The following is a 230,686-nucleotide window of genomic DNA, read 5'->3' as shown; positions in this document are numbered from 1 at the left end:
CCGGAAGCCCGAATACCAGCAGTATGAAGGCAAGCGGCTCAGCGAAATCGCCGCCGCGATGAACAAGGACTGGGCCGAGGTGATCATCGACCTCAACGTCGCCGAGAATCTCGGGTTGAGCGAGATCCTCTTCCTGATGAGCGAGGAGAACATCCAGAAGCAGATTCGCCTGCCGTGGATGAAGTTCGGCACCGACGCCAGCACGCAGGACCCGGCCCGCGCGCGCGGCATGGTGCACCCGCGCGCCTACGGCAACTTCCCGCGCCTGCTCGGCAAGTACGTGCGCAACGAGAAAGTCACCCCGCTCGAGGACGCCGTGCGCAAGGCGTCATCGGCGGTGGCGACGCGCCTGCAGATCCACGACCGCGGCGTCATCAAGCAGGGACTCAAGGCCGACATCGTGGTCTTCGATCCGAACACGATCATCGACAACGCGACCTTCGAGAAGCCGCACCAGCTCTCCACCGGGATGAAGGATGTCTTTGTGAACGGCGTCGCGGTGGTGCGCGATGGGAAGCACACGGGAGCGAAGCCGGGACAGGTGGTGAGAGGTAGTGGGTACCGGCGATAGACTTAGCACGGAACGAGGAGGGGGTAGAGGCTAAGGGACGAGGAGGGAGAGTCGGAACGAGAAGTGGGATCTCTCGTGCGCCCTGAAGGCCTCCCTCCCCGTTCCGCATCCCGTCCCTCGTCCCACCGCCTCTACCTCCTCCTCGTTCCACCCCTCGTCCCCCCTCCTCGTCCCCCCTCATGCCCATTCAGCACGTCAGTGATACCGCCCGCTGGGTCGCCGTCTATCGCGCGATGGAAAGCGAGCGTCCCGATGCGCTGTTCCGGGATCCGTTCGCGCGGCAACTGGCGGGCGACCTCGGTCACGAGATCGTGCGCACGATGAAGAACGGTGTCGGCGCGGCCTGGTCGATGATTGTGCGCACGCAGGTGATGGACGAGCTGCTGTTGCGCCGCGTGCGCGACGACGGCGTGGACTGCGTCCTGAACCTCGCCGCGGGACTCGATGCGCGGCCGTTTCGCCTGGCGCTGCCGTCGACGCTGCGATGGGTGGACGTCGACTTCGCCGACGTGCTCGACTACAAGTGGACGGTGCTGAAGGACGCGACGCCATCGTGCCGCTACGAGCGAATGCCGGCCGACCTCTCGGACGCGACCGCTCGGCGCGCGATCTTCGCCGCGCTTGGGCGCGAGCACCGGCGCGTCTTCGTCATCGCCGAGGGACTCTTGATCTACCTGGGCGAGGAGGACGTCCTCGCGCTGGCGCGCGACCTGCACGCAGAGTCCTCTTTCCGCTGGTGGCTGATCGACCTCGCCAGCCCGCGCCTGCTCAAATGGATGCAACGTTCCTGGGGTAAGCGTGCCGCCGACGGCCAGGCGCCTTTCCGCTTTGCGCCCGAGGCGGGGACCGGCTTCTTCGAGCCCGCCGGCTGGCACGAGCTCGAGTTCCGTTCAAGCTGGCGCGAGTCCCACCGCCTGAATCGCAAGATGCGCGGCGCCTGGCTCTGGGGGCTCATCGGCCGGTTTTCGACCAAACGGCAGCGCCGCGAATCGGAACGGATGGCGGGAGTGGTACTGCTGGTAACTTCCAACGGAACGGGGAGGGGGTAGAGGCGTAGGGACGAGGGAGGGGAGTGGGGACGAGGAGGGGACACCGGCCCGTCCCCTCTCGTCCCCATCCCGTTCCTGCACTCGTTCCCCGTCCCTAAGCCTCTACCCCCTCCCCTTTACTTGTAGTGTCCGCTCACTTCACGACCGCCACGAGGTGAGCTTGCATCTTCCCCTCGATCGCTCCATCCCCGAACCGTCTCTGTAGTGCCGCCGCCGCAACCTGGGTGGCCACGTCGAGCCGGGCGGCGTCGCGCGCCTCGATCTCGTTGCGAATGGGCGTCCCCTGACAGAAGGCGACGGCTGGCTCGTGCGCTGATGGCGCGCAGCTGCGCGCACTTTCCGTCTCGAACTTCGGCACGTGCGAGAACCCTGCCCATTGCAGGTCGCGGGCGATCAGGTCGCGATCGAAGTAGCCGTGCGGCGTGCGACGCATGAAGGTGGGCGGATCGTCGGGAAAGACGTGCCGCAGCGAGTCATTCACGGTGTCCGCAAACTCGTTGTCCTCGATGCGGTCCCACACCGTGAAGACGAAGCTGCCCCCGCGGCGCAGGACGCGGCGGGCTTCGGCGTACGCGGCGGACTTGTCGGGGAAGAACATCACCCCGAACTGGCACACGACACAGTCAAAGCTCTCGTCGGCGAACGGCAGCTTCATGGCATCGGCCTGGCGCCACGTCACGGGGCGCGGCATGTCGGCGCTCACCGCGCGGTCAAGCATCGCGCGGTTCAGGTCGGTGGCCGTAAGGGTCGCCTTCGCCGGAAGGCGCTTGGCCAGCGCGCGGGTCACGACGCCGGTACCGGCTGCCGTCTCGAGCACGCGGCCGGCGCCGAGTGCGGCGACGCGTTGCGCCGTGAAGGCCGCGTACGGCTCGAAGAGGAGGGGGACGAGGTGACGCTCGTACAGCCGCGAAATGGCATCACCGAACGCGCTGTCGTTCTGGGGGGCGATCATGATGACTGTCCTGGGCACGGGGGGAAGGCCGGGACAACAATGCCGCGGCGGCGTCGCGACGCGGCAGGAGGATTCAGTCTATGCCGGAAGCTTCACGGAGAACAGACAACAAGGCGTCGGAACGAGGAGGGGGTAGAGGCGCGGGGACGAGGCGGGAGAGTCGGAACGAGGATGGGGATCTCCGCTCGTACCCTCTCGTCCCCGCCTCGTTCCTGCACTCGTCCCCCGTCCCTTGGCCTCCATCTCCTCCCCGTTCCGAGTCCCCAAATCTCCTCCTCGTTGCGGCACTTTCCAAGGTTCCGTCCGTATTAGTGGACACTACCTTTCCTTCATATGGATACCGATCGCGAACCCACGCCCCCCGGTGCCGTCGAAGCCCGGCTGCTCCGCAAGGAATCCCTGCTGCTCGAGTGGATCCGGCGGCATGGCTCCGTGCTGATCGGCTATTCGGGTGGCGTCGACTCCGCGTACCTCGCGTGCGTGGCGCTGGATGCCGTCGGGCCCAAGAACGTGCTAGCCGTCATCGGCCGCAGCGCGTCGTATCCGCTGGAGCAGTGGACGCGGGCACGGCAGGTGGCCGATGAGTTCAGGGTGCCGGTGCTCGAGATCGACACCGACGAGCTGCGCGATCCGCACTACGCGGCCAATCCGATCAACCGCTGCTACTACTGCAAGACTGAATTGTGGAGCAAGCTCGTCCCCATCGCCCGCGAACGGGGCATCGCGGTGATCGTGGACGGCAGCAACGACGACGACACCGCCGATTTCCGCCCGGGGGCGCAGGCGGGACGCGAAGCGGGCGTGAAGTCGCCGCTGCAGGAGTTGAAATTCTCGAAGGAAGAAATTCGGCAGCTCTCCCGGCTGCGCGGCATCCCGACGTGGGATCAGCCGTCCTCGCCGTGCCTGTCGTCGCGCCTGCCGCACGGCACCGAGGTGACGCCGCTGCGGCTCCGGAAAGTGGAAAACGCCGAACGGGCGCTGCGTGCGCTCGGGATCACCGGCAATCTCCGCGTCCGCTTCCACGGCGACACCGCGCGACTCGAGATGGACCATGACCAGATGGAACGCTGGAGCAGGCCCGCGCAGCGCCCGGCCGTGCGGGCGGCGGTGAAGGCCGCCGGATTCAGCCGGGTGGAACTCGACCTGCGTGGATTCCGCAGCGGCTCACTCAACGAACTGACTCGGGACGAGCGCGCCGATGCGCGCGTGCTCGACCTCTCGGAGAACGGCTGATGTTTGGATGCCTTGGACGCCTCGGCTGCCTGATCCTCCTCGCCGTGCTGGCGGTTGGCGGCTGGTACACGAAACCGTGGTGGTATCCTCGGGTGCGCGCGATGGTGGTCGCCACTCCGACGGCCTCGACGGTCACCTGGGCCCCCATCACCGCCGACGGCGCGAAGGCCGGCGCCCGCCTCGCGGCGCGGCTGACGGAAAAGCGCGGACCGGTCTACGCGACGCTCACGCCCGCCGAGTTCGCGGCCTGGCAGATGGAGCCGGCCATGAAGATCTTCGGCGCGACAGCAGGCAGCCCCGAGGCGGCCGTGCACGGCGACACGCTGCTGCTGCGCGCCAACGTGGCCGTCTCCGAACTCGGCGATCCCAAGTCGCTCGGGCCGCTCGGCTCGATGCTCGACGGGCGCCAGCCGGTGCTCATTGGCGGACAGCTGGCGATGGTGCAGCCTGGCGTGCTCGGCCTGCACGTCACGCAGATGACGGTCAACGAGCTGCGACTTCCCGGCGCGCTCATCGACCGGATCGTGAAGCGCATCAGCGTGCGGCAGCGCACCGACAGCCTCGCGCCCGGCGTGGTGGCCATGCCGGCGCCGCCCGGCGTTGCCGACGTGCGCATCTCCAGCGGCAAGATCGTGCTCTACAAGGCGGTCCCGTGAGCCGGCGCATCCTGGTGATCGACGACGAGCAGGGCATCCGCGACGCGCTGTCGCAGCTGCTCGAGTACGAGGGCTATGAAGTGCGCACCGAGGCGTCGGGCGCGGGCGGACTGGCGGCGTACGAGCAGTTCCGGCCGCAGCTCACCTTCCTCGACGTGAAGATGGCCGGGATGGACGGCCTCGAGACGCTGCGCCGCATTCGCGCGCTCGACGCGGCCGCCATCGTCGTGATGATCAGCGGCCATGCCACCATCCAGAACGCGGTCGAGGCGACGCAGGGCGGCGCCTACGACATCATGGAGAAGCCGCTCGACACCGACCGCATCCTCGTCACGCTGCGCAATGCCATCGGCCACCTCGCGCTGCGCGAGGAGAATGCACGCCTGCGCGAGGTGGTGGAGCAGAAATACGAGATTGTCGGCCGGTCGTATGCCATTCGCGCGCTCATCGAGACCATCGACCGCGTGGCGGCCACCGACGCGCGCGTGCTGATCACGGGCGAGAACGGCACCGGCAAGGAACTGGTGGCGCGCGCGCTGCACCGGCAGTCGCGGCGCGCGGCGGGGCCATTTGTGGAAGTCAATTGCGCGGCCATTCCCAGCGAGCTCATCGAGAGTGAGCTCTTCGGCCACATGAAGGGATCGTTCACCGGCGCGGTGCAGGACCGCGCGGGGAAGTTCGAACAGGCCGACAGTGGCACGCTCTTCCTCGACGAGATCGGCGACATGTCGCTGGCCGCGCAGGCCAAGGTGCTGCGCGTCCTGCAGGAGGGAGAGGTCACGCGCATCGGCGGGCAGAAGCCGCGCACGGTGGACGTGCGCGTGGTCGCGGCCACGAACAAGACGCTCGAGGAGGAAATCGGGGCCGGCCGCTTCCGCGAGGACCTCTACTACCGGCTCAATGTCGTGCCGGTGGTGGTGCCGCCGCTGCGCGAGCGGCGCGACGACATTCCGGTGCTCATTCAGTACTTCCTCGACCAGTTCGCGCCGAAGGGCTCGGCGGCCCGCGGGATGGAGCTGGCCGCCGCCGAGCGGCTGACCGCCCTCGAGTGGCCGGGGAACGTGCGCGAACTGCGCAACACCGTCGAGCGGCTGCTGATCCTTTCGCGCGGGTCGCAGGTGACCGTCGCCGATGTCGAGCGCCTCGTCGGCGCGCGCGCCGTCGAGGGGTCGTCGCTGGGCGGCCTCGATTCGTGCCGCACCTTCGAGGAATTCAAGCTGGCCGCCGAGCGCGCGTTCCTGACGGCCAAGCTGCGCGAACACGACTGGAACGTTGCCGAGACGGCCCGCGCGCTCGACATGCCGCGGTCGAACCTCTACAAGAAGATCGAGCGCCACGCCTTGGCGCGGGAGCAGTGATGAGCGACCGCAATTGGGACGCTGAACTCAAGAAGATCGATCGTCAGCTCGAGTCGGTGAGCGACGAAGCGCTCTTTCCGACCAAGGCGGCCAAGGGCGCACCCGCCAAGGCGCAGGCCGCTGAACTGCAGAAGAGCACATCGACCTGGGGCGTCTTCCTCCGTCTCTCGCTGACGGTGGCGCTTGGCGTGGGGATGGTCTTCTGGCCGTACAGCGCGCGCTGCGGGCTCGGTCTCACGGGGTACCTTGGCGCGGTCGCGGCCCTGCTCGTGAGCGGCATCTGGTCGTCGGTGTGGACGTTCCGGCATCGCGCGGGGAAGGCGCACACGCTGGCGCTGCTGCTCGTGCTGTGGGGGCTGGTGCTCGCGTCCATCGAGGTGCTGCCGCGCACGGGGTACGCCAAGCCGACGGCGGCGCACCCGGTAGGGTGGAGTTGCGCTAGGTAGGGGCGGGTTGAGTGTGGACGTCTGAGCGATGGCAGACGGCGGATGGCCGATGGCCGATGGCCGATGGCCGATGGCTGATGGCCGACGGCGGATGGCCGATGGCGGATGGCGGATGGCCGATGGCGGATGGCGGTGCTCCGCGCGGGGCGCCGCCATCTTCGTTCTTGCCGCCGCTGTCATCGGTACGCTGACAGCGCCCAGCGGTATTCCACGATGCCCGCCGACTCCCGTTCGAGCGTAGATTTCACCGCAGTACGGCGCCTGGCTTCTGCCATCCGCCATCTGCCATCCGCCATCTGCCATCTCCATGACACACTTCAAGAGTTTCATCGCCGGCCAGTGGGTTGAGTCCTCCACCGGCGAGTACGCCGAGAACCGCAATCCGGCCGACACGCGCGATCTCATCGGCCTCTTTCCCAAGGGCGACGCCAGCGACGTGAATCGCGCGGTGGCGAGCGCCAAGAAGGGGTTCGAGCTCTGGAAGAAGACCCCGGCGCCGGCGCGCGGCGATGTGCTGCGCCGCGTCGGCGACATCCTGGTGCGCCGCAAGGACGAAGTCGCCGACCTGATGACCCGCGAGATGGGCAAGCCGATCGCCGAAACCAAGGGCGACGTGCAGGAGGGCATCGACACCGCGTACTACGCCGCCACCGAGGGGCGCCGCCTGTTCGGGCACACGGTGCCGAGCGAACTGCGCAACAAGTGGGCGATGTCGTTCCGCCGTCCGATCGGCGTGGCCGGCATCATCACGCCGTTCAACTTCCCGCTCGCCATTCCGACCTGGAAGATCTTCCCGGCGCTGTTGTGCGGGAACTCCGTCGTCTTCAAGCCGGCCACCGACGTGCCGCACACCGGTCACGTGCTTGTGGAGATCCTGCTCGAGGCGGGGCTGCCGCCGGAGGTGGTGCAGCTGGTGCACGGTCCGGGCCGCGTGGGCAACGCGATCGTGAACCATCCCGACGTCGCGCTCGTCTCGTTCACCGGCTCCACCGAGACCGGCAGCAAGATCGGCGAGGTCTGCGGACGCACGCACAAGCGGCTGTCGCTCGAGATGGGCGGCAAGAACGCGATGATCGTGCTCAACGATGCCGACCTCGATCTCGCCCTCGACGGCGTGCTCTGGGGGGCGTTCGGCACCACGGGGCAGCGCTGCACGGCCACCAGCCGCCTCATCGTGCAGGACGGCGTGCACGACAAGTTCGTGAAGATGCTCGTGGATCGCGCCGCCAAGCTGAAGCTCGGCGACGGCCGCAAGAAGGGGACGGATGTGGGGCCGCTGGTGAATGAAGCCTCGCGGCAGAACGTCGAGAACTACGTACAGATCGGGAAGGGCGAGGGCGCCACGCTCGCGCTCGGCGGCCAGAAGGCCACCGGCGGCGACCTCGATCACGGCTTCTTCTATCAGCCGACCATCTTCACCAACGTGAAGGCGGGCTCGCGCCTGGAGCAGGAAGAGATCTTCGGCCCGGTGCTCAGCGTCATCAGGGTGAAGGACGCCGCCGAAGCGTTCACCGTGAACAACGATGTCGCGTACGGCCTGTCGTCCTCGGTGTACACGCAGGACGTGAACATCGCCTTCCAGGCGCTGCAGCATCTCGACAACGGGATCACCTACATCAACGCCCCCACCATCGGCGCCGAGGCGCACCTTCCGTTCGGCGGCGTCAAGGCGACGGGGAACGGCCATCGGGAAGGGGGATGGGAAGTGTACGAGTTCTTCTCGGAGACGAAGGTGGGATACATCGACTACAGCGGGGCTCTTCAGCGCGCACAGATCGACAACTATTAGGCCGCGCGGAACGAGGAGGGGGTAGAGACTTGGCGAGGTGGGATGGGAGTTGGAACGAGGAGGGAGCTCACTGGCGCGCCAGAGACCTCCCTCCTCGTTCCATAACTCAGCCCCCGTCCCTTGGCCTCTACCCCCTCCTCGTTCCGTCCGGCCCGTCCTCCTTGATTACCCGGTCCGCCCCGACTATCTCCCAAATGACCCCATGACCGTCCCCTCCCTCCTCCCCGACGACCTCGACCCGCCCCTCGTGAGTGGCGAGCCGCGCTTCGGGCCGACGCCGCGCCGCCGTCGCTGGCAGCCGTTGCGCGCGTTCTGGGAGTGGACAAAGTCGATGGCGACGGCGCTGCTGCTCTTCTTCCTCATCCGCTCGTTCATCGTCGAGGCGTTCAAGATCCCGAGCGGCTCCATGGAAGGGACGCTGCTCGTCGGCGACTTCCTGCTCGTGAACAAGATGGTGTATGGCGCGGAGGTGCCGTTCACCGGCACGCGCCTGCCGGCGGCGCACGCGCCGCTGCGCGGCGAGGTCATCGTCTTTCGGTGGCCGGTGGATCCGACGAAGGACTTCGTGAAGCGCGTCGTCGGCCTGCCCGGCGACACCGTGGGCATGGTGGACGGCGTGCTGCAGCGGAACGGCCAGCGGTTGCGTGAGCGCTACACGTCGCACACGGAGCCGGGCTCGGACCCGGTGGGCGAGGAGTTTCGCTGGCAGCGCGAATTCCTGGCCCGTCGATTGCCGAAGGGCAGGGCGTACCATCCCTCGCGCAACAACTGGGGCCCGCTCGTCGTTCCGCCGCGGCACCTCTTCGTGCTGGGCGACAATCGCGACAACTCGCTCGACAGCCGCTACTGGGGCTTCGTGCCGGATTCGATGGTGAAGGGGCGTCCGATCCTCGTCTATTTCAGCTACGCCCCCGACAGCACCTCGCCCGTCTCCTTCTTGACAAACGTCCGGTGGCGCCGCCTCGGCACGCGTGTTCGCTGACGGGGTGGGCTTCCGCACGGTCGCGACGCCCACCACATTCTGCACGGTATGACTGACCCATCAGAGCGCACGGGGCGTGCCCGCATGGCGGGAGCGCACCGCAAGAAGCACCAGTCAGAGGAAGGGTCGCTGGACCAGTACTTGCGCGACATCAGCGTCTTTCCGCTGATCACGCGCGAGGACGAGGTCGACCTGGCCCAGCGCATTCGCGCCGGGGACCAGGAAGCGCTCGACAAGCTGGTGCGCTCCAACCTGCGCTTCGTGGTGTCGGTCGCCAAGAAATACCAGAATCAGGGCGTGTCGCTCTCCGACCTGATCAACGAGGGCAACCTCGGCCTGATCCGCGCCGCCCACAAGTTCGACGAGACGAAGGGGATCAAGTTCATCTCCTACGCCGTCTGGTGGATCCGCCAGGCCATCCTGCAGGCGCTCGCCGAGCAGTCGCGCATCGTGCGCGTGCCGCTCAACCGCGCCGGGACGCTGCACCGCATCGGCAAGCGCGCCAGCGCGCTGCTGCAGGAACTGGGGCGCGAGGCGACGCACGCCGAAATCGCCGACGGGATGGACATCACCGAGGAAGAAGTCGCCCGGACGATGCTCATCTCGCAGACGCACCTCTCGCTCGACGCGCCGATGTCGCCGGGGGAGGACAACCGTCTGCTCGACTATCTCCCCGACACGGAAAGCCGCACCCCGGATGAGGAGACGTTCGAGAAGGCGCTCACCGAGTCGATCCACGAGGCGCTGCGCGGACTCAAGGAGCGCGAGGCGAAGATCCTCAAGCTCTACTTCGGGCTCGACGGCGCCGAGCCGATGACGCTCGAGGAGATCGGCGAGGTGCTCAACATCACGCGGGAACGGGTGCGGCAGATCAAGGAGAAGGCCCTGTCTCGCTTGCGGCATATTAGCCGGGCGAAGGCGCTGGAATCATATCTGGGGAGTTAGACTACGACAGAGTACGACAGAGTACGACAGAGTACGACAGAGTACGGCAGTGCTCAGGGCGCGGGGCGGGTGGCCGCGCCCTTTCCATTTGCCCCTCACCGGTTTCGATTTCTAGAATCGCCAATCGCAATCCGTAGTCGTAATCCTCAGTCGCAATCCGGATTCCTTATCCTCCATCAGCCTGAATAATGGCCTCTGCCTTCAGCTTTGATGTCACCACCGGCGTCGACCTCCAGGAAGTCGACAACGCCATCAACCAGGCGCAGAAGGAGTCGAGCCAGCGCTACGACTTCAAGGACGCCAAGGTGCTGACCATCGAGTTCGCGCGCGCCGAGGGGGTCATCCGGCTGCACACCGATCACGACATGCGGATGCGCGCGCTCTTCGACATCGTGCAGTCCAAGCTGATCCGTCGCGGCGTGCCGGTGAAGAACCTCGAGATCGGCGAGAACGTCCCGGCCGGCGGCGACACGCTGAAGAAGGAGATCACGCTCAAGCAGGCGCTCGACTCCGACACGGCCAAGAAGGTCGCGGCCGCCATCAAGGACGCGAAGCTCAAGAAGGTGCAGGCCTCCATCCAGGGCGATCAGGTGCGCGTCAGCGGCCCGGACAAGGACGCCCTGCAGGCGGCCATGGCGCTGCTCCGCGGCGGCGACTACGGCGTGGAACTGAAGTTCGGGAACTACCGTTGAAGTTTTCCGTCGTCACCCTCGGCTGCGACAAGAACACCGTCGACAGCGAACGCTACGTCGCCGAGCTGCGCGCGCACGGCGGCGAGCCGGTGGAGGCGCTCGACGAGGCCGAGCTGATCGTCGTCAACACCTGCGGCTTCATTGACGCGGCCAAGAAGGAGTCGCTCGACGCCATCCTCGAGGCGGCGCAGCTCAAGGGCGACGGCGCCTGCCGCACCGTGGTGGCCGTGGGGTGCATGGTGGAGCGCCACAAGGCCGAGATGCAGGTCGCGCTGCCCGAGGTGGACCTCTTCCTTGGCGCGTCCGAGACCGACCGGCTCGCCGCGGCGCTGCACGAGCGCGGGCTGATCGGCGATCCGGAGACGCTGCATCCGGGCGTGCGCCTCTACACCGGCGACACGCCGTGGGTGCGATACCTGAAGTTGAGCGAGGGGTGCGATCACGGCTGCGCCTTCTGCGCCATCCCGCTGATGCGCGGCAAGCACCGGTCGTTCGCGCTCGACGACATCGTGCGCGAGGCGCAGCTGCTCGAGATGCAGGGGGCGCGCGAGGTCAACCTCGTGGCGCAGGACCTGGCGCACTACGGGCGCGACCGCCGCGACGGCGTGCGGCTTCCGGAAGTGCTGCGCGCGCTGGTGCGCGAGACGTCGATCCCCTGGATCCGCAACATGTACCTGTACTCGGCCGGGATCACGCCGCAGTTGCTCGAGGTCATCGCCGACGAGCCGCGCATCGTGCGCTACCTCGACATGCCCATCCAGCACGCGTCCGATGCCGTGCTCGAGAGGATGCGGCGTCCGGAACGCCAGAAGACCATCCGCGAGAAGGTCGCGCGCTTCCGCGACGCCGTCCCCGGCGTCGCGATGCGCACCACCTGCATCGTCGGCTTCCCGGGGGAGACGGAGGACGACGTGGCGCAGCTGCTCGACTTCCTCGAGGAAGTCGAGTTCGAACGCGTCGGTGTGTTTGCGTACTCGCCGCAGGAGGGGACGCACGCCGCGCAGATGACGGACGATGTGCCCGAGGACGTGAAGCGCGAGCGGCTGGAGCGCGTGCAGGAACTGCAGCGCCACATCACCGCGGGACGCTACGAGTCGCGCCTCGGCGCGCGGTCGCGTGTCCTGGTGCAGGAGTCCGCCGCGGGCGAGCATCCCGCCGCCGGTCGACTGCCGTGGCAGGCCGATGACATTGACGGCCTCACCTTTCTCGACCGTGACGTGCCGGCCGGGCGCTTCGCCGAGGTTGAGGTGCTCGAAGTGGTGGACGACTACGATTTCCGCGCCCGCGTGCACACGGTGGATGAAGCGCCCGCCCCGAAGGCGGCGGGCGGCCGGTCGCTTCCCGTGATGACGTCGAGCGTCGGGAGCTACGGCCGTTGACCCGTCGCCGGCTCGCCGCGGGCGCTGCGCTCCTGTTCATCGGCGCGTGCGTCACGACGCGACTCGGCGTTCCCATCGAAGAACCCATTCGTGTCATCGGACAGCCCGCGGCCGTGCCGGTGGATACAGTGGCAGCGCCGACGCCGCGGCCCGAGGAAGTGCCGCGCGATGAGACGCCCGACTTCCGAAACGAGGGACGGCGCGACGTGCGCGTCGCACTCGCAGTGACGACGCCGGCGCCGGGCATCGCGGCCACGGGGGCGTGGCGCCTGTTCGAGGACCGCGAGAGCGTGTTGCTGCGCGGACGGCCGGGCGAGGCGTGGACGCTCGAACGCCGGAATGACGAATTGCGCGCGGTGCGCACCGACGGCTACGCCACGGCGTGGCGGCCGGCGCCGCTCGTCCTGCGCGCCGATCGCGCCGACGATTACCTCCTCTACAATGGCAAGCGCTACCGCGGGGTCCTGCGCTTTCACGCGGCCGACGACGGCGTGGGCGTGATGGTGGTGAACGCCCTCCCCGTGGAGCAGTATCTGCGCGGCGTCGTCCCGCTCGAGATCGGCGGCCGCACCGCGGCGGAGCAGGCGGCGGTGGAAGCGCAGGCGGTGGCGGCGCGTTCGTACACGTTCGTACGGCTCGCCGCGGCCGGCGGCAGTGCGGCCCGTCACGCCAACTACGACGTGGTTGCCAGCACCGCTGACCAAGTGTACGGCGGCGCCGACGCGGAGCGTCCGTTCAGCGACGCGGCCGTCGCGAGCACCGCGGGCCTCGTCCTCAGGTACGGCGGGCGCACGGTGGATGCCCCCTATTCCGCGGCGTGCGGCGGCGAAACGGCCAGCCCCGACGAAGTCTGGCGCTCGGGAAACCAGCCCTACCTGCGCCCCGTGAGCGACCGCATACCCGGCACCCAGCGTTACTACTGCGATCCCGCACCGCGCTTCGCGTGGACGCGCACGCTCGAATCCGACGAGCTCGACGCGGCGCTGCGCCAGTACCTGCGCAACTACACGAGTGTGCCCAATGGCGGACCGGGGCATGCCACGCGGGTGTCCGTCGAAACGCGCACCGTGACCGGCCGCGTCGGGCTGCTGCGTATCGAAACGGATGGCGGGCGGTACGCGGTTCGGGGCAATGACGTGCGCTACGTCCTTCGCGCCCCCGGTAGCGAGATACTGAACAGCACCTATTTTTCCGTCGAGTCGGAGACTGGTCCGGGTGGCGCGTTGCGGCGGCTCGTCATTCGCGGCAACGGCTGGGGGCACGGCATCGGGATGTGCCAGTGGGGGGCCATCGGCCGCGCGCGCGCCGGACAGGACTTCCGCACGATTCTCCGCACCTACTATCCGGGCACGGAGCTCGGTCCCGCGAGCTGATGTCACACCCTATGCTTCCCTTCGCCTCTCGACTGCGGTCGCTCGTCATCGCCATCCTGGCCGTGGCCGCGGCCTCCACGACGGTGCACGCCCAACTCGACGTGCCGCGCGGCGACACCGCGTCGGCGCGTCGCGTGACGGTCTCCCTGCTGACGTTCGGGCAGGGGACGCCCGTCTTCGAACGTTTCGGGCATAACGCCATCCGCATCGCCGACCCGCTCAGCGGGCTCGATGTGGCATGGAACTGGGGGATGTTCTCCTTCGACGAGCCCAACTTCCTGGGGCGCTTTCTCAGCGGCGACACACGCTACTGGGTGGCGGGCTACGAGACGGTGCCGCTCCTCGCCTACTATCAGGAGAACGACCGCCATACGGTGGAGCAGGTGCTCAACCTCAGTGGGGCGCAGAAGCTGGAATTGCTCCGCTTCGTGCGCTGGAATGAACGCGACGAGAACAAGTACTATCGCTACGACTACTTCCTCGACAATTGCTCCACGCGGGTCCGCGACGCGCTCGACCGCGTGCTTGGCGGTGCCCTCAAGCGGGCCTGGGCCGATTCGCTGAGCGACCATTCGTTCCGCGGGGAGGCCCTGCGCCTGACGGAAGGGACGCCCGTCAGCCGGCTGGGCATCGACATCGCCCTCGGGCCGCGCGCCGACAAGCGCATGACGGCATGGGAGGAGATGTACGTCCCGATGCGCCTGCGCGATCGCCTGCGTGGCATTGAGGTGCCCGGGCCCGACGGGAAGCCGGAGAAGCTGGTCGCGAGCGAGCGCGTGGTCTTCACGGCCATGCGCGATCCCGAAGCGCCGGCGCCGCAGACGTTCCCGGGCATCTACATCGCGGTCGCGCTCGGCTCGCTCGTGCCGCTGGCGCTGCTCGGCGGCATCGCCTTCCTGAGCGCGCTCCGCGGGCGATGGCCAACGGCGCAGCGCGTTGCGCGCGTCGCGATCGCCGCGATCGCCGCGCTCTGGTACGTCGCGACGGGATTTGCCGGCACCGCCGTGCTCTTCATGGAGATCTTCTCCAAGCACACGTTCTGGTTCGGCAACTGGAACGTGCTGCTGCTCAGTCCGCTGGCGCTCGTCGCCGCCTGGTTCGTGCCACGCGCGATAGCGAACGGCCGCGGGGCGCGCGTGGCACGGTGGATCGGCGGGCTGTGCGGAGCCAGCGCCCTGATCGCGCTCGTCGTCTCGATGGCGGGGGCGACGGGGCAGTCCACCGGCGCCGTGACGATGACGTTCGCGCCGACGATGATGTACCTCGCGCTGCTCGTGCCGGCGCTCACGCTCCTCCGGCCCGAATCCGCGTGACCTTCGCCGTCGGCATCGACGTCGGCGGCACCTTCACCGACCTCGCGGCGATCGGCGCCGACGGCATCGTCGTCACCCGCAAGGTGCTCAGCACACCCGCCGATCAGAGCGAGGGCGTGGCAGCCGCGCTCGATGCCTTCGCCGCGCCGCCGGGCGGCATCGCGCGCATCGCGCACGGCACCACGGTTGTCACCAACCTGCTGCTCGAGCGCCGCGGGGCGCGCGTCGTGCTGTGCGCCACCGAAGGGGCCACCGACCTGCTCGAGCTGCGACGACAGGAGCGCGCGTCGTTGTACGACCTCTCCGCGGCGCACCCGACGCCGCTGGTGACGCCCGATGACGTGGTGGCGGTGCGCGAGCGCCGCGAGCCGGAGGGCGTGCGGGTCGCGCTCACGGAGGCCGAGATCGCACGGGTGGCCCGCGAGGTGGCGGCGCGGGCGCCGCAGGTCGTGGTGATCTCGCTGCTCCACGCCTACGCCGACGGCGCGCACGAACTGCGTCTGGCGTCGGCCATCAGTGCGGTGCTCCCCAGCGCCGACGTCGTCTGCGCGCATCAGGTGCTGCCGGAGATTCGCGAATACGAGCGCACCGCGACCGCCGTGGCCGAGGGCTACGCCCGGCCGGCGGTCGCGAAGTATCTCGCGCGGCTCGGCGAGACCGTCGGACAGCGCGGTCATCCCGCCCCGAGCGTCATGACGTCGGGTGGCGGCATGCGAACCGCATCGGAAGCCGCGCGCGCCGCCTCGTCACTCGCACTCTCCGGTCCCGCGGGCGGTGTGGTAGGCGCGGCCGCCGTGCTGCGCGCGGCGGGCTTTGATCGCGCCCTCACCATCGACATCGGCGGCACGAGTGCCGATGCCGGCCTCATCCTCGATGGCGAGCCGCTCGTCGAATCGGGAGGCGACGTCGCCGGCGTCCCCATCGCGCTGCCGCGCGTGCTCGTGGACACCGTCTCGGCGGGCGGCGGTTCCATCGGATGGATTGACGACGGCGGGGCGCTTCGCGTCGGCCCGCGGAGCGCGGGGGCGATGCCCGGGCCCGCCGCCTTCGGGCGCGGCGGCAGCCAGCCCACGGTCACCGATGCGAACCTCGTGCTGGCGCGCATCGCGCCGCATCCGATGAGTGGCGGTGTGACGCTCGATGCGAACGCGTCGCAACGCGTGGTCAGCGCGCTCGCCGAGCGACTTGGCGCGACCACGGAACGTACCGCCCAGGCGATGCTCAACATTGCCGATGCCGAAATGGCGCGCGCCCTGCGGCGCGTCAGTGTGGACCGCGGCGTCGATCCTCGCAGTTGCGTGCTGATGGCCTTCGGCGGCGGCGGCCCGTTGCACGCCTGCGCGCTCGCCGACCTGATTGGCTCCACCCGCGTGCTCGTGCCACCCCACGCCGGCGTCCTCAGCGCGCTTGGATTGGCGATGGCGCCCGAGCGGCGCGAGGCGGCCACCAGCGTGATGCAGCGCACCACGACGCTTGACGCGGCCCGGGTGCGCGCGCTCGCCGACGTGCTCGCGGCGCAGGTGGATGGCGCGGTGCGCGCGTGGATCGCGCGCACGCGCTACGTGGGGCAGGGGTATGAGCTCGATGTCCCCTTCGCCCCCGGCGAGGACGGCGCGACGATCGCGGCCCGCTTCACCGAGCGGCACCAGTCGCGATACGGCTTTGTGCTCGACCGCGCCGTCGAGGTCGTCGCGATGCGCCACACCGCGAGTTCGCAGGCAGAGTCCGTGAGCTTTGCGCGCCACGGTGCGCCGACGTGGAACGCGAGCGCGCTCGTGGACGACGGTTCCCCGTGCGACGCCGTCGTTGCCGGTGAAGCGGTCATCACGCTCCCCGACGCGACGCTCTATGTGGCGCCGGGGTGGACGGCGCGCGCCCTTGCCGTCGGCGGCTGGCTGATGGAGCGTGGTCAATGAGCGGCTTCGATCCGCTGGCCATTCGCGTCTTCGCGTCGAGCGTCGCGATGATCGCCGAGGAGATGGGCGCCGTGCTCACGCGCGGGTCGCTGTCGCCCAACATCCGCGAGCGCCGCGATGCGTCGTGCGCGCTGTTCGACGCCGCCGGGCGGATGATCGCGCAGGCGGCGCACATTCCGGTGCACCTCGGCGCGATGCCCGAGGCGGTGCGCGCCGTGCGCGAGCGCGGGCCGGCCGCCGGCGATGTCTGGCTGCTCAACGATCCGTATCACGGCGGATCGCACCTGCCCGACCTCACGATGGTCGAGGCGATCGAGGACGGCGGCGGCATCGCCGGCTACGCGGCGGTGCGCGCGCATCACGCCGACGTCGGCGGGATGAGCCCCGGATCGATGCCATTCGGCGCCACCGAGCTGGTGCAGGAGGGGATCGTGCTGCCGCCCGTCCGGCTCGCGCCGCTGGGGGTGCTCGACGAGTCGCTTCTTGCGCTGGTGCTCGCCAACGTGCGCACGCCGGGCGAGCGGCGCGGCGATCTGGCCGCCCAGCAGTCGGCCTGCCACGCGGGAGCGGCGGGGTGGCGCGCCCTGCGCGCCCGCGAGGGCGTGACGCACGTCGAGACGGGGGCGTCGGCCCTGCTCGACTACGCCGAACGCCGCGCCGTGGCGCGCCTGCGCGAGCTCGGCGACCTCGACGCCGAGGCGGAGGACTTCCTCGAGGGCGACGGCGTCACCGATGCGCTCGTGCCGGTGCGCGTGAAGCTGCGCGTGCGCGATGGTCGCCTGACGCTCGACTTCCACGGCACGAGCCCGCGCGTGCGCGGCAACATCAATTGTCCGGTGGCGGTCACGCGCGCCGCGGCGCTCTTCGTGCTGCGCTCGCTCCTGGATGACGACGTGCCGACGAATGACGGCATTGCGCGCCCCATCGAGATCATCACGCCCGACGATTGCTTCATTGCCGCACGCTGGCCGAGCGCCGTGGCGGCGGGGAACGTGGAAACGTCGCAGCGCATCACCGACCTGCTCTTCGCCGCGCTCGCAAATGCCGGCGTGCCGGCTCCCGCGCAGGGGCAGGGGACGATGAACAACGTCACCTTTGGCGGCGATGGCTGGACGTTCTACGAGACGCTCGGCGGCGGCCAGGGGGCCAGCCATCGCGGACCCGGGCCGAGCGCCGTGCACGTGGGGATGAGCAACACGCGCAACACGCCCATCGAGTCGCTTGAGCAGGCGTATCCCATCCGTATCGACACCTACGCGGTGCGTCGCGGGTCGGGCGGACGCGGGGCGAAGGCCGGCGGCGATGGCGTCGTGCGCCGCTATCGCGTGCTCGAGCGCTGCACGGTGACGCTGCTCACCGAGCGGCGAATGCGCGCGCCGCGCGGGTCGCACGGGGGCGGGGACGGCGCCCCCGGCCATAACCTGCTGAACGGCGCGTCGCTCCCCGCCAAGTGCCGGCGCGAACTGCAGCCGGGCGACGTGCTGACGATCGAGACACCGGGTGGCGGGGGGTACGGCGATTGAGGATCGGGATTCCGGATTCCGATCGAGGATGGCGAATCCGGATCGCGATTGGCGAAGTAGGACGCAGATAGCGGACCGCTGACGTTGTTGGCAGTTTTCGATCCTCCCTCACTCCCCGCCATGAAGAAAGTTCTGCTCGCCCTCCTGGGCCTCGTCGCGCTGTGCGTTGTTGTCGTGGTCGCGAACACGGCCCGCCATTCGGCCACCGCCGAGTCCAGGGCGGTAGCGCCGGTTACGGTGGCCGTCGATTCCGCGGGCGCGATCGCGCGGCTCGCCACGGCCGTGCAGTTCCAGACCATCAGCTATGAAGAGGGGACGCGCGCTCCCGACAGTGCCGCGTTTCGCGCGCTGCACGAACATCTGCGCACCAGCTTCCCGCTGGTGCATCAGCACCTGACGCGGGAGACCGTCGCCGGCCTCGCGCTGCTGTACACCTGGAAAGGGAGCGACACGACGCTCGCCCCGGTGGTGCTGATGGGACATCTGGACGTGGTCCCCGTCATTCCGGGAACCGAAGCGGCGTGGACGCAGCCGCCATTCTCCGGCGCCGTGGCCGATGGGTTCATCTGGGGACGCGGCACGCTCGACGACAAGGTTTCCGTGCTCGCCGTGCTCGAAGGCGCCGAAGGCGCGTTGCGCGCCGGCTTCCAGCCCAAGCGCACCATCTACTTCGCGTTCGGCCATGACGAGGAAGTCGGTGGGAGCGGGGCGCGCGCACTCAAGGCCGAGCTGATCAAGCGCGGCATCAAGGCGCCGGCGCTCGTGCTGGACGAGGGTGGCGCCATCATGCCCGGTGCGGTCGTCGGCGCCAAGGGGACCGTGGCGCTCATCGGCGCCTCGGAGAAGGGATTTCTCTCGCTGCAACTGACGGTGAAGGGCACCGGAGGGCACTCCTCCACGCCGCCGGCACATACCGCCATCGGTCGCTTGGCCACGGCCATCACCCGCCTGGAGCAGTCACCCTTCCCGCTGGTGCTGGATGGCCCAAGCCGGCAGATGATGGAACGCCTGCAGCCCGCCATGCCCTACGCCGCCCGGATGGCAATGAGCAACCTGTGGCTCTTCGGTCCGATGGTGGTGAAGGGAATGGCGGCCAAGCCCGCCGGCGCCGCGATGCTGCGCACCACAACCGCCGTCACGATCGTCAGCGGCGGGGTGAAGGCCAACGTCCTGCCCATCGCGGCCAGGGCGACCGTCAATTTCCGCATTCGCCCCGGCGAGACGATCGCCAGCGTGACGGAGCGCGTGCGGCAGGTGATCGCCGACTCCGGCGTCGCCATCGAGGCGGTGGGATTCCGCACCGAGCCGTCGCCGGTGAGTGACGCCAGCGGGCTCGGCTTCAAGGTGGTGGAACGCTCGCTGCGCGAGATCTTCTCCGAGCCGGACCTCATCGTGACGCCGTACCTTGTCACCGGCGGCACCGACGCCCGAAACTGGTCCGACGTCAGCAGCCAGACGTTTCGCTTTCTCGCCGCGCCGATGACGGCCGACGCCCTCACGCGGGCGCATGGCACCAACGAGCGCGTCGCGCTCGGCGGCTACCTCAGCGCGGTGCGCTTCTACGAGCGCCTGCTGCGGAACACCGACGGGCTGTAGGCGAGCATCACGAGACCGGCGCCGGTAAGTCGGCGCCCGTAAGTCGGCGCCGATAGGTCGGCGCCGATGGTCGGCGCCGGTGGGCCGAAGTCAGTAGGCCGGCGTCAGCAGGCCCGCGTCAGTAGGCCGGGTGCGACTGGCTCGCCCGCCGCTTGGCCTCGCTCAAGTAGCCCGGGGCGACGTCGAGCAAGTTGGCGAGCTTGCGCAGCAGCATCGACTCGCTGTCGTCCACGCGTCCGTCGGACAGGATCACGCCGTACATCACCTCGGCCAGCACCACGCGCTGGCCCACGTCGAGGTGATCGCAGATCATCTGCGTGAACTGGAAGTGATCCACCGCCTTTCGGCGCACGTCTTCTGCCATCGTCAGGAGTTCGTGCACGCTGGGGACGTCGAGATTGAAATGTCGGCTCAGCGCTGATTCCACGGCCGACCGCTCCGGCGGCGTGAGTTCGCCGTCGGCGTAGGCCAGGTCCAGCAGCAGCGCGGTGGCTGCCAGCTGAATTTCGTCGTGCGGAGATTCGGCCGGGGTGCGCCGAATCTCCACCGACCGCCGCTGGCGGATGAAGTGGCGGAGGGAGTCCAGCATCTCACAGTCTGGACGATCAAGCCGTCCCGAAAGTCTCGGCGGCGGACTCCGAAGGGGCGGGGCCTACTTGTGCGACAGCGTCCAGACGTACGCGGCCACGGCCTGCACCTGCGCGTCGTTGAGGTTCATCGGGCCGCCACGGCCGCGCATGGCAAACCGGTGCGCAGGGTCCTTGATGGCCGTCTGCGGCACGCCTTCGGTAATGATTTTCACGATCTCGTCGTAGCTCCCCGTCTTGAGCTGCAGCCACCTCTTGCCGTCCAAAGCGGGGGCGTTCTGCGCGCCGACGCCGCCCTTGCCGTGGCACCGCTGGCAGGCGCCGGTATTGAAGAGCGAATCGCCGAGCGCGACGCTCACGGGTGTGACCTGGGGCGGACGGCGCACGCCGCCCGGATGGCAGGCGGCCACGGCCGCGAGGCCGGCGGCGAGCAGGGAGACGACGGTCGGGCGGAGACGCATGGGGGGCTCACGGTGAGGGGACTGGAGACGTCGGCACACGCCGACTGATGGCCGAAACTATACGTTTGGCATGGGGCCGTTCGTTAGCCCTGGCAACTTTCCCCGGAAGAAGTGGGTTTAGCCACCATCGCCAACCGCATCGCCTCAATGAACTCCGCCGCCCGCCGCGCCTGGGTGAATCTCGCCTCAGTGCTCGCGACCATCACCGTGAACGCCCTCGCGAACATCATTCCGTTCAACGGGCAGAACACGGGGCAGGTCTCCGACCGGTTCAAGGTCTACTTCGTCCCAAACGGCTACGTCTTCGCCATCTGGGGTGTCATCTATCTCGCCTGGTTGCTCTTCTGCATCTACCAGCTGCTTCCGGCGAACCGTGACAAGCCCCGCTTCGCCGCCCTCGGATACTGGTTCGCGCTGAGCGGCGTGTTCAACTCCTTGTGGCTGGTCTGCTGGCACTACAACCAGTTCACGCTGAGCCTCGTCGTGATGTTCGCCCTGCTCACCACGCTGATCGTCAGCTACCGACGGCTGGGCGTAGGCCGCACGCCGAGCGGCGCCATGGAGCGGTGGTGCGTGGATGCGCCGTTCGGCCTCTACCTCGGGTGGATATCCGTCGCGACTATCGCCAACGCCGCCGACGTGCTCTGGCTCAACAACTGGAGCGGATGGGGACTGTCGCCCCAGCTCTGGACGGCAATCATGCTGGCCGTGGCCACGCTGCGTGCGGTCGTCATCGTCTGGCGGCGGCACGACGTGCTCTTCCCGCTGGTGTTCGTGTGGGCCTTCGTCGGCATTGCCGACCGGCAGAGCGGGCCGGCCGCCCTGCCGCACCCGGAACTGGTGGTGAACGCCGCGCTGGCGGCAGCGGCGGTGTCGCTGCTGCTGGCACTCACGGCGGTTGGGCTGCGGGTGCGCGCGGCGCGCTAGCGACACTCAGGCGCCGGCGATCTCCGGTGCCTGTGCGAAGTCGAGGGCAAGCACCGAGCAGACGGGGTCGCTCGCCCGCTGCGGGAGCGTGACGACCACGCCCTGGTCCACGCGGCGCGCCGTGAGCGTGTCGCGCGGTGCGCCGCCGAGCATTCGTGCGCGTTGCGGCAGCGTGCGCAGCCCGGGGAGCAGCACCTCCCGCGATGACGGCCACTCGAAGAAGAAGCAATTGAACCGCCGCGCCCCGCGCGTGACGCGGAAGGCCAGGCCGTCGAAGGGCGACGCCTGCGTGCCGTGGATCGCCTCGCCGTGTGTCTTCATCCAGCGCGCGATGCCCTCGAGTCGCTCGACGCTCTCGGCCGGCACCGAACCGTCGCCCTTGGGGCCGACGTTCAGCAGCAGGTTGCCGCCCTTGGACGCCGTCTCGGTGAGCAGGCCGACGAGCGCCGGGACCGACTTCCAATTGTTGTCCGCGCGATTGTAGCCCCAGTTGTTGTTCATCGTGATGCACGACTCCCAGTCAACGCCGGGGAGCCCGCGATCCGGGACCTTCTGCTCGGGCGTGCCGAAGTCGCCCAGCTTCGGCCGGGTGAGCTTGGCCTCGAGCCCGTTGGCCGGCTGGCCGACCACCCGGCTGTTGATGAGCGTGCGCGGGCTCAGCCGAAGCACGTGTTCGGCGAGCGCCTCGCCGCGCGCGTAGGTCCAGGTCTCGCCCTCCCACTCCCCGTCGAACCACATCACGCCAATGTCACCGTACCAGGTGAGTAGTTCTTCCACCTGCGCGTGCAGGTACTGCACGTAGCGGTCGAACGACGCGCCGGCGGCGGGCCGCGCGGACTTCTCCCAGTCGCGGCGCGGCAGGTAGTCGGGATGGTGCCAGTCCATGATGGAGTGGTACCAGCACGGCACGACGCCGTGGCGCCGGCAGGCGTCGGCAACGGCGCGCATGATGTCGCGCTGGTACGGCGTGTGCGCGACGTTGAACGCGCCCTGCTTCGATGGCCAGAGCGAGAAACCGTCGTGGTGCTTGGTGGTGATCACCAGGTACTTCATCCCCGCGGCGGCGGCGAGCGCGGCCATGCGGTCGGCGTCGAAGGCGGTCGGGTTGAATCGCTGGAGGAACGTATCGTACTGCTCGATCGGGATCCGCGCGTTGTTGCGGATCCACTCGCCGTAGTCGGTGCGCCCATTCCACTCGCCGGCCAGCGTCGAGTAGAGGCCGAAGTGGACGAACATTCCGAACCGCGCCTCGCGCCACCACTGCATCCGGTCGGGTGCACTCCACGGCGCGGACAGGGCGGGGGCGAGGGCGGGGGAGAGGGCGCGCGCCAACGTTGGCGCCGCGAGCGAGACGAGCGCGGCCTGCGTACCGGCGCAGATGAAATCGCGGCGATTGATCATGGTGGCAGAAGGTTACGACAGGCCGGATCGTCTGGCGAGAGGAGAAGCACCGCGCGGAACGGGGAGGGGGTAGAGGCGCCGCGAGGTGGGACGAGACGTGGAACGGGGAGGGAGATCATCGCCTCCCCGTTCCGAGCCGTTCACCCCCGCTTAAGGAATCGCGCGCTTCCTTGACACAGTTCCCGCGCCGCCGACAATCTTAGGCCCATTGTAGAACCCCTCCGCTGACGGAGCGCCCCCTGCCGACCACCTGCTCGAAATGCGGTGCCCCGACTGCCGCCGACGCGATCTTCTGCAGTCGGTGCGGGCTGAACTTCACGCTCGAACAGTCGGCGATCCGCGCGACGCCCGCGGTGGACGCCGAGGGAGCAGCGAGCGCGGCTGGCGCCTACGACACCCTGACACGGCTGAACGCCGCGCTCGCGGGCCGCTACTCGCTGGAGCGCGAACTCGGGCGCGGCGGCATGGCGACGGTCTACCTCGCCAAGGACCTGCGGCACGACCGCGAAGTCGCCATCAAGGTGCTCCTGCCGGAACTCTCCGCGTCCATCGGCGCCGACCGCTTCGAGCGCGAGATCAAGCTCGCCGCCAAGCTGCAGCATCCGCACATCCTCGGGCTCTTCGACTCCGGGGTCGCCGAAGGGTTGATGTTCTACGTGATGCCCTTCGTGAAGGGCGAGTCGCTGCGCGATCGCATTGACCGCGAGGGACAGCTCCCGATCGAGGACGCGCTCCGCATCACGTTCGAGGTTGCCGACGCGCTGGGCTACGCCCACACCCAGGGGATCGTGCACCGCGACGTGAAACCGGAGAACATCCTCCTGCAGGGCGACTACGCCCTCGTCGCCGACTTCGGCATCGCCCGCGCGGTCAGCGAGGCGGGGGCGGCCAAGCTGACGCAGACGGGCATGGCGATGGGGACGCCGGTCTACATGGCGCCCGAGCAGTCGGTGGGCGAAGTGGTCGGTCCCACGGCCGACCTGTACAGTCTCGGCTGCATGCTCTACGAGATGCTCGCCGGCGAGCCGCCCTTCACGGGGAAGAACGCGGTGGCGATCATGGCGCGGCACGCGATGGAACAGGTGCCGAGCATTCGCATCGTGCGTTCCACCGTCCCCGAGGAAGTCGAAGAGGCCATCTTCCGGGTGATGGCGAAGGTGCCGGCCGATCGTCCGCAAACGGCCGCCGCGTTCAGCGAACTGATGGGCGCGCCGCTTGGCGCCACGTCCACCATGCGGGCGCGCGCCACGGCGCAGTTCCGCCGGCCGACGCCGATGGCGGGTGTGCCGGCGGTTCCGGCGCGCGCGAAGTGGCAGATCCCCGTCGGCGTGGCCGCGCTGCTGCTCATCGTGGCCGGCGGCGCCTTCGGCATCTGGAGCACCTTCAGCGGACGCCGCGTCAGCGTCGAAGGGCCGGAGGCCCGACGGCTCGCGGTGCTCTACTTCCAGGACCTGAGCCGCGACTCGTCGCTCGGGCCGCTCGCCGATGGACTCACCGAAGAGCTGATCCGCACGCTCTCCACGTCGTCAAGCCTCACCGTGATTTCGCGCACCGGTGTCGAGCGCTTCCGCGGCGGCGCCGTGCCGCCCGACAGCATCTCCCGGTTGCTGCGCGTGGGGTATCTCGTGCGCGGCGATGTGGAACCCGATGGCGACAAGGTGCGCGTGAGCGTGCGCCTCGACGACGGCAGCGGCGTGAACCTCAAGCGCGCGTCGTTCACGGGCTCGGCCGCCAACCAGCTCGCGTTGCGCGACACGATCGCCGTCGTCGCGTCGGACCTGATCCGGCAGCAGTTGGGGGCAGAACTGAACCTCAAGGAACAGAGCTTCCGCACCGCGAGCAAGGACGCCTGGTTGCTTCTCCAGCGTGGCGAGCAGGCGTGGAAGTCGGCCGAGGCGGCGCTCGGGCGTGGCGAGGCGCCGGCGGTCGAGACGCAGTTCCATGCCGCCGACTCGCTCTTCGCGCTCGCGTGGAAGGCCGACCCGAAGTGGCCCGAGCCCGAGACGCGGCGGGCGGCCCTGGCGTATCGCCGCGCACGGCTCGCCGGACGCGACGCCGTCGCGATCGCCAAGTGGGTGACGGTCGGCGTCGCGCACGCTGACAGCGCGATCTCGCTCGACAAGGACAATGCGGACGCCCTCGAGGCGCGCGGGTTCAACCTGTACTTCGGCTGGATCTCGGGCATCGAGTCGGACGCGGCCAGGAAGGCCGCGTCGCTCGCCGCGGCGCGGGCCGACCTCGAGCGCGCCACGACGCTCAATCCACGGCAGGCGGGGGCGTTCGCGATGCTCGCGTCGCTCTACTATCAGGTGGAGGACGCGTCGCTGTCGGATGTGCTGATCGCCGCCACGCGCGCGTACGAGGGCGACGAGTTCCTGTCGAACGCCAACGTCGTGCTCAATCGCCTCATCATGGCGAACTACGACCTCGGCCAGTTCGACAAGGCGGGGCAGTGGTGCGCCACGGCGCGCCAGCGCTTCCCCAAGGAGATGCGCTTCACCCGCTGCCGCCTGTACCTGCTCACGACGCGCGCCGAGCCGCCCAATATTGCGGCGGCGTGGGCCATCTCCGACTCGGCCGTGGCGCTGGCGGCGCCCGCCGCCCAGCCACTTGAGCGGCTGACCGCCAATATGCTCGTGGCCGCGGTCATCGCCCGCGCCGCCAAGGCGGGCCAGCCGGCCCTGGCCGACAGCGCCCGACACCTGGTGCGCGCTTCGCTGGGTGACCCGCAGATCGACGGGTTGCGCGAGCTCGCCTACTATGGCTCGTTCGTCCACGCCATCCTGGGCGACAACGACGACGCCATCCGGCTGCTGAAGGAGTATCTGGCCGCCAACCCGCAGCGGCTGCAGTCGATGCGGAACGACCCGGGGTGGTGGTTCAAGGACCTCGAACGCGAACCCCGCTTCCGCCAGCTCCTCGGCCAGCAGTAGGGGGATTCCGTAGGCAAAACCGGAGCAGGGTGCCCTACGCCTGGTCTGCTCTCCGTGCGCCCCACCCTTGGCCCGGTCTCAGCGCGCTAACCCTTGGCCCGCTCTCAAAGCGCCTAAAGTGGTAAGGGATATACCTTATATAGGGTTGCTATTGCCTTACGCGCCTGTAGGACATATTGTCTACGCTCGTTAGGCATTTGCCCTATACGCGGGACACCCCGTCCGTAGGGCATGCCCAATGCGAACGAAGCTGTCGGCCTTCGGGTCCCCGAACGGCCGCATTCGTCCACTTGGTTCCCTGAGGCACCATGCGTCGAACGTCGCTTCTGAGCGTCGCTTTCCTTGGCGTGGCCGCGCTGATCGCCGCCTGCGGTGAGTCGAATCCCGCCGGCACCCACGCGCTCGCTGAGTCGCCCATCGGCCAGCGGCGTGGCGCTCCCGTCCTGACGGCGGGTGAGTGCACCACCCTTTCGAATCTCTTCGCGCTCGCCGACAGCGCGTTCGGCGCCGGCTCCCCCGACGCCAACTCGGCCAAGGGCAAGATCAGCAATCTCCAGCACCAGCTGGACATTGGTGACAGCGCGGCGTTGATCAGCCAGGCGTACAACATCGTCAGCTTCACGCTGAAGAAGAACAGCCAGAGCCCGTTGCCCGGCGGCTCGGCGGTCATCGTGCGTTTCGTGAACGCGGTGTTCTGCTACGCCGGACTCGCGATGTCGATCACGGATCCGGCCAACAGCTTCCTGATCTATCCGAGCGATCTGCCGCAGACGCTCATCGGCGGCGACAGCCTGGCCGGCATCAAGCTCGACTCGTTCCCGGTGTCCGAGCCGACGCTCATCACCGTGGCGCCCATTCCGTTCACGCAGACCAGCCCTGGCAGCGGACCGCTGGACACCAAGCTCGACCAGTATCCGGGCTACTACTACTTCGAGAAGTTCTCGGCGACCGGCGCCCCGCTCACGCGGCCCGCCGTCGTCGCCGTCTGCCCAGCGACGAGCGTGTCGGCGGCCGTGCGCGGCCGCCTTCGGCTTGGTCATGACGCCAGCTACGGCTTCGAGCTGACGCCGCCCGCCGACGGTGGTTTCCTCACCTGTCCGCCGCCGGCGATCGCTACGGTCAGCGCGGTGGTGCAGCAGGTGCGGTCCACTCTCAACCTGCGCCGGGTGAAGTCGCTCGACACCTTTGGCTCCGGCGGCGTGGGCGGCACCGTCACCGAACTCAGCCCCTTCGGCACCGTGGACGCTACGCTGTCGTTCTCCTCGGGTGGCGTGGGTGGCACGGTGACCGAACTGATTCGGACGAAGCTCCGCAGCGCCGTGGAATCCGCGGTGGCCGCCACGCCGTGCAGCGCGATGGAGGCCCCGGTCGGGACTCCGCTGCCGGCCAACTGCCGCCCGAATGTGCTGGTGAAGACGCGTCTCGGCACGCGCATGGTCAATGTGCCGGTGCAATGGAGCGTGGAGTCAGGCGGCGGCGTCGCGTCGGCGCAGGACGCCGCGCAGAACTGCCTCGCGGGCCAGACGACGTCGTACACGTCGCTCACCGGCCGCGCGGCGGCATGCTGGACCTTGGGAGTCGTCCCGGGCCCCAACACCGTGCGTGCCACGCCCGGTGTCGGCGGCGACATCCCGTCCGGCGCGAGCTTCGACACCACGTCGATTCTCTTCACCGCCACGGCCAATGCGCCGACGTCGTTCACCTTCCTCGCGCAGCCCACGGGCACGATCACCGCGGGGAGCGCGTTCAGCGTCACCGCGGCGGCGGTGGACCACAATGGCGTCATCGCGCAGGGCTGGAACGGCGCCGTGACGCTGACGCTCAATCATGGAACGTTCGCGGGTGGCGTGACGTCGCTGACGGCCACCGCCGTCAATGGCGTGGCATCGTTCACCGGCGTCTCGATCACCGCGGCGGGGACCGACTATCGCGTGCAGGCGAGTGCCGACTTCTTCGGCAACGCCGTCACGACTTCCGGTGACGCATTCACCGTCGGCGCCGCGGCAGGCTTCGGTCTGGCGATCGTCTCCGGCAACGGGCAGACGGCGCTGGCGGGCACCACGCTCCCCGCCAACCCCACCGTCGGCGTGAATGACGTGTACGGGAACGTGGTGCCGGGGGCGACCATCAACTGGACGCCCGGCGGAAGCAGCACGGGCAGCGTCTCGCCGACGGCGTCGACGACCGGCGCCAACGGTCAGGCCGCCACGTCCTGGACCATCGGCGCCGGCGCTAATGAGCTGCGGGCAACGCTCGCGCGTGGTGTGGCGGGCGACACCGCGGTGCTCTTCACCGCAACCGGCACGACGCCGACCCTCGTCTCCCTGAACGCCTGCGCGCCGGGCGGGTCGGGTGATCCGTTCACCGACTTGACCAGCCCGTATGCATTCTGGGTTCCCGATCCGGGGGCCGGCAGCACGATGAAGCAGGTGCAGCTCTACATCTCGTCGGCGGGTAAGGCCAACGCCCCGTCACCGTATCAGCTGCGCCTCAGCATCCAGCGCGCCACGTTCGATCCGGCCGCCTCGGTGCCGGTGTTCGCGACCGCCAACGTCTTCCTCCGCGGCAGCAACAGCGAGCAGAAGATGGTGACGTTTACGCTCCCGACTCCCATTGTCGGCGCGAACGGCTCGTCAGCCAAGGCCGTCATGATGCGCCTCGAGGCAATCACCAATCCGGATGGGGCGAAGCTCAGCTTCAACACCGGGCCGTGCTCGCCGGGGAAGAACTGCAATCCGCCGCCGGGGTGCAAGGCGACCGAAGTGAGCAGCCTGCTACCGTATCCGTCGGGCACGTTCTACCGCAAGAGTGTTGGCATCAACGTGCTTGGCAACTAGCCAGGCGTCCCCCACGTGATGCCGTGAGGGGCCGGTCACCATTCGGTGGCCGGCCCCTCACGTCTTGTTGACCCGCCGTCGAAGCCGTCGTCATCACGGAGCCCGGAAATCACGGAGAACTCCGTGTCCTCAGTGTCTCCGTGATGCCGAAGCCATCCGGCGTCGCACCGAAGCTAGCGTTTGCCCGCGTCGAGGTCGTTCCAGTTCAGGATCGTGTTGAACCCGAGCGAGTACGTCCCCTGCGTCTGCCAGCGCCAGAACGGCCGGATGGCAAACATCACCACGTGCCCCTTGCCGATGGGCGAGTCCACGAGCTGCGCGCGTCCGCTGAGCGACTGACCGTTCACCAGCGAGCCCGACAGCAGCATGTCGTCGGCATTCGTCGGGAACGACAGGATCACGCGCGGCCGCTCGCCCACGCTCGCGGCAAAGCCGCCAAATCCGCCAGCGCCGGTACCAGCGCCCGCGCCCGCACCGCGCCCGCCGCGTCCTGCCCCTTCACTCGCGGCTGGCGCCGCCGCCGCCGCCGACTGCTCCCACGGCGACAGCTTCGGCTGGTTGGGCGTGGCCATCGGCGTCACGTTCTGGCTCTGCGACGAGCCACGGCCAAAGCCGCCGAAGCCGCCCGCGCCTCCCGGGGCCGCGTTCAGCACCGGCGCGGTGCTGAAGTAGACCGGGATCTGGGTACCCGCATACCCGTAGGTGATGGGGCTCTTCTTGTCGGCGATAATGCCGCGCATGATCGAGCCGCGCACGAACAGGTCGCTCGGCGTCTCCACCGTCACGCCCGGCGTCAGGTTGTACTCGGGGAAGATCGTCGAGGTGGCGCCCTCGGTGATGAGCGTGCCGCCCTCCTGCACGAACTTGTACAGGTTCATCAGCCCATCGAGCCCCATCCCGCCGCGGATGTCGTCGCTCTCGTCGGGCGTGCCCAGGTTCGGCGTGTCCTTGGACTTCTTGTAGGGGAGGGGCTGCGTGCCGGTGTTCGCGATGCCGGCGACCATCGACTGCGGCGTGCCGCCCACGTGCGGGAAGACGATCACGTCATACTTGGCGCGCAGGTTGGACTCGGCGCGCAGCTTCTGGTCGGCAAAGTAGGTGTACGGCACGCCGTACGTGTCGAGCGCGGCGCGCACCCACCCCTCGTCCTGCGTGCGCGTCCAGCTGTGCACGTAGCCGATGCGCGGCAAGTCGAGGTCGTGTGACTTCACCGTCGGCGCCGTCGCGACGGCCACGGCGCTCAGCCCCAGCGTCTTCAGCTGCGGCTCGAGCCTGGCGCGGTCGGCGTTGGCGATGATGAACGACCCGGCCATGAACTTCTGCCCGCCCGCCTCGAAGTCCTCCTCGGCGGCCGCCATCTTCACGTCGGCGTTCTTGAAGCGGAAGGAAACCAGGTTGTTGTCGCTCGTCGCGGCGACGATCAGCGTGCTCCCGGTCCCCTCGACGCCGCCCGCCGCGACCACCTTGCCGCTGACCGGCGTCATCGGCGCGCCGAGGATCGCCTTGTCGGCCACCGGCGTGATGACGAGGTCGCGCATCAGCTGGAACGTCCACCCCGTGTCGTCGTACGGCGACGGGTTGGCGGCCGAGAAGGCCTGCAGCGAGAAGTACATGTCGGCGAGCGTGCGGTACGGCTGGTCCGCGCGGATGATGTAGTCGCCCGGCTTGACGTCCACGCTCCCCGCCTTGAAGGCTGACGTGGCGCGGTGGAACTCGAGCCCCTGCGTCATCAGGTCATTCACCGCATCAGCCGCGTCGGCCTTCTTGTGCTGTCCGGCGGGAATCACCCAGGCGAAGGTCGGGCCGTTCGTGCCCTTGTCCACCGAGCGCTTGTTCTTGAGCCAGTAGTTCTCCAGGAAGTGCGCGCGGTTCTTGGCCACGTGCGAGAGCGACAGCAGCATCGCCGATTCCTGGATGTTGGTGTTGTTGCGCGGCCCCCAGTTGATGACCGGGAGCGGCGGGTTCGGGCGGAACCACTCGCGGCTGGTCGTCGTCGCCGGCGGGCGCACCACGTAGTTGTCCGGGCCGTAGCTCTGCACTTCGTAGAAGCGGCCGGTCGCGTTGTGCGCGTGAGCCACGTAGAAGAGGTAGTTCGGCGTCCAGCCGTCGTAGAACCCGTAGGTCCACACGCCCGGCACGTTGCGCTTGGCCATCTCCTGCACCTCGTTGATGGCGAGGTCCCACCACTCATTCACCGTGATGGCGTCGACCTGCTCGTTGTACGGGCCGCTGCCGGTGGAGGCGTAGAGGTACGTCACCGACTCGTGCAGGTCGTGCATGATGGTGGGCGTCCACTGGAGGAAGAACTTCGTGGTGTTCTTCGTGATGGCCAGCAGCTGCCCCATGCCGTCGCGGTTGTTGTCGTGCTGCACGTACTTGCCCCAGTACATCAGCGGGAGGCGCGCCTCGCCGGCCGCGCGCTTCTTGTTGAAGTAGTACGTGTCCACCTGCTTCTCGCGCCCGTCCACCTCGAGCACCGGCGTGATGAAGGTGATGACGTTCTTGCGGATGTCCTGGTAGAACTCGCCCTCGTCGACAACCAGGCGGTACGCGAGTTCCATCAGCATCTCCGGGCCGCCGTTCTCGGGCGAGTGCAGCCCCGACGTGATCCAGTAGATGGGCTTGGCGCTCTTGATCAGCCGCTGGGCCTCCGCCTCGCCCGTCTTCCGCGGGTCGGTGAGCTGCTTCAGCATCCCCTTGTACTGGTCGAGATTGGCGATCGTCCCCGCGTCGGCCACGGCGAAGAGCACCATGTCGCGCCCTTCCTCCGTCTTGCCGATCGTCCAGAACCTCGCGCGCCCGTTCGACGCCTTGGCCACCGCCTCGAGATAGCGGTAGATGTCCCTGGCATACGTCAGCTCGCCGGGCGTCCCGACGATGCGGCCGAGGAACGTGAGCGGCGTCGGCACCTTGCTCGAGGCCGGCAGGTGATCCACGAACTCCGTGGAGATGCGGGCATCCTGCAGGTGCTCCTTGATCTTCTTGGTGTACTCCTGGTCGACCGGCTGCTGCGCGCCAGCCAGCTGCGTTGCGAGCAGCAGGGCGGGGGCGAGGAGGAGACGAGAAAGGCGGGACATGCGTGCCCTCTGGGTGGGAGTGGGTCCGGTTAGCATACGCAACGCTGGGGGAAAGCGCTTGCGGAACGAGGAGGGGGTAGAGGCTCAGCGAGGGGGGACGGGAGGCGGAACGAGGAGGGAGTTCCCCGGCGCGCCCGGCGAACTCCCTTCTCGTTCCACATCTCCTTGCCCCTCGCTGAGCCTCTACCCCCTCCTCGTTCCGCCGCGGGTTACCCGGTCGGTGTCAACCGTCTCCCCGCCCCCGAGCGTCTCCCCTCCGCCGGCTGCACCGCATCGAACACCTTGGCCTCGATGAACGCGGCGAGCAGGGCCGCGTCCACGTGCCCGTGCCGGGCCTCGTCGTGCAGGATGTCCAGCGCGCGCTCGTTCGGCACGGCGCGCTTGTACGGACGGTCGGTGGCGGTGAGCGCGTCGTAGATGTCGCTGATGGTCATCATCCGCGTCTGCACCGGGATGTCGGCGGCCGCGACGCCGCGCGGATAGCCGGTGCCGTCCAGCTTCTCGTGGTGCCCCCACGCGATGAGCGGGATCCCCTTCAGTTCGCGCGTCCACGGGATCTGGTCGAGGAAGCGGTACGTGTGCGTCACGTGGCTCTCGATCTCGCGGCGCTCGCGCTCGTCGAGGTTGCCGCGGTTGATCATCAGGTAGCGCAGCTCGTCGTCGCTCAGCAGCGGCTTCTCGGTGCCGTCGAAGTCCACGAACAGCCGTTCGTTGATCTCGCTCAGCTCCTCGAACGTCCCCTCGGGGAGGATCGTCGGCTCGTTCGCCCGCACGATGGCGTCGAGGTAGCGCTGCAGCTCGTCGCGCGCCTCGCCGCGCGAGCGCTCCAGCTTCAGCAGCGCGTCGTCGTAGTTCGTGCGCCCGTGCTCCCACAGGTACTGCGCCCGCTCGCGCTCGTATTGCAGGTCGGCGCGCTGCAGCAGGAACTGGAACCGGTGCCGGATGATCGCGAGGTCCGACGGGTAGAGCTTCTTCTGCTTCACCAGCACCTGCTCGCGCACCCCGACCTTGCCGAAGTCGTGCAGCAGCGAGGCGTAGCGCAGCTCGCGCATCTCCTCGCGCGAGAAGCGCACGTGGCCGTACGGGCCGCTGTCCACGCGGTCCACGGCGCCGGCGAGTCCGGTGGTGTAGACGGCGACGCGGGACGAATGGCCCGACGTGGTGGGATCGCGGCTCTCGATCGCCGTCACCGACGCCATCACGAACCCCTCGAAGAGCCGCTCGATATCCTCGTACAGCCGCCCGTTCTCGATGGCCACGGCGGCCTGCGACGCGAGCGCGCTCACCAGCGCCACCGCGTTGGCGTCGAACGGGAGCACCTCGCGTTCCACGTCGGCAGCCGCCGCCAGCCGCGCCGCGGCGTGCCGCTTGCGGTTGATCAGCTGCAGCACGCCCACGATCTCGTCGCGATGCGTGCGCATGGGGATGGTCACCATCGACTTGGTGCGATAGCCGAACTTCTCGTCGAATGACCGGTTGAACTGGAAGCGGTCGCCCGGGCCCAGCGCGTAGGCGTCGTCGAAGGTGATCGCGTCGCCCGACACCGCCGCCGCGCCGGCGATGGACGTCGCGTTCAGCGGAATGGTGAACTCGCTGAACGGCAGGTCGGGGACGGTGGAGTTCTGCGAGAGCTTGAAGCGCAGCACGGCGCCGTCGCCTCCCCGTTCCACCAGGTACAACGAACCCGCATCCGCGCTCGACAGCCGCCGCGCCTGCTCGAGGATCAGCGTCAGCAGCGTCGGCAGGTCGCGTTCCGTGGACAGCGCCACGCCAATGCGCGTGAGTTCCGCGATCTCGCCGGCGCGCGCGGCCGCTTGCGCGGCCTCACGCCGCGCCGCCACGAGCGCCGCGGCGTGGCGCACGGCGCCCTGGAGCGCCGTGCGCGCGTGCGCCGGCGGGGCATCCTCCGCGACGAAGGCACAGAGTGCGTCGGCGGGAAGCGAGGCGTCGGGTTCCAGTGCGCCCGCCGCGCCGATGCCGATTAGGGCCGCTTGAGCGTCGAGCGCGGCGACGGCCGCGCGATCGGCCGCGAGCGCCGCGTCGAGCAGCACCACCACGGGCTGCTCGGCGGGCAGGTCGCCGCCGGCGGGCAGCGACGTCACACGGCGCACGGCGAACCCCGGATCGGTGCCCAGGGTGGGGAAGGCCGCGTAGCTGCGGCCAGTCGAGGCGAGGATCAGCGGCGTCGTGGTCACGGCAGGGGAGGGGACGAGAACGCCGGCACCCGGAGCGAACCGGGCGCCGGCGTTCAAATGTGGGGAGCCGCCAACGCCCCCGCTACCGGCCTACTGCAGCTTCTTCAGCTCGGTCTGCGCCTTCTCGAACTGCGGGAACTTGTCGAGCGACTTCTGGAAGAGCGACACCGCTTCCGACTTGTTGCCAGCGTCCTTCGCGGCGAGCCCCTTGCTGTAGAGCGCGATGGCCTCGTAAGGCACCTTCTTCGCGGCGTCCTTGCGGGCCTCGCCCACGCGCGCCGGGATGTCCGGCAGCTTGGCGCCCGTGTTGATCTTCGCGGCCAGCTGGACGACGAGTTCCATGAAATTGTCGATCTTGCCGTCCACGACGCCCGTCGGGCCGCCGGCCGCCGGGAAGACGATCAGGCTCGTCTCCGTGTTGAAGACGCGCGCGGTGAAGCGCATGCGGCCGGTGCGGTCGGTCACGAAGCCGCCGGTCACCATGTAGTGCGCGCCGACGAGCTTGCCCACCTTCACGGCAGACTCGTTGTCGACCTTCCCGTCGGTGCCCAGCTTCTGCTCCTCGAGCACCTTCTGGATCTGGTCGCGCTCGACCACGCGAATGTTGGGGTTGGCCGCGAGCTCGCCGATCAGCATGTCGGCGATCCCCTTCGACAGGGGCTGCAGCTCGGCGTTGGCGCTGCCGATGGCGCTGTTGTTGAAGTACAGCACCGCCACCGTCGGCTTGCTGCCGCCCTGGGCGGCGACGAGCGACGGCACGGCGAACGCCAGCACGGCGAGCAGGGCAAACATCTTCGAGAACTTCATGGGGTCCTCCTCGTGGGCGAGGGGCTAAACGGTCAGCGTCATTCCTTCAGCGGCTCCCAGCACCTGCAGCGCCCCTCCGCGGGAGCGCACCAGCGCGCGGCATTCGTCGACGCGCTGGTCCAATTCGTCATCGGCGCGGCGGGGCTCGTGGTGGAACAGCACCAGCGATCCCACGCCCGCTTCCAAGGCCAGCTCCACGGCATCGCGATAGGTCGAATGCCCCCAGCCGCGATGATGGTCGAACTCTTCGGTCGTGTACATCGAGTCGTGCACCAGCACCGAGGCGCCACGCACGAACTCCACAAACGCCGCTCGCCACTCCGCGCCCACCCGGTACTTCTCGGGGGCGCTCACCTCGTTGTCCGGCACATACACGATTGACCCGGCACCGCCGGGCGTGCGAAACCGGTACCCCAGCGCGCCGCCCGGATGCAGCACCTCGAACGCCTCCACCTCGTACCCCCGGCCGGCGCGCCGTTCGCCGGCGGCGATGGAGGAGAAATCGATGCGCGCATCGAGCTCCTCGAACGACACCGGAAAGACCACCGGCGACATCTGGTCCCGCACCACCCGATCCACACTCCCCTCGAGCGCCTTCGATCCCCAGATCGTGAAGTGGTTCCCACGCTGGAAGATCGGCGCAAAGAACGGAATGCCCTGGATGTGATCCCAGTGCGCGTGCGTGAGGAAGATGTCGCCCTCAAGCGGCGCGCCATCGCAGCGTTCCAGCAACGACAAACCCAGCTCGCGAATCCCCGTGCCGGCATCGAGGATCACCAGCCAGCCATCCTCGGTCCGAATCTCGACGCACGGCGTGTTGCCGCCGTAGCGCACGGTCCTGCGCCCTGGACTTGGAATGGACCCGCGGGTCCCCCAGAACTGCACACGGAGGGTCATCTGATGGAAGCTAGGGGGCAAACGTAGGCACGGACACTGTGGATGGTCACGGCCCCTCGGTGATGCACGTCACATTCGATGCTGGGCCCGTCCCCGGAGCGCCGCCTTGTCCAGCAGCCGTATGCGACGACGCTCTGTGGTGAGCCAGTTCAGGTCCTGGAACTCGCGCATGGCGCGCGAGACCGTCTCGCGGCTCGCGCCAATCACATGGGCGATGGTCTGGTGCGTGAGGGGCTTGTCGATGACGTCGCTGCCGCCCTCCTCGGCGGCGTCCAGCAGCATGCGGGCAATTCGTCCGGGGACGTCGAGCAGCACCAGCGTCCCGATCTTCTCGTCGGCGCGGCGCAGCCGCCGCGACAGCTCCTGCAGCAGCGCCCACGCCACGCCGGGGCTCGTTTCGACGCGGCGGCGGAAGTCGTCGCGGTGCAGGACCAGGATGGACGATTCCTCCATCGCGATCACATGCGCCGAGCGCGGATGGCCGTCGATGAGCGACAACTCGCCAAAGTACTCGCCCGCTCCCATCAGGCTCAAAATCACCTCGCGGCCGTCCTCGGCCAACAGCACGACCTTCACGCGCCCCGAACGCACGACGAAGAGGGCGTCCCCGGGGTCGTCCTCGAACAGGATGACGCTCCCCTTGGGGTAGCTCTTCTCACGGACGAGTTCGGCGAATCGCTGCCGCTCCGTTGCGTCGAGCGACTTGAACAGCGGAACGGTGGACAGGAAGTTGGCGATCGTCGGCACAGGGGGGGAGGCGGAAGTGCAACGGTGGAACTCTGTTTCTGCGGCGAACTTAGCTCTATCCGGGGCGGGCGTCAAACGCTCTTATAGTTGGGCGCTTGAATCCACCCCCCACTCGAGGGTATATTCCTCAGCTACCCTAGAACACCCGCCTGGAGTATTCCGTGAAGGCCGACATCCATCCCGTCTACGCGACCACGACCGTGCACTGTGCGTGTGGTAACACGTTCCAGACCCGGTCTGTCCGCGACGAGATCCACCTCGACATCTGCTCGAACTGTCACCCGTTCTACACGGGCAAGCAGAAGCTCATTGACACCGCGGGCCGTGTCGAGCGCTTCAACCAGAAGTTCAAGCGGAAGGCTGCCGTCTGAGCCTGCGCGACCGCCTCGCCGACGCGCTCCGGCGCGCGGCCGACGTCGAACGCGACCTGCTCGATCCTGCCGTATTGCGGGACGCCAAGCGGTTGGCAGAGCTGGGCCGTGAACATCAGCGGTTGGCCGGGCTTGTTGCGCGCGCCAACCGCCTGAACAAGCTGGAAGCCGAGCTCGCGCAGGTGCGCGAGCTCGTTGCGTTGGATGAACCCGAGATGCGGGAAGAGGCGCAGGCGGAGCAGGCGCGCCTCGAGGCCGAGATTCCGCGGCTCGAAGAGGAGATCAAGCCGCTCCTCGTGCCGCCCGATCCGCTCGACGACCGCAACGCGATCGTCGAAATCCGCGCCGGCACGGGGGGCGACGAGGCGGCGCTGTTCGCCGCCGACCTCTATCGCATGTACACGCGCTACATCGAACGCCACGGCGGGTGGAAGCTCGAGACGCTCTCGCTCTCGGACGGCAGCCTGGGCGGCTACAAGGAGGCGGTGTTCAAGGTCTCCGGCGCGGGCGCCTTCGGCGAACTGCGGCGCGAGGCCGGCGTGCACCGCGTGCAGCGCGTGCCGGCCACCGAAGCCGCGGGGCGCATCCACACCTCGGCCGCCACGGTCGCCGTGCTCCCCGAGGCGGAGGACGTGGACGTCGCCATCGAGGACAAGGACCTCCGCATCGACGTCTATCGCGCGTCGGGGCCGGGCGGGCAGGGGGTCAACACGACCGACTCCGCCGTGCGCATCACGCACCTCCCCACCGGCATCGTGGTGACGCAGCAGGACCAGCGCTCGCAGATCCAGAACAAGGCCAAGGCCATGGAAGTGCTGCGCTCACGACTGCTCGACCAGCGCCTCGCGGAACAGGAGGCGGAGCGCGCCCGCCTGCGCCGGAGCGCGGTCAGCACCGGCGACCGGTCGGCGAAGATCCGCACGTACAATTTTCCGCAGAGCCGCATCACCGACCATCGCATCAACTTCACGACACACGACCTGCAGGGCGTGCTCGACGGCAAGCTGGGCGCGCTGACCGAGGCGCTGAAGACGGCCGATCTCGAGGAGCGTCTGGCGAGCGGCGGCGAGTGAGGGCGGCGGCCCGGCCGCGGATGACGGCGCTCTGACGCGTGGGGTAGATAGTGGGGGACGGTCGTGCCGGTGCCGAGGCAGGCAGATGGCGGATGGCCGATGGCCGATGGCCGATGGCGGATGGCGGATGAGGCGGAGATGAGGGATCCGGTGGAACCAGGCGCGGGTAATCGGGATTCGGGACCTTTCGTGCGGTCGCTGCGGGACGTCGAACTGCCGGCGGACATCACGGCGGCGGCGTCGGGGGCCGGCGGGGCCGGCACCATCGGCGAGATGCTCGATGCGCTCGCCGAGGACTTGGGCGGCACAGGCGGTCTCGCGGCGCGGCAAGAGGCGCGCGACCTGATCGCCGCGGTGCTGGGCCAGCCCAAGTTCTGGCCCACGGCGCATCGTGACGAACCGCTGGCCCCGGCCGCCCTGGTGGCGCTTAGCGAGGCCGCCGAGCGCCTGCGGCGCGGGATGCCGTTCCAGTACGCGGTGCGTCGCGCCGACTTTCGCACGCTGACGCTGTACGTGGACGAGCGGGTCCTGATTCCGCGCCCCGAGACGGAGTTGCTGGTGGACCTGGTGCTCGCGGCGACGACTGGCGCGGGGCTGATTGCGGACGTCGGCACCGGCTCGGGCGCCATCGCGCTTTCCCTGGCCGCCGAGGGGCGGTACGAGAAGGTCATCGCCACCGACATCTCCTCCGATGCCCTCACGGTGGCGCGGCACAACCTGCGAGCCGTGCCCGCCGAGCGCCGGACGCTCGTGGAGTTCCGCGCGGGGAGCTGGTGTGCGCCGCTGGCGGGGGAGACCTTGGGCGCGCTGGTGGCGAACCCCCCGTATATTGCGCCAGCGGAGGCGGGAGAGCTGCCCGACCTCGTGCGCAATTGGGAACCGTCGTTCGCGTTGTTCGCGGAGCGGGATGGCATGGCGGCCGTTCGCGCCATCGTCACCGGGGCGGTCCCGGTGATCGCCGCGCACGGCGTCCTCGCGCTCGAAGTCGACGCGCGGCGCGCGCACGATGCGGCGGCGCTGGTGCAGGAATCGGGGGCATACGAGCAGGTGGTGGTGCACAAGGACCTGACCGGCCGCGAGCGGTTCGTCGTGGCCCGACGCAAGGAGACGTGATGCTGAGTGAGCGCGCCGTGGACCTGGGCCGCCTGATCGGACAGAGTGACGAGTACAAGGCCGTGCGACGGGCCAATGACGCGCTGGGCGCGGACGCCGACGCCATGGCGTTGCTGCGCCGGATGGAAGAGCTGCGGCGCGAGGCCGCGACGATGATGGATGGCGGCGAACAGCCGACGGCCGAGATGGAGCGCGAGCTCGAGCAGCTGCTGGGCCAGGTGCAGGTGAATCCGCTGTACCAGCGCATGATTGTCGCGCAGGAGAACTTCGACAAGATCATGATGCAGGTGAACCAGTGGATCCTCGACGGGATCAAGAAGGGCGCGACCAGCGGCATCATCACGCTCGGGTGAGTCCGGTGCCCGGTCGGCTGGTGGTGTTCGAGGGAGGTGAAGGCGCGGGCAAGACGACGCAGCTCGAGCGGCTGGCGTTGCGCCTGGGCCGGCACGGCGCGCAGGTGCGCACGCTGCGCGAGCCGGGCGGCACGCCGGTCGGCGACGAGATCCGCGCGCTGCTGCTGCGCCCCGGCGCGCTGATCCCCCCGCGCACCGAAGCGCTGCTCTTCATGGCCTCGCGCGCCGCGCTGGTCGGCGAGCAGGTGCGTCCGGCGCTCGAGCGCGGCGACATCGTCCTGCTCGACCGGTTCTTCCTGAGCACGTACGCCTATCAGGTCGGGGGCCGCGGGCTCCCCGAGGACGAGGTGCGTGAGGCCAACCGGTTCGCGACGGGCGGCCTCGTCCCGGATGTCACGGTGCTGCTGACGCTCGCGGCGGACGTCGGGCTCACGCGCGCGGCACAGCGCGGATCGGCCGACCGCATGGAGCAGGCCGAGCGCGCCTTCCATGACCGGGTCGAGTCGGCGTTCGCGCGTTTCGCCGATCCGTCGTGGCAGGCCGCGCATCCGGAGTGCGGACCGATCGTCGCCGTTTCCGCGGATGGCGAAATGGACACCGTCGAGGAGCGGGTCTGGCAGGTGGTTGCGTCCGCGTGTCCCGAGGTGCAGGGTTGAAACCGGCTGGAACCCGCCCCCCGATGCCCGCGTAGGAATTTCGTGCGCCGCAACCGCCTCATCATCACCCTACTGGTCCTTGCCGCCGGCGCGATCGCCGGGGGCTGGCTGGTGCAACGCGCGCTGCGGCGCACCGCGCGTCCGACGGTCGGCGGCGCACGCCTGCTCGCGGCGGTGATGGAGCGCGTGCGCGACAGCTATGTCGATTCCCTGGCGGTGGACGAACTCTGGCGCATGGCCGCCATCGGCCTCGTGGACGAGCTGGGCGATCCCAACAGCACATATCTCCCGCCCGACCGCCTGAAGCGCCTCACCGAGGCGACGTCAGGGTTGTACAGCGGCGTCGGCATCCAGGCGGACCGGCGCGAAGGCTACGTGGTGGTGCTCGCGGTCCGGCCCAACTCTCCCGCCGAGCATGCGGGGGTGCAGGCGGGCGACCGACTGATCGAGGTGGAAGGGCAGTCGATGCGCGGATGGACGATGGAAGAGGCGCGCAATGCGATGCGCGGCCCGCCGCGCACGCGGTTGCGCCTGGTGGTGGAGCGGGGGACGGCGCGCATTCCGTTCGACCTGGAGCGCGGCGAGATTCACGTCCCCTCGATATCGCGCGCCTTCGTGCTCGACGGCGGCGTGGGTTACGTGCTGCTCTCGACGTTCAGCGATTCGGCGCGCCAGGAATTGACCCGCACGGTCGATTCGCTGGGCGCCGCCGGCGCCCGCTCGCTGATACTGGACCTGCGCAGCAATCCGGGCGGCCTGCTGAACCAGGGCGTGGCCATCGCCGACCTGTTCCTCGACAAGGGGCAGGAGATCGTCGAGGTGCGCCAGCGCGGACAGAAGCGCCAGATGGTCTTCGTGGACAGCGCGGAGCAGCGCTGGCCGCGGCTGCCGGTTGCCGTGGTGGTGAACGGCGGCACGGCGAGCGCGGCCGAGATCGTGGCCGGCGCCCTGCAGGATCATGACCGCGCGCTCGTGCTCGGGCGCACCTCGTACGGCAAGGGAAGCGCGCAGAATGTCTTCGAGCTCGAGGGCGGCAGCGGGCTGAAGCTGACCACGGCGCGCTGGTTCACGCCGTCGGGGCGCAGCATCAGCCGTCCGGTGCGCGCGGACGACGGCGCGCCGCGCGTCGTGAACGACCGGCCGGAGCGCCCGGTCTTCAAGACCGATGCGGGACGCAAGGTCTTCGGCGGCGGCGGCATCTCGCCGGACCTGCAGGCGGGCGATAGTGTGCCGCCGCTCGGGGAACGCGCCTTCGTCGTCGCGCTCGGGGCGGGGGCGCCCAGGTTCCGCGAGGCCATGAAGGACTTCGCGGCGACGGAGGTGCGGCGCGGCGCACTGCGCGACACGCTGTTCACCGTCACGCCGGCGATGCGCGACGCGCTCTGGGCCCTGGCGGTCCGCCGGGGCGTGGAGGTGCCGCGCGTGATGTACGATGACGCCGCGGCGCTGGTGGACCGTCAACTGGGCAACGAACTCGCGCGGCAGGCGTTCGGCCTGCCCTACGCCGGCCGCCGGATCACGCGGAACGACAAGGTGGTGCAGCGCGCCGCCGAACTGCTGCGCAAGGTGACGGAGCCGAAGCAGCTGCTGGAGAAGATTCCGGCGGGTGATACGGCACCAAAATGATCTAGGATTTGGAATCCGGAACGGGATCAAGGATCGCGAATCAGGATTGCGAATTACGATTGGGCGCCTCGGCTCGCTGCCATGGCGCCCAATCGCGTATCACTGTCCGAATTCGGAATCGTTGATCCCGTTCCGGATTCCCAATCCTCTATTTCAGTTCCCCCGGCCGGTACCTGACCACCGCCGCCTTCTCGACATCCGCCGCCGTCCAGGCGACCGGCTTGAGGTCACCCTTCGCGAAGAGCTCGGCCTGCGTGGAGTACCACGGCGACTCGGGGCGCGAACTGTTGCCGTAGGCGAGCGCGGAATAGGCGCGCGGCGTGTCGCCGAACTCCACGGCGAGCACCCAGCCGTCGCCGCCATTGGCCGACAGCTTGCCGTCGGGATCGCGCGCGAAGTTGAGCACGCGGAAACAGCCGAGCGCGCCGCCGCAGCCGCCGACGGGGACATCCACCGGGCCGCGGCGCACGCGATGCACCTCGCCCCACGCCACGTCATACGATCCGTGACGGCGGGCGGTCTCGGTCACCGCCCACGCGAAGGCCTCGGCCGCCTTGGCGGGCTGCGAGAGGCCGTACGGGGTGCGCGTCGGGTCGGCCGACGTCCACGCCTTGGTGTACCGCAGCGAGTCGGGAAGGGCCGCGCCGTACCGCATCCACCACGTCTCGAAGAGCATCGCGCCGCGCGAGTCGGGCGCCGCGGTGTTGTCCCACTTCTCGATCAGCGCGAGCGCCGCCGCCACCTCGCCGGTCGGGTTGGTGGCCTTCACCGCGGTGATCAGGTCGGGCTTCACGCGGTCCGCGAGCAGCATGCGGTACGTGTGCTTCATCCGCACGACGTCCTCGAGCGTCACCTTGTTGGTGCCGCCCACGATCTGCCACCCGAGCTGGCTGCGCAGCGAGAGCGACGGCTTCTCGAAGCCCGGATACTTGTTGGTCGTGTCCACCGGCTCGCGCATGTTGGTGAAATGCGGCGAGCTGTTCTCCTGGTGCGTGTAGCCGCCCTTGGGGTTGAGGAACTGCGGCAGCGAGTCCCACGGGACGTACTGCGTCCACATGTCGCTGGTGCGCGACACCGGCGTCGCCACGGTGTCGCCGCCCGACGGATGCGGAAGCAGGGGGAGCGTCGCGTTCCACACCATCAGGATGTTGCCGGCGCGGTCGGCATACGTGTAGTTCGACGTGCCGCGCGCGCGCAGCCGCATGGCCGTCTTCCACTCGTCCAGCGACGCGGCGCGCATGAGCCGCAGGAACTGCTCGCCGTTGCGATACTCCCCGTCGTTGGCCGTCTTGAGGACGTAGATCTTGCCGTTCGCGCGGTGGATCACGGGGCCGGCGTTCGTGAACCAGAACTCCCGCGTCTCCGACGAGAGGCCGGCGCCGTTGCGGTAGAGCACGGTGACGAGCTCCCGGCGCAGCGGGACCGACGTGCCGTCGATGAGATAGTGGTCGGCGTTCGCCGGGTCGGCGTCGAGGGCGTAGAACTCCTGGAGCCGCTGGTTGTTGTTGGTGGTGGCCCAGCCAAGGTGCGCGTTGAAGCCGCCGATGAGGGTGAGCGGCCCGCCGATGCGAAAATCGCCGTAGAAGTCGAGCACACCGGGAACGGTGACGTGCGCCTCGTAGTAACCGGAGGTCCAGACGAGGTGCGGATTGCGCAGGAGGATTGCCTTGCCGCTCTTGGTGCGGCTGGGCGCGAACGCCCACGCATTGGAGCCCACGTTGTCGCGCGTCCATTCGGACTCGGCATCGCCCTCGCTCGGCGACGCGCCGAAACGGCCGCGCTCGGGCGGGAACTGCGCCGGGTCGAGCTTCGAAAGGAAGCGGCGCACCGAGCCGTAGGCGGGGCCGCCCATGTCGCCGGCGAGAATGTCGTAGCCGGTGAAGTCGGTCGGGAAGGCCGCGGGATACTCCGCCGGGTGCAGCGCGATGTACCGGTTGAGCCCGGCGGCGAAGCCTTCGTACACCTCGCGCGTGGCCGGCTCGAGCTTCACGTAGCTCTCCACGGCGCGCGCGCGGGTGATGCGCTCGAGGAAGTCGGTCTCCATGCTGTCGCGGCCGAAGACGAGCCCCATGCGCCCCGAAGAGCGCAGCACGCCGAGCGCGGTGCGCGGGCCGTAATCCTCGAGCATCAGCCAGCCGAGCGCGTAGCCGGCGGCCTTCAGGTTCTCGGCGCGGACGTGCGGGACGCCCGTGGTGGTGCGGATGATCTCAACCTGGCGCCAGAGTTCGGGCGCGCTGGACTGTGCGTGGGCGCTCGCGGCGAGCACAGGGAGGGCGACGGTGGCGAGGGCGGTGCGAAAGCGCATGCGGACCTCAGTCGATGGAAGCGAAACGGCAGCGTGCGCGGCGAGCGTGCCCGCGGTGCCGTCTTCAATTCTACGACTGCCCCGCGCTGGTCGCTGAATCAGGGGCGGCGCGGGGCGCCCGGTCCCATCAGCGCCGCCTGATCGATGACGCGCACGCCGTCCGGCACGTCGAAGACAAACGCGCGCTTCGGCAGCGCGACGCCCAGTCGCATGTCGGTGAAGCGCATGCGCCGGCGGAGACCGCCCGGCTCCTCGATCTCGATCTGGCGCAGGAGCCGGTCGGCGCCGATCCAGACCCTGGCGCTCTGGAATGGCGCGCCGTCCGCGCGCGGGGTGAGCACGAACGCGGTCACGACGTCGCCGCCCACCCGGTCGCGCTCCGGGACGACGCGCACCTGCATGCGATCGCCCGGATTCGCCAGCAGGCGCGCGACGACGTCGAAGGCGCCGCCCACTTCGCGCGGCAGCTTGAGCACCTGTCCCTTGGCGGTGCTGGGCAGGTAGACCCAAAGCGCCGCGCCATCGGAGACGACCACGTCACCGGCGGGGTCGGTGAAGCGAAAGGCGAAGCGATCGGGTGGACGCTGCATCAGTTCACCGCGCGAGAGGCGCGGCGTCTTGATGACCGGGCTGACCAGCGTCTGCTCGAAGCCGGCGCGCATGGTCTTCGCGCCGGCAAACCTGGCGACGGCCTCGCGATAGAGCGTCATCGCGGCGGCGGTGTCGCTGCGGGACTGCGCCGCGGCGCGCGATGCGCTGGCCGTCAGCAGGATGGCGACCGCCGCGAGGACGCGGCACGCACCGAGGGCGCGCCGCACGCGACGCGCCCTCACGTCCTGTTCGGCGACGTGCCGCATTACCGCGGCGGCATGGCGGCGATCTGCCGGCCGATCGCCGCGGCAATCGTCCTGAGCTCGTCCATCAGGTCGCTGAACTGCTGCGGGAACAACGACTGGGCGCCGTCACTCAACGCCCGGTTCGGGTCGGGATGCACCTCGATGAGCAACCCGTCCGCGCCCGCGGCCAAGGCGGCGCGCGCCATCGGTCCCACGCGGTCGCGCACGCCGGTGCCGTGGCTCGGGTCGGCGATCATCGGCAGGTGCGACAGCTTCTGCACCGCCGGAATCGCGTTCAGGTCGAACATGTTGCGCGACGACGGGTCCCACGTACGCACGCCGCGCTCGCACAGGATGACCTGGTCATTGCCCTCGGCCAGGATGTACTCGGCGCTGAGCAGCAGCTCCTGCACGGTGGCGGCCATGCCGCGCTTGAGCATCACCGGCTTGCGCAGCTTGCCGACCGTCTTGAGCAGGGAGTAGTTCTGCATGTTGCGCGCACCGATCTGGATGCAGTCGGAGTACTCCGCGACGTGCCGGGCCCCTTCGTCGTCCATGGCCTCGGTGACGATGGCCAGCCCCGTCTCCTCCTTGGCGCGCTGGAGCAGCTTGAGCCCCTTCTTGCCCAGCCCCTGGAACGAGTACGGCGACGACCGCGGCTTGAAGGCGCCGCCGCGCAGCGCCACGGCGCCCGCCGCGCGCACCAGCGTGGCCGCCTGCAGGATCTGCTTCTCGCTCTCCACCGAGCAGGGGCCGGCGATGACCGGGACCTCGGTGCCGCCGAAGGTCACCCCGGGCGCGATGGCCACCAGCGTGTTCTCGCTGCGCCACTCGCGCGAGACCTGCTTGAACGGGCTCGAGACGTAGATGATCTCCGCGACGCCCGGCAGCGCCTCGATGTGCGAACCGTCGACGCGCCGATCGTTGCCCACCAGGCCGACGGTCGTGCGCTGCGCGCCCGGCATCGGGAGGGGCTGGAAGCCCATCTCGACGATGGCGGTGCAGACGCGTTCAATGTCTGCCGATGTCGCGGTGGCCTGCATGACGACGAGCATTCCGTGCTCCGCTGCGGGTATCGAGCCGTTTTGGCTACAGACTTGAAATATAGTCAGTTGATGGGAACAGCGCGGAACGAGGAGGGGATGGAGGCGAAGGGACGGGGGTGGAGATACGGAACGAGGAGGGAGTTCCCGGGCGCACCGATGAACTCCCTCCTCGTTCCACCTCTCGTCCCCCCTCGCTGAGCCTCTACCTCCTCCTCGTTCCGCGCCGTTACCTGCCCTTGAACAACGCCTTCCGGAATGTCTCGACGCCATCCGCCCGCAGGCGAATCAGGTAGACGCCGGTGGGGACGGTGTGTCCATACTCATCCGTGCCGTCCCAAGAGAGCCGCGGGTCGCAGCCGGCGTTGCTCCCCTCACTCGCGCGACCATAGCGGCCGGCCGGCAGGCTGGCGGAGCTGAAGGCGGAGCCGGGAATCAGGGACCGCACCTGATTGCCGCGCAGGTCGAAGACCTGCAGCTCCACGCGCGACGCCATGCGCAGGTCGAACCAGATGCAGGTGGCGTTCATGCGCGCGTTCGGAAACGGATTCGGAAAGTTCTGGAACAGGATGGTCGCGAACGGCACGGAAGGATCGAGCACCACAAAGGATGCGATGCTGGCCACGTGCGTCGAGTCGCCCGCCGCCGTCCAGGCGAGCACCGACCAGCGATACGACGTGTTGCCCTCGAGATCGCGCACCGGGACATACACGGTGTCGTCGAGGCGGCCGACCAGCACCGTCTGGCCGTTCGAAGCGGTGATGCGAATCTCGTACTGCCAGCGTCCCGCGGAGGCGTCAATGCGCGCCGACGACCAGGTGAATGGCGGCCGGTTGGAGTAGACCACCGCGCCGTTCGGATTGTTCGGCGCGACGAGCGTCAGCCACGGGGCGGTGAGGATGGGACCGGTGATCGCGGAGTTTACCTGAAGCCCAGAGGTGGTGGTTACGACGCCGCGCCAGTACACGGAACTCTTTTCCGGCAACAGCCGTCGCGGCGCGATGGTTCGGCTCGTCCCGGCGCTCGACACCGTGGTGTCGGTGAGCATGCCAGACGCGAACGACGGGTTGGTTCCCACCTGCAACGTAAACCGGAGCGGCATGTCCGCGGCGGTGAAGCCCGAGCCCACGATCGTGAACGCCGGTATGCCCTCGCGAAGCGGGTTCTGCGTCGGGCCGATAACGGTGACGGTTCGCTGGGCGACGGCGGGCACCGCCCAGAGGACGCCCACGGCGACGGCCGCCGCGGCACGCCAGCGGCTTCCGCCGAGCGTCGCTCTCCGCGCCGGCGCCGCCGGCGGTTGCCCTCCTGCGGCGCGGGTCACGAGACCGGGGTTTCCTCCGGCGCGCCCTCGTCCACCGGCTGTCCCGACATGCGCACGCTCACCAGCGACGACACGCCCGGCTCCTGCATGGTGACGCCGTACACGGCGTCGGCGGCCTCGGTGGTGGTGCGCGGGTTGTGCGTGATGACGATGAACTGCGTGTTCACCTTGAACTCGTTCAGCATCTTCACGAAGCGGCCGACATTCTGGTCGTCGAGCGGCGCGTCCACTTCGTCGAGCAGGCAGAACGGGCTGGGCTTGGTCAGGAAGATGCCGAAGAGCAGCGACAGCGCCACCAACGCGCGCTCGCCGCTCGAGAGCAGGTGAATGCGCTGCGTGCGCTTGCCGCGCGGCGACGCGTGAATCTCGATGTCGCAGTCGAGCGGCATCTCCGGGTTCTCGAGCCGCAGGTCGCACTCGCCGCCGCCGAACAGCGTCATGAAAATGCGATGGAAGTGCTCGCGCACCTCGGCGAACGTCTTGAGGAACATCTCGCGCGCCGTCGTGTCGATCTCGCGAATGGCCTCGCGCAGCGCCTTCTGCGCATCCGACAGGTCGGCCCGCTGCGTCGTCAGGAACTCGAGGCGCTTGACGGTCTCGTCGTGCTCCTCGATGGCGAGCTCGTTCACCGGGCCAAGCGCCTCGAGCTGCGCGCGCAGCTGCTCGGCTTCGGCGCGCAGCGCGTCGTCCTCGACGTCCAGCGCCACGTAGTCGGCGAGCAATTCCTCCAGCGGCTTGCGCCACTCCGCCTCGAGGCGTTCGCGAATCGCCGCCCGCTTGCCGCCGAGCTCCGTGTGGCGCAGCTCCGCCTGGTGCAGCGTCTCCGCCGCGAGCGTGCCGTCGCGCCGCGCGGCGTCGAGCTCGTGCTCGGCGGCCCCGAGCGCCGCGTCCGCCGCGCGCACGTTCGCCTCGGCATCCTCGAGCGCCTGTTCGGCCGATGCGAGCGACTGCGTGCGCCCCGCGAGGTCGTCGCGCCAGGCGGTCATCTGGCGGGCCAGTTCATCATCGGCGGCGTCGATGGCCGCGAGTTCCTGCGTGAGCGCCTCGAGCCGCGCGGCCGCGCCGGCCTGCTCGAAGGCCAGACGTTCCTCGCGCTCGGTGGCCACCTGCCGGCGCGCCTCGGCCTGCGCGTGTGTCACCTGCGCGGTGGAGCGCGCCTCGCGCGCCGCATCCTGGCGCGCCTCGGCGACGCCAAGCGCTTCGCGCGCCTCGATCGCGCGCTGCTCGGCGAACGCGAGCGCCTCGTTCTCCTGCTCGATGCGCGCCGCCCCTTCGGCCGCGCGAGCCGACAGCTCGGCCTGGCGCGCCGCGAGCCGCTGGGCCAGCGCCTCGGCCTCGGCGACATCGCGCTCCAACCGCTGCACGGTGCGTTCCCGCTCAGCCGCAACCGATGAAGCGCGCTGGGCCTCCTGCTGCGCGAGACTGTCGGCGTGCGCCGCGGCGGCCGCCGCGCCCTCCGCGGCCACGACGTCGGCGTGCACCCGCTGCAGGGCGGACAGCGCCGCCTCGCGGCGGGCGCCGATGGTCTGCAGGTCGGCACGCAGCTGGAACAGCTCGGCCTTGCGGCGCAGCGGACCCGCCCCGGTGCCGGTACCCGGCAGCCAGACGGCGCCGCGCGCATCCACGAAGGCGGTTCCCTCGTCCATGCTGCGCACCCTGCCGAGCAGCGCGCGCACCCAGGCGCGCACCGGTCCTTCGGCCTGCACGCGTCCCGCGAGCTCCTCGCCATCCGACCCTTCGTCGGCGACGGTGAGCGCGTCGAGCGGAAGGAGCAGCAGCGCTCCCGGCGTGGTGCGCGCGTGCCAGTGGCGCACGGCATCGGCGACCGCGCGGTCGCGGACGACCACCGCGTGCACCGTGGCGCCCAGGAAGCGCTCCACGAGCGCCGCGGCCGCGGCGTCGGCGCCGATGAAGTCGGAGAGCGGTCCCAGCACCGCCCCCTCGCCGAACTGCTCGCGCTCGCGCAGCAGGCGCGCGGCCGCGGGAGCGAGGCCGACGCGCTCGCGTTCGAGTCCTTCGAGGGCGCTCAGCTTGCCCTGGAGACCGGTGTGTTCCTCTTCCACGCGGCGAAGGTCGGCACGCGCCGCGGCTTCCTGCTCGCCGAGTCGGCGGGCGAGCGCCCGCGCCTCGTCGAGCGAGCCCGTGGCCTGCCCGGCGGCGCCTTGCGCGACGGCGAGCGCCTCGGCGGCCACGGCAAATTCGCGCTCGGCCAGCTGCAGCTGCTCGGCGAGCCGCTCGCGTTCGCCGGCCAGGATCACATTGCGCTGGGCGACTTCGCCGGCCTCACGCTCGGCGCCTTCGCGCTCGAGCTGGATGCGATGGATGCGATCGCGCGCCTCACGCACGGCGGCATCGGCGAGCCCCAGCGCATCACGCGCCGCCGCCACGCCACCGCGCGTCTCTTCCTCGGCCGCGACGGCGCGCTGCAGCGACTCGGCCGCCTCGCGCACCGCGGCTTCGCACTGCGCCTCCTCGGCGCGGGCGGCATCCCACTCATTGCGCAGGCGGTCGCCGAACGCGGCCCCCTCGCTGCGCTCCTGCTCGGCGCGCTCGCGGCGCGCCAGGGCGTTCTGGTGGCGCTCCTCGGCCACGGCCACCTCGCGCTGCAGCAGCTGCTGCGACTCGCGCAGCTGCGTGGCGACGCGCGTGCGTTCCTGCCGCGACGTATCGGCCGCCGCGCGCGCCGCGTGCGCCGCATCGCGCGACAGCTCGGCGGTGCGCACGCGCTGCTCGCCCTCGGGGACGCGTTCGCGCAGCGCCGCGAGTTCGCCGTCGAGTCGCGACAGCTCGTCCATCCACGACGCCATCTCCCGCTCGGCGAGCGTGAGCTCCACCGACCGGCGGCGCTTCATCACCTCGGTGTGGCGCTCCGCCTTCTTCCGCTGGCGCGCGAGCGAACGCACCTGGCTGCCGACCTCGTTGATGAGGTCGTCCAGGCGCGCCAGGTCGGCCGACGTCTCCTCGAGGCGGCGCTCGGTGGAGCGGCGGCGATCGCGATACAGCCCCACGCCCGCGGCTTCCTCGAACAATTCACGCCGGTCATCGGGACGATCGCTGAGCAGCGCGTCGATCATCTTGCTCTCGATCACCACCCCCACGTCGGCGGCGAGCCCCGTGCCGCGCAGCAGGTCGTGGATGTCGCGCAGGCGGCACGGCGTGCGGTTGAGCAGGTACTCGCTCTCTCCCGAGCGCGAGAGCCGGCGCGTGATCACCACTTCGCGGTACGCGATGGGGAGCACGCCCTCCTCGTTGGAGAAGTGCAGCGAGACCTCGGCGATGTTGACCGGCTTGCGCGCCGACGACCCCTGGAAGATGACTTCCTCCATCTTGGCGCCGCGCAGCAGCCGCGCGCGCTGCTCGCCGAGCACCCAGCGCACGGCGTCCGAGACGTTGGACTTGCCGCAGCCGTTGGGGCCGACGATCGCGGTGACCCCCGGATTGAACGACAGGTCCGTGGGGTCCGCGAACGACTTGAAGCCGTGCAGCTCGAGTCTGGTCAATCGCACTTAGAACGTTCTCCCGGTTCGGTACGCCAGCTGCGGGTGGAGCCCGGCGGCGCGAAGCTCCGCGTCGAGGGGCACCGCCGCAGCGGCCGTTTCAAACGCGCCTGCGTACAGGCGCACGCTTCCATCGTCCTGCAGCAACGCGTAACCCTCCACACCGCGGGCGGCGAGCGCGGCCACGCGCGCCGCCGCGTCCGCGCGCGGCATCTCCGCTTCCAGCAACAACGCCATCGGCACCCGCACCACCAGGCCCGCACCCGCGCCCAGCACGCCATCACGGCGCAGGGCGGCGAGCATGGAGTCCGCACCGAATCGATCGCGCCACGCGCCCGCCAGCACCTTGTGCCAACGCACGCGTGCGGCGCCCATCACGACGGGAGACACCGTGCCGCCCGGGAGGCGAGCGCCGCGCTCGCGAAGCCACAAATTTGCACCCGCGGCAGTGTTTGTCGCCACAATTTCCACGGCGAATTGCGCGGCAATCGCGCTGTCCGAGGGATTGACAGGCTCGGCGACCGGCACTGTGTCGGCCGGCAAAGTCGGAGCCGGCGCACCGGGTCCCACCGTTAGCGCACGGGTACCCACCGCCTGCCCGGCGGCGCGTCCCGCGGATGCCGGCGTCGTGCGGGCGACCGACGCGGGTAGCCCCATCCCCGTCCAGCCACGCTGCCAGAGGGCAAGCCCTCCCGCGGCGAGCGCCAGCACCGTCACGATCACGATCGCGGCCCGACGCCGTGAGGGCGCGCGCGGCGCTGGTGCGATGGCTGGCTCCGCAGGGGTGCTTCGCTGGTCGCCCACCTGCGCGATGACACGCCAGGCCATTGGCACGTCGGCCGTGCCGACGGCAATGACACCGTCCGTCCGCGGCACGAGCGTTTCGAGGCCGGGGACGTCGGACGGGGCGAGGATGAGAAGCAACGCGCCCGCCTCGGCGAATCCCGCGGCCAGTCGTCCCCAGCGCTCGCTCCGCACCAGTTCGGCGGTCAGCGGCTCCGCGCCGCGCGGCAGGATGAACAGCGACGGCGTCTGGTCGGCCGCGGGGCGCGCCACGTCGTTCAGCGAGATGCCGTGCACGAAGCTTTCGGTGATGCCCGGACCCGTCGCGCCGGGCGCGATGACGCCGAGCGCGGCGGTCGCGCCCGTGAGATCGGCCACGGCGACGTGGCGCTCGCGCGCCGTGGCGCGCGCCGCGCCGATGGCGACGCGCGCGGCAGCGCTAGCGTCGGTGCCCAGCACCACGGCCACCGAAAGTCCAGCGAGTTGCGGCGCGAGCCGCCGCCCTTCGTCTTCCCACGCATCGGGGCCCGGCGCTGGCTCACGCCGGCGGCCGATCACGGCGACGCCTCGAACACCCAATAGGGGAGGCCGCTGCGCCGTCCGGCTTCGTCGGCCGCCTCGCGCGTGGCGAATGGGCCCGCGACGACGCGATACACCATCGTGCCCTCGCGTTCACTCGACTGCACGCGGGCCGTCGCCCCGTCCACGCGCACCGCCGCCGCCATCGCGCGGGCGCGACTCTCGGAGAGCACGGCCGCGAAGCTGAGCATCCAGCCATGCCCGCGCATCTCGGCGCGCGCCGCGGGCGGCGGCACGGGGCTTGGCGCGGCCGCGCCAGGTTCGGGGAGCGGCTCGACGACCGGCGTGAGCGAGTCGACGCCGAGGGTATCGCCCATCGCCTCGGCAAAGGTCACTGGCTCGTCGAGCGTGGAGGAGCGCGGACGGAAGCCATTCCACCGGACGAGGGTCCAGACGTCCGCCGCACCGTTCGCCACGCGGCCATGTTCGCGCCGGGTCTCGGCGTCCACGATGACGAGCGCGCCGTCGACGGCGAGGGCCAGGGATCCGTCGGGAGCGACGAACGGGAGGTCACCGCGCCACGCGGTCGCGACGCCGCCGATCACGCGATGTGTGCCGATGGCGACCACATAGGCCGAGTCGCCGCGCTCGCTGTGGGCGAGCAGGTACTGGCCGTCGGGATCCATGCGCAGGGCGTCCACCGGCCCCGGCAGGGTAATCTTGTCACTCACCGCCGACTCGTACCGGTCCACCACGTACAGTGTGGTGCCGCCCTTCACCGCGACGTACAGCCGGTCGCCGCTCGGCGTCGGGGCCACGGCCCGCACCGGATCACTGAAAGTGATGGCGAGCGAGCGTTCGAGGTCGCGCGTGCGGAGTCCCTCGAGTCGGTCACTGCTGGCGAAGTAGATCCGGTCGCCCACGACGGTCGGAATCACCAGGTCGGCGCCCACGGCGGTGGCGCTGTCGGCAATCCGCGTCTCCGGCGGATGCAGCTTGCGGACGGTGACCCGTCCGTCGGCGGCGTCGCTGAGGATGAGCAGCGCGCCGTCGGGCAGGGGGACCAGGGTTCGCGCGGCGACCGGCGGGCGGAAACGCCAGGCGCCGCTGCTCGTGAGCCGCACGACCTCGCCGGTGGGCGCGATACCGAAGACCGAGTAGCCGTCCGCCGAGCTGATGCCGCGCAGTCGCTCCGTCGTGGATGGCGTGACGCGGCCGAGTCGCAGCTCCACGCGCACCGGCATGCGCGCGGCATCGAGGACCACGAGCACGCCCTGCTGCGCGTCGAAGGCGAGCGCCTCGGCCACGGCCGGGGCCCGCTGCGACGATGACCAGACCGTGCTGTCGCTCCACCAGCGGTAGGCACGGGCCACGCCGCCGCCGCGCGCGAAGCGCAGGAGCACCGCGTCGGGACCTGCGGCCGTCGCGGCGGCCCCGCCGGCCACGCCCGCATCCGGCACGCGGCCGCAGGCGGCCGCCAGCAGGGCAGAGAGGAGAAGGGCGGCGCGGCGCATCATTCCAATTTGGACGTCGGGCGAGTGGGATGAAAGGCGATGGAAGATCTTGAATTCGGAACTGGACAAGGGAGTGCGACTGAAGATCCCGACACGCGATTGGGCGCCGCGTCAGCCACCGCAGCGCCCAATCGCCCGTCGCGATTCGAGTTCGTGATCCGGGATCCGATTCCGGATTCCAGGTCCTCGATCGTCAGAAGCTCGACCCCAGCGTCCAGAACCAGTACCCCTTCTTCGAGGCCGCATCGAGCGGGTACGACCGGTCGATCCGCAGGATGGCGAAGTTGAACAGGTTGACGCGGAAGCCATAGCCGTAGCTGCGCAATGGATAGCGCTGCGTGGTCCAGTCGTAGTTCTTGGGCCGCGAGAGCGTCACGGACTGTCCCTTGCTCCACGCCACGCCCGCGTCGCCGAAGATGAGTCCGTCGACGGGGAGGAACTGCACCAGCGTCTTCCGGAACTTGAACGGCCGGACAACGGGGAAGCGCAGCTCCATGTTGCCGAACGCCACGCGGCTGCCGAGCAGCTGCGTGGCCGAACACTCGCCAGTGCCGCCCGGGGCCGTGGAGCAGGCGTTGGAGTAGTAGTTCTCGCGGTCGTAGCCGCGGATGATGTCGGCGCGCCCGATGTACTTGGGGAACTCGAACTCGCCGCTGCCGGCCGAGATGGCCGTCTGCAGGCGCGTGGCGAGGGTGAGGTAGCTGAACAGGATCGCGTCGTAGCGCCGGTAGTCAGCGTTGTAGTTGGTCCAGCTCAGGTTCCCCATCGCGCGCTCGATCTCGAAGCGGTACCGCTGTCCGAAGATCGGCCCGGTATAACCCATGATCGAGTTGTCGTGCACGAACGCGACATACGGCGCCGCGAAGTTCAGCGACGACGCGTTCACGATGCTGTCAATGTAGAGCTGCGTCGTGTAGCCGTAGGCGTAGTCCACGCCGTAGCTGACGAACATCAGCGAGCGGTCGATGTTGTTGAGGCTCATGCCGTATTCGAACCGCTTGAAGCGGTTGAGCGGATAGAGCCCGGCCAGGAACATCGAGCGCTGGATGTACCGGGCGATCACCTGCTGCTGCACGGCCTGCGTGTTGGACACGGGGGTCAGCGCCGATCCCGCGAGGAAGAAGCTCGGGGACTGCTGGACGCCGACCGTGTACTGGAACCGATGCGCGAGCGACTGGTACGCGGCGAAGAGCTGCGCCTCTTCCACACGGCCATTGATGCTACCCGCGAGTGCGAGTCGCCGGTTGCCGACGAGGTCGGAGAGCACGATGGCCGTGCCGCCGTAGACGCCGCGGCCGTAGTTGTCCTGCGCGTATCCCACCTGCGGCCGCGCGATGTACTCGGGACGCAGCGAGCCCGGATACCGCGTCTCCCGGAACTTGGTGGTGTCGGGAAGGGCGAAGGTGGCGTTGTCGAGCAGTGAGGCCACGCTCACGCCGGCTCCCGGCGCTCCCGTGCGTTCGGGCAGGCGATCCGTGGGACGCAGCCCGCCCTCGCCGCGGTAGACGGACTGCCGGCGCGGATCGCGGCTCGGCGCCGGTGCGGCCTGCGGCGGCTGCGCGGGCTGCGGCGGCGCGAGCACCGAGTCGCGACCCGCGGCCGCCTTCGCCACGATGGCGCTGACCTTCGCTTCCGCGGCCGCCCGCTCACTGCGGCGCCGCATCTCGGCGGTGTCCTGCGTGACGCGCGCCTCCACCGCTCCCGACGCGGCAACCACCGCCTCCTCGCGGAACGGCGCGCCCTTGAGCGCGCGCGGGTTGCTCACCTGCCAGACGGTGTATCCGCTCCCCTCGCTGTACACGAACGCCAGGCGGTCGGCGGTCGCGGCCCACGTGAGCGCCGGGCTGTTCTCGGTCACGGACTGGACGCCGCCCACGAGGCGCGTCAGCTGGTAGTGCTGGCCGTCGGCGAAATCGTAGAGGAAGACCTGCGGAATGCCCACGCGATCGCTGATGAACGCCAGCGACTTGCCATCGGGGGCCCACTGCGGGTTGAGGTTCTTGCCGCTCTGCCCGGGGAGCACCTCGGTCTGCCCCGACGCGAGGTCGAGCACGCTGATGCGCCACCGCCCGAACTTGAGCACGTCGAGCTGCGTCTGCGGGCCGCGCTCGCTCACGAAGGCGATCTGCTTGCCGTCGGGCGACCACGCCGGCATCAGGTCGCCGTAGAGGTCGTTGGTGAGGCGGCGCAGGTTCTTGCCGTCGGCGTCGATGATGTACAGGTCGGAGATGCCGCCGCTGAGGCCGCTGAAGACGATCTGCCGCCCGTCGGGCGACCAGCTCGGGCCGACCATCGCGTCGAGCCCCGTGTCGAGGCGGCGCACGATGTCGTGGCTGCGCACGTCGGCGACGTAGATCACGTCCTTGCCGCTGCGCTGCGCCGTGAAGGCGAGATACCGTCCATCGCGGGAGAACGCGCTCTGCGAATAGGCGTAGCGCAGCTCCTCGAACTCCGGATTGAGCGTGCTCTTGGTGAGCCGCTTGAGCCGCTTGCCCGACTCGGCGTCGGCCAGGTAGAGGTCGAGGAAGACCTCGGCCTTCACCAGGCTGCCCGTCGAGATGTACGCGATGTACTTGCCGTCCTGCGAGAGCGCGGGGGCGACATAGACCGGGATGATGCCGCCGGTCTTGCGCTCGGTGAGCAGGGACGTCGCGATCTTCCGCGGCCGGTCGAGCCGCTCCACCTGCGGCAGGTACTGCGACTGCATGGCGTCCTTCCAGTCGGCGCCGAGCTCCTCGAGCGAGAGCCCCGTGTGCCGCTTGAAGGCGCGGTCGTAGCCGACCGTCGGCGTGGACTGCATGATCTCGCCGACGATCTCGTCGCCCCAGCGCGTGCCGATGTAGCGCCACAGCGACTCGCCGTAGCGGTACGGGAAGTACTGGTCCGGGCGCCGTTCGAGGTCCTCGACCGTCGGGAACTTGCCGCTCAGCGCCGCGTCGCGGATCACGCCATCGGTGGCCGGGTGGTCGGGGCCGACCGACAGGTACTCGGCCATGCCTTCCGCGAACCAGAGCGGCGGCATGCGCTGCTGCAGCGTCTCGAGCCCCTGGCCGGCGTGGCCGCGCGAGAAGATGTCGTACTGGAACTGGTGCACCATCTCGTGCGTCAACACGTGCTCTGCCTCGCCGAGGTCGCCGTTGAGGAAGAACATGTTGCGCTGGCGCTGCGCGTCGGTGACGCCGCCCGTCCCTTCGCCGAGGTCGCCAAAGACGTTGTTCTGGGCAAAGGCGCCGCGCGACGCGAAGATGATGATCGGCTTGCGCTCCTTGAACTGATAGTTCATCAGGCGCGACAGCCGCGCGTACGAGCGCTCCGCCAGGCTCCCGGCGAGGCGCGCCATCCGCTCCTCCTCCGGGTAGAAGTGGATGTCGAAGTGCTCGGTCTTCAGCACCCGCCAGTTCAGCTTCTGGAACTGGACCTGGTTCTGGCCGAAGTACCCCTGGGCGGCGAGCGGCTGTGCGAGGCACAGGCCCACCAGGCACAGGCCAGCGAGGCGGAACTTCGACATCAACGCTCCCGGCTTAGGACGTGATGGCGACGGCGGGGGCGTCACCCCACAGTCGTTCAATCTGGTAATACGACCGCATGGACGGGTGAAACACGTGCACCACGAAATCGACGAAATCCACCAGCACCCAGCGTCCGGTGTCGGCGCCCTCGATGTGATAGGCCTTCAGGCCGGCCCGCGCCATCTCCTCGACGACGTGCTGCGCGACACTGCGCACGTGCGTGTCGGACGTCCCGGTGGCGACCACGAAGTAGTCGGCCATGTCCGTGACGCCATGGAGGTCGAGCAGCACCACGTCCTGGGCCTTGTTGTCAACGCAGAGCGTCGCGGCACGCCGCGCATGCTCGGCGATCTTGGCGGGAGCAGCGATGGGGGACATCTATGGACGAAACACCGGCGTGAAGGGAAAGTTCCGGCACGGAAGCGAACGACGGAATAGGACAGAATACGACAGAGTACGACAGAGGTACATACCCGGCGCCGAGCGTGTGAGTCTCGCCCTCGCACGCCCCGCGTGCGCCGGCAGTGACCCAGCGCACACCCGCCGGCCCAAGGCGGAGCACACCCCGCCCGCGCCCCATCGCGCCCGCCGCGCCGGCACGATGCCAGAAACACAGAACGGGGCCAGCAAGCTGTCCCCGTTCTGTGCTACTCTGTCGTACTCTGCCGTACTCTGTCGTACTCTGTCGTACTCAGCCCTTGATCACCCAAACCTTGATTTCGGGCTTCACATCCGCATGCAGCTTGATGGCGACCTTGTAGACGCCGAGCGCCTTGATGGGCTCGTGCAGGTCGATCTGCCGCTTCTCGATGTGGATGCCCTGCGCCTCGAGCTGGGCGGCAATGTCCGCGGTCGTCACCGACCCGAACAGCTTGCCTTCCTCGCCCACGCGCGCGGCGAAGGTGAGGGAGATGGGCTCGATCTTCGCGGCGAACTCCTCGGCCGCGGTGCGGCGCGCGTTCTCCGCCGCCTCGAGCGTGGCCTTCTCCTGGGCAATGCGCTTCTTGTTGCCCGGCGTGGCTTCGTACGCGATGCCGCGCGGGAGCAGGAAGTTGCGGGCAAACCCCGCCGACACCTTCACGATGTCGCCCGGATGCCCGAGTTTTTCGACCGCTTCTCGCAGAATGACTTCCATCGGAAACCCCAACGTTCAGGTTGACGGGCGCGTCCGGCGACGCCAATCGAGCCACGTGTCGCCCAAGCCGAGCCCCAAGAATATCACGCCGGCGGCACCGGCGAACAGCACCGATGCACCGACCAGAACGACCGTCATGATCCGCCCGGGGGCCAGGAAGTACACGGCCACCCCGGCCCCGCGGAGCGCGTACAGCGCGCCGAAGAAGACCAGCAGGTTGGCGCCCACATCCCGCACGGGCCCCAGCCCCGGCACCACCACCAACACCAGCCCGCCGACCAGGCCCCAGATGAACTGGTCATTGAACCGGAACTCCCGCAACCGCGACAGCGGCGCGCCGATGCGGGCGCGCCCCACGCGGTGATAGACCGCCCACGCCAGCGCGAGCGCGGCCATCGTTTCCAGCGCCAGCAGGGCCGGGAAGAGCATCGGCGACTGTTCGGCGGTGCGCCGAACCATCACGCGCTGGTCCTCCAGCGTCTTCTCGAACCAGGCCGCGGATTCGGCATTGCTCGAGCGGAAATCCTGCCAGTCCTTCGTCGCCAGCCGGGCCCGCCAGTCCGCGTCGAACGTGTCGGCGCGCCGCAGGACCTCGCTTGCGAACACCTGCTTCACCCGGGCCGGGCCGCCGGGCACCGCGAGGGTCGAAACGCCCCCCACGGCCAGCGCCAGTCCGAGCGTGGCCAGCGCGCGCGGCAGGAACGGCCGGTCGGGCCAGACCAGCGCCCACACCGCGAATGCCACCGCCACCAGCACCCCCCAGCCCCGCGCCAGCAGCGCATAGTCCGTGCGCCCCGGCCCCGTCGCCACGACCCAGGCGGCGAACGCCACCCAGAGCACCGCGAGGAAGAGCCGCCCGCCGGCCTTCCATCCCGCCAGCGCGCACGCCGCGAGCACGGGGACCAGCACCAGCGTCGTCTCCGCCACCGGCAGGATCACCGAGAACGGCGGCATGGCCGGCAGGAGGAGCACCAACACCAGCCCGCCGCCGACACTGCGCCAGCCGCGTTCGCGGGGAACCGCGGCCGGCGTGGGTTCGGCGACGGGATTCGTCACTTACTGCGACTGTCCGCGCGTGTACGGCAGGAGCGCCAGGTAGCGCGCCTTCTTGATGGCGCTCGCCAGCTGACGCTGGTGACGCGCGCACGTGCCGCTCAGGCGGCTCGGAAGGATCTTGCCGTTGTCGGTGACGAAGCGCGACAGGAAGCGCTCGTCCTTGTAGTCCACATGGCGGATGCGCAACTCGTCCATGGGGCATGTCTTTCGCTGGCGGCGCATTATTCGTCGTCCTCGTCGTCGTCGTCACGGGCCCGCTTGGCGGCGAGCTGTTCTTCGGTCATCGGCGGGGCGCCGAGCTCATGCTCATGGATCGAGATGAGGTAGCGGACCACCGCGTCGTCGAGCTTGAGCGAGCGCTCGAACTCGGGGAGCACCTTGCCGTCCGCCTTGAAGCGGGCGACGACGTAATACCCCGTCTCCCGCTTGCCGATCTTGTAGGCGAGCTGGCGACGGCCCCAGTGGTTGAGCGCAATCTCGCCCTCGGCGCTGAGCAGCGCGTGGTGCTTGGCGATCTTGTCGTTGATGGCGGCGTCTTCGAGCGTCGAGTCGAAGACGTACACCGCCTCGTATTCACGAGTCACGGATGGCAATCCTCCTTTGGTCGTTCGCGCCCCCCGCGGGTTGCCGACGCGGGGGGAGGCAGGGCGGCCAGGACGGCCGCGTGATGTTGAGCCTCTAAAGCTATTCCCCGACTGGCCGCCGGTCAATCGGGGCGCGAGATTCGTTTTATGTACACCGTCTCCCAGTTCCTCGCGATGGTGAACGACCGCGCGCGGACCGATGCCATGGACGCCGCCATCCGGCGGGTGGTCCGTCCCGGAGACCGCGTACTCGACCTCGGATGCGGCTTCGGCTACTGGTCGGTGATCGCCTGCCAGGCGGGCGCGGCGCACGTGGACGCCGTGGACATCAATCCGGCCGTAACCCTCGTCCCGCAGGTCGCAAAGGCCAACGGGTGCGAGGCGCGCATCGCCTGGTATCACGCCGACGGCGCGCGGGTGGCCCTGCCCGCGCCGCCGGACGTTCTCATCAGCGATCTGCGGGGGACGCTCCCCATCTCCGGTGATCACCTTCCCGTCTTCATGGCGGTGCGCGACCGCCAACTGCGCCCCGGTGCGCGCCTGGTCTGGGAACGCGACACGCTCTGGGTGGCGCCTTCGGAGGTGTCGACAACGTACCGCCGGGACGTGCTGCAGTCACATGCCGCCGATCGTTGCGATATCACGCCTATTCTTTCGCACGTGGCCTCGGTGCCGTATCGCACCAGCGTGGAGAGGGGACAGCTGCTCGGGGCGGGCGTGCAGTGGGCCGCCATCGACTATGCCACCGTCGGTTCCCCCGACTTCGAGACACGCGTGGAGATCTCCGTCGCGCGTGACGGACTGTTCGAGGCGTTGACGCTCTGGTTCGACGCCGAATTGCAGCCGGGCATCGGTTTCTCCAACGCGCCGGGCACGAGCGTCGAGATGTACCGCAACCTGCTCCTTCCGCTGGCGAAACCCTTCCATGTGAAGGCGGGCCAGCGGATGCAGGTGGAGCTTCGCGCGCGGCACGTGCCGGGCGGCTACGTCTGGCAGTGGCGCGGCGAGACCCTGGATGGCACGACCGTGTTCGACCACCACTCGCTGGCAGAGACGGTCATGCATCCGACGCTGCTGCCGCCGCCCGTGGCGTCGCCGCTGCCGACGCTCGGCGTGCGGTCGGAGGCGCTCGCGTGGCTCTTGACGCAGCTCGGTCGCTCCACGACCGTGGCCGCCGCGGCCGGCGAGGCTCGCCGTCGTTGGCCAGCGCTCTTCACCAGCGAGAGTGAGGCGGAACGCTGGGTCCAGGCATCATTTCAGCAGGCGAAGCGATGGGATCGCGGGGTCGAGTAGCAGGCTTTTTGCATTGAATTTCAGCTCGCGATTGCCCATATTACTAACGGTGTCACGAACGCAGTCAGTTTCATTTCGGCGGGGAGTGGGCATGGACCGGTCAAACGAGCAACAGTGCCTGCCCGAGAAGCAGGAGTACGCGGCTCCGACCCTTCGCGAGTACGGGACGGTCGCGGCCGTGACGGCCACGCGTTCCAAGGCCGGCACGCTCAAGGACGGCGGGCCGAACAACATCAAGTCCTGACGCGCCGTCAGCGCGGGAGCAGGCCGTCTGGCACGCTGGTGCGGGACGGCCGTTTGTTTTCTATTCGGACGGTGGTCCGCGTTGGGTCGCATCACGGCAGTCGTGCCCGGCGGGATCATCTCTTCAGATGAGGGAACGGCGAGTGTCCATCACGTCTGGGTTGACCGTCGCCGATGCGGTCGTGGCGTCGCGCGATCAAGTGTCGGCCGACGTCGCCGGTGAGGCCGTGATCCTCGGCATGCGAGACGGCGTCTACTACGGTGTGGACCGCGTGGCGGCCCGCATCTGGACGCTGGTGCAGCGTCCGGTCGTGATTCATGAGGTCGTTCAGGCGATCTGCGATGAGTACGACGTCGAGCCCGCCGAGTGCGCGGCCGATGTGCTGGCCTTCGTCGAGCTGCTGCTGGCCAAGGGTCTGGTGGTGCGTGCTCCTGCCGCGCCGGCTTCGTAACTTCGCGCGCCTTTCGCCGCGCGAACGCGCCCTGGCCGTGCGCGCCCTCGGCCTGCTGGCCGTCATTCGGGTGCTGCTGCTCGTCCGCGCCTTTCCGCGCGTGAGACGGTTCACCGAATGGCTCGCGGGTGAGCAGGCGCTGCGCGAGGACGCCGCCTACGCCGTCGAAGTGCGCCGCGCCGTGGCGCGTGCGGCGGCGATGGTCCCAGACGCGCGCTGTCTGGCGCAGGCGCTCACGGCCGAGGTGCTCCTGCGCCGCGCGGGATGCACGGCTCGCACCACGATTGGAGTGGCCCGCGACGGACGGCCGCTGGAGGCGCACGCCTGGGTGGAGAGCGCCGGCGTCATCGTCAGCGGCGCCGCTACCGATCTGGATCGGTATCAGCGACTCGCGGTCTTCGGCGATCCCGGCGCGACCGGCGAGCGCGGCGACTGATGCTCGGCTTCGCTGCGGTCGTGGACCTCGATGGCGCGCCGCTCACCGCCGACGCGGCCGTGCCGCTCGCCTCAGCACTGGCGATTGACGGCACCGTCACCGTGCCGTTTCGCGCGGAGGGATTGTGCGGCGCGCATCTCGCGCACCCGGCGCCGCTGGATTTCGATCGCGCCCTGCCATGCGTGGGGGCGCGCGGCGCGGTTCTTTTTGGCGCGCTGCGGCTCGATGCGCAGGGCGACCTGCGCCGCGCCCTGCGGACGGCCGGGACCGAGCCGCCTCCCGGGGCCGCCGACGCGGAACTCGCGATGGCGGCCTGGGAGCTATGGGGTGAGCGCTGCGCCGAGCGCCTGATCGGCGACTTCGCCTTTGGGATCTGGGAACCGGCCTCGCGGCGCCTGACCATGTTCCGCGATCATCACGGCAACCGGCAGTGCTACTGGGGACGCGACGGTTCGAGGCTCGTGCTGGCCTCGTCCATCGAGGGCGTGCGCGCGCACGCGCCGCTGGCCACCGCCTGGCGCGAGGAGGCGATGGCTGCCTTTCTCCGGGTCGGCTACGTCGAGGACGTGACGGGGACGGTCTGGCGTGACGTGCATCGCGTGCCGCCGGCGCATGTCGCGACCTTCTCCGGTCGGGGCGATCCGCGACTGCGGCGCTGCTGGGAATACCCGGTTCCCGAGCCGCTTCGTTACCGTGATGGTGGACAGTACGTCGAGGGATTCCTGGCTGTCCTGGGCGAGGCCGTGCGCGACCGCCTGCGCGCACCGACGGCCGGCATCCAGCTGAGCGGGGGGCTCGACAGCCCGATGCTTGCCGCGATGGTGCGGGCGGTCGCACCGCAGCTCCCGCTCTTTGCGCAAACGGTCAGCTTCCCGCGGCTGGTGCCCTGCGACGACGATCAGCTGGCGCCTATGGTGGCCCGCCAGCTGGGCCTGGCGCACGACACACTCCTGGGCGACGACGAACTGCCGTTGGCCTGGCTGGATGATGCGGCGCCGTATGCGCCGGAGCCGCTCGACGAACCCGACCTCGGCGTCGTTCGGCGAAGCCATGCGGCGCTCGCGCGTCACGCGCCGGTCATGTTCATCGGCGAGGACGGCGACACCCTGATGCGTCCACCGACGCTTGCGTCACAGGTCCGCGAACGGGGCCTCGCGGAAGTTGCGACGGCATGGTGGGCGTATTGGCGCGCCACGGGCGCGCGGCCATGGATTGGCCTCGAGTGGCGGGCACGGATGCGGCGCGCGTTGGGACGAATTCCCGATCGGACGCCGTGGCTGCTCGCGGGGGCCCGGGCGCCGCAGTCCGCGGTCGCGCTCGTGTCGCATCCGGTGCGCGCACCTTCGGTGCGACTGCTGTCGTCGCCGTTGTGGGACAACGTGTATCAGGCCACCGCGCCATCGTACACGCGCGCGGCGACGCTGCCGACGCTTCCCCTCGTCGATCCGCGCGTCATCGCGTTCGTCTTTGCGATCCCGGCGGTGCCGTGGGGGGAGCACAAGACGCTCTTTCGCGAGGCGATGCGTGGACGGCTGCCCGAGGCGATCCGCACGCGGCCCAAGACACCGCTCCGCGGCTACTACGAGGCGCGGGTCGCGCAATGGCGCGCCGCGGGCGGCGCCGTCGTGAAGCTCTCGCCGCGTGTGGCGCCTTGGGTGGATCGGGCGCGCGCCGAATCGATCTTGCGGGATGGCGCCCCGAACCTGGCAGTCGAGGCGTGGCGCGTGATTCTCCTCGACCGCTGGATGGCGCGGATGGAGGGTGCGCGTGCCTGATTACCAGATCTGCGGTCTTACCGTGCGTGCCGATGTGCCGCTGCCGGACCTGCCGTCCGCCGACGCGCGCGCCGTCGACGTGCTGGTCACGCTGGCGCAGGGCGCGCCGTCGCCGGCCGTGCCGCGCGGTGCCCAGCCGTATGGCGACGGCGGCGCGACGGGACATGCGAGCGACGTCCGGCGAGACGATGCGGGCACGTTCTGGTTCCGCTATCCCGATGGCACGGGCTTCACCGTGAACGGCGCGGCCACCCAAGTGCGCGGCTGGTGGGCCACCGACTCGACGCTGGCCGACACCGCCACCTATCTGCTCGGCCCGGTGCTGGGATTTGTCCTGCGCCGCCGCGGCGTGCTCGCGCTGCATGCGAGCGCGGTGATGCGCGACGGGCGCGCCGTGCTGCTGGTCGGACCGGCCGGGGCGGGGAAGAGCACGACCGCGGCGGCATTTGCGGCGGCCGGCGACGCCGTGCTCGCCGACGATGTCGTGGCGCTGCGCCTGGTGGATGGCATCGCGATGGCGTACCCATCGTACCGGCTCCTGCGCCTGTGGGACGAATCCGAGCGCATGGTGTTCGGGACGTCGCAGCAGTTGCCGCGCATCACCCCCTCGTGGGACAAGCGCGGCCTGCCGCTGGGCGCCGACTACGCCTTTCGTGCGGAGCCCGCGCCGCTCGGCGCCATCTTCGTGCTGGCGGAGCGCAGCGCGGAGCCGCGCGCGCCGTATGCGGAGCCAATGGGCGGCGCCGACGGCCTGATGGCGCTGGTGGCCAACACGTATGCGAACTACCTGCTCGACGACGCCATGCGCGCCGAGGAGATGCGTTCGCTCGGCGCGATGATGCGCGGGCGTCGCGTGCTTCGGCTCGTGCCACACGCGGATCCCGTACGGCTGGACGCCTTGTTGGACTGCATCCGGGCATCCGCCCGGGATGCAGATTGGAGTGCATGATGGCGGCATCGGCAGATCCCGAACTGGCCTTCGTGCTCGCCTGCGTGCGACGTGACGCGGGCGCCACCGCGGCGCGCGCCTTGGCGGCGGAGGCAGTCGGCGACTGGCGTCGGGTGGCGGACCTCGCGCGGCAACACGACGTGCCGTGGTGGGTGGTGCGCGAGCTTCCCCGTGAGAGCGTCCCGTCCGAGGTGCGCGACGCGCTGGTGGATGAGACGCGCGACCTTGCGCGCCGCGCGATGGCGGGAACGCGAGAACTGCTCGCGGTGCTCCAGGCGCTTTCGCACGGCGGGGTTCGCGCCCTCGCGTACAAGGGGCCCGCGCTCGCCGCCGACGTGCACGGCGACCTGGCGGCCCGCCGGTTCACGGATCTCGACATCCTCATCGCGAAACGCGATCGCGCCGCCGCGCGCCGCGCACTGGCGGCGGCCGGCTATCGCGCGCCCGCCGGCTTCACCGAGCGCGAAGCGCGCTTCTACCATGCGTGGGAGGGCGTGGATCTGCTCGAACACGACGCGAGCGTCTGGCCCGTGGAACTGCACTGGCGATGCCACGCGCGCCGCTACGGTGCGCCGCAGGATCCCGCGCCGCTGTTCGCGACGGCGCGCACGATGGCGCTCGGCGGGGCCGAGGTGCTGGTGCCCGGCAGCGAGGAACTGGCCGCGCTGCTCGCGCTGCACGGCGTGAAGCACGCGTGGAGATCGCTGCTCTGGGTGGCGGACTTTGGGCACGCCGTTCAGCGTGACGGTTTTGACTGGATGCGGCTTGCGGCAATCGCATCGGAGTGGAGTCAGGCGTGCGCGCTGCACACCGCCTTGCTGGTGGCGCACGACGTGCTTGAGGTGCCGGTGCCGGTCGCGATGCGTGATCGCGCGCGCTCCGACCACCGTGCGGCGCGACTCGCCGGGGCGGCGGTGTCTGCACTGCGAGGCGAGGTGACCACCGAAGACGTCGGGCGGGAGTCCACCGCGCGCTACGATCTCCAGTGGCTTGCCGGCGCGTGGCCGCAGGTGCGCTACGTGATGTATGCCGCGAGTCTTCCGACCACGCGCGAACGACAGGCCCTCCGCCTTCCCGACGCGCTGCTTCCGCTGGCCTTCCCGGTGCGCGCGCTTCGACTGCTGCGTCGCGCCCTAGGGGGCGGCGAATGAGCGCACTGATCGCGTTCGTGCGCGCGCTGTGGCGCGAGCATCGCCGGCCGATGACCCTCGTGGCGGTGCTGACCGTGGTAGTGATGCTCACTGAGGGGATCGGCTTGTTGCTGCTGGTGCTGGTGCTGCGCGGCGCGGGCGTTGACGCCGGCGCCGGCAGCGGAGCTGCGGGGCTGGCCGATCGCCTGCTCGGAGCGCTGGGCGTGCCCGCAACGCTCGAGGCGGCCCTGGCCGTCGTGGTGGTGCTCGTCGCGCTGCGCGCGGCGGCGCAGTGGATGCTGGCGCAGGAACAGGCGCGGCTCGAATCCACCCTCGTCGCGTCGCTGCGCACGCGGCTGTTTGCCGCCGTCGTCCGAATGCCGTGGGCGCGTTTCACAGGGGAGCGTCCCGGCGCGGTGATGCACGCGGTGGGCCCGCAGGTGGATGACGTGCACAGCGCGCTCGTGATGGTGCTGCAGGGGGCTTCGCTGGCCGCCACCCTTGCCGCGGGCACGGCCGCGGCGCTGGCGCTCTCGCCGCTCCTCTTCGTGGCGGTCGTGTCCAGCGGATTGCTGGTGCTGGCGGTGGCGCGGGTGCTGCGCGCGCCGGGACGCGTCGAGGGTGAGGACCTTCTGCGCGCCTCCGAGGACGTCTTCGCGCGGCTCAGCGAATTTCTTGGCGGGCTCAAGATGCTGCACGCGCATGACGCCGGCCGCGCGGCGGTGGACACGGTGCGTCGCGAAACCGACCTCTGGGCACGGCTGACGCGTCGGGTGGCGGCGCGTCGCGCCGGGGTGTCGTTCGCGCTCGCGGTGGCCACGGCGCTGGGACTCGCCGCGCTCGTCGTGCTGGCCGTGCGCACGTCCGTCATTGCCGCGGCGCCGCTGCTCGTCCTGCTCGCCGTCTGCGCGCGCCTCGTCCCGCGGCTCGCGGACCTGCAATCGCTGTTCAGCCATCTGCAGCAGTGCCTCGCGTCGTACGATTCGGTGCAGCGGCTCCTGCAGCGCTGCGAGGAGGCGGCAGCGCAGGCGCCGCTGGAACCCGTGTCTGCCGACGCGCCGCCCGACGTTCCGCCGCTGGTGGAACTGCGCGGCGTGCGGTTCCGCTATCCCGGTGCCGCGGCAGACGCGGTGCGCGGCGTGGATCTCACCCTCGAGGCCGGCGCGATCACGGTGGTGACCGGCGAATCGGGATCGGGCAAGACCACCATCGGGGATCTCGTGCTCGGCCTGCTCCGGCCAACCGCGGGCGACGTGCTCGTGGACGGGCGCCCGCTGCGCACGTGGTCGCCCGAGGCGTGGCGGGGGATGATCGGCTACCTGGCGCAGGAGCCGATGCTCCTGCACGGCACGATTCGCGAAAACCTCCTCCTGGCGCGCGCGACGGCCACCGACGCCGAGATGCGGGGGGCGCTGGCGGCCGCCGCCTGCGACTTCGTGGACGCGCTGCCGCGTGGCCTCGACGCGGCGATCGGCGAGCGCGGCGTGCAACTGAGCGGCGGGGAGCGCCAGCGCATTGCGCTCGCGCGCGCGCTGCTGCGCGCCCCACGCCTGCTCGTGCTCGATGAAGCGACCAGCGCGCTCGATTTTGAGACCGAGGCTCGCGTGCTCGCGTCGGTGGCGTCGCTGCGAGGACGCTGCACCGTGCTGCTCATTGCGCATCGCGCGGGGCCGCAGGCGATCGCCGACCGCGTGGTGGCGCTCGCCTGAGCCCGTCGCGTCAGCCACGGCCGCCCGCGCCGCGGCCGACCGCTAGACGTTGAAGCGAAAGAGCAGCACGTCGCCGTCATTCACGACGTACTCCTTGCCCTCGCTGCGCACCGCGCCGGCTTCCTTGGCGCCTTTCCATCCGCCGAGCTTCACGAAATCGTCATAGCTCGCCGTTTCGGCGCGAATGAACCCGCGCTCGAAATCGGAGTGGATGACGCCGGCGGCCTGGGGCGCGGTGTCGCCGCGATGAATGGTCCAGGCGCGGACTTCCTTCTCGCCGGCGGTGAAGTAGGTCTGAAGGCCGAGGAGGTGGTAGCCGGCGCGGATCAGCCGGTCGAGGCCGGCCGATTCGATCCCGAGGTGCGACAGGAACTCGGCGCGCTCGTCGACCGGGAGTTCCGACAGCTCGGCCTCGATCTTGGCGGAGAAGGTGACGACTTCCGCGGGCTCGTGGTCGCGCTCGATGGCGGCGCGCAGCGCCGTGACGTGCGGTCCCTCGTTGCCGGCCAGTTCGGCGTCGGTGACGTTGGCGGCATAGAGAATCGGCTTCAGCGTCAGCAGCTGCAGCGGCTGGAGCCAGGCGCGCTCCTCGCTCGTGAGCGCCACGTGCCAGAGCGCGCGTCCCTCGGCGAGCGGCGCCATCGCCTTCTCGAGCGCGGCGGCCTCCACCGCGGCCGTCTTGTCGCCCGTCTTGGCGGTGCGCCGCGCCTTGTCGAGGCGCTTCTCCACCGACGACAGGTCGGCGAGCGCCAGCTCGAACTCGATGGTCTCGCGGTCACGCACCGGATCGATGGCGCCATCCACGTGCGTCACGTCGTGGTCGTCGAAGCAGCGCACCACGTGCACGATGGCGTCGGTCTCGCGGATGTTCGACAGGAAGGCGTTGCCGCGCCCCTCGCCCCTCGACGCGCCGCGCACGAGTCCCGCGATGTCCACGAACTGCACGGCGGCCGGAAGCGTGCGAATCGGCTTGACGATCTCCGCGAGCGCATTGAGCCGCGGGTCGGGGACGTCCACCACGCCGATGTTCGGATCGATCGTGCAGAACGGATAGTTGGCGGCTTCGGCGCCGGCGGAGGTGATGGCGTTGAATAGCGAGGACTTGCCGACGTTGGGGAGACCGACGATACCGAGCGAGAGCATGAGCAGGGGGGTACGGGAAACAAGAACGGACAGCGGTTAACGGTTCACCGTTGTCCGTATCCAGTTGGCCGAGTCGAGCGCCGACGGCGCCACGTGCCACAGCAGCAATGAAAGGTAACCAGGCGGGGAAGTATGGTACGGCATCCGGCGCCGGACCTGCGAAGATGGGCGCATCGGAGGTGCCCATGCAGGATTATCGGAAGCTGGATGTCTGGACCAAGGCGCACGAACTCGCAGTCGACGTCCATCGTGCCGTCGGGGTGCGAGGCGCTGGGGAGAATGCGGCGGCGGCTGCCTCCCCGACGGCGCCGTCGGCCGGTTCGGGGGAATCGGAACTGCTCGCGACCGTCCGCCGCGCCGCCGTGCGCGTGCCGGTGCTGATCGTGCGGGGCTGTGAGGGCGAGACGGCTGCGGCGTTCTCGCAGGCGATGCGCGAGGCGGCGCTGGCGACCGACGAGTTCGCGTACCTGCTGCGGCTGGCGCGCGACGCGGCGGTGCTGGAGGCGGTGCCCTATGCGAAGCTCGAGGCGCGGACCAACCAGCTGCGGGCGATGCTCGGTGCGCTCAACCGCACCGTGCGGCTCAAGCTGCGGGAGGGGGTGCGTCCGGCGGCGGCGAAGGGGGTGGCGGCTCGGGGGGTGAAGGGCGTCCGGGATGACGATTCATCGCGGCGAGAATCCCGTCCACGATCCACGTCGTGACGCCGGCGTGCAGGGCGGGGAACAGTTCGCGCACGGCCGCCTGCTCGTCGTGGGTGAACGCGCCGAGCACGAAATCGCGCAGCACCTCACCCGGGATCGGTTCCGTTCGTCCGACGCCGATGCGCAGCCGCGCGTACTCCTGCGTGCGCAGCGCCTCCTCGACGCTGCGTAGCCCGTTGTGTCCCCCCGCCGAACCCTTCGCCCGAAAGCGAAAGGTGCCCAGCGGGAGGGCCACGTCGTCGACGACTACCAGCAGGTCGTTGGCGACCGCCCAGAACGGGCGATCCACGTACGGCGCGAGCGCGTCGCCGCTCAGGTTCATGAACGCCTGCGGCTTGAGCAGGCGAACGCGGCGCCCCTCGACCGCGCCGTCCGTCGCGCGCGCCGCGGGGCCGGCGCGCCACGGGGGGAAACGCCAAACGTCGGCCAGGTGGTTGACCACCCACCAGCCGACGTTGTGACGCGTATCCTCGTATTCGGGACCCGGATTGCCGAGGCCGACGACGAGTTTCACGAGCGGAGAATCGCCTAGGCCTTCTTCTCGGCCTCGGCGCCCTCCTCCTCTTCCTTCTTGCCCTTGCTGAGCACTTCCGGTTCGGCCTCGGCCGCAACCTCGGCACCCGGCAGCGGCTCCGCCGCCTTCTCTTCCTTCGGCGCGGCGCACGTGCAGACCGTCGCGTCCTCGTCGTCCAGCACCTCGACGCCGGCCGGCACCGCGATGTCGGAGACGTGCAGCGACTTGCCGATGGCGAGGGCCGTGATGTCGACCTCGATCTTGCTCGGGATCGCCATCGGATCGACGCGGATGGAGAAGTCGTGCATGATCTGGTCGATGATGCCGCCTTCCTTGACGCCGATGGAGGCGCCCACGAACGCGAGCGGCACGTTCACGGTGACCTTCTCGCCGGCGACCAGTTCCTGGAAGTCGACGTGGAGGATTTCCTTCTTGTACGGATGGCGCTGGATCTCGCGGATCAGCGCGTTGGACTTGGTGCCGTCGAGGTCGAGCTCGAAGACCGTCGTGCGATACGCGACCTTCTCGAGCATCAACTCGAACTCGTGCGTGTCGAGCGAGAGCGAGCGCGGCTCGCGGGCGTGCCCATAGATGACGCCGGGGGTGCGGCCGGCGGCGCGCAGCTTGCGCGCGACGCCCTTGCCGACATCACTGCGGCCGGCGGCGGTAAGCGGAGTGGTAGCCATGATAAGTTCCTGCTGAAGTACATGTGCGCTACGTGGGTTCCCGGTAGGTCCGGCCCGGCGTCGCACGGGGAGAGAAACTACAGACAAACAACAGACAAACAACAGAGAGACAACAGACAGACAACAGACCGGCGGGGCGGGGATCGGCGCGGGGCCGGCTACTCGAACAGCGAGCTCACCGACTGATAGGCGTGGGTGCTGCGAATGGCCTTGGCGAGCAGTTCGCCGACGGAGAGCACGTTGAGCTGCGGGAAGCGCCGCGACTCGGGGAGGGCGATCGTGTCGGTCACGGTCACTTCCTTCACCGGCGAGTTGCTGAGCCGCTCCACGGCGGGGCCGCTGAACAGGGCGTGCGTGGCGCAGATGTAGATGTCGCGCGCGCCAAGTTCCTTGAGCGCGCGCGCCGACTCGCTGACCGTGCCCGCGGTGTCGATCATGTCGTCGGCGAGGAGACAATCGCGCCCTTCGACTTCACCGACGACGTTCACGACCTCGGCGACGTTGGCCTGCGGGCGGCGCTTGTCGATGATGGCGAGCGACGCGTCGAGGCGCTTCGCGAAGCCGCGCGCCATCTTGGCCGACCCGACATCCGGCGCCACGACGACGAGGTCCTTGAGGTTCTTCTTGCGATAATGCGCGGTGAGCACCGGCGCGGCGTAGAGGTGGTCGACGGGGATGTCGAAGAACCCCTGCAGCGCGTGCGCATGGAAGTCGATCGCGAGCAGCCGGTCGGCGCCGGCTCCGGTCAGCATGTTCGCCATCAGCTTGGCGCCGATGGCCACGCGCGGCTGGTCCTTGCGGTCCTGCCGGCCGTAGCCGAAGTACGGAACCACGCAGGTGATGCGTGCCGCCGAGGCCCGGCGCGCCGCGTCGATCAGGAGCAGCAGCTCCATGATGTTCTCGGCCGGCGGGTTGGTCGGCTGCACGATGTAGACGTCCGCGCCGCGCACATTTTCGTCAATGCGCGCGAAGACCTCACCGTCGGCAAACCGTGAGGTCGTGCACTTGGTGAGGTCGCAATCGAGGTGCTTGACGATGTTCTCGGCAAGCGCCCGGTTTGCCGTGCCAGTCAGGACCCGAAAGCCCTTCAGCGGAACCGCGAGACCGTCCATAGCCACTAAAGATGAGCGATCTGGCATCCAATTGGAAGCGATGCGTGGCGGCGGCGCGGGGCGGCTGTGTGGGGCGGGCCGATGGCAGATGGCGGACGGCCGATGGCCGATGGCCGATGGCCGATGGCTGATGGCTGATGGCTGATGGCCGATGGCGGATGGCTGATGGCCGATGGCGGACGGCCGATGGCTGGGGCTATCCGTCCTCCGCCTTCCGCCATCCGCCATCACTCGCCCTCACACCAATCCCAGCTAGCTCAGAGTTGCCCCCGGTGGACTCGAACCACCATTACCGGATCCAAAGACCGGCGTCCTAACCATTGGACGAGGGGGCAGCGGTTCAAAGTTAGCCGCCGCCGAGGCGCTATTGAAGCTGGGGCGCTAGCCCAGTTCGACGGGTGCGGCGGGCGCCGTCCGCGTCATCACCATGCTCCAGCCGGCGGGAAGCGCGAGGACGCCGGGGCCGGACTCCTTGGGGGGCGGCACCGAGATGCCGAATTCCTGCACGGCGAAGAGCGTCGAGCCCGACCCGCTCATGCGGGCGAAGACCGAGCGCGGCAACGCCGCCAGTTGGGCGCGCACCTGGGCGAGTTCGGGATGCTGGTCGAAGATGACCGGCTCGAAGTCGTTCACCGCGTCGGCGGCCACGGCACTCCAGCTGCCGAGGTCGCGCGGCGAGCGCCACGCCGCGCCCGCCGCCGTCGGGTGCTCCGCGCGATGGGCCGCGAGGGCACCGTACGCCGCCGCGGTGTTGACGCCAAAAGTGGGCACGACGAGCAGGACGGGCGCCGCGGCGAGCGGCGGCAGGTCGAGCAGGCGCTCCCCGCGCCCCCACGCGATGGCGAGTTCCGAGGGCGAGACGAGAAAGGCGACGTCCGCGCCAAGCCGGGCCGCGATGTCCACGAGCGCCGACGGACCCAGCGGGCGCGGCGCGAGCGCGTCAAGCGCGCGCAGCACCGCCGCGGCGTCGGCGCTGCCGCCGCCCAGTCCGCCGCCGACGGGAATCCACTTCTCGATTTCAATCGCGAAGCCGCGCGGCCACCCGGCCACGGCGGCGTAGGCGTCGGCGGCGCGCCAGGCGAGGTTCTGCTCGACGGGACCGAGATCGCTGGCGCGCTCCGCGTCACCGAACGAAACATCGAGCGTGCGCGACGGCGCCTCGCGAACGGTCGTCACGTCGGCCAGCTCGAGTCGCTGGAAGAGGGTCTCGATCTGGTGAAAGCCGCTCGCTTCCCGCGCGAGCACGCGCAGGGTGAGGTTGGCCTTCGCCTGCGCCTGCACCCGAGCCGTGCTCACGGCGACATCCCCTCGTGCTCGCCGGTGACGCGCCGTTCCGCGGCCTTCGTCGCGGCTTCGACGTCACCGAAATGCACGCCCATGCGCAGGAAGTACCACGCGCCGATCACGGTGATGGGAATGTAAGACAGGAAGTGGAAGCCGAGCGCCCACGTGACCGCCTGCACCGGAGCGACGCCGTAGACGGGGAGCGCCAGCTTGGCCGCCGTCTCGAAGACGCCCACGAAGCCGGGGGAGGACGGCACCGAGACGCCGATCACGATGATGCCCTGCACGAAGAGGGCGGCGGTGAACGGCGCGACGATGCCGACGGCGCGGAAGCCGAACCAGAAGGCGAGCGCGTTCATCAGCCAGTGCACCAGCGCCCAGAAGAACGTGGCGAAGAACCGCGACGGCTCCCGGACGACGGCGAGGCCGGCGGCCAGCGCGTGCACCAGCAGGCCGACCCGCTCCTGCGTGCGCGGCAGCACCGCGCCGGCGATGCGCACCGCGAGGCGTTCCATCGCGTGCGGCCACTGCGCCACCGCGAAGAGCCCGCCGAATGAGAGCACCACCACGGCCGCCATCACCCCGGCGATGGACTGCACCGGGCGGCCGCCGATGATGAAGTCGCGCGGGAAGTCGGGGGCGAGCATCGCCGCCACCAGCAGCAGCACGACGCACAGGGCGTCAAAGACGCGGTCCACGGCCAGCGAGGCCAGGGCGGTGGACCACGGGACTTCCTTGCGTTCGCGCACGAGGACGAAGACGCGCACCAGTTCACCGGCGCGGGCGGGGAGCACGTTGTTCGCCATCATCCCGATGGCGGTGGCCCGCCAGAGCGGACCGAACGGCAGGTTGGGCGCCACCGGGTCGAGGATGGTGCGCCAGCGGCGCGCGCGCAGCGGGAAGATGAGCTGCGAGGACACCGTGCAGAGCGCCCACAGCGTCAGGTCGCTTGCGCGCAGCGCCGACACGACCTGCGCGAAGGGCACATCCTTCAGCGCATACCACAGCAGGAGGGCACTGACGGCGATGCCGAGCGCACCGCGAGCGCTGATTCGCATGCGTCAGTCCGACGTGGCGGCGAGCTCGAGCAGGTCGAACAGCTCGGCGAGCACGGCCGGGTCGGGAGCGCCTGCCGACTGTCGAATCACGTCGCGCAGTTCGATGGCGCGGTCGAGCGCATCGCGGCCGCGATAGACGAGGTCCTCGATGGGCACGACCACGTCGGAGCTGTAGTCCACGGGCGTCACGAGCGGTTCGGCCTCGAGATTGCTGAGTCCAGCGAGTCCGTTCGACAGCAAGGCAGCCAGCGCATCACCCGTCGGCGCCGTGCCGGCGTCGGCGGTGCCGCGCGAGACGAGTGACGCCTGCCCCGTGGGCGCGAGCGAGGCGATCTCGACGACGTCGCCCATGGACGCCGCGCCCTCGACGGCGTCGGGAGCCAGCGTGGCGATGTCGACGATGGGTGTGGCGGGCACTGCCGCGGCGGCGGCGGCGACGGCCGGCGCCGGCGCGGGCATCGCCGCCGCCTGGCGCAGCGTGCGCACGATCTCCGCCGTCGATTTGCCGTGCGGCGCCGAGAGCAGCTCGCAGGCGTGGTCGAGCGTGCCGAGCGCGGCACCGGCGAGGAGCGACGCCTGACTGCGCTGCTCCTCGAAGAAGGCGGCCAGCGGATCCTCGCTGAAGGAGACGGCGAGGCGCGAGAGCGCCCGCGCGGCGCTGCCGATCTCGCGGGCGAGCCGCTCACGCGTGGCCGCGTCCACGGCGCGCCCCGCATCGGCGATCAGCCGCCGCAGGTGCTCGGCGTGGCTCACCACCTCGAGGCGGAAGCGCTGCGCGGCCGTCGTCGGCGGCGACGGGGCGGCACTGACGAGGCCGGGGGCCCCATCATCGAGAAAGAGCGTGCCGATCGGAACGATCTCGTCGGCGCTGGCGGCGCCGCCCCCGCACTCGGCCGCGGCCCGCGCGAAGGCGCTCAACGCGTCCGACGCGGTCGACGGACGGTCGCCACGCGTGAGGGCAATGCTTCCGTCGGCGAGCACCACCGCCGCCGCGTGGAAGAGCGCGCGCAGGGCGGGCGTGACGGCCCCGCCCAGTTCGAAGGTCTTGGCGGTCTGGTCGAGCGCGTCCACCACCTCGGGGAGCGGCGGCACGTCCTTGAGCAGGGCGATGCCGCGCAGTCCGCGCACGCGCTGCAGCGTCGCGGCGAAGGCCGCCGGACCGACCGGGTTGTCGGCGAAGGCCATCAGGGCGCGCGCGATCTCGGCCGCCTCGGTGGCGAGGAAGGCCGACGCGTTGGGTGCGGACGCGCCGACGCTCGACGAGGCGGGGGCAAAGGTGGCGAGTTCGCGGGCGCGGGCGGCGGCGCGGCGGGTCTCGGTGTCGCTCCACGTGCGCACGCCGCGAATGAGGAGCTTGAGATCGTCGATGGCCGCCACCACCGCACCGCGCAGGGCCTCGTTCCACGTCAGCGTGCCGAGCCGCACCGCCTGCGCCACCCGCTCGAGGGCGGTGGCGACCTCGGCGATGCCGCCCACCTTGGCCATCGTCGCGCTGCCGCGCAGGGCGCGCGCGTGGCGCATCCAGGCCTCGACGTCCGGCGGGCCGCCGCGCGCCGCGGCGACGAGGCCGTCGAGGTCTTCGACGTACTCGGACGCTTCCAGCGTGAAGAAGTCGAGGAGACCGCTGCTCATCGCGTTAGCAACCTACGAGGTGAGAAAACGGGCGGCAATAAGGCCATACTAATAGACGAGAGGGGAGGGCTTGGTGTCACCACGACTGAGGATGTGGAATCCGGATTGGGATTCAGGATTGGGATCGAGGATTGCAATTGGCGATTGGTGGGAGTGCGCCCCCCGGGCGCGGTCATCGCCGGTCGAATTCCGCATTCGGAATCCCGTATCGAATTCCGGATTCCCAATCCTCAATCGTTGTGTCGAGCGTTGTCCATCGCCCCTCTCATCTCCCGCACCGCCGCCTCGATCCCCACGAACACGGCGCGGCTGATGATGTGATGGCCGATGTTGAGTTCCTCGATGTCCGCGATGGCGGCGACGGGGCCGACGTTGCGGACGGTCAGGCCGTGGCCGGCGTGGACGGCGAGGCCGGCGGCCCTTCCCCGGAGCGCGCCATCGCGCAGCGCCTTCAGGGTGGCGGGATCGGCCGGCGCGTGCGCGTACCGTCCGGTGTGCAGTTCGATCGCGGCGGCGCCGGCCGCCGCCGACTGGTCGATCATCCGCGGGTCCGCGTCGATGAACAGCGACGTGCGGATGCCGGCCGCGGCAAGTCGCGCCAGCCCGTCGCGCAGGCGGAGGGGGTCAAGTGTGACGTCGAGCCCGCCCTCAGTCGTCACTTCTTGGCGGCGCTCGGGCACCAGGGTCACCTGGTGCGGGCGCAGCCGCTCGGCGATGGCCAGCATCTCGTCGGTGAGGGCCATCTCGAGATTGAAGGGCGTGCGGATGACGCCAAGCAGGGCGGTCACGTCGGCGTCCTGGATGTGGCGGCGATCCTCGCGCAGGTGCGCGGTGATGCCGTCGGCGCCGGCCGCTTCGCACCGCACGGCCGCGGCCGCCGGGTCGGGCTCGTCGGTGAGACGCGCCTGACGGATGGTCGCGACGTGATCAATGTTGATGTAGAGGCGGAGATGCCCCGGGCCGCCAGATGATGCCATAGTCCACCCCATCGTGATCGCGGACGCGCTCCGCGGGAGTCTTCAGTGAAGAGAGTCGCCCTGCTGCTGCTGCCCGTCCTCGCCGCCTGTTCCAGCCTGCCGGGTGGCGGCTCCGGCACCGGCGCCGAGTCGCCAAACGCGGCCATCCAGCAGTTCCTCGCCGCCTCCCAGCGCAAGGACCTCACGGCGATGGGGAACGTGTGGGGAACCGACAAGGGTCCCGCCAGCACGTCCATGAGCCAGAAGGAACTGGAGCGGCGTGAGTTGATAATGATCCAGTGCCTCGCGCATGAACAAGTCGCCCTCGGCGCGCCGACGCCGGGCGAGGCCGGGCGCCTGCGCATTCCGGTGACGCTCACGCTGCTGACGCTCAAGGCCACGCCGTTGTTCACGGTGGTGAAGGGGCCGGCGAACCGCTGGTATGTGGAGAACCTTGAGCTTGATCAGCTTCGTGATCACGGCTTCTGCGGTGCGAGCAACACGCCTCCGGGAAACGCGACGAACACGCGGTAGCGTACGCGCCACGACCGGCGCGATGTGACGAAACGCGGCGTCCGCGCGCGCGGGGCGGCAGGCCACCGACAATCCGGGGCTTGCCGCCCCGATTAGTATTCAGACAGTTCGATGAGCACGCCGTTCGTTGACTTCGGGTGCAGGAAGGCAATGCGCTTGCCCTCGGCGCCGATGCGCGGCACGTCATCGATAAGCGTGATCCCGGCGGCCGTCGCCTTGGCGAGGGTGGCGTCGAGATCATCGACGTAGAAGCAGATGTGGTGGATGCCGGGGCCTCGCCGGTCGATGTACTTCGCGATGGGAGAGTCGGCCACGGCGGGTTCCAGGAGTTCCACCAGCGAGTCGCCGGCGGCGAAGCCGGCAATGCGGGCGCCGTCGGCATCATCGAGCGGCACCGCGGGCAGGCCGAGCACGTCGCGGTACAACGGCAGGACATCGGGAAGCGCGCGCACGGCAACGCCGAGGTGGGCGATGCGGGTGCCACGACGGGCAGGGGTGGTCACGGCAGGGTGCTCCGGCAACAGGGTGGGCGCCTAACATTATCAATCACGACGGCTGCACGGCACCGTCGCGGCGGAGGCGAGTGGAATGGCGGGTAATCTGATTGCAGTGACGGACGCCGACTTCGAGCAGGAAGTCGAGAAGCATCAGGGAGTGGCGGTCGTCGATTTCTGGGCGGTCTGGTGCGGTCCGTGCCGCATGATTGCGCCGGTGCTCGAGCAGCTCTCGGTCGAGTACGAAGGCAAGGTGAAGGTGACCAAGCTCGACGTCGACACGAACCAGAAGACGTCGATGCGCTTCAACGTGCGGTCCATCCCGACGCTGCTGTTCTTCAAGGACGGCAAGGTCGTGGATCAGGTGATCGGCGCGGTGCCGAAGTCGGCGCTGGAAGCGAAGTTCAAGCAGCACACGGCCTGACGCCGTTGCGGGGCGGGACGTCCACCCCGCAGAATTGAACCCGGGTGCCGCACGAGCCGCGCCCGGGTTTCGTTTGCCCTCCTCTCCATGCCTGTCGCCGCTGGACATCCCCGGTACCCCAAGATTCGCGCGCTGCTGCCGCGCACGCGCCTGGCGTACGTGCACCTGCAGAATCTGCTCACCGACGCCAAGCGCGATCGCGCGGCGCGGGTCTTCGGGTACGTCGCCATCTGGCTCCCCGAAGAGCTGCTGATGCTCTACATGGAGGAGGGCGACGTGGTGAACGCGACCGCCACCTCCGACGGCCGGCGGTGGCGGGCGCTCTCGATCGGCGAGGCGGTGGCCAAGGTGCCGAGCGCCGCCGAGTATGGCGAGATCTGTTTTCACGAGGCGGAGGACGAGCAGCTGGCGGCGATGTACCACTCGCAGCTGACGCCCGACCTGGGATGGCCGCCGGAGCTGCCGGCGGCGAGCACCGCGGCGCTGCTCGGCAACCTGATGGCGACGCTGTTCGACGGCCTCGTCGAAATTGTCGCCGACGGCGGCGTGAACTACATCGTCGTCCAGCATGGCATGCCATTGCGCGGCTACTTCGCCGACGATTCAACCGCGCTCGACGGCGCATCGCGGGTGCGCGCGCTGCTCGACCGCGCGTTCCAGAACGGCGGGTCGGCGCGACGCTGGAACGTCCCGCCCGTGCTCCCCAACCAGGCGGCGCCCGCCCTCATCGCGGCATATCGTGAGCTCGTGGGCACGCTCATCCATCGCCTGCACGCGGGCGGCGCGGAGAGCGCGCTCGCCGTGGCGGAGCATGCGCGCCACCACCTGATGGAAAAGCATCCGGCGCTCGACCGGTTCTCGCTCACGATTCCCAACCAGCGCGATCCGGTCGTCGACGCCCCGGCGCTCGCCGCGGCGATCGCGGCCTGGCTGGGCGAGACGCTCTGGCACCTGCCGCTGCCCGAGGGCGTGACGGCGGAGCAGCTGCTCGCCGACGTCACGCGCCAGCGCCGGCACCTGTTCCAGGCGGCCGGGCTGTTCGAAGCCCTGCCGTGGAACATTCCGTGGTAGACTCGGTCGGCACGCTCTACATCGTCAGCACGCCCATCGGGAACCTCGGGGACCTGAGTGCGCGCGCGCTGGAGACGCTGCGTTCGGTGGATGCGATCCTCGCGGAAGACACGCGGCACACGCGCGCCCTGCTGTCGCATTTCGACATCCACACGCCGCTCGAGTCGTATCACGAGCACAACGAGGCGGCCACCACGCCGTCGCTCGTCGGGCGCCTGCAGATCGGGGCGCGACTGGCGCTGGTGAGTGACGCCGGCACGCCGCTGCTCAGCGATCCGGGCGCGCGGCTGGTGCAGGCCGCGGTGTCGGCCGGCGTGCCGGTGGTGCCGATTCCCGGCGCATCGGCGCTGCTCGCCGCCCTCGTCGGCGCGGCGCTGCCGGCCGATCGGTTCACGTTCTTCGGCTTCGTGCCGCGCAAGGGCCCCGAGCGCCGCGCGCTGCTCGCCGACGTCGCCGCGCTCCGTCACACCGCCGTGCTGTACGAGGCGCCGAACCGGGTGGCCGACACGCTCCGCGATCTCGCCGCGGCCGGCGCCGGCGACCGGCTGGCCGTGGTGGCCCGTGAACTGACCAAGCAGTTCGAGGAGTTCTGCCGCGGCGCGGTGAGCGCGCTGGCCGCGCAGTTTGCCGAGGCGGCGCCGCGAGGCGAGGTGGTGATCGTCGTGCAGGGCGGCGAGGCGCCGCCGCTCGACGAAGAGGCGCTGCGCGCCCGGGCGGCCGCGCTGCGCGCCGAGGGGTTGAGCGCTCGGGACGTCGTGCGCGTTCTCATGGAGGACGACGGCGCCCCCCGCAATCTCGCGTATCGCCTCGCCCACGACTGAGCATGCGCCTCTCCCACATTCTCCTGCTCGCGCTTCCCCTCGCGACCGGCGCGGCCCGCCCGCTGCACGCGCCGGCGGCGCCGCGCCTCGCCGTGGCGCGCCTGCAGTACGACGGTGGCGGCGACTGGTACGCCAATCCCTCGAGCCTGCCCAACCTGATCGCCGCCATCCGTCAGCGGACCACGCTCGACGTGGATCCCAAGGAAGCGCGCGTCACGCTGATGGACGAGCGGCTGTGGGACTATCCGTTCCTGCACCTCACGGGGCACGGGAACATTCGGCTGACCGAACCGGAAGTGGCGCGCCTGCGCGAGTACCTGCTGCGCGGCGGCTTCCTTCACGCCGACGACAATTACGGGCTCGATGATTCGTTCCGTCGCGAGCTCAAGCGCGTCTTCCCCGACCGCGAGCTGGTGGACGTGCCGCTGCGGCACCCGGTCTACCACGCGGTGTACGACGTTCCGCAGGGCGTGCCGAAGATCCACGAACACGACGGCAAGCCGGCGCGCGGCCTCGGGCTGTTCATCGGCGACCGCCTCGCCGTCTTCTACAGCTACGAGAGCGACCTCGGCAACGGCTGGGAAGACGTGGGCACGTACAAGGATGATCCACCGGAGCTGCATGAACAGGCGCTGCGCATGGGCGTGAATCTCTTCGTGTACGCCATCAGCAGCCGTCCGGGCGCATGACGACCGTCGAACGGCTGCTCGCCGAGCATGCCCGCGTCGCCCGGCAGGTGCGCGCGGCGGTGGTGCTGCGCGTCGCCACCGTGGGCGTGGCGACGCTGACGCTGGGCGCCATCGCGCTCGGCAACACGCGCTGGCTGGCACTGCCGCGAGTCGTCCCGCTCTTCCTCTGGCTGGTCGCGGGCGCCGCGGCGTGGGGCGGATGGGAGCTGCAGCGTCGGCGGCGCCGCACGCAGACGTCGCCGGGCGACGTGGCCCGCGCCATCGAGCTGGAGCGCGGGCTGCGCGATGGCGCGGCGCGCACGCTCCTGGAAGTGGCGCCACAGGGTGGCCCATTTGTGGCGCGCGCCGACTCGCTCCTTGGCGCGCGCCTCGGCGATGCGCCGCTGGCGCCGCGATTGCAGCGCTCCACCCAGCGTGCGCTTGCCGTCGCCGCCGGGACGACGCTCATCATCGTGGCCGCGGCGGCGGGGACGGGCGGATCGCACGGCGATGGATGGCGCGCGCTGCTGCATCCGGCCTCGGCGTGGGCGGGCACGCTGTTGCCGGCGATCACCTTCGACGATCCGCCGGCGGGGCTGTTGCGTGGCGACACGGCCCCGCTGCGGGTGCACGCGCCGGGGCGCCGCGCGCTGACGGTGCGCCAGCGCGCGACGGGCGGCGCGTGGCGCGACACGACGCTCGTCGTGCGCGATGGGGCGGCGTCGTGGCGCGTCGGCCCGCTCGACGCCGACGTGCTGCTGATCGCGACCGACGGGCGCGTCGTCTCCGACACCCTGCGCCTGCGGCTGGCCGAGCGCTCGTTCGTCGGCGACGTGACGATCTCCGCGCAGTTCCCAGCGTACCTCTCGCGCGCGCCAGAGACTCTGGCTCTCGAGGGCACGCTCCGTGTGCCGCAGGGAACGGCACTCACCATCGCGGGGCGGGCGTCGGAACCGCTGGCGGCCATCGCGCTGGGCGGCGACGCGGTGCGCGTGCCGCTGACGATCACGGGGCGCGGGTTCACGGGACGATTCACGCCGCGCGCGAGCGCGACGCTCCAGTGGCGCGCGTCCGGGGCAACGGGCCCCATCGCGGACCTGCCGGTTCCGCTGCAGCTCGAGGTGGTTCCCGATTCGGCGCCGCAGGTGGACTTCCTGACGCCGAGCGCCGATTCCAATGTCACGCCCGCGGGCGCGGTGCGCGTTGGGGTGGCGGCGGTGGACGATCGCGTGCTGCGCGACGTGTCGGTGGCGGTGTGGACGCGGCACGCCGACGGGCGGGTGACGGCGCCGCAGTCGCGACGACTGTTCGAGGGCGGCGCGCCCTCGTACCTCGGCGCGATCGCGCTCGAGCTGGGCGCGCTCGCGCTGCAGCCGGGGGACGTGGTGCACGTGCAGGCGAGCGCGCACGACGACACGCCGTGGGGACAGGCGGGGAAGAGCCGTGAGCTGCTGCTGCGCGTGCCGGCGGTCGAGGACCAACGACGCGAAGCGCGCGCGGCGGCGGATTCGCTGGTAAGCAAGGCGCTCGCCGCGGCCCGCGCCCAGCAGCGGCTGGAACAGCGCACCAACGAAGCGGTGCGCGCGCGGACGCCCGCCGAGTCGGCCAAGCCCGGCGAGCGCACGGCGCCTGACGCGATGTCGTATGACGCGGCCGAGAAGGCGAAGGGGCTGGCGAAGGAGCAGGCCGAGATGGCGCAGCGTTCGCGTGAGGTGCAGGACGCGACGCGCGAGCTGGAGGAGCGCCTGCGCGCCGCGGGCGGGCTGGACAGTTCGCTGCAGGCGCAGCTGCGCGAGGCGCAGCAGCTGATGCGCGATGCGCTCACGCCCGAACTGCTCGCCGCGATGAAGAAACTCGAGGGGGCGGCGCAGGACCTCTCGCAGGATCGCACGCGGCAGTCGATGGCCGAGTTGGCGGAGCAACAGAAGCGGCTGCGCGAGGCGCTCGAGAAGAGCGCCGAGATGCTGCGCCGCGCCGCGCTCGAGGGACAGATGAAGACGCTGCGCGAGGACGCGACGTCGATGGCGCGCCGTCAGCGGCAGCTGGCCGACTCCGGGGCGGGCGATCCGGCGCGGACGAAGACGGTGGCGGAGCAGACGGCGCAGCTCGCGCGCGAGATCCAGCAGCTGCAGCAGCGGCTCGAGCGTGAGCGGGCGAACGCCGCGGCGCGGCAGGCCGAAGGCGCGGCGAGCCAGGCGCAGGCGTCGCGCGAGGCGATGCAGCGCGCCGCGCAGGAGGGGACGCGGCAGGGGCGCGAGCAGGCGGCGCGCGAGGCGGCGCAGGCCATGCAACAGGCGGGGAACCAGCTGTCCGAAGCGCGCGAGCGGCAGGTGGCGGCGTGGAAGAACGACGTCACCGGCTCGCTCGACAAGGCCGTGCAGGAGATGATGCAGATGGCGCGCCAGCAGGAGCAGCTGGCGGAGCAGGTGCAGGGAAAGAGCGCCGGCGACCAGCAGGGGGACGTGCGGTCGCGGCAGAGCGCGCTGCAGCAGGGCGTGCAGCGGGCGAGCGAGCGGCTCGCCGAGCAGGCGAAGAAGAGCGCGATGGTCTCGCCGGGGACGCAGCAGGCGATGAAGGACGCGCAGCAGCGCGTGGACCAGGCGATGCGTGACGCGAACAACGCGCAGCAGGGGCAGGGCAGTCCGTCACAGCAGGCCAGCGCGATGCGCGAGGCCGCGCAGTCGCTGCGGCAGGCGGCCAGCGCGCTGGCGCGCGATCGCGAGCGCGTGGAAGGGGCGCAGTCGGGAAGCGGCGTTCCCGAAATGGTAGCCGAACTGCAGAAGCTCGCGGAACAGCAGGGACAGTTGAACTCGCAGATGGCGGGGCTCTTCCCGACGCCCAACCAGCGGCCGGGGGCCGACGCGGCGACGCTCGACAAGGCGCGTGTGCTCGCGCGCCAGCAGCGCGCCGTCGCCAAGGCGCTCGACGACGTGCAGGATCTCGACGCGACCGGCCGTACGCGCGAGCTCGCCCGCGAGGCGCGCACGCTCGCCCAGTCGCTCGAGGCGGGCGTCGCCGATCCGTCCACGCTCGACCGACAGCAGCGGCTTTTCCGCAAGATGCTCGACGCGGGCCGCCTGCTGCAGCAGGAGGAGCGCGACGAGATGGGGCCGCGCGAGTCGAAGCCGGGTGACAAGGTGTCGCCGTTCGCGCCCCCCGACGGTGCCGGACGCGGGCGCGACGCGCTGCGGTATCGCGCCCCGACGTGGGACGAGCTGCGCGGACTCGCGCCGGAGGAGCGCCGTGCGGTGCTGGAGTACTTCCGCCGGCTGAACGTCGAGCCGACGCCGATGCAGACGGAAGACGGCAAACGGCAGACGCTAGAACCGCGGAAGAAGCCGTAGCATGAAGCGCAGGCACGTCTGGCCGGTCATCGCGCTGCTGCTGGCGGCGCTTGCGGCGCCAGCCTCGCTGCGCGCGCAAGCCCAGCCGGGGGAGATGGCGCTCAAGCGCGCCATCGACCTGGAAAACGCGGCCAAGTACCGCGAGGCGATTGCCGCCTACCGCGAGGCGGTGAAGTTGGGCGCGGTGTCGCAGGGCGTGCTCGGCATGGAGCGCTCGTTCGGTTCGCTGGGACAGGAAGATTCGCTCCTCCCCACGCTCGACGCGCTGCTGCGCACGACGCCGCGCGATGCGGTGCTGCGCGGCGCGCTGCTGCGCACCTTGCGCTCGCTGGGGCGCGACGCGGCCGCGCGGCGGGCCTTCGAGGAATGGCGCGCGCTCGACGCGCGCGATGCGGCGCCGTATCGCGAGTACGTGCGGCTCCTCCTCACCGATCGCCGTACCGAACTTGCCGACTCGGTGCTTCAGCAAGCGGTGGCGGCGCTCGGCGGCGCACGCGAGTTCGCCACCGAGTTCGCCGATCTGTACGCCACACGCGGGCGCTGGGACGCGGCCGCCGCGGCCTGGCGAGATGCAATGGCCGACGCGCCGTATCTCGACCAGTCGGCGGCGTACTCGCTGATGGGAGCGCCCAACGCCTCGCGCGAGGGCGTGCGCACGGCGCTCACGCCCCAGCTGACGGCACCGGCCGCGCTCGTCGCGGCGCTGGCGCGCACCCGCGCCTGGCTCGAGCTGCGCTGGGGCTCGCCGCGCGAGGGATGGCGCGCGTTGCGCACGCTCCCAGCGGCCGACAGCACCGCGCAGTTGTGGATCGATTTCGCGGACGAAGCGGCGCACATGGGGGGCGCGCTCGTGGCGCGGGACGCGCTCGAGGCGGCGTATCAGGTGCGACGCGATCCGGCGCTGGCCCTGCGCGCGGCCGGCGCCGCACTCCCGGGTGGCGATGCGGCCGGGGCGCTGCGGCTCTCGGCGCTGGCGGTTCCGGCACTCGACAGCGCGCAAGCCGTCTCGGACGCGCTCCCCCTGCGGGTGCGGGCGCTCGCGGAGTTGGGGCGTTCGCGCGACGCGGAGCAGCTCATCGCGAGTTACGGTACGCGGGTCACGGCGGCGCAGCGGCGGCTGTTCGCGCGCAGTCTCGCGTGGGGATGGATTCGTGCGGGCGACATCGCGCGGGCGCGACAGGCGGCCGCGCAGGGTGGGGGCGAGGACGAGGATGTGGTGTCGGGATGGCTGGCCTTGTTCGATGGCGACCTCGATGGCGCCCGCAGCGGCCTGCGGACCGCCGAGGACAAGACCCCCGAGGTGCTCACCGCGCTCGCCTTCATCTCGCGCGCGGCGCGCAGCCGCGCGCCGGGGATCGGCGCCGCCTTCCTGGCGCTGGCGCGCGGTGATTCGGTGCAGGCGTCACGCGCCTTCGAGCAGGCGGCCGACTCCGTCCCCGAGGCCGCGCCGTTCCTGCTCGCCCTCGCCGCGCGCGTGGCCAGCGCCAAGGGCGACGATGCGCGGGCGCTCTCGCTCTGGACGCGGCTCGTCGAAGGGTACGCCGCGTCGCCCGAAGCTCCCGAGGCCGATCTCGAGTGGGCCCGCGCGCTGCAGCGGCGCGGCGACCGCGCCGGGGCGACGGCGCGTTATGAACACCTGATCCTCACGTGGCCCGACAGCGCGCTCGTCCCCCAGGCGCGCGACGCGCTCGACCGGATGCGGATGGCGCCATAGAGCGCCGACGGCAATTGCGCGGAATACCACGGAATACGACGGAATAGCACAGAGTACCACGGAATGGCACAGCGTACCACGGAATGGCATGGATGAGCACGGTCAATGCCGAACGATACACATTAGGTTTCATCACGAGACGCGTTCATCTCGCTGCTCCGTCTGTCTCCGCGTCAAATCGTATTGCTCCTTCGTAGTCCGTCGGAATCCGTGGTACTCTGTCGTACTCTGTCGTACTCTGTCGTACTCTGTCGTACTCTGTCGTACTCTGTCGTACTCTGTCGTACTCAGCATCTCCCCATCAACGCATGCCCCGAGCGTTCCGCTTTCTTGTGATTGGTGCCGTCCTGCTCGCCTCGCGCGCCGAGGCGCAGCACCTGCTCGTCCCGATGGACGATGCGCAGGCCAATCACCTGAAGGCGTACGGCGTCACCTTCAACGCGCTCACCGAAGGCGTGCGCGCCGAGTGGCTGATCAACTACCGCGGCGGCGCCTTCCTGATTCCCGATGTCCCCTTCGTGCGGCGCCGCGCGTCGCTCGACGGCGTGACCTTTCAGGCCATCTCGGATGCGGCCGTCGCCGCGATCCGCAACGAGATCGCCGACGGCAATGCCGACGCCGTGCCGCTGGAGAAGGCGCCGCGCATCGCCGTCTACTCGCCGCCCAACTCGCCGCCGTGGGATGACGCCGTCACGCTGGCGCTGCGCTACGCCGGCATTCCGTACACCCGCGTCTGGGACGATGAGGTGCTGGATCAGGACCTGGCGCAGTACGACTGGATCCACCTCTTCCACGAAGACTTCACCGGCCAGCTGAACAAGCTGTACCTCAGCTACCGCGATGCGCCGTGGTTCATCGACCAGCGCGAGCGCGACCTCACCACGGCGCGCCGCCACGGCGACGCCAACATCCCTGCGCTCAAGAAGGCCGTGGCCGCGAAGATCCGTGCCTTCGTCGAGCGCGGCGGATTCCTGTTCGCGATGTGCGGCGCCACCGAAACGCTGGAACTCGCGCTTGCCTCGCAGGGCGTGGACATCGCGTCGCCGTACTCGGACGGCACGCCGATGGATCCCGACGCCGACAACAAGATGGACTGGGCCAACGGATTCGCGGTGGCCAAGGCGCACCTCGAGATGTCGGCGGGCGTCAACGCGATGAGCGACATCGACGGGCACCAGGTCAACGTCCCCGCGCGCCGCCAGCCGCTGGGCAACTTCCAGCTCTTCGCCTTCTCGGCCAAGCTCGATCCCGTCGCGACCATGTTGGTGCAGGACCATCGCAGCGTGATCCCCGACTTCTACGGCGTCACCACCTCGTTCATGCGCAGTGTGCTGCGCCCGGCGGTGACGGTGCTGGCCTACGAAGACGGCGCTCCGTGGGCCAAGTACATCCACGGTGACCTCGGCAAGGGCGCATGGACCTACCTCGGCGGACACGACCCCGAGGACCCGCAGCACAACATCGGCGCGCCGCCCACCGACCTTGCGCTGCATCCCAACTCGCCGGGCTACCGGCTGATCCTCAACAACGTGCTCTTCCCGGCGGCGAAGAAGCGGCCGCACAAAACTTGAGCCACGGCGAGCTGCGCATCCTGCCGCGCGTGGCCAACGCGATTCGCACCGCCATCCACATGGCGGGCGGGCGAGAGGTCTGCTTCGTTGGCGCGATGGACGAGGCCGGGATGCTCCAGTCGGCGCGCGCCGTCGCGCGCGGCGACTCGCGCAGCGTGCTGGCCCTGCCGGGCTTTGCGCGGCGCGGCGAAGTGCTCGTGCACAATCACCCGTCTGGCCTGCTGGAGCCGTCGGAGGCCGACCTCGAGGTCGCCGCGCGGCTGCATGACGACGGCATCGGCTTTGCCATCGTCGACAACGAGGCGACGCGCCTGTACGTGGTGGTCGAGGTGCCGCGCGCCGAGCCGGAGCATCCGCTCGACGCCGACGACGTGGCGGCGATTCTCGACGCCGACGGCCCCGTGGCCGCGCACCTCGGACGCTTCGAGGACCGGCCGACGCAGCGTGACATGGCCGCCACCATCGCCGGCCTCTACACCAAGGGTGGCATCGGCCTGCTCGAGGCAGGGACGGGCGTCGGCAAGTCGCTCGCCTACCTGGTGCCCGCCCTCCGCTGGGCGGCCGCCAACGGCGAACGCACGGTCATTTCCACCAACACCATCACGCTGCAGGAGCAGCTCGTCGGCAAGGACCTTCCCATTCTCGCCGAAGCGCTCGCCGACCAGAAGGTCCGTTTTGCCCTGCTCAAGGGCTGGCACAATTACCTATGCCTGCAGCGGCTCGACACCGCGCGCGCCGAAGGGGCGTCGCTCTTCGAGGAAGAGCTGGCCAACGACCTCGACATGCTTTCGGCGTGGGCCGCGAAGACCAAGGACGGCTCGCTCTCCGATCTCACGACGGCGCCGCGCCCCGACGTGTGGGACGAAGTGGCGGCCGAAGGCGACCTGTGCACGCGGATGCGCTGTCCGTACTTCGATCGTTGCTTCGTCTTTGCCGCGCGGCGGCGTGCCGCCGAGGCCGACGTGGTGGTCGTGAACCATCACCTGCTGATGGCCGACATCGCGGTGCGGCGGGCCAGCGGCAACTGGACCGAAGCGGCGGTGCTGCCGCCGTTCACGCGACTGGTCGTGGATGAGGGGCACCATCTCGAAGATGCCGCCGCCGCGCACCTGGGGCACACCGTCTCGCGCCGCGGCCTCCAGCGCCTCTTCGCTCGGCTTGAGCGCAAGGGCAAGGGGCTGCTTCCCGCGCTCGAGCGCAAACTGTCGCGCGCCACCGACCTGCTGAGCGTCGCCTCGCTCGACCTCGTGCGCGTGCGCCTGGTGGACGGCACGCGCGCGGCGCGCGACAAGGCGCAGGTGGTGTGCGACCTGCTCGACGCCTGGCTCTCGGCGCGCAACGAGCCGCAGGTGCGGCTCACCGACGCGTTCGACGACGATCCCGTCTGGCGTGAGGGGTTGGGTCCGGCGCTCGACGACCTGCTGCGCGAGATCGCCCTGCTGGAGGACGGCCTGCGCACCATCGGCAGCCGCCTCGAGACGGAGCCCACACGGGCCGAGGAACTCGCGCCGCTGCTCGGCGAGATCCGCGGCGTCTCACGGCGGCTCGCGCACGCCGGCGATGCGCTGCGCGGCGCGCTCCGCTCCGGGCGCGATGCCGACCAGCTGGTGCGCTGGCTGGAGCGCCGCCCCGGTGATGGCAACGTGGGCGCAGCCTCGGTGCCGCTCGACCTCGCGCCGATCCTGCGCGAGGACCTGTTCGTGCGCCTCGACACCGCGGTGGTGACCAGCGCGACGCTGGCCACCAGCGATGGCTTCGCCTTCATTGCGCGCCGACTCGGCCTCGACGACGACCGCACCGAGCCGGTGACGCGCCAGTTCGCGTCGCCCTTCGATTACGCGTCGCAGGCGATTCTCGCGGTGCCAAGCGACTTCGTCGCGCCCAACACCGACGGCCGGGCGCACTTTGGGCAGGTGCTGGCTGCCGCGCACGATCTGATCGAGGTCGCCGACGGCGGCGTCTTCGTGCTCTTCACCAGTCATCGCGACGTGAAGGAGGCGGCGGCCACGCTGCGCGCGCTGGACGTCGAGTCGCGCTGGCCGCTGCTGGTGCACGGCGAGGCGCCGCGCGACCAGCTGCTGCAGCGCTTTCGCGAGCACGGCAATGCGGTGCTCGTGGGCACGTCCAGCTTCTGGGAGGGCGTGGATGTCCCGGGACGCGCCCTGCACGCCCTGCTCCTGGCGCGCATTCCGTTCCGCGTGCCGACCGAGCCGGTGACGGCGGCGCAATGCGAGGCCATCGAGAAGAGCGGCGGAGACAGCTTCATGTCCTACATGATTCCGCACGCCGCGCTGCGCCTGAAGCAGGGCTTCGGGCGGCTCGTGCGGTCCACGGCCGATCGCGGCGCGGTGGTGCTGTGCGATCCGCGGGTGTTGCGCAAAGGGTACGGCGCTCACCTGCTCGACGCCCTGCCACCGGCCCGCCGCGTCGTGGCGCCGTGGGCCTCATTGCGGGAGACATTGCGCGACTTCTACGCCAACGGCCGCGCCGTCGATGGTGTAACGGACCCGGACAGCTAGTCCGTCGCACCTTTCAACGCCCTCGGGGGTAAATTGCGAGTCATGACCAGACCCGGAAAGATCGTCTGCGTGGGGCGGAATTACCGCGAACACGCCAAGGAGCTCGGCAACGAGGTGCCCTCCGCGCCGCTGCTCTTCCTCAAGCCGCCGTCGGCCGTGCTCGCGCCGGGCGCGGCGATCGTGATGCCCAAGGCGTCGCAGCGGGTGGACTTCGAGGGCGAAATCGGGGTGGTGGTCGGCGTGCCGCTCCGCAAGGCGAGCCCGGCGCAGTGCACGGCGGGAATTCGCGGCATCGTCGCGCTCAACGACGTGACGGCGCGCGACCTGCAGAAGAGCGACGGCCAGTGGACCCGCGGCAAGGGCTTCGACACCTTCTGCCCCATCGGCCCGCTCTGGGAAGGGGTGCCGCCGCTCGACGCCATCACCGTCGTCACGCGCGTCAACGGCATCGAAAAGCAGCGGGCCATCTCCGGCGAGATGGTCTTCCCGATTCCCGACCTCCTCTCGTACATCTCCCACGTCATGACGCTCGAACCGGGCGACGTGGTGGCCACGGGCACGCCGTCCGGCATCGCGCCGCTGCAAGCGGGCGACGTGGTGGAAGTCGAACTGGTGGGCTACAGCGCCGTCCGCAACCCGGTGGAAGCCGAGGCGTGATTCCTCGCCAGCCGCGAGGCATCCGCGCGTTCACGGTCTCGATCATCCTGCACGTGGTGATCGGCGTGGTGCTGTTGCGTTCGCTGGAGATCCCGTCGGTGCTCACGGAGCTCTTCAGCAATCGCGGTCAGCCCGTGGTCGTCGAACGCATCGGATTCATCGCGCTCCCCCGCGGCGACGGCGGCCCGGCGCGCGCCATGCGCAGCGGGGGGGACGGCCGCCCGGATCGCGGCAAGACGACCGAAGCGCCAGCGCCCGAGGTGGTCGCGCCAGTTGCGGTGCCGGCCGCGGTGCCCAGCGCGCCGGCCGCACCGGCGGCCAAGCCGGAAGGCGGCGCGGGTGACATCGTCGGCGAGGGCGGGGCAACGCGCGGGATCCGGCCCAACTACAGCGACCCGCGGCTCTGGTTCCCGCCCGGCCCCGTCGTCTCGGCGCCCATGCGGACCCCCCGCACCAAGGCCGACTCGCTGCACGACATGCTCGCCGACAAGATTCGCGTCCTCAACGATTCGGTGGCCGCCCTCGGTCCGCAGCGCGCGCCCGGCGACTGGACCTTCACCGACAAGAAGGGACGCAAGTACGGCATCGACCAGCAGTACATCCGCCTCGGCAAGTTCTCCATCCCGACGGCGGTGCTCGCGCTCCTGCCGCTGAACGCGCAGGCCAACCCGATCCAGGCCGAACGCCAGCGCACGATGAACGAGATGACGCGGCAGATCCAGGAACAGTCGGCGCGGTACACGCGCGACGAGGAGTTCAAGGCGGCGGTGCGCGCGTTGCGCGCGCGCAAGGACCGCGAGCGTCGCGAGGCGGCGGACAAGGCGAAGGCCGAACCGCCCGCGCCGCCCGCCAAACCGTAGCGTCTAGCTTTCGGCCGACGTGGTGGTGGGCGTCGGCACGGGCGGCCGAATGACGCCGGCCAGGACTCCGAGCACGGCATAGTCATCCTGCGGCCCCACCTCGGTGGGCGCCTGCCCGTTGCCGGTGTGCAGCACCACCGCCTGTCCGCGGCGCACCATCGTCCGCACCACGGCGCGATCGCCAAGCCGCACCACGACCGGTTCCCCGTCCCTGGAGCGGGCCACGGGGTGCACGATGGCAAAGTCGCCCGCCTGCGCGCCGAGGGCGCGCGCGTCGTCGCCGGCGATGGGGACGAGGAAGCACTCGGCGCTCGGCACCAGCGAGCGGTCGAGCGCGAGGAACGACGTCGTCTCGGGCGCGCGCTGGAAGGCGGCGACGCGCACCACCGGAACCGGCATCACGCCGGACGGCCCCCCGTGGCCAATGAGCTTGACGCCGCGCGAACGGCCGGGTACGCGCTCGATGTACCCCTTGGCCTCGAGCGAGGCGAGCACATCGGTGACGCTCTTGGTGGACGCAATGCGGCAATGCCGCCCGATGTCCCGTACGCTCGGCTGGAACGTGTGCTGAGCCAGGTGGTCGAGCAGATAGTGATAGACGTGCTCTTCAACAGCGGTCAGCGGGGCGCGCATCAGATCAGGATGTGCCGGCAGTCCGGCGGTCGAGTTCGGCGATGGCGGCGTCGAGGCGGGCGAGTGCCACCCCTCGGCCAAGTACCATTAGTACGTCGAACAGGCCCGGACTGTTGGTCTCCCCCGTCAGGGCCACCCGCATGGGGCCGAAGAGCTTGCCGGTGCCGAGGCCGCGCGCCTCGGCGAGACCCTTGAGCGCGGGCTCCAGTTCCGCCGCGGTCCACGACGGGGCGGCGGCCAGCGACTCGCGGGCGGCGGCGATCAGCGCGCGCGCGTCGGCGGCGTCCTTCCACGCCTTCGCGGCCGCGTGCTCATCATAGGCGACCGTGGCCGCGAGGAACGGCCGCGCCTGCCGCACGATGTCGTCCACCGTGCGCGAGCGCACGCGCAGCAGGTCGAACAGGGGGTGATACCAGGCGGCGCGCGCGGCGACGTCGCGCTCCGACGCGAGCCCCGCCTCCGCGAGTTTGCGCGCCACGAGCGGGGCGAGGTCGGCGAGCGGCATCCGGGCCAGGTGCTGCCCGTTCATCCACTCCAGCTTCTTCGTGTCGAAGACCGACGCCTTCTTGAGCAGGCCGTCGCTCTCGAACTTCGCGACCAGCTCGTCGATGGTCATCACCTCGTTGAACTCGCCGCCCGGCGACCAGCCCAGCAGCGCGAGGAAGTTGACCATCGCCTGCGGCAGGATCCCCTCGTGCTGCCAGTCGGCCACCGCGGTGGCGCCGTGGCGCTTGGACAGCTTCTTGCCGTCGGTGCCGTGGATCATCGGCAGGTGCGCGAACTGCGGCAGCGCCGCGCCCAGCGCCTGGTAGAGCATGATCTGCTTGGGCGTGTTCGAGATGTGGTCGTCGCCGCGCATCACGAGGGTGATGCGCATCGCGATGTCGTCGGAAGTCACGGCCATGTTGTAGATGGGCGTGCCGTCCGAGCGGAGGATGATGAAGTCCTCGATGTCGCGGTTGGGGAAGCTGATGTCGCCGTGCACGAGATCGGTCCATCCCGAGCTTCCGTCGGGGACGCGGAAGCGGATCACGCTCGGCTCGCCGGCCGCCACGCGGCGCGCGACGTCGGCGCGGTCCAGCAGGTCGCAGCGCCGGTCGTACTTGAACGCGCCCTCGGTGGCCTCGGCCTGCTTGCGGCGGGCGTCGAGTTCGAAGGCCGTGCAGAAGCAGCGGTACGCGTGCCCGTTGGCCACCAGGCGCTCGGCGTCCTCGCGGTGCCGCGCGACGTTGGCGCCCTGATAGACGACCTCCTCATCCCAGTCGAGGCCCAGCCACTGCAGTCCCTCGAAGATCGCGCGCGTCGATTCGTCCGTGCTGCGCGCCTTGTCGGTGTCCTCCACGCGGAGCAGGAACTGCCCCCCATGCCGCCGGGCATAGAGCCAGTTGAACAGCGCCGTGCGGGCGCCGCCGACGTGGAGATAGCCGGTGGGCGACGGGGCGAATCTTAGGCGGGGAGTAGGCACGGGGCGAGGCTAGTTTCGAGTGGGGGCTGAGTGATGGCGGATGGCGGATGGCGGAGGGCGGATGGCAGAGGGCGGAGGGCGGACGACGAACGAAGGCGTGGGGACACCGCTCGAGGCGGCCATCCATCCGCCATCCGCCTTCCGCCCTCTGCCATCACTCTCCCCAACAAGAATCCCAGCAAAGCAAAGCGGGTCCACCGGGGCGTCCCCAGCAGACCCGCTCAGCGGAGACGGAGGGATTCGAACCCTCGATACAGGTTTAAGCCCGTATAACGGTTTAGCAAACCGTCGCCTTCAGCCTCTCGGCCACGTCTCCATGCGCGCGAGCGCGCAGACTGAGAAAAATGGGCGTGAGCGGGGCGGATGTAAAGGGAGAAGACGACAGAATGGCACAGAGTACGACGGAGTACGGCAGTTACCGCCGCACTCCGTGGTACTCTGTCGTTTTCTGTGGTATTCCGCCCCTACGGTGTCACCCTCACCGGCGCCGCCGGCTTCGACCGGTCCTCATAGGGCCTCAGATTCCACTCGAAGAACGCCCAGGTCCGGTTCCACGAGTCGATCTGTTCGGGCGAGTCCACGCGCTGCAGCGTCACGGGATCGACGCGGCGACTGAACGAGTGGCCGACCGACGCGCCCCAGCCCGGCGGATCCACATAGATCTTCGTCTCCGACAGCTCGGGCTTGAGCGCGCGCAGCTTCCAGACGATCTGCTGGTCCTCGACATAGTTCACGTCGAGGTCGTTCGTCGAGACGTGCACGAGGAGCGGGATGTTGAGGTTCTCGACGTGGTAGAGCGGCGAGCGCTTGATGTACTCGTCGGGCTTCTCGAACGGCAAGCCGAGAATGGTCGGCTCGGCGGCGTAGCTGCGCTGGTATCCGGGCCCCTTGTACGAAAGCCGGAAGACGAGGTTCGTCACCGGCACAATGCCGGCCGCGGCCTTGAGCGGCGTGCCGGGCTTCGTGGCGTTCAGGATGGTGATGAATCCGCCGTGGCTCCACCCCATCATCCCCACGCGATCCATGTCCACGTACGGGAGCGTCTTCAGGTATTCGAGGGCCGAGAGGACGTCGTCCACCTCCATGCCGCCGTAATCGATGGCCTGGTGATGCGCTTCGCCGTGGCCCGTGCTGCCGCGGTAGTCGGGCGTGATGATCACGTACCCGCGCTCCACCGCCTCCTTCACGAACGGGAACATCGTCGGGCCCCAGTCGCCGTGCACGCCGCCGTGCACCCAGACCATCGCCGCGTGCCCCTTGGCACCGCGCTTGTCGAGCGGGGCAAAGAGATAGGCGGGGATTTCCATTCCGTCGGCGGTGCTCTTGTAGGTCACCTTGCGGAACTCGGCGATGCCCCTGAAGCGCGCCGCATAGATGCTGTCGGTGCGCGCCTTGTTCTGCATGTCGCGAGCGTAGTTCCCCGGCGGCAGGTCCTTGGGGTCCTTGCTCACGTAGAGCTGCCGGGCCCGGACCGAGTCCATGGCGACGGTGAAGCTGCGCTCGGGGCCGCCGGTCGGGCGGGGTGTCACTGCGCCGGCGGCCGGAACCGGCGCGGGGGGCGCCGTCTCGGGCTTCCGGGTGGTGAATGCGGAGCAGCCGGTGGCAGCCAGCAGGCCGGCCAGCAGCGAAGAACGAGCGACGCGCGACGAGAATTGCATGCGAATTCCCTGGGCTCGGGTGGTGGGGGCCGGGCGAATTCGAAACGCGCGGCGGGTCGGCGGCGTTGAAGGCCGGCGCGACGGGCGCGAGGACGGGCAGGGAGGGATTCGAACCCCCGGTTCCCTTGCAGGAACGCCGGTTTTCAAGACCGGAGCATTAAACCACTCTGCCACCTGCCCAACGGCGCCCGGGCGACACCGCGCGGGCGGTCTGGAAAATCACCCGATGGCGCCTCCGGCGCCACCTGTCGCTGCGCTGGGCCGCCGCCCGCGCCGTCCCTATTGATCGACCGTGAGGCAGTGCCGGGGTGGCAATCTGTCCGCCTTCGCCGCGTGACGCCCGGCGGAAGGTGGAAGGTACTTCAAGCGGAGCATGCCGCCCCGGGAACCGGTCGCGTTCGGCTGACGTTTCTGGCGGTGTTCCCGCTCCAAAGGCCGGGGCATTCACCTGACACGAAATGGGCAATGTCGCCCTGTCATACGTGCGTGCTCCATATATATGTTTTCCCGGTTCCCCCAGCCGATCCGAGCACCCGAGGCCCGTCCTACCGGCTTCGGGATGGAAGGCCCGAGTTCGGCGGATCATCCCCAAACTTCTGAGGAGTAAGCACCATGTGGCGGACTGGAGTGGCAGCTCTGTTCGCGGCACTCTGTGTCAGCGAGGGAGCGCTGGCGCAGACGCGCATCACCGGTGCCGTGCGTGCCAATGACGGCTCTGGCCCCATCGCCGGGGCTGAGGTCACGATCGTGGGCACCAAGCGCGGCGCGATTACGCGCGACGACGGCCGCTTTACGCTGGCGGTCGATGCCGGAACGTATCAGGTGACGGCGAAGCGCATCGGCTTCGCGCCGCTCACGCAGCCGGTGACGGTGGCGGCAGGCCGCACCGTGACGGTCGACTTCGAGCTCAAGGTGATGGCGGCCCAGCTCGGCGGCATCGTGATCACCGGCTATGGCCAGAAGGACGTGCGCGACCGCACCGGCGTGGCCGAGACGATCCGGGAGAAGAACTTCAATATCGGCAAGATCACCAGCCCCGAGCAGCTGATCCAGGCGAAGGTGCCGGGCGTGCAGGTGGTGACGAGCAACGAGCCGGGCGCGGGCATCGCCATGCGCATCCGCGGCGGCACCTCGATCAACGCCAGCAACGAACCGCTCTTCGTCGTGGACGGCGTGCCGCTTCCGACGGGCGGCGGCGTCGCGGCGGGCCGCAACCCGATGAACTTCCTCAACCCGGCCGACATCGAGAGCATCACGGTGCTCAAGGATGCATCGGCCGCGGCCATCTACGGGTCGCGCGGCGCCAACGGCGTCATCCTCATCACGACCAAGTCGGGTGTCTCGGGCGGCGCCTCCACCGTGTCGTTCGGGAGCAGCTACTCGACGTCGAAGATCGTGAAGAAGCCGGACATGCTGAACGCGACGCAGTTCAAGGCGGCCGTGGCGCAGTACGCGCCGGAGAACACGGCGCGCCTCGGCAGCGCCAACACCGACTGGATCGACGCCATCACGCACAACGGCACCGGCGCCGAGAACAACCTGTCGATGGCGGGCGCCAAGGACGACATGCGCTACCGCCTGTCGATCGGCAGCATGTCGCAGGACGGCATCGTCACCGGATCGAGCACCCGTCGCGAGTCGATGGGCCTCACCTACAGCGACGTGCTGATGAGCGACAAGCTCGAGTTCCGCGCGAACCTCAAGGGAAGCCGGGCGCTCGACACGTTCGCGGCCGGCGGCATGGGGTCGGCGACCTCGATGGCGCCGACGCAGCCCATCTACAACGCCAACGGCACGTACTTTCAGTGGGCCGACTGGCTTGGCCCCAACAACCCCGTCGCCGACCAGGCGATGATCAGCGACCAGGGCTCGACGTTCCGCAGCGTCGGCAACATCGAGGCCAAGTACACGCTGCCGTGGATCGAGGGGCTGAACGCAACGCTCCGCACGGGCTACGACTTCACGCAGGCCTCGCGCGTCACCTTCTCGCCCAGCACCGCGCAGTTCGACGTCGAGAACGGGCGCGGCGGCCGGTTCGACAAGAACAACCCGCGCCAGGTCAACACGGTGCTCGAGGTCTTCGGCACCTACACGCGCAAGATGGAGGACATCGCCAGCTCGTTCGACGTGACCGCCGGCTACGGCTACGGCGGATCGCACGGCGACTATCCCTGGTTCTACGCCGAGAAGCTCTCGACGAACCTGCTGAAGGGGAACGGCGTGCCGGGCGCGCAGGTGCAGCAGAACTACCTGACGGTCGAGGATAGCAAGCTCATCTCGTTCTTCGGCCGCGTGAACTACACCTTCAAGGACCGGTACCTGCTGACCGGCTCGCTGCGCCGCGACGGGTCGTCGCGCTTCGGCCCCGGCAACCAGTGGGGCGTCTTCCCGGCCTTCGCCGCCGCGTGGCGCGTCATCGAAGAGCCCTTCATGCAGAAGTTCCCGCAGCTGTCCGACCTGAAGCTGCGCTTCTCGTGGGGCGTCAACGGCAACCAGTCGTTCGGCAACTACCTGTTCCTGTCCACCTACACGACGGGTGACAGCAAGGCGCAGTACCAGTTCGGGAACCAGTTCGTCACGACCATCCGCCCGAGCGCGGTGGACCCGAACATCAAGTGGGAGCAGACGGCGTCGACCAACTTCGGCCTCGACTTCGGCCTCTACAACAGCCGCGTGACCGGCACCCTCGACGTCTACAGCAAGACGACCGACGACCTGATCTTCACGGTCCCGGTGGCGGCGGGGACGAACCTGTCGAACTACGTCACGACGAACATCGGCAGCATGAAGAACAACGGCGTGGAACTCGGCCTGAGTGCCGTGATTCTCGAGGGCCGCACCTCGCCGTGGCGCTGGGATGCCAGCTTCTCGGCGGGCATGAACAACAACAAGATCGTGTCGGTCAGCAACTCGGGGACCGACAAGATCCTCGTCGGCGGCATCGCGGGCGGCGTGGGCAACACCATCCAGGTGCTGCAGCCGGGCCAGCCGCGCTACGCCTTCCTCGTCTTCAAGCACAAGACCGGCGCCGATGGCAAGCCGGTGACGGGCGACAAGCCGGACAAGGAACTGTACCAGGACATCAACGGCGACGGCGCCATCACCCAGAGCGACAAGGTGGCGTACAAGAGCCCCGATCCGAAGTGGATCATCGGCCACACGTCGAACGTGTCGTACAAGAACTGGGACATGTCGCTGACGGCCCGCATGCACCTGGGCAACTACGTCTACAACAACGTCGCCTCGACGCTCGGCACGTACCGCGCGCTCAAGGGGACGCAGGCGCCCAACAACCTGCACGCGTCGGTGCTCAAGTACGGCTTCACGTCCACGCAGTATTTCTCCGACCTGTACGTCGAGAAGGCGAGCTTCTTCCGCCTCGACAACATCAGCGTCGGCTACACCTTCAAGACCGTGCCGCAGCTGAAGTCGCTGCGGGTGTACGGCGCGATCCAGAATGTCTTTACCAGCACCAAGTACACGGGCGTTGACCCGATGGCCGGCGTGAACGGCATCGACAACAACCTGTACCCGCTGGCGCGCACGTTCACCACCGGCCTCAACATCGGCTTCTGAGCGGAGACGAAACAATGAAGAACATGATTCGCTCGATGCTCGTCGCCGCCAGCGCGCTGCTGGTGGCGGCCGCGTGCACCGATCCGACGGTGGCGCCGAAGAGCAGCGTCAGCAGCGCCAACATCTTCTCCGAGGAGACGTCGTACAAGTCGTTCCTCGCCAAGATCTATGCGGGCCTCGCGGTCAGCGGCCAGCAGGGTCCGGCGGGCAACGGCGACATCTCGGGGCTCGACGAGGGCTTCTCGCAGTACATGCGCCTCTGGTGGCAGATGGAAGAGCTGCCCACCGACGAGGCGGCGGTCTCCTGGAACGACGGTCCCATCCAGGAACTGAACACCCAGATCTGGTCGTCGTCGAACTCGTTCCTGGGCTCGATGTACTACCGCATCTATTTCCAGGTGGCGATGGCCAACGAGTTCCTGCGTGAGACCACGCCGGAGAAGCTGGCGTCGCGCAACGTCTCGGCGGCGACCCGCGCCGAGGTGGCCAAGTTCCGCGCCGAGGCGCGCTTCCTCCGCGCGTACAGCTACTTCCACGGCATCAGCCTGTTTGGCCCGATCCCGCTCGTGAAGGAGACGGACGTGATCGGCAAGACGCCGCCGCAGCCGGCGACGCGCGCCCAGCTCTTTGACTATGTGGTCAGCGAGCTGAACGCCATTCGCACCGAACTCCCGGCGATGGGCGCCGCCGAGTACGGCCGCGTCGACCAGGGCGCGGTGTCGATGCTGCTGGCCAAGATGTACCTGAACGCCGGCGTCTACACGGGCACGCCGAAGTGGGCCGAGGCGCTCTCGGAGGCGTCGAAGGTGATCGCCGGGCCGTACCGGCTCGACGCGAACTTCCGCCGGATGTTCTCCGCCGACAACAACACGTCGCCGGAAATCATCTTCGCCATCCAGCAGGACGGCGACAAGATCCAGACGTGGGGCGGGATGACCTTCCTCATTCACGCCTCGGTGGGCGCGAGCATCAACGCCGGCGACTACGGCATTGACGGCGGCTGGTGGGGCATTCGCACCAAGCCGTCGCTCGCGGCGCTCTACCCGAACAATGGCGGCGCCTCGAGCCCGGACAAGCGGTCGTCGTTCTTCACGACCACCGGCTTCTCGGGGAGCATGACGAACCTGACCGATTACACCACCGGCATCGGTTCGCCGAAGTTCACCAACAAGACGTCGTCGGGCGCCTCGGGCAAGAACTCGACCTTCGTGGATACCGATTTCCCGGTCTTCCGCCTGGCCGATGCCTACCTGATGTACGCCGAAGCGCACCTGCGTGGCGGCGGCGGTTCGCGCGCCACGGCGCTGGGCTACATCAACGCGCTGCGGGACCGGGCGTACGGCAACCCGTCGGGGCAGATTGCCGACGCGCAGCTGACGACCGCCTTCATCCTCGATGAGCGCGCGCGCGAGCTCTTCTGGGAAGGGACGCGCCGCACCGACCTCATCCGCTATGGCCAGTTCAGCACGGCTGGCATCTGGCAGTGGAAGGGCAACACGGTCAACGGCAAGTTGACGGAAGCCTTCCGCGACCTGTACCCGCTGCCGGCGAGCGAGCTGACGGCGAACCCGAATCTGAAGCAGAATCCGGGGTACTAAGGCGTGATGTGTGACCAGCACCCGGTCCGAGGCCCTGTCTCGGGCCGGGTGTTTGGCGTCTGGCCCACGAGGCGCCACGCGCGCATGCGCGTGGCGCTTTCGTGCGCCGCGCTGTGCGTTGCGCTCGTAGCGGCGTGCGGCGGGGGCTCCGATACGCCGTCCGGCCCAGCGGCGCCGGGCGGCTCCACCGGCCCCGTGGGGCGTCCCGTGCTCGCGCCGGCGTATCGTCCCACCGGGCACGCGGAAGCGGGCGACACCTTCGTTCAGCTCTTCTCGTGGTACTGGACCGATGTGGGCGCCGAGTGCGGGCGCTCGTTGGGCCCGGCCGGCTATCGCGCCGCGTTGGTGAGCCCGCCGCAGGAGCACAACATCGCCGACGGGCGCCCGTGGTTCGAAGTCTACGGACCGGTCAGTTATTCGATCGATCGTGGCAAGTTCGGGACGCGCGCCGAGTTCGTTGACATGGTGGCCAAGTGCCGCGCGGCGAACGTGGACATCTACGTGGACGCCGTCATCAATCACATGGCGCCGGGCAGTGGGGTGGGAAGCGCCGGCACGCCGTTCACGCGCTACAACTACCAGCCGCTGTACGGCCCGGCCGATTTTCACCCTGCCTGCGCGCTGAACAATTACCAGAGCGCGGCCAACGTGCAGGACTGCGAGCTGCTGGGGCTTCCCGATCTCAACACCGGATCGGCGAGCGTCCGGCAGAAGATCGCCGACTATCTCATCGGCCTCACTCGGCTCGGCGTCGCCGGTTTCCGCATCGACGCGGCCAAGCACATCCAGCCGGTGGAGCTCGACAGCATTGTCCGGCTGGTGAACCTCGCGGCCGTCGCCGAGGGGCGCGCGCCGCCGTACTTCTTCCTCGAGGTCATCGACCCCGGCACCGAGGCCGTGAAGGCGACCGACTACTTCGGGCTCGGCTACGCGAGCGGCGGGGCGGCCGACGTCACCGAGTTCAACTTCCGCGCGGTGGGCGAGCGGTTCCGCGCCGGGAGCGGCAAGCGCGCCTCCGAGCTGAGCTCGTTCACCCAGCGCACGTGGGGGCTGATGGCCAGCAACAAGGCCGTGGTCTTCCTGCAGAACCACGACACGCAGCGCTACGACGGGGTGGATTACCGCGACGGCGTGGCGTACCGCCTGGCGAACGTCTGGATGCTGGGGCAGGGGTATGGCTATCCCGTGGTGATGTCCGGGTACGCGTTCGATCGTAGCACGCAGGCCGGGCGCGACGCCGGGCCCCCGGCGCCGGCCGCCACGCTCAACTGCGCGGCGAGCTTCCAGACCGCGGTGGTGGGGCAATGGACGTGCGACCATCGCGACCCGTGGATCGTGACAATGGTCGCGTTCCGCCGGGCGACGGCGGGGCTGGACGTCACGCACACGTGGGACAACGGCGCCGACGCGGTGGCGTTCACGCGCGGCGACAAGGGGTGGGTGATGATCAACGCCGGCGCGACGAGCGTGACGGCGACCATCAACGCCGGATTGCCGGCGGGGATGTACTGCGACCTGCTGGCCGGCGGACGGGTGGGTGATGGATGCGCGGGGCTCCGCGTGACCGTCGCCGCCGATGGCACGGCAACGGTCACGTTGCCCGCGACGTCGGCGGTGGCGATTCGTGTGGGGGTTGCGCAGCCGCTACGGTGAGGGTCTCGCCTTCTTCGGATAGGCCGGCGGCGCCGGCACCGGCCGCGGATCCTCGGCGATCTTCTTCTTCAGGTACTCGATCGCTGCGTCGAGCTGCGCGTCCTGCCCGTTGAACGTCGCGTGCGGCAGGTTCTCCACCACGATGTCGGGTTTCACGCCTTCCTGCTCGATGAGCCATTTCCCCTCGGGGCCGTAGACGCCCATCATCGGGGCGCGCGCCACGCCGTTATCGGTGAGCGTGTTCACGCCGCTCAGCCAGATCTCACCGCCCCAGGTGCGGGCGCCGATCACCACACCGAGCCCCAGCCGTCGAAAGCCGTCGGCCACCGCTTCGCCGTCGCTCGCCGTCTCCTGGTCGACAAGCATCACCATGTGCCCGCGGAACGCCCCCTGCATGTTCCAGTACGGTTCGCCCACGCGGTTCTTCCAGTACATCCACGCCCTGCGCGACAGCATCTCGAGCACCCACGAGTCGATGTTGCCGCCGCGGTTCTGCCGCATGTCGAGAATCAGCCCCTGCCGGTTGAAGACCGGCGTGAACTGGCGGTAGAACTGGTCCATGTCGCCGTTGCCCATCGCGCGCAGGTGCACGTAGCCGATGGCGCCGTTGCTCTTCTCCTCGGCGGCGAGCCGCCGCGTGTACTCCCAGTCGGAATAGCGCAGCGTCTGTTCGTTGCCGATGGGCTCCACCACAATGTCGCGCGCCGTCGCGCCGTCGCCGAGCTTGAGCAGCACCTGCTTGCCCACCTGGTTGCGCAGCAGTTCGCCGATGTCGGTGACGGAAAGCGTGCGAATGCCGTTCACGGCGGTGATCACGTCGCCGGCCTTCACGTTCAGGTCGGGGTCGGCCAACGGCGAGCGTTCCGACGGGAAGTCAGGATCGGCGCGATAGATGTAGTCGATGCGATATCCGTCCTTGGCCGGATCGCGGAAGAGGCGCGCGCCCAACGATGCGACGGCGACGTTGTCGTCGCCGCGGCGCAGGTCGCCGCCGCCCACCGAGGTGTGCAGCGCCGAGAGCTCGCCGACGGCCCAGCCGATCAGATCGCTGAGTTCGGCGCGCGTCGTGATGCGCGGCACGAGCGCGCCGTACTTCTTGAGCGTGGCCTGATAGTCCACCCCGTGCATGCCGGGATCGTAGAACCAGTCGCGCTCCATCCGCCACGCATCCACGAAGAGCTGACGGAAGTCATCGCGCACGTCGATGCTGAAGGTCCAGCTGGAGAGATCGAGGCGGTTGTCGGAGAGGTTGTTCGCCTTGGCGGCGCGCGCATCGATCACGTACAGTGCGTTCTCCCGCCGCACGAGCAGCGACCTGTTGTTGCCCGACAGTTCGGCGGATCGGATGCCATCCACCACGACCACGGGATCGGGCTTCTCGTTGCCGATCTTCAGCGCCATCAGGTCGGTCTTCGCGTCGGCTCCTGAGCCGCGCGACGTGTAGAACAGCGCGTCGCCGGTGGCGGCGAGCCAGCCGTAGTTGCCGCTGGGGACGGGGAGGCGGCGGATGCGCGCCATCAGCCCGTCCGCGTCGATCTGCACCAGCTTGGCGCTGTCGCTCTTGCGCGGCGCCGCGGTACTGTCGCTCAACGGCGGCGTGTCGGAGGTGTCGCGCCGCGCGGCGCGCGGCGCGGGCTTGTGCAGTTCGTCGTCGGCCAGGAACGGCGAGCGCAGTCCGGCGCGCAACGCCACCTGGTAGATCTCGATCTCCTTGTCGAAGTACGGCTCGGGGCGGCGATTCCCCCACGGGGCGCCGACGAGCGTGCGGAGGTTGCGGTCGGAGAGGAAGTAGATGAACTCGCCCCTGGGATCCCAGGCCGGCGCGCTGCTGTTGGTGCGGTCCGAGGTGAGCGCGATGTTTTTGCCCAGCTCCACGCCAAAGATCTTGATCTGCTGGAACGAGTTGGGCGCCGACATCTCGTACGCGAGCCAGCGCGAGTCGGGTGACCACGCCAGGTCGCCCGTTCCCTCGCGATTCTCGGAGACCTTCTTCATCTCCCTGGACGCAAGGTTCATTACCCACAGGTCGCGGTTGTTGTCGCTCCACGCGAGCCACTTGCCGTCGGGGGAGGGGACGCCGCGGAAGCGGAGAATGTTTCCGTTCTTCGTCAGCGGCTCGTCGTTGCCCACACCGTTGGCCGGGAGGCGCACCCATTCCAGCTCGCCGCTCTCGTCGCTCAGGGCGTACACCGACTTGCCGTCGGCGGCGAACACCGCGTCGCGGAATCGCACGCTGTCTTTGACCGACGCGCGCACAAAGCGCCCGCCCCTGACCGGTGCCACAAAGACGCGACCGCGCGAGGTGAGCACCACGCGCGAGCCGTCGTTGGAGAGATGCGCCGACGACAGGTAGCTCATCGGGTCGCGCACCCAGCGCTCGCGCAGCTGGTCAAGGTCGGAGGCGAGCGTGATGGGGACCAGGCGCGACTCGCCGCTCGCGATGTCGAGCAGCCAGAGGTCGGCCTGCAACTGGTAGGCGATCTTGCCGTCGGCCGAGAGCTTGGGTGTGCGCACGTCCCAGCCCACGTGCTTCGTGACCTGCTGGCGGTCGCTCCCATCGTCCTTCATCGACCAGATGTTCATCTGGCCGTCACGGTCGGTGACGAAGTAGACGCGCCCCTGATACCACATGGGCGAATGGCTCTCGCCGTTGTAGTCCTGCCCGGTGAGCTGCACCGCCTCGGCGGCGCCGGCGGTGTACTTCCAGATCTGGCGCGCCGTGCCGCCCGTGTAGCGTTTGGTGACGTTGTTGTGGAAGCCCGGCCGCGCGAAGTAGATGGTCTTGCCCGAGGCGTCGTACGTGCCCTCGGTGGCGCCGGCGAGCGGAACGAGCGCGCGCGTATTGGTGGCGAGGTCCAGCTCGACCATCCCGCTCTTGGGGATGCCCGTGTATTGCGTGGTGCGATAGACGAGCCGCCCGCTCGGTGTCCACGTGGTGGCGACGGCCGCATCGCCGTCATAGGTCCAGCGCGTGGGCGATCCGCCGGCGATGGGCATCGTGTAGAGCGCCGTCTGCCCCTCGTAGCGCGCGGTGAACGCGAGCGTCTTCCCGTCCAGCGAGATGACCGGGTCGGTCTCCTCGGCGGCGTGCGTCGTCAGCCGATGGGCGAGACCGCCGCTGGTTGGCACGGTCCACAGGTCGCCCTCAGCGGCGAAGACGATGGTCTGTCCGCTGATGACCGGGAAGCGATAGAAGCCAAGTGCGCCCTGCGGTGCGCTCTGGGCGAGGGCGGCGGACGCGGAGAGGAAGGCGAGGACGAACGCGCAGCGGCGGAGCATGGACTCTCTCGTGTGGCGAGCTGGACGAATACGGTATCGGCGCCGAGGGTGCGGCGAATATGTGAAGGGGGGAATTGGCGCGCCAGCGCGGATGTGCTAGTCCGCGTGATCCTTGGGCGTGTCGAGGCTGATGAGCGTGGCGGTGCCTTCGCCCGCGTCCGTCCACGCACGCGCGTCGAGGCGCAGCTCGGCGATACCGCAGGTCGGGATCTTGGCGATGTCGGCGTTGGCGAGGAGGTTGGCGATGTCGGTCATCCCCGGGTGGTGGCCGACGAGCATCACGCGTTCGACGCGCGGGTCGAGGGCGCGGATGACGTCGAGGAGGTCCTCGGCGGAGGCGTCGTAGATGCGTTCGTCGACGACGAGCGCTTCCGGTTCGAGTTCCACCGCGGCGGCCATCGCCTCGGCGGTGCGGCGCGCGCGCAGGGCGGGGCTGGTGACGATGCGTTGCGGCCGGTTGGGGCGCAGCGCGACGCGTCGCGCCATCGCGGCGGCGTCGCGCGTGCCGCGCTTGTTGAGGGGGCGGGCGCGGTCGGGGAGTTCCGGGTCGTCACGGCTGGACTTTGCGTGGCGGACGAGGAGGAGTGTGCGGGGCAGGGGACCCTCCGTGGGGCGGGAGCGGGGACATCTCAACGCTAGCCGCAACGAACGGCGACGGACAGAGCGCTTCAGCTTGACCTCCGCAAAGCCCGGCCGTACTTTGCATAACAAAGTACTTCTCGTGAAATGCGCAACTCGCTGATAACGCGCAATTTTGAGCTTCGGGAGGCAGTGATGGGGACGTGGGGGCGACGCATTCGTGCGGCCATCGGCATGGGGCTCACCTGGGGGGCCGCCTGGTTTGCGGCGGGCGTGCTGTTGGCGCGCGTGCCCGGTTTCTACTCCGACCTCCCGTTTGCGCTCCTGTTTGCCCCGCTCGGGTTTGTGACCGGTGTCGTCTTCTCCGGGATTCTTGTGGCGATCGAGAGCCGTCGCGCGTTCGAGCGCATGTCGCTGTCGCGTTTTGCGCTGTGGGGCGCCGTGAGCGGTTTACTGCTGACCGCGTTGTTCATCGGCGGCGCGGCCCTCCGAGGGGCGAGCCTGTGGGGAGAGTTCCTGGTGTTTGGTCCGGCCCTCGCCACGTCGGGCGCGGTGTGCGCGGCGGGGTCGCTGGCGTTGGCGAGGCGGGGGGAGGGGCGGGAACTCGCGAGTGGGGATCCCACCGAGGGCGGACTTCGCGAGGGGGAGAAGCGGGACGTGCTTGGGGCTGGGGACTGACGGGACGCAGGGCGGCGTCACGTCAGTCTCCGAGCGGTGCGCGGGACGGCACTGCGTCGTGGGGCATTTGGCGGTTCCCCCAGACGCTTTCTACCTGCGCATCAAGAAACGTGACATGAGCGTCGCGATCGTGTCGCGTGACACGAAGATGAAGTCGGCGTGTGAACCAGGAACCGTCACGATCTCCGCGCCTCTGAGGTCCTTCCGGAGGCGAGCCTGCGACACCGCGCGGAACGGTACCGCATGCTTGGTCTCCCAGCCCCGGATCGCGGCGCTGGCAGCGCTGTGCTTTCCTGGCTGGGAGAGGAAGATTTCGGCGTAAATGGCAAGCGCGGGGGCGTGCACCTTCCGATAGTCACGACGTTCCGAGAGCAGCGCGGCGAACGCGCGGGCCGCGTTGGCACTGTCAGGCACCGGATGCAGGGTGCCGTCGGACGCGAGGCCGCTGATGTCGCGCAAGAACGCCTCCACCCGAGCGACATCGCCGCCGGGCCACCATGTCGGTATCCACCATGCCTTGAACGCGTCCAGGCTCGCCTTGGCTTCGGCCGGCGGGTCCAGGGCGATCGGCAGTTCGCCGAGGCTGGCCGCGAACGCAGTATCGCTCCAGTCATATCCCGCATCGAGGTACACGAGCTTCTCCACTCGATCCGGGTGGAGTCCGGCGGCGGCCGTGATTTCGTTGCCGCCCATCGACCAGCCGGCGAGGCTCGCCTTCGCGATGCCGAGGCTGTCCATGATACCGACGAGGTCCGCGACGAGCGTCGCGTTGCTGTACGATTCGCCGCTGGAGGACTTGCCGTGTCCGCGGCGCGCGTACGCCACAACGCGAAACTGGTCAGTGAACTTCGGCGCGATGTCGTCGAAGACATGCGGAGAGTCGCCATACCCGTGGATCAGGATGAGCGCCGGCCCGGTGCCGCCCCAGTCGAGGACGTCGAGGCGCACGCCATTGGTCTCGACGAAGCGTTCGCGATGCGTCGCGGCATCACGCCAGCCCGACGCGGTGGCCGTGGTCTCGGCGGCGCGGTCCGCCGGTCGGCAGGCGGCCAGCAGCAGCAGGCAGAGCGCAAGTAGACGGGTCATTGCCGGGGTGGTTGAGGTTCGGGTTGTGCGTCGAGGCCAGTTGTCACATCGCCGCGGACGATCAGGAGTTCGCCAGGAAATGGAGATTCACCGGAATGGCACGCGCGAGAGTGTCTCCTACGGGCGAGGAGCGCTCGCAGCGTTCCCGCAGGTAGGCCAGTTGCTCTGGCTCGGCGCCCGGAATAGAAGCGCGGATCGTGTAGTCGATGGCGTCGTAGCCTGAACCAGAGGCGGTTTCGAGGCCCAGGTACGCCCGAAGATTGAAGTGGCCACTGACTTCCACCGAGAGACTCTCGATGGTGAGCCCCAGAAAGGCGGCGTGCACGGCGACGAGGTCGATATCGCAGGCCGCCAGCGCCGCGAGCACCAGCTGCATCGCATCGAAATTGCCAGGGCCGCCGACGTTCAGCGCCTTGTCCTTGAACTCGACCCGCGAGCGCGACCCGCCAATCCACTGACCCACCATGGTGGGACGGTGGTCCGCCCGGTCCGGGTCCTCCCCGCAGAGCCGTTTCATCTCCAGCATCCTGGACACGTTCACGCCGTTGACTTCGGTGGACTGTTCCATTGGCGTACCTCTCCGACGCTTGGATGTGGGCCGACTACCTGCGTTGGGCAGCTTCAAGGCGGGTAAAGAGGAATGGCAGGTACTTCAAAAATAGAGGCGGGCGCGGGCGCGCCCCGCAAGCCAGCATGGTGCGCTCACGCCAGCCGCCCGCGGCCGCTGCCTTGGCACGCAGCTTCCAAGGCAGCGCCCCGCGCGAAGGCTCCACGGCTACCCGCGCCGATTGGTGTTATAATGGAACCATGCCCCCCCGGCCGCGGCGATCCTCCAAGCCGCTCAGGTTAGCGACATCGTCCACGCCGCCCAAGCCGCATGACGCCCGTGGGCAGGCGGCGGCGCGAGCTGCCAAGGATGCGCTTCTGCGCTGCGCGTGGAGCGAAGCGAGGGCCCTGTGCGAGACGAGCCTTGCCGCGGGTGAGACCGCCGGCGCGCTCGAGGACCTCGGCCTGGCTGCCTGGTGGGTGGACGACGCCGAACTCACCTTCAGTGCCCGCGAGCGTGCCTACACCCGGTATCGCGAGAACGGCGATGCGCGTGGCGCGGCGCGCGTTGCGATTTGGCTCGTCTGGGACTACCTCTCGTTTCGCGGCGACTTCGCCGTCGCCTCGGGCTGGATGGAACGCGCGCGACGACTCCTGGTGCAACATGAACAGTCACCAGAGTTCGGCTGGCTCCTCATTCGCGAGGGGGAACTCGCGCTCTTCCGGGGTCACGATCCGTCGGCCGCCACCGAGAGTGCACGCCGCGCCGCCACGCTGGGCCGCACGCTCGGCGACCGCGGCGTCGAGTTCACGGCGCTGGCCCTCGAGGGGCTGTCGCGGGTGAGTGTCGGCGAAGTCGCCGCCGGCATGCGATGCCTCGACGAGGCGACGGTCGCGGCCACGGCCGGCGAGATGAAGGAACTCCACGCCGTCGGCCTGGTGTGCTGCTGGCAGATCTTTGCCTGTGAACGGATGCGCGACTACGATCGCGCCGCCCAGTGGTGCGCGCGCGTCCAGGAGTTCACCCGGCGCTGGAACTTTCATCCCCTTTCCGCCGTGTGCCGCGCGCAGTACGCCGGCGTGCTCATCTGGCGCGGCGAGTGGGCGAAGGCCGAACGTGAGTTGACTGCGACGTCGCGCGAGATGGCGCACGCTCGCCCAGGCATGACCGGTCCCGTGCTCGCGCGACTCGGCGACCTGCGGCTCAAACAAGGGCGCGTCCTCGACGCGGAACTGTTGTTCGAGCAGTCGTCCGGTCAGCCGATCGCGCGGCTCGGCAGGGCACTCATTGCACTCGAGCGCGGTAACCCCAGCGACGCCGCCAAGCTGCTCGACCAGTACCTCAAGGACCTTGGGCCCGATGACGCGACCGCTCGCGCCGGCGCCCTGGAACTCGCCGTGCGCGCCCACACGACGCGCGGCGATGTTCGCGCGGCGAAACGCGCGCTCGACGAACTGCAGCGCATCGCGACGTCACTCGGCACGGTGCCGGTCGCCGCATCGGTCATGAGCGCTCGCGGGACGATCATGAACCAGGCCGGCGATTGTGCCGACGCGGCGGACTGCTTTGAAAAGACCGTGACCCTGTTCGAGCAGGCTGGCGCCCCTTTCGAGACGGCGCGCGCCAGGCTCGACCTCGCGACGGCCCTGCTCGCCGGGGGAATCACGGAGGCGGCGGAACGCGAGGCGCGGGCCGCCCGGCAGGTGTTCCGGTCGCTTGGCGCGACACAGCACGAAATGCGCGCGGCGGATCTTATCAGGCGACTCGCGGCAAGCACGAGACCACGCAACCCATCGACGACGTTGACAGACCGCCAGGTGGAAGTCCTCAAGCTGGTCGCCCAGGGTCTCTCGAACCCGGAGATTGCCACGCGACTGCGCCTCAGCGATCACACCGTGAAGCGGCACGTCGCGAACCTGCTCACAAAGCTCGGACTCTCGTCGCGCTCGGCCGCCGTTGCCTACGCCGCACGCGAGGGCCTGTTGTAGTCCGCTACGGCAGGCAATTCATCCTGGCCCAGATGGGCCACGTCCGGCGTACGGGGTGCAGTGGCTCTCCCGGGCGAAGCGTGGGTACGCCGGCGTTCCTATCCTCTGGTCAGCATCCTTCCCCCCTTCAGGAGCTGACACGATGCATAGCCTCTTCAAGACCGCCGTAGTTGCCATGCTCATCGTCCGGGCGCTCCCGGCGCAGGCGCCCGCGCTCAACTGGGGACCGGCACCGCCGGTCTTTTCAGCCGGCGCCAAGATGGCGGTACTCCAGGGCGACCCTGGCAAGGCGGGCCTGTTCACCGTCCGGTTGGACTTGCCGGGCGGCTACAAGATTGCGCCGCACACGCACCCGACCGATGAACAGGTCACGATCATCAAGGGGACGCTACGCCTTGGCATGGGCGACAAGCTCGACGCGGCGCGTGCCACCAAGTTGCAGGTTGGCGATTTCGACGTGATCGGGGCGAACATGCACCACTACGCCATCGCCGAGGGTCGGACGATTGTCCAGGTGCACGCCATGGGACCGTTCGTTCTGACCTATGTGAATGCGGCGGACGATCCGAGCACGAAAACGAAGGTCGGTGATCGCCAGTAGCCAAGGTGGGTCAGCCCGCTCCGCGAACCCAACACGCAGAGGACGCGCACGATGACACTACGAACCGAGCAGTTGGCAAGTCGCTTGGAACAGGGTGCGAACGCACTCGCCGAGTTCGCGGAACGGCTGACCGATGCGCAGTGGCGCATACACGTGCCGCACGATGGCCGTCCGGTGGGCGTCGTGGTGCATCATGTGGCATCCGTGTATCCCATCGAAGTGGGCCTCGCGCAGACGGTCGCGTCGGGCAAGCCCATCCTCGACCTCACGTACGAGGGGGCGATCAAGCGCATGAACGCGAAGCACGCGGAGGAGCACGCCAGCGCGCCGAAGAAAGACACGCTCGAATTGCTGCGGCGCAACAGCGCCGCGGCCGCGGCCGCGGTGCGCGCGTTCAGCGACGCCGACCTCGATCGCGCGGCGGCGGTGTCTTTGAACGCGGATGCGCCGCTGACCACGCAGTTCGTGATCGAGGATCACGCCGTGCGGCACAGTTATCACCACTTGGCGAAAATTCGCGCGGCGCTCTAGGCGGAATCGCACGCCTGGCGGTTGCCGGCCAAGGCGCTGTCAGCGCGCCGGGTGAAGCGCTGTAAGCTGACAGCGGTCGGCCCTGAGGTGCATCGGCTGCGACCAGTGAGCGCGGGGGACCCAGCGACGCGCTTGATCCAGTCTGGAACTGGTTGATGGTCCTCGCGGCATCTCGGCAACGAACGGGGTTGTGCGGCGAACGCTCAAAGAGAACGCGCCCGCGCAGCGACCGCTACCGACAGTGTCCGTGTGCGTCAGCAGCAACGCTTGATGCGCTGGAGGCGCGCATGAGCTCGCGTGCGACCTCGGCGGGGGTACGGTACTGCAACGGCTTGCACGGCGTCTCGGCCAGCCACCGATCGAGATCGCGCAGCACGACGAACTCGCGATCACCGCAAAAGTAGACATCCGCGGCAAACGCAAAATCATTCATGGAGCCGAGTACCGACCGACTCTGCGTGCGTGCCACTTGTATCCACTGCATCTCGCGGACTTCGGCGCGAATGCGATCATCGGGGACGCCGAGCGACGCCAGCAACGTCGCGGCGGACTCGGCAATCCGCCGAGGTAAGTCGGGCAGGTCGCGGGCCGTTACGACGATGGTCAAGAGCGATCGTGCGTTCGTACAGAGCACCAGGCGATGCCGCCCGATATTGAGCAGGTTCGCATACCAGTCTCCCAGCACGGTCGTGGCCGGCGACGGAGAGTCAATCGCATCGATCGATGCCTTCCGAAAGCGAGCAAGCAGTAACCGGGTACAACGTAAAGCGTACATCACACCGTCCGGTTGTCCGTCCAGCTAGCGACTCGGCGTTCCGCGGCAAACGCTCAAATAGAATGCGGCCGCGCAGCGGCCGCTACCAAAGACATCCGCGTGCGGCAGCAGCAACGGCTGGTTATGCGGTGCCTTCGGTAGTGAGTGGACGAGCGAGAATCCGATCAGTCTGAGGGTCGGCGCCGAGGACAAACCTGTGCGCTCCGACGTCCACGTAGCCGGCTTTCTGATAGAAGGCAATGGCGCGAGGATTGCGTTCCCAGACCCCGAGCCACAGCGTAGCGGCGTCGAGGTCGTGCGCGGCGTCGATGACGCGGGACATGAGTTGCTGCGCGAGTCCCCGTCCGTGCCACTCGGCTTCGAGATAGAACCGCCAGAGCTCGATGGGAGCAGGGCCGGTGACACACACCGGAGCCTGTCCTCGCCGGAGCTGCGCGAAGGCGACGAGGGCCCCGTCGCTCTCGGCGACGAGCGTCAGCATCGCGGGATCGGCGAGCTCGCGTGACTGCTGTTCGAGTCCGTAGGCCATCGCGAGATGGAGCGTTAGGTCCTCCGGTCGGTTGTCGGCGCCGAAGGTGTCGCGAAAGGTGCGGGCGGCGAGTATTGCGAGGGCGGCGGCATCCGCTGGCGAGGCACGCCGAATCGTAGGAGTCATCGAATGCATGTGTGTGTGATCACGTGCGCGTCCGCATAACGACTCGGCGTTCTGCTGCGAACGCTCTAATAGAATGCGGCCGCAGAGCGGCCGCTACCGTAGACTGTTGCGTTCGTCAGCAGCAATGCGTGTTAGGCGGCGTTGTGTCCAACTACTCGATTCAGTGAGGCACTATATCAGTAATGGCCCTGTACACCAGCCGATGCACATCGTTGTCCAGCCGCGTCTCGAACACACTTGTGCCATTGTTCAACTGCGTCCACGCCATTACGACCAGATCGTACTTCGGGTCCACCCAAAACGTCGTGGAGTAAACGCCGCCCCATTCGTACGTCCCCCGTCCACCCGGCGGATTCAACGAATCGATGCGAACGGCGCCACCGTATCCAAAGCCGTACGTGCCGATGTCCCACTCGGAGATCATCTCTTGCACACGCTTCACCACGGAGGCGGGGAGATGGTTAGTCATCATCGCCTGCGCGGACCGACGTTCAAGGACGCGATGCCCATTGAGTTCCCCGCCGTTGAGGAGCATTTGGGCAAATCGCAGGTAATCCGCGGGCGTTGAAATCAGTCCCTGTCCACCGGCGAAGAGCGTGGCGCCTGGGCGGTGCGCTGGCAGTGCGATCGTTCCTCCTGGCACCAGCCTCCGCTGCGCATCCCTGGCATACATGCGCACCACGCGGGTGTCGAGCGATTCGGGAACTACGAACCCTGTTTCGCGCATACTTAGCGGCTGGAACACGTTCTGTTTGAGGTACAGGTCGAACGGCGTGCCGGAGGCAACTTCGACGACTCGCCCGAGCAGGTCCGACGCGACGCTGTAGCGCCAGTCGGTGCCGGGCTCGAACGCCAGGGGGAGTGACGGCAGACTGTCGGCGAAGTCGGCGATCGTCGGGCTCCGGTCTAGAATCCGTTTTCCCGCATAGGTCAGTCCCGAGGTATGCACCAGCAACTGTTCAATTGTGATGTGTGACACTGCGTTCATGACGCGAATACCTGTAGAGTCTCGGCCGACTACCACCTTCATGTGCGCGAAGGCCGGAATGTATTTGCTGACCGGATCGGTCAAGTGCAGTTGACCGCGATCGACAAGCTGCATTACCGCTGCGGCAGTGACAGGTTTCGACATCGATGCGATGTGGAACAGTGCGTCCGGGCGCATCGGCTTCGTCACATCCATGTCGCCGAGAGTGTCGAGATAAGCAAGTTTGCCGTGCCGCGCGACGACCACGACCAGGCCAGGGATCCGTCCCGCGTCGATCCATGTCGCGCGCAGGGAGTCGCTGAGTTCCTGCAGCCTAGCGGACGAAATGCCAACATCTTCAGGGCGCGCGCGCGGCAGCCACTGCGCGTCTGCGGCGCGAGACGCGACGCTCAACGTAGCGCTGATCAGTACTGCGAAGCCAGAGCGGAACACAATGCGGCTATGCATGTTGGTTTGCTCCGTTCAGGTGACAACGTCGCCCGGGAGTTTCCTGAGCATCTGCCAAATCTTGGTGCGCAGCGAATAGGATCCTTGGAACTCAATATTGGCGAAAGAGCGGAGCACAGCCGTTGAGAAGGCAAGTCATATTGCTCGACCGCCTAACGAAGGGCGTTGTGCTGCGGCGCTTCTAATAGAGGCGGCCGCGGGCGGACACGCCAGTCAGCGTGTATCATCGATGCCGGTCGCCCGCGGCCGCTTCCTTAGATCGCGCCGTCGGCACCAACGTTTGTTAGGTTGCGCCGATTCTCACCCGAATACCGACTTGGAGGTCGCCTCGATGTCCGAGCGCTGTTGCTTCAGTTCTTGATACGACTCGCGATAGCTCGCCATCTCTGCCGGGGACGGGCCGAGTTTGCGAAAGGTGCGGTGGATAGACTCGTGGTAGTTCTGAAAGGTCGCGGCTAGATCATTGCCGACGAGGAACCTCTGGGACGCAATCAGATCGACCACCCGATCCGATTTTGGGTGCATCTCCGCTGCTTTGATGGCAATCCAATCATTCACTCTCGCGACAGCTTCGTCTGTGAGAACCGTGGTCGCCTTGGCCGTGCTGACGAGCGCTAGAATTTGCTGAGCGTCGCGCGGTAGAGGGTCCGGTAGCTTCGCGCCAGCAGCGCCAAGTTCCTTAAGGATCGCCAGGAATCCCTCCCCAGCAGCGCGATATGCCTCCATCTCATACTCGCCGAGAGCGCGCCACACGTCAGTGATGGCGGCTAGTCTCTGCCGGGCAACCTCGGCAGCGAACGCTTGGCGAACCTTATGCGACTCAAGGTATTTGTTCGCGACGAAGCCAACGCCGACAAGCGCGGCCCCAAGGGCAAGCTTGTCAACCACGGCCAGCCAGATCTGCTGCGCGAACGTGAGTTCCATGATTGCCTCGGTGAACCGCACGACCTTCTGCGCAACCTAACGACTCGGCGTTCTGCTGCGAACGCTCTAATAGAATGCGGCCGCGCAGCGGCCGCTACCGAAGACATCTGCGTTCGTCAGCAGCAACGGCTTGTTAGCCCGCACCTGCACTCCCGCCACGCGCGCGCCGCCGCCAGACAAGCCACAGCGCCACCGACGCGCAGACCAGGCCCTGTGCGACGACACCAGCCCAGCGCGCGTTGCTCGCATCAGGATGACTCATCGGCGTTATGAGCCAATTGCCCGCTTGCGCGGCGAGCGCGAGGAGGACACCGGCGAGCATTCCAGAGTTGAAGGACTTGTCGGAGTCCATGTTGACCTCTCGAGTGTCGGGCTAACGACGATTAGACAGCAAATTATGACTGCACAGCGAGTGATAGGCTGCGAAAACGTGTAACCACTCGTCAGCCTATCACACCACGTTACCCAGAGTATACATTACCCTAACCCCCTGCGCCAGCGCACCTTACCACCGCTACGCCCCCGTGCCCCCCCGAGCGTTAGCCTGCAAACGCCGGTCAGCCTAACGTGGGTGAAGCCTTAAGCCTCCGAAAACGAGAACCCGACGCCAGCGCAACGCTGCCGTCGGGTTCTCAGGATGTCGCTACGGCACCGGCGGCAATCCGCCCGCGCCCTACCGCCCAATCAGGAACGCCAGCGCCTCCGCCATCCGCACCCGCCACGCCGTCTCGTTATGCTCGGCGCCTTCGGCGACGCGCGTCATCAGGTTCACGCCATCCTTGTATCCGGCTGAACGCATCATCGCGTCGGCGCGCTGCTGATAGGGCGCGTACATCGCATCCAGCGTCGCCGTCCCGTGATCGAAGTAGAACCGGTGCGTCCGCGGATCGGGCAGGTGCGCGGCCAGGTAGTCAATCATCGCCCCGTCCACCAACGGCCAATGCGTGCTCACACACCCGGCGCCGCCAAACACCTGCGGATACTCGGCCACGGCATAGCACGAGATGAGCCCGCCCATGCTCGAGCCCATCGTGAACGTGTCCGACGGGCCGGGCTTCGTGCGATACGTCTTGTCCACGAACGGCTTGAGTTCGCTCACCATGAACTTGAGATACGCATCTGAGATCACCCCGGCCGTGGACATCTTCCGGCCTGGCACCGACGTCATGCTGTCGCCCGCCGGCACGACCTTCTGCGGCATGTACTCCTCGAACCGCTTGGGCGTGTTCCAGACAGCCACGACAATCGCCGGGCGCACCTTCTTCTGCGAGATGAGCTGCGTCATCGTCTCGTCAATCGCCCAGTCCACGCCGGTGTATGACGTCGCGGGGTCAAAGACATTCTGCCCGTCGTGCATGTACAGCACGGGATACCGCGCCGCCGTGTTGGCTGAATAGCCGGGCGGCAGCCAGACCTCGACGTTGCGCGCCGCAACGTACTGCGACGGGAAATCGCGGTGCATCCGGCGGTCGCCGGTCACGCCGAGCGACGGGCCGGGCGTGGCCACGCTCAGCACCGGCATCACGCAGCTGCTGCGCCGGGGGACGCGCACCGCCATCCCCTTGCCCCACGTGAATGGCGCGCTGCACGCGCCGAGCAGGTCGGCGCCGACCACGCCGAGCGGGATGTGCGCTTCCACCGCGGCGGTGTCGTTGTTGATCACGATCACCGTCTGGCCGCGCTTGTAGATGTAGAGTTGATCCTCCACCACCAGATGCTCCACCGGCGCCTTCCGCAGATCGGCACGCTCGGCCCGGATCTTGAGCAGCCGCTGCGTGTGCGACCAGACGGCCTGTTCGTCAGGCGTGCGACCGGCCGCCGTGAACGCGTCGCGCGCGTCGCCGCGCCAGCCGCCGGGGAAATCGCGGCGGTTGTCGGGATCGCGCCCGCCGCCGATGGCGATCTCGTCGCCGTAGTAGAGCAGGGGGATCCCCCGCGTCGTCAGCAGGAAGGTCGTCGCCAGCTTCAATCCGTCAATCGTCGCTCCCTTCTCGTTCATGAAGCGCTCGACGTCGTGATTGCCGAGGAAGGGCGAGAGACGGTTGGCGTCGGGATAGACGTGATCGCGCGCCACCATCATGGCCAGGTTGCGCACCGATCCGCGGCGCGCAAAGACGTCACGGATGGCGAAATGCACCGGGAAGTCGAACTGGTAATCGACGCCGCTCTTGATCTTGTCCCAGTTGTTGGTGCCGTCGAGATGGTACGCGATCACCGACGGGTCGCCATCGAACGTCTCCCCCACCACGCGAAGCGCCGGATACTCGCGCTTGATGGCCGCCATCCACGGCTTCCAGAAGGTGCGCGGCACGTACTGCCACGTGTCCTGCCGGATACCGTCGATCCCCGTCATCCCGATCCACCAGAGCGTGTTCTGGATGATGTAGCGCGCCACCTCGGGGTCGTTCTGGTTGAGGTCGGGGAGGAAGCCGCCGAACCAGCCGTCGAGCGTCGCCTTGCGCATGCCATCGTTGGAATACGTGTCGGCAATGGTCCACCCCTGCCACGTGTTCGACAGGTGATTGGCCTTGCTGCCGTTGTACCACGACGGCGTCGGCGGATCGGTCACCCACGGGTGATACGGCCCCGTATGGTTGGCGACCATGTCGATGACGATCTTGATCCCCGCCTTGTGCGCGTCATCCACCAGCGCGCGGTACTCGTCGAGCGTGCCGAGGTGCTCGTCCACCCCGTAGAAGTCGATGGCGCCGTAGCCGTGGTAGTCGGTGATGGCCTGCCCGTCGTACCGCTCCACGTCGTTGAGCTTGTCGTTGTTGTCGTAGACCGGCGTCATCCAGATGGCGGTGATGCCCAGCGACTTGAGGTACGGGAGCTTCTGCCGCACGCCGGCGATGTCGCCGCCGTGGTAGTAGCGTCCCTTGGCGCGGTCGATCAGCCCCGGCGACTTGGCCGGCGAGTCGTTGGCCGGATCGCCGTTGGCGAAGCGATCGGGCATGATGAGATAGAGCACGTCGTTGACGTCGAAGCCGGCAAAGCGCCCGGCCTTCGGGAGCGGCGCCGCGACCGTGAAGTCGAAGCGCGCCTCGCCCGCCGCCGTGCGCACGGCAATCGGATACGCGCCCGGCTTCGTCGTCGCCGGCACGCTCACGTCGGCGAAAACGTAGGTGCCCGCTTCATTAACCTTCGCGGCGCCGCAGCGCAGCGCCGCGGGGCAGGCGAGCCTGGCCCCCGTCAAGTGCTGGCCGCGAATGAGCAGCCGCACGGGGTTGATGGAGTGCCCCGCCCACCAGTTGGGCGGCTCAACCTTAACGACAACGGGCGACTGCGATAAACACAGAGTGGCACAGAGTGGCACAGAGAGAAACGCCGTGATCCAGCGGGTCATGCTGCTGCCTCTGCGCGGTCCTTCACGCGTGTCACGAGGAGGGCCGCGATCGCCAGGAAGACGCCACCGGCGATGATCGCCGCCATCCGGTTGTTGTCGAGCAGGTTGTTCATCACCCAGCCGAAGCCGAGCGAGGCGATGATCTCGGGAATGACGATGAAGAAGTTGAAGATCCCCATGTAGACGCCGGTCTTGCCTGCGGGAATCGCCCCGGCGAGGATGGAGTAGGGCATCGACAGCGTGCTCGCCCAGGCGATGCCGACGCCGACCATCGAGAGGAGCAGCCAGTTGGGGTTGGTGATCACCGACACCGAGAGCAGGCCGGCCGAACCGGCCAGCAGGCAGAGCGCGTGCGTGATCTTGCGACTCGTCCGGTGCGCCAGGGGCGGCAACATGAAGGCGACGATGAAGCAGACGAGCGAGTAGGCGCCGAAGCAGACGCCGGCCCATTCCACGCCCTGCTGATAGAGCGGCGACTTGGTGTCGGGGGCGCCAAAGATGTTCGTCGCCACGGCCGGGCCGAAGTAGAGCCACATGCAGAACAGCCCCAGCCAGGTGGCGATCTGCACCAGCGCGAGTTCGCGCATCGTGTCGGGCATCTCGCGAATGGCCTTCACGATCTCGCTGAAGCCGTGCGCAATGCCGGCGCTCTGCTTCTTCTGCGCCTCGAACGCCGCGAGGTCGGCGGGCGGCTTCTCACCCGTCGTGAGCACCGTGTACAGCACCGCGCCGAGGAACGCCGCCGAGCCGATGTAGAACGAGAGGCGCACCGTGGTCGGGATGGCCCCCGAGTCCGCGCCCGACGTCACGCCGAACCAGTTGGTCATCATCCACGGCAGGGCCGAGGCCACCACCGCACCGACGCCGATGAAGAAGCTCTGCATCGCGAAGCCGCGCGTGCGCTCGCTCTGTGGCAGCAGGTCGGCCACGAAGGCGCGGAACGGTTCCATCGAGATGTTGATGGACGCGTCGAGGATCCACAGCAGCCCGGCCGCCATCCAGAGCGTGCTGGAGTTGGGCATCAGGATCAGCGCGCACGAACTCAGGATGGCGCCGACCAGGAAGTAGGGCCGCCGCCGCCCGAACCGCGGCGACCAGGTGCGGTCGCTCAAGTGCCCGATGATGGGCTGCACGATGAGCCCGGTCAGCGGCGCGGCGAGCCAGAGCATCGGGATCTGGTCGGGCTTCGCCCCGAGGTACTCGTAGATGGCGCTCATGTTGGCCATCTGCAGTCCCCAGCCGAACTGAATGCCGAGGAAACCGAAGCTCATGTTCCAGATGGTCGAGAACTTCGTGGGTCCGGATTGCGGCGCCATGTGCGTGCTCCTAGCGGTCGTAGAGATCCACCAGCGCGCGGAGCCGCTGGACGAGATCGGGGGTGAGCTGCTCCCACGTGAAGCGGAATCCCCAGTTGCCGGCCTGCCGGCCCGGGAGATTCATGCGCGCCTCGCTGCCGAGGCCCAGCACGTCCTGCAATGGAATCAGCACGGTGTCGGCGACCGACGCGAGGACCGCGCGGATCAGCGTCCAGTGGATCTCGTGTCCATCCGTGCCCAGGTAACGCCGCGCGAAGTCCTTCTCGCGCTCGATGTCCGCCGCGGTGCGTATTGAGTCGCCACCGGGCTTGGAGTTCCACCAGCCGACGGTCGTGTCGTTGTCGTGCGTCCCGGTGTACACCACGCGCTCGCGCGGGTACGTGTGCGGCTGGAAGTTGTTGGCCTGGTCGTCGCCGCCAAAGGCGAACTGCAGGATGCTCATCCCGGGGTAGCCGAACTGCTCGCGCAGCGCCTCCACCGCGGGGGTGATCACCCCGAGATTCTCCGCGACGATCGGCAACGGGCCGAGCGCGCGCGTGATCGCCTCGAAGAGGGCGGCCCCCGGGCCGGGGACCCACTCGCCGTTCACGGCGGTCGTGTCGGTGCCGGGCACTTCCCAGTACGCCTCGAAGCCGCGGAAGTGGTCGATGCGCACCGTGTCGAACATCGCGAACGCGGCGCGCATGCGGCGCACCCACCAGTCGTAGCCGGTGGCGCGCAGCGTCTCCCAGTCGTAGATGGGATTCCCCCACAGCTGACCGGTCGCGCAGAAGTAATCGGGCGGCACGCCGGCCTGCACTGCGGGGCGCCCCTGCGCGTCGAGCTTGAACAGGCTGGGATTGGCCCAGACGTCGGCCGAGTCGTGCGCAACATAGATGGGCAGATCGCCCATCAGGCGGATGCCGCGGCGGTGGCAGGCCTGCCGCAGCGTGCGGAACTGCGTGAAGAACAGGTACTGCTCGCGCCGCACGTGCTCGATGTCATCCGACAATTTCGTTCGCCAGGTCGCCAGCGCGTGCGAGTCGCGGCTTGCCGCGCCCGTCTCCCACGACGTCCACGCCGAGCCGCCGTGCGCGTGCTTGAGCGCCATGAACAACGCATAGTCCTCGAGCCACCACGCCTGCTCGGCGCAGAACGCGCGGTACCCGTCGTCGGGCGTCATCGCGGCCGTCGCGGCGCGCAGCAGTGCCTGCTTGTGCGCGATGACGCGGCCGAAGTCCACCGAGTGGGCGGGGAAGTCGCCGCCCTCACCCGCCACGTGCACGAGCAGCGGGTTGCCGGCGAAAGCCGAGAAGCACTGGTAGGGCGAGTCGCCGTAACCGGTGGGGCCGAGTGGGAGCACCTGCCACAACGTCATCCCCGCATCGGCAAGCACGTCGACAAAGCGATGCGCGGCCGGGCCCAGGTCGCCGATGCCGTGCGGGCCGGGGAGGGAGGTGGGATGCAGCAGGATGCCGGCGGAGCGCGGAAACGTCATTGTAGCCCTGGGTGCGTCGTCAGTCGGAACGGGCGGGCGCGACGGCGTCGCGCCCTCGACAGAATAGGATGCGGTCTCGGACCTCTCAACCACCAGCGCCACGGCGCGCGCCGGCACTGCGATGCCGGCTGGCGTCGGCAGCGCCCAGTCGCGCACGGGGGCGTCGCTGGCAGTGTCGAGCACCAGGTGCCACGACGAGCCGCGCCGGGCGCGCGGGAGCATCACCGGCTGGTCGCGGTCGGTGCCGTTGAGCACGACGGCCACGCGATCGGCCGTCGTGAACGAGCTCCCCTCGGCGAGGACGGCCACGAGGATCCGCTGATCGGGCGCTTCCCAGTCGGCGGTGTTCATCTCGCCGCCGTCGGCGCGGTGCCAGGTGACGTCGGCCAGCGACGTGGCCGGGTTGGTGATGCCGGTGAGCCAGCGGTCGGCGCGCAGGGCAGGGTGGGCGCGACGCAGTTCGGTGAGCGAGGCCACGAAGCGCGCCAGCGCGTGGTCGGCGCCATCCCAGTCGAGCCAGGTGACCTCGTTGTCCTGCGCATAGGCGTTGTTGTTGCCGTGCTGGGTGCGGCCGAACTCGTCGCCCATCGCGAGCATTGGCGTCCCGCGCGAGCAGAAGAGCGTGGCGAGCAGGGCGCGCACGTCGCGGCGCCGGGCCGACTGCACCCGCACATCGTCGGTGGCGCCCTCCACGCCGTGATTCCACGAGTGATTGGCCGCGGTGCCGTCGCGATTCTTCTCGCCGTTGGTCTCGTTGTGCTTCTCCCCGTACGACACCAGGTCGGCGAGCGTGAAGCCGTCGTGCGAGGCGACGAAGTTCACCGACCGCGACGGCGTGCGCTGGCGCCGATGGAACAGGTCAGCGGAGCCGGCGAGGCGCGTGGCGAGTTCGCCGGTGAGCCCCTCGTCGCCGCGCCACCAGCGCCGCACCGTGTCGCGGTACTTGTCGTTCCACTCGGCCCACTCGGTGCCAAAGGCGCCGGCCTGATAGCCGCCGGGGCCGACATCCCACGGCTCGGCAATCAGCTTGAGCCCGCGCAGGAGCGGATCGGCATTGATGGCGGCGAGGAGCGGCGCATTTGCGTCGAAGCCGGCGTCGCGCCGGCCGAGCGTGGTGGCGAGGTCAAAACGGAAGCCGTCGGCACCGATGGCCTGCGCCCAGTGGCGCAGGGTGTCGAGCGCCAGGCGCATCACCGGCGGGCGGTCGAGCGCGAGCGTGTTGCCGCATCCCGTGTCGTCCACGTAGCGATGCGCGGCGCCGACGTGCGTGCGGTAGTACGTGGCGTTGTCGAGCCCGCGCAGGGAGAGCGTGGGGCCACTCGCGTCGCCCTCGCCGCTGTGGTTGAGCACGACGTCGAGGATCACCTCGAGGCCGGCATCGTGCAGCGCCGCGACCGCGTCGCGCAGTTCTGTCATTCCGCCCGGGGCGAGCCGCGGGTCGGGGGCGAACCAGCCAATGGTGTTGTAGCCCCAGTAGTTCGTCAGGCCGTTGCGCGCCAGATGCGGTTCGTCCACCGCGGCGGCGAGCGGCATCAACTCCACCGTGGTGACGCCCAGTTCCACGAGATGCGCGATGGCGGCGGGGTGCGCGAGGGCGGCGCAGGTGCCGCGCAGCGCCGGCGGCACCTCGGGATGCCGCTTGGTGTAGCCGCGGACGTGCATCTCGTAGATGATCGTCTCGCCCCACGGCACGCGCGTCCGGTGCGGTGCGACGGGTTCCATGGGCGCGACGGCGACGCACTTGGGGACGACGGCGGCGCTGTCTTCGTCATTTCGCGCGCCATCCTCACGTTCGCCGAGCATTGCCGGATGAAACGCGAACGCGCGGTCGAAGGCGCGAGCGTACGGGTCAATGAGCAGCTTGGCCGTGTTGAACCGATGCCCCTCGTGCGGCGCGTACGGGCCGTGCGCGCGCAGGCCCCAGCGCTGGCCGGCAGCGATCCCCTCGACGAAGCCGTGAAAGACGTCGCCCGTGCGCGAGGGGAGCGCGATGCGCGTCTCGCGGCCGTGGGCGTCGAACAGGCACAGTTCAATGCGTTCCGCGTGCGCCGAAAAGACGGCGACGTTGGCGCCGTCAGCGGTGAGCGTGAGCCCAAGCGGCTCGGGGAGGCCGGCCTGAACGCGCGGCATCGGTCAGCCCGCGCGTTCCGCAACGAGCCCGCGGAAGAGCGCCGCGTACTGCTGGGCCGGTAGCGTCCACGAGACGTCGGTCTTCATCCCGCGGCGCTGTATCTGCTGCCAGGTGCGCGTGTCGCGCTTGAGCGCGACCACACGCTCGAGCGCAAAGCCGAGCGCGTCGATGGACCCCGGCGTGCACACCACGCCCGTGCCGGTTTCCGCGGCGAGCGCCATCGCGTTGGCGTCGATCACCGTGTCGGCAAGCCCGCCGGAGCGCGCGACTATCGGGATCGCACCGTAGCGCAGCGCGCAGAGCTGGGTGAGGCCGCACGGTTCGAAGCGCGACGGAACGAGCAGCGCATCCACGCCCCCCTGGATCTGGTGCGCCAGCGACTCGTCGTAGCCGATGGTCACCGCGATGCGCTCGGGATGCTCGGCGGCCGCGCGCGTGAGCGCGTCCTCGAGGGCAAAGTCGCCCGAACCGAGCAGCGCCAACTGGCCGCCCTGCGCGAGCAGCGCGGGGAGCAACGCCGGGAGCAGGTCCAGTCCCTTTTGCCACGTGAGGCGGCTGACCACGCCGATGAGCAGCGCGTCGGGGTCGGGCGCGAGCCCCACCCGCGCCTGCAGTGCCGTGCGATTGGCGGTGCGGCGCCCGAGTCGGCGCGAGTCGTACGGCACCGCGAGATGCGAATCGGTGGCGGGATTCCACACCTCGGTGTCGATCCCGTTCAGGATTCCGGTCAGCACCTTCACGCGATGGCGCAGCAATCCGTCGAGCCCCATCCCGTGCTCGGCGGAGCGAATCTCGGCGGCGTAGGTGGGAGAAACCGTCGTGATGCGATCGGCGAAGGCGAGCCCGGCCTTGAGGTAGCCAATGTCTCCGTAGTACTCCACACCGTCCGCGTGAAACGCGTGCGGGGGCAAGCCGATCTCGGCGAGCAATTCCTTGGGGAACTTTCCCTGGAAGGCGAGGTTGTGGACGCTCATCACCGTACCCGGGCGCCGCTCGTCGCTGTAATGCAGCAACGCGATGGCCAGCGCTGCCTGCCAGTCGTGCGCGTGCACGATGTCCGGGGTGAAGCCCGCCACCGCGCCGCGCGCCAGGTCGGTCGCCACGGCGCCGAGCGCGGCGAAGCGCTGGGCGTTGTCGGGCCAGTCGGTGCCGTCAGGCGCGATGTACGGATTGCCGAGGCGCGCAAAGAGGTGCGGCGCGTCGAGGACGAACAAGTCGAGTCCCGCGGCACGCCCCGACAGCACGTGCGCCGGCGCGCCGTGCAGGAAGTCGTACGACCGCACGATCGTCGCGTCCTGCAGCGCGTCGATCACCGATTGGTAGCCCGGCAGGAGCGTGGTGGTGGCAATCCCCTCGCGCGCGAGCGCAAGCGGCAGGGCGCCCACGACGTCGCCCAGCCCGCCCGTCTTGACCAGCGGGAAGGCTTCCGACGCGACGGAGAGGACGCGCAGCGTGCTCACGTGGCGAGCCGGTCGATCATCGGCTGGGTGATGAGGCATCTGCCGCGCTCGGTGCGGCGGAAGTTCGCGGCGTCGGCCACCGGGTCCTCGCCCACGACCAGGCCGTCGGGAATGTGCACGCCGTGGTCGATGACCACATTGCGCAGCCGCGCGTGGCGCCCGATGCGGACCTCGGGCAGCACCACGGCACTCTCCACCCGCGCGTACGAGTGCACGCGCGAGCTGGTGGAGAGCAGCGAGTTGCGCACCGAGGCGCCCGACACGATGCAGCCGCCGGAGACGAGCGACGAAATGGCCTCGCCGCGCCGGTCGTGCTCGTCGAAGACGAACTTGGCGGGCGGCGAGATCTCGGCGTACGACCAGATGGGCCACTCGCGGTCGAAGAGGTCGAGGTGCGGCACGACATCGGTGAGGTCGATGTTGGCGTCGAAATAGGCGTCGATGGTTCCCACGTCGCGCCAGTAGACGTCGGTCTCGGCCTTGCCGCGCACGCATGACGCCGTGAAGCTGTGGGCCACCGCCTTGCCGTGCTTCACCAGGTAGGGGATGATGTCGCGCCCGAAGTCGCGCGACGACGTGGGGTCGGCGGCATCGCGCCGCAGCTGCTCGTTGAGGAAGGTGCGCTTGAAGACGTAGATGCCCATGCTCGCGAGCGCCCAGCCCGGCTTGCCGGGCATCTCGGGCGGATTGGCCGGCTTCTCGAAGAAATCGACGATGCGGTCATTGCCGTCCACGTGCATCACCCCGAGCCCGCTGGCGAACTGGATGGGCGTCTCGACGCACGCGACCGTCACGTCGGCGCCCGAATTCACGTGCTGCACGAGCATCCGCTCGTAGTCCATCTTGTACACGTGATCGCCCGCGAGGATCATGATGTACTCGGGGGCATACCCGTCGATGATGTCGATGTTCTGGAAGACGGCGTCGGCAGTGCCGCTGTACCACTGCGTCTCCGAGACGCGCTGGCTCGCCGGGAGGATGTCGAAGCTCTCGTTGCGCTCGGGGCGCAGGAAGTTCCAGCCGCGCTGCATGTGGCGGATGAGGCTGTGCGCCTTGTACTGCGTGGCCACGGCGATGCGGCGAATGCCGCTGTTGAGCGCGTTCGACAGCGTGAAGTCGATGATGCGCGACTTCCCCCCGAAGTAGACCGCGGGCTTGGCGCGCCGGTCGGTCAGTTCCATCAGCCGGGCGCCGCGACCGCCGGCCAGCACGTACGCCATCGTGGAGCGCGAGATCGGGGTGGAGTAGGAGACGTCGGCCATGGGTGGGGTCCCGGAGTGCGAGTGTGCGGCGACGAACTAGGCGCCGTCGTGGGCCAGCCAGATGGTACCCAGGGGCGGCAGCGTGACGACGGCGGAGTGCGAGAAGCCGTGCGCCGGCACGGGCTCGGCGTCCACGCCGCCCGCGTTGCCGACGTTCGAGCCGCCGAACACCGACGCATCGCTGTTGAGAACTTCGCGCCAGTGGCCGCCGTGCGGGAGGCCCAGGCGATAGTGGGTGCGCGGCACGGGCGTGAAGTTGGCCGCCGCCACCACGGGGCGCGCCCCGTCGCCGCCAAAGCGCGCCCAGGCGAAGACCGAGTGCGCCGCGTCATCCACCGCGATCCACCGGAAACCGCCGTCCTCGTTGTCGCGCTCGTGCAGCGCTCGCTCGGCGCGATAGAGCCGGTTGCAGTCGCGCACGAGCGCTTGCACCGCCTGATGCGGGGCGTGCTGCAACAGGTCCCACTCGAGCGACACGTCGTGGTTCCACTCGCGCCCCTGCGCGAACTCCTGCCCCATGAAGAGCAGCTTCTTGCCCGGATACGCCCACATGAAGGCGTAGTAGGCGCGCAGCGTGGCGAAGCGCTGCCACGGATCGCCCGGCATCCGGTCGAGGAGCGAGCGCTTGCCGTGCACCACCTCGTCGTGCGAGAGGGGAAGGACGAAGTTCTCGGTGAAGGCGTAGAGCAGGCCGAAGGTCATCAGGTTGTGGTGCCAGCGGCGGTGCACCGGATCCTCACCCATGTACTTCAGGGTGTCGTGCATCCACCCCATGTTCCACTTGAAACCGAAGCCCAGCCCGCCCGCAAAGACGGGACGCGACACGCCGGGCCACGCCGTGCTTTCCTCGGCGATCGTCATCGCGCCTGGATGCCGCGCATAAACCGTCTCGTTGAGCCGGCGCAGGAAGTCCACCGCCTCGAGGTTCTCGCGTCCCCCGTGCTTGTTGGGGATCCACTCGCCGTCCTTGCGCGAGTAGTCGAGGTAGAGCATCGACGCCACGGCGTCGACGCGCAGGCCGTCCACGTGGAAGCGGTCGAGCCAGAAGAGGGCGTTGGCGATGAGGTAGTTCACCACCTCGCGCCGGCCGAAGTTGAAGATCGCGGTGTTCCAGTCGGGGTGGAACCCGAGGCGCGGATCCTCGTGCTCGTACAGCGCCGTGCCGTCGAAGCGCGCCAGACCGTGCGGATCGACCGGGAAGTGCGCGGGCACCCAGTCGACGATGACACCGATGTTGGCGGCGTGGCAGGCGTCCACGAAGCGCGCGAAGCCCGCCGGATCGCCAAAGCGTGAGGTCGGGGCGAAGAGCCCGATGGGCTGGTAGCCCCACGACGCGTCGAGCGGATGCTCCGAGACGGGGAGCAGCTCGAGGTGCGTGAAGCCCATCTCCGCCGCGTAGGGCACGAGCGTCCTGGCGAGATCGTCGTAGCTGAGCCACTCGCCGTGATAGCCGCGCCGCCACGAGCCGAGGTGCACTTCGTACACCGACATCGGCCGGCGCCGCGCTTCGCCCGTGTTGCGCGCCGCCATCCACGCCTGGTCATTCCACGCGAACGACGTCGTGTCGCGCACCACCGAGGCGGTGGACGGACGCAACTCGGCGCCAAACCCCACCGGATCGGACTTGAGCGGGAGCAGGTCGCCCGCCGCGCCGATCACTTCGTACTTGTAGAGCGTCCCTTCGCCGATGACGGGGATGAAGATCTCCCAGACGCCGGTGCCGAACCGCAGGCGCATCACGTGGCGCCGGCCGTCCCACTGGTTGAAGTCGCCCACCACCGCCACGCGACGGGCGTTGGGGGCCCAGACGGCAAAGTGCACGCCGCGCGTCCCCTCGTGCACCATCGGGTGCGCGCCAAGCCGGTCGTACAGGTTGGCGTGCGTCCCCTCGCCCATCAGCCAGTCGTCCATCGGTCCGAGCACCGGCCCATACGCGAACGCATCGTCGACGATCCACTCGTCGCCGCCGCGATGCGCGCGCAGCACGTAGCGCATGCGCCGCGCGATCGGCCCCGAGAAGAGCCCGGCGGGGTGCCGCCGCACGAGCGTCCCGATCGTGCGCCCGTTGCGCGCCACCACCTCCACGCGCTCGGCGCCGGGAATGAACGTGCGCACCTGCACACCGTTGGCGTCGTCGTGGATGCCCAGCACGGCAAAGGGATCGGCGTGACGCCCCGCGACGAGCGCCTCGACGACGTCGCGGGTCAGCGCCGAATCGGCGGGACGCTCAGGTCTTTTCCGGGCCGGCATCCCAGATCTGGTGGGCGTACTCGAGGATGGCTCGGTCCGCCGAGAACCAGCCCATGTGCGCCGTGTTCAGCACCGCCTTCCGCCACCACGCCGCCGGGTCGCGATAGAGCGCCGCGATGGCGCCCTGCGTCGCGCGGTACGCGTCGAAGTCGGCGCAGACCATGAAGAAGTCGTGGTGACGCAGCGAGTCGACGAGGCCGCGGTAGCGCGCCGGGTCGTCGGGAGAGAAGAGGCCGGCCTCGAGGTCGCCGAGCACCTGCGTCAGCGCCGGCGAGGCGGCGATGATCTCGGTGGCGTCGAGGCCGGCGCGCCGCCGCGCTGCCACCTCCTCCGCGAGCAGGCCGAAGATGAAGATGTTCTCCTCGCCCACGTGCTCGCGGATCTCGATGTTCGCGCCGTCGAGCGTGCCGATGGTCAGCGCCCCGTTGAGAGCGAGTTTCATGTTGCCGGTGCCCGACGCCTCCATTCCTGCCGTCGAGATCTGCTCCGAAACGTCGGCCGCCGGGATGATCGATTCGGCGAGGCTGACGTTGTAGTTGGGGAGGAAGACGACCTTCAGGCGATCGCGCACCACCGGGTCGCGATTCACGATGCGCGCCACGTCGGTGGCGAGCTTGATGATCAGCTTGGCCTGCTGATAGCCGGGCGCCGCCTTGCCGGCGAAGATCTTCACGCGCGGCACCCACTGCGCCGTCGGGTGCGCGCGCATCTCGTTGAAGAGCGCGATCGTCTCGAGCAGGTTGAGCAGCTGCCGCTTGTACTCGTGGATCCGCTTGATGTGGACGTCGAAGATGGCGTCCGGGTTGAGCGGAATCTTCAGCCGGTCGGCGACGAGCCGTCCCAGCGCCACCTTGTTGGCGCGCCGGATGGCAGCGAATCGCTCGCGGAATGCGCTGTCCTCGGCGTACGCCGACAGTTCGTGCAGGCGGCTCTCGTCGTCGAGGATCGTGGGGCCCACCGCGCGAATGATGAGGTCGGTGAGCGCCGGGTTGGCCTGGTACAGCCAGCGCCGGAAGGTGATGCCGTTCGTCTTGTTGACGATCCGCCCCGGATAGAGCGTCTCGAAGTCCTTGAAGACCGTCTTCCGCATCAGCTCCGTGTGCAGCGCGGAGACGCCGTTCACGTGCTGCGAGCCGAGGAAGGCGAGGTTGCCCATCCGCACGTTGCGGCCGCCATTCTCCTCGATCAGGCTGACCGACGCGAGCACGTTGGCGTCGGTGCAGCCGCGCGTGCGCAACTCGTCGAGGTGCAGCCCGTTGATGAGGAAGATGATCTGCAGGTGCCGCGGCAGGAGTCCTTCCATCAGCGGCACCGACCACTTTTCCAGCGCCTCGGGGAGCAGCGTGTGGTTGGTGTAGTTGAAGACCGTCCGCGTGATGTCCCAGGCGAGGTCCCACGTGAGCCCGTGCTCGTCGACGAGGAGCCGCATCAGCTCGGGAATCGCGATCACCGGGTGCGTGTCGTTCAGCTGGATGGCGACGTGATCGGGGAGCGAGAGCAAGTCGCCGTGCTGCTGCTGGTGCCGCCGCACGATGTCCTGCAGCGACGCCGACGCGAAGAAGATCTCCTGCCGCAACCGCAGTTCCTGCCCGGCGGCGGTGTGATCGGCGGGGTAGAGCACCCGCGACACCGCCTCCAGGCGCACGCGCTCGGCGAGCGCGCCCACGTGGTCGCCGCGATTGAAGTCCTCGAGGGAGATCGGATCGGCGGCGCGGGCCGACCAGAGCCGCAGCGTGTTGACGTGCGCGCCGCGCCAGCCGGTGATCGGCGTGTCGTAGGCCACGGCCTTCACGCTGTCCGCCGGCTGCCAGATGGAGCGCGTGGTGCCGTCGGGCTGATCGATGGTCTCGACCGTGCCGCCGAACCCGATGGTGTACGTCACCTCGGGGCGCTCGAACTCCCACGGATTGCCGGAGGAGAGCCACTCCTCGGGGAGTTCCACCTGCCAGCCGTCGGTGAGGGCCTGGCGGAAGATGCCGTGATCGTAGCGGATGCCATACCCGTAGGCCGGGATCCGTAGCGTCGCCATCGACTCCATGTAGCAGGCGGCGAGGCGGCCCAGGCCGCCGTTCCCGAGTCCGGGATCGGCCTCGCGCTTGCGCAGGCGGTCGAGGTCCACGCCCAGGTCGGCGAGCGCCTGCCGGGCAGTCTCGGTAAGGCCGAGATTGCCGAGCGCCTCGGAGAGCTGGCGGCCGATGAGGAACTCGAGCGAGAAGTAGTAGACGCGCTTGTTGCCATCGCGGTACGTCCGGCGCGTCGCATCCATCCAATGACGCGTCACGTAGTCGCGCACGGCGAGGGCGGTGGCCACGAACCAGTCATGCTCGAGCGCATGGCCCGGGTCCTTGCCCACGAAGTACGTCAGCTTGTCGATCACCCGCGCCCGGAAGGTCGAGATCGCCTCATCGGCGGCCGGCCCCGTGGTGGGGGGGAAATTCATTTCCTTGGTAGCTCGCATTGTCGCGTTCTGGGGACAATGAAAGTTAGCGCACGCGGCATCGCGCCGGAGGACTTGCGCCAGCATAGATTAGGGCACCTCCGCCTGCCCCCCACTTCCGGAGAATTCCGTGTCCGAGATCCCAGACTCCGTTCGCGCGGCCCTCGATGGCCTGCGCGCCCTCGGCGGCGACGCCCTGGTGCGGCAGATGGCCAGCGTCTTCGTCGAGCATTCGGCCGGCCGCGTGTCGGCGCTGCAGGGCGCGCTCGACACCGGCGACGCGCAGACGGCCGCCGAGGCGGCGCACACGCTCAAGGGAAGTTCCCGTCAGCTCGGGCTCGCGGCCCTCGCCGATGCCTGCCTGGCGGTGGAGCAGGCTGCCAAGCAGGGGGACATTGCGTCCGCCAAGACGCTCGTGGCCGCCGTGCACGAGACGTACACGGCGGCCACGGTAACGCTGCGCGACGCTACGGCTTGATCGGAATGGCCGTCTTCCGCGCCGAGTCGCCCGACTGTACCGGCGGCGGCGGCGGGGGGCCGGCTCCTTCGAAGAGGTCACCGAGCCCGGTGGCCCGCGCCACCTTCATCGCATCGCCGAGCGCCTTCTCCGAGCCCGCGCGGTCGCCCGTCTGGCTCAACGCCTCGGACAGCACGTAGTTGGTGGAGACGTAGAGGTAGGGAATGCCCACCGACGCCCGGTCCACCCACTTGTTCTTGCGCGTAATCGCGTCGGGCGCGCGGAACTCCTTGGCCAGCGCCTTCATCCGTTCGACGTCCACCCAGCCCTCGCCCTGGAGCTTCACCAGCCCGGGGCCGCCCGCAATGGAATCGGTGAGCAGCTTGCGCGAGAGCCCCTGCGTCAGCACGTAATCGCCGAGGCCGAGCTCGAACGGATAGCCGCCGGATGTCCGGCTGAAGAAGACCGCGCGCTTGCCGTCCTGGATCATCTTGAGGACGAAGATGTCGGCGCGGGCGAGGAAGCGCGGCTGGATGACCGCCTTGATCTTGCCGGCCACGAACACCTGCGGCGTCGTGAGTTCCTGCCCGAGCGGCACCGAGTCGGCCTGGTCGAGGGTCATCTCCATCGGCGGACCCGACGGCTTGTTCCACGTCTTGCCGCGATACGCGATCGGTCCCTTGAGCGTGTCGTAGTCATAGACCGGGCGTCGCAGCATCTGCCGCGTGTACCAGTCGGTGTTGAGCAACGAGGTGTTGGCGACCACCACGTCCTTGCGCACGCCCAGCACTTCCTGCGCGTACCAGAGCGGGAAGGTGTCGTTGTCGCCGACGGTGACCAGGATGCCGTACGGCTCGACGCTGTTCAGCAGGTCGATGGCGAAATCGCCGGTGTCGGTCTCGCCACGGCGCGACGAGGCCTCCCAGTTGCCGAAGAGCGGCACGATGGCGAGCAGCAGCACCGGCGACGTGAGCGCCCAGCCGCGCCTGGTCGGGAGTTCAATAGTCTCGCTTCCCAGTTGCACCTTGTCGGTGCCCACGAGCGCGGCGAACGATTCCCAGACGAAGGTCAGTCCGAGCGCGGCCCAGACCGACCAGGCCGAGAAGCTCCACAGGTAGAAGTAGTCGCGGTCGCGCACCTCACGCTGCACCGAATCGCCAAGTTCGACTGCCTGCGAATAGCCGTACTTGAAGTTCATGTAGTAGATGAGGAGCAGCGTGACCGTGAACATCAACGGTCCGAAGAACGCGAAACTTCGCGGGTCGCGGCGGTAGTGCACCCATCCGCCGAGGATGCCGAGGACGAGGAAGACCGCGGCCAGCGAACCCTGCAGGCCCGGGCGCACGCCGTCGAAGTCGCGCAGCCACTGCCAGCGGAAGTACGTCCACCACATGCCGATCTGCGCGCCGAAGGGCGCCTGGCGCTCGGAGAGGGACGGCTTGCCGTACTGGCCGCGGTTGAAGTTGTACATGAAGGCGTCGTACGTCCCCTTCGAGAAGGTGCACGACATCTTCAGTCCATCGCGGCACGCCGTCGGCTCGCCCTCGTTCACGGCCGGGAAGTGCGCGGCGCGAATGGGCTGCGTAAGGAACGGCGTGCCGCCCAGCACGAGCGCGCCGGCGCAGGCAAGCAGGAGGCGCCAGCGGAGGATGGTGCGCGGCCGGCGGATGAGGACCGACAGCCCCACCGCCGGGGCGGCGAGCATCCCGGCCATATGGTTGGCGTAGCCGAGGCCGCAGATGTACGCGATGAGGACGAGGAGTCGATCGGCACCCGGGCCGTCGGGATCGTCGCACCACCGCACGGTGAGCCAGGCGGTGATGGCCATGCCGGCCAGCGAGATGGTGTAGACCTTCTCGTTCACCACCGACTGCGACCAGACCGTGAAGGCGGTGGCGCCGATGAGCACCGCGATGGCACCGCCCACGATGCGCTGCCAGCGCGCCTCGAACCAGCCCACCAGCACGCGTTCGGTGATCAGGAACCACATCGCCGCGGCCGTGGAGCTCGAGATGGCCGCCAGCAGGTTGATGCGCATCGCGACGGTGGGCGCGACGGGGAGGATCGAGAAGACGCGCCCGATGAGGACGAAGAACGGATTTCCCGGCGGATGCGGAATGCCGAGGGTGTACGCGGCCGCGATGTACTCGCTGGTGTCCCACATCGCCGTCTCGGGGGAGAGGGTGATGAGATAGAGCAGGAAGACCAGCACCCCGGCGATGCCAGCGGCCAGGTAGGACGGGCGGTTGTCGAGTTCAGCAGCGGCAGGCGTCGCCATCGGGGTCGGAGCGGAGGGAAGATTTCGGGTAACCCATCAATATACGGGGCAGTGCAGGGTGCAGGGAGCGTTTCTCGGTGCAGGGGAACGGGCACGGTGGGGTGCAAGGGCACGGGCACGGTGTAGTGCAAAGGCACGGTGGGGTTCAGGACACGATCGGGTGCCCGTGCCTCTGCACCACACCGTGCCCGTGCCCTTGCACCACACTGTGCCCGTGCCCTTGCACCACACTGTGCCCTTGCCCTTGCACCCCCCTGCTACCCTGCGATACCAGTCTAGTGCCTAAACAACCGCTGCCCCGTAAACACCATCGTAATCCCATGCTCATCCGCCGCCGCGATCACTTCGGCGTCGCGCACCGAGCCGCCGGGCTGCACGATGGCGGTGACGCCGGCGGAGGCGACCTGATCGATGCTGTCGCGGAAGGGGAAGAAGGCGTCGGAGCCGAGGGCCGAGCCGGCGGTGGAGTGCCCGGCGCCCTTCGCCTTGTGCGCCGCGAGGAAGGCGGCATCCACGCGCGACATCTGTCCCGCGCCAATGCCGATCGTCGCGCCGTCGCGGGCGAGGACGATGGCGTTCGACTTCACGCTGGCCACGGCGCGCCAGGCGAAGAGCAGGTCGCGCTGCTCCACGTCGGTCGGCGCGCGCTTCGTCACCACCTTCCACGTGCGGTTGTCGAGGATCGTCGGCGCCTTCTCCTGCACCAGCACGCCGCCGCGCACGCGCTTCACGTCGAGGGCGTGCGGCCGTTCGGCGGCCCGCCCCTCGAGGACGCGCAGGTTCTTCTTGGCGCCGAGGATCTCGACGGCTTCGGGCGCGAAGGCCGGCGCCACGATGCACTCGACGAAGAGTGACGAGATGGCCTGCGCCGTCGCCGCGTCCACTGGCACGGTGAAGGCGATGATGGAGCCGAAGGCCGACACCGGGTCGCAGGCCAGCGCCTTCTGGTACGCCTCGAGCGCAGTCGCGCCGGTGGCGAGCCCGCAGGGCGTGGTGTGCTTCACGATGGCGCACGCCGTCTCGCCGGCAAACGGGTCCACCGCGAGCAGCGCCCCCTCGAGGTCGAGGAAATTGTTGAAGCTGAGTTCCTTGCCGCCCTTCTGCACGAGCGCCGCGAGTCCGGCCCCGGGCGCGTCCACGTAGAACGCCGCCTGCTGGTGCGGATTCTCGCCGTAGCGCAGCGTCTGCGCGCGCTCGAAGGCCATGGTCATGCGCGCCGGGAAGCGAACGCCCTCCTGCTGCGCGAACCAGGCGGCGATGGCGCTGTCGTACGCCGCCGTGTGCGCGTACACCTTGCCGGCGAGTTCGCGGCGCAGCGACACCAGGTCACCGCCCGCTTCGAACGCCGCGAGCACCCGACCGTAATCGTCCGGGTCCACCACGACCGTCACCGCCGCGAAGTTCTTGGCCGCTGAACGCAGCATTGACGGGCCGCCGATGTCGATCTGCTCGATCACGTCCTCGGGCGCGACGTTCGGCTTGGCCGCCGTCTCGCGGAACGGATACAGGTTCACCACCACCACGTCGATGGGGGCGATGCCGTGTTCGGCGATCACCGCCATGTGCTCGGGGAGGTCGCGGCGGGCCAGCAGCCCGCCGTGCACCACGGGGTGCAGCGTCTTCACGCGGCCGTCGAGCATCTCCGGGAAGCCGGTGACCTCGGAGATGTCGCGCACGGCCAGGCCGGCGTCGCGCAGCGCCTTGGCGGTACCGCCGGTGGAGACGAGGCCGAAGCCGCGATCGACGAGCCCACGGGCGAAGTCGAGGATGCCGGACTTATCGGAGACACTCAGGAGAGCGAGAGGCATTGGCTCTATCACTACGATTGAGGATTGGGAATTCGGAACTGGATTCAGGATTGCGATTGACGATTACGATTGGCGATGGCGATTCACGATTACCGCTACTCCTGCGGTACAAAGGGGTGGGGCGGGCCCTCGACGCCGAAGCGGGGGAAGTCGTAAGGCAGCGAACCCTGGACGCGGCCATCATCGCCGAGTCGGATTGTTCCGCGCGCCACGGCGTCCACGCACCAGGGGTACAACCGATGCTCCACCGCGAGCACGCGGCGCGCGAGGGTGTCGGGCGTGTCGTCGGGGCGCACGGGGACGGGCCACTGCGCGATGATCGCGCCGCGGTCGAAGTGCTCGTCGACGAAATGCACCGTGGCGCCGGAGAGGCGCACGCCCGCGGCGAGCACCGCGTCGTGCACGCGATGACCGTACATCCCGTGCCCGCCAAAGGCCGGCAGGAGCGCGGGATGGATGTTCAGGATCCGTCCATTCCAGCGGCGGACGACGGCGGATGGTATGAGCCGCAGGTAGCCGGCGAGCACCACCAGGTCCGTGCCGTGGTCGGCCAGCAGCGTCTCCAGCGCGCCCTCGGGGGCGCGGCGCGGCAGGTGCACGGCGGCGATGCCACGCGTCCGCGCGCGCTCGAGCGCAAAGGCCTCGGCCCGGTCGCTGGCGACCAGCGTCACCTGCGCCGGCGCGTCGCCGCCGAGCGCGGCGAGATGATCGAGCATCGCCTGCAGGTTGCTGCCGCCACCCGACGCGAGGACCGCGAGGCGCTTCATCTCAAGGCTCCAGCGTGTGGGGACGACCGAGCGCGAGCGCGGCGGCGTCGGTGAGCGACGGCACGACGTCGAACCCGGCCTCCTGCGCCGCCACGATGTCTTCGCGTGGCGTTGCGGCTGACGGCACGAGCATGCCGCGGCCACCGTACCGCAGCGCGGGGAGCAGGTCGCGCAGCTTGTCGCCGATATAGAACGACGCCCCCGCGTCGAGCTGATGCTCGACGATGGCCTGCTCGAACATCCCGATGCCCGGCTTGCGGCATTCACACGGCCCGCTGATGTCCGGATGATGCGGGCAGTGATAGTGGTCGTCCACGTACGCGCTCCGTTCCTCGAGCAGGTCGTCGATGCGCGCGCGCTGCGCCCGATAGTCCTGCTCGGTGAGCAGCCCGCGGGCGATTCCCGACTGGTTGGAGACGACGATCACCGGCACGAGGGCGTAGTTGAACACGCGCACCGCGTTGGCGACGTCGGCAATCAGTTCCACCTGCGCGGGGTCCTTCAGGTAATGCTTGTCGACGATGAGCGTGCCGTCGCGGTCCAGGAACACGGCGCGACGTCGCAGCGTGCGACTGGTGCGCCGCTGGGCGGGCGTCTCGGTCCGGCCGGCCGAGTCGTTGGGTTCGCCGCGCTTCACGAGGTCGCTCCGCGCAGCGCGTCCGCCAGGCGCGCGTCGTCGTCGGGCGCGATGCCGCGCAGGTCGAGCCAGAGCGCGCCGTCGGCAATGCGGCCGATCACCGGCCGCGCGCCGCCGCGCAGCGCGCGCTCGAGCGCGGCCGCATCGCCGTCCAGCACCACCGCGCACGAGGGAATGCGCGCCGTGGGGAACGCGCCGCCCCCCACCGTGGCCTCGCAGGTTACGATGCGCGCGCGAATGCCGCAGCCGGCGAGCGGCGCGACCAACGCCTCGGCCCGCGCGCGCAACGACTCGACCGTCGCGGTGAGCATCGCCAGCGCCGGGATCTCGCGCACGGCGCGCGCCGGTTCGCGGTACAGGCGCAGCGTCGCGTGCAGCGCCGCCAGCGTGAGCTTGTCCACGCGCAGCGCGCGCGCCAGCGGATTGCGGCGCAGCGCGTCCACGAACTTGGCCTGGCCCAGGATGATGCCGGCCTGCGGTCCGCCCAGCAGCTTGTCGCCGCTCATCACGACGAGCGACGCGCCCGACGCCACGGCGTCGCGCGCCGTCGGTTCGCCGGCCAGCCCCCACGGCGCGAGGTCCAGCATCAGCCCGCTGCCAAAGTCGTAGAGCAGGGGGACGCCGGCCGCGGCGGCCACGTCGGACAGCGCACGCGGCGAGACGGCGGCGACGAAGCCGTCGAGCGTGAAGTTGCTGCGATGCACCGAAACCAGCGCGCCGGTCTGCGGCGTGCAGGCGCGGCGGTAATCGTCGGCGTGCGTCCGGTTGGTCGTACCCACCTCCACCAGGCGCGCCCCGCTGCGCGCCATGATATCGGGGACGCGGAACGAGCCGCCGATCTCCACCAGTTCGCCGCGCGACACGATCGCCTCGCGGCCGTTGGCGACGGTATTGAGCGCGAGCACCAGCGCCGCCGCGCAGTTGTTGACCACCAGCGCGTCCTCCGCGCCGGTCAGTTCTTGCAGCAGCGCCCCGCAGTGCACGTGCCGCGAGCCGCGCGTTCCCGCGGCGAGGTCGTACTCGAGCGACGAGAAGCCACGGGCCACCTCGCCGATTGCCGCGATGGCCGCGGCGGCCAGCGGCGCGCGGCCGAGATTGGTGTGCAGCACCACGCCCGTGGCGTTGAGCACGGGCTGAAGCGTCGGCCGCTCGGTCGCCTCGAGGTGCGCGGCAATCGCCGCGGTCCACTCGGCGTCACTCGCCGGCGCGCTCGCGGGCACGGCGCGCGCCGCCTCGAGCACGGCGCGCACCGCCTCGGCCACCACCGTCCGCGGCACACGTTCGGCGAGCGCACGAACCCCGTCCTGCTCGAGGAGCACGTGTACGGCCGGCAGCGCGCGCCGCGGGTCGGTCATCGCACGGGTGGCTGGTTGGGCGGGACGACCGGCGGCTTCGTCGTCGAAGCGGGCGCGGCTGATGGTGGCTTGGACGTGCCCGGGGCGTCCGCCGGCGGCTTCTTCTCGGCGTCCGCCGGTTTTCCCGCCTCTGGCTTCTTCTCCGTTGGCTTCGCCCGGATGAACGTGCGCTCGCTCGTGCCGACCTTGCCCGACGCGCTCACGGCGTCGCGCACGACCACGCGATAGTTGCCGGGGGCCAGCGGGGTGCCGAGGATCGCCACGTAATCGGCGGTGATCGCCTGACGCTGCGCGACGGGGAGCACGATCTTGGGCACCGTGTCCCGCGCCGCGCGGCGCGCCTCGACGCGCGAGCGCTCCACGGAGTCGCGCTCCGCGATCACCCGCAGCGAATCGGCGCGCTCGCGCGCCTTGCGCCCGGCGGCGCTGGTATCGGCGCGCAGCGCGCTGTCCTTGGCCGCCGCGTCCCGGGCGCGGGAGAGCGAGTCGTATGCCGACGCGCGCATCACCAAGCGGATCTCCACGCGGCTCGAATCGGCGGCCTTGATCTCCACCTGCAGGACGGTGAGCGCGGGGGTGAGCGCGAGCGGGCGGTCGAAGCCCAGGCGCAGCGTCAGCGAGTCGCGCACATCGGCGCCCACCACGCGCGCGCGCAGCGTGTCGTGGGTGAACGCGTACAGGTCGCGGCGGAGCGAATCGACCACCTCGACCGTCGACGAATCCCACAGCTCGCGCGGCTCCAGCCGGCCGTTGGCGTTGGCGTCGATGATCGCGCGGATGGTGTACGTGCCGGCGGGAAGGTTGGGAATCGTGTAGCGCCCGGTGGTGTCGGTGCGCGCGATCCAGCGAAACGTCGTGTCGTTGCCGACCCGCGCGTCGATGAGCGCGCCGCCCGCCGGCTTCAGCGTGACCCAGTCGAAGACCGCGCCGCGCACCACGCCGCGCGGAATCGTCGTGCCGGTGCTGAACACATACGTGCGCGCCCGCGGCGTGGCGTTGCCGCTCAGGTCGCTGAGCCCGGGCATCAGCGTCAACGAGTACGCGGTGTTCGGGCGGAAGCTATTGCGTGGTCGCACCGTGATGGCGTCGCGGTGCCAGTCGACGCGCGCCGCGCCGTCCGACGGCGAGAGGATGACGACCGCGCCGAGATCCGCGGCACCCTTGGGGTGTTCGCTGATCACCTCGTTGAAGCGCACCGTCACGCTCTTGGCCTTCACGTTCAGCGCGCCGGAGTCGGGCGACACCTTCGTGATCACCGGGGCCGCGCGATCGACCGGCCCGCCGGGCGGCATGCCCGGAGAGGCGCATCCCACGGCGCAGGCCGCGGCGACTGCCGCCGACATCAGGCGCGTACGAGCGCTCACGCTCCGCCCATCGCCTTGATCTTGGCGCGCAGCTGGTCGGCCCGCGCCGCCCACTCGGTCTCCTTGGCGCGCTCGGCCTCGACGATATTGACCGGCGCCTTGCTGGTGAAGCCGGCGTTCGCCAGCCGGCCGCGCAGGCCGGTGAGCTGCTTGTCGAGCTGCGCCAATTCGCCCTCGAGCTTGCCCCGCTCCTTCGCCACGTCGACGATCCCTTCCAGCGGAATCACGACCTCGAGCCCGGCGCCAAGCAGGGCGTGCGCGGCGGCGCCGGATCCGGCCGCCTGCGTGACGAGTTCGGCGCGGCACATGCGCTGCACGAAGGCCGACTCGGCCATCGCCATCGCCGCGGCCGGGGCGTTGCCGGCCAGGTGCGCGGTGAGCGGCTGCGTGGGCGGCAGCACGTAGTCGTTGCGGATCTGCCGCACCGCGGTGATGACGTCCTTCACCACCTCGAACTCGTGCGCCAGCTCGCTGCGCGAGGGCGCGGTGGGCCACGCCGCCTGCACGAGCCAGGTGCCCGCCACGTGCGCGGGGAGCCGCTGCCAGAGTGTCTCGGTGATGAATGGCATGATGGGATGCAGGAGGCGCAGGCCCTGGTCGAAGCAGTGCACCAGGAGGGCCCGCGCGATCTCGCGGTCCTCGCCACTCTCGGCCAGCCGGTGCTTGCTCGATTCTACATACCAGTCGGCAAGGTCGTTCCAGAGGAAGCGACGCGCCGCCTCGGCGTACGCATCGAGCCGCAGCCCGGCCTGCCGCTGGTTCTCCGGCCACTTGCCACCGGGCGGGCGCACCGGCCCCAGCGCGGCGTTGCACTCGGCCACCGCGTCGGCAAGCCGGTTCACGATCCAGTGATCGGCGCTGCGGAACTTGCGGCGGTCGAGCGCGTCGAACGGGCGCACCGCGTCGTGCCCCACCTGCATCAGCAGGAAGCGGCCGATGTTCCACAGCTTCGTCGCGAAGTTGCGCCCCGGGGCGAACGACTTCTCGAGGTCGTCGGGATCGAGCAGCACGTCCACGCCAAGCCCCATGCCCGCGATCATCGTCCAGCGCAGCGCGTCGGCGCCGAACTTCTCCACGACCTCCAGCGGGTCGATGCCGTTGCCCAGCGACTTGGACATCTTGCGGTGCTGCATGTCGCGCACCGTGCCGTGCAGGTAGACCGTGTGGAACGGCGCCTGACCGGTGAACTCGTACCCGGCCATGATCATGCGCGCCACCCAGAAGAACAGGATCTCCGGCGCGGTGACGAGCACATCGGTGGGGTAGAAGGCCTTGAGGTCGGCGCCATTCGCCTTGTCGGGCCAGCCGAGCGTGCTGATGGGCCAGAGCCACGACGAGAACCAGGTGTCGAGCACATCCTCGTCCTGCGTCCACGCGCCGCCGCACTTGGGGCACGCGCCCGTGGGATTCTCGCGCAGCGCCGCCTCGTGGCCGCAGGCGCACCGCCAGACGGGAATGCGATGTCCCCACCAGAGCTGGCGGGAGATGTTCCAGTCTCGGATCCCCTCCATCCAGTTCACGTACACCGCTTCCCACCGCTCGGGGACGATGCGCACGGTGCCATCGCGCACGGCCTCGAGCGCCGGCTTGGCGAGCGGCGCCATCTTCACGAACCACTGGTCGCTGAGGCGCGGCTCCACGACGGTGTGGCACCGGTAGCAGTGGCGCACCGAGTGGTGGTGCTGGTCGATCTTCTCCAAATAGCCCTGCGCCTCGAGCATCTTCACGACCTTCTTGCGCGCGTCGAACCGCTCCACACCGCGCAGCGCCGCCGGCACACGCCCTTCGGCGTCGTGCACCTCGCCCAGGTGCCCGTCGGGGGTGATCACCACGGGCATCGCCAGGCCGAGCCGCTTGCCCGCCTCGAAATCGTTGGGGTCGTGCGCCGGCGTGATCTTCACCATTCCCGTGCCGAACTCCTTGTCCACAAACGCATCGGCCACGATGGGAATGCGCACGTTCGCGATCGGGAGCAAAAGCTCGGTGCCGACGAGGTCTTTGTACCGCGCGTCGTCGGGGTGCACGGCCACCGCCACGTCGCCGAGCATCGTCTCGGGGCGCGTGGTGGCGACGGTGATGAAGCGCGACGGATCGTCGGCCAGCGGATAGCGCACGTGGTACAGCTTGCCGTGCGTCTCCTTGAACTCGGCCTCCTCGTCGGAGAGCGACGTGAGGCAGCGCGGGCACCAGTGGATTACGCGGTAGCCGCGGTAGATGAGCCCCTTCTCGTACAGCCGCACGAACGCCTCGCGCACGGCGCGCGACAGTTCCGGCGACAGCGTGTATGCCGTGCGCCGCCAGTCGGCCGAGGCGCCGATGGCGCGCAGCTGCTGCAGGATGACGCCGCCCGTCTCGCGCACGAAGTCGGCCGTCCGTCCGACGAACGCCTCGCGCCCGAGGTCGAAGCGCGTCTTGCCCTCCTGCGCGATGAGCTTCTCCACGACGTTCTGCGTGGCGATGCCGGCGTGGTCGGTGCCCGGGAGCCACAGCGCCTCGTCGCCCGCCATGCGCCGCCACCGGACGATGACGTCCTGCACGGCGTTGTTCAGGCCGTGGCCGACGTGCAGGACGGCCGTGACGTTGGGCGGCGGAATGACGATCGTGAACGGGTCGCGCGGGCCGCCGGCGCGGGTGGTCTGCTCGGCATGCGCGTGAAAGAGGCCGGCCGATTCCCACGCCTCGTACAGGGTGCGTTCGGTGCCGCCCGCGTCGTATTGCGCGGGAATGTCGGAAGAGGACGGGATGGTCATGTGACTCCAAAGATACGGGCGCCCGCGTGTCTAACGGTAGGCGGCGCGCCGAAGCGACGGCGTCGGCGCAGTGACCGATGCCCTTGTGCAGTGAGGGTTTGGCCCTCGCCGCGCTCCGGGCTGTCCTGCTAAGTTGTGACGATACCGTGGGGGCGTCGTGTCCCCCCTTCTGTGCACCCCACCGTGCCCGTGCCTTTGCACCCCCAGATCTATGATTGCGCCGCTGATCCTCACCCTTCCTGATGGCGCCACCCGCGAGGTGGCGCCCGGCACCCTTCCCAGGGAGGTCGTCGCCTCCATTGGCCCGCGCCTCCTTCAGGCCGCCATCGCCGTTGCGGTGGACGGCGAGGTGCAGGACCTGCAGACGCCGCTGCGCAAGGGCGGGGCGTTCACGGTCATCACGGAAAAGGACCCGCGCGCGCTCGCCGTGCTGCGGCACTCCGGCGCGCACATCCTGGCCACCGCGGTGCGCCGCCTGCGCCCGGAGGCGAAGATCGGCTTCGGTCCCGCCATCGACGACGGGTTCTACTACGACTTCGAGGTCAGCAAGCCGTTCACGCCCGAGGACCTCGAGGCGTTCGAGGCGGAGATGCGAAAGGTCGCCGCGGAGAAGATTCCGTTCGTCCGCGCCGAGGTGTCGCAGGCGCAGGCGCGCGACGTCTTCAGCGACGATCCGCTCAAGCTGGAGCGGCTGGCCGATTTCGAGGGGACCGACGAGGTCATCTCGACGTACACCGACGGCGCCTTCACCGACCTGTGCCGCGGCCCGCACGTCCCCGACACCTCGCTCCTCAAGCACTTCAAGCTGCTGCACACCGCGGGCGCGTACTGGCGCGGCGACGAGAAGCGGCAGATGCTGCAGCGCATCTACGCGACCGCCTTCTTCCGGAAGGAGGAGCTGGACGCGCACCTGCACCGCCTCGAGGAAGCCAAGCGGCGTGACCACCGCGTGCTGGGGAAGGCGCTGGACCTGTTCCAGTTCTTCCCGGTCTCGCCGGGCGCGGCCTTCTGGTCGCCGCGCGGCACCACGCTGTACAACGCCGTCGAGTCCTTTGTGCGGGAGCGCCAGAGAGAGCACTTCCTCGAGGTCAAGACGCCGCTGCTCTACTCGAAGACGCTGTGGGAACAATCGGGGCACTGGGGCAAGTACAAGGAGAACATGTTCCTTGTGCTGAACAGCGAGACGAACGAGCACGACATGTCGCTGAAGCCCATGAACTGCCCGTCGCACTACGTCTTCTACAACTCGCACAAGCATTCGTACCGCGAGCTGCCGATCCGTTACGTGACGTTCGACGTGCTGCACCGCAACGAGGTGTCCGGCGCGCTGTCGGGGCTCACGCGCGTGCGCCAGTTCGCGCAGGACGACTGCCACGTCTTCCTCACCGAAGACCAGATCACCAGCGAGGTGAAGTTCCTGATGGACTTCATCCTCGGCTACTACGACGCCTTCGGCCTGCCGGCGACGCTGCGCTTCGCGACGCGGCCGCCGGTGCGCATCGGCAGCGACGAGCTGTGGGACCGCGCCGAGGCGTCGCTGCGTGCGGCGCTCGAGGCGACGGGGCGTCCGTACGAACTCAAGCCGGGCGACGGCGCGTTCTACGGTCCCAAGATCGACTTCGACGTCACCGACTCCATCGGCCGGCAGTGGCAGCTGGGGACCATCCAGCTCGACTACAACGCCCCGGAGCGCTTCGACCTCGAGTACGTGGGCGAGGACAACGCCGCGCACCGCCCGGTGGTGATCCATCGCGCGGTGAGCGGCTCGTTCGAGCGCTTCATCGCCATTCTCATCGAGCACTTCGCGGGGGCGTTCCCGGTCTGGCTGGCGCCCGAGCAGGTGCGCGTGCTTCCCATTTCCGACGAACTGATGCCGGTGGCGCAGGAGGTCACGCGGCGGATGAAGGACGCGGGCATCCGCGCGCACCTCGCCACCGACGAGTCGTTGAACTACCGTATCCGCCAGGCCGAAGTGCTGAAGGTGCCGTACATGGCGGTCATCGGGAAGCGCGAAGCCGAGGCGGGGACCATCGCCGTGCGGGTGCGCGGTGAGGGCAAGAAGCAGGAGGTGGTGAGCGTGGAATCCTTCATCGAGCGGGTGCGCGGCGAGATCGCCGCGCGCGCCCTGACACCCGCCGGCGGCGCGAGCGCGTGACCACGCGCGGCGCGTGCCGTCATACCGGGCGCCTGCTGGCGCTGCTGGCGGTCGTCTCCGCCGCCGCCGGGGCGCAGTTCGGCCCGGTGCCGGTCCCGGCCGAACAGACCGGCCTGCCGAAGGAAGGGAAGCCCGCCATCCGCCTCGAGCGGGTCGCCGGCGAGGTGGTGGGCGGGACGTACGCGGGCGTGCTGGGCTACTTCGTCGGGCGCGGGATCGGCAGCATTGCGACGTCGATGATGAGTTCCGAGCGGGACCGACTCCGCGAGCACATCGTCAACGGCGTCGGCATCGGCAGCGCGGCCTTCGCCATTGGCGGCACCGTGTACGCCATCGGCAACATCGGCGCCGAGACGGGGAGTTTCCGGAACACGATGGCCGGCGTGTCGGTGGGCGTCGCGGCCAGCCTCCTGATGTCCAAGGTGATCTTCAACGGGCGCATGCCGTCCGACGAAGGCTCGTCCCATCGGCGCTGGCTGATGGCGGCGCTCGACGCGTCGCTGCCGGCGATCTGCGGCACCATCGCGTTCAACAACTCGCGGCGGTGGCAGCGGTAGGGGCAGACGGGAGACGGAAGACGGGAGACGGAAGAGCCGGGCGGCTGCTGGCCCCGGTCCATATGTCGGCGATCACGCCCACGGCGGTGGCGACCACAACGCGCGAAACGCGCTAGTTTTCATTGGCACATCCGCCTTCTGCCTTCCGCCATCCGCCATCTCTCAGCATATGTCGACTCCCGTCATCGTATCCGCGGCCCGCACCCCCATCGGCCGGTTCCTCGGCTCGCTGGCTTCACTGCAGGCTCCCGAACTCGGCGCCATCGCCATCAAGGCGGCCATCGAGCGCGCGCAGATTGATCCCGCCGAGATCGGCGAGGTCATCATGGGCAACGTGCTGCAGGCGGGCGTGGGGCAGGCGCCGGCGCGCCAGGCGCTCATCAAGGCGGGCATTCCCGCGGCGGTGCCCGCGTACACGGTCAACAAGGTGTGCGGCTCCGGGCTGCAGGCCGTGATGCTTGCCGCGCAGGCCATTCGCGCTGGCGACGAGGAGCTGCTGGTGGCGGGCGGCCAGGAGTCGATGTCGAGCGCGCCGCACCTCGTCTTCGGCATGCGCAACGGCGTGAAGTTCGGCGCGCAGACCATGCAGGACGCGCTCATCAAGGACGGACTCTGGTGCGCGTTCTACAATCGTCACATGGGCGGCCACGCCGAGTATACGGCCAAGAAGGCCGGCATCACGCGCCAGCGGCAGGACGAGTTCGCGTACCACTCGCACATGAAGGCGGTGGCCGCGATCGAGGCAGGGAAGTTCGCCGCCGAGATCGCGAAGGTGGAGATCGCCGGCAAGAAGGGTGCGACCATCTTCGATACCGACGAGAGCCCGCGCAAGGACACCACGCTCGAGGCGCTGGCCAAGCTGCGCCCGGCATTCCCGGGCGACGCGCCCAAGGACATGAAGCCCGAGGAACTGACGGTGACCGCCGGCAACGCGCCGGGGCTCAACGACGGCGGCTCGGCGCTGGTCGTCGCGAGCGAGGACTATGCGAAGGCGCACGGGCTCCCGATCCTCGCGCGCATCACCGGGTACGCGTCGGGGGGTGGCGATCCGCAGGACCTGTTCTTCGCGCCGATTCTCGCCGTGCAGAACCTGATGAAGAAGACGTGCATGAAGATCGGGGACTTCGATCTCATCGAGGCCAACGAGGCGTTCGCCGCGCAGGCGCTGGCCGACGGCGACGGGCTGGGCTGGGACTGGAACAAGGTGAACGTGAATGGCGGCGCCATCGCGCTGGGCCATCCGATCGGCGCGAGCGGGGCGCGCATCCTGACGACGCTGCTCTACGCGCTCAAGGATCGCGGCCTCCACCGCGGCCTCGCGACGCTCTGCCTCGGCGGCGGCAACGCGGTGGCGCTGTCGGTCGAACGGGTCTGATTCGGTGAACACGACGCGCCCCGACGCCGAGGGATTTCACGCGACGGGGCGCGTTTCCGCGTACGGGCCGGCGGAGGGCGGCGACGCACCGCCGGTCGGCCCGACGATGAGCCGGGGCGTGGCGGCCGCGCGGCTGGTCGCGTTCGTCGGCGTCTCGCTGGTGGCCATCGCCGTCGCGCCCGCGCTGCTATATCCGTTCATCCGGATTACCGGATCCCTCACCGGGACGCGCCTCATCGGGTACGGCGTGATGTCGTCCGTCGCGATGCTCGTGTCCACCGCGCTCGTGGTGCGCTGGTTCGGCGAGTCGTGGCGCGACACCACGCGGCTGAGCGTGGACGGGCTCGGACGATGGCCGCTGCTCGGCGGACTGGCCGCCGGGTGCTTCGCGATGGCCGTGCCGGCGGGCCTCCTCATCTGGACTGGCGCGCTGCGCGTCGTCCCGGCCGAAGCGGGGAGCTGGTGGGCGGGGGCCGGTCTCGCCCTGGCGATCCTCGTGCCCGCCGCGCTCACCGAGGAACTGGCGCTCCGCGGATTCGCCTTCACGCTGCTCCAGCGCGCCTGGGGCGTGGCCGTGGCGGTGGCGGTCACGAGCGTCGTCTTCGGCCTCCTCCACCTGCTCAATCCGGGCGTGACGGCGCAGTCGGTGGCGCTCGTCACGCTGGCCGGGGTCTTTCTCGCCCTCGTGCGGCTCGCCTTCGATTCGCTCTGGGCCGCCTGGCTCGCGCACCTCGCGTACAACTTCGTGCAGCTCGCGGTGCTGCATTCGCCGGTGAGCGGACTCGCCGTCCCGCAGCCGTTCTACCGGACCGTCTCCGCCGGGCCGGACTGGCTGACGGGCGGCGCGTGGGGACCCGAGGCCGGCGCCGCCGCCGCACTCGGAATGCTGGGCGTTAGTTTTCTGCTGGCCATTCACGCCGGGTGGATGCAGGTCCACCGCCGCGGATGGCGATTCGACATCACGTGGCGGCCGAGCGGCCGCAGGGAGTCATAGCATGTCCGACCGGATTGCGGTGATCGGCGCTGGTCAGATGGGGAACGGCATCGCGCACGTCTGCGCGGTGGCCGGCCACGACGTGACGATGATCGACGTCAGCCAGGCGGCGCTCGACAAGGCCAAGGGCACGATCGACAAGAACCTCGATCGGCAGGTGAAGAAGGGGGCGCTGGAGGAGGCGGCCAAGAGCGCGGCGCTCGCGCGCATCGCGACCGCGACCACGATGGAGGCCATCGCGAACGCGGCGTTCGTGATCGAGGCGGCCACCGAGAACGTCGAACTCAAGCACAAGATCTTCGCCGAGATGGACCGGCTGGCCCCCGCCGGCGCGATCCTCGCGACGAACACGAGTTCCATCTCGATCACCGAGATCGCCGGCCGCGTGAAGCGCCCCGACGCGGTGATCGGCATGCACTTCATGAATCCGGTGCCGGTGATGCAACTCGTCGAGGTCATTCGTGGCCTCGCCACGAGCGACGACGTCACGGCGCGCACCGTCGCCCTCGCCAAGGGCGTGGGCAAGGTGCCGGTGGAGGTGAACGACTACCCCGGCTTCGTGGCCAACCGCATCCTGATGCCGATGATCAACGAGGCGGTCTACTGCGTGATGGAAGGCGTGGGGACCCCCGAGGCCATCGACCAGGTGATGAAGCTCGGCATGAACCACCCCATGGGCCCGCTGGCGCTCGCCGACTTCATTGGCCTCGACACCTGCCTCGCGATCCTCGAGGTGATGCACCGGGGGCTCGGCGATCCCAAGTACCGGCCGTGCCCGTTGCTGCGGAAGTATGTGGCGCAGGGATGGCTGGGGCGTAAGGCTGGGCGCGGGTTTTACGCATACTGATGGCGGAGGGCGGAGGGCGGATGGCAGATGTACTGCTGTCCGCCTTCGCACTTCCGCCGCGTGACATCCGCCATCTGCCATCTGCCCTCGGCCATCTGCCCTCGGCCATCCGCCATCCGCCATCCGCCATCCGCCATCTCGATGAACCCGCTCCTGAACCTCTCCGAAACCCAACTCGCCATCGTCGACACCGCGCGCGAGTTCTGCGCCGCCGAGGTGGCGCCGTTCGCGGCGCAGTGGGACCGCGACGCGCACTTTGAGCCGACGCTCGTCCGCAAGCTGGGCGAGCTGGGTTTTCTCGGCATGATGCTCCCCGAGGCGTATGACGGTCTCGGCCTCGACACGGTGACGTATCTGCTGGCTCTGGAGGAGATCTCCGCCGCCGACGCCTCGGTGGGCGTGCTGATGAGCGTGCACAACTCGCTCCCGACGCAGATGATCCTGAAGTACGGGACGGAGGGGCAGAAGGCGGAGTTCCTGGGGCCGCTGGCGCGCGGCGAGAAGCTGGGCGCGTTCGCGCTCTCCGAGCCCGAGGCGGGCTCCGACGCATCGGCGCTGCGCACGCAGGCGGTGCGCGACGGCGACGACTGGGTGCTCAACGGCACCAAGTCGTGGATTTCGGCGGGCGGTCACGCGGGGGTGATTCTGGCGATGGCACGCACCGACACGCCCGCCGCGCGGCACGGCGGCAAGGGGATCGGCGCGTTCATCCTGACGCCTGATCTCCCCGGCTTCAAGGTCGGCAAGAAGGAGAACAAGATGGGGCTGCGCGCGTCGGAGACGGTGCAGCTCGTCTTCGACAACCTGCGCATCCCCGGCGACCGGCTGCTCGGCGACGCGTCCCAGGGCTTCGTCTACGCCATGCAGTCGCTCGAGAGCGGGCGCCTGGGGATCGCCGCGCAGGCGCTGGGGATCGCGCGCGCCGCCTACGAGCACGCCGCGGCCTATGCGGGCGAGCGGCACCAGTTCGGCAAGGCGATTGGCGAGTTCCAGGGGATCCAGTTCAAGCTCGCCGACATGGCGACGCGCATCAACGCGGCGCGGTCGCTGCTGCACGCGACCGCAGCGGCCAAGGATCGCGGCGAGCCCATCACTGAATACGCCGCAATGTGCAAGCTGTTCGCCACCGAGACGGCGATGTGGGTGACCACGAACGCCATCCAGGTCTTTGGCGGCTACGGCTACACGACCGACTACCCTGTCGAGAAGCTCTTCCGTGACGCCAAGGTCACGGAGATCTACGAGGGGACGTCGGAGATCCAGCGGATTGTGATTGGGCGGGCGGCGGTGCGGGGACGGTAGTCTGGCGCGTGGCGAGCCTTCTCAGGCCTTGCGTGGTTCCAGTATGCACCATCGGTTCTCAGCACGGTCGAGCCTTACTCGAGATCTGCGAGGGGGGGGCTGCCTCGCGGCTTTCGAGTCGCGCGGGTCTGTCGCGACGACTAGGGCTGGGAATCGCCTTGAGATCGTGTCGTGCACGGCCAAAAGGCCCCCGGCGGCCCAGAGGTTGGCAAGCGACGCTGTGGTGTGACCGAGCCATTCGCGGACCGTGCGCCGTTCGCCGCGAAGCAGCGTTCGCTCCGTGAGGCGTCCGCCACCGCGCGTGCCCGCCCCGCGCGGCGAGAAGCTCCCAAGCACCGCGAAAATGCGCGCCAGTGCGACGAGTTGCTTCGGGCAGACGCCGGTGTGTGCCAACCGCCGTCGAAGCGTCCAACGCGAGATCCCGTTGCTCAACGCGTGGCGACTGACGTTGAGATCCGCTGGGTCATGTTCGAGTAGCCTGCCAACCTCAAGGGCCACGTCCGGACGAAGCAATGTCACTGCGAACGCCTTCGCGCGCAGGACCCACCGGTCCGATGCGCGCTTGTCGTCATCGGAGTGGGCGCGGCTCCGGGCTGCTGACAGCAAAGCGCGGACAGCGTCGCGAGAACGCTCCCGCGAGGAAGCGGAAGACCTGCGCGACTCGACGGACGATCCACGTGAACTGTCTCGTCCCACGGCTCCGAGACTGCCGGATCTCCTGCGGATGTCCATCGAAACGCTCTTCGGTCGAGGTCGCGGAACCATGGTGATACTGATGCGCCATCCAGGGACGGGGCGCGCTACCATGTCGCATTGACGAAGGGGGAACGCGGCTGCAGAACAACTCTGTCTAACGGCGCTATTACACTACGACACGCGCTCCGAGCGCGCAAGAGCGCCGGCACCATCTCCTGGCGCGACGCATCGCCCAGTCACGCCGCTCGCCTTGCCGGGACGTAGTCGCGAATCGGCGACGCGGCTCGCGTGCTCGGCGTCTGACGATGGCCGCCGTTGGAGTGCCGCGCGGCTTGGCTAGGCACGCCGCAACCGTGTCGGTCGACAAGACCAGGGAGAGTCCCATCGCGCCCCAACTTGGCATGCGTATGCACCAACTTGGCCGTGGCATGCCTGTATCCGCGACTGCACACTATGTCACGAGGAGAAGGCTCATGGCGGACCGCGGACGCGTCTCATCCGTTTCATGCGGACCGCGAGCGATGGTAACTCCACCTAGGAGGCCCCAATGAGACGGTTGATAATCGCATGTTGTGCCTTGCTCGTCAGCGTGGGCGCTGGATTCGCAACCCCCAACGGGCTTGCGGCGTCACCCCCCCCCACCGTGCCCAGACGGTGAGACGTTTCAATTCTGCGTGGCGGGCTGCCCCTCGGCCGGCGCGATGGCCAGCGCCTGTCTAGACGCCATTAACGCGCCGCCCGGCTGTAACGTCGTTGATGCGTATTGCACGACGACCTATCCGCAGGGCTACGACTGCTTCGGTAATGTCATCTACCCGGAGTTTCCGCCCACTCCGAACAGTACCCTGTGGTGCACGTACCAGCGGAGCGAATAGGGAAGCATGAGGCTCGATGGTTGCAGAATGAATGAATTACTCTGCGTGCGTTATACCGCGGCCGTTTCGCCTCAACCCGCCGGTGCGCAATGTTGAGTAGGCAGAGTATCCTCGACTCCGCGACAATTATCGTGGCTGCCTGCACCTTCGCGGTGACGTCGGTCTTCTTGTACCGCCAGCTAGGGCAAGGTGCTAGCAATCGTGCCGCGCAAGGGGCGTCGGCTCGTCGCGAGAATCGCCCGGTCGAAAGCTGGACGCAGCAATTGGAGTCGGGGCATAGGATGGGCCCCGACTCTGCCGCCGTGCGGCTGGTATACTTCGGCGATTTCGCGTGTCCGGCATGTCGTAGCTTCGCGGTCAGCGTGGCGCGAGTAGTGCAGTCACACCCGGGGGCGCTGCAGGTCGTGTTCCGGCACTATCCGCTCGAATACCATAGATACGCGTATGCAAGCGCGCGGGCGGCCGAGTGTGCGGCTGCGCAGGGGCGCTTCGAGCCGATGTACCATGCCCTGTACGCGGCTCAGGATTCACTCGGAATAGTCTCGTGGAACGAACTTGCTCGGCGAGCCTCGCTGCCAGATCTTGGACGGTATGACGTGTGCATGCGCGACACGAGCCGAATCGCGCGAGTAGAACGCGACCGAACGGCCGAAGAGAATCTGAAGATACCCGGCACGCCGGCCGTAATTTTGGATGGGGTCTTGATGCTAGAGAAAGTGGTCTCCGCCGAGGATCTTGAGGCCCGCGTGCGCAATGCCCGCCGTATTCCTCGGTAGGCTTGGCGTGGGCCGGGTACCTATGCGCGGCGTCGTAATCGTCGCTGCTGCCGCGGCGGTAGCCGCCCAGGAACCTACGGCGCGCCCGGTGATCCAGGGCACGGTCTTTGACTCCGTCGCCGGGCGTCCGCTTGCCGATGCCTCCGTGCAGTTGGCGCGGCGAAATGCGGCTGGCGCGGTGCGCAGAGTGGACACCGACGCGACAGGGCGTTACCGCTTCTTCAACGTGCCGCCCGGCGATTACTTAGTAGGTTTCGATCATGAGGCCCTTACCGCGTTGGGCCTCGACACGCCGGTCCGCGCGCTCTCCGTGAGCGACGTTGATACCCTGCTGCGCGTCGACCTTGCAATCCCGTCAAGTTCCGTCGTGCGCGCGCTTCGGTGCGGGCCGGGCTCGCCCGCTGATCGTGGCCTACTGCTCGGGACGATTCGCGATGTTGTGACTCAGCGGATGGTGCCGGGGACGACGTTGCAGATGGAGTGGGGAGCCTTGGCGCTCGACAGCGGAAACGCGCGCATGGTGACCGAACGCGCCAGCGCTACCGTGGAAAGCGACGGCACGTACGTGTTATGCGGATTGCCACTCGACGCACCGCTGACCCTCGACGTCACTTCGCCCGGGCATTACGCGGTAGTTGGCCCAGTGGTGGAGCTGCCGACTACCGGCATCGGCCGACTCGACCTGCGGCTCGTGAGAGCCGACACGGAGCGGGGAGCTGCGGTTATTCGCGGCGTGGTGCAGCACACCTCAGGCAAGGCGGTCGCCGGGGGGCGCGTCCTCGTCCCAGCGTTGGCGCGCGAGGTGTCGGTGCGCGACGGGGCGTTTGTGTTCGGCGACCTGCCAGCCGGCACGTGGGTGGTCGAGGCGCGCGTGGTGGGCACGGCGCCGCGGGCGAGGCTCGTGACGGTGGAAGCCGGCGCCCCCGCCGAGGTGGCATTGCAGGTGGCCGAGACGGCGCAGGTGCTCGACGCGGTGACCGTGGTCGGGGCCATGGACCGGGACTCGCGCGTGTTGCAGGACGTCCTCACGCGCCGGCGGCACTATGGCGGGACATTCTTTCTGCCTGGAAGCGACGCGATGAAGTTCGCGTTTGTCACCTCCGACCTACTCAAGGAAGCGCGCGCGCTTCGCTGGATCAGTCCAACGCGAATCGTTCGGGTTCCAAATGGCTGCGTGGCCCTGTTTGTTGACGACGCGTATCAGCCGGCGGGTATGGAAGTGCTCGATCTCGTTGCGCCCCTCAAGGACGTTCTCGCTGTCGAAGCGTACCCGACGATCGCCTTGGCACCGATCCAGTATCGGCACCCATTTGGATGCGTCGATCCACGACGGCCTGGGCATCGCGACCCGCCGCAAGCAGTCGTCGTCGTCTGGACAAGACGGCGCTTCTAGCTACCGACGCCCTCCAACGCCGTGGGATGCGATCCGCGCGCACAGGCGGAAAACGCCCGACGCGCGCATCCCGTTTCCCCGACGGCGCGCCCCACTGCCTCCACGCAGCGTTAGCTTAGATTCCGAGTAATTGCGGAGCACGAACGGAGCAGGAGCGACGCGCCGCGCCTGGCGCGACCCAGCGCCCCGTGAGTGCGCAGGTTGCGCTGCTATCTTCCCTTAGGTCACCGTCCACCGTCCACCGTCCTCCGTCTACCGTCCACCGTCACTCTCCCCCATGAAGATCTTCGATACCATGTCCGACATGGGCCACGAACAGGTGGTCCTCTGCCAGGACAAGTCGGCCGGATACCGCGGCATCATTGCCATCCACGACACCACGCTCGGCCCCGCCCTCGGCGGGACGCGCTTCTGGAACTACATCTCGGACGAGGAAGCCATCACCGACGCGCTGCGTCTCGCGCGCGGGATGACATACAAGAACGCCGTCGCCGGCCTCAACCTGGGCGGTGGCAAGTCGGTCATCATCGGCGACAACCGCACGGCCAACCGCGAGCTGATCTTCCGCGCGCACGGTCGCTTCGTCGAGTCACTCGGCGGGCGGTACGTGACGGCGGAGGATGTGGGCACGAGCACCGCCGACATGGACTTCGTCCATATGGAGACGGAGTACGTCGCCGGTCTTGCCAACAAGTCGGGCGACCCGTCGCCGGTGACGGCGCGCGGCGTCTTCCGCGCCATTCAGGCGTCGGCGCAGTTCAAGTGGGGCTCGTCCGACCTCACCGGCCGGACGGTCATCGTGCAGGGCGTCGGCAACGTCGGCCACTATCTCTGCGCCGAGCTGCACAAGGCGGGGGCCAAGCTGGTGGTCACCGACATTCGCCCCGAGAAGGTGCAGGCAATGGTCAAGGAGTTCGGCGCCACGGCGGTCGAGGGCGACGCCATCTTCTCGGCGAAGGGCGACATCTTCGCCCCCTGCGCCCTGGGAGCGATCCTCAACGACGACACGATCCCCAGGCTCAACGTCGAGATCGTCTGCGGCGGCGCCAACAACCAGCTGCTCGTCCCCGCCAAGCACGGCGAGGCGGTGGAGAAGCGCGGCATCCTGTACGGGCCGGATTTCGTCGCCAACGCCGGCGGCGTCATCAATGTGTACGGCGAAGTCGCCGGCTGGACGCGCGAACGCGCGCTGCGAAAGGCCGACGAGATCTTCGATACGATGCTGAGCGTCTACCAGATCTCGAAGGACCAGGGCATCCTCTCCTACCTCGCGGCCGACAAGCTCGCCGAGCAGCGGATCGCCGCGATCCGCGGGCTGGTGAAGACCTGGCCGCAGTGGCCGCGCAAGTCATGAGCAAGGAGCGGATTCCCATTGGCGCCGATCACGCGGGCTTCGAGCTGAAGGAGAAGCTCAAGGCCGTGCTCACGGAACTCGGCTTTGCGGTGGAGGACGTCGGCACGCATTCGGCGGCGTCCGTGGACTATCCGGACTACGCGCATCCCGTCGCGCGCGAGGTGGAGACGGGGAAGGCTCGGCGCGGCGTGCTGCTGTGCGGCACGGGGCTGGGCATGGCGTACGCCGCCAACCGCCATCCGCACGTGCGCGCCGCGGTGGCGTGGAACACCGAAGTGGCCGCGCTGGCGCGGCTGCACAACGATGCCAACATCCTCGTCCTGCCGGCACGCTGCATCAGCGACGCCGAGGGCGTGGACATTCTCAAGACCTGGCTGGACACGCCCTTCGAGGGCGGCCGGCACGAACGCCGCGTCGAAAAGATCGAGCGCGAGGAGGAGCAGTGAGCCAGTCATGGATGTCGTGGGACCGCTGTCCGCCGGGGGACGCACTGCGCGCGCAGGATCCGGAACTCGCCGGCTACATCGAGGAGGAGATTGCGCGCCAGAGTGACGGGCTCGAGCTCATCGCCAGCGAGAACTTCGTCTCGCCCGCCGTGCTCGAAGCGCTCGGTTCGCCGCTGACCAACAAGTACGCCGAGGGGCTGCCCGGCAAGCGCTACTACGGCGGCTGCGAAGTGGTGGACAAGGTGGAGCAGCTGGCCATCGATCGCGCCAAGAAGCTCTTCGGCGCCGACCACGCCAATGTGCAACCGCACGCGGGGGCCCAGGCCAACGCCGCCGTCTACCTCGCCTTCCTCAAGCCGGGCGACACCGTGCTCGGCCTGAACCTCTCGATGGGCGGGCATCTCACGCACGGCTCGCCGGTGAACTTCTCCGGCCTGATGTACAAGATCGTCGCCTACGGCGTGAACGAGCAGGGGCTGATCGACATGAACGAGGTCGAGGCGCTGGCGCTCGAGCACAAGCCGAAGATGATCATCGCGGGCTACTCGGCCTACTCGCGCCACCTCGATTTTGCGAAGTTCGCAGAGATCGCCAGGAAGGTGGGCGCCATCCTGATGGTGGACATGGCGCACTTCGCGGGGCTCGTGGCCGCCGGAGTGTATCCGTCGCCCATCCCGCACGCCGACGTCGTCACGACGACCACGCACAAGACGCTGCGCGGGCCGCGCGGCGGGATGATCCTGTGCAAGGCCGAGCATGCGAAGACGGTCGACAAGGCCGTCTTTCCCGGCACGCAGGGCGGACCGCTCGAGCACTGCATCGCCGCCAAGGCGGTGGCGTTCGGCGAGGCGCTGCAGGACGACTTCAAGGTGTATGCCCAGCGCGTGGTCGATAACGCCCGCACGCTCGCCGGCGCGCTCGCCAAGCGCGGCTACCACATCGTGAGCGGCGGCACCGACAACCACCTGCTCCTCGTGGACCTGCGCAACAAGAACCTCACCGGCAAGCTGGCCGAGCAGGCGCTCGACAAGGCGGGGATCACGGTGAACAAGAACACCGTGCCGCGCGAGACGCAGTCGCCGTTCGTGACGAGCGGCATCCGCCTCGGCACCCCCGCGCTCACGACGCGCGGGATGGGGACGGCCGAGATGGAGCGCGTGGCCGAACTGATTGACGAGGTGCTGCAGGCGCCTGAGGATCCCGCCACGCACGCGCGGGTGCGCGAGAAGGTGCGCGCGTTGACGGCGGAGTTCCCGCTCTATCCGGGAGTGAAGGCGGGGGTGTAGGGCTACCTTCCGCCGTTCCCGCGGGTGCATTTTGTAGGGGTCTCGAGGGAGGATAGGGAGTGTCCGAGCTGGCGTTTCGTGAAGGAGTCATGGACCGCATTCGCGTTCGCGAACCGCGGTTCGACGAACACGCCTTCCTCTTCGTGCTCTCCGCGCTGGAGTACGCGCAGGCGCGGCAATCGGAGCGTCGACACCTCTCGGGGCGCGAACTGGCGGATGCCTGCCGCGACCTCGCGCTCGAGCGCTATGGCGTGCTCTCGCGCCTCGTGCTCGAGCACTGGGGGGTGACCACCACCGCGGATTTCGGCGACATCGTCTTTGCGCTCGTCGACCTGGGCCTGCTCCTCGCGCAGCCCACGGACAGCCGCGACGATTTCGTGGATCTCTTCGAATTTGCGGCCGTCTTCGACCGCAACTATCCGTGGAACGCCGCCGCGGTCAGCTGACCGCACCCTGACCATGACCCCCGTGCGAGTGGTTACCGCGGCGCAGGCAGCCGAGCGTGATGCTCGGGCCATCGCGGCGGGCACGCCGTCGCGCGCCCTGATGCAGGCGGCGGGACGCGCGGCGACCGCCGAGCTGATGCGGTTCGCCGGCGCACGCGCCGGCGAGGGCGTCGAGATCTATGCCGGCGGCGGCAACAACGGCGGCGATGCCTGGGTCGTGGCCGGCCTGCTCGCGGCGCAGGGTGTGCCGGTGCGGGTGCGCGAGATCGAGCCACCGCGCACCGATGACGCGCGCGCCGCAAAGGACGCGGCGATGCTGTCGGTGTCGCACGCGCCGATGCATCACGGCTCGCCCGGCGTGGTGGTCGATGGCCTCCTCGGCACCGGGGCGCGGGGCGCGCCGCGCGGCGAGATCGCCGCGGCATGCGAGACCATCAGCGCGGCGCGCGGTGGCGGCGCGTTCGTCGTGGCGCTCGACGTTCCCAGTGGGCTCGACGCCGCCACGGGCGCCCATCCGGGCGCCCCCCGCGCCGACCTCACCGTCACGTTCGGCACGATCAAGCGCGGCCATCTGGTGGCCCGCGACTGGTGCGGCGCCATTGTCGTCGTGGATATCGGCCTCGGCGCCCACGCGGACTTCGCCGATGGCGCGCCCGTGCTGGCCGACGCGGCGTGGGTGCGCGAGGTCGTGCCGCGCATCGCGGCCGATGCGCATAAGGGCGCCCGCAAGAAGGTCGCGATCGTCGGCGGTGCGCGCGGCATGGCGGGGGCGGTGATCCTCGCTGGCCGCGCCGCGCTGCGCAGTGGCGTTGGCCTGGTGAAGCTGGTCGTCGATCCGGAGAACGTGGACCTCGTGCAGCGCACGCTCCCCGAGGCGCTCGCCGCCGCGTGGCCGCGGAACGATGCCGAGGCCGCGGCCATTCGGGTGTGGGCCGATGCCTTGCTCATTGGCCCCGGACTCGGACGCGGCGAGCATGTCCAACCGCTCATCGAGCGCTGCGTGCGGAACGGCGACGGGCCGGTGGTCATTGATGCGGACGCGCTCAACGCGTACGAAGGGGAGCCGGCGGCGTTCGCCGCGCTCATCGGCGCTCGCCGCGCCCTGCTGACGCCGCACCCGCTGGAGTTCGCGCGTCTGGCCGGAGCCGATGCCGCGACGGTGAATGCCACGCGCTTCGACGTCGCTGGCGAGCTGGCGCGCGCAACGGGAGCAACGGTCCTGCTCAAGGGCGTCCCCACGATCATCGGTGCCCCCGACGGCCGCTGCGTCGTGAGCGCGAGCGGCACGCCGGTGCTGGGGCAGGGCGGGAGCGGGGACATTCTGGCCGGCATTGCCGTCACGCTGATGGCACAGTGCGACGACGCGCTGCACGCGGGCGGTGCAGCGGCCTGGGTCCACGGACGCGCCGCCGAGCTGGCCGCGCCCAATGGCGCCATTCGCGGCGTGACGCTGGATGACGTGCTCGCCGCGCTGCGCGAGGCGTGGCTGTTCGTCGAGCCGCCGCGAGCGGCGTACGTGCTTGCCGAACTGTCCGCGGTCGGCGAACGGTGAACGCGCGCGCACTGCTGCTGATCACCGCACCGCTGTGGGCCGCCGCGTCGAGCAGTTGCGGGCCGCCGCCTCCCGGCACCTACGGCGCGGTGGCACCGCGCCGCGGACTCGCCGGCGCCATCCTTCGCGAGGATCGCGTGACCGTCACGCGCGGGACGATCGTCCACGCCATCGGTGTGTCGCGGCGATTCATCTACGCCGCCACGCTCGACGCGATCATCGTCTACGACCGCGATCGGCGCGCCTGGCTTCCGCCGTTCACGCGCGACGGCGGGTTCGATCCGTCGCTCGTGCGGCGCATCGCCATCGACCCGGCCGACGAGAGCGCGTGGCTGATCACGCAACTGGGGGCGTGGACGCTGCAGCCGCTCACCGGCTTCGTGGCGCGTGCGCCCGGCGGCGCGCTGCCGGCGCGCCTGCGCCTCTCATCGCTGCAGGAGGTGTATCGCGAGTTTCCATCGGTTGAATCGTTTGGCCGTCTGCTCACGCGCGACGACGCGCTCCAGAGCTTTTCCGTCATCGCCGGCGCGCGCGCTCCGGATCGCACCGAAGTCTGGCTCGGCACCAATGGCGGCGGGCTCTTCCAGGTGGATCCGCTCTTCAACCAGGCCACGCCGCAGCCGTTCGGCCTCGCGGCCGGCGGGGCAGGGGCGCTGGCCCGCGCCGCCGACGGCATCTGGATGGCGCCCGCATCGCGCGGCGTGGAGCCGCGCCTCGCCGTCACCTTCGCCACCAACGACCTGCAGCAGTGGCGCTGGCTCGACGACGAAGCGCGGCGCAGCTTCGGGGGCGCGCGCGCCACTTCACTCGACGTGCGGGCCGGCACGATCTGGATGGGCACCACGCGCGGACTCTTCCGGTTGCCCATGAATGGCGCTGGCGTGCGGGCCGTCACGCCACTGGCGGGCCTGCCGAGTGATGTGGTGCTCAGCATCCTGGCGCGCGGCGACGGCGTCTGGGTGGGCACCGAACGCGGCCTCGCCTTCCTCGACACCGACTCCACCGAGGGCCGCGGAAGCCTCGTGACGCTTGGCGGCCTCCCGGGCGTGGCGGTGCGTGCGCTGCTCTCGACGGGCGACACGCTGTGGGTCGGTACCGACGACGGGCTCGTCCTGCGCGCGCCGCACGCCGGCGACCAGTTCGTGCGCCCCGCCGCGGCCGCCGCGCAACCCCGCCTGCGTCAGCCCGTGCGCGCGCTCGCGGGCGCCGACTCGCTGGTCTTCGTCGCGCTCTCCGATGCCGTGCTGACCTTCTCGCTGCGCGATGGGGCGTGGCGCGAGCCGTGGCCCGCCGTCGCCTGGCGTTCGGTCGGTGCCATCGAAACGCTTGCCGCCGACGCGCGCACCGTCTGGGCCGGCGGCGCGTTCGGCGTGCTGGCGGTCGATCGCGCCACTGGGGGGTCGCGCATCCTGCGCGTGGGGAGCGATCTTCCCGATGTGGTCACGAGCATCCTGCTCGATGGTCCCTACGCCTGGATCGGTACGCTGGGCGGCGTGGTCCGCGTGCGACGCGGCGCCGACGGCCTCTTTCCCTGATCGCGACCTTCACGCATGACCCACCTGCGGCACATTCCCCTCGGCTACGGCGGCGAGTTCGACGTCATCTCGGCGGCGCTCGAGCGCTGGGGCGCGCTCGCTTCCGGCGTGGGCGATGACTGTGCCGTGCTCGACGTGCCGCCGGGCGAGAAGCTCGTGCTCAGTGTGGATACCGCGGTGGAAGGGGTGCATTTCCGCCGGCCGTGGCTCACCCCCGAGGAGCTTGGCTATCGCGCGACGACCGCTGCGCTCAGCGACCTCGCGGCGATGGCGGCCACGCCGATGGGCGTCGCCATCGCGATGACGCTTCCCGAGGCGTGGCGCGGTGATTTCCTGCGCATCTGCGACGGCATTGGCGACGCCGTGCGCGCGGCCGGCGCGCACATCGTCGGCGGCGACCTTTCGCGCGGCCACGAGTTGTCGATGACGCTCACCGTCGTCGGGCACGCGGCCACACCGCTCTCGCGCCGCGGCGCGCGTCCCGGCGATGCGCTCTGGGTGACCGGACGGCTGGGCGGTCCGCTCGTCGCGCTGCGGGCGTGGGAGTCGGGTGCCGCGCCGAGCGCCGAGGCCCGCGAACGATTTGCGCGCCCCGTCGCGCGATTTGCACCGGCGCGCTGGCTCGTCGAGCATGGGGCCACCGCCGGACTCGACATCAGCGACGGGCTCACGTCCGACGCCGGACATCTGGCGGCCGCCGGCGGCGTGCAGTTGGTGGTGAATCTCGACCGGCTCCCGACGATCGCCGGCGCGACGGTTGAGGAGGCGGCGCAGAGTGGCGAGGAGTATGAACTGCTCGTCACCGCTCCCGCCTCGCTCGACGTGAAGGCGTTTGAGCGTGCGTTCGGGATTCCGCTGACCTGCATCGGCGCCGCGGTGCCGCCGCTGTCCGGCGAACCGGCGGTGGACACGCGCCGCCAGGGCGTGCACGTCACGCTGCCACGCGGCCACGATCACTTTCCCGTCGTATGATCGTCGCCCTCATCCGGACCATTCTGACGTACGCGATGATCCTCGTCGCGACGCCCATCATCGCCGGCTCGGTGATCATCGCGGGGATGCTCGGCCTGAAGGACCACCCCGGATCGGTCTTCGACATGGCGCCCCGAGTCTGGTCGCGCCTGCTGCTGTGGGCGGCCGGCGCCAAGGTGGTGGTGCACGGCGGCGAACACCGGTTCGGCGACCGGCACATCTTCGTGGGCAATCACGTCAGCTGGTTCGACGTCTTTGCGATGGCCGCGCACCTGCGCTGGTTCAAGTTCGTGGCCAAGGCCGAACTGTTCCGCATTCCGCTCTTCGGGCCCGCCATGCGATACGCCGGGATGATCCCCATCGAGCGCCAGAATCAGTCCCGCGCGCGCGCGTCCATCCATCAGGCCGGCGCCGCCATCGAGGGCGGGGCGAGCGTCATCCTCTTTCCCGAAGGCACGCGCGGCCCGGCGTACACGCTGCGCCAGTTCAAGAAGGGGGCGTTCGTGCTGGCCATCGAGTCGCAGGCGCCCATCGTGCCGGTGGCCATCCACGGCACGATCGAGGTGCAGCCCAAGGGATCCGTGCTCATCCGCCCCGGACGCATCGACCTGCATTTCCTGCCGCCGATGGACACGAAGGGACGGTTCTACGAAGACCGGGACACCTTGGCCGCCGAGGCCAAGCGGCGCATCGGGGAGTGCCTGATGCAGGAGTACGGCATTTCGGCGCTCCCCGAGAGAGCGGGAATCCCGGCGAACGCTTAAGTTTCGGTGCAGAAGGATGGCGCGGCCGCCGCGCCGTAATCGCAATTCGTAATCATCGATCGTGATCTTATATCGTCATCCGAATTCCCAATCCTAAGTCTCTTCCCATGTATCCAATACTTGCCATCCACGCCCGCGAAATCCTCGACTCGCGCGGCAACCCGACCGTCGAGGTCGACGTCACGCTCGACGACGGCACGCTGGGACGCGCGGCCGTGCCCAGCGGCGCCTCCACGGGCGAGAACGAAGCGCTCGAACTGCGCGACGGCGACGCCAAGCGGTACCTCGGCAAGGGCGTCAAGAAGGCCGTGCAGAACGTCGAGAAGCTCATCGGCCCCGAACTGCAGGGGATGATCTGCACGGAGCAGATGGCCATCGACCGCGCGATGATCGCGCTCGACGGCACGCCCACCAAGAGCAAGCTCGGCGCCAACGCCATCCTTGGCGTCTCGATGGCCGTCGCGCGCGCCGCGGCCGACGCGCTCGGCGTGCCGCTGTACCGCTATCTCGGCGGCCCGCTGTCGCGCACCATCCCGGTGCCGATGATGAACATCCTCAACGGCGGCGCGCACTCCACCAACACCGTGGACTTCCAGGAGTACATGATCGTCCCGGTGGGCGCACCCAACTTCACCGAGGCGCTGCGGATGGGCGCCGAAGTGTTCCACTCGCTCAAGAAGGTGCTGGTGAAGCGCAAGCTCAGCACCGGCGTGGGCGACGAGGGCGGCTTCGCGCCCGATCTCAAGAACGACGAGGAAGCGATCACCGTCATTCTCGAGGCAATCGAGACCGCCGGTTACGAACCCGGCAAGCAGGTCTGCCTCGCGCTCGACTGCGCGGCCAGCGAGCTCTTCAGCAAGGGGAGCTACACGTTCAAGAAGAGCGGCGCCGGGACGAAGAGCGCCGACCAGATCATCGAGATGTACGCCAAGTGGCTGGCCAAGTATCCCATCGTCTCCATCGAGGACGGCCTCGCCGAGGGCGACTGGGAGGGGTGGTCGGCGCTGACCGACGCGCTCGGCGACCGCGTGCAGCTCGTGGGCGACGACATCTTCGTCACGAATCCCGCGTACCTGACGCGCGGCATCGACGAGGATGTGGCCAACGCGATCCTCATCAAGCTGAACCAGATCGGCACCGTGACGGAGACGCTCGAGACCATCGAGCTCGCCCGCCGGAACGGGTATCAGAGCATCATCTCGCACCGCTCGGGCGAGACCGAGGACACGTTCCTTGCCGACCTCGCGGTGGCGACCAACGCCGGGCAGATCAAGACCGGCTCGGCCAGCCGCACCGACCGCGTGGCCAAGTACAACCAGCTGCTCCGCATCGAGGGAGAGCTCGGCGACGCGGCGGTCTATCCGGGCGGGTCGATCTACGGCCTGACGAAGTAGCGGCCGTTCGATCCGGCATTTCGCGCACCCCGGCCGCCTGTGGTATCAGGCGGCCGGGGTTGATCGTCTGTTACATGCCCTATGCCGCCCAGGAAAGCCTCCTCCCGGAAGTCTCCGGCCGCCCTCATCGCGATGGCGGTCGTCGCGCTCGGCGTGGCCTACTTCGCGGTGCAGGGCGGGGAATACGGCACGACGGATCTCGTCCGCCAGAGCCGACGCCTGGCCGTCTTGCGCCACGAAGTAGACTCGTTGCAGCGCCAGGTGGACAGCCTGTCGCGATGGAAGAAATCCATCGAGACCGACCCGCTGGTGCAGGAGCGCCTGGCGCGCGAGGAGTTCGGGATGGTGAAGGGGGAGAAGGAGATGCTGTACCGGTTTGCGGAGGATTCGGATAAGGGCAAGTGATGGCCGATGGCCGATGGCGGACGGCCGAATCGCCAATCGCCGTCCTCAGTCGCGATCCTCAATCCCGATCCGAATTCCATATCCTCAATCGTCTTGCCCTAGCATTCCACACCGTTTACTATTCTTTCATCGACGCGGGGTGGAGCAGCCTGGTAGCTCGTCGGGCTCATAACCCGAAGGTCGCGGGTTCAAATCCCGCCCCCGCCATCAACGCAAGCGGCCGGTCCAACTGGACCGGCCGTTTTGCGTCTGGGGCACTTCGTGGGGGCTGAGCCTAACGCCCTGGGGCCGACGCGATCAGGGCCACGAAGCGATGCCCGCTCACCACAAATGGCATCCCCGCCGGGGCGCGACGTGCCATCGTCTGGGCGAGGCGCGGGTCGTCGCCGATGACGCTGATGCCGATGACCCGCGCGCCGCTGAGGGTGTCGGCGGCGTACTCCCAGGCCAGCCGGTAGCGCGGGCGCGCAAAGGCGACGTCCCCCGGCAGGTACGGGAGCAGTCCGGCCGGCGCGACGCCCGGCCGCCCCGGCGCCGGCCACTGGCGGCCAGCGGCCTGATAGTACATCAGCGACGCGGTGCGAGCCTGTTCCACGTCGGTGAGCGCCTGCGCCGCGTCACTCCAGCGGCGCCAGCCGTCGGGGCGCGGCGCGATGAGGCGAATGGCGATCAGCGCGATGCCAATCCACGTCGCCCACCGGATGCGCACGGCGTTGGCTTCGAGCCAGGACGGCGCGTTCGATGCCTCGGCCTCACCACTGTTCCGGATGCGGCGGCGGCCGCCCGTGCGGGGCTCCCTCACCTGCTCACCCGTACGCGGTTCCCCGGGGCGTCGCTCGCCGCTCCCCGGTTCCCGGACTGGTCCGGAACCGGTCATCGGACGCTCCCCGAGCCGCCGAGCAGCGCATCGAGCGGCTCCGTGCTGTCGTACGTTACCGACGCGCCGCCGTCGGAGGCGGCCAGCGTAAACCGCGTCTCGTCCACGACGACGTATCGCATGCCGCGCGCATCGCCCCCGGCCGCGGCAAGCGTCTCGGGCAGTCGCCCCTCCGCGTCGCGATAGGCGTTGACGCGCGCCGCCTCCATGGCGATCACGAGGCGCAGCCCCACCTCACGCTGTTCGGGCGTGCGGAGGTCGGGCGCGGATTGCGGGAGCCAGTCGGGCGGCGAGGCAAAGAGCCAGACGGCAATCCCGACGGCGAGCGCGGCGTTGATGCCGCGCAGCAGCGGACCGCGATCCACCGGCGGCCGCGACATGGCGGCCGCCGCCTCGCGCGCCTGCTCCGTGGTGATGGATTGCGCGATCTCGTACGCCCGCTGCAGCGCCTGCTTGCGCAGGTCGGCTTCATCCGGCGGCACGTAGTTCTCGTCCGGATAGGGGCGCTTGAAAAGATCGTCGGAACTCATCTTAGAAAGACGACTGTCGGAGGGACTCGGTTGCGAAACTGGGTATGAATGCCGTGCGGCGCAGACCGGCGACAGTCCCACCCCGGGGGTTTGAGACGGTGCCGCGTCCCCGTATATTACAAGGCTTCGTGGCTGGGTAGCTCAGCTGGTGAGAGCGCACGACTCATAATCGTGAGGTCGAGGGTTCGATCCCCTCCCCAGCTACTTCAAAAAGTCGGCCCCGCTGGCGTTTCGCGCCAGCGGGGTCGCATGTTTTGGGACCGTGACTGCGCCCCCCAATTCCTCGGCTTCGCCGCTCCGGGTGCTCGTCACCGGCGCCACCGGCTACATCGGCGGCCGGCTCGTGCCGCGGCTCATCGAGCGCGGGCATCGGGTGCGCTGCGTCGCGCGCAACCCGAGCCGCCTTGCCAGCCATCCGTGGCCAGGGGTGGAAATCGTCCCGGCCGACCTCGAAGAGCCCGACATCTTCTGGAATGTCTTCGACGGCATCGACGTCGCGTACTACCTGGTGCACTCGATGGCGGCGGGACGCTACTATCGCGAGCGCGACCGCCTGATGGCCCACTCTTTCGCCGAGGCCGCCGAGCGCGCCGGCGTGAAGCGCATCATCTACCTCGGCGGGTTGGGCGAGCCGGACTTCGTGCACAGTCCGCACCTGTACTCCCGGCAGGAGGTGGGACGCGCGCTCGCCTCCACCAGCGTGCCGGTGCTCGAGTTCCGCGCAGCCGTCATCGTCGGCTCCGGGAGCGCGAGCTTCGAGATGATCCGCCACCTCGTCGAACGGCTGCCCGTCATCCTCGCCCCCACCGAGGTGAACACCAGCTGCCAGCCCATCGGCATTCGCTCCGTGCTCGACTATCTGGTGGAGGCCCTCGACCATCCCGAAGCGACGGGCATCTTCGAGATCGGCGGGCGCGATGTGCTGCCCTATCGCGACATGATGCAGCGGTACGCGCGCATTCGCGGCCTGCGCCGGCTCATCGTGTCGTTTCCCGTGCCGTTGCCGGAGCTGGCCGGCCACTGGATCGATCTCATCACGCCCATTCCGTACAGCATCGCGGAGCCGCTGGTGGAGAGCCTGCACACGCAGGTCGTGGTGAAGGACGACCGGGCGCGACGGATCTTCCGCGTGGAACCCACGGGCTACGACGAGGCGGTGCGCCTGGCGCTCACCCGTATGGCGGAAGACACGGTGGCCACCACCTGGGCGTCCTCGCTGTCGAGCCTCACCCAGGATCCGGGTGAAGAGGACATCCTCGGCGAACATGAGGGCATGCTGCTTGATCGCAAGCGCCGTCGCGTGAAGGCCACACCCGAGCGCCTGTTCGGTGTCATCTGTCAGTTGGGCGGCGAGCAGGGATGGCTGGCCGGCAACTGGCTGTGGCAGTTGCGCGGACTGATGGACCGCATGGTCGGCGGCACCGGCATGCGGCGCGGACGCCGGCACGCGCGCTTCCTGCGCGTCGGCGAGCCGGTGGACTTCTGGCGCGTCGAGGCGCTCGAGGAGCCGCACCTGCTGCGGCTCCGCGCCGAGATGAAGCTTCCCGGCGCGGCGTGGCTGCAGTTTGAGGTGCTCCCCGACGCCAAGGGGAGCCGTGTGGAGCAGACCGCGTTCTTCGATCCCGACGGCCTGCTCGGCTATCTCTACTGGTACGCGGTGCTGCCGTTCCACCGCTTCATCTTCCCGGGCATGATCGACGCGCTGCGGTCGCGCGCCGAGGCCGCGGAAGCAGAGGCAGCGGCTACCGACTCGTCGAATCCCGCACCGTGAGATCGATGTACGGGCCGGCCGGCTTCACCCCCGGCTTGGTGTTGCGCGGCAGGCGCACCGGCTTGGGACCGAGGGACTTGGCGTACCTGTAGAGCGCGCGCAGGTCCTGGTCGCTGAACTTCGACGCGTCGTGCCACGGCATGGGGAGCGCGCCCTGCCCGTGGTCGGCGGTGCGCAGGATGTCCACCCACTCGTCCTCGGTGTGCCGGTCGGTGACCTGGCGCAGGTTCTTGGCGTACGTCGTCCCCCACGGGCCGTAGAAGCCGACCGGGTTGCCGGTCAGTTGGTCTTCCTTGGCGACGTTCCCCTTCTTCTCCACCCAGCCGGCCGTGTGGCAATCGTGGCAGCTGGCCACGGTCATCAGGTACTCACCCGCTGCTTCGGGCGACGAGGCCTGCACGAAGGGCTTCACGTCCTGCGAGCGCGCCGTGGCGGTTGCCGTGGGGGCGAACGAGGCGCCAGCGACGGCGGTGGTGATTACGCCGGCGAAGACGAGGAGGCGGGAACGCGTCATGCGGTGGAATTCCGGGGAGAGGGTTCAGGGTCGCACGCGACGGCGCGCGACCGGGAATTCTACACGGCGTCCCGCCCGGAGTGTTAGTTGGGCTTGGGCGGCGGGGGGAGGGCTTCGTCGAGGCCGCGGTCAATCACGCGGTCGAGCGCGGCCCGCACGTCGTCCAGCCGCGTGGGCTTGCTCACGAAGTCGTCCATGCCGGCGGCGAGGCAGCGCTCGCGCTCCTCGTCGAGCGCGCTCGCCGTGAGCGCGATGATCTGCACGTGGCGCTCCAGCGGCTCGGCGGCGCGAATGCGGCGCGTGGCCTCGTACCCGTCGAGGTGCGGCAGCTGGCAGTCCATCAGGATGGCGTCGTACTCGCGCAGCAAGGCCTTGTCCACCGCCTGCAGGCCGTCGGTGGCGAGCTCCACCTCGCAATGCAGCGACTCCAGCATCTTGCGCGAGATGATCTGGTTCACCTTGTCGTCCTCGACGAGCAGGACGCGCAGCCGCGCGCGCGTCGACGCGCGGGGCATTGGCAGCGAACTCTGGCGCACCGCATCCCGTGCCATGGCGGCCTGCTCCGCCAGCAGGTGCTGCGTGAGGAGTGGCACGTTGGCCGCCGGCACCTGTCCGCCCGCGCGCCGCGCGAGCACGGCCTCGATCATCTGCTGCACCGTGTCGGCGCGCAGCGGTTTGGGGAGATAGCCGTCGTATCCCACCGCGCGGAACCGCAGGGCGTCGCCGCGCACCGAGGCCGACGTCGCGAGGACGAGGGCCAGCGCGTCCAGCGAAGCGTCGGCCCGCACCGCGCGGCCCACCGCCTCGCCGTCCGCGCCGGGCATCATGTAATCGATGAGCGCGACCTTGTACGGATCGCCCTCCTGCTGCGCGCGCCGGATCTCGTCGAGCGCGGCGTTGCCGTCGGACGCGGTTCCCACGCGCATCCCCCACGACGTCAGCCGCTCGCGCAGCACCTGGATGCCGACGTCGTTGTCGTCCACGACGAGCGCGCGCACGTCGCGCAGTTCCTGCGCCGGCGGCGAGACAGGGACCGCGCTGGGGTCGAGCGGCAGCGTGATGTGCGCGCGGAAGATCGACCCGACCCCCTGGGTGCTATCGACGGTCAGCTCACCCTCCATCAGGTCCACCAGCCGCTTGCTGATGGACAGGCCCAGCCCCGTGCCGCCGAAGCGCCGCGTGGTGGACGAGTCGCCCTGCTCGAAGGGGGTGAAGAGCCGCGCCAGCCGGTCGGGGGCGATGCCGATGCCCGTATCGTGGATGGCGAAGACCACGCGCACGCGGCCGGCGCCGGCCGGGTGCGCCTCCACGTCGATGAACACGTGGCCGCGTTCGGTGAACTTCACCGCGTTGCCCGCGAGGTTGAGCAGCACTTGCCGCACGCGGCCGCTGTCGCCGATCACGCGCCGTGGCGTCTCCGGCGCGACGCGCACGACGATCTCCGTCCCCTTGTCGCGCGCCCGCGGCGCGATGAGATCGGCCACCTCGGCGACCGCGAGATGCAGGTCGAAGGGGATGGGGTCGAGCCCGAGCTTGCCCGCTTCGATCTTCGAGAAGTCGAGGATGTCGTTGATGACGCTGAGCAGGTGGTCGGCGGAGCGTTGCGCCGTCTCGAGGTATGACCGTTGCTCGGCGGTGAGGTGCGTCTCCGCCAGCAGGGCCGTCATGCCGATGACGCCGTTCATCGGCGTGCGGATCTCGTGGCTCATCGTCGCGAGGAACTCGCTCTTGGCCTGCGACGCCGCCTCGGCCGCGTCCTTGGCGGCGCGCAGTGACGCCTCGGCGGCCTTGCGCAGGGCGCGCTGCCGCTGCGCACGCCGGCGGTTCAGCACCGCCACCCAGGCGTTGAACAGCAGCACCACGCAGAGCGTGACGAACAGCCAGCGCAGGATCCGCGCCTGCGCAAAGGCCTCGGAGGTCTCGAGCTCGAAGACGAGGCCCGCGTCGATTTCCGGGATGAAGGTCCACGCGCCGACGACCTTGGCGCCGCGATAGTTGCGGTAGCCGTCCATGTCGACGTCCGTCGAACCCTGCGTGACGAGGGCGGCGGCGCGCGTGAGCGGCCAGCGCGCGGCGGCCTCCGGCGTCGTGCGCATCGATTGCAGCGAGGCGCCCGGGTCGCGCGCCGCCAGCTTGAACGCGGGCGAGCCGCTCCCCGGCGCCTGCACGCCGGCGCGCATCAGCGACGAGCCAAAGCGGGGCGTGCTGGCGAAGACACCGTCGCGCCGGACGAGATAGACGTCGCCCGTCTTCCAGGTGTTGCTGACGTCGATGCGCACGGCCATCGGCGCGTCGAAGAGCACCGCGCCGCGGTGCCGGCCCGCGGCGTCGGCCACGGGCGTCGCGATGGTCACGAACGGCGCGCCAGCGTCGAGCCGCTCGCCGTATGCATCCGTGGTGCGCGGCAGCGGCATCGGCGCGCTGACAACGGGGACTCCACCGGCGACCCGATGCAGGCGCGCATTCTCGCGCCATCGTGTGGCCGCCTCGTCGGCGGTGATGCCGGTGGCCGCCACCACACGGCCGCCGCTGTCCACCAGCGCCCAGCCGAGCCACCCTTCCGCCTCGAGCGCGGTCCCGATGGACTGCGCCGCCGCCACCGTCGCGGCGCGGCCGCTCCGTCCCGCCAGCTCGTCGAGGAGCGCACTGCGCACGCTGGGCGCGCCGACGATGGCGTTGCCCACGCGCACGAGGTCGCGATGCCAGCGCTGGATCTCGGCGCGACGCTCGTCGCGCCGCGACTGCAGGAGCGCTTCGTCCGCGTCGCGAATGCGGGCCTCGAGCACGACGAGCGAGACCGCGCCGACGATGACCGTAAGGGCCAGCGTGGTCCAGACGACCACGCGGGCGGCGGTCGGCGAGCCAAGGAACCGATTGACGGTGGACTTCATAGGCGCGGGGGAAGGTGGCGTGGGGCCGGGCGCGTGGCAAGGCGAAGCGCGCGTGGCGCGCTCGCCGTGTCGTGGCCCCACGGCAGCGTGGTCCCGCCGTGGCGCTTCGTGCGGCCCCCGTTGCGTGCGGCGCGGTACCGATTAGCATTGGAGGTAGCCGCCAGGGGTATTTCGGCTCGCGCCGATTTTGAGAAAGTCCCTTGGAACCTGATCCGGATCAAACCGGCGTAGGGAGTGCGGCGTGTCGCGGCGGTTTCCGTTGCGCCACCCACTCGGCCGGGTGGCGCTTTGTATTTGGCGCCGCTCGGCCGAGCCCACTTCCGGATCGCAACCGTTCTTCGCGAACCGGCCATGCAGCCTATCCACTTCGTTCTCGCGGCGTCACTCGCCGCGCTGGCCCCGCCGGCCCCCGCGGCCGCGCAGGCCCCCCAACGTCCCGACTCGCTGCGCACGTCGCGCACCGACACCCTCGAACGCGTCACGGTGCGTGCCGTGCGCGCCAGCGGTGCGGCCCCCCTCAGCGAGCGCACCATCGCCCGCGACGAGCTGCAACGCGGCTACGTCGGCCAGGAGGCGCCGCTGCTCCTGACGCGCGTTCCGGGCATTACCGCGTATTCCGAAAGCGGCTCGTTCACCGGCTACAGCTACCTGCGCATGCGCGGCCTCGACCAGAACCGCGTGAGCCTGTCGTTCGACGGCATTCCGCTGAACGATCCCGAGGACCAGGCCTTCTACTTCTCCAACGTCCCTGATTTCGCCAACAGCGTGCAGTCGGTGCAGGTGCAGCGCGGCACGGGAACGAGCGCGTTCGGCAGCGCGGCCTACGCGGGCTCCGTGAACTTCCAGTCGCTGGACCTCGCCTCGGCCAGGCGGGGCGGGGAACTGCAGATGTCGGGCGGCGCCTTCGACACGCGCCGCGCCGCGCTGCAGTGGCGCTCGGGGTTGACGGGCGGACGCTGGGCGATGGCGGCCCGGGCCACGTCGCAGCAGACCGACGGCTTCCGCCGTCACTCGGGGAACAACGCGTCATCCGGTTTCTTTTCGGCCGCCTGGTACGGCAACAAGGACGTGGTGAAGTTCACGGCCTTCGCGGGGCTCTCCAAGCTGCGGTCGTCGTATTACGCGGCGGATGAGGCGACGGTACGCGCCGACCCGCGCTCCAATCCGATGGGGCTCGATGAACGCGACCGCTTCTCGCAGATCTTCTGGAACCTGCAGCATGTGCGGGCGGTGGGCGCGCACGCGGTCTGGACCACCACGGTCTACCGGCAGGGGGCGGGTGGCTGGTTCGACGTGAAGGTGGACCCCGACCTGTGGCGCTTCAACCTGTCGTACAACTGGTACGGGGCGCTCAGCACCTTCTCGTACCGGCGCGACGCGGTGGCCTTCGACGCGGGCGCGCACCTGATGCAGTACCACCGGGATCACTTCCTCAAGATCTGGCCGGCGCTGAACGACCGGATCTACGACAACACGGGCCACAAGAACGAGCAGACCGCCTTTGCCAAGCTGCAACTGGAGCGCGGTCGCGCCACCTGGTTCGGCGACCTGCAGCTGCGGCGGGCTGCCTTCCGCTATGACCCCGCCATTCGCACCTCCCAGGATCCGCACGCTCCCGCCACCCATCCGTCCACCGACTGGGGGTTCCTGAATCCGCGCGTCGGCGTCACGTGGCGGCAGTCACCGGCGCTTTCGTTCTTCGCCTCGGTCGGTTCCGTGCGGCGCGAGCCGACGCGCGACGACATGTTCGCCGGCGCCGACAACCTCGATTCCACGAATGCGGCCTCCATCCTGCCGCTCGACCGCGTGCGGCCGGAGCAGGTGGTGGACTACGAGGCGGGCGCGACGTGGCAGCGCGGCACGCTGCGCGCCTCGGCGAACCTGTTCGCGATGGAGTTCCGCGAGGAGATCGCCGCCGTGGGCGCGCTCAGCCTCACCGGGTCGCCGCTGCGCGTGAATGTCGGCGGCTCGCATCGCCGGGGCCTCGAGGCCGAGGTGCGCTGGGAGGCGACGCCGTCCCTCGCGCTCGACGCGACGCTGGCGCTCACCGACGCGCGCATCCGTCGCTTCGTGGACGCCGCCAGCGGAGGGGAACATCGCAATGTCCGGTCGCGGCTGACTCCGTCCACGGTGGCGACGCAAGCGCTGGTCTGGCGCCTGCGCCACGGCTTCACCTTCGAGGGCGAGGCGCGTGAGGTCTCGAAGTCGCCGCTGACCAACACCGGTGACGCGGCGGCGATGCTGCCGGCGTACGTCCTGGCGGATGCGGGCCTGTCGTGGAGCGGCGGCGCCACCAGTGTCTCGGCCCGGGTGAACAACGTGCTCGACCGGCTGGCGTACGGCGGCGGCTACGCGAGCGGGGGGACCAATTACGTCTTTCCGTTCGCCACGCGCCACCTGATGCTCAGCATCCGGCGGGCGTTCTAGCGCGGGGCCCGGCGCCGGCGGATTCCCCCGCCGGCGCCGCCGCGCGTATCTTTCGGGTCCATGGTGCTGCTGCCGAACACCTCCCGGAACCCGTCGCGTTCGCTCTTCGACGGCCTGTCACTCGCGCTCCTCCTGATGGGGGCGCTGGTCTTCGTCATCATGACCGCGATGCAGCGCGTGCGTCGCGAGGCGGCGGACCGCGAGCAGTTCGTGGCCAAGACGGCGTACGACCTGCGCTTCGACCTCACGAGCGCGCACCTGGCGGTCGAGGAGTACGCCGACGGCGATGCGGGCATCGACCCCGAGCAGGACATTCTCAATCGGTATGCGCATGCGCTGCGCCTCATCGCGCAGCTCACCGATGATGTGAGTTCGGGCGGCGCCTCGCTGATGCTCGATCCGCTGCTCAGCGACCGCATGTCGAAGCTCAGTGCGCAGGTGGTGACGTTGCGCGAGTTCGCGCGGCAGAAACTGGCGGCGGGCCCGCGGTCATTGCGGGACGCCGACCTCGACCGACGGTTCGACGGTGCCCTGCGCACCTCGTCGCTCGAGGCGGCCGCCATTGAGGAGAACCTGAACGCCGCCGCGATCCGCGCCGGCGAGCGGCTCGACTCGCTCGAATTTGTCATCGATGCGACGGTGGCGGTGCTCTTTGCCCTCGGCGCGCTGCTGGTGGTGCGCCAGCGGCGCTCGCACGCGGCCGCATTCGAGGAACTCGAGTCCAAGGTGGAGGGGACGACGCGCGATGTGGTGGCGCGCGAGGCGCAGGCCCGGGCGCTGCTCAACTCGACCATCGACGCCATCGTCGCGGCGGACAAGAACGGGACCATCGTCGGCTGCAACCCGGCCGCCGAGCGGCTGTTCGGGTACAGCGAGTCGGAGCTGATGGGCCTTCCGGTGCGCGCCCTCACCGGCGAGCCGTACCGGTCGCTGCCGCCGGAGCGGCTGGGCGAGTACTTCGACCGCGCGCTGGCGAGCGGCCGCGGCGTCAGCGAGATCGTCAACGGCCGCCGCAAGGATGGACGCGAATTGGTGCTCGACATGTCGCTGAGCGCCGTCTCCGCGGGCAACGACGCGACCTACATCGCGGTGGTGCGCGACATCGGCGACCGCGTGGCCGCCGAGCAGCGCTTCCAGGCGATCTTCGATCACGCGACGTCGGCGCATTTCCTGATGCGCCAGAGCTCCATATCCGACTGCAACGAGGCCGCGGTCAAGCTGTTCGCGGCGCGGGACAAGGGGACACTCAACGCCCTCGAGCTGAGCGCGCTCTTCCCCGAGCACCAGCCCGACGGCGAGGAATCGGCGGTGGTGGTGTCGGGCCTCGTCAATCGCGAGCGCGCCCAGGGCGCGCACGTGACGGAACTGCAATGCCGCCGGTTGAACGGCGAGCTCTTTCCCGCCGAGCTGACCTTCACGCCGGTGGAGCTCGAGGGCGAGGCGATCACGCTGCTGGAGGTGCGCGAACTCACCGAGCGACGCCAAAGTGAGCAGGCGCTCGTGATCGCGAAGGAAACCGCCGAGGCGGCCGCGCGTGCCAAGAGCCAGTTCCTGGCCACCGTGTCGCACGAAATTCGCACGCCGATGAACGGCATCATCGGCATGACCGGCCTCCTGCTCGAGAGCGAACTCGACGAGCAGCAGCGGCAGTACACGCTCGCCGTCAAGACGTCCGCCGATTCGCTGCTGTCGATCATCAACGACATCCTGGATTTCTCCAAGGCGGAGGCCGGCAAGCTCACCATCGAGCCGCTCCCCTTCGACCTGGTGTCGACGCTGGAGGAGGCCTGCGACCTGCTGGCGCCGAACGCCGACGAGAAGTCGATTGCCATCGCGCTCCACGTCGGCCGCGGCGTCCCGTCGCAACTGGTGGGGGACGCCGGTCGCATCCGGCAGATGACGCTCAACCTGCTCTCGAATGCGGTGAAGTTCACGACGTTCGGGCACGTCGTGCTCGAGGTGGAGGTGATCGAGCGCCGCGGCAGCGACGCGATGGTGCGCATCTCCGTCCACGACACCGGCATCGGCATCCCCGAGGCGCAGCAGTCCCGCATCTTCGAGGATTTCTCGCAGGGCGACGCCTCGATGAGCCGGCGATTCGGCGGTACCGGCCTGGGCCTGGCGATCACCCGGCGCATCGCGGAGATGATGGGTGGCGCCGCCGGCTTCCGCTCGGTGGAGGGACGCGGCTCGACGTTCTGGGTGACGCTGCGACTGACGGTGCCATCCGATGCGCACGAAGCGTCGCCGCTCCCCGACCTCGCCGGCCGCCGCGTGCTGGTGGTGGACGCGCACGACGTCACGCGCCGCTCCATCGCGCAGCGCATCGAAGGGTTCGGCGCCTCGGTCGACACGCGCGCACTGGGCGACCACGGCCTGCAATTGCTGCGGCAGGCGGCGGCCGGCGGCAGCCCGTACGATATGGTGCTGGTGGAGTACGGCACGCGCACCGCCGAAGACCTGGACTTCGTGTCGGCCATTCGTCGCGAGCGCGCCATCGCCGCCACGCCCCTCGTGCTGCTCGTGCGCTCGAGCGATGGATTCAGCGCCGGCGCGGCCGCCCCGGTGGGCTATGTGGACCTCGTCACCAAGCCGGCGCGCGGCGCGGCACTGCTCGGCGCCATGCGCGCCGCCCGTGCGGCCCGCGAACGGCATCGCGGCAACCTCGACGAGATCACCGAACCCAGGCCGATCCCGCGGCGCAAGACGACTGGCCGTTCGGCCGTGGACACGCCCACGAGTTCCGCAACCTCCGGACTGCGCGTCCTCCTGGCCGAGGATAATCCTGTCAACCAGATGGTCGCAAAGGCGATGCTGGAACGCGCCGGCTGCTTGGTTGTCGTGGCGCACAACGGCGCGGAGGCCGTGAAGACCTCCGAGGCGCAGATCTTCGACATCATCTTCATGGACTGCCAGATGCCGGTGATGGACGGTTATGCCGCCACCGCGCACATCCGGCGGCGCGAAGGCGACGCGCGGCGCACGCCGATCGTGGCGATGACCGCCAATGCGATGCCCGGCGATCGCGAACGGTGCCTGGCGGCGGGGATGGACGACTACATCGCGAAGCCCATCGACGATGCGGTGCTCAAGGCCGCGCTCGAGAACTGGGGCAGTCGCCGCGCCGCGGACTGAACCGGCACGCGGCTGATGCGGCCGCGTGGGCGCGCGATGGCGCGCCCGATGTCGCGATCAGCGCACCGCCAGCAGCGTGACCTCGAAGACGAGAATGGCGTTGGCGGGAATGCTCCCCGACCCGTTCGTGCCATAGCCGAGGGTGGGCGGAATGACGAGCTGGCGCTTGCCGCCCACCTTCATCCCCTGGATGCCTTCGTCCCAACCCTTGACCACCTTGCCGGCGTTCAGCAGGAACTCGAAGTACGGCGGAACCCGGCCGACACTCGTGTCGAACTGCTGGCCGTTCACCAGCCAACCGCTGTACTCCACCCGCACCGTGTACCCGGCTGCGGCCGTCGCGCCCGTGCCGGTCACGAGGTCCTTGTAGTACAGACCGCTCGCCGTCTTCGTCATCGAGGCGATGGAGACGTTGAGCGAGCTGGCGTAGCTCGACGTGGCCGGGTCGGCGGTATAGACGTTGGTGTCGACGGCTGTGGTGCCCGAGTTCGAGCCGTTGCATCCGGCACTCAGGATGGCGGCAAGGGCGAGCAGGACGGGGCGGACAGCGCGCATGGCAGTTCGATCGGCGAAAGGAAGGGTGGCACGGCCACGCCGTGCCGAGTCGTAAATTGCACTGGGGCGGCCCTCGAACGGCAGGGGGCGGCCCCACTTGATACCCGCGAGGCCTAGAGCGGTGTCACCAATCGCCGGATGCCGCGGGTAAAGGCGGCCGCCGCGGCGGCGAGGAGCGCGGCGTATGCCACGGTCAGCACGAGCAGCGTGCCGTCCGAGACCCGGAAGATCGCCCCGAAGAGCTGGGTGAGCCGGCCCACCGGGCCCAGCGAGGCGTCGTAGGCGAGGAGCGCGCCCCACGCGGCCGCGCCGGCCAGCGTGGCGGTGAAGACCGTCGCGCGGTATCGCGCCCCCCACACGCCGTACGCCGCGGCCGCCAGGGGCACCATCCACCAGCCGCCCCACCACGTGCCCGCGGCCGACACCAGCGTGAGCGCGGCAAACTGTGCGAGCCATTTCATCGTCAGCGCTCCGGGTGCAGGGTGAGGGCGAAACGCGGATGCGCCAGGTCGGAGGCGCGGCGCGGAAAGCGCAGCGTATCGAGCGTCCCGGCGGTCCACGAGGCCAGCCGGTCATCATAGCGCTCACTCACCGGATTCCCCGACTGGCCGCCGGGATACGTCCCCCACGCATGCACCTCGGGCGAGAGCTCCACGACGAACCGCCAGCTCGCGCCGTGCGAACCGTCGCCATCGGACGGACTGAGCGTGCCGCGCCCCGACGGCATGGGGATGCGCGTGCGTCCGAGTCCTGGCATGCGCAGCAGATGGTTGATGGAGGCGGTGCGAATCCCCGACCATCGCCAGCGCGGTCCCGGCGGGCCGTACTTCTGCGACACGGTGCGATAGGCCGCGCTGATGCTGGCCACGAGCACGCTGTCGCGCGTCTCGCGTCCCGGAGTGGCGCGCACATCCCACCAGATCGACCGCTCGTCGCGCATCAATTGGGCGAGGATCGCCGCGCTGGGCGTCGGGTCGCGCCGCACGTTGGCGGCGCCGCGCAGTTCGTCCCAGGTGCGTTGCGACAGCTCCTGCATCATCGCGTCGTAGAGCACGGCGCGTTCGTTGTCGGGCGTGAAGCGGCCGTCCCATTCGCGCAGCAGCGAGGCGCCGCGCACGGCGAACGTGTCGGCCACGCCCGCGCCGGCGGCCTTCGCCACGGCGTCGAACATCGGACCGACGAACAGCGCCGTCATTTCGCTCGTGGGGTCCGTCTGATAGCGGCGCATCGCATCCGGTGTGACCGCCGAGTCGGCGCGCAGCAGCGCGTTGATGCGCATGGCGCGGAACGGCGACGGCCAATTGGAGCCGAGGTATGCGGGATCCACCAGCGGGTCCTTCGGTTGCTGGTTGGCCGAGGCCAGGTAGCCCTGCGCCGGGTCCGTCGACTGCGGATAGCGATCGAGCGGCCAGTACCCCCTCCAGTCGTTCGCGCGCTTCGTCCCGTCGGCAATGCGATTGCCACGCAGTTGCCCGCCGCGGATCGGGTAATGACCGGTGGAACGGATGGCGATGTGACCCAGCGTGTCGGCGGTCAGGAAGTTCTGCGCCGGCACTCCGTAGGCGCTCATCACGGTCATCCACTCATCCACCGAATGCGCCTGATTGGCGAGGCGGAAGAGCGCGCCCTCATCCGAGACGTCGAGCGCCGTCCAGCGGCGCGACAGCCACTTGCCGCCGGCGCGAATCATCGGGCCGCGATGGGTGTGATAAATGGTGTCGGTGCGCAGCACCCGCCCGCTCCGGCCGCGAATCGCCTCGATGCGCCGGTCGAGCGGCAGCCACGCGCCGTCCAGCTCGTAGCGCGTGGGGTGCCGCCAGTCGTCCACCTTCTCTTCGTAGTAGTCGAGAACGTCGGCGCCCGTATTCGTCGCGGTCCACGCCATCGAGCGATTGAATCCGATGGGGACGATGGGTCCGCCCGGGATCGTCACGCCGTAGGTGTCGATGACGCCCGGCACCTGCAGGTGCACCTCGTACCAGATGGAGGGGAGGGTGAGTTGCAGGTGCGGATCGCCGCTCAGCAGCGCGCGTCCTGCCGCGGCGCGCTGCGGCGCGACCGCCCAGTTGTTGCTGCCCACCGCCACCTCGCCGGTGCCGCGCAGCGCGTCGAGCGTCGGGGACTCGGTGGCGCGCTCGAACGCCCGCGCCATGACCAGCCGCGCGCTGTCGTGCGGGGCGGGCGGGGGGAGCGCGGCGGTGACGAATCGCGGCGCATGCCGCCCGTTCACCGGCTGGATGGGCTCCTGAATGGGCGACTCGATGGGGAAGAGTGCGTCCGCCGCCTTCTCGCCGACCAGCGCCTCGACGCTCGCCCGCCGCAGTTCGTCGTCGTTCCACGCGAGCGTGAGCGACATGCGCGCCAGCAGGTAGTACGTGTACTCGGGACGCCACGCCTGCGGCGTCGCGCCGAGCAGGCGATACTCGAGCGGCAGCTCATCGCGCGACATCTGCGCGAGATAGGCATTCACGCCATCGGAATAGGCGGTGACGATCCGGCGGCTCACGGCGGTGTCGGGGAGCGCGTTCCACTTCCGCAGCGCCCCCCACGCCAGCCCCTGCGCCCGCGCCTCGCGATCGAGCTCGAGCGCCGACGCGCCCACGAGTTCGCTCAGCGTGCCCGCCACCGCGCGCGTCTGCAGGTCCATCTGGAAGAGCCGGTCGCGCGCCACCACGAAGCCGAATGCGCGCATCAAATCGTCTTCATTCTGGGCGAACAGGTGCGGCACGCCGCGATCGTCGTATCGCACGGCGACGCTGTCCTTGAGTCCCGGAATGTTCAGCGACGCGTCGCGGGGGAGTTCGGCGGTGCGCGCCACGGCCCAGATGCCGTGCGCCGGATCGAGGAACGGCCCCAGCGCCGGGACGCGTCCCAGCGGGCGCGCGCCGACGTACAGGCCAACGCACAGCACGGCGGCCGAGAGAATGAGCGCCGCCACCTGACTGGCCCGCGCCACGACGGCGGGGACGGCCGCGCGCTCGCTCATCCGCGGTCTCCGCCCAGGATGTCGCCCAGCGGGCCGAGCACGCCGCCCTCGTCACGCCGCTGTCCCATGCCCATGCGCGATGCCGCGATGATCTTGTCGGCCATGCGGGCGAAGGGGAGCGTCTGCAAGATGACCTTGCCCGGTCCCGTGAGGTGCACGAAGAAGATGCCCTCGCCGCCGAACAGCGCATTCTTGATGCCGGGGACGGTGCGAATGTCGTAGTCGACCGTGCTCTCCATGGCCACGAGACAGCCGGTGTCCACCCGCAGCGTCTCGCCGGGGCGAAGTTGCCGCTCGATGAGCGCGCCGCAGGCGTGCACGAAGACGAGGCCGTCCCCGTTGAAGCGCTGCAGGATGAAGCCCTCACCGCCGAAGAAGCCGGCGCCGATGCGCTTCGTGAACGCGATGTCGAGCGAGATGCCGCGCGCGGCGCAGAGGAACGAGTCCTTCTGCGCGATGATCTCGCCGCCCCATTCCTTGAGGTCGAGCGCCCGGATCTTGCCGGGGACCGGCGCCGCGAAGGCGACGTCCTGTCGCTTCAGGCCGGCGTTGCCGAACATCGTGATGAAGAACGACTCGCCGGTCAGCAGGCGCTTGCCCGCGCCGAGCAGCTTGCCGAACAGTCCGCCGCCCTGGTTGTTGGGATCAAGGGTCGTGGCCATCTGGATGCCGTCTTCCATGTACAGCATCGCGCCGGCCTCGGCGATCACGCCCTCACCGGGATCGAGCGTGATGACGACGCCCTGCAGGTCGTCGCCGATGAGTTTGTAGTCAATGATGTCAGCGGGCATGCGAAGGTCCTCGATTCGTGGTGCAGGGGCGCGGTACAGGGTGTGGTGTTCGGGCACGGTACAGGGTGTGGTGCTCGGGAACGGTGCAGGGTGTGGTGCACGGTGCGAGGGTACGCCTCCTACGGTGCGGCGCGCCACGCGGCTTCGAATTCGCGGACGATGTCGCCGGCGGGGGCGATCACGTCGATTGTCTCGACGCTGCGGCCGGCCTGCCAGTACTCGCCGTGGCCCGATCCCTCGCGCTGCTGGTCGCGCTTGAGGCGCCAGAGGCCGAGCAGGCCGAAGTACGTGCGCGCCCAGTGCTTGGTCTTGCGCCCCTTGAACATCCAGCGCCAGAACGCGTTGATCTCGGTCCCCAGCCGCTGGATGTATGGCGTGTTGATCACGGCCACCGGCACGCCGGTGAGTCGCTGCGTGGTGACGATGTCGCGCTCCTTCGACGAGAGGATCGCCTGCTTGTACGATTCGCTCGTCTTGCACTCATTGGTCGCGATGAAGCGCGTGCCGCATTGCACCGCGGCGTAGCCGAGGCCAAGCACGCGCGTGAAGTCGGCGGCGTCGCCCACGCCGCCGGCGCCGATGATAGGCAGGCCGAGCGGCGCGAGGTCGTCGAGCAGGGCGCGCGGATCCTGGTTGCCCAGATGTCCGCCGGCGCGATTGTTGACCGCGACGAGACCGTCGACGCCGGCGTCGCGCCCCTTCTCGCCCCAGCGGCGATTGATGACGTCGTGGTACACCACGCCGCCCGCGGCGTGCACCTTGTCCACCACCCAGCGCGGATTGCCCAACGACGTGATGAAGAAGCGCACCCCCTCTTCGAGCGCGATGTCGACCCAGCGAATCATGCGCTCCTCGTAGACGCGCGACGACTTCTCCACGAGCGCATTGAACCCGATCGGACGGCCACCGGCCAGCCGGTTGATCAGCCGCAGTCCCTCGCGGTAGTCGTGTCCGTGCACGTACGTCAGCGAAATCGGCTGCACCACCCCAATGCCGCCCGCGGCGGAGACGGCCGCCACCAGCTCAGGGTTGCTGCACGGAAACATCGGGCCGCAGATCAATGGCACCGTGGCGCCGGTCTGGTCGAGGAAGCGCTGCTGCCACTCGCGATTCATTCAGGCACCGGTCCCAGTTTCCAGGTCACCGTGGCGCGGGCGACAATGTCGCCCGCGGCGTCCGTCACTTCGGACGTGAAGTCGTACTCGCCTTCGGGGAGGTCCGGCGCCACCGTGCAGCGGCTCTCCGCCACCAGCACGCCGCGTGCCTTCTTGAAGTACTCGATGCCGATCCTCGTCACGATGCCGCGCATCCCCTGCGGAAGCGCGCCCAGCATCGCGAGCCCGCTCGCCAGCTCGGCGACGTTCATCAAGGCGATGGCGTGCACCGATCCCAGGTGCTGCCGCAGCGCGCGCCGTTCCGTGATGCAGACCCGCACGTGCCCCGGCTCGAGCAGCAACACCCGCGGAGAGACCGAGCCGGAATAGGGCACCTGCCAGCCCAGGAGCTTGCTGAAGAGCCAGCGGCCGCCGGGCCAGGCGGAGAGCCGGCGCCACTGCGCGAGGATGGCCGTGCCGGGGGCGTCATTTCGCATCCGGCTAAGGTAACGAAAGCATGGGCTGGGAACCACGATTGAGGATTTGGAACCCGGAACGGGATCACGGATTGCGATCCAGGATGGCGACCTGCGACTTGCGCGTGTCTACATTTGTATCGCGAGTCGAATTCCTGAATCGTGATCCTTGATCCCGTGCCGGATTCCCAATCCTCAGTCGCCGTCCATGCCCGAACTCCCCGCATCCCCCCCGCAAGCCAAGCGCATCGAGACCATCCATCTCCTCCACGGCGACCGCCGCGTGGACGACTACGCTTGGATGCGCGACCGCGAGGACCCCGAGGTGACGGCGTACCTCGAGGCCGAGAACGCGTATACGGCGGCGATGATGGCGCACACCGAGCCGCTGCAGGACGATCTCTACCGGGAGATGCTGGCGCGCATCCAGGAGGACGATACCACCGTGCCGGTGCGGCGCGGCACGTGGCGGTACTACTCGCGCACGGAAACCGCGAAGGCGTACCCGATATACTGCCGGAAGGGGGCACAGGCACGGGAAGAAATCATCTTCGACCAGAACGCCGAGGCCGCGGGGCACGAGTTCCACCAGCTCGGCGCGCTCGAAGTCAGTCCGGATCACCGCCTGCTCGCCGTCCTCGAGGACGTCACCGGCTATGAGGACTTCACTCTGCGCGTGCGCGACTTGGCCACCGGCGAGTGGCTGCCCGATCGCGTGGAGAAGCTCGGCTTCGGTCTGGCGTGGGCGTCCGATAGCCGCACGCTGTTCTACACGACCACCGACGAGGCCAAGCGGTCTGACCGCGTCTGGCGCTACGTCCTTGGCGCAAGTAATGGCACGGCCGCCCAGGTCTTCCACGAACCTGGCGTGCTCAACAACGTGGGCGTGCATCGCGCGAGGTCGGGGGCGTTCATCGTCATCTCGTCGTCGTCGTTCACCGACGGGGAGGTGCGGCTGATCGACGCCGCGCGTCCGGAGCGCGCTCCCGTGCTCGTGCGCGCGCGGCGCGAGCACGTGGAATACGACGTCGAACCGGGCGTTGACTGGCTCTACGTCTGCACGAACCTCGACGCGCCGAACTTCAAGGTGATGCGCGCGCCGCTCGCGAATCCCGGGGCGTGGGAGGAGTGGCTCCCGCACCGTCCCGAGGCCTTCGTCGAAGGCGTGCTTGTCTTCAGGCGCTTCGTCGTCGTGCAGGAGCGGCAGCGCGGCCTGCGCACCCTGCGCGTCACCGACCTGGAACAGGGCGACACCCACTATGTGGACTTCCCGCAGGCGGCCTACGGCATTCAGGTGGGATCGAACCCCGAGTTCGACCAGGCGGAACTGCGCTTCACCTACTCGTCGCTGGCCACGCCCGACACCGTCCTCGACTACGACCTGCGCACGCGGTCGCGCGTGGTGAAGAAAAAGGAGCCCGTGCTCGGCGGCTTCGACGAGAACGCGTACGCCATCGAGCGGCTGGAAGCGACGGCGCGTGACGGAACGCGCGTCCCCATCTCGCTGGTCTATCGCACGCCGTTCGTGCGCGACGGGTCACGCCCGTTGCTGCTGTACGCGTACGGCTCGTACGGCTACACGATGGAGCCCACGTTCAACTCGGCGCGCATCTCGCTGCTCGACCGCGGTTTCGCCTTCGCCATTGCGCACGTGCGCGGCGGCCAGGAGATGGGACGCGCCTGGTACGATGACGGCAAGATGATGAAGAAGATGAACACCTTCACCGACTTCGTTGACGTCGCCGAGCACCTGGTGCGGGAGCGCTACACGTCCAGCGACCGTCTGGCGGCGAATGGCGGCAGCGCCGGCGGCCTGCTGATGGGGGTGGTGGCGAACCTGCGTCCCGATCTCTTCCGGACCATCGTGGCCGACGTGCCGTTCGTCGATGTCGTCAACACCATGCTCGACGCGTCCATTCCGCTGACGGCGCAGGAATGGCTGCAGTGGGGGAATCCCAACGAGCCCGAGGCGTACCGTCACATCCGCGCGTACGCGCCGTACGAGAACGTCGCGCCGCAGCCGTACCCGCGATTGCTCGTGACGAGCGGTGTGAACGACTCGCGCGTGGCGTTCTGGGAGCCCGCCAAGTGGGTGGCCAAGCTGCGCGCGACGGCCACCGGCACGCAGCCGCTGCTGCTGAAGATGAACATGGGCGCCGGCCACGGCGGGGCGAGCGGACGCTACGAACGCCTGAAGGAGACGTCGTTCCGGTACGCGTTTATTCTGGATCAGTAGCGCGGGCACACGGGCGCCGACGCATCTCTTCAGTCGTGCGCCGGCCCAACGCTCAATCCCTGCAACCGCCCATCGCTGGCGCCCTACGCCCGCCCATCAATCCCCGCCGTCCCCCAACGTCGCCCGGAATGCCGGCGCGCGCCGTGCCTTGGTGCTCTGCTCAAACGCAAACGCATACGACAGCAGGCGCCCCTCTTCCCACGCGCGTCCGATAAACGAAACGCCCACCGGCAGCCCGTGCACCATCCCCATCGGCACGGTGATGCTCGGATAGCCGGACACGGCTGCGTACGTCGTGTCGCCGCCGGTGAAGTGGTCGCCGTTCAACAGGTCCGTCGTCCACGCCGGCTGGTTGGACGGCAGGATGATTGCGTCGAGCCGGTGCTTCGCCATTACCGCGTCGATGCCCTGCGCGCGCGTCAGCCGCAGGCACGTGGCGCGTGCGTCGAGATACTTCTTGGCTGTCAGCGCGCCGCTCTTCTGCGCGCGAATGAAGATCTCCTGCCCGAACCACGGCATCTCGCGCGCCGCCTCGCGCTCGTTCCACGCGATCAGCTCGGCGAGCGACTTCACCGCCACGGTCGGGCCGCGCGACGCGAGATACGCGTTGAGCCCGGCCTTGAACTCGTAGTCGAGCACGAGGGTCTCGGCGGGGCCAAGCTGCGGCGGCGTCGGCAGTGACGCGGGGTCGACGATCACCGCTCCCGCGTCCTTCATCGCGGCGATCGCACGGTCGAACGTGCGGTCCACGTCGGGGTTGAATCCCGCCTGCGCGCGCGCCACGCCAATGCGGGCTCCGCGCAACGCCCCGGCCTGGAGAAACGACCGGTAATCGGCACGCGCCTGCCCGGCGCTCGCCTTCGTGGCGCCATCGCGCGGATCCACGCCGGTGAGCGCGCCCAGCAGCGCCGCCGCGTCCGCCACCGTGCGGCACATCGGCCCGGCCGTGTCCTGCGACGCGGCGATGGGAATGATCCCCGACCGGCTCCACAGTCCCAGCGTCGGCTTGATGCCAACCAGCCCGCAGATGCTCGCGGGCGAGATGATCGAGCCGTCCGTCTCGGTGCCGATGCCGATCGTCGCGAGGTCGGACGCCAGCGCCGCCCCGGTCCCGGAGCTCGACCCGCTGCAGTTGCGGTCGAGCACGTACGGATTGCGCGTCAACCCGCCGCGTCCGGTCCACCCGCTCGTGGAGCGCGTGGAGCGGTAGTTGGCCCACTCGCTGAGGTTCGTCTTCCCCAGCAGCACGGCCCCCGCCGCGCGCAGGCGCTGCACGATGAACGCATCCTGCAGCGGCCGGCTGTCGGCCAGCGCCAGCGACCCCGCCGTCGTGAGCATCTGGTCGGCGCTGTCGATGTTGTCCTTGATCAGCACCGGAATGCCGTGCAGCGGGCCGCGCACCTTCCCGGCCTTTCGTTCCGCGTCCATGGCCGCCGCTATCGCCTGCGCGTCGGGATTGAGTTCGATGACCGCGTTGATGGCGGGCCCCTGCTTGTCCATCGCCGCGATCCGCTGCAGGTAGCGCTCCACGAGCGCCCGCGACGTGAGTTCGCCCCGCGCCATCATCGCCGCGAGTTCCGTGACCCCCTTCTCGAAGAGCGCATCTTCGCGCGGCGCCATCGACCTCGCGCCAGGCTCGCGCTCACCCGCGGCGTCGCTCGGCCACGTGTCGGCAGCGAACGCCGGTGCCGCACCAGAAGCGGCCACGCCGGCGGCGGACAACGCAACGAACTCACGACGGGAGAGCGGGGAAGGCATGGAGCGCTCGGAGTGGGAGTCAGCGGAAACTACGGCACGAAACCACCCGCGCGGTAGAGAAGCGCGCTGTAGTTCCTCCCAAGTTGGATCCGTGTCCCTCCGTGTCCCTCCGTGTTCATCTGTGAAATCCGTGGTAGCCGCTCCAAACGGCATACCACGGATCTCACGGGCAAGCTCGGATTACACGGAAACGACCAAAGAAGAGGAACTTCACCAACAAACGAAAAGACCCGGAGCAAACGCCCCGGGCCCATCGCCAATCGCAATCCTAATTCGGAATCCTCAATCCCATTCCGGATTCCAGATCCTAAGTCTCAGTGCCCTTCGTCGATCGCCTTGACTTCCTTGACGAGCGTCCCCAGCGCGCCCTTCGCGTCGCCGTAGATCATGCGCGTCGTCTCGAGCGTGAACAGCGGGTTCTCGACGCCGGAGAAGCCCACGCCCTTGCCGCGCTTGATCACGTACGTGACCTTCGCGGTCCACGGGCGGAAGATCGGCATGCCGTACAGCGGGCTGCTCTTGTCGTTCTCGGCGTCCGGGTTCACGATGTCGTTGCCGCCGACGATGATGGCGATGTCGGCATCCTTCAGCACCCGATTCGCGTCATCGACGTCCGTCATCAGCGCGCCGTAGTCGATGCCCGCCTCGGCGAGGATGACGTTCAGGTGCCCCGGCATGCGGCCGGCCACCGGGTGAATGGCGTACTTCACCGCGCCGCCGTTCGCCTCCACTAGGTCGGCCAGCTCGCGGCAGATGTGCTGCGCCTGCGCCACGGCCATGCCGTACCCCGGGATCACCACCACCGATCCGGCATACGCCAACTGCATCGCTGCGTCTTCAGTGCTGATCGTCTTCGGCTCCTTCGCCGGGCCCTTGACGCCGACCGCGGCCGGCGGCGCGCCGAACGCGCCGAAGATCACGTTGCCGAACGACCGGTTCATCGCCTTCGACATCATGACCGACAGAATGAAGCCGCCCGCGCCTTCCAGCGCGCCGGCGATGATCAGCACGTTGTTTCCGATCGCGAAGCCCGTCGCCGCGGCCGCGAGGCCGGCGTACGAGTTGAGCAGCGAGATCACCACCGGCATGTCGCCGCCGCCGATCGGCAGCACCATCGAGATGCCGAGGAAGAGCGACAGGCCGACGACCGTGTAGAACGCCCACGTCGCTGACGGCTGGTAGATCAGGAAGGCGAACGAGCCGAACGCCACCGCCATCAGCAGAATGTTGAAGAAGTTCTGCCCCTTGAACGTGATCGGACGGCCGGTGATCAGTTCCTGCAGCTTGCCGAACGCCATGAACGAGCCGGTGACCGTCAGCGCGCCGAACAGCACTTCAAAGCCCAGCGCCCCGGCGAGTCCGCTCGTCAGGTGCCCCTCGGCCAGCAGTTCGCGGTACTCCACCACGCCCACCAACGTCGCGGCAATCGCGCCGAAGGCGTGCGAGAAGGCGATGAACTGCGGCATCGCCGTCATTGGGACCTTCATCGCCATCGGGTAGCCGGCGATGGCGCCGACGACGAGGCCGATGAGGATCCACTGATACGTGACGATGTGCTGGTTGAGCAGCGTGCCGATGACCGCGAGCAGCATGCCCACGGCGGCCTGCTGCATGCCGCGCCGGGCGCTGTCGGGCTTGGTCAGCGACTTGAGGCCGAGGATGAACATCACCGAGGCGGCCAGGTACGTCGCCTGGATGATGGCGTCCCGCAAGACACTCGTAGCCGGCTCCGCCGCCACCTGCGCGGCGTCCTGCGCGATTTCCTGAAAGAGAGGCAGCATTAGTGCGCCCCTCCCTTCTTGCCGTCCGCCTTGGCCGGATGCTTGAACATGCCGAGCATGCGGTCGGTGATCAGGAAGCCCGCCACCACGTTGGTGGCCGCGGCGACGACGGCAATGAAGCCGAGGATCGTCGACACCTTGCCGTACTGTCCGCCGGCCGCGACGATCGCGCCGACGAGCGAAATGCCCGAGATGGCGTTCGTCGCCGACATCAGCGGCGTATGCAGCAGCGGCGGCACCTTGCCAATGACAAGGAAGCCGACGAAGCCGGCGAGGATGAAGACGTACAACTGCATGATGAGCGTCATACCTTCACCGTCCCGTTCTGGCACACGAGCATGGCGCCCGTGATTTCGTCGTTGGCGTCGAGGTTGAGCGTGTTCTCCTTCGTGATCACATGCTGCAGCAGCGTGTGGATGTTGCGGCTGAGCATCTGCGACGCGTGGAACGCGGCCTGGCTCGGCACGTTGATGGGGCCGAGGATCGACACGCCGTTCACGACGACGGTCTCGCCCGCCTTCGTGCCGACGACGTTGCCGCCCGTCTCGGCGGCGAGGTCCACGATCACCGCGCCCGGCTTCATGCCGGCGAGCGCGTCGGCGGTGACCAGCACGGGCGCCTTGCGCCCGGGGATCGCCGCCGTCGTGATCACGAGATCCATCTGTGCGAGGTGCGCCTTGATGGCCGCCTGCGTCTTCCTCTTCTCTTCATCGGTCTGTTCGCGCGCGTAGCCGCCGGCGCCCTCGGCGTCGGCGACGCCCTCGACCTTCAGCACCTGCGCGCCGAGGGAGAGGATCTGCTCGCGCGCCGCGGGGCGGACGTCGAAGCCGCTCACGATGGCGCCCAGCCGGCGCGCCGTGGCGATCGCCTGCAGGCCGGCCACGCCCGCGCCGAGCACGAAGACCTTGGCCGGAGCCAGGGTCCCGGCCGCGGTCGAGAGCATCGGCATCAGTCGGCCGAGCGCTCCGGCGCCGAGCAGGACGGCCCGGTAGCCGCTGATGGTCGCCTGCGACGAGAGGACGTCCATGGACTGGGCGCGTGTGATGCGCGGGACCAGTTCCAGCGCCAGGGCGCTGGCCTTGCGGCCGTTGAGCCGCTGGACGGCGTCCGGGTAGACGGCGGGCTGCAGGTAACAAATGACGGCCGCACCCTCGGGGATGGCGGCCGTCTCGTCGGCGGTGGGCGGCTGCACCTTGCAGATCAGGTGCGCGCCGGCCACGCAAGACGCGTAATCGGCGGCGACCTTGGCACCGGCCGCCGTGTACAGCGCATCAGGGAAGGAGGCGGACGCGCCGGCCCCGGCTTCGACGACCACTTCGGCGCCGGCCTTGACCAGTTTCGACACGCTCTCCGGCACGAGCGCCACTCGCGCTTCTAGGGCGGTGCGCTCTCTTGGGATGGCGATTCGCATTCGGGTTTGTGAGGGGGTGAAAACGACCTGAAAAGATAACCGGAACGCACCTATGGATGCGAGTCAGGAAACGGTCCGGTCGGTGTCAGGACTTCCCCCGCACCCGCGGGGCGCTCTCAGTCTTGTCTCGGTGCGCCGGGAGAGCGATGTTCGCTGCGACGCTCTCTCTTATGAGTCGCGGCATGCCCACCCGATTCTCGCAGGTTCGCGCGCGGCAGCGCGTGCGCGTCCTCTCCGCCCTGTTCGCACTCGGCGCGATCACCGCCTGTCTGGGCGATGTGCCTTCATCACGCGGCGTCGCGGGCGAAGCCGCCATCGATCTGCGCGGACTCCGCACGCGGAGCCAGGTCAGCGGCGGCGTCACCGACGCCGTCCAGTCGGCGCGATTCGTCATCTACCTCGTCACGGGCAGCACGCGTCGCGCGGTGGCCAGCCGCGTCTTCACGGCACAGGAACTCGATGCCGCCGACTCGGATACCGGCACCGTCTTCACCCTGACGTTTCCATACACGAGCGTGGATGACCGGTTCGAGGTGCAGGGATGGGGAATGAGCGCCGAGGGAGACACGCTCTACGCGGTCGGTCCGGTGGCGTTCACGATGCGCGCCGCGACGACGCACGGCGGCCAGGCCACCGTGACCACGACAGCGGCGCCGGTTTACGTGGGTCCCGGTCGAAGCGCGGTGAAGCTGGTCATCACGCCGCGCAGCGTCTCGACCAGTGAAGGAAAGTCGACGGCCGTCACGTCCACGCTCTATGACGCCAGCGGGACGGCGCTCTCCTCGCCGACCTTTCGGTTCCATTGGTGGACCAATGACAACAGCATCGCGCACTTCGCGGACGCGCGCATAGGCGTTGTCACGGGCGGCCAGCGGCCCGGGACCACCTGGTTGCAGGTGGGTTTCGACGATCTCCCGCTGCGGGACTCCGTGCTCGTCACGAACACGGTGACGGCGACGCAGCTAACCGCTCAGACTGGGCAGAACCAGTCGGGTCCTGCGGGGAGCACGCTTGGCCAGCCGATTGGCGTGTGGCTCCGCTCCGCGAGTGGACAACCGGTAGCCGGGGTGGCGGTTGCATTTGCCGTCAGCTCCGGTGGCGGGTCACTCAGCGCGTCGTCGCGCCTCACGGACCAGTTCGGAATGGCTTCGGTCAACTGGACGCTCGGTAGCACCATCGGCGTCCAGCAAGTGACGGCAAGCGTCGTCGGGCTGGCGTCCGTGGTGTTCTCCGCGACGGCCGTCCAGTCGATCCCAACACCCTCCAGGTCCTCGCTCTCGGTGCTGCCGACGGCGATCCTGGTGGGCACCGACGAAGCGGTGGTGACGGCCGTGCTCCGCGACGTGAATGGCAGCCCGATGTCTAACGTAACCGCGACGTTCAGTGGGGCGACGTCGCTGGCCTTCAATCCCACGTCGGCGATCACCGACGGCAGCGGGACGGTCACCACACGGGTCAGGGCCTCGGCGCCCGGCACCATGGCCATCTATGTCGTCGTGGCCGGCCAGACCATCGCGAGCACCTCGCTCCAGGTCGGCTCGCGACAGGGCATCCCCGCCTCCATCAGCATCGTGTCGGGCGACAACCAAACGGTGAAGGTCGGCACGAACTTCCCGTTGCCCCTCGTCGTGGTAGTCAAGGACGCGAGCGGGATGCCAGTTCCCGGGGCCCTCGTGGACTGGGCGACGGCTGTCGGCGACGGCCGAATGGTCACAGATGCCAACGGTCAGTCGACGGCGACCTACCAGCTGACCCAGGGCTGGGCAATCGGGCCGGGGACGATAACGGTGACCCTCACGGGCTACCGTCAGAGCGCGACCTTCAAGTACACGGCGGTACCGTAGCCGGCTAGGGGTCGGGTTGCGGCTGCGGCCGGTTCGAAAGCGAGCGAGCGCACGGGGGCTCAGTCATTTTGGCTGGGCCCCTCGCATTGCTGTTTGTGTGTTTCTGCGCGCAACAGCCAGCAGTCGGCACCGCCCTCGCCGCGGTCGCAAGCGTCCGTGCGCGGCCGGTGCGGCGACTGGGCTAGGGCAGGGAAGCGGTCCGCGCAGCACGCTGGAGCAATGTCCAGCCTTGTCCCGCTGTACATCGGATGGCAATCCGGCGCAAAACGGCCGTGTCGTCGCTCCAAAACCGCATCGTCTATAGCGTGACTTGAATACAAATAGCGTAATAGCAATAAAAATGCGAACTTACGGTTGTAAGTTCGCGTGAAATCTATATGCAGTTTCCTGCTACTTCATGCATCCCGAGCCTGCATACTTCTGCATATCGAAATCTGTCGGTCCGAACATCACATTTCTTCTGATTCCACCGTGAGCCGCCTGCTCGCCGCTCCTGGCAGATCAAGCGACGCCAGACGTCCGGTTCGTTGAAGACACGATCGAGCCGGCAATTACGCAACACGACGATCGCGGCGCATCACATCACAAATCTGACGTACGCCTGTTGTCCGCATCTGCCATTCAAGCGGGCGGTCAGTTCACCGGCTCAGTCAGACGGCCTGGTCATCGCGCTGGCATCAACCCACAGGTCGAACTGCTCCGCCGTGACGTACCCGAGCGCGACGCCGGCCTCCTTGAGGCTGGTTCCCTCCGCCTGCGCCTTCTTCGCGATCTGGGCCGACTTGTCGTAGCCGATGTGCGGATTGAGCGCCGTGACCAGCATCAGAGAATCTGCGACCAGCCGACTGATGCGTTCGCGATTGGGCTCGAGGCCCGCCACGCAGTGTACTCTAAATGAGACACAGGCATCACTCAGCAGTCGCACCGACTCGAGCAGGTTGTGAATGATCACCGGCTTGAAGACGTTGAGTTCGAAGTTGCCCTGCGAGGCCGCGAAGGCGATCGCGGCATCGTTCCCATAGACCTGGCAGACGACCATCGTGAGCGCTTCCGCCTGCGTCGGGTTCACCTTGCCGGGCATGATGGACGACCCCGGCTCGTTTTCCGGGATGCGCAACTCGCCGAGCCCGGCGCGCGGACCGGACGCGAGCCAGCGGACGTCATTGGCGATCTTCATCAGCGCCCCGGCCAGCGTACGCAGCGCCGCGGACGCAAAGCCGAGGGCGTCGTGCGCGGCGAGCGCCTCGAACTTGTTGGGCGCCGAGACGAACGGCAGCTCGGTGAGTTCGGCGATGCGCGCGGCCACCCGATCCGCGAACTCCGCGGGCGCATTGAGCCCCGTGCCGACGGCCGTCCCGCCAAGCGCCAGCTGGTACAGGTCCGGCAGGGCGGCGTTCACCCGCCCCATCCCCTGATCGAGCTGGGCCACCCACCCCGAAATCTCCTGCCCGACGGTCAGCGGTGTGGCGTCCTGAAGATGCGTCCGCCCGATCTTGACGATCTCCGAGAACTCCGTCGACTTCGTGGCGAGCGTGTCGCGCAGCTGCCGCACCGCCGGGAGCAGCCGATGCACGATCTCCTCGACCGCGGCAATGTGCATGGCGGTCGGGAAGGCGTCGTTTGACGACTGCGACCGGTTGACGTCGTCGTTGGGGTGGATCGGCTGCTTCGAACCGAGCTTCCCTCCCGCGCGCTGGATCGCGCGGTTGGCGATGACCTCGTTCACGTTCATGTTCGTCTGCGTCCCCGACCCGGTCTGGAAGATCACGAGCGGGAAATGCGCGTCGTGCTGCCCGGCGATCACCTCGTCGCAGACGCGGACAATCAGGCCGGCCTTCTCGGCGGACAGCGTCCCGAGTTCGAGGTTGGTCAGCGCCGCCGCCTTCTTGAGCAAACCGAAGGCGCGAATCATCGGCCGCGTGAACCGCAGATCGCCAATGGCGAAGTGTTCAATGGACCGCTGCGTCTGGCTGCCCCAGAGCTTGTCGTCGGCGACGGCGATCTCGCCCATGGTGTCGGTTTCGATGCGATGTGCAGTCATGCCGAGTCTCCGGGAGGACGATGCCGAGGCAGGTCGAGGGGGCGGTTCGAACGGAGCATCCATATACTGGCTGAAAGTGGAGCCAAATGTGGATATTTGTCAAGGAAACTACCTTGACAATAAGGAGAACCGCTCGTATTGTCTTCTTATGCGACGACTCCTGGCAGCCTTGGAGCGGGTGGCGGGCCTGATGTTCATACACCCCGGCTCGGCCTGTGTTGACGCAGGCAACCTCTGTCGTGACCTCGGCGCGGCCTGCGTTGATCAGGGTGCGCCGCAAGGACGCCGCGGATGAACCCGCCAGGCCTCGGATCCAGTCAGGGCGCCATTCTCGAGCGCCTCAAGCGAAGGGGCGAGGGCAGCATCCCGGAGTTGGCGGCGGCGCTTGGCCTCAACATCGAGACGGTCCGCGAGCATGTGAAGGCGCTCCTGGGACGCGGACTTGTGCTCCAGGTCGGGACGCGACGCCGGGGCCCCGGACGCCCCGAGGCGTGCTACGGACTCAGCGCCACGGCCGATGCGCTCTTTCCACGGTCGGAAGGCGAAGTCTTGCAGGAGCTGACTTCGCATCTGCTGGAGTCCGGACACGACCAGCTGCTGCGGGAGTTCTTCGCGCAGCGCATTGGCGCGCGCCGTCGTGACGCACTCGCGCGCGTGGCGCCGCTGACGGGCCGCGCGCGCGTTGAGGAAGTCGCGCGGATTCTCTCGGAGCAAGGCTACATGGCGGTGGTGGAAGACGACGCCGATGCCCTGTACCTCCGCTTGTGCCACTGTCCGCTGCGCGCCGTCATCCAGGCGACACGGATCCCGTGCGGGGCGGAGTTCGGACTCATCAAGGAATTGCTCGGACTCGAACCGGTGCGGGTGGGTCACTTCGCCGACGGCGATCACTCGTGCGCGTACCGGCTGGAGCAGCCGCGATAACCATCCTTCCCCCCGAGGCGGTCTGATGTCCTCACTGACGCGAACGATTGCAGGCGAAGTGCTCGTTGTTGACCTCACGGCGGCCGCCGACGGCGGCGACGTGACGACGCGGACCGCGCGGACGCTGGTGAAGCAGGAGTCGCTCAGCGTGATGCTGGTCCAGATTGCCCCGGGAGCGCATCTGCATGAGCACCGCGCCGACGGTCCCATTGCGGTGCAGCCGCTGAGTGGACGCCTTCAGTTCGTGGCTGCGGGAGTCACGCACGACATCGGTGCGGGCCAGCTGATCTCCCTCGCGTCCGGGGTACCGCACTGGGTCGGTTCGACGGATGGCGCCAGCTTCCTGCTGACGGTCGCAAAGTCGGGTGCGCCCTCGGCGCCGTTAGCCGCTGCCGATCAGGGCACGACGTCCGGTGACGGCGTTCTCCCTGGGTGAACGCAGACCCATGCCAACTGGCGGACGAAAACATGTGGTCATCGTAGGCGGCGGCTTTGGCGGCTTGTCGGCCGCCAAGGCGCTCGTGAACACCGAAGTGGACGTCACGCTCATCGATCGGACGAACCACCACCTGTTCCAGCCGCTGCTGTATCAGGTTGCCACGGCGGCGCTCTCGCCGGGCGACATCGCACAGCCGATCCGCAGCATCCTGCGTTCCGCCCGCAACGTGCGCGTGGTGCTGGCCACGGTGACGGACATCGATGCGTCCCAGCGCACCGTCGTGACCAGCGCGGGGACGTACGCGTACGATGCGCTCATCCTCGCGCCCGGCGCCCGGCATTCGTACTTCGGCCACGACGCGTGGGAGACGCACGCCCCCGGCCTGAAGGACATGAATGACGCCCTGCACATTCGCGAGCGCATTCTGCGCACCTTCGAGGAGGCGAATCATCAGGCCGCGGCACCCGAGGCGCGGCCGGCACTCACCTTCGTGGTGGTGGGCGGTGGCCCCACCGGCGTGGAACTGGCGGGGGCGATCGCGGAGATCGCGTTGCGCACGATGCTCCCCGATTTTCCGCTGCTCACGCGAGAGGACGTTCGCGTGGTGCTCGTCGAGGGCGGCCCTCGCGTGCTCAGCACCTTCAGCGAGTCGCAGTCGAGCGCGGCGCGGGCGATGCTGGAACACCTCGGCGTGGAAGTCCTTCTGAATGCCACGGTCACCGATGTCAGCGCCGAGGGCGTACGCATCGGCGAGCAATTCATCCGCAGCCAGAACCTGATCTGGGCGGCGGGCAACGCGGCCTCGCCGCTGCTGCGAACGCTGCGCGCCGAGTGTGATCGCGCCGGGCGGGTGATGGTGGATTTGCAGTGCCGCGTCCCGGGGCATCCGGATGTCTTCGTGATCGGCGATGGCGCGCACTTCGCGACGGCCACGGGTCCGCTGCCGGGGGTCGCGCAGGTGGCGATGCAACAAGGGCGCTTCGTGGCACGGCTCATTCGTCGCGGGGAGCGCGAGGCATCGTCGCCGGCCGGCGGCGACGATGCCTCGGCGTCATTCCGCTATCGGGACTACGGTTCGATGGCGACCATCGGACGTGCCAAGGCGATTGCCGAGATCTTCGGCGTGCGCACGTCGGGATTCGTGGCGTGGGTCATCTGGGCGGGGCTGCACATCCTGCAGCTCATCAGCTTCCGCAACCGGCTGAAGGTGCTGGTGGAGTGGATGTGGTACTACGTGTCGTACCAGCCGGGCGCGAGGCTCATCCTGCGCGACAAGAACGGCCGCCCAGCGTGAGGCAATGCAGGCCTGGCGGCAGGGCAGCCGGCCAACGATCGAGGTAGAACGTCAACGGGCCGGCATCTGCCGGCCCGCGGGTAGCGCTGGGGAGCTTCGGCTCAGGCCTGCAGGGCCTTCTGCCGCTCCATCCACCAGTCCTGAATCCACGTCAGCGGAATGAGGAACAACGGCGTGAGGAACATGCCGAGCAGCACGTTGATCCAGATGAGCGCCATGTAAAAGGCGCACATGCCGACGCCGGCAATCAGGGTTCCGAGGGGTCCGCCGTAGGTCTGTTCCACGGGATGAATCGGGATGAAGGTCGAGGCACAGCGACACGCGATTTCCGCGAGGATATCTTAGCTAGGTGAACGCGATCGCGAAAGCGCTTGGGGCACTCCCACCCGACCGATACCTGCTCGCCGTCTCCGGCGGCCGGGATTCCATGGCCCTGCTCGACGCCTTCGTGCGTCACCGGCCCGACCCGCAGACGGCCGTTGCATCGTTCGATCACGGCACGGGGGTGGCGGCGGCGGAGGCCGTGGAACTGGTGGTGCACGAGTGCCTGCGGCGGGGCGTTTCGGTGATTGCGGGGCGCGCCCCCGAGCGTGCATCGGCCTCGCGTGCCTCCGAGTCGGTCCTGCGAGAGGCGCGATGGAACTTCCTGCGCGCGGTCGCCGAGGAGCGGCGGGCGGTGATCGTGACCGCGCACACGCTCGATGACCAGGCCGAGACGGTGGCGATGCGCATCCTGCGGGACGCGTCGGCCCGGGGCCTCGCCGGGATGGCGGCGCCATCGCCGGGGGTCGTCCGTCCGCTGCTCGGGATTCGTCGAGCGACGCTCGCCCGTTATGCCGAGCAGGCCGCCGTCCCCTTCGTGGAGGATCCGTCGAACGCCAATCCGGTCTATCTGCGCAATCGCCTGCGGGCCCATCTGCTGACGGCGGCCGAGGCGGCGCAGCCCGGCTTTGGAGATGCGCTGGTGTCGATCGGCACGCGGGCCGCGGGCTGGCGCTCGGAGATGGCGGCGCTGGTGGACACGCTCGGTGTGCAGCGCGTGGGCGATGCGCTGGTGGTGGACGCGGGCGTAATCGCCTCGCTGAGCGCCGACGGGTTGTCGGTGGTCTGGCCGGAAGTGGCGGCGCGCGGCGGACTGGTGCTGGACCGCCGCGGCGTGGCGCGGCTGGCGGCGTGGTCGGCGCGCGCCACCGCGGGACAGCGGATGCCGCTTTCTGGGGGAGGGACCGTCGAGCGGACGGCGCGGACCTTCGTCGTGCGCCGCGGCCGCGCGGGGGCCGAGGACTGACAGAGACGAGGGCGTTCCGGCGCACCGGCGGTGCGACGCCAATGGAACGTCGGGGCGTGCCCCCCACTATATTTATCCTCCATGACCACCGCACCCGCCGATCCGCGCCTGATGGGACGCGCGGTCAAGCGCATTGTCTTCTCGGAGGAGCAGATTGCCGCTCGCGTCCGCGAACTCGGCCGGCAGATTGCGGCGGAGTATCCGGAGGGCGACCTGCTCGCGCTCGGCCTGCTGAAGGGCAGCTTCATGTTCACGGCGGATCTGGTGCGCCAGATACCCCGCCCGCTGCAGGTCGATTTCATCGTCGCGGGTTCGTACGGGGCAGGGACGGTGTCATCCGGGAACGTGCGACTACTGTACGATCCGGAAACCAACATGGAGGGGAAGCACGTTCTCCTCGTGGAGGACATCGTCGATTCCGGGCGGACCATGCAGAAGCTGGTGGATCTCCTGGAGACGCGGCGTCCCAAGTCGCTGCATATCTGTGCGCTGCTGCACAAGCACATTGCCGAACATCTGGATCATCCGGTCAAGTTTGTCGGGTTTGACGCGCCGAACGAGTTCCTGGTGGGTTACGGGCTCGATCACGCCGAGAACTTCCGTCACGTTCCGTATATCGCCAGCCTCGCCTGATGGCTGGTAGCGCCGCGCACGCCATCAGGCGTGCTGGCCGACGTCCATAACTCAAGTCATGGCACAGAATCCAACTCCCCCCACGCCTCCCTCGAACTTCGGCCGACTCTCGAAGACCATCGCCTTCTGGCTGCTGGTCATCCTGGTGCCGGTCTTCATCATCCAGTATGCCGGCGGAAAGCCCGAAGGCACGAGCGAGGTGAATGCCAGCGAGTTCACGCGGCAAGTCGAGGCCGGCAACGTCAAGACGGTGACGGTCGTCGGCGGCAAGACGGTCACCGGCGAGTACAAGACGCCGGTGATGGTGGACGGCCGCGCGGTGCGGAAGTTCGAAACGATGCTCCCCGGCGAGTACGGCGACAAGCTGGACGAGCGGCTGCGCGCGCAGGGCGTCGAGGTGAAGGCGCAGGCGCCGAGCCCGTCGTTCACGTCGGTGCTGGTGAGCCTGCTGCCGTGGATCGTGATCTTCGGCTTCTGGATCTTCTTCCTGCGGCAGATGCAGCAGGGACCCAACAAGGCGTTCTCGTTCGGCAAGTCGAAGGCGAAGCTCCTCACGGGCGACACGCCCAAGGTGACCTTTGCCGACGTCGCGGGGTGCGACGAGGCGAAGGTGGAACTGCAGGAGATCATCGAGTTCCTGAAGGACCCGCAGAAGTTCACCAAGCTGGGCGGCCGCCTGCCGAAGGGCGCGCTCCTGGTGGGACCGCCGGGGACGGGCAAGACGCTGCTGGCGCGCGCCGTGGCCGGCGAGGCGGGGCGTCCGTTCTTCTCGATGTCGGGCTCCGACTTCGTGGAGATGTTCGTGGGCGTGGGCGCGAGCCGGGTGCGCGACTTGTTCGAGCAGGGCAAGACGAACGCGCCGTGCATCATCTTCATCGACGAAATCGACGCGGTCGGGCGCCATCGCGGCGCCGGGCTGGGCGGCGGGCACGACGAGCGTGAGCAGACGCTGAACCAGCTGCTGGTGGAGATGGACGGCTTCGAGAGCAACGAGGGCGTGATCCTGGTGGCGGCGACGAACCGGCCGGACGTGCTCGATCCGGCGCTGCTGCGCCCGGGGCGTTTTGACCGGCAGATCGTCGTGGACGCGCCCGACCTGCGCGGCCGCGAGGGGATCCTGCGCGTGCACATGCGCAACAAGCCGATGGCCGAGGACGTGGACGTCACGGCGCTGGCGCGCAGCACGCCTGGCATGGCGGGCGCGGACCTGGCCAACCTCGTGAACGAGGGGGCGTTGCTGGCGGCGCGCCGCAACCACGACAAGGTCTACATGGTGGACCTCGAGGAGGCGAAGGACCGCGTGATGCTGGGCGCGGAGCGCAAGTCGCTGGTGATGAAGGACGAGGAGCGCAAGCAGACGGCCTATCACGAGGCGGGGCACGCTGTGTGCGCGATCAAGGTCAAGGGGACCGATCCGCTGCACAAGGTGACCATCGTGCCGCGCGGGCGCACGCTGGGCGTGGCGTTCACGCTGCCCGAGGACGACCGCGTGTCGGTCAGCCGGCTGCAGCTCGACGCGCGGCTGGTGATGGCGTACGGCGGGCGCGTGGCGGAGGAGCTGGTCTTCGGCCGCGAGCGCGTGACCACCGGCGCGGCGAGCGACATCCAGATGGCGACGGCGCTGGCGCGCCGCTGCGTGTCGCAGTGGGGGCTGTCCGACAAGATCGGGCCGATCCTCGTGGGCGACAACGAGCAGGAGCTGTTCCTGGGCGCGCAGCTGATGAGCCGCCGCGAAGTCTCGGAGCGGACGGCGCAACTGGTGGACGAGGAAGTGGCGCGCATCATCCACGAGTCGTACGAGCGGGCGCGCGTGGTGCTCACGGAGAACCGCGCCCTGCTCGACACGCTGGCGATGGCGCTGCTCGACCGCGAGACGCTGACGCGCGAGGACATCAAGCTGCTGGTCGAGGGCGAGCCGCTGCCGCCGCGGGTCGTGCCGGGGACCATTCTGCCGCTGGCGAGCGCGCCGGCACCGAGCGTGACGCCCGATGCGAAGCCGGTGCCGCCGGTGCTGGGCGGGCCGGAGATTCAACCGGCTTAACGCTGATTGAGGATTGGGAATTCGGATTGGGATTCAGGACTTCGATTGACGATTGCGATTGGCGATTGCGATTGGCGATGGCTCGGCGGGATGCCGGGCCGTCGCCAATCGCTTTCCGGGGTCGTGGTCCGGAATCCCGTTCCGGATTCCCAATCCTAAGTCCGTACGAGCCTATCGCTTCCCCCTATCGCCCGCCTATTTTTCTAGGCTATGCAGGACTTGGCTGAGCGCCTGGCTGAGGTCAGGGGACGAATCGCGGACGCCGTGCGCCGGGGCGGGCACGGGCAGGCGGTGCGGCTCGTGGCGGTCACCAAGACACATGGACCCGACGCCGTCGCGGCCGTGCACGCCTGTGGCGTGGAGGACGTCGGCGAGAACCGGGTACAGGAGGCGCGGGACAAGCAGGCGTTGGTCGCGGTGCCGGTGCGCTGGCACCTGATCGGGCATCTGCAGCGCAACAAGGTGAAGGCGCTGGACCACTTCTGGCTGCTGCACGCGCTCGACAGCGCGCGCCTGGCCGATGCGGTGGATGAGTTCGGGCAGCGGCGCGGCCGTCCGGTGGACGCGTTGCTGCAGGTGAGTGTGGTGGGCGAGGAAACGAAGGGCGGCCACGCGCTGGCTGACGTGGCCCGCGAGGGGGAACGGCTGGTGCAACTGCGCGGCATCCGCGTGATCGGGGCCATGACCATGGCGCCGCTCGAAGCGGATGAGGCAACGCTGCGGCGCTGCTTCGCCGGTGCCCGGGAGGCCCGCGAGGCGCTGCGCGCGGCGGGCCACCCGGCGACGGAGCTGTCGATGGGAATGTCGGGCGACTACGAGATCGCGGTGGAAGAGGGTGCCACGATGGTGCGGCTGGGCACGGTCCTGTTCGGGGAGAGGCACTGATGAGCGACGATGTCTTTCATCTCACGCCGGTCGACGCGCGACGCTTCGACTTCGGGTCGGCGCTGCGCGGCTACGACAAGACGCGGGTGGACCAGTTCCGCGACCAGGTGGCGGAGGAACTGGAGCGGCTGACCCGCGCGAACAGCGAGCTCGAGGCGAAGGCCAAGGGATTCCACGAACAGCTGCGCGCCTTCCGCGAGCGCGACAAGGCGCTGAACGACGCGCTGATCACCGCCCAGCAGCTGCGCGCCGAGACGCGCGAGCAGGCGGAGCGCGAGGCGCAGCTGATCCTGCGCGAGGCGCGCGCCGAGGGCGACAAGCTCGTCGAGGAGGCGCGCCGCACGGTGCGCCGGCTCGAGGGACAGGTGGAGGCGCTGGAGCGCGCCCGCCTGTCGTACCTCGCGCAGTGGCGGGCTTTCACCGAACGACAGGTGAGCGAACTGCGCGCCGCCGAGGCGACGCCGGCCCCCGATCGGCCGGCCCCGGCCGAGGAGTCGGGTCCGTCCGCTCGCGGCAAGGCGCCGAGCTGGCTCGATGAGGGCGGCCCGGACGACGCCGAGGCCAAGTAAGAGGTCCCATGTCCGTCCGCTTTCCTGGATCCGAGCACGCCCACACGACCGCCGCCGTTGATGCGGCGGTGCGCGCCGTGCGCGCGCGGACCGCCCTCGTGCCGGACGTCGCGCTCATACTCGGCACGGGACTCGGGGCGGTGGGCAAGGCGATCGCGGTGGAGTGCGCCATCCCGTACGGCGACATCCCCGGCTTCCCGCTGTCGACGGTCGAGTCGCACGCGGGTCGATTGCTCGTGGGGACGCTGGCCGGGCGGCGCGTCATCGCGATGCAGGGGCGGTTTCACCGGTACGAAGGGTACGCGCTGCAGCAGGTGACGTTTCCGGTGCGCGTCCTGCGCGCGCTCGGGGCGACGACGCTGCTCGTCTCGAATGCCTGCGGCGGCATGCATCCGTTGTGGGCGCCGGGCGACCTGATGCTGATCTCCGACCACATCAACCTGCTGGGCGACAATCCGCTCATCGGGCCGCATGACACGGCGTTCGGCGATCGCTTTCCCGACATGAGCGCGCCGTACGACCCGGGGCTGCGTGCCATCGCCCGTCAGGTGGCGGCCGAGCGCGGCATCACGCTGCGCGAAGGCGTGTACGTGGCCGTGTCGGGGCCCAACCTCGAGACGCGCGCCGAGTACCGGATGCTGCGCGCGATCGGCGCCGACGTCGTCGGCATGAGCACGGTTCCCGAGGTGATTGTCGCCGTGCAGGCGGGGATGCGGGTGATGGGCGTCTCGATCATCACCGATCAATGCCTGCCCGACGCGCTCGAGCCCGCGAACCTCGCCAAGATCCTTGCCAATGCCGGGACCGCCGAGCCGCAGCTCGAAGCGCTCGTCCGCGGCGTGATGGAGCGCCTGTGACCGTTGTGGAACTGACCCCGCGTTTTGCGCCGCTGCCGCCGGAGCGTCCGGCCGACGCGGTGGAGCGCGAACTGCTCGAGCGCTGGCGCGACGAGAAGCTCTTCGAGGCGTCGCTCGCCGCGCGCGCCGGCGCGCCGCGCTGGGTCTTCTTCGAGGGGCCGCCCACCGCCAACGGCAAGCCGGGCATCCATCACGTCTTTGCGCGCACCATCAAGGACCTCTTCTGCCGGCATCGGCACATGCAGGGCTTCCGGGTGGATCGCAAGGCGGGATGGGACACGCACGGCCTCCCCGTGGAAATCGAGGTCGAGAAGGAACTCGGCATCAGCGGCAAGCAGGACATCGAGCGCGTCGGCGTGGCGGAGTTCAACCGCCGCTGCCGCGAGAGCGTGTTCCGCTATCGCGAGGACTGGGAGAAGCTGTCCAACCGCATCGCCTTCTGGCTCGACTACGAGCACGCGTACGTCACGTACCACAATGCGTACATCGAAAGCGTCTGGTGGGCGCTCTCGATGCTGCACGCGAAGGGCTTGCTGTACCAGGGGCACAAGATCCTGCCGTACTGCCCGCGGTGCGGCACGGCGCTCTCGAGCCATGAGGTGGCGCAGGGCTACGAGGACGTCGAGGATCCGTCCGTCTACCTGCAGCTGCCGCTGCGCGAGGCGGGGCCCGAGGGAGAGCGCCGCATCCTCGTCTGGACGACGACGCCGTGGACGCTCGTGTCGAATGCCGCGCTGGCGGTGAGCCCGGATCTCACGTACGCCGAACTCAAGCGCAAGAAGGGGGCAACGCACACGGTGATCCTCGCCGAGGCGCGCGTGAGCGCGGTGCTGGGCGGCGACTGGCAGGATCGCTGGGACGTGGTGACGACGTTCCCGGGGACGGCGCTGGCCGGCGCGCACTATCAGCGACCGCTCGACTGGATGGCGTTCGCCGACGGGGCGCGCGAGATCATCGTGACGACCGGTTTCGTCTCCGCGGACGACGGCACCGGCGTGGTGCACCTGGCGCCCGCGTTCGGCGCGGACGACTACCAGGCGGGACAGCAGTTCGAGCTGGCCTTCCTGCAGCCGGTCAACGCGCGCGGCGAGTTCCCGGAGGGGATGCCGCTGGTTGGCGGGATGTTCGTGAAGGCCGCCGATCCCGTCATCATCGAGGAGCTCAAGCGGCGCGGCGTGCTGTTCAAGGACGGACGCCTCACGCACAGCTATCCCCACTGCTGGCGCTGCAAGACGCCGCTGTTGTACTACGCGCGCTCGTCGTGGTTCGTGCGCACGACGGCGTTCAAGGACGCGATGCTCGAGCGCAACCGGCACGTGAACTGGAACCCGGCCGAAGTCGGGGCCGGGCGGTTTGGCAGCTGGCTCGAGAACAACATCGACTGGGCGATCTCGCGCGACCGCTTCTGGGGGACGCCGCTCCCGGTCTGGGTCTGCGACGCCGAGTCGTCGCACCGCGAGGTGATTGGCAGCTTTGCGCACCTCGCGGTGCAGACGGGCCGGACGCTCGGCGCCGACTTCGACCCGCACAAGCCGCACATCGACGGCTACACCTGGCCGTGCAGCGAATGCGACGGGACGATGCGCCGCGTGCCGGAAGTCATCGACACCTGGTTCGACTCGGGCTCGATGCCGTTTGCGCAGTGGCACTTCCCGTTCGAGCATCGCGAGGAATTCGCGCAGCAGTATCCGGGCGACTTCATCGCCGAGGGCGTGGACCAGACGCGCGGGTGGTTCTACTCGCTGCTCGCGATTGCGACGGGACTTGGGGATGCGTTGCATCCGAACGACGGACGGAAGACGGGAGACGGGAGACGGGAGAAGGACGCGGCGGCGCGCTCGCATGGTGACCTTTCGCGCGACATCGACGCCTACGCAGTGGACTCGCACAAGTCGGGCGGGCATTTCCTGCCGCCGGGCGTCGCCGAGCCGTACAAGGCCGTGGTGGTGAACGACCTGGTGCTCGATGCGAACGGCCAGAAGATGTCGAAGACGCGCGGCAACACCGTGGATCCGTGGCAGGTGATCGAGCGCCACGGCGCCGATGCGGTGCGGCTCTTCCTCGTCGCGTCCAGCCAGATCTGGGTGCCGCGGCGCTTCGACGAGCAGGTGATCCGCGAGACGGCGGGACGCTTTCTCGTCACGCTCAAGAACGTCTACAACGGCATCTTCGCGCAGTACGCGAACTTCGGGTGGGCGCCGTCGGCGGCCGATCCGGCCGTGGCCGACCGCCCGCTGCTCGACCGCTGGGTGCTGTCGCGGCTCGCCGCGGTGGAGGCCGAGGTGGACGCCGAGTTGCAGCGCTACGACGCCACGGCGGCGTCGCGCGCGCTGATGGAGTTCGTGACCGAGGACGTGGCCAACTGGTACGTGCGGCTGTCGCGCGGGCGCTTCTACGAGGTGGATGGCGACGGGAACCGCGCGGCGTTCGCGACGCTGCACGAGGTGCTCACCGTCGTCTCGCGCCTGCTGGCGCCGTTCGCGCCGTTCGTGAGCGACTGGATTCATCGCGCGCTCACCGGGAGTTCGGTGCACCTGGCCCGCTACGTGCGCGAGGGTGCGCCGGCGCGCGACCTTCCGCTGGAGGCGGCGATGCGCGAGGTGCGTGCGCTGGCGACGCTCGGCCGCGCCGCGCGCGAGGAGGCCGGCCTCAAGGTGCGCCAGCCGCTCGCGCGGCTCGTCTGCGTGGCCGGCGAGGCGCCGCAAGCGCTGCTCGACGAACTCGTGCCCCTGCTCGCGAGCGAGCTCAACGTGAAGGCGGTGGAGTTCCTCGGCTCGGCCGACTCGCTGGTGTCGCTCGAAGCCAAGGCGAACTTCCGCTCCCTCGGCAAGAAGTGGGGCAAGGAGACGCCGCAGGCCGCCAAGGCCGTGAATGCGCTGCACAGCGCCACGCTGCTGGCGTTCGAGCGCGGCGAGGTGGTGCACATCACCGTCGGCGGGCACTCGCATCCGCTCGACGCCGAGGACCTCACGGTGGTGCGCAAGGCGAGCGGATCGCTCGTCGTGTCGCAGGACGGCATGCGCTTTGCCGCCGTCGATCCCACGCTGACCGACGCGCTGCGGCGCGAGGGTCTCGCCCGCGAGCTGGTGAGCCGCGTGCAGCGCTTCCGCAAGGAATCGGGGCTGAACGTGAGCGACCGCATCACGCTGTGGGTGGCCGGCCCGGCCGCCCTGCACGACGCGGTGGACGCCCACCGCGGCTGGATCTGTGACGAAACGCTGACGCTGCAGCTGCACATCGCGGACACGATTGCCCCCGATGCTCCCCCCGGCACGACCGCCGATCTCGATGGCGTGCCAGCTACCCTCGCACTTCGAAAGGTATCCTGACGATGGCGCCACAGAATGGCGGTGAGAAGAAGTTCAAGTCGCTCACCAAGAAGCAGCTGCAGACGCTCGAGAAGCTCCTGATGGAGGAGCGCAAGCGCGTGCTCAAGGAGCTCGGCCAGTGGGACGAGACGATGAGCAATACGGAGCAGGGGGCCGACGGCGACCTGTCGTCGTACTCGTTCCACATGGCGGATCAGGGGACCGATGCCATGGAGCGCGAGAAGGCGTTCCTGTTCGCCTCGAAGGAGGGGCGGTTCCTCTGGCACGTGAACCAGGCGCTGCGCCGGCTGTACAAGAGCCCCGAGACGTTCGGCCAGTGCCAGCACTGCGGCGGCGACGTCGGGTTCGAGCGGCTCGAGGCGCTGCCGCATGCGCGCTACTGCAAGGACTGCAAGCAGCGCGAGGAAGATGCCAAGAAGTAAGCCCGGCCTCTTCTGGGGCGTCACGGCGGGGGTGGTGGCCGGCGACGCCTTCACGAAGATGGTCGCCGTCGACCGGCTGCTGCCGGCGTACCTGCCGCACGCGCTGATGGGTGAGAGCGTGCGGCTCACGCTTGTGTACAATCCCGGCGCGGCGTTCGGCCTCCATCTCGGCGCGCAGTCACGCTGGATCTTCGTCGGGTTGACGCTCGTCGCGCTGGGCGTGCTGGCGCGGCTCTATCTCGACACGCCGCTCGCGCACCGCGCGCGCCTGCTGGCGCTGGCGCTCGTCACGGGCGGCGCGCTGGGCAACCTGCTCGACCGGCTCAAGTCGGCGCGCGGCGTGGTGGACTTCATCGACGTTGGCGTCGGGGCGTGGCGGTGGCCCACCTTCAACGTGGCCGACATCGCGGTGACGAGCGGCGCCGTCCTGCTCGGCTGGCTGCTGTGGCAGGCGGACGCTGCGCCGGCGCGCGAGGCGCTGGGGACGCCGGCGCCGGAGCGGGCGTCGGACAGCGTTCCCGGCTAGGCGGCCCGTGAACGGCTCCGTCCCCGAGGGCACGCGCCACGCGTTCACCGTGGAGGAGGACGACGCGCCGCGACTCGACCTGCTCGTGGCGCAGCGCTGCGCCCTCTCGCGCAGCCAGGCGGCGACGCTCGTCGCCAACGGCCGCGTGCTGGTGAACGGCGGACGCGAACGCGCATCCTTCCGCGCGCCACGCGGCGCGCAGGTGGTGGTGGAGATCCCGCCGCCGCCCGGACGCGAGGTCATTCCCGAGCAGCTCCCCGTGTCGGTCGTGTTCGAGGACGAGCACCTGATCGTCGTCGACAAGGCGGCGGGGATGGTGGTGCATCCGGCGCCGGGCAACTGGACGGGGACGCTCGTCAACGCGCTCAAGGGACGCGGCCAGGGGCTGGCCGAAGGGAGCGCCGAGGAGCGGCAGGGACTGGTGCACCGCCTCGACAAGGACACGTCGGGGCTGATGGTGGTGGCCAAGACGGACCAGGCGCTGCGCGTGCTGAGCAAGGCGATCAGCGCACGGCGCGTGACGCGGCGCTATGCCGCGCTCTGCTGGGGACACCTCGCCGACGACGCCGTGACGGTGGACCGGCCGATCGGCCGCGACCCGAATGACCGCGTGCGCATGGCGGTGGTGGCGAACGGACGCGCGGCGCGGACGGATTTCGTGCGCCTGGCGCGCTTCACGTCCACGGACTTCCTGCGCTGCCACCTGCACAGCGGACGCACGCACCAGATTCGCGTGCACCTGGCGTCGATCGGGCATCCGGTCGTGGGCGACGACAGCTACGGCGGCGGTGGCGCGCGCAAGGTGGTGGGACTCCCCCCGCAGCGGCATTTCCTGCATGCGGCCTGGCTGGCCTTTCAGCATCCGATTTCCGGCGAAGCGCTGGATTTTCGCTCGCCGCTCCCCGAGGCGCTGCGCGATTCGCTCCTGACGGTTGCCGAGTTGCCCGATTTGATTGCCTCGCCGGACCCCCTGGAGTACTTTCACTTCTATAGAGCCGACGACTGAGCGGTCGGCGCATTTTCAGGGGGGTCGGGCGCGCCTGCGCCTGCCCGGTGATGTTCTGTTCGCGATCGTCCGGTCCTGATCATCCGAATCGGGTCCGTCATCCGCAGCGGGGGTTCCACGGTGCCGACGGTGCTCATTTGCGACGACGCAATCTTCATGCGGACGATGGTGGGTGACATCCTCCAGCGGGCGGGCTTCGAGGTCGTGGGCGAAGCCGACACGGGCGCGCAGGCCGTGGAGCAGTACAAGCGGCTGAAGCCCGACCTGGTGACGATGGACATCGTGATGCCGGACATGGGTGGCATCGACGCGGTGCGCGCGATCATGGCCTTCGATCCCAACGCGCACGTGCTGATGTGCTCGGCCATGGGGCAGCAGGCGCTCGTGGTCGAGGCCATCCAGGCGGGCGCCAAGGACTTCGTGGTCAAGCCGTTCCAGCCGAGCCGCGTGCTGGAGGCGGTGCAGCGCGTGCTCGGCTGACGCCTGTCCAAGCCATCGAGCCGCGGCGTGGACTCGTCGACCCGGTACGCTGACCTCTTTCGCTCCGAGAGCCGCGAACAGCTCTCGGCGGTCAATCGCGCGCTCCTCGACCTCGAGGCGCGTCCCGCCGACGCGCAGCCGGTGCACGTGCTCTTCCGCGCGGTGCACTCGCTGAAGGGGCTGAGCGCGTCGATGGGGTACGCGGCCGTGGCGACCTTCACGCACGAACTCGAGAGCCTGCTCGACCGCGTGCGCGCCGGCACGATGACGGTCAGCACCGAGGTGATGGACGTACTGTTCGCCGCCGCGGACGCACTCGAGGAAGGCATCAACCTCTCGGTGGCAGGCGCGGCGGATCCGCCGGGGCTGCGGCGCGCGCAGGCGCGGCTCCGCGCCCTGGCCGGCGATTCCGCCGAGGCGTCACCGGAGCTGGACGCGGTGCAGACGGACGACGAGCGCGTGGACGACGGCCCCGGCCTGCTGGTGCGCGTGCGGCAGCGCTCGGGCATCGTCTTTCCCGGCGTGCGCGCGTTCATGGTGCTGCAGAAGGCGCGCACGCTCGGCGAGCTGGTGGCCGTCTCACCGCCGCCCGAGGAGTTGCAGACCGCGGAGATCTCGCAGGCCTTTGCCTTCCGGCTCGTGACGCCGCAGTCTCCGGCGGCGATCGAGGCGGCCATCCGGTCGGTCGGCGATGTCGAGCACGTGCGCGTCTCGGCGGGACGGGGACGCCAGCGCGCGCCGATGCACCTGACGCCGACCGACGAGCCCGCCACCGCGCCGACGGCGGCGCGCTACGTGCGGATCGAGCTCTCGCGGCTCGACCGGCTCGTCAACTTGATCGGCGAACTGGTGCACACGCGCGAGCAGCTTGCGGCGCTGGTGGCGTCGCGACACGAGCCGGCGCTCGAGGAGTCGATGGCGCGCGCCTCGCGCCTGATCGCCGACCTGCAGTCGGAGGTGATGGCGAGCCGCGTGGTCCCGGCCTGGCACCTGTTCGACCGCTTCCCCCGTCTCGTGCGCGACGCGGCCCGCCAGCTGCACAAGGAGATCGAGTTCACCATCGACGGGCGCGATGTCGAGGTGGACCGCTTTCTCCTCGACGAGATCTCCGAGCCCGTGGTGCACCTGCTGCGGAACGCCGTGGACCATGGCATCGAACCGCCCGTGCTCCGTGAGGCGGCGGGGAAGGCGCGCTCGGGGCGCGTGGTGCTGAGCGTGGCGCGCGAGCAGGGGACCATGTGCGTCTGCGTGCGCGACGACGGCCGCGGCATCGACCGGCAGCGCGTGCTGGCGCGGGCGCGGGAACGCGGCCTCGCCGAGCCGGACGTGACGGCGCTCGACGACGCGGCGCTGCTGCGCATCATCGCGAGTCCGGGCTTCACGCTGGCGCCCGAGGTCAGCGACCTCTCGGGGCGCGGCGTCGGCTTCGACGTGGTGCAGACGCGGGTGAGCCAGCTGGGTGGCACCGTGATGCTGGAGTCCGTGCTGGGCCAGGGAACCACCGTGACCCTTCGCTTCTGAGGGCGGCCGACATGCCTGACGTCCGCAAGCTGAGCACCCGCCAACTCGACGCGCTGCGCGAGGTCGCCAATATCGGCGCCGGCCACGCGGCCACGGCGCTGTCGCAGATGACCGACCAGACGATCATGATCAGCGTGCCCCGGCTCGCCGTCGCCGCGGTCACGGACATTCCGCACCAGGTGTCGGAGCGCGAGGAGCCCGTGGTCGCCGTGCGGATGGGAATGGCGGGCGACCTGCACGGCATCACCGTCCTCGTGATCCCGCAGGGAAGCGCGCTGCGCCTCGCCGAGATGATGGCGCATCGCCCGGCGGGGGACTTCACGACCCTCGGGGCCTTCGAGCAGTCGGCGATCAAGGAAGCGGGCAACATCCTCGGCTCGGCCTTCCTCAACGCGCTCGCCGAGTTCATGGAGATGACGCTGCTGCCGACGCCGCCGAACCTGTCGGTGGATGTCGCCGGCGCGGTGCTCACGGAGACGTCGCGTGCGTCGAACGTCAGCGCCACGATCGCCTTCGTCATCGAGACGGAGTTCTTCCTCAAGGAGCGGCAGGAGCCGCTGCACGGCTTCTACTTCATGCTGCCCGATGAGGCGTCGCTCGCCCAGATCCTCAAGGCGGTGCGGCTGGAATGAGCGCGGCGAGCCTCGCCTCCTCACGGGACCGGGATGTCCTGCGGGCGCTGTCGCGCCGCATCGACCCCTCGGATGCCGGCGCGCACAACAACCTCGGGGTGCTCTTCTACAACAAGGGGCTTCCCGAGGACGCGGTGCAGGCGTTCACGAAGGCGCTCGAGCTCGACCCCAAGATGCAGGTGGCGCAGCGCAACCTCGAGATCGCGTACTACAACACGGGATACTACGACCGCCGCGTCGCCGAGCTGAAGGAGCGCCTGCGCCTGCGCGCCGACGATCGCGATGCCCGGTGGGAGCTGGGGCGCACGTACGCCCAGCTGGGCGAAAGCGAGGAAGCGACGCGGGAGTTCGAGGAGCTGCTGCGCTACGACGAGACGGACCTGGGCGCCATCATCCAGCTGGCGCTCGCGCAGAAGGCGATGGGACGGCTCGACGAGGCGCAGCGCTGGCTGACGCGCGCGCTCGAGATGGATCCCACGAGTTCCGTCGTCGTCTTCTACCTCGGCGAGACGCTCTACAATCAGGGACTCATCGAGGAGGCGCTCATCTGCCTGCAGCGCGCCATCCAGCTGAATCCGGAGAATCCCGACGCGCACTACCTGCTCGGCTTCATCTATGGCGACATGGGGCGGCACGACGAGGCGCGGGCGGCGAGCAAGCGCGCCATCCAGCTGAACCCGGCGCTGTCGCGCGAGCAGGCCAACCTGGCGCTCGCGAAGTACCATCCGGGGGCGTACGAGGCGCTGCGCACGGCCCGTCAGACGCGCGCGACGCCGCGCATGTCCGTCGCCGAGGGTGACGGCCTGGCGCACTACAACCTGGGGCTCGCCTTCCGCCAGAAGGGGTACTTCACCGAGGCGCTGCGCGAGTACCAGATGGCGCTCGATCGCGGCGAGGACGGGCCGCTGGTGCGCCAGGCGATGGCCGAGGTGCACCTGCTGCGGCAGGATCCGGCGGCGGCGCTGGCGATCTACGACCAATTGCTCGCGGCGAACCAGACGAGCCCGAAGCTCTGGAACGAGCACGGCGTGGCGCAGCACCAGCAGGGGCGGCACGCCGAGGCGGCGGCGGATTATCGGCGCGCGCTCTCGCTGGACAGCCGGTACGCGCTGGCCTCCAACAACCTCGGCGTGGCGCTCTTTCACGCGGGCGACCGCGATGCCGCCATCGGCGCCTTTCGCACCGCCCTCGCCGCGAATCCGGGTTTCGTCAAGGCGCGGCTGAACCTCGCGCTGCTGCTCTCGCGCGCCAAGCGCGCGCAGCTGGCGCTGGAGGCGTACCGCCAGGTGCTGGTGACGGAGGGCGAGAATCCGCTGGCGTGGAACGGCGTCGGGCTGGTCCTCGCCGAGCTGCGCAAGTTCGAGGACGCGCGCAACGCCTTCGCGCGCGCCATCCAGGCGCGGCCCGACTTTGCCGAAGCGCACTACAACATGAGCTTCGCGCTGTCGAACCTGGGCGACTTCGACGGGGCGCTGCGCGAGACGCGCCGGGCGCTGGAACTTGATCCGTACTACGTGGCGCAGAAGTTCGCGCTGGCGATCGACCTCGAGTACGAGGATCCGGACCTGTCGGTCGTTCCGGACCTCGGCGGCGAGCAGCGGATGAGCGGCGAGGTGGGGGAGTTTGCCTTTGACCCGGCGCTGCTCGACACGCTGTTCAAGGAACTCGCGCCGCCGCCGGTGCCGGAGCCGGCGCTCGTGCTGGAGGCCGATCCGTACGCGATGGCCGCCGACTATCTCACCAAGGGGCTGTACGACCGTGCCACGGCCGAGATCAGCCGCGCGATGGCACGCGGCGCGGACGTCGCCGACGGGTACGCGCTGCTGGGCGACGTGCTGTACCGGCAGGGGGCGTATGGCGACGCGCTCGAGCGGTTCCGCGCGGCGCACCAGGCGCGCCCCAGCCACGTGCGCGCGCTGCGGGGCGAGGCGCAGGCGCTAATGATGCTCGGCCGCGGATCGGAGGCGCGCCTCGTGGCGGAACAGATCCTGGCGGCCGAGCCGGAGGACGTGGATGCGCTGATGCTCGCCGCGTCGGCGCGGTTCGAGGCGGGCGATCCGGCCGCGGCGCTCGAGGCGCTCGACCGCGCGCGGCGCCTCGCCCCGCAGCGCGCCGAGGTGCTGCGGTGGATCGGGAACATCGCGCGCGCCGTCGGCGACCTCGAGGGGGCGATCTCGGCCTACCGGCACGCGCTGGCGCTCGACAAGGACTTTGCCGCGGTGCGCTTTGAGCTGGCGCGCCTGCTGGTGCGCAAGTCGGCGTGGGAAGACGCCGAACGCGAACTGCTGACCGCCCTCGACGCGGTGCCGACGTACGCCGAGGCGACCCTCGAACTGGCGAGCCTCAAGCGCGTCACCGGGCGTCCGCGCGACGCGGTGGACCTGCTCGCCGACCTGCTGCAGCGCGATCCCTACAACTTCGACGCGCTCATCGCGCTCGGCGAGACGCTGCTCACGATGGGGCGCAGCGCGGATGCGCGGACGGCATTCACGCGCGTGTTGCGCTTCGACCCGACGCACGTGGGCGCCATCTTCTACGACGGCGTGCTGGCGGCCGGCGAGAAGCGCTATCGCGACGCCATCGCCGCCTGGCAGCACGTCATCGACCTCGAGCCGGCGGGTGACTTCGCGCGGCGCGCGCGCCGCGAGATGCGCACGGCGCAGGACCTGCTGCAGGTCTTCGGCCGCCGCGCGGCGGGAGCCTCCTGATGGCCATCGAAGGCCCGCTCCGCGAGCTCGGCATCCACGATGTCTTCCAGCTGCTCGACCTGAGCCGGAAGTCGGGGGTGCTGCGCGTCATGTCGCGCCTGCGCGACAACGAGGGCGTGGTGGCCTTCCACTCGGGGCGGATCGCGTACGCGTCGATCCGCAGCAATCCGCACCCGATCGGTGAGATGCTGCTCAAGGCGAACAAGATCACCGCCGAGGAGCTGGCGGCGGCGCGCGAGCGGCAGACGGCGCACGGCGACCGGCGGCGCATCGGCGAGATCCTCATCGAGCTGGACGCCATCACGGCGCGCGACGTGGAGCAGTTCGTGCGCCGCCAGGCCGAGGCGGTGGTCTTCGAGCTGATGAGCTGGCGCGAGGGGCACTTCCGCTTCGAGGAGGCGAGCGCGGACGAGCTGCCCGACAATCCCTCGGTGGCCGTGTCCACCGAGTCGGTGCTGATGGAGGCGGCGCGCCGCATCGACGAGTGGTCGCGCATCGCGGACCGCGTGCCGAGCCTGTCGGTGGTGCCGCAGTTCGCGGAGGCGGCCGAGGACCACAGCGGCCAGCTCGACCTGCTCCCGGGGGAATGGGAGGTGCTGACCATGATCGACGGTGAGCGCGACCTGCGGCGCATGGCCGTGGACCTCGCCCGCAGTGAATTCGACGTGGCCAAGATCGTCTATGGTCTGGTGAGCACCGGCGTGGTGTCGCTGCGCGAGCCCGACCGCCGTGCGCGGGCGGTGGTCCTGGACAGCGACGAGGCGGCGGAACGACAGGCGGCGGCCCGCGCGTTGGTGTTGCAGGGCCTGGCGGCGGCGGGCGGTGGCCGGCTGGACGAGGCAATGCGCGCGTGGACGCAGTACCTGGCGGCCCACGCGAATGACAAGGACGGTCCGGCAGTGCGCGAGGCGGTGGTGGCGGCAGAACAGCTGCGGCGGTCCCTGGAGGTGCTGCGTGGGGAATGACGACATCCGATCGCTGAGCGAAGCGCTGGCCGCCGATCCGGCGAGCCTGGCCTTCGTGCCGCTCGGCGAGGCGCTGCGCCGTCGCGGCGACCTCGATGTCGCCCTGCGCGTCGCGCTGCGCGGCGCCGAGCGGCACGCCGGACGCGCCGACGCGCACGACCTCGTGGCGCGCATCGCGGTGGACCGCGGCGACCTCGAGCGCGCGATCCACGAATGGGAGATCGTGCTGCGCCTCGAACCCGCCAATGCCGGGGCGCGCAAGGGACTCGGCTTCATCTGTTTCCAGCTGGGACGCCTCGAGGAGGCGGCCGCGAATCTGGGCGCCGCTCTCGCCATCAACCCCGACGACGGCTCGCTCGCCGCCGCGCTGCAGACGGTGCAGACCGAGCTGGCCGAGCGCGCGTCGGTCGCGAGCAGGGGCGGGGCGGCGCGTCCGACTATCGGATTGCCCGCGGAACTGCGCCACCCCGAGGCGGACGCGGGCGCGATCTTCGACGACCTCCTCGAGGGCCAGCGCAGCGCCGCCATGCTGCTGGACGCCGACGGCCTCGTGCTGGCGGGACGCTACGTCTCGGCCGACGGACGCGACCTCGCGGCGATCATCGGCGCGCAGCTGTCGGGCGTGAGCGACGAAGCCGGCCGCGCGATGCGGCACCTCGGCCTCGGCGCGTGGACGCAGATCGTGTTCGAGACCGAGGCGGCCTCGGTGGCGATGGCGCCCAGCCATGACGGCGTGCTGCTCGTGGCTGCCGCCCGGCCGATTCCGCTTGGCTTCGTGCGGCGCGTGCTGGAGCGCGCGCTGCAGCGCGCCGCCGACTGGCTGGAGTGGACGCGATGACGTCGGTCTTCGCCCACGTCACCGAGTCACTCATCCGGCACCGCGGCGTGCTGGGGGCGATGGTCGTCGGCCTCGACGACGGGCTCATCGTGGAGTCCACGCTGCAGGTCGGCGTGAACGGCAACGCCTTCGCGGCGCTCACCGCGTCGCTGTACCGCAAGGCGCGCCGATCGGCGGCGGCGGCCGGGTTCGGCGCCACGGGCTTCCTCGAGCTGTCGGCGGAGCAGGGACGGGTGTGCACGGCGGGCGGACAGGAACTCGTCCTCGTGGTCGTCTGCGAAGCGCGGGTGAACGTGGGGATGCTCCGCGTGGAGCTGCTGCGCGCGGCGGAGCAGCTGCCATGAGATTCTCCGTCGTCGCCAGCTGGGTGGAGACACCCCTCAAGCAATTCGTGGACGACGCCCGCGTCGAGATCGCCGTGCTGATGCACCCGAGCGGGCAGGTGCTCGGGCAGTACGGCTTCGCGCGCTCGGTGGACGTGATGACGGCGTGCGCGCTCGCCTCGGCCATTCATGCGTCATCGTCCGAGCTCGGCCGCCAGCTGGAGGGAAAGCCGTTCTCGGCGCTGCACTACATGGGGCGCGACCGGCAGATCTTCCTCGGCGTCATTCCGACGCCGGCGGGGGCGCTGCTCCTGCTCGCCGTCTTCGATCGCGAGAGCTCGCTGGGACTCGTGCAGCTGTTCCTCGAGGAATTCCGCGCCCGGGTTGCCGCCTCCGCGCCGGCGGCGACGCCGGTCGAGAGCGCGCCGGCGATGGCGGAGAACTTCGAACGTGACCTCAACCGCAACCTCGCCCAGCTGTTCGGGCGGGCGTAGTCCCATGTCTCCAGCCGCCACCCAGATCCGATGAGCCTGGTCAACTACGCCACGCGCGAGATCACCTGCAAGATCGTCTACTACGGTCCGGGACGCTCCGGAAAGACGACCAACCTGCATTACATTTACGGCCAGGTGCCGTCCGACCGCAAAGGGAAGATGGTGTCGCTCGCCACGCAGACGGATCGGACGCTGTTCTTCGACTTCCTCCCGCTCGACCTTGGCACCATCTCCGGGTTCACGACGCGTTTCCAGCTCTACACGGTGCCCGGGCAGGTCTACTACCAGACGACGCGCAAGCTCGTGCTGCAGGGTGCCGACGGGGTCGTCTTCGTGGCCGACAGCCAGTCGCGGCAGCTCGACGAGAACATCGAGAGCCTGCAGGACCTGCATGCGAACCTCGCCGAGCACGGCGTCGACGCGCGCGCCATCCCGCTGGTGCTCCAGTACAACAAGCGCGACCTTCCTGCGGAGCTGCTGCTGCCCGTGACGACCCTCGAGGATGCGCTGAACTTCCGCGGGGTCCCGTCGTTCGAGGCGGATGCGCTGCACGGGGCGGGCGTCTTCGAGACGCTGCGGTCGATTTCCGAACTCGTGCTGCGCCGGCTGGGCGCGTCGAAGGGGTGATCCGTTGACCGAGCTGCGCGACTCGTTTGACCGTTTTGTCGTCGGGGCGAACAATCGCCTCGCCGCGGCGGCCGCGCGCGCGGTGGCGGAATCGCCGGGCTCGACGTACAACCCGCTCTTCATCTACGGCGCGCACGGACTGGGGAAGTCGCACCTCCTGGGGGCCGTGGCCGAACTGGCGGCACAGCTGTGGCCGGAGCTCGACATCCGGCGTGACGACGGCGCGCACTTCGTCGCCGGGCATGCGGCGTCGCTCGCCTCGGGGTCGGCCGAGGATTACGTGACGTCGTTCGGCCGGGCGGGCATGCTGCTCCTCGACGACGTGCACGCGCTCGAAGGGCACCCGTCGGCCCAGCTGGCGCTGGCCGGCATCATCGACGCGCTCGTGCGCGCGGGCCGTCAGGTGGTGCTCGCCGCCGACCGCCTGCCCACCGGCATCGCCGAGGTGGAGGAGGCGCTGGCGACCACGCTCTCGCAGGGACTGCTGGTGGACGTGTCGGCCCCCGACTACGAGACGCGCGCCGCCATTCTCCAGCGCATGGCCCGCGAGGCGGGGCTGGAACTCACCGCGGATGTGGTTCAGGACCTCGCCGCGCGCGAGTACCGCGACATCGACGAACTGCGCGCCGCGCTGGCGCCCATCGCCGCGCGGCAGCAGAAGCCGGCGCCACGGCTCGACGCGGGCGAGTTCGAGAGCTTCCTTGGCGACATCCAGGTGGTGGTGCAGCAGCACGTGGAGTCATGGCGCGGCCGCCTGAAGGAGGCCATCGCCTACTGGCAGGCGGAAGGGTTCCGCACGGCCGTCCTGTCGCGCGCGCTCGACCTGCCGCGCGCCCCGGATGTGGCCGGGCTGACCGCCACCTTCACCGCGGCCGTCGAGCACCTGCGCAACCTCGAGCGCCAGGCCCGCCAGGTCGATCCGTCGCTCGTCGGGCACGCGGTCTTCCGCGACCCGGAGCGCATGGCGGAGGCGGAGGATCTCGTCGAGCGCGCGCTGCGCGGCGAATCGCCCGCCAAGGGACCGAGCCCCGCCTTCGCGCGCGAGCTGTTCGAAGTGGGCGCGTCGAACCAGCTGGCGGTGCATGCCGCCGATGCGGTCGTGGCGGAGCCGGCGCATCGCTACAATCCGCTCGTCATGTACGGCCCGAGCGGCGTCGGCAAGACCCACCTCGCCAACGCGATCGGCAACGCGCTGCAGCAGCGACGGGGCGGGCACGGCGTCGCCTGCGTGAACGCGCAGCAGCTGGTGGACGAGCTCATCGAGGCGGTGCACCGCGGCGACGTGGACCGCTGGCGCGCGCGGTATCGCGGGGCCAGCGCGCTGATCGTCGACGACATCCAGTTCCTCGGCGGCAAGGAGCGCACGCAGGAGGAGTTCTTCGGCATCTTCAACACGATGATCGAGCACGGGCGCCAGGTGGTGCTCACGAGCGACCGCGTGCCGGCCGACATCACCGACCTCGAGGCGCGGCTGCGGTCGCGGTTCGAGGGCGGGCTGGTGGTCCCCATCCAGTCGCCCGATCGCGCGCTGCGCGAGCGGCTGTACGCGCGCTTCCTGGCCGATGCCGGGCGCGCCGCCGACGAGGGCGTGCTCCGCGTGCTGGGCGAGCACCCGGTGCAGAGCGTCCGCGAGATCATCGGCGTGGTCACGCGGCTGGGCGCCGCCTCGGATGTGCACGGCGCGGCGCTCTCGGTGGCGTTCGTGCAGACGGAGCTCGGCGTGGCCGCCCCGCCGGCGCGCGCCCCGCGCGTCTCGGGGGCGGTGACGGCGTCGAATCCGTTCCTCGACCAGGAGAAGATCATCTTCGAGTGGCCCGACGCGGGCGCGCGGCTCATCGAGGAGATGCGCTGATGGCCATCCGCGGCAGCCTCAAGGAAGCGAGCCTTCCCGACGTCCTGCAGCTGCTCTCCATGGGCAAGAAGACCGGCTGCCTGTCGGTGACGCATCGCAGCAACTTCGGCTCGATCTATTTCGACAAGGGCAAGATCTCGTACGCCTCCATCGTGAACCGTCGCGACCGCCTGGGCGACATCCTGATGAAGAGCGGCGTGATCACGCAGGAACAGCTCGAGGCCGGCATCGCCGCGCAGGCGCACGAGCGCGACAAGCGGCTGGGCGAGATCCTCGTCGGCCTCCGCATCATCACGCGCGACGACCTGCACCGGCAGATTCGCCTGCAGATCGAGGAGGCCGTCTACTTCCTGTTCACGTGGACGCAGGGGACGTTCAACTTCGAGGCGGACATCCGCCCCGAGGAGCAGGACTTCCTCGTCTCCATCAATCCCGAGTCGCTGCTGCTCGAAGGGGCGCGGCGCGTGGACGAGTGGAGCCTGATCGAGAAGAAGATCCCGGGCTTCGACATCGTCTTCGAGATCGACCGCAAGCGCCTCGCCGACAGCGGCGTCGCGCTCACCGCGGAGCAGGAGATGGTCGTGCCGCTCATCGACGGGCGCCGCGACGTGGCCACGCTCGTGGACGAGACGGGGATGGTGGAGTTCGAGGTGGGCAAGGCGCTGTACGGCCTGGTGACCGCGGGCTTCCTGCATCGCGTCGGCAAGACGACGAAGGCCGCCGACAGCGGCGCCCCCGACGCGCGCGTGGAGGAGCACCGCAATCTCGGCATCGCCTTCTACAAGGCGGGGATGCTCGACGAGAGCGTGCGTGAGTTCCGGCGCGTCCTCGAGCTGCGCGCCACCGACGTGCCGGCGCGCTTCCACCTCGGCCTCGTGCACGTGCGGCAGGGGAGATTCGCCGAGGCGGTGACCGAGTACCAAGAAGTGGCGTCGTCGCGCTCGGCGCGGCCGGCCGTCTTCCACAACCTGGCGCTGGCGCTGGAGCAGCTGGGCCGATGGGACGAGGCGCGGCAGGCGCTGGAAGAGGCGGTGAAGCGCGGCGGGGCGTCCGACCCGCGCATCCTCATGGGCCTCGGCATCCTGCACCTGCGCGCCGGCAACGCCACGGCGGCCGACGCGGCGCTCATGGAGGCGCGGCCGCTCTTCACGACCAAGGCGCCGCCCGCCGTCTGGTTCCACTACGCCGCGCTCGCCGCGGCCATCGGTGGCCATCTCGACAAGGCCATCTCGCTGCTGAGCGATGGCACGCAGACGCATCCGCACTCGGCGACGCTGTTCAACAATCTCGCGGTCGCGCTCGAGGCGAAGGGGCGCGCGGACGAGGCAAAGGTGGCCGCGGACAACGGCGTGCACGAGGATGCCGGCCTGCCGCAGCTGCACAAGAACCTGGGCGACCTCGCCTACCGCGGCGGGCAGCTCGACGACGCGCTCGAGGCCTATCAGCGCGCCGTGAAGTTCAGCGACCGGCTGGGGCCCGATGTCTGGCGCAAGCTCGGGAATATCCGGTTGAAGCGGGACGAGAAGGACGAGGCCATCCGGTGCTGGGAGACGGCGTTGTCGCTGGACCCGACGGATTCGCGCCTCCAGGCGAACATCGAGACGGTACGGGGGCAGATGTGACGGCTCCGAACTTGAAGGAACTGGCCGCGCAGTTCGCGGCCATCGAACAGCGGCTGGACGCCGGCCTCGGCGCCGACGAGCGCGACGCCACGCGCAAGGAGATCATCGGCCTGTTCCGCACGCTGGAGCAGGAGATCACCGACCTGCACGAGCTCGTGGCCGCGATGACCACGCTCAAGGACGACGTGAAGCGGCTGGTGGACAAGTTCAAGGCCCAGCAGGCCGATGCGGCGACCAATCATCCCGAGTTCACGGCGGAGAAGCCGGTGGTGCACGCCGACCACATTGGCGCCTCGACGTTCATCGAGAAGGGATGGAGCCGCCTGTCGCTCGGCGACTACGAAGCCGCGGAGACCGCGCTGCAGCGCGCGCTGGAACTCTCGCCCAACGACCCGCAGAGCGAAGCGCTGCTGGGCTGGGCGCAGATGCTGCAGGAGAAGTACGACGAAGCGCTGATGAACTTCCAGAGGGTGCTGATGCGCCAGCCGTCCAATGCGCTCGCGCGCATCAACGTCGGCTACATCTGCCTCAAGAAGCGCATCTTCGGCGAGGCGATCGAGCACCTGTCGAAGGCCATTCGCCTCGACAACGACAAGAAGGCGACGCTGTACGCGCACTTCTACCTCGGGCTCGTCTACCTGGAGCGCGAGATGTACGAGGACGCGCAGACCTTCTTCCGCAAGACGCTGGCGCTCGGGCCGAACCTGATCGAGGCCTACTACGAGTTGGGGCGCGCCCACTGGTTCAATGGCGAGCCGGACGAGGCGAAGCAGGCATGGAACACCGGCCACACGACCAACAAGTTCAACCCGTGGGGCAAGCGCTGCGCCGAGGTGCTGCAGACGGTGGAGGCGGGCGGGGAACCGCCACGCCTGCCGTGAACAGGCGGTGCGCGGCGCTCGCGCGGTGCACGCGCGGCGCCCGCCGGGCCGTGCTCGCGGTTGCGCTCGGCGGCTTCGGGTGGGTGGCCGGCACCGGCGCACTGCGCGCGCAAGGAACAAGCGACGCGCTGCAGCGCCTGGATCGCGGCCGGTTCACCGTCCACTACGCGCCCACCGATGCGCGGCTGGCGGCTTCGCTCGCCGAGTCGGCGGTGGCCCGCGACACCTTCCCCGGCCTTCCGCGCCCGCTGGTTCGGGTGGAGATCTGGGTGGCGCCGAACGACGCCGAGTTCCAGCGCTGGGTGGGGGACGGCGCGCCGGAGTGGGGCAATGCGTTCGCCTTCCCGCACGAGCGGCGCGTGGTGCTGCACGGGCACCGCGGCGGCAAGGGAGGCGACGCGCTGGAGGTGCTGCGGCACGAACTGGCGCACCTCGCGCTGCACGAGGCGCTGGGCGACATGCCGCCGCGCTGGTTCGACGAGGGATACGCGTCGTATGCCGCCGGCGAGTGGGGGCGGGACGACGTGCTGGCGACGAACTTCGCGCTCGCCATCGCGTTTGGACGGCTGCCGACACTCCCGGCGCTGGATTCGAGCTTCTACGGTGGCGCCACGGCGGCGCAGGCGGCGTATGCCTTTTCGTATCGGGCCGTCGCGGAGCTGGCCGCACTCGACCGCACGCGCGGCCTGACGCTCTTCTTCGAGTACTGGCGCCGGGACCGGTCGCTGGAGATGGCCATGCGGCAGGCGTTCGGGCTGACGGTCGGCGGCTTCGAGGATTACTGGCAGAAGGCGACGCGTCGCCGGTATGGCGGGCTGGCGTTGGTGACCGACGTGAGCCTCGGCGCCGTGCTGGTGGTGCTGATGGTCGGACCGCTCTGGCTCATTCGCCGGCGCCGCGACAGGCGCCGGCTCGATGCGATGCGCATCGCGGACGCGGCGCAGGCGGAGCGCGAGCGGGCGAGCGCGCTGGCCGCCCTCCTCGGGGAGGAGGGGGACCGACGGCCGGATTAGGATTCGATTACATCGAAGGCGACTTGGTGACATTCCTTGACACCATCGCCCAACTGGAATAACCTCAATCGCTTATGGCGAATGCACAGGACCGGCGGGTATCGGGGGCCGTGTGGTGGTGGGGGGCGGCGGTTGTGACGCTCGTTCTCGGCTACGCCGACCTCGCACGTGGGGGAGCGACCGTGGCCCCTATCCTGCTTGTGCTGGGCTACTGCGTGCTGGTGCCGCGGGCGATTCTCGCGAGGTAGCGCAAGGCACAGGCGGGGTGCTCCGGGCGAATAGCTCAGTTGGTTAGAGCACCTGCCTTACACGCAGGGAGTCGGGGGTTCGAGTCCCTCTTCGCCCACTGTTAATTGGACGGCCCTGTCGGATCGTTAGGCGGCCGTGGCGGGTAGAAGGATACAACGTTCGGAGGAGATGACTGTGAAGGCTCGGCTTGGCATCGTCCGTTCGATGGTTGCGGCGACCGTCCTGTTCGTTGGCGTCACCCCGGTGGCGCAGGCGCAGGCCACGCGTACGCCGAACCCGAATGCCCCCCGGCTCGTCGTCGGGACGTTCCGGAGCAACGACAAGAAGCTCTCGGTACAGACGTCCGAGGAACTGCGCAGCCGTCTGGGCGCGGATATCCCGTTCCGTGCGCTCACGGTCATCTCGTCGGCCGACTACAAGCAGGTCGTCGAGCAGTCTGGCTATCCCTACGACGAAGCGCTGTCGTCGGGCGACCTGGCCAGTCTCGCGAAGCTGCTGCGCACCGACGAGTTCCTGGAAGGGACCGTCGAGAAGACCGCCACCGGCTTTGTGCTCCATGCCAAGCTGGTGCTGACGCGCGACGGCGACCTCTCGCAGCCGCTGCCGCCCGCCGAGGGCGACAAGCTGACGCGCGCCGCCTCTGTGCTCTCGAAGAGCCTGCAGGATGCGCGCAAGCAGCTCGAGTTCGAGAAGAAGTGCAACATGCTGGGTCGCGACGGCAAGGCCAACGACGCGATCGCGGCGGCGCACGCCGGCATCGCGGCCTATCCGCAGGCGACGCTGGCGCGCCTCTGCGAGCTGCAGGTGCGCGTGGGCTTCAAGCACGCTCCCGACTCGGTCATCCAGATCGCGCAGGAGATCCTCAAGATCGATCCGAAGAGCAAGGTTGCGCTGACCAACGCGGCGCAGGCGTACAAGGACAAGGGCGACCAGGACAAGTCCACCGAGATGCTGGTGGCCCTGCTCGCGACCGATCCGGGCAACACGCGCCTGCTGGACGACGTGGTCAACGCGCTCGCGGCGGCCGGCAAGTACGAGATGGCCAAGCCGATCATCGCGCAGGCCATCAAGGACAATCCGGGCGATGTGCGCCTGATGAAGGTGGGATTCCTCATCTATCTCGCGACCAAGGACGTGGCCAACGGCACGGCGCTGGGCGAGGAGATGGTGAAGATCGACACCTCGGCGGCGGACACGACCTTCTTCACCAAGATGATCGGCGCCTACGAGGGCGACAGCGCCTACGCGAAGGCGGCCGAGATGGCGGCGCGCGGCGTCGCGAAGTTCCCGACCAACACCACGCTGCTCTCGGCGCTGGGGCAGGAGCAGCTCAAGACCGGCCAGCAGCAGCAGGCGATCATGACCTTCCGGAAGATCCTCACGATCGACCCGAAGGCGCCGTCGATCCGCATGCTCATCGCGCGCACGTTCGACGAGATGAAGATGGCGGACAGCGCGCTCGCGTCTCTGCGAGAGGCAACGGCCGCCGGCGAAGACGGCCAGTCCGTGGGCGGCTACGCCCTGAGCATCGGCAACCGCCTCTTCAAGGTGGGCCAGGATGCGCTGAACAAGGCGCAGCAGAGCAAGACGTCCGAGGACTATGCTGCGGCGATCGTAGCCAACAAGTCGGTGGTCCCGTGGGTGTCGTTCGCCGATGAAGTGCTGCCCGCTGGGGAACGCAAGAGCCAGGCGAAGTTCCTCCTGGGCGTCGCGACCTTCCAGATCTCGGTCGCCGCAGTGAGCGACGCGCCGAAGACGAAGTCGTGCGAGCTCGCGAAGCTGGCGCAGGACAACATCTCGGTGGCGCAGGTGAACCTGCCGGCGGGCGGTCGTTTCGCGCCGCAGGCCGTGGCGCAGCTGATGCCGGTCGTCCCGCAGATCATGACGGGCGCCGAGTCGATGGTGAAGGCGTACTGCGGCGGGGCCTCGGCCAAGCCGTAAGTCTCGTCCTCTGCTGATGAGCGGGCGGCCCAGGCGGGCCGCCCGCCCTGCTTTCGGGGTATGAGCCTCGCGCGCATGCGTGCGCCAGTGCGCGGGCGCGCCCGCGCGCGAGGCCAGCGCCCCGTTTCCGACGGGTCGGGTGTATCGTCTATAGTTGGCCCCAGTCCAATCGTCATTGTGACCACGCGCTACGATTCCGCCTACCACGCGCCGGTGCTGGTCGAGGAGATCCTCGCCCTGTTCGCGGGGGCGTCGCATGCCCTCGACTGCACGCTCGGCGGGGGCGGCCATGCCGCGGCCCTGCTCGACGCCGGCATGGACGTCACGGGCATCGACCGCGACCGGACGGCGATTGCCGAGGCGTCGCGGCGACTGCAGCCGGCCATCACCGACGGGCGGTTCCATGCGGTGCGCGGCAACTACGCCGACGTCGACGCGCTGCTTCCCGATACGGCGCGGTTCGACGCGATCCTGCTCGACCTGGGTGTGTCATCACACCAGATCGACGACGATGCGCGCGGGTTCTCGTTCCGCGAGGGGGCGCCGCTTGGTGGGGCGATGGATTGGCGCGGGGGCGGAGAGATGGCGGATGGCGGATGGCCGATGGCCGACGGCGGCGGGGAGACGGAAGACGGCTCTCCCGTCTCCCGTCTCCCGTCGCCCGTCAGCCGTTCCTCCTGGCACTCCGCCGCGGATTTCCTCAACTACGCCGAGCATGCGGATCTCGCGGACGCCTTCAAGGACTACGGCGACGAACCGAAGGGGCGGCGGTTGGCGGACGAGGTGGTGCGGCGACGCGAGCGGCGCCCGTTCGCGGTGAGCGACGACTTCGTGGGCGCGATTCGCGCCGTCCTTGGTCCGCGCAGCGGTCCGGGCGACTTTGCCCGCCTGTTTCAGGCGGTGCGCATCGCGGTGAACGACGAACTCGCGGGGCTGGAGCGCGCCCTACCGGCGCTGCGTGACCGACTCACGCCGCGGGGCGTCCTCGCAGTGATTGCGTATCACTCGGGGGAGGACCGGCGCGTGAAGCTGGCCTTCCGTGAGTGGGCGTCGTCGTGCGTCTGTCCGCCGAAGCAACCGTTCTGCACCTGTCGAGGCCGCCCCTTGGGCACGCTGCTCACCCGCAAGCCGATCACCGCGACCGACGCGGAAGTGGCGCACAACGTGCGCGCCCGCAGCGCGCACCTGCGCGCCTTCCGGCGGGACGACTGACATGCGCGGACGCACGGTCGTCTTCCTCTCGCTCGCCGGCTTCGTGGTGCTCGCCACCGGCGTGATCTGGCGGCGCAGTCTCGGCGTGACGCGCGCCCGGTCCATCGAGCAGTTCGAGACGCGGCGCGCGGCGCTCGCCGCGCAGCGCGCCAAGCTCGACGGCGACATCCGGACCGCCGTCAGCATGGAGCACCTCGGGCGTGTCGCCGAAGAGCGCCTGCACATGCGGATCCCCGGCGACAGCCTGGTGGTCACCCTGCGCCGTTCGCCCCGTGTCGCTGTTCGCTGACCGCCCGCGCCTGATCCACGTCGCGCTCGCGCTCTTCGCGCTGGCGGTCATCGGCCGCGCGGCCAAGGTGCAGCTGCTCGACGCCGACCGGTGGCGGGCCCGGGCGCGGGACCAGCAGGTGGCGGATGCGCCGCTCCCCGCGCCGCGCGGCGCCATTCGCGATGCGAGCGGTGACGTGCTGGTGGAGAGCCGCGAGATGGTGCGCCTGCGCGTGGCGCCGCGCGAGGTGCGCGATCGGGCCCAGCTGGGCAAGCTGATGCGCCGCGCGGGCGTCGCGCCCGAATGGGTGGCGCGCGCCACCGACTCGACCCTCAAGTGGGTGGAAGTCCCGGGCCTCTTCCTTCCCACCGATGTGGCGATGATCACCGCCACGCGCGGCGTGCATCCGGAGCCGGTGCTGAACCGGGTCCTCCCCCCGTCGGAGGGGCTGCGCCGCATCATCGGCCGCACGGCTGACGGTGGCGTGCCGGTGGATGGCGTCGAACTCGCGCTCGACGCGCTGCTGCGCGGGGAGAAAGGGACGGCGGCACTGCTCAAGGACAGCAAGGGGCGCCGTTTCGCATCACCGTCCGAAGACGGCGCCGCCGCGCGCCCCGGGCACACCGTGACGCTCACCATCAATGCGGGACTGCAGGACATCGCCGAGCGCGCGCTGACCGACGCGGTGCAGGCGCAGGGGGCGGCCGGCGGCGACATCGTGGTGCTCGACGCCCAGACGGGCGAAGTGCGCGCCCTCGCGAGCCGTCGCACCGACCCGCGCTCGACGGCGGCGACGGCGCTCACCGAGCCGTACGAGCCCGGGTCGACGCTGAAGCCGTTCGTGGCCGCGTGGCTGCTCGATCACCGGCGGGCGCGCGTGGACGAAGTGGTGGACGGCCACAACGGCAAGTGGGACCTGAACGGCCGCCTCATCGAGGATGACCACAAGGCGGCGTCGTTCACCTTTGCCGACGTGATGCGCTTCTCGAGCAACATCGGCATCATCCAGTTCGCGCAGCGGCTGTCGCCGCGCGAGCAGTACGAGCTGATGCGTGACGCGGGCTTCGGCGCGCCGACGGGGATGACGTATCCTTCGGAGTCGCCGGGCCGGCTGGCGCCGCCCAGTCAGTGGTCGCAGCAGACGCCGGCGTCGCTGGCGATGGGCTACGAGTTGCTCGTGACGCCGCTGCAGCTTGCGGCTGCGTACGCGGCGATCGCCAATGGCGGCGAGCTGCTACAGCCGGCACTGGTGCGCGAGGTGCGCGCCCCCGATGGCCGGGTGGTGTACCGGCACGAGCGGCGCGTGGTGCGCCGAGTGATGACCGCGGCGACGGCGCGGACCATGCGCACCCTGCTCAAGGGCGTGACGGAGAGCGGCACCGCCGCCGGCGCGTCGCTGGCGACGTTCGAGGTCGCAGGGAAGACGGGAACGGCCAAGGTTGCGCGCAACCGGCACTACGTGTCGGGCGAGTACATGGCGAGCTTCGTGGGAATGTTTCCTGCCGATGAACCGCAGATCGTGATTCTCGTGAAGCTCGACAGCCCCCGGAAATCGATCTACGGCGGCAAGGCCGCCGCGCCCGTGAGCAAGACGGTGCTGCAGGCGGCCATCGCGGCCCGCGATGCGGCGCTCGACCGGCGCGGCCTGGCAAGTGCGCCGCAGCGCGTTGCGGCCGCGCCGCCCAGCGATGAACCGGTGCGCGATGCGGCGGAGGCGACGGTGGTGGTGAGCGAGAGCGCGGGGAGCGTGCCCTACGAAGTGTCGCTGGAGCAGGTGTCGCGCCCCTCGCGCGTGGTGGCCGGGCCGCGCGCGGTGCCGCAGGTGCAGGGGCTCTCGCGCCGCGCGGCGGCGCGCGCGCTGCATCGTGCCGGATTTCGCGTGGCCTTCGCGCACGGCGCGGCATTCGCGCAGTGGCCGGCGGCGGGGACGGTGGCCCCCTCGGGTTCGCGCGTGACGGTCACGGTGGCGCCATGAGCCGCAACGTCTCGGCGGCGCAGATCGCGAAGGCGCTCGAGGACGCCGGCCTGCTCGCCGGGCAGCAGGGCGAGCTGCCGGACCGCATTCCCGGCATCACGGATGACTCGCGCGCGGTGGTGCGCGGCGGCGCCTTCGTGGCGGTGCGCGGCACGCAGCGCGACGGGCACGCCTTCCTCGGCACCGCGCGAGAGGCGGGCGCGGCGCTCGCGATCGTCGAGGATGCGCAGGCGACGACGCTGCCGGCGCTGGTGGTGCACGACGCGCGTCGCGCGGCGGCCGTGGCGGCCGCGGTCTACTACGGCGACCCGGCGTCCTTCCTGCGGCTGTTCGGCGTCACGGGAACCAACGGCAAGACCACGACGGTGGGCATGCTGCGGCACCTGCTCGATGCACCCGGCGCGCGCGCCGCGAGCATCGGCACGCTGGGGGTGCTGGTGGGGAGCGCGGGTGATCCGCTCCCCGGCGGCGGCGGACTGACGACGCCCGGTCCCATCGAACTGCAGCGACTCCTGCGCGCGCTGGTCGACGCCGGCGTCCGTGCGGTGGCGATGGAAGCGTCGTCGCACGCGCTGGACCAGGGGCGCATCGAGGGCCTGCGCTTCGCCGCGGCCGTCTTCACCAACCTGACCCGCGATCATCTCGACTATCATCGCACCTTCGAGGCGTACTTCTGGGCGAAGGCGATGCTCGTGGGCTACCTGACCGCGGACGGCGTGCTGGTGTCCAACGCGGACGATGCCGCGTGGAACGACCTGCCGGACGCGCCGCGCCGTGTCACGTTCGGCGTCACCGACGCCGGCGCCGACGTGCGCGCCGAGCAGGTGACCTTTCATCCGCGCGGCAGCCGCTGGCAGTTGGTGCGGGGCGACGCGCGCGCCGCGGTGGCGCTGCCGCTCATCGGCGACTTCAACGTGGCGAACGCGCTGGGGGCGGCCGCCGCCGCGCTGGCCGTGGGGCTCGACGTGCCGACCGTCGCGGCGCGGCTCTCGACGCTGCCGCAGGTGCCGGGGCGCCTCGAGATTCTCAGCGAGCATCCCACCGTGCTGCGTGACTACGCGCACACGCCCGACGCGCTCGAGCGCGCGCTGACGGCGCTGCGTCCGTTCACGCCGGGGCGCCTCATCGCCATGTTCGGCTGCGGCGGCGACCGCGACAAGGGGAAGCGCCCGATGATGGCGAAGGTGGCGCACCGGCTGGCCGACGCCGTGGTGGTGACGAGCGACAATCCGCGCACGGAAGATCCCGAGCGCATCCTCGATGACATCTGCGCGGCGCTGCCGCCCGGCAGTTACGAGCGCATCGAGGATCGCCGCACCGCGATCGCCACGGCCATCGCGATGGCCGATCCGGCGCGCGACGTGGTGGTGCTGGCCGGCAAGGGGCACGAGACCTACCAGATTCGCGGGACGACGTCGTATCCCTTCGACGAAGCGGCCATCGTGCGTGGCCTGCTCGGGGCGGAGTAGCGCATGCCGCACAACTTCTGGACCCTGTCACGCGTGGCGCAGGCGCTCGGCCAGCCGCCGTACTTCGGCACCGACCGTGAACTGCACGCGGTGGCCACCGACACGCGCACGCTGCAGCCCGGGGACCTGTTTGTCGCGCTCGCCGGCGAACGATTCGATGCGCACGACTTCCTGCCGGCGGCGGTGCAGGAGGGCGCGGCCGCCGTGGTTGTTCACGACGCGGCGCGTGCCGCGGGGCTGGGCGTTCCCGTTTTCGCGGTGGATGACACGCTGCACGCGCTCGGCGCCCTGGGATGCTTTTACCGGGCTGCGTGGCCGATCCCGGTCGTGGCCGTGGGCGGATCGAACGGCAAGACGTCCACCAAGGAACTGCTCAAGGCCGCACTCGGCGCGCGATTCACCGTGCACGCGACGACGGGGAATCTCAATAATCAGGTGGGGACGCCGCTGACGCTGCTGTCGCTGCCGCCGGGCGCGGACTGCGCGGTGATTGAAGTCGGGACGAACATGCCCGGCGAGATCGCGCTGCTGCGCGCCATCGTCGCGCCCGACGTGGCGGTGGTGACCTGCGTGCAGGAGGAGCATCTCGAGGGCTTCGGCGACCTGGCCGGCGTGCTCGCCGAAGAGGCCGCGCTGTTCGATGACGTCGCGCTCGCCGTGGTGCCGGTGAATGAAGCCGGGTTGATCGAGGAAGCGCGCCGCCGGGCGCGCCAGGTGATCACGGCCGGAGTCGATGCCGGCGACGTGCACGCCACCGCCTACGGACTCCATGCCGATGGCACCGGGTGGCTCGAGGTGGACGGGGAGCGCGTCGAGGTGCCGCTGCGCGGCGTACACAACCTGCGCAACGCGATGCTCGCCGTCGCCGTCGCCCGCACGTTCGGCATCGCCGCGGCGGAGGTGGCCCGCGGCGTCGCGGCGATGCCGCAGCCGTCGATGCGTTCGGCAGTGGAATCGCTGGGACGGGCGCTGCTGATCAACGACGCGTACAACGCCAACCCCGGCTCGATGCGGGCCGCGATCGAACTCCTTGCAGCGGTCGGCGCCGGCCGGCAGCGTGTGGCGGTGCTGGGCACCATGCGCGAGTTGGGACCCGCCGCGCCGCAACTGCACCGGGAGATCGCGCGCGCCGCGCTCGCCAGCGGCGCCGACGTGGTGGCCGGCATCGGGGACTTCCAGCTTGCACTCGAGTCCGAAGGGGCGGGGGACAGTCGTGTCGTCACCGGCGGTGACGTCGACGACCTGTGGCCCGTCCTCCAGCAGAGACTGCAGCCGAACGCCGCGATCCTGCTCAAGGCCTCGCGCGGCGTCCGGCTGGAGCGATTGCTTCCCCATCTCCAGTCCTGGGCTGCGCCCACCGCCTGATGCTCTACGAGCTGCTCTACCCTCTGCGCGACCACATCGGACCGCTGAACATCTTCCGGTACATCTCCGTCCGCGCGGCGGGGGCGGCGGTCACGGCGCTGCTGGTGTCGTTCATCTTCGGGCCGATGATCATCGGCCGCCTGAAGCACATGGCGCTGCACCAGGTGGTGCGCGAGGGGACGCCCGATTCGCACGCGGAGAAGGGGACGACGCCCACGATGGGCGGGCTGATCATCCTCACCGCGACGCTCATCCCGACGCTGCTCTGGATGCGCCTGAACAACAAGTACGTGTGGATCGCCCTGATCGTCACGCTGTGGATGGGCGGCATCGGCTTCCTCGACGACTACCTGAAGCTCAAGCAGAAGCGCGAGGGGAGGGAGAACACGGGGCTCGTCGAGCGCTGGAAGCTCGCCGGTCAGGTGACCATCGGGCTCCTGCTCGGGATGTACCTGTGGCAGTTCCCGATCAGCAGCCTCCCGGGCGCGTCCACCACGCTGCCGTTCTACAAGTACCTCCTCATCGTCCCGACCTTCGGGCTCCTGTATGTCGCGTTCGTCACCTTCGTGATGACGGGAACCAGCAACGCGGTCAACCTGACGGACGGCCTTGATGGCCTTGCGTCGGGCCTGATGGCGATTGCGATGGCGACGCTGGCCATTTTCGCGTACGTGATGGGGCGCTACGACACCAGCCAGGCGCTGCTCGTCTTCTACCTGCGCGGCTCGGGGGAACTGACCGTCTTCTGCTCGGCGGTCTTCGGCGCCTGCGTGGGCTTCCTCTGGTACAACTGCTTCCCGGCGAAGGTCTTCATGGGCGACACCGGGTCGCTGGCGCTGGGCGGCGCGCTGAGCGCCGTCGCGATCCTGCTCAAGAGCGAGTTCCTGGTGCTCATCATCGGTGGCGTGTTCGTCGCCGAGACGACCTCGGTGATCCTCCAGCGCTCGGTCTTCAAGTGGCGCAAGCGCCGCTACGGCGTGGAGTACGCGCGGGCCAATCGCGTCTTCCGGCGCGCGCCCATCCATCACCACTTCGAACTCTCGGGCTGGCCGGAGACGCAGGTGGTGGTGCGTTTCTGGATCCTGGGCATCCTGTGCGCCTTCTTGGCGCTGAGCACGCTCAAGCTCCGGTGATCGACGCGGCGCTGCGGCGCGGCGAGATCGCCGTCATCGGGCTGGGCCGCAGCGGACTGGCTGCCGCCCGGCTCCTCGCGCGCGAAGGGGGGCGCGTCTACGCCTCCGATGCGGGGCACGCCGCCGCGGTGGCGCAGGCCGCCGCGGCGCTGCGGGCGGAAGGGCTCGCCGCCGAGCATGGCGCGCACGACATGGCGCGCATCCGCGCCGCGTCGCTG

At 69.3% G+C, this 230,686-nt stretch carries 182 protein-coding genes, 6 tRNA genes and 1 riboswitch (2 of these 189 only partly in view); of the genes, 112 read left to right on the top strand and 76 right to left on the bottom strand.

Features of this window, described 5'->3' with window-relative positions; genetic code table 11:
- On the top strand, window positions 1-571 hold the 3' portion of the coding sequence (locus VGJ96_02850; GenBank protein ID HEY3286039.1) for a D-aminoacylase. It extends 1,133 nt beyond the left edge of the window; 571 of the gene's 1,704 nt are visible here — the last part of the coding sequence; its start codon lies off the left edge, out of view; it ends in the stop codon at window positions 569-571.
- 179 nt (window positions 572-750) lie between these two features.
- Complete coding sequence (locus tag VGJ96_02845) at window positions 751-1,620, top strand: class I SAM-dependent methyltransferase (protein HEY3286038.1); 870 nt, start codon at window positions 751-753, stop codon at window positions 1,618-1,620.
- A gap of 133 nt (window positions 1,621-1,753) precedes the next feature.
- On the opposite strand, the gene VGJ96_02840 is transcribed toward VGJ96_02845, so the two are convergent.
- On the bottom strand, window positions 1,754-2,572 hold the full coding sequence (locus VGJ96_02840) for a methyltransferase domain-containing protein (protein HEY3286037.1): 819 nt from the start codon (window positions 2,570-2,572) through the stop codon (window positions 1,754-1,756).
- 333 nt (window positions 2,573-2,905) lie between these two features.
- On the opposite strand from VGJ96_02840, the gene larE reads away from it, so the two are divergent.
- The 14 genes from larE to VGJ96_02770 all read left to right on the top strand — a co-directional run bounded on the left by larE (window position 2,906) and on the right by VGJ96_02770 (window position 19,773).
- The gene (larE, locus tag VGJ96_02835) at window positions 2,906-3,805 is read left to right on the top strand and encodes an ATP-dependent sacrificial sulfur transferase LarE (protein HEY3286036.1); all 900 of its coding nucleotides are present in this window, start codon (window positions 2,906-2,908) and stop codon (window positions 3,803-3,805) included.
- Window positions 3,805-4,461, top strand: a complete 657-nt coding sequence (locus tag VGJ96_02830; protein ID HEY3286035.1) for a hypothetical protein — start codon at window positions 3,805-3,807, stop codon at window positions 4,459-4,461. Before larE ends, VGJ96_02830 begins: the two co-directional genes overlap by 1 nt.
- Window positions 4,458-5,819, top strand: coding sequence for a sigma-54 dependent transcriptional regulator (locus VGJ96_02825; protein HEY3286034.1), 1,362 nt, complete (start codon window positions 4,458-4,460; stop codon window positions 5,817-5,819). Before VGJ96_02830 ends, VGJ96_02825 begins: the two co-directional genes overlap by 4 nt.
- Window positions 5,819-6,265: a hypothetical protein gene (locus VGJ96_02820; protein HEY3286033.1), complete on the top strand. Its 447-nt coding sequence runs from the start codon at window positions 5,819-5,821 to the stop codon at window positions 6,263-6,265. The genes VGJ96_02825 and VGJ96_02820 overlap by 1 nt, the downstream gene beginning before the upstream one ends.
- A gap of 307 nt (window positions 6,266-6,572) precedes the next feature.
- Window positions 6,573-8,054 carry an aldehyde dehydrogenase family protein gene (locus VGJ96_02815; GenBank protein HEY3286032.1) on the top strand — a complete coding sequence of 494 codons (1,482 nt, stop codon included), beginning with the start codon at window positions 6,573-6,575 and terminating at the stop codon, window positions 8,052-8,054.
- Between the two features lie 202 nt (window positions 8,055-8,256).
- Entirely contained in the window at window positions 8,257-9,036 is a 780-nt protein-coding gene (gene lepB / locus VGJ96_02810) for a signal peptidase I (protein ID HEY3286031.1), read from the top strand.
- Between the two features lie 48 nt (window positions 9,037-9,084).
- The gene (locus tag VGJ96_02805) at window positions 9,085-9,981 is read left to right on the top strand and encodes an RNA polymerase sigma factor RpoD/SigA (protein HEY3286030.1); all 897 of its coding nucleotides are present in this window, start codon (window positions 9,085-9,087) and stop codon (window positions 9,979-9,981) included.
- Window positions 9,982-10,169: 188 nt separating this feature from the next.
- Window positions 10,170-10,673 (top strand): YajQ family cyclic di-GMP-binding protein, encoded by a 504-nt coding sequence (locus VGJ96_02800; protein ID HEY3286029.1) that lies wholly within the window; start codon window positions 10,170-10,172, stop codon window positions 10,671-10,673.
- Window positions 10,670-12,052 carry a 30S ribosomal protein S12 methylthiotransferase RimO gene (rimO, locus tag VGJ96_02795; GenBank protein HEY3286028.1) on the top strand — a complete coding sequence of 461 codons (1,383 nt, stop codon included), beginning with the start codon at window positions 10,670-10,672 and terminating at the stop codon, window positions 12,050-12,052. Before VGJ96_02800 ends, rimO begins: the two co-directional genes overlap by 4 nt.
- Window positions 12,049-13,425, top strand: coding sequence for a SpoIID/LytB domain-containing protein (locus VGJ96_02790; protein HEY3286027.1), 1,377 nt, complete (start codon window positions 12,049-12,051; stop codon window positions 13,423-13,425). Before rimO ends, VGJ96_02790 begins: the two co-directional genes overlap by 4 nt.
- On the top strand, window positions 13,425-14,738 hold the full coding sequence (locus VGJ96_02785; protein HEY3286026.1) for a DUF4105 domain-containing protein: 1,314 nt from the start codon (window positions 13,425-13,427) through the stop codon (window positions 14,736-14,738). Before VGJ96_02790 ends, VGJ96_02785 begins: the two co-directional genes overlap by 1 nt.
- On the top strand, window positions 14,735-16,654 hold the full coding sequence (locus VGJ96_02780) for a hydantoinase/oxoprolinase family protein (GenBank protein ID HEY3286025.1): 1,920 nt from the start codon (window positions 14,735-14,737) through the stop codon (window positions 16,652-16,654). The genes VGJ96_02785 and VGJ96_02780 overlap by 4 nt, the downstream gene beginning before the upstream one ends.
- On the top strand, window positions 16,651-18,177 hold the full coding sequence (locus tag VGJ96_02775) for a hydantoinase B/oxoprolinase family protein (GenBank protein HEY3286024.1): 1,527 nt from the start codon (window positions 16,651-16,653) through the stop codon (window positions 18,175-18,177). Before VGJ96_02780 ends, VGJ96_02775 begins: the two co-directional genes overlap by 4 nt.
- A 120-nt stretch (window positions 18,178-18,297) precedes the next feature.
- Window positions 18,298-19,773 (top strand): M20 family peptidase, encoded by a 1,476-nt coding sequence (locus VGJ96_02770; GenBank protein HEY3286023.1) that lies wholly within the window; start codon window positions 18,298-18,300, stop codon window positions 19,771-19,773.
- Between the two features lie 118 nt (window positions 19,774-19,891).
- On the opposite strand, the gene VGJ96_02765 is transcribed toward VGJ96_02770, so the two are convergent.
- A complete protein-coding gene (locus VGJ96_02765) occupies window positions 19,892-20,362 on the bottom strand; it encodes a TerB family tellurite resistance protein (GenBank protein ID HEY3286022.1) in 471 nt (156 codons plus the stop codon).
- 63 nt (window positions 20,363-20,425) lie between these two features.
- Window positions 20,426-20,821, bottom strand: a complete 396-nt coding sequence (locus tag VGJ96_02760) for a cytochrome c (GenBank protein ID HEY3286021.1) — start codon at window positions 20,819-20,821, stop codon at window positions 20,426-20,428.
- Between the two features lie 147 nt (window positions 20,822-20,968).
- On the opposite strand from VGJ96_02760, the gene VGJ96_02755 reads away from it, so the two are divergent.
- Window positions 20,969-21,748, top strand: a complete 780-nt coding sequence (locus VGJ96_02755; GenBank protein ID HEY3286020.1) for a hypothetical protein — start codon at window positions 20,969-20,971, stop codon at window positions 21,746-21,748.
- Window positions 21,749-21,754: 6 nt separating this feature from the next.
- On the opposite strand, the gene VGJ96_02750 is transcribed toward VGJ96_02755, so the two are convergent.
- Entirely contained in the window at window positions 21,755-23,149 is a 1,395-nt protein-coding gene (locus VGJ96_02750) for an alpha-L-fucosidase (protein ID HEY3286019.1), read from the bottom strand.
- Window positions 23,150-23,502: 353 nt separating this feature from the next.
- Here VGJ96_02750 and VGJ96_02745 point away from each other — a divergent pair, with 353 nt between their 5' ends.
- Together VGJ96_02745 and VGJ96_02740 are read left to right on the top strand one after the other, a co-directional pair.
- On the top strand, window positions 23,503-26,082 hold the full coding sequence (locus VGJ96_02745) for a serine/threonine-protein kinase (GenBank protein ID HEY3286018.1): 2,580 nt from the start codon (window positions 23,503-23,505) through the stop codon (window positions 26,080-26,082).
- A 308-nt stretch (window positions 26,083-26,390) separates the two neighbouring features.
- Entirely contained in the window at window positions 26,391-28,919 is a 2,529-nt protein-coding gene (locus VGJ96_02740; GenBank protein HEY3286017.1) for a hypothetical protein, read from the top strand.
- 173 nt (window positions 28,920-29,092) lie between these two features.
- On the opposite strand, the gene VGJ96_02735 is transcribed toward VGJ96_02740, so the two are convergent.
- From VGJ96_02735 to VGJ96_02715, 5 genes are all read right to left on the bottom strand, one after another.
- Window positions 29,093-31,996, bottom strand: coding sequence for a M14 family zinc carboxypeptidase (locus VGJ96_02735; protein HEY3286016.1), 2,904 nt, complete (start codon window positions 31,994-31,996; stop codon window positions 29,093-29,095).
- A 209-nt stretch (window positions 31,997-32,205) separates the two neighbouring features.
- Window positions 32,206-34,191 (bottom strand): HD domain-containing phosphohydrolase, encoded by a 1,986-nt coding sequence (locus tag VGJ96_02730; GenBank protein ID HEY3286015.1) that lies wholly within the window; start codon window positions 34,189-34,191, stop codon window positions 32,206-32,208.
- A gap of 90 nt (window positions 34,192-34,281) precedes the next feature.
- Window positions 34,282-34,998 (bottom strand): CsgG/HfaB family protein, encoded by a 717-nt coding sequence (locus VGJ96_02725; protein ID HEY3286014.1) that lies wholly within the window; start codon window positions 34,996-34,998, stop codon window positions 34,282-34,284.
- 24 nt (window positions 34,999-35,022) lie between these two features.
- The gene (locus VGJ96_02720; GenBank protein ID HEY3286013.1) at window positions 35,023-35,895 is read right to left on the bottom strand and encodes an MBL fold metallo-hydrolase; all 873 of its coding nucleotides are present in this window, start codon (window positions 35,893-35,895) and stop codon (window positions 35,023-35,025) included.
- Window positions 35,896-35,964: 69 nt separating this feature from the next.
- The gene (locus VGJ96_02715; protein ID HEY3286012.1) at window positions 35,965-36,642 is read right to left on the bottom strand and encodes a Crp/Fnr family transcriptional regulator; all 678 of its coding nucleotides are present in this window, start codon (window positions 36,640-36,642) and stop codon (window positions 35,965-35,967) included.
- A 161-nt stretch (window positions 36,643-36,803) separates the two neighbouring features.
- Between VGJ96_02715 and rpmE the strand changes: the two genes are divergently transcribed.
- From rpmE to VGJ96_02685, 6 genes are all read left to right on the top strand, one after another.
- A complete protein-coding gene (gene rpmE, locus VGJ96_02710) occupies window positions 36,804-37,013 on the top strand; it encodes a 50S ribosomal protein L31 (protein HEY3286011.1) in 210 nt (69 codons plus the stop codon).
- Complete coding sequence (gene prfA, locus VGJ96_02705; protein ID HEY3286010.1) at window positions 37,010-38,086, top strand: peptide chain release factor 1; 1,077 nt, start codon at window positions 37,010-37,012, stop codon at window positions 38,084-38,086. Before rpmE ends, prfA begins: the two co-directional genes overlap by 4 nt.
- 189 nt (window positions 38,087-38,275) lie before the next feature.
- Window positions 38,276-39,199 carry a peptide chain release factor N(5)-glutamine methyltransferase gene (gene prmC / locus VGJ96_02700; GenBank protein ID HEY3286009.1) on the top strand — a complete coding sequence of 308 codons (924 nt, stop codon included), beginning with the start codon at window positions 38,276-38,278 and terminating at the stop codon, window positions 39,197-39,199.
- Window positions 39,199-39,552, top strand: coding sequence for a YlbF family regulator (locus VGJ96_02695; protein HEY3286008.1), 354 nt, complete (start codon window positions 39,199-39,201; stop codon window positions 39,550-39,552). Before prmC ends, VGJ96_02695 begins: the two co-directional genes overlap by 1 nt.
- A gap of 5 nt (window positions 39,553-39,557) precedes the next feature.
- The gene (gene tmk, locus VGJ96_02690; protein HEY3286007.1) at window positions 39,558-40,208 is read left to right on the top strand and encodes a dTMP kinase; all 651 of its coding nucleotides are present in this window, start codon (window positions 39,558-39,560) and stop codon (window positions 40,206-40,208) included.
- Between the two features lie 42 nt (window positions 40,209-40,250).
- The gene (locus VGJ96_02685) at window positions 40,251-41,834 is read left to right on the top strand and encodes a S41 family peptidase (protein HEY3286006.1); all 1,584 of its coding nucleotides are present in this window, start codon (window positions 40,251-40,253) and stop codon (window positions 41,832-41,834) included.
- 148 nt (window positions 41,835-41,982) lie between these two features.
- Here VGJ96_02685 and VGJ96_02680 read toward each other — a convergent pair whose 3' ends face one another.
- From VGJ96_02680 to rpsF, 13 genes are all read right to left on the bottom strand, one after another.
- A complete protein-coding gene (locus VGJ96_02680) occupies window positions 41,983-44,139 on the bottom strand; it encodes a penicillin acylase family protein (GenBank protein HEY3286005.1) in 2,157 nt (718 codons plus the stop codon).
- 98 nt (window positions 44,140-44,237) lie between these two features.
- Entirely contained in the window at window positions 44,238-44,996 is a 759-nt protein-coding gene (locus VGJ96_02675; protein HEY3286004.1) for an outer membrane lipoprotein carrier protein LolA, read from the bottom strand.
- Complete coding sequence (gene aroF / locus VGJ96_02670) at window positions 44,996-46,030, bottom strand: 3-deoxy-7-phosphoheptulonate synthase (protein ID HEY3286003.1); 1,035 nt, start codon at window positions 46,028-46,030, stop codon at window positions 44,996-44,998. Before aroF ends, VGJ96_02675 begins: the two co-directional genes overlap by 1 nt.
- Before the next feature lie 217 nt (window positions 46,031-46,247).
- Window positions 46,248-47,342 (bottom strand): hypothetical protein, encoded by a 1,095-nt coding sequence (locus VGJ96_02665; GenBank protein ID HEY3286002.1) that lies wholly within the window; start codon window positions 47,340-47,342, stop codon window positions 46,248-46,250.
- Window positions 47,339-50,848: a chromosome segregation protein SMC gene (gene smc / locus VGJ96_02660; protein ID HEY3286001.1), complete on the bottom strand. Its 3,510-nt coding sequence runs from the start codon at window positions 50,846-50,848 to the stop codon at window positions 47,339-47,341. Before smc ends, VGJ96_02665 begins: the two co-directional genes overlap by 4 nt.
- On the bottom strand, window positions 50,849-52,180 hold the full coding sequence (locus VGJ96_02655) for a hypothetical protein (protein ID HEY3286000.1): 1,332 nt from the start codon (window positions 52,178-52,180) through the stop codon (window positions 50,849-50,851).
- A complete protein-coding gene (locus tag VGJ96_02650; protein ID HEY3285999.1) occupies window positions 52,177-53,655 on the bottom strand; it encodes an SPOR domain-containing protein in 1,479 nt (492 codons plus the stop codon). Before VGJ96_02650 ends, VGJ96_02655 begins: the two co-directional genes overlap by 4 nt.
- 193 nt (window positions 53,656-53,848) lie before the next feature.
- Window positions 53,849-57,163 carry a hypothetical protein gene (locus VGJ96_02645; GenBank protein HEY3285998.1) on the bottom strand — a complete coding sequence of 1,105 codons (3,315 nt, stop codon included), beginning with the start codon at window positions 57,161-57,163 and terminating at the stop codon, window positions 53,849-53,851.
- Between the two features lie 13 nt (window positions 57,164-57,176).
- Entirely contained in the window at window positions 57,177-57,542 is a 366-nt protein-coding gene (gene rsfS / locus VGJ96_02640; protein ID HEY3285997.1) for a ribosome silencing factor, read from the bottom strand.
- Between the two features lie 313 nt (window positions 57,543-57,855).
- Complete coding sequence (gene rplI / locus VGJ96_02635) at window positions 57,856-58,299, bottom strand: 50S ribosomal protein L9 (GenBank protein ID HEY3285996.1); 444 nt, start codon at window positions 58,297-58,299, stop codon at window positions 57,856-57,858.
- Between the two features lie 15 nt (window positions 58,300-58,314).
- On the bottom strand, window positions 58,315-59,355 hold the full coding sequence (locus VGJ96_02630; protein HEY3285995.1) for a DUF2232 domain-containing protein: 1,041 nt from the start codon (window positions 59,353-59,355) through the stop codon (window positions 58,315-58,317).
- On the bottom strand, window positions 59,356-59,577 hold the full coding sequence (gene rpsR / locus VGJ96_02625; protein HEY3285994.1) for a 30S ribosomal protein S18: 222 nt from the start codon (window positions 59,575-59,577) through the stop codon (window positions 59,356-59,358).
- Complete coding sequence (gene rpsF / locus VGJ96_02620; GenBank protein ID HEY3285993.1) at window positions 59,577-59,939, bottom strand: 30S ribosomal protein S6; 363 nt, start codon at window positions 59,937-59,939, stop codon at window positions 59,577-59,579. The genes rpsR and rpsF overlap by 1 nt, the downstream gene beginning before the upstream one ends.
- 147 nt (window positions 59,940-60,086) lie before the next feature.
- On the opposite strand from rpsF, the gene VGJ96_02615 reads away from it, so the two are divergent.
- From VGJ96_02615 to VGJ96_02580, 8 genes are all read left to right on the top strand, one after another.
- Entirely contained in the window at window positions 60,087-61,232 is a 1,146-nt protein-coding gene (locus tag VGJ96_02615; protein HEY3285992.1) for a class I SAM-dependent methyltransferase, read from the top strand.
- A gap of 91 nt (window positions 61,233-61,323) precedes the next feature.
- Window positions 61,324-61,476, top strand: coding sequence for a lasso RiPP family leader peptide-containing protein (locus tag VGJ96_02610; GenBank protein HEY3285991.1), 153 nt, complete (start codon window positions 61,324-61,326; stop codon window positions 61,474-61,476).
- A gap of 142 nt (window positions 61,477-61,618) precedes the next feature.
- The gene (locus tag VGJ96_02605) at window positions 61,619-61,927 is read left to right on the top strand and encodes a PqqD family peptide modification chaperone (protein ID HEY3285990.1); all 309 of its coding nucleotides are present in this window, start codon (window positions 61,619-61,621) and stop codon (window positions 61,925-61,927) included.
- Entirely contained in the window at window positions 61,902-62,363 is a 462-nt protein-coding gene (locus VGJ96_02600) for a lasso peptide biosynthesis B2 protein (GenBank protein HEY3285989.1), read from the top strand. The genes VGJ96_02605 and VGJ96_02600 overlap by 26 nt, the downstream gene beginning before the upstream one ends.
- Window positions 62,363-64,138: an asparagine synthase-related protein gene (locus tag VGJ96_02595; GenBank protein HEY3285988.1), complete on the top strand. Its 1,776-nt coding sequence runs from the start codon at window positions 62,363-62,365 to the stop codon at window positions 64,136-64,138. The genes VGJ96_02600 and VGJ96_02595 overlap by 1 nt, the downstream gene beginning before the upstream one ends.
- A complete protein-coding gene (locus tag VGJ96_02590; GenBank protein ID HEY3285987.1) occupies window positions 64,131-65,087 on the top strand; it encodes a hypothetical protein in 957 nt (318 codons plus the stop codon). The genes VGJ96_02595 and VGJ96_02590 overlap by 8 nt, the downstream gene beginning before the upstream one ends.
- Complete coding sequence (locus VGJ96_02585) at window positions 65,087-66,238, top strand: nucleotidyltransferase family protein (GenBank protein HEY3285986.1); 1,152 nt, start codon at window positions 65,087-65,089, stop codon at window positions 66,236-66,238. The genes VGJ96_02590 and VGJ96_02585 overlap by 1 nt, the downstream gene beginning before the upstream one ends.
- A complete protein-coding gene (locus tag VGJ96_02580; protein HEY3285985.1) occupies window positions 66,235-67,926 on the top strand; it encodes an ABC transporter ATP-binding protein in 1,692 nt (563 codons plus the stop codon). The genes VGJ96_02585 and VGJ96_02580 overlap by 4 nt, the downstream gene beginning before the upstream one ends.
- A gap of 42 nt (window positions 67,927-67,968) precedes the next feature.
- Here VGJ96_02580 and ychF read toward each other — a convergent pair whose 3' ends face one another.
- Entirely contained in the window at window positions 67,969-69,069 is a 1,101-nt protein-coding gene (gene ychF, locus VGJ96_02575) for a redox-regulated ATPase YchF (protein ID HEY3285984.1), read from the bottom strand.
- A 107-nt stretch (window positions 69,070-69,176) separates the two neighbouring features.
- On the opposite strand from ychF, the gene VGJ96_02570 reads away from it, so the two are divergent.
- On the top strand, window positions 69,177-69,770 hold the full coding sequence (locus VGJ96_02570; GenBank protein ID HEY3285983.1) for a four helix bundle protein: 594 nt from the start codon (window positions 69,177-69,179) through the stop codon (window positions 69,768-69,770).
- On the opposite strand, the gene pth is transcribed toward VGJ96_02570, so the two are convergent.
- The 8 genes from pth to VGJ96_02530 all read right to left on the bottom strand — a co-directional run bounded on the left by pth (window position 69,652) and on the right by VGJ96_02530 (window position 77,033).
- Window positions 69,652-70,284, bottom strand: a complete 633-nt coding sequence (gene pth / locus VGJ96_02565; protein ID HEY3285982.1) for an aminoacyl-tRNA hydrolase — start codon at window positions 70,282-70,284, stop codon at window positions 69,652-69,654. The genes VGJ96_02570 and pth overlap by 119 nt on opposite strands.
- 14 nt (window positions 70,285-70,298) lie before the next feature.
- Window positions 70,299-70,970, bottom strand: coding sequence for a 50S ribosomal protein L25/general stress protein Ctc (locus tag VGJ96_02560; protein HEY3285981.1), 672 nt, complete (start codon window positions 70,968-70,970; stop codon window positions 70,299-70,301).
- Between the two features lie 158 nt (window positions 70,971-71,128).
- Window positions 71,129-72,082 (bottom strand): ribose-phosphate pyrophosphokinase, encoded by a 954-nt coding sequence (locus VGJ96_02555; protein HEY3285980.1) that lies wholly within the window; start codon window positions 72,080-72,082, stop codon window positions 71,129-71,131.
- A gap of 263 nt (window positions 72,083-72,345) precedes the next feature.
- Window positions 72,346-72,417: transfer RNA gene (locus VGJ96_02550), tRNA-Gln, on the bottom strand.
- Window positions 72,418-72,463: 46 nt separating this feature from the next.
- Entirely contained in the window at window positions 72,464-73,378 is a 915-nt protein-coding gene (gene ispE / locus VGJ96_02545; GenBank protein HEY3285979.1) for a 4-(cytidine 5'-diphospho)-2-C-methyl-D-erythritol kinase, read from the bottom strand.
- Window positions 73,375-74,424 (bottom strand): lysylphosphatidylglycerol synthase transmembrane domain-containing protein, encoded by a 1,050-nt coding sequence (locus VGJ96_02540; protein ID HEY3285978.1) that lies wholly within the window; start codon window positions 74,422-74,424, stop codon window positions 73,375-73,377. Before VGJ96_02540 ends, ispE begins: the two co-directional genes overlap by 4 nt.
- 3 nt (window positions 74,425-74,427) lie before the next feature.
- A complete protein-coding gene (locus VGJ96_02535) occupies window positions 74,428-76,056 on the bottom strand; it encodes a hypothetical protein (protein HEY3285977.1) in 1,629 nt (542 codons plus the stop codon).
- 230 nt (window positions 76,057-76,286) lie between these two features.
- On the bottom strand, window positions 76,287-77,033 hold the full coding sequence (locus VGJ96_02530) for a pyridoxine 5'-phosphate synthase (protein HEY3285976.1): 747 nt from the start codon (window positions 77,031-77,033) through the stop codon (window positions 76,287-76,289).
- A 45-nt stretch (window positions 77,034-77,078) separates the two neighbouring features.
- Here VGJ96_02530 and VGJ96_02525 point away from each other — a divergent pair, with 45 nt between their 5' ends.
- Window positions 77,079-77,546: a hypothetical protein gene (locus tag VGJ96_02525; GenBank protein ID HEY3285975.1), complete on the top strand. Its 468-nt coding sequence runs from the start codon at window positions 77,079-77,081 to the stop codon at window positions 77,544-77,546.
- A gap of 92 nt (window positions 77,547-77,638) precedes the next feature.
- Here the strand turns inward: VGJ96_02525 and mce are convergent, their stop codons facing one another.
- Complete coding sequence (mce, locus tag VGJ96_02520) at window positions 77,639-78,049, bottom strand: methylmalonyl-CoA epimerase (GenBank protein HEY3285974.1); 411 nt, start codon at window positions 78,047-78,049, stop codon at window positions 77,639-77,641.
- 85 nt (window positions 78,050-78,134) lie between these two features.
- Between mce and trxA the strand changes: the two genes are divergently transcribed.
- The 10 genes from trxA (at window position 78,135) to VGJ96_02470 (ending at window position 91,689) form a co-directional block, all read left to right on the top strand.
- The gene (gene trxA, locus VGJ96_02515; GenBank protein HEY3285973.1) at window positions 78,135-78,464 is read left to right on the top strand and encodes a thioredoxin; all 330 of its coding nucleotides are present in this window, start codon (window positions 78,135-78,137) and stop codon (window positions 78,462-78,464) included.
- An 87-nt stretch (window positions 78,465-78,551) separates the two neighbouring features.
- On the top strand, window positions 78,552-79,535 hold the full coding sequence (locus tag VGJ96_02510; protein HEY3285972.1) for a hypothetical protein: 984 nt from the start codon (window positions 78,552-78,554) through the stop codon (window positions 79,533-79,535).
- On the top strand, window positions 79,529-80,356 hold the full coding sequence (gene rsmI / locus VGJ96_02505) for a 16S rRNA (cytidine(1402)-2'-O)-methyltransferase (protein HEY3285971.1): 828 nt from the start codon (window positions 79,529-79,531) through the stop codon (window positions 80,354-80,356). The genes VGJ96_02510 and rsmI overlap by 7 nt, the downstream gene beginning before the upstream one ends.
- Before the next feature lie 2 nt (window positions 80,357-80,358).
- Window positions 80,359-81,045, top strand: coding sequence for a DUF4159 domain-containing protein (locus VGJ96_02500; protein HEY3285970.1), 687 nt, complete (start codon window positions 80,359-80,361; stop codon window positions 81,043-81,045).
- Window positions 81,042-84,368 (top strand): hypothetical protein, encoded by a 3,327-nt coding sequence (locus VGJ96_02495; protein ID HEY3285969.1) that lies wholly within the window; start codon window positions 81,042-81,044, stop codon window positions 84,366-84,368. Before VGJ96_02500 ends, VGJ96_02495 begins: the two co-directional genes overlap by 4 nt.
- A gap of 1 nt (window position 84,369) precedes the next feature.
- Window positions 84,370-86,082, top strand: coding sequence for a hypothetical protein (locus tag VGJ96_02490; GenBank protein HEY3285968.1), 1,713 nt, complete (start codon window positions 84,370-84,372; stop codon window positions 86,080-86,082).
- Between the two features lie 308 nt (window positions 86,083-86,390).
- Window positions 86,391-87,653 (top strand): hypothetical protein, encoded by a 1,263-nt coding sequence (locus VGJ96_02485; protein ID HEY3285967.1) that lies wholly within the window; start codon window positions 86,391-86,393, stop codon window positions 87,651-87,653.
- Complete coding sequence (locus VGJ96_02480) at window positions 87,650-90,172, top strand: helicase C-terminal domain-containing protein (GenBank protein ID HEY3285966.1); 2,523 nt, start codon at window positions 87,650-87,652, stop codon at window positions 90,170-90,172. Before VGJ96_02485 ends, VGJ96_02480 begins: the two co-directional genes overlap by 4 nt.
- Window positions 90,173-90,214: 42 nt before the next feature.
- Window positions 90,215-90,829 (top strand): fumarylacetoacetate hydrolase family protein, encoded by a 615-nt coding sequence (locus tag VGJ96_02475; protein HEY3285965.1) that lies wholly within the window; start codon window positions 90,215-90,217, stop codon window positions 90,827-90,829.
- Window positions 90,826-91,689 (top strand): hypothetical protein, encoded by an 864-nt coding sequence (locus VGJ96_02470; protein ID HEY3285964.1) that lies wholly within the window; start codon window positions 90,826-90,828, stop codon window positions 91,687-91,689. The genes VGJ96_02475 and VGJ96_02470 overlap by 4 nt, the downstream gene beginning before the upstream one ends.
- 3 nt (window positions 91,690-91,692) lie before the next feature.
- On the opposite strand, the gene VGJ96_02465 is transcribed toward VGJ96_02470, so the two are convergent.
- From VGJ96_02465 to VGJ96_02445, 5 genes are all read right to left on the bottom strand, one after another.
- Entirely contained in the window at window positions 91,693-92,322 is a 630-nt protein-coding gene (locus VGJ96_02465; protein ID HEY3285963.1) for a S24 family peptidase, read from the bottom strand.
- A 4-nt stretch (window positions 92,323-92,326) separates the two neighbouring features.
- On the bottom strand, window positions 92,327-93,787 hold the full coding sequence (gltX, locus tag VGJ96_02460) for a glutamate--tRNA ligase (protein HEY3285962.1): 1,461 nt from the start codon (window positions 93,785-93,787) through the stop codon (window positions 92,327-92,329).
- Between the two features lie 225 nt (window positions 93,788-94,012).
- Window positions 94,013-94,103: transfer RNA gene (locus VGJ96_02455), tRNA-Ser, on the bottom strand.
- Window positions 94,104-94,251: 148 nt separating this feature from the next.
- Entirely contained in the window at window positions 94,252-95,445 is a 1,194-nt protein-coding gene (locus tag VGJ96_02450; GenBank protein HEY3285961.1) for an alpha/beta fold hydrolase, read from the bottom strand.
- Between the two features lie 93 nt (window positions 95,446-95,538).
- A tRNA-Ser gene (locus VGJ96_02445) sits at window positions 95,539-95,625 on the bottom strand.
- 447 nt (window positions 95,626-96,072) lie between these two features.
- Here VGJ96_02445 and VGJ96_02440 point away from each other — a divergent pair.
- From VGJ96_02440 to VGJ96_02430, 3 genes are all read left to right on the top strand, one after another.
- A complete protein-coding gene (locus tag VGJ96_02440; GenBank protein ID HEY3285960.1) occupies window positions 96,073-99,021 on the top strand; it encodes a SusC/RagA family TonB-linked outer membrane protein in 2,949 nt (982 codons plus the stop codon).
- Between the two features lie 14 nt (window positions 99,022-99,035).
- Complete coding sequence (locus VGJ96_02435; protein HEY3285959.1) at window positions 99,036-100,619, top strand: RagB/SusD family nutrient uptake outer membrane protein; 1,584 nt, start codon at window positions 99,036-99,038, stop codon at window positions 100,617-100,619.
- An 84-nt stretch (window positions 100,620-100,703) separates the two neighbouring features.
- On the top strand, window positions 100,704-102,272 hold the full coding sequence (locus tag VGJ96_02430) for an alpha-amylase family protein (protein HEY3285958.1): 1,569 nt from the start codon (window positions 100,704-100,706) through the stop codon (window positions 102,270-102,272).
- Here VGJ96_02430 and VGJ96_02425 read toward each other — a convergent pair.
- On the bottom strand, window positions 102,264-105,551 hold the full coding sequence (locus VGJ96_02425) for a S41 family peptidase (GenBank protein HEY3285957.1): 3,288 nt from the start codon (window positions 105,549-105,551) through the stop codon (window positions 102,264-102,266). The two genes, VGJ96_02430 and VGJ96_02425, sit on opposite strands and share 9 nt — an antisense overlap.
- 96 nt (window positions 105,552-105,647) lie before the next feature.
- Window positions 105,648-106,184, bottom strand: coding sequence for a histidine phosphatase family protein (locus VGJ96_02420; GenBank protein ID HEY3285956.1), 537 nt, complete (start codon window positions 106,182-106,184; stop codon window positions 105,648-105,650).
- A 141-nt stretch (window positions 106,185-106,325) separates the two neighbouring features.
- Between VGJ96_02420 and VGJ96_02415 the strand changes: the two genes are divergently transcribed.
- Entirely contained in the window at window positions 106,326-106,808 is a 483-nt protein-coding gene (locus tag VGJ96_02415) for a hypothetical protein (GenBank protein HEY3285955.1), read from the top strand.
- A gap of 90 nt (window positions 106,809-106,898) precedes the next feature.
- On the opposite strand, the gene VGJ96_02410 is transcribed toward VGJ96_02415, so the two are convergent.
- Window positions 106,899-107,894 carry an alpha/beta hydrolase gene (locus VGJ96_02410; protein ID HEY3285954.1) on the bottom strand — a complete coding sequence of 332 codons (996 nt, stop codon included), beginning with the start codon at window positions 107,892-107,894 and terminating at the stop codon, window positions 106,899-106,901.
- 61 nt (window positions 107,895-107,955) lie between these two features.
- Entirely contained in the window at window positions 107,956-108,462 is a 507-nt protein-coding gene (locus VGJ96_02405; GenBank protein ID HEY3285953.1) for an OsmC family protein, read from the bottom strand.
- A gap of 239 nt (window positions 108,463-108,701) precedes the next feature.
- Between VGJ96_02405 and VGJ96_02400 the strand changes: the two genes are divergently transcribed.
- From VGJ96_02400 to VGJ96_02390, 3 genes are all read left to right on the top strand, one after another.
- Window positions 108,702-110,429 (top strand): LuxR C-terminal-related transcriptional regulator, encoded by a 1,728-nt coding sequence (locus VGJ96_02400; protein ID HEY3285952.1) that lies wholly within the window; start codon window positions 108,702-108,704, stop codon window positions 110,427-110,429.
- Window positions 110,430-110,571: 142 nt separating this feature from the next.
- Window positions 110,572-111,030, top strand: a complete 459-nt coding sequence (locus tag VGJ96_02395; GenBank protein ID HEY3285951.1) for a cupin domain-containing protein — start codon at window positions 110,572-110,574, stop codon at window positions 111,028-111,030.
- Between the two features lie 51 nt (window positions 111,031-111,081).
- A complete protein-coding gene (locus tag VGJ96_02390) occupies window positions 111,082-111,561 on the top strand; it encodes a DinB family protein (protein ID HEY3285950.1) in 480 nt (159 codons plus the stop codon).
- Window positions 111,562-111,793: 232 nt separating this feature from the next.
- On the opposite strand, the gene VGJ96_02385 is transcribed toward VGJ96_02390, so the two are convergent.
- The 12 genes from VGJ96_02385 to VGJ96_02330 form a co-directional block, all read right to left on the bottom strand.
- A complete protein-coding gene (locus VGJ96_02385; GenBank protein HEY3285949.1) occupies window positions 111,794-112,246 on the bottom strand; it encodes a hypothetical protein in 453 nt (150 codons plus the stop codon).
- A 211-nt stretch (window positions 112,247-112,457) separates the two neighbouring features.
- Window positions 112,458-112,991, bottom strand: a complete 534-nt coding sequence (locus VGJ96_02380) for a GNAT family N-acetyltransferase (protein ID HEY3285948.1) — start codon at window positions 112,989-112,991, stop codon at window positions 112,458-112,460.
- Between the two features lie 160 nt (window positions 112,992-113,151).
- On the bottom strand, window positions 113,152-114,426 hold the full coding sequence (locus tag VGJ96_02375; protein HEY3285947.1) for a serine hydrolase domain-containing protein: 1,275 nt from the start codon (window positions 114,424-114,426) through the stop codon (window positions 113,152-113,154).
- Window positions 114,427-114,726: 300 nt separating this feature from the next.
- Window positions 114,727-115,350, bottom strand: a complete 624-nt coding sequence (locus VGJ96_02370) for a hypothetical protein (GenBank protein ID HEY3285946.1) — start codon at window positions 115,348-115,350, stop codon at window positions 114,727-114,729.
- 133 nt (window positions 115,351-115,483) lie between these two features.
- Window positions 115,484-115,702: a hypothetical protein gene (locus tag VGJ96_02365; GenBank protein ID HEY3285945.1), complete on the bottom strand. Its 219-nt coding sequence runs from the start codon at window positions 115,700-115,702 to the stop codon at window positions 115,484-115,486.
- Window positions 115,703-116,023: 321 nt separating this feature from the next.
- Complete coding sequence (locus tag VGJ96_02360) at window positions 116,024-118,696, bottom strand: alpha-amylase family glycosyl hydrolase (GenBank protein HEY3285944.1); 2,673 nt, start codon at window positions 118,694-118,696, stop codon at window positions 116,024-116,026.
- The gene (locus tag VGJ96_02355) at window positions 118,693-120,012 is read right to left on the bottom strand and encodes an MFS transporter (protein ID HEY3285943.1); all 1,320 of its coding nucleotides are present in this window, start codon (window positions 120,010-120,012) and stop codon (window positions 118,693-118,695) included. The genes VGJ96_02360 and VGJ96_02355 overlap by 4 nt, the downstream gene beginning before the upstream one ends.
- 10 nt (window positions 120,013-120,022) lie before the next feature.
- Window positions 120,023-123,619, bottom strand: coding sequence for a glycogen debranching protein GlgX (glgX, locus tag VGJ96_02350; GenBank protein ID HEY3285942.1), 3,597 nt, complete (start codon window positions 123,617-123,619; stop codon window positions 120,023-120,025).
- 3 nt (window positions 123,620-123,622) lie between these two features.
- Window positions 123,623-125,080: a glycogen synthase GlgA gene (gene glgA, locus VGJ96_02345; GenBank protein HEY3285941.1), complete on the bottom strand. Its 1,458-nt coding sequence runs from the start codon at window positions 125,078-125,080 to the stop codon at window positions 123,623-123,625.
- The gene (gene glgC / locus VGJ96_02340; GenBank protein ID HEY3285940.1) at window positions 125,077-126,342 is read right to left on the bottom strand and encodes a glucose-1-phosphate adenylyltransferase; all 1,266 of its coding nucleotides are present in this window, start codon (window positions 126,340-126,342) and stop codon (window positions 125,077-125,079) included. Before glgC ends, glgA begins: the two co-directional genes overlap by 4 nt.
- A 36-nt stretch (window positions 126,343-126,378) precedes the next feature.
- Window positions 126,379-128,592 (bottom strand): 1,4-alpha-glucan branching protein GlgB, encoded by a 2,214-nt coding sequence (glgB, locus tag VGJ96_02335; GenBank protein HEY3285939.1) that lies wholly within the window; start codon window positions 128,590-128,592, stop codon window positions 126,379-126,381.
- A complete protein-coding gene (locus tag VGJ96_02330; GenBank protein ID HEY3285938.1) occupies window positions 128,570-131,032 on the bottom strand; it encodes a glycogen/starch/alpha-glucan phosphorylase in 2,463 nt (820 codons plus the stop codon). Before VGJ96_02330 ends, glgB begins: the two co-directional genes overlap by 23 nt.
- Window positions 131,033-131,159: 127 nt before the next feature.
- On the opposite strand from VGJ96_02330, the gene VGJ96_02325 reads away from it, so the two are divergent.
- Complete coding sequence (locus VGJ96_02325; GenBank protein ID HEY3285937.1) at window positions 131,160-131,507, top strand: Hpt domain-containing protein; 348 nt, start codon at window positions 131,160-131,162, stop codon at window positions 131,505-131,507.
- On the opposite strand, the gene VGJ96_02320 is transcribed toward VGJ96_02325, so the two are convergent.
- The 7 genes from VGJ96_02320 to VGJ96_02290 all read right to left on the bottom strand — a co-directional run bounded on the left by VGJ96_02320 (window position 131,497) and on the right by VGJ96_02290 (window position 142,445).
- Window positions 131,497-133,764 (bottom strand): DUF2723 domain-containing protein, encoded by a 2,268-nt coding sequence (locus tag VGJ96_02320; GenBank protein ID HEY3285936.1) that lies wholly within the window; start codon window positions 133,762-133,764, stop codon window positions 131,497-131,499. The two genes, VGJ96_02325 and VGJ96_02320, sit on opposite strands and share 11 nt — an antisense overlap.
- A gap of 275 nt (window positions 133,765-134,039) precedes the next feature.
- Window positions 134,040-135,572, bottom strand: a complete 1,533-nt coding sequence (gene purH / locus VGJ96_02315) for a bifunctional phosphoribosylaminoimidazolecarboxamide formyltransferase/IMP cyclohydrolase (protein HEY3285935.1) — start codon at window positions 135,570-135,572, stop codon at window positions 134,040-134,042.
- Between the two features lie 95 nt (window positions 135,573-135,667).
- Window positions 135,668-136,339: a phosphoribosylglycinamide formyltransferase gene (purN, locus tag VGJ96_02310; GenBank protein ID HEY3285934.1), complete on the bottom strand. Its 672-nt coding sequence runs from the start codon at window positions 136,337-136,339 to the stop codon at window positions 135,668-135,670.
- A 1-nt stretch (window position 136,340) separates the two neighbouring features.
- Entirely contained in the window at window positions 136,341-136,976 is a 636-nt protein-coding gene (locus VGJ96_02305; protein HEY3285933.1) for an HAD family hydrolase, read from the bottom strand.
- The gene (gene selA, locus VGJ96_02300; protein ID HEY3285932.1) at window positions 136,973-138,331 is read right to left on the bottom strand and encodes an L-seryl-tRNA(Sec) selenium transferase; all 1,359 of its coding nucleotides are present in this window, start codon (window positions 138,329-138,331) and stop codon (window positions 136,973-136,975) included. Before selA ends, VGJ96_02305 begins: the two co-directional genes overlap by 4 nt.
- Window positions 138,328-139,695, bottom strand: coding sequence for an Ig-like domain-containing protein (locus tag VGJ96_02295; GenBank protein ID HEY3285931.1), 1,368 nt, complete (start codon window positions 139,693-139,695; stop codon window positions 138,328-138,330). The genes selA and VGJ96_02295 overlap by 4 nt, the downstream gene beginning before the upstream one ends.
- Window positions 139,692-142,445, bottom strand: a complete 2,754-nt coding sequence (locus tag VGJ96_02290) for a valine--tRNA ligase (protein ID HEY3285930.1) — start codon at window positions 142,443-142,445, stop codon at window positions 139,692-139,694. Before VGJ96_02290 ends, VGJ96_02295 begins: the two co-directional genes overlap by 4 nt.
- 211 nt (window positions 142,446-142,656) lie before the next feature.
- Between VGJ96_02290 and thrS the strand changes: the two genes are divergently transcribed.
- From thrS to VGJ96_02200, 18 genes are all read left to right on the top strand, one after another.
- The gene (thrS, locus tag VGJ96_02285; GenBank protein HEY3285929.1) at window positions 142,657-144,600 is read left to right on the top strand and encodes a threonine--tRNA ligase; all 1,944 of its coding nucleotides are present in this window, start codon (window positions 142,657-142,659) and stop codon (window positions 144,598-144,600) included.
- Window positions 144,597-145,157 (top strand): hypothetical protein, encoded by a 561-nt coding sequence (locus VGJ96_02280; protein ID HEY3285928.1) that lies wholly within the window; start codon window positions 144,597-144,599, stop codon window positions 145,155-145,157. The genes thrS and VGJ96_02280 overlap by 4 nt, the downstream gene beginning before the upstream one ends.
- Before the next feature lie 169 nt (window positions 145,158-145,326).
- Window positions 145,327-146,532: an acetyl-CoA C-acetyltransferase gene (locus VGJ96_02275; GenBank protein ID HEY3285927.1), complete on the top strand. Its 1,206-nt coding sequence runs from the start codon at window positions 145,327-145,329 to the stop codon at window positions 146,530-146,532.
- Between the two features lie 4 nt (window positions 146,533-146,536).
- Window positions 146,537-147,526, top strand: a complete 990-nt coding sequence (locus tag VGJ96_02270) for a type II CAAX endopeptidase family protein (protein HEY3285926.1) — start codon at window positions 146,537-146,539, stop codon at window positions 147,524-147,526.
- A gap of 1 nt (window position 147,527) precedes the next feature.
- On the top strand, window positions 147,528-148,373 hold the full coding sequence (locus tag VGJ96_02265) for a 3-hydroxybutyryl-CoA dehydrogenase (GenBank protein HEY3285925.1): 846 nt from the start codon (window positions 147,528-147,530) through the stop codon (window positions 148,371-148,373).
- A gap of 141 nt (window positions 148,374-148,514) precedes the next feature.
- Window positions 148,515-149,675 (top strand): acyl-CoA dehydrogenase family protein, encoded by a 1,161-nt coding sequence (locus VGJ96_02260; GenBank protein ID HEY3285924.1) that lies wholly within the window; start codon window positions 148,515-148,517, stop codon window positions 149,673-149,675.
- Between the two features lie 2,369 nt (window positions 149,676-152,044).
- Window positions 152,045-153,415: a carboxypeptidase-like regulatory domain-containing protein gene (locus VGJ96_02255; protein ID HEY3285923.1), complete on the top strand. Its 1,371-nt coding sequence runs from the start codon at window positions 152,045-152,047 to the stop codon at window positions 153,413-153,415.
- A 277-nt stretch (window positions 153,416-153,692) separates the two neighbouring features.
- The gene (locus tag VGJ96_02250) at window positions 153,693-154,769 is read left to right on the top strand and encodes a Glu/Leu/Phe/Val dehydrogenase (GenBank protein ID HEY3285922.1); all 1,077 of its coding nucleotides are present in this window, start codon (window positions 153,693-153,695) and stop codon (window positions 154,767-154,769) included.
- On the top strand, window positions 154,766-155,215 hold the full coding sequence (rpiB, locus tag VGJ96_02245) for a ribose 5-phosphate isomerase B (protein ID HEY3285921.1): 450 nt from the start codon (window positions 154,766-154,768) through the stop codon (window positions 155,213-155,215). Before VGJ96_02250 ends, rpiB begins: the two co-directional genes overlap by 4 nt.
- The gene (glyA, locus tag VGJ96_02240) at window positions 155,212-156,501 is read left to right on the top strand and encodes a serine hydroxymethyltransferase (GenBank protein ID HEY3285920.1); all 1,290 of its coding nucleotides are present in this window, start codon (window positions 155,212-155,214) and stop codon (window positions 156,499-156,501) included. The genes rpiB and glyA overlap by 4 nt, the downstream gene beginning before the upstream one ends.
- A gap of 89 nt (window positions 156,502-156,590) precedes the next feature.
- The gene (locus tag VGJ96_02235) at window positions 156,591-156,947 is read left to right on the top strand and encodes a Minf_1886 family protein (protein ID HEY3285919.1); all 357 of its coding nucleotides are present in this window, start codon (window positions 156,591-156,593) and stop codon (window positions 156,945-156,947) included.
- Between the two features lie 13 nt (window positions 156,948-156,960).
- On the top strand, window positions 156,961-158,499 hold the full coding sequence (locus tag VGJ96_02230; protein HEY3285918.1) for an NAD(P)H-hydrate dehydratase: 1,539 nt from the start codon (window positions 156,961-156,963) through the stop codon (window positions 158,497-158,499).
- Entirely contained in the window at window positions 158,496-160,034 is a 1,539-nt protein-coding gene (locus VGJ96_02225) for a hypothetical protein (protein ID HEY3285917.1), read from the top strand. Before VGJ96_02230 ends, VGJ96_02225 begins: the two co-directional genes overlap by 4 nt.
- A gap of 15 nt (window positions 160,035-160,049) precedes the next feature.
- Complete coding sequence (thiL, locus tag VGJ96_02220) at window positions 160,050-161,006, top strand: thiamine-phosphate kinase (GenBank protein ID HEY3285916.1); 957 nt, start codon at window positions 160,050-160,052, stop codon at window positions 161,004-161,006.
- Complete coding sequence (locus tag VGJ96_02215; protein HEY3285915.1) at window positions 161,003-161,770, top strand: lysophospholipid acyltransferase family protein; 768 nt, start codon at window positions 161,003-161,005, stop codon at window positions 161,768-161,770. Before thiL ends, VGJ96_02215 begins: the two co-directional genes overlap by 4 nt.
- A gap of 107 nt (window positions 161,771-161,877) precedes the next feature.
- Window positions 161,878-163,164, top strand: a complete 1,287-nt coding sequence (eno, locus tag VGJ96_02210) for a phosphopyruvate hydratase (GenBank protein ID HEY3285914.1) — start codon at window positions 161,878-161,880, stop codon at window positions 163,162-163,164.
- Window positions 163,165-163,296: 132 nt separating this feature from the next.
- Window positions 163,297-163,569: a septum formation initiator family protein gene (locus tag VGJ96_02205; protein ID HEY3285913.1), complete on the top strand. Its 273-nt coding sequence runs from the start codon at window positions 163,297-163,299 to the stop codon at window positions 163,567-163,569.
- 133 nt (window positions 163,570-163,702) lie between these two features.
- A tRNA-Met gene (locus VGJ96_02200) sits at window positions 163,703-163,776 on the top strand.
- A 67-nt stretch (window positions 163,777-163,843) separates the two neighbouring features.
- On the opposite strand, the gene VGJ96_02195 is transcribed toward VGJ96_02200, so the two are convergent.
- Together VGJ96_02195 and VGJ96_02190 are read right to left on the bottom strand one after the other, a co-directional pair.
- Entirely contained in the window at window positions 163,844-164,371 is a 528-nt protein-coding gene (locus VGJ96_02195) for a hypothetical protein (GenBank protein HEY3285912.1), read from the bottom strand.
- Between the two features lie 71 nt (window positions 164,372-164,442).
- Entirely contained in the window at window positions 164,443-164,976 is a 534-nt protein-coding gene (locus VGJ96_02190) for a hypothetical protein (GenBank protein ID HEY3285911.1), read from the bottom strand.
- A 130-nt stretch (window positions 164,977-165,106) separates the two neighbouring features.
- Here VGJ96_02190 and VGJ96_02185 point away from each other — a divergent pair.
- Window positions 165,107-165,180 (top strand) — tRNA-Met (locus VGJ96_02185).
- 58 nt (window positions 165,181-165,238) lie between these two features.
- Window positions 165,239-166,747 (top strand): SDR family oxidoreductase, encoded by a 1,509-nt coding sequence (locus VGJ96_02180; GenBank protein ID HEY3285910.1) that lies wholly within the window; start codon window positions 165,239-165,241, stop codon window positions 166,745-166,747.
- Here VGJ96_02180 and VGJ96_02175 read toward each other — a convergent pair.
- Window positions 166,719-167,261, bottom strand: coding sequence for a hypothetical protein (locus VGJ96_02175; GenBank protein ID HEY3285909.1), 543 nt, complete (start codon window positions 167,259-167,261; stop codon window positions 166,719-166,721). The two genes, VGJ96_02180 and VGJ96_02175, sit on opposite strands and share 29 nt — an antisense overlap.
- A gap of 83 nt (window positions 167,262-167,344) precedes the next feature.
- Window positions 167,345-170,152, bottom strand: coding sequence for a response regulator (locus tag VGJ96_02170; GenBank protein HEY3285908.1), 2,808 nt, complete (start codon window positions 170,150-170,152; stop codon window positions 167,345-167,347).
- Between the two features lie 152 nt (window positions 170,153-170,304).
- Window positions 170,305-170,404, top strand: a riboswitch (TPP riboswitch).
- 99 nt (window positions 170,405-170,503) lie between these two features.
- On the opposite strand from VGJ96_02170, the gene VGJ96_02165 reads away from it, so the two are divergent.
- The gene (locus tag VGJ96_02165; protein HEY3285907.1) at window positions 170,504-172,579 is read left to right on the top strand and encodes a TonB-dependent receptor; all 2,076 of its coding nucleotides are present in this window, start codon (window positions 170,504-170,506) and stop codon (window positions 172,577-172,579) included.
- A 60-nt stretch (window positions 172,580-172,639) separates the two neighbouring features.
- The gene (locus VGJ96_02160; GenBank protein ID HEY3285906.1) at window positions 172,640-175,714 is read left to right on the top strand and encodes a response regulator; all 3,075 of its coding nucleotides are present in this window, start codon (window positions 172,640-172,642) and stop codon (window positions 175,712-175,714) included.
- Between the two features lie 57 nt (window positions 175,715-175,771).
- On the opposite strand, the gene VGJ96_02155 is transcribed toward VGJ96_02160, so the two are convergent.
- The 6 genes from VGJ96_02155 to VGJ96_02130 all read right to left on the bottom strand — a co-directional run bounded on the left by VGJ96_02155 (window position 175,772) and on the right by VGJ96_02130 (window position 181,637).
- Window positions 175,772-176,269: an FKBP-type peptidyl-prolyl cis-trans isomerase gene (locus tag VGJ96_02155; GenBank protein ID HEY3285905.1), complete on the bottom strand. Its 498-nt coding sequence runs from the start codon at window positions 176,267-176,269 to the stop codon at window positions 175,772-175,774.
- 113 nt (window positions 176,270-176,382) lie between these two features.
- On the bottom strand, window positions 176,383-176,730 hold the full coding sequence (locus VGJ96_02150; GenBank protein HEY3285904.1) for a hypothetical protein: 348 nt from the start codon (window positions 176,728-176,730) through the stop codon (window positions 176,383-176,385).
- 2 nt (window positions 176,731-176,732) lie between these two features.
- Window positions 176,733-179,255 (bottom strand): penicillin acylase family protein, encoded by a 2,523-nt coding sequence (locus VGJ96_02145; GenBank protein ID HEY3285903.1) that lies wholly within the window; start codon window positions 179,253-179,255, stop codon window positions 176,733-176,735.
- Window positions 179,252-180,046: a TIGR00266 family protein gene (locus VGJ96_02140; GenBank protein HEY3285902.1), complete on the bottom strand. Its 795-nt coding sequence runs from the start codon at window positions 180,044-180,046 to the stop codon at window positions 179,252-179,254. Before VGJ96_02140 ends, VGJ96_02145 begins: the two co-directional genes overlap by 4 nt.
- 119 nt (window positions 180,047-180,165) lie before the next feature.
- Complete coding sequence (locus VGJ96_02135) at window positions 180,166-181,161, bottom strand: nitronate monooxygenase (protein HEY3285901.1); 996 nt, start codon at window positions 181,159-181,161, stop codon at window positions 180,166-180,168.
- Window positions 181,158-181,637, bottom strand: coding sequence for a DUF4442 domain-containing protein (locus VGJ96_02130; GenBank protein HEY3285900.1), 480 nt, complete (start codon window positions 181,635-181,637; stop codon window positions 181,158-181,160). Before VGJ96_02130 ends, VGJ96_02135 begins: the two co-directional genes overlap by 4 nt.
- A gap of 187 nt (window positions 181,638-181,824) precedes the next feature.
- On the opposite strand from VGJ96_02130, the gene VGJ96_02125 reads away from it, so the two are divergent.
- Window positions 181,825-183,852 carry a S9 family peptidase gene (locus VGJ96_02125; GenBank protein HEY3285899.1) on the top strand — a complete coding sequence of 676 codons (2,028 nt, stop codon included), beginning with the start codon at window positions 181,825-181,827 and terminating at the stop codon, window positions 183,850-183,852.
- Window positions 183,853-183,948: 96 nt separating this feature from the next.
- Here the strand turns inward: VGJ96_02125 and VGJ96_02120 are convergent, their stop codons facing one another.
- The 4 genes from VGJ96_02120 to VGJ96_02105 form a co-directional block, all read right to left on the bottom strand.
- Window positions 183,949-185,610, bottom strand: a complete 1,662-nt coding sequence (locus VGJ96_02120) for an amidase (GenBank protein ID HEY3285898.1) — start codon at window positions 185,608-185,610, stop codon at window positions 183,949-183,951.
- A gap of 314 nt (window positions 185,611-185,924) precedes the next feature.
- Window positions 185,925-187,391 carry an NAD(P)(+) transhydrogenase (Re/Si-specific) subunit beta gene (locus VGJ96_02115; protein HEY3285897.1) on the bottom strand — a complete coding sequence of 489 codons (1,467 nt, stop codon included), beginning with the start codon at window positions 187,389-187,391 and terminating at the stop codon, window positions 185,925-185,927.
- A complete protein-coding gene (locus VGJ96_02110) occupies window positions 187,391-187,699 on the bottom strand; it encodes an NAD(P) transhydrogenase subunit alpha (GenBank protein ID HEY3285896.1) in 309 nt (102 codons plus the stop codon). Before VGJ96_02110 ends, VGJ96_02115 begins: the two co-directional genes overlap by 1 nt.
- Window positions 187,696-188,802 carry an NAD(P) transhydrogenase subunit alpha gene (locus tag VGJ96_02105; GenBank protein HEY3285895.1) on the bottom strand — a complete coding sequence of 369 codons (1,107 nt, stop codon included), beginning with the start codon at window positions 188,800-188,802 and terminating at the stop codon, window positions 187,696-187,698. Before VGJ96_02105 ends, VGJ96_02110 begins: the two co-directional genes overlap by 4 nt.
- A 182-nt stretch (window positions 188,803-188,984) precedes the next feature.
- On the opposite strand from VGJ96_02105, the gene VGJ96_02100 reads away from it, so the two are divergent.
- Window positions 188,985-190,646, top strand: coding sequence for an Ig-like domain-containing protein (locus VGJ96_02100; protein ID HEY3285894.1), 1,662 nt, complete (start codon window positions 188,985-188,987; stop codon window positions 190,644-190,646).
- 646 nt (window positions 190,647-191,292) lie between these two features.
- Here the strand turns inward: VGJ96_02100 and fumC are convergent.
- The gene (gene fumC / locus VGJ96_02095) at window positions 191,293-192,687 is read right to left on the bottom strand and encodes a class II fumarate hydratase (GenBank protein HEY3285893.1); all 1,395 of its coding nucleotides are present in this window, start codon (window positions 192,685-192,687) and stop codon (window positions 191,293-191,295) included.
- Between the two features lie 291 nt (window positions 192,688-192,978).
- Here fumC and VGJ96_02090 point away from each other — a divergent pair, with 291 nt between their 5' ends.
- Genes VGJ96_02090 through VGJ96_02080 form a run of 3 tightly spaced genes read left to right on the top strand, consistent with a single transcriptional unit; the run spans window position 192,979 to window position 195,344 of the window.
- The gene (locus VGJ96_02090) at window positions 192,979-193,611 is read left to right on the top strand and encodes a hypothetical protein (GenBank protein ID HEY3285892.1); all 633 of its coding nucleotides are present in this window, start codon (window positions 192,979-192,981) and stop codon (window positions 193,609-193,611) included.
- A 25-nt stretch (window positions 193,612-193,636) separates the two neighbouring features.
- On the top strand, window positions 193,637-194,047 hold the full coding sequence (locus VGJ96_02085) for a hypothetical protein (protein ID HEY3285891.1): 411 nt from the start codon (window positions 193,637-193,639) through the stop codon (window positions 194,045-194,047).
- Between the two features lie 34 nt (window positions 194,048-194,081).
- Window positions 194,082-195,344 (top strand): NAD(P)/FAD-dependent oxidoreductase, encoded by a 1,263-nt coding sequence (locus VGJ96_02080; GenBank protein ID HEY3285890.1) that lies wholly within the window; start codon window positions 194,082-194,084, stop codon window positions 195,342-195,344.
- A gap of 101 nt (window positions 195,345-195,445) precedes the next feature.
- Here the strand turns inward: VGJ96_02080 and VGJ96_02075 are convergent, their stop codons facing one another.
- Entirely contained in the window at window positions 195,446-195,628 is a 183-nt protein-coding gene (locus VGJ96_02075) for a hypothetical protein (GenBank protein ID HEY3285889.1), read from the bottom strand.
- 65 nt (window positions 195,629-195,693) lie between these two features.
- On the opposite strand from VGJ96_02075, the gene tilS reads away from it, so the two are divergent.
- The 32 genes from tilS to murD form a co-directional block, all read left to right on the top strand.
- Complete coding sequence (gene tilS, locus VGJ96_02070) at window positions 195,694-196,632, top strand: tRNA lysidine(34) synthetase TilS (GenBank protein HEY3285888.1); 939 nt, start codon at window positions 195,694-195,696, stop codon at window positions 196,630-196,632.
- Between the two features lie 81 nt (window positions 196,633-196,713).
- On the top strand, window positions 196,714-197,265 hold the full coding sequence (hpt, locus tag VGJ96_02065) for a hypoxanthine phosphoribosyltransferase (GenBank protein ID HEY3285887.1): 552 nt from the start codon (window positions 196,714-196,716) through the stop codon (window positions 197,263-197,265).
- 58 nt (window positions 197,266-197,323) lie between these two features.
- Window positions 197,324-199,306 carry an ATP-dependent zinc metalloprotease FtsH gene (gene ftsH, locus VGJ96_02060; protein HEY3285886.1) on the top strand — a complete coding sequence of 661 codons (1,983 nt, stop codon included), beginning with the start codon at window positions 197,324-197,326 and terminating at the stop codon, window positions 199,304-199,306.
- Between the two features lie 210 nt (window positions 199,307-199,516).
- The gene (locus VGJ96_02055; protein HEY3285885.1) at window positions 199,517-200,191 is read left to right on the top strand and encodes a YggS family pyridoxal phosphate-dependent enzyme; all 675 of its coding nucleotides are present in this window, start codon (window positions 199,517-199,519) and stop codon (window positions 200,189-200,191) included.
- Complete coding sequence (locus VGJ96_02050; protein ID HEY3285884.1) at window positions 200,191-200,760, top strand: DivIVA domain-containing protein; 570 nt, start codon at window positions 200,191-200,193, stop codon at window positions 200,758-200,760. The genes VGJ96_02055 and VGJ96_02050 overlap by 1 nt, the downstream gene beginning before the upstream one ends.
- Before the next feature lie 8 nt (window positions 200,761-200,768).
- Window positions 200,769-201,617, top strand: a complete 849-nt coding sequence (locus VGJ96_02045) for a purine-nucleoside phosphorylase (protein HEY3285883.1) — start codon at window positions 200,769-200,771, stop codon at window positions 201,615-201,617.
- Window positions 201,614-204,946: an isoleucine--tRNA ligase gene (gene ileS / locus VGJ96_02040; GenBank protein HEY3285882.1), complete on the top strand. Its 3,333-nt coding sequence runs from the start codon at window positions 201,614-201,616 to the stop codon at window positions 204,944-204,946. The genes VGJ96_02045 and ileS overlap by 4 nt, the downstream gene beginning before the upstream one ends.
- Window positions 204,947-204,948: 2 nt before the next feature.
- A complete protein-coding gene (locus VGJ96_02035; GenBank protein HEY3285881.1) occupies window positions 204,949-205,368 on the top strand; it encodes a TraR/DksA C4-type zinc finger protein in 420 nt (139 codons plus the stop codon).
- Window positions 205,355-205,894: a signal peptidase II gene (gene lspA, locus VGJ96_02030; GenBank protein HEY3285880.1), complete on the top strand. Its 540-nt coding sequence runs from the start codon at window positions 205,355-205,357 to the stop codon at window positions 205,892-205,894. The genes VGJ96_02035 and lspA overlap by 14 nt, the downstream gene beginning before the upstream one ends.
- A 7-nt stretch (window positions 205,895-205,901) precedes the next feature.
- Entirely contained in the window at window positions 205,902-206,900 is a 999-nt protein-coding gene (locus VGJ96_02025) for an RluA family pseudouridine synthase (GenBank protein HEY3285879.1), read from the top strand.
- Between the two features lie 120 nt (window positions 206,901-207,020).
- The gene (locus VGJ96_02020; GenBank protein ID HEY3285878.1) at window positions 207,021-207,380 is read left to right on the top strand and encodes a response regulator; all 360 of its coding nucleotides are present in this window, start codon (window positions 207,021-207,023) and stop codon (window positions 207,378-207,380) included.
- 27 nt (window positions 207,381-207,407) lie between these two features.
- Window positions 207,408-208,901 (top strand): Hpt domain-containing protein, encoded by a 1,494-nt coding sequence (locus VGJ96_02015; protein HEY3285877.1) that lies wholly within the window; start codon window positions 207,408-207,410, stop codon window positions 208,899-208,901.
- 11 nt (window positions 208,902-208,912) lie between these two features.
- A complete protein-coding gene (locus tag VGJ96_02010; protein ID HEY3285876.1) occupies window positions 208,913-209,533 on the top strand; it encodes a chemotaxis protein CheC in 621 nt (206 codons plus the stop codon).
- The gene (locus VGJ96_02005) at window positions 209,530-212,241 is read left to right on the top strand and encodes a tetratricopeptide repeat protein (GenBank protein HEY3285875.1); all 2,712 of its coding nucleotides are present in this window, start codon (window positions 209,530-209,532) and stop codon (window positions 212,239-212,241) included. Before VGJ96_02010 ends, VGJ96_02005 begins: the two co-directional genes overlap by 4 nt.
- Window positions 212,241-213,206 carry a DUF4388 domain-containing protein gene (locus tag VGJ96_02000; protein ID HEY3285874.1) on the top strand — a complete coding sequence of 322 codons (966 nt, stop codon included), beginning with the start codon at window positions 212,241-212,243 and terminating at the stop codon, window positions 213,204-213,206. Before VGJ96_02005 ends, VGJ96_02000 begins: the two co-directional genes overlap by 1 nt.
- Window positions 213,196-214,044 carry a tetratricopeptide repeat protein gene (locus VGJ96_01995; protein HEY3285873.1) on the top strand — a complete coding sequence of 283 codons (849 nt, stop codon included), beginning with the start codon at window positions 213,196-213,198 and terminating at the stop codon, window positions 214,042-214,044. The genes VGJ96_02000 and VGJ96_01995 overlap by 11 nt, the downstream gene beginning before the upstream one ends.
- Window positions 214,041-214,388, top strand: a complete 348-nt coding sequence (locus VGJ96_01990) for a roadblock/LC7 domain-containing protein (protein HEY3285872.1) — start codon at window positions 214,041-214,043, stop codon at window positions 214,386-214,388. Before VGJ96_01995 ends, VGJ96_01990 begins: the two co-directional genes overlap by 4 nt.
- On the top strand, window positions 214,385-214,861 hold the full coding sequence (locus VGJ96_01985; GenBank protein ID HEY3285871.1) for a hypothetical protein: 477 nt from the start codon (window positions 214,385-214,387) through the stop codon (window positions 214,859-214,861). Before VGJ96_01990 ends, VGJ96_01985 begins: the two co-directional genes overlap by 4 nt.
- 30 nt (window positions 214,862-214,891) lie before the next feature.
- Window positions 214,892-215,488, top strand: a complete 597-nt coding sequence (locus VGJ96_01980) for a GTPase domain-containing protein (GenBank protein ID HEY3285870.1) — start codon at window positions 214,892-214,894, stop codon at window positions 215,486-215,488.
- 4 nt (window positions 215,489-215,492) lie between these two features.
- Entirely contained in the window at window positions 215,493-217,340 is a 1,848-nt protein-coding gene (locus tag VGJ96_01975) for a DnaA/Hda family protein (GenBank protein ID HEY3285869.1), read from the top strand.
- Window positions 217,340-218,962 (top strand): DUF4388 domain-containing protein, encoded by a 1,623-nt coding sequence (locus tag VGJ96_01970; protein HEY3285868.1) that lies wholly within the window; start codon window positions 217,340-217,342, stop codon window positions 218,960-218,962. The genes VGJ96_01975 and VGJ96_01970 overlap by 1 nt, the downstream gene beginning before the upstream one ends.
- Window positions 218,959-219,843 (top strand): tetratricopeptide repeat protein, encoded by an 885-nt coding sequence (locus VGJ96_01965; GenBank protein ID HEY3285867.1) that lies wholly within the window; start codon window positions 218,959-218,961, stop codon window positions 219,841-219,843. The genes VGJ96_01970 and VGJ96_01965 overlap by 4 nt, the downstream gene beginning before the upstream one ends.
- A complete protein-coding gene (locus VGJ96_01960; protein HEY3285866.1) occupies window positions 219,840-220,856 on the top strand; it encodes a hypothetical protein in 1,017 nt (338 codons plus the stop codon). Before VGJ96_01965 ends, VGJ96_01960 begins: the two co-directional genes overlap by 4 nt.
- 272 nt (window positions 220,857-221,128) lie before the next feature.
- A tRNA-Val gene (locus VGJ96_01955) sits at window positions 221,129-221,202 on the top strand.
- A gap of 77 nt (window positions 221,203-221,279) precedes the next feature.
- Window positions 221,280-223,046, top strand: a complete 1,767-nt coding sequence (locus tag VGJ96_01950; protein HEY3285865.1) for a hypothetical protein — start codon at window positions 221,280-221,282, stop codon at window positions 223,044-223,046.
- Window positions 223,047-223,223: 177 nt separating this feature from the next.
- On the top strand, window positions 223,224-224,258 hold the full coding sequence (mraW, locus tag VGJ96_01945) for a 16S rRNA (cytosine(1402)-N(4))-methyltransferase (protein ID HEY3285864.1): 1,035 nt from the start codon (window positions 223,224-223,226) through the stop codon (window positions 224,256-224,258).
- Between the two features lies 1 nt (window position 224,259).
- Window positions 224,260-224,547, top strand: coding sequence for a hypothetical protein (locus VGJ96_01940; GenBank protein ID HEY3285863.1), 288 nt, complete (start codon window positions 224,260-224,262; stop codon window positions 224,545-224,547).
- Entirely contained in the window at window positions 224,531-226,501 is a 1,971-nt protein-coding gene (locus tag VGJ96_01935) for a penicillin-binding protein 2 (GenBank protein HEY3285862.1), read from the top strand. Before VGJ96_01940 ends, VGJ96_01935 begins: the two co-directional genes overlap by 17 nt.
- Window positions 226,498-227,970 (top strand): UDP-N-acetylmuramoyl-L-alanyl-D-glutamate--2,6-diaminopimelate ligase, encoded by a 1,473-nt coding sequence (locus VGJ96_01930; protein ID HEY3285861.1) that lies wholly within the window; start codon window positions 226,498-226,500, stop codon window positions 227,968-227,970. The genes VGJ96_01935 and VGJ96_01930 overlap by 4 nt, the downstream gene beginning before the upstream one ends.
- Window positions 227,971-227,973: 3 nt before the next feature.
- Window positions 227,974-229,335: a UDP-N-acetylmuramoyl-tripeptide--D-alanyl-D-alanine ligase gene (murF, locus tag VGJ96_01925; protein ID HEY3285860.1), complete on the top strand. Its 1,362-nt coding sequence runs from the start codon at window positions 227,974-227,976 to the stop codon at window positions 229,333-229,335.
- Window positions 229,335-230,468: a phospho-N-acetylmuramoyl-pentapeptide-transferase gene (mraY, locus tag VGJ96_01920; GenBank protein ID HEY3285859.1), complete on the top strand. Its 1,134-nt coding sequence runs from the start codon at window positions 229,335-229,337 to the stop codon at window positions 230,466-230,468. Before murF ends, mraY begins: the two co-directional genes overlap by 1 nt.
- On the top strand, window positions 230,465-230,686 hold the 5' portion of the coding sequence (gene murD / locus VGJ96_01915) for a UDP-N-acetylmuramoyl-L-alanine--D-glutamate ligase (GenBank protein ID HEY3285858.1). It continues 1,152 nt past the right edge of the window; only the first 222 of its 1,374 coding nucleotides appear in the window; the start codon lies at window positions 230,465-230,467; its stop codon lies beyond the right edge, outside the window. Before mraY ends, murD begins: the two co-directional genes overlap by 4 nt.

It is taken from the genome of Gemmatimonadaceae bacterium (assembly GCA_036504815.1).
In the GTDB taxonomy this organism is placed as follows: Bacteria; Gemmatimonadota; Gemmatimonadetes; order Gemmatimonadales; family Gemmatimonadaceae; genus PNKL01.
Note: the sequence above shows the minus strand (reverse complement) of the source record. Positions and strands in the feature narration are given on the sequence as shown.

Bases quoted from the DNA above. Each gene is read 5' to 3' on its own strand.
- VGJ96_02370 (HEY3285946.1), bottom strand. From the start codon at position 115,350: ATGGAACTCACGTTCGCGCAGCAGATCTGGCTGGCCGTGGTTGACAAG.
- VGJ96_02720 (HEY3286013.1), bottom strand. From the start codon at position 35,895: ATGACCCTCCGTGTGCAGTTCTGGGGGACCCGCGGGTCCATTCCAAGT.
- VGJ96_02120 (HEY3285898.1), bottom strand. From the start codon at position 185,610: ATGCCTTCCCCGCTCTCCCGTCGTGAGTTCGTTGCGTTGTCCGCCGCC.
- rpiB (HEY3285921.1), top strand. From the start codon at position 154,766: ATGAGCAAGGAGCGGATTCCCATTGGCGCCGATCACGCGGGCTTCGAG.
- VGJ96_02375 (HEY3285947.1), bottom strand. From the start codon at position 114,426: ATGCATAGCCGCATTGTGTTCCGCTCTGGCTTCGCAGTACTGATCAGC.
- VGJ96_02165 (HEY3285907.1), top strand. From the start codon at position 170,504: ATGCAGCCTATCCACTTCGTTCTCGCGGCGTCACTCGCCGCGCTGGCC.
- VGJ96_02610 (HEY3285991.1), top strand. From the start codon at position 61,324: ATGGACCGGTCAAACGAGCAACAGTGCCTGCCCGAGAAGCAGGAGTAC.
- VGJ96_02740 (HEY3286017.1), top strand. From the start codon at position 26,391: ATGCGTCGAACGTCGCTTCTGAGCGTCGCTTTCCTTGGCGTGGCCGCG.
- VGJ96_02355 (HEY3285943.1), bottom strand. From the start codon at position 120,012: ATGGCGCCGCAATCCGGACCCACGAAGTTCTCGACCATCTGGAACATG.
- VGJ96_02045 (HEY3285883.1), top strand. From the start codon at position 200,769: ATGTCCGTCCGCTTTCCTGGATCCGAGCACGCCCACACGACCGCCGCC.
- VGJ96_02845 (HEY3286038.1), top strand. From the start codon at position 751: ATGCCCATTCAGCACGTCAGTGATACCGCCCGCTGGGTCGCCGTCTAT.
- selA (HEY3285932.1), bottom strand. From the start codon at position 138,331: ATGACCGACCCGCGGCGCGCGCTGCCGGCCGTACACGTGCTCCTCGAG.
- thiL (HEY3285916.1), top strand. From the start codon at position 160,050: ATGACCCACCTGCGGCACATTCCCCTCGGCTACGGCGGCGAGTTCGAC.
- VGJ96_02510 (HEY3285972.1), top strand. From the start codon at position 78,552: ATGCCTGTCGCCGCTGGACATCCCCGGTACCCCAAGATTCGCGCGCTG.
- VGJ96_02290 (HEY3285930.1), bottom strand. From the start codon at position 142,445: ATGACCATCCCGTCCTCTTCCGACATTCCCGCGCAATACGACGCGGGC.
- VGJ96_02760 (HEY3286021.1), bottom strand. From the start codon at position 20,821: ATGCGTCTCCGCCCGACCGTCGTCTCCCTGCTCGCCGCCGGCCTCGCG.
- VGJ96_02090 (HEY3285892.1), top strand. From the start codon at position 192,979: ATGAACCCGCCAGGCCTCGGATCCAGTCAGGGCGCCATTCTCGAGCGC.
- VGJ96_02430 (HEY3285958.1), top strand. From the start codon at position 100,704: ATGCGCGTGGCGCTTTCGTGCGCCGCGCTGTGCGTTGCGCTCGTAGCG.
- VGJ96_02135 (HEY3285901.1), bottom strand. From the start codon at position 181,161: ATGAATCGCGAGTGGCAGCAGCGCTTCCTCGACCAGACCGGCGCCACG.
- VGJ96_02115 (HEY3285897.1), bottom strand. From the start codon at position 187,391: ATGCTGCCTCTCTTTCAGGAAATCGCGCAGGACGCCGCGCAGGTGGCG.
- VGJ96_02000 (HEY3285874.1), top strand. From the start codon at position 212,241: ATGGCCATCGAAGGCCCGCTCCGCGAGCTCGGCATCCACGATGTCTTC.
- VGJ96_02050 (HEY3285884.1), top strand. From the start codon at position 200,191: ATGAGCGACGATGTCTTTCATCTCACGCCGGTCGACGCGCGACGCTTC.
- glgX (HEY3285942.1), bottom strand. From the start codon at position 123,619: ATGCCGCGCGTTCAGGCCGGCCTCCCCGAGCCGCTTGGGCTCACGCTC.
- VGJ96_02450 (HEY3285961.1), bottom strand. From the start codon at position 95,445: ATGCAATTCTCGTCGCGCGTCGCTCGTTCTTCGCTGCTGGCCGGCCTG.
- VGJ96_02465 (HEY3285963.1), bottom strand. From the start codon at position 92,322: ATGCGCGCCCCGCTGACCGCTGTTGAAGAGCACGTCTATCACTATCTG.
- purN (HEY3285934.1), bottom strand. From the start codon at position 136,339: ATGAAGCGCCTCGCGGTCCTCGCGTCGGGTGGCGGCAGCAACCTGCAG.
- VGJ96_01990 (HEY3285872.1), top strand. From the start codon at position 214,041: ATGACGTCGGTCTTCGCCCACGTCACCGAGTCACTCATCCGGCACCGC.
- VGJ96_02320 (HEY3285936.1), bottom strand. From the start codon at position 133,764: ATGGCGACGCCTGCCGCTGCTGAACTCGACAACCGCCCGTCCTACCTG.
- VGJ96_02415 (HEY3285955.1), top strand. From the start codon at position 106,326: ATGGGGACGTGGGGGCGACGCATTCGTGCGGCCATCGGCATGGGGCTC.
- VGJ96_02105 (HEY3285895.1), bottom strand. From the start codon at position 188,802: ATGCGAATCGCCATCCCAAGAGAGCGCACCGCCCTAGAAGCGCGAGTG.
- mraY (HEY3285859.1), top strand. From the start codon at position 229,335: ATGCTCTACGAGCTGCTCTACCCTCTGCGCGACCACATCGGACCGCTG.
- VGJ96_02155 (HEY3285905.1), bottom strand. From the start codon at position 176,269: ATGCGCGCTGTCCGCCCCGTCCTGCTCGCCCTTGCCGCCATCCTGAGT.
- VGJ96_02215 (HEY3285915.1), top strand. From the start codon at position 161,003: ATGATCGTCGCCCTCATCCGGACCATTCTGACGTACGCGATGATCCTC.
- VGJ96_02425 (HEY3285957.1), bottom strand. From the start codon at position 105,551: ATGCTCCGCCGCTGCGCGTTCGTCCTCGCCTTCCTCTCCGCGTCCGCC.
- VGJ96_01980 (HEY3285870.1), top strand. From the start codon at position 214,892: ATGAGCCTGGTCAACTACGCCACGCGCGAGATCACCTGCAAGATCGTC.
- lepB (HEY3286031.1), top strand. From the start codon at position 8,257: ATGACCGTCCCCTCCCTCCTCCCCGACGACCTCGACCCGCCCCTCGTG.
- VGJ96_02495 (HEY3285969.1), top strand. From the start codon at position 81,042: ATGACGACCGTCGAACGGCTGCTCGCCGAGCATGCCCGCGTCGCCCGG.
- VGJ96_02170 (HEY3285908.1), bottom strand. From the start codon at position 170,152: ATGAAGTCCACCGTCAATCGGTTCCTTGGCTCGCCGACCGCCGCCCGC.
- VGJ96_02800 (HEY3286029.1), top strand. From the start codon at position 10,170: ATGGCCTCTGCCTTCAGCTTTGATGTCACCACCGGCGTCGACCTCCAG.
- VGJ96_02405 (HEY3285953.1), bottom strand. From the start codon at position 108,462: ATGGAACAGTCCACCGAAGTCAACGGCGTGAACGTGTCCAGGATGCTG.
- VGJ96_02815 (HEY3286032.1), top strand. From the start codon at position 6,573: ATGACACACTTCAAGAGTTTCATCGCCGGCCAGTGGGTTGAGTCCTCC.
- VGJ96_02785 (HEY3286026.1), top strand. From the start codon at position 13,425: ATGTCACACCCTATGCTTCCCTTCGCCTCTCGACTGCGGTCGCTCGTC.
- VGJ96_02380 (HEY3285948.1), bottom strand. From the start codon at position 112,991: ATGACTCCTACGATTCGGCGTGCCTCGCCAGCGGATGCCGCCGCCCTC.
- VGJ96_02145 (HEY3285903.1), bottom strand. From the start codon at position 179,255: ATGAGCGAGCGCGCGGCCGTCCCCGCCGTCGTGGCGCGGGCCAGTCAG.
- VGJ96_02035 (HEY3285881.1), top strand. From the start codon at position 204,949: ATGGCGCCACAGAATGGCGGTGAGAAGAAGTTCAAGTCGCTCACCAAG.
- VGJ96_02645 (HEY3285998.1), bottom strand. From the start codon at position 57,163: ATGTCGAAGTTCCGCCTCGCTGGCCTGTGCCTGGTGGGCCTGTGCCTC.
- VGJ96_02725 (HEY3286014.1), bottom strand. From the start codon at position 34,998: ATGAAGTTCTCGAAGATGTTTGCCCTGCTCGCCGTGCTGGCGTTCGCC.
- VGJ96_02650 (HEY3285999.1), bottom strand. From the start codon at position 53,655: ATGCGCCGCGCCGCCCTTCTCCTCTCTGCCCTGCTGGCGGCCGCCTGC.
- VGJ96_02560 (HEY3285981.1), bottom strand. From the start codon at position 70,970: ATGGCTACCACTCCGCTTACCGCCGCCGGCCGCAGTGATGTCGGCAAG.
- VGJ96_02540 (HEY3285978.1), bottom strand. From the start codon at position 74,424: ATGCGAATCAGCGCTCGCGGTGCGCTCGGCATCGCCGTCAGTGCCCTC.
- rsfS (HEY3285997.1), bottom strand. From the start codon at position 57,542: ATGTCCCCCATCGCTGCTCCCGCCAAGATCGCCGAGCATGCGCGGCGT.
- trxA (HEY3285973.1), top strand. From the start codon at position 78,135: ATGGCGGGTAATCTGATTGCAGTGACGGACGCCGACTTCGAGCAGGAA.
- purH (HEY3285935.1), bottom strand. From the start codon at position 135,572: ATGCCTCTCGCTCTCCTGAGTGTCTCCGATAAGTCCGGCATCCTCGAC.
- glgB (HEY3285939.1), bottom strand. From the start codon at position 128,592: ATGCCGGCCCGGAAAAGACCTGAGCGTCCCGCCGATTCGGCGCTGACC.
- VGJ96_02500 (HEY3285970.1), top strand. From the start codon at position 80,359: ATGCGCCTCTCCCACATTCTCCTGCTCGCGCTTCCCCTCGCGACCGGC.
- VGJ96_02260 (HEY3285924.1), top strand. From the start codon at position 148,515: ATGAACCCGCTCCTGAACCTCTCCGAAACCCAACTCGCCATCGTCGAC.
- VGJ96_02755 (HEY3286020.1), top strand. From the start codon at position 20,969: ATGAACTCCGCCGCCCGCCGCGCCTGGGTGAATCTCGCCTCAGTGCTC.
- VGJ96_01985 (HEY3285871.1), top strand. From the start codon at position 214,385: ATGAGATTCTCCGTCGTCGCCAGCTGGGTGGAGACACCCCTCAAGCAA.
- larE (HEY3286036.1), top strand. From the start codon at position 2,906: ATGGATACCGATCGCGAACCCACGCCCCCCGGTGCCGTCGAAGCCCGG.
- VGJ96_02615 (HEY3285992.1), top strand. From the start codon at position 60,087: ATGTACACCGTCTCCCAGTTCCTCGCGATGGTGAACGACCGCGCGCGG.
- VGJ96_02580 (HEY3285985.1), top strand. From the start codon at position 66,235: ATGAGCGCACTGATCGCGTTCGTGCGCGCGCTGTGGCGCGAGCATCGC.
- VGJ96_02805 (HEY3286030.1), top strand. From the start codon at position 9,085: ATGACTGACCCATCAGAGCGCACGGGGCGTGCCCGCATGGCGGGAGCG.
- ftsH (HEY3285886.1), top strand. From the start codon at position 197,324: ATGGCACAGAATCCAACTCCCCCCACGCCTCCCTCGAACTTCGGCCGA.
- VGJ96_02410 (HEY3285954.1), bottom strand. From the start codon at position 107,894: ATGACCCGTCTACTTGCGCTCTGCCTGCTGCTGCTGGCCGCCTGCCGA.
- VGJ96_01940 (HEY3285863.1), top strand. From the start codon at position 224,260: ATGCGCGGACGCACGGTCGTCTTCCTCTCGCTCGCCGGCTTCGTGGTG.
- VGJ96_02055 (HEY3285885.1), top strand. From the start codon at position 199,517: ATGCAGGACTTGGCTGAGCGCCTGGCTGAGGTCAGGGGACGAATCGCG.
- VGJ96_02820 (HEY3286033.1), top strand. From the start codon at position 5,819: ATGAGCGACCGCAATTGGGACGCTGAACTCAAGAAGATCGATCGTCAG.
- VGJ96_02140 (HEY3285902.1), bottom strand. From the start codon at position 180,046: ATGCCCGCTGACATCATTGACTACAAACTCATCGGCGACGACCTGCAG.
- VGJ96_02130 (HEY3285900.1), bottom strand. From the start codon at position 181,637: ATGCGAAATGACGCCCCCGGCACGGCCATCCTCGCGCAGTGGCGCCGG.
- VGJ96_02100 (HEY3285894.1), top strand. From the start codon at position 188,985: ATGCCCACCCGATTCTCGCAGGTTCGCGCGCGGCAGCGCGTGCGCGTC.
- thrS (HEY3285929.1), top strand. From the start codon at position 142,657: ATGATTGCGCCGCTGATCCTCACCCTTCCTGATGGCGCCACCCGCGAG.
- murF (HEY3285860.1), top strand. From the start codon at position 227,974: ATGCCGCACAACTTCTGGACCCTGTCACGCGTGGCGCAGGCGCTCGGC.
- aroF (HEY3286003.1), bottom strand. From the start codon at position 46,030: ATGCTCGTCGTCATGCAGGCCACCGCGACATCGGCAGACATTGAACGC.
- VGJ96_02770 (HEY3286023.1), top strand. From the start codon at position 18,298: ATGAAGAAAGTTCTGCTCGCCCTCCTGGGCCTCGTCGCGCTGTGCGTT.
- VGJ96_02275 (HEY3285927.1), top strand. From the start codon at position 145,327: ATGTCGACTCCCGTCATCGTATCCGCGGCCCGCACCCCCATCGGCCGG.
- VGJ96_02365 (HEY3285945.1), bottom strand. From the start codon at position 115,702: ATGGACTCCGACAAGTCCTTCAACTCTGGAATGCTCGCCGGTGTCCTC.
- VGJ96_02490 (HEY3285968.1), top strand. From the start codon at position 84,370: ATGAAGCGCAGGCACGTCTGGCCGGTCATCGCGCTGCTGCTGGCGGCG.
- VGJ96_02840 (HEY3286037.1), bottom strand. From the start codon at position 2,572: ATGATCGCCCCCCAGAACGACAGCGCGTTCGGTGATGCCATTTCGCGG.
- VGJ96_02125 (HEY3285899.1), top strand. From the start codon at position 181,825: ATGCCCGAACTCCCCGCATCCCCCCCGCAAGCCAAGCGCATCGAGACC.
- VGJ96_02435 (HEY3285959.1), top strand. From the start codon at position 99,036: ATGAAGAACATGATTCGCTCGATGCTCGTCGCCGCCAGCGCGCTGCTG.
- glgC (HEY3285940.1), bottom strand. From the start codon at position 126,342: ATGGCCGACGTCTCCTACTCCACCCCGATCTCGCGCTCCACGATGGCG.
- VGJ96_02595 (HEY3285988.1), top strand. From the start codon at position 62,363: ATGCTCGGCTTCGCTGCGGTCGTGGACCTCGATGGCGCGCCGCTCACC.
- VGJ96_02750 (HEY3286019.1), bottom strand. From the start codon at position 23,149: ATGATCAATCGCCGCGATTTCATCTGCGCCGGTACGCAGGCCGCGCTC.
- VGJ96_02190 (HEY3285911.1), bottom strand. From the start codon at position 164,976: ATGAGTTCCGACGATCTTTTCAAGCGCCCCTATCCGGACGAGAACTAC.
- VGJ96_02585 (HEY3285986.1), top strand. From the start codon at position 65,087: ATGGCGGCATCGGCAGATCCCGAACTGGCCTTCGTGCTCGCCTGCGTG.
- ychF (HEY3285984.1), bottom strand. From the start codon at position 69,069: ATGCTCTCGCTCGGTATCGTCGGTCTCCCCAACGTCGGCAAGTCCTCG.
- VGJ96_02085 (HEY3285891.1), top strand. From the start codon at position 193,637: ATGTCCTCACTGACGCGAACGATTGCAGGCGAAGTGCTCGTTGTTGAC.
- hpt (HEY3285887.1), top strand. From the start codon at position 196,714: ATGACCACCGCACCCGCCGATCCGCGCCTGATGGGACGCGCGGTCAAG.
- VGJ96_02695 (HEY3286008.1), top strand. From the start codon at position 39,199: ATGCTGAGTGAGCGCGCCGTGGACCTGGGCCGCCTGATCGGACAGAGT.
- VGJ96_02535 (HEY3285977.1), bottom strand. From the start codon at position 76,056: ATGAGCAGCGGTCTCCTCGACTTCTTCACGCTGGAAGCGTCCGAGTAC.
- VGJ96_02110 (HEY3285896.1), bottom strand. From the start codon at position 187,699: ATGACGCTCATCATGCAGTTGTACGTCTTCATCCTCGCCGGCTTCGTC.
- VGJ96_02005 (HEY3285875.1), top strand. From the start codon at position 209,530: ATGAGCGCGGCGAGCCTCGCCTCCTCACGGGACCGGGATGTCCTGCGG.
- VGJ96_02735 (HEY3286016.1), bottom strand. From the start codon at position 31,996: ATGTCCCGCCTTTCTCGTCTCCTCCTCGCCCCCGCCCTGCTGCTCGCA.
- VGJ96_02530 (HEY3285976.1), bottom strand. From the start codon at position 77,033: ATGGCATCATCTGGCGGCCCGGGGCATCTCCGCCTCTACATCAACATT.
- eno (HEY3285914.1), top strand. From the start codon at position 161,878: ATGTATCCAATACTTGCCATCCACGCCCGCGAAATCCTCGACTCGCGC.
- VGJ96_02555 (HEY3285980.1), bottom strand. From the start codon at position 72,082: ATGGACGGTCTCGCGGTTCCGCTGAAGGGCTTTCGGGTCCTGACTGGC.
- VGJ96_02390 (HEY3285950.1), top strand. From the start codon at position 111,082: ATGACACTACGAACCGAGCAGTTGGCAAGTCGCTTGGAACAGGGTGCG.
- VGJ96_02175 (HEY3285909.1), bottom strand. From the start codon at position 167,261: ATGACGCGTTCCCGCCTCCTCGTCTTCGCCGGCGTAATCACCACCGCC.
- VGJ96_02330 (HEY3285938.1), bottom strand. From the start codon at position 131,032: ATGAATTTCCCCCCCACCACGGGGCCGGCCGCCGATGAGGCGATCTCG.
- rplI (HEY3285996.1), bottom strand. From the start codon at position 58,299: ATGGAAGTCATTCTGCGAGAAGCGGTCGAAAAACTCGGGCATCCGGGC.
- VGJ96_02010 (HEY3285876.1), top strand. From the start codon at position 208,913: ATGCCTGACGTCCGCAAGCTGAGCACCCGCCAACTCGACGCGCTGCGC.
- VGJ96_02675 (HEY3286004.1), bottom strand. From the start codon at position 44,996: ATGCGGCACGTCGCCGAACAGGACGTGAGGGCGCGTCGCGTGCGGCGC.
- VGJ96_02400 (HEY3285952.1), top strand. From the start codon at position 108,702: ATGCCCCCCCGGCCGCGGCGATCCTCCAAGCCGCTCAGGTTAGCGACA.
- VGJ96_02255 (HEY3285923.1), top strand. From the start codon at position 152,045: ATGCGCGGCGTCGTAATCGTCGCTGCTGCCGCGGCGGTAGCCGCCCAG.
- VGJ96_02160 (HEY3285906.1), top strand. From the start codon at position 172,640: ATGGTGCTGCTGCCGAACACCTCCCGGAACCCGTCGCGTTCGCTCTTC.
- VGJ96_02475 (HEY3285965.1), top strand. From the start codon at position 90,215: ATGACCAGACCCGGAAAGATCGTCTGCGTGGGGCGGAATTACCGCGAA.
- VGJ96_02265 (HEY3285925.1), top strand. From the start codon at position 147,528: ATGTCCGACCGGATTGCGGTGATCGGCGCTGGTCAGATGGGGAACGGC.
- fumC (HEY3285893.1), bottom strand. From the start codon at position 192,687: ATGACTGCACATCGCATCGAAACCGACACCATGGGCGAGATCGCCGTC.
- VGJ96_02250 (HEY3285922.1), top strand. From the start codon at position 153,693: ATGAAGATCTTCGATACCATGTCCGACATGGGCCACGAACAGGTGGTC.
- VGJ96_02775 (HEY3286024.1), top strand. From the start codon at position 16,651: ATGAGCGGCTTCGATCCGCTGGCCATTCGCGTCTTCGCGTCGAGCGTC.
- VGJ96_02830 (HEY3286035.1), top strand. From the start codon at position 3,805: ATGTTTGGATGCCTTGGACGCCTCGGCTGCCTGATCCTCCTCGCCGTG.
- lspA (HEY3285880.1), top strand. From the start codon at position 205,355: ATGCCAAGAAGTAAGCCCGGCCTCTTCTGGGGCGTCACGGCGGGGGTG.
- VGJ96_02765 (HEY3286022.1), bottom strand. From the start codon at position 20,362: ATGCTGGACTCCCTCCGCCACTTCATCCGCCAGCGGCGGTCGGTGGAG.
- VGJ96_02235 (HEY3285919.1), top strand. From the start codon at position 156,591: ATGGACCGCATTCGCGTTCGCGAACCGCGGTTCGACGAACACGCCTTC.
- VGJ96_02395 (HEY3285951.1), top strand. From the start codon at position 110,572: ATGCATAGCCTCTTCAAGACCGCCGTAGTTGCCATGCTCATCGTCCGG.
- VGJ96_02570 (HEY3285983.1), top strand. From the start codon at position 69,177: ATGAAAGGTAACCAGGCGGGGAAGTATGGTACGGCATCCGGCGCCGGA.
- VGJ96_02680 (HEY3286005.1), bottom strand. From the start codon at position 44,139: ATGCGCTTTCGCACCGCCCTCGCCACCGTCGCCCTCCCTGTGCTCGCC.
- VGJ96_02150 (HEY3285904.1), bottom strand. From the start codon at position 176,730: ATGAAATGGCTCGCACAGTTTGCCGCGCTCACGCTGGTGTCGGCCGCG.
- VGJ96_02485 (HEY3285967.1), top strand. From the start codon at position 86,391: ATGCCCCGAGCGTTCCGCTTTCTTGTGATTGGTGCCGTCCTGCTCGCC.
- VGJ96_01970 (HEY3285868.1), top strand. From the start codon at position 217,340: ATGGCCATCCGCGGCAGCCTCAAGGAAGCGAGCCTTCCCGACGTCCTG.
- VGJ96_02205 (HEY3285913.1), top strand. From the start codon at position 163,297: ATGGCGGTCGTCGCGCTCGGCGTGGCCTACTTCGCGGTGCAGGGCGGG.
- VGJ96_02360 (HEY3285944.1), bottom strand. From the start codon at position 118,696: ATGACCCGCTGGATCACGGCGTTTCTCTCTGTGCCACTCTGTGCCACT.
- VGJ96_01930 (HEY3285861.1), top strand. From the start codon at position 226,498: ATGAGCCGCAACGTCTCGGCGGCGCAGATCGCGAAGGCGCTCGAGGAC.
- VGJ96_02230 (HEY3285918.1), top strand. From the start codon at position 156,961: ATGACCCCCGTGCGAGTGGTTACCGCGGCGCAGGCAGCCGAGCGTGAT.
- rpsR (HEY3285994.1), bottom strand. From the start codon at position 59,577: ATGCGCCGCCAGCGAAAGACATGCCCCATGGACGAGTTGCGCATCCGC.